This is a genomic window from Pseudomonas syringae group sp. J254-4, assembly GCF_032586855.1.
Lineage (GTDB): Bacteria > Pseudomonadota > Gammaproteobacteria > Pseudomonadales > Pseudomonadaceae > Aquipseudomonas > Aquipseudomonas amygdali.
On record NZ_JAWHOO010000008.1, the window covers coordinates 57,805 to 247,190 of the forward strand.

General features: G+C 58.1%; 162 protein-coding genes, 4 pseudogenes and 2 riboswitches (1 of these 168 running past the window's edge). Of the genes and pseudogenes, 82 read left to right on the forward strand and 84 right to left on the reverse strand.

The genetic code is table 11. The features are described from left to right. Positions 1-235, forward strand: the 3' end of a protein-coding gene (locus RYB09_RS12155; protein WP_122259997.1) for an ABC transporter ATP-binding protein. 1,343 nt of this gene lie to the left of the window's left edge; 235 of the gene's 1,578 nt are visible here — the last part of the coding sequence; its start codon lies off the left edge, out of view; it ends in the stop codon at positions 233-235. Positions 236-285: 50 nt separating this feature from the next. Here the strand turns inward: RYB09_RS12155 and RYB09_RS12160 are convergent, their stop codons facing one another. After that, positions 286-1,455 carry a PilT/PilU family type 4a pilus ATPase gene (locus RYB09_RS12160; protein ID WP_058402324.1) on the reverse strand — a complete coding sequence of 390 codons (1,170 nt, stop codon included), beginning with the start codon at positions 1,453-1,455 and terminating at the stop codon, positions 286-288. A 123-nt stretch (positions 1,456-1,578) separates the two neighbouring features. Between RYB09_RS12160 and RYB09_RS12165 the strand changes: the two genes are divergently transcribed. Next, on the forward strand, positions 1,579-1,854 hold the full coding sequence (locus RYB09_RS12165; protein ID WP_002553334.1) for a peptidylprolyl isomerase: 276 nt from the start codon (positions 1,579-1,581) through the stop codon (positions 1,852-1,854). Positions 1,855-1,928: 74 nt separating this feature from the next. Here RYB09_RS12165 and pgm read toward each other — a convergent pair whose 3' ends face one another. From pgm to RYB09_RS12185, 4 genes are all read right to left on the reverse strand, one after another. Then, positions 1,929-3,575 (reverse strand): phosphoglucomutase (alpha-D-glucose-1,6-bisphosphate-dependent), encoded by a 1,647-nt coding sequence (gene pgm / locus RYB09_RS12170; protein WP_005732019.1) that lies wholly within the window; start codon positions 3,573-3,575, stop codon positions 1,929-1,931. A 115-nt stretch (positions 3,576-3,690) separates the two neighbouring features. Further along, entirely contained in the window at positions 3,691-6,018 is a 2,328-nt protein-coding gene (locus RYB09_RS12175; RefSeq protein ID WP_316888624.1) for an ATP-dependent DNA helicase, read from the reverse strand. Between the two features lie 105 nt (positions 6,019-6,123). Further along, complete coding sequence (locus tag RYB09_RS12180) at positions 6,124-7,530, reverse strand: PLP-dependent aminotransferase family protein (protein ID WP_316888625.1); 1,407 nt, start codon at positions 7,528-7,530, stop codon at positions 6,124-6,126. Positions 7,531-7,621: 91 nt separating this feature from the next. Then, complete coding sequence (locus RYB09_RS12185; protein WP_316888627.1) at positions 7,622-9,124, reverse strand: hypothetical protein; 1,503 nt, start codon at positions 9,122-9,124, stop codon at positions 7,622-7,624. Positions 9,125-9,783: 659 nt separating this feature from the next. On the opposite strand from RYB09_RS12185, the gene RYB09_RS27200 reads away from it, so the two are divergent. Continuing rightward, positions 9,784-14,517, forward strand: coding sequence for a Tc toxin subunit A (locus RYB09_RS27200; RefSeq protein WP_410478303.1), 4,734 nt, complete (start codon positions 9,784-9,786; stop codon positions 14,515-14,517). Positions 14,518-14,528: 11 nt separating this feature from the next. Continuing rightward, positions 14,529-17,609: an insecticidal toxin complex protein gene (locus RYB09_RS27205; protein WP_410478304.1), complete on the forward strand. Its 3,081-nt coding sequence runs from the start codon at positions 14,529-14,531 to the stop codon at positions 17,607-17,609. A gap of 52 nt (positions 17,610-17,661) precedes the next feature. Here the strand turns inward: RYB09_RS27205 and RYB09_RS12195 are convergent, their stop codons facing one another. Continuing rightward, positions 17,662-18,684: a zinc-dependent alcohol dehydrogenase family protein gene (locus RYB09_RS12195; RefSeq protein WP_316888629.1), complete on the reverse strand. Its 1,023-nt coding sequence runs from the start codon at positions 18,682-18,684 to the stop codon at positions 17,662-17,664. Between the two features lie 309 nt (positions 18,685-18,993). Here RYB09_RS12195 and RYB09_RS12200 point away from each other — a divergent pair, with 309 nt between their 5' ends. The 3 genes and pseudogenes from RYB09_RS12200 to RYB09_RS12210 form a co-directional block, all read left to right on the forward strand. Beyond that, on the forward strand, positions 18,994-19,908 hold the full coding sequence (locus RYB09_RS12200; RefSeq protein ID WP_002553328.1) for a LysR family transcriptional regulator: 915 nt from the start codon (positions 18,994-18,996) through the stop codon (positions 19,906-19,908). Between the two features lie 288 nt (positions 19,909-20,196). Next, the gene (locus tag RYB09_RS12205; protein ID WP_058408125.1) at positions 20,197-20,988 is read left to right on the forward strand and encodes a hypothetical protein; all 792 of its coding nucleotides are present in this window, start codon (positions 20,197-20,199) and stop codon (positions 20,986-20,988) included. Between the two features lie 60 nt (positions 20,989-21,048). Beyond that, a pseudogene (locus tag RYB09_RS12210) lies at positions 21,049-21,174 on the forward strand (IS5/IS1182 family transposase); the annotation flags it as partial. A gap of 356 nt (positions 21,175-21,530) precedes the next feature. Here RYB09_RS12210 and RYB09_RS12215 read toward each other — a convergent pair. From RYB09_RS12215 to RYB09_RS12230, 4 genes and pseudogenes are all read right to left on the reverse strand, one after another. After that, a complete protein-coding gene (locus tag RYB09_RS12215) occupies positions 21,531-27,113 on the reverse strand; it encodes a DUF3320 domain-containing protein (protein ID WP_230016309.1) in 5,583 nt (1,860 codons plus the stop codon). 457 nt (positions 27,114-27,570) lie between these two features. Further along, positions 27,571-27,855: pseudogene (locus RYB09_RS12220) on the reverse strand (integrase); the annotation flags it as partial. Between the two features lie 338 nt (positions 27,856-28,193). Then, complete coding sequence (locus RYB09_RS12225) at positions 28,194-29,846, reverse strand: methyl-accepting chemotaxis protein (RefSeq protein ID WP_410478305.1); 1,653 nt, start codon at positions 29,844-29,846, stop codon at positions 28,194-28,196. 98 nt (positions 29,847-29,944) lie between these two features. Beyond that, a complete protein-coding gene (locus RYB09_RS12230; protein ID WP_316888636.1) occupies positions 29,945-31,522 on the reverse strand; it encodes a sensor domain-containing diguanylate cyclase in 1,578 nt (525 codons plus the stop codon). A gap of 237 nt (positions 31,523-31,759) precedes the next feature. Between RYB09_RS12230 and RYB09_RS12235 the strand changes: the two genes are divergently transcribed. Next, entirely contained in the window at positions 31,760-32,452 is a 693-nt protein-coding gene (locus tag RYB09_RS12235; protein WP_122260012.1) for a hypothetical protein, read from the forward strand. A gap of 107 nt (positions 32,453-32,559) precedes the next feature. On the opposite strand, the gene RYB09_RS12240 is transcribed toward RYB09_RS12235, so the two are convergent. Then, positions 32,560-33,747 (reverse strand): MFS transporter, encoded by a 1,188-nt coding sequence (locus RYB09_RS12240; RefSeq protein WP_316888638.1) that lies wholly within the window; start codon positions 33,745-33,747, stop codon positions 32,560-32,562. A 110-nt stretch (positions 33,748-33,857) separates the two neighbouring features. On the opposite strand from RYB09_RS12240, the gene RYB09_RS12245 reads away from it, so the two are divergent. The 3 genes from RYB09_RS12245 to RYB09_RS12255 all read left to right on the forward strand — a co-directional run bounded on the left by RYB09_RS12245 (position 33,858) and on the right by RYB09_RS12255 (position 37,439). Next, complete coding sequence (locus RYB09_RS12245) at positions 33,858-34,484, forward strand: TetR/AcrR family transcriptional regulator (protein ID WP_219169189.1); 627 nt, start codon at positions 33,858-33,860, stop codon at positions 34,482-34,484. A 101-nt stretch (positions 34,485-34,585) separates the two neighbouring features. Next, positions 34,586-36,439, forward strand: a complete 1,854-nt coding sequence (locus RYB09_RS12250; protein ID WP_316888641.1) for an ABC transporter ATP-binding protein — start codon at positions 34,586-34,588, stop codon at positions 36,437-36,439. A gap of 124 nt (positions 36,440-36,563) precedes the next feature. Beyond that, positions 36,564-37,439: a LysR family transcriptional regulator gene (locus tag RYB09_RS12255; protein WP_122260058.1), complete on the forward strand. Its 876-nt coding sequence runs from the start codon at positions 36,564-36,566 to the stop codon at positions 37,437-37,439. Between the two features lie 59 nt (positions 37,440-37,498). On the opposite strand, the gene RYB09_RS12260 is transcribed toward RYB09_RS12255, so the two are convergent. After that, positions 37,499-37,924 (reverse strand): VOC family protein, encoded by a 426-nt coding sequence (locus RYB09_RS12260; protein WP_024660034.1) that lies wholly within the window; start codon positions 37,922-37,924, stop codon positions 37,499-37,501. A gap of 247 nt (positions 37,925-38,171) precedes the next feature. Here RYB09_RS12260 and RYB09_RS12265 point away from each other — a divergent pair, with 247 nt between their 5' ends. The 4 genes from RYB09_RS12265 to RYB09_RS12280 all read left to right on the forward strand — a co-directional run bounded on the left by RYB09_RS12265 (position 38,172) and on the right by RYB09_RS12280 (position 41,063). Further along, the gene (locus tag RYB09_RS12265) at positions 38,172-38,753 is read left to right on the forward strand and encodes a TetR/AcrR family transcriptional regulator (protein WP_316888645.1); all 582 of its coding nucleotides are present in this window, start codon (positions 38,172-38,174) and stop codon (positions 38,751-38,753) included. Positions 38,754-38,807: 54 nt separating this feature from the next. Continuing rightward, positions 38,808-39,911 carry an alkene reductase gene (locus RYB09_RS12270; protein ID WP_058402303.1) on the forward strand — a complete coding sequence of 368 codons (1,104 nt, stop codon included), beginning with the start codon at positions 38,808-38,810 and terminating at the stop codon, positions 39,909-39,911. 47 nt (positions 39,912-39,958) lie between these two features. Continuing rightward, positions 39,959-40,345 carry a nuclear transport factor 2 family protein gene (locus tag RYB09_RS12275; RefSeq protein ID WP_058402302.1) on the forward strand — a complete coding sequence of 129 codons (387 nt, stop codon included), beginning with the start codon at positions 39,959-39,961 and terminating at the stop codon, positions 40,343-40,345. A 61-nt stretch (positions 40,346-40,406) separates the two neighbouring features. Further along, positions 40,407-41,063: an NAD(P)H-binding protein gene (locus tag RYB09_RS12280; protein WP_058402301.1), complete on the forward strand. Its 657-nt coding sequence runs from the start codon at positions 40,407-40,409 to the stop codon at positions 41,061-41,063. 16 nt (positions 41,064-41,079) lie between these two features. On the opposite strand, the gene RYB09_RS12285 is transcribed toward RYB09_RS12280, so the two are convergent. Next, positions 41,080-42,177, reverse strand: coding sequence for an NADH:flavin oxidoreductase (locus tag RYB09_RS12285; RefSeq protein WP_058402300.1), 1,098 nt, complete (start codon positions 42,175-42,177; stop codon positions 41,080-41,082). A gap of 138 nt (positions 42,178-42,315) precedes the next feature. Between RYB09_RS12285 and RYB09_RS12290 the strand changes: the two genes are divergently transcribed. From RYB09_RS12290 to RYB09_RS12330, 9 genes are all read left to right on the forward strand, one after another. Further along, positions 42,316-43,218 carry a LysR family transcriptional regulator gene (locus RYB09_RS12290; protein ID WP_122260022.1) on the forward strand — a complete coding sequence of 301 codons (903 nt, stop codon included), beginning with the start codon at positions 42,316-42,318 and terminating at the stop codon, positions 43,216-43,218. A gap of 447 nt (positions 43,219-43,665) precedes the next feature. Beyond that, positions 43,666-45,297, forward strand: a complete 1,632-nt coding sequence (locus RYB09_RS12295; RefSeq protein ID WP_316888650.1) for an ABC transporter substrate-binding protein — start codon at positions 43,666-43,668, stop codon at positions 45,295-45,297. Further along, the gene (locus RYB09_RS12300; protein WP_044317386.1) at positions 45,294-46,244 is read left to right on the forward strand and encodes an ABC transporter permease; all 951 of its coding nucleotides are present in this window, start codon (positions 45,294-45,296) and stop codon (positions 46,242-46,244) included. The genes RYB09_RS12295 and RYB09_RS12300 overlap by 4 nt, the downstream gene beginning before the upstream one ends. Before the next feature lie 4 nt (positions 46,245-46,248). Beyond that, on the forward strand, positions 46,249-47,181 hold the full coding sequence (locus RYB09_RS12305; protein ID WP_080394920.1) for an ABC transporter permease: 933 nt from the start codon (positions 46,249-46,251) through the stop codon (positions 47,179-47,181). Further along, positions 47,178-48,821 carry a dipeptide ABC transporter ATP-binding protein gene (locus RYB09_RS12310; protein ID WP_219169201.1) on the forward strand — a complete coding sequence of 548 codons (1,644 nt, stop codon included), beginning with the start codon at positions 47,178-47,180 and terminating at the stop codon, positions 48,819-48,821. The genes RYB09_RS12305 and RYB09_RS12310 overlap by 4 nt, the downstream gene beginning before the upstream one ends. A gap of 244 nt (positions 48,822-49,065) precedes the next feature. Beyond that, a complete protein-coding gene (gene ehuB, locus RYB09_RS12315) occupies positions 49,066-49,938 on the forward strand; it encodes an ectoine/hydroxyectoine ABC transporter substrate-binding protein EhuB (protein WP_219169203.1) in 873 nt (290 codons plus the stop codon). A gap of 57 nt (positions 49,939-49,995) precedes the next feature. Next, positions 49,996-50,673, forward strand: coding sequence for an ectoine/hydroxyectoine ABC transporter permease subunit EhuC (gene ehuC / locus RYB09_RS12320; protein ID WP_003383635.1), 678 nt, complete (start codon positions 49,996-49,998; stop codon positions 50,671-50,673). A gap of 3 nt (positions 50,674-50,676) precedes the next feature. Beyond that, the gene (ehuD, locus tag RYB09_RS12325; protein WP_004664960.1) at positions 50,677-51,327 is read left to right on the forward strand and encodes an ectoine/hydroxyectoine ABC transporter permease subunit EhuD; all 651 of its coding nucleotides are present in this window, start codon (positions 50,677-50,679) and stop codon (positions 51,325-51,327) included. Then, positions 51,320-52,117 carry an amino acid ABC transporter ATP-binding protein gene (locus RYB09_RS12330; RefSeq protein ID WP_316888654.1) on the forward strand — a complete coding sequence of 266 codons (798 nt, stop codon included), beginning with the start codon at positions 51,320-51,322 and terminating at the stop codon, positions 52,115-52,117. The genes ehuD and RYB09_RS12330 overlap by 8 nt, the downstream gene beginning before the upstream one ends. A 67-nt stretch (positions 52,118-52,184) precedes the next feature. Here RYB09_RS12330 and RYB09_RS27210 read toward each other — a convergent pair whose 3' ends face one another. Further along, complete coding sequence (locus RYB09_RS27210; protein WP_371875240.1) at positions 52,185-53,057, reverse strand: methyl-accepting chemotaxis protein; 873 nt, start codon at positions 53,055-53,057, stop codon at positions 52,185-52,187. A gap of 33 nt (positions 53,058-53,090) precedes the next feature. After that, positions 53,091-54,113 (reverse strand): annotated as a pseudogene (locus tag RYB09_RS27215) (methyl-accepting chemotaxis protein); the annotation flags it as partial. Between the two features lie 315 nt (positions 54,114-54,428). Here RYB09_RS27215 and mexE point away from each other — a divergent pair. The 5 genes from mexE to RYB09_RS12360 all read left to right on the forward strand — a co-directional run bounded on the left by mexE (position 54,429) and on the right by RYB09_RS12360 (position 62,358). After that, entirely contained in the window at positions 54,429-55,670 is a 1,242-nt protein-coding gene (gene mexE / locus RYB09_RS12340) for a multidrug efflux RND transporter periplasmic adaptor subunit MexE (RefSeq protein ID WP_230016323.1), read from the forward strand. A gap of 12 nt (positions 55,671-55,682) precedes the next feature. After that, positions 55,683-58,874: an efflux RND transporter permease subunit gene (locus tag RYB09_RS12345; protein WP_316888657.1), complete on the forward strand. Its 3,192-nt coding sequence runs from the start codon at positions 55,683-55,685 to the stop codon at positions 58,872-58,874. Continuing rightward, a complete protein-coding gene (locus tag RYB09_RS12350) occupies positions 58,874-60,271 on the forward strand; it encodes a TolC family protein (RefSeq protein WP_316888659.1) in 1,398 nt (465 codons plus the stop codon). The genes RYB09_RS12345 and RYB09_RS12350 overlap by 1 nt, the downstream gene beginning before the upstream one ends. A gap of 144 nt (positions 60,272-60,415) precedes the next feature. After that, complete coding sequence (locus RYB09_RS12355) at positions 60,416-61,510, forward strand: tetratricopeptide repeat protein (RefSeq protein WP_058402291.1); 1,095 nt, start codon at positions 60,416-60,418, stop codon at positions 61,508-61,510. Positions 61,511-61,995: 485 nt separating this feature from the next. Beyond that, positions 61,996-62,358, forward strand: coding sequence for a histone-like nucleoid-structuring protein, MvaT/MvaU family (locus tag RYB09_RS12360; RefSeq protein ID WP_002553302.1), 363 nt, complete (start codon positions 61,996-61,998; stop codon positions 62,356-62,358). Positions 62,359-62,843: 485 nt separating this feature from the next. On the opposite strand, the gene RYB09_RS12365 is transcribed toward RYB09_RS12360, so the two are convergent. Continuing rightward, complete coding sequence (locus RYB09_RS12365) at positions 62,844-63,452, reverse strand: DUF4946 domain-containing protein (RefSeq protein WP_316888662.1); 609 nt, start codon at positions 63,450-63,452, stop codon at positions 62,844-62,846. A gap of 101 nt (positions 63,453-63,553) precedes the next feature. Here RYB09_RS12365 and gloA point away from each other — a divergent pair, with 101 nt between their 5' ends. Then, complete coding sequence (gene gloA / locus RYB09_RS12370; protein WP_058402289.1) at positions 63,554-64,075, forward strand: lactoylglutathione lyase; 522 nt, start codon at positions 63,554-63,556, stop codon at positions 64,073-64,075. 93 nt (positions 64,076-64,168) lie between these two features. Here the strand turns inward: gloA and ahpF are convergent, their stop codons facing one another. The 3 genes from ahpF to RYB09_RS12385 form a co-directional block, all read right to left on the reverse strand. Further along, on the reverse strand, positions 64,169-65,731 hold the full coding sequence (gene ahpF / locus RYB09_RS12375) for an alkyl hydroperoxide reductase subunit F (RefSeq protein WP_058408145.1): 1,563 nt from the start codon (positions 65,729-65,731) through the stop codon (positions 64,169-64,171). A gap of 124 nt (positions 65,732-65,855) precedes the next feature. Continuing rightward, a complete protein-coding gene (gene ahpC, locus RYB09_RS12380) occupies positions 65,856-66,419 on the reverse strand; it encodes an alkyl hydroperoxide reductase subunit C (protein ID WP_002553298.1) in 564 nt (187 codons plus the stop codon). Positions 66,420-66,529: 110 nt separating this feature from the next. Next, entirely contained in the window at positions 66,530-67,489 is a 960-nt protein-coding gene (locus RYB09_RS12385; RefSeq protein WP_316888665.1) for a site-specific integrase, read from the reverse strand. Positions 67,490-67,664: 175 nt separating this feature from the next. On the opposite strand from RYB09_RS12385, the gene RYB09_RS12390 reads away from it, so the two are divergent. Next, positions 67,665-68,675 carry a DNA-binding protein gene (locus tag RYB09_RS12390; RefSeq protein ID WP_316888666.1) on the forward strand — a complete coding sequence of 337 codons (1,011 nt, stop codon included), beginning with the start codon at positions 67,665-67,667 and terminating at the stop codon, positions 68,673-68,675. A gap of 10 nt (positions 68,676-68,685) precedes the next feature. Here RYB09_RS12390 and RYB09_RS12395 read toward each other — a convergent pair whose 3' ends face one another. The 3 genes from RYB09_RS12395 to galU form a co-directional block, all read right to left on the reverse strand. After that, positions 68,686-69,957, reverse strand: a complete 1,272-nt coding sequence (locus RYB09_RS12395; RefSeq protein ID WP_316888760.1) for an ATP-binding protein — start codon at positions 69,955-69,957, stop codon at positions 68,686-68,688. A gap of 97 nt (positions 69,958-70,054) precedes the next feature. Continuing rightward, positions 70,055-71,413 carry a glutathione-disulfide reductase gene (gorA, locus tag RYB09_RS12400; RefSeq protein ID WP_316888668.1) on the reverse strand — a complete coding sequence of 453 codons (1,359 nt, stop codon included), beginning with the start codon at positions 71,411-71,413 and terminating at the stop codon, positions 70,055-70,057. 102 nt (positions 71,414-71,515) lie between these two features. After that, positions 71,516-72,355, reverse strand: coding sequence for a UTP--glucose-1-phosphate uridylyltransferase GalU (gene galU / locus RYB09_RS12405; protein ID WP_057401823.1), 840 nt, complete (start codon positions 72,353-72,355; stop codon positions 71,516-71,518). A 384-nt stretch (positions 72,356-72,739) separates the two neighbouring features. Between galU and RYB09_RS12410 the strand changes: the two genes are divergently transcribed. After that, a complete protein-coding gene (locus RYB09_RS12410; protein WP_177342364.1) occupies positions 72,740-73,021 on the forward strand; it encodes a hypothetical protein in 282 nt (93 codons plus the stop codon). A gap of 55 nt (positions 73,022-73,076) precedes the next feature. Here RYB09_RS12410 and RYB09_RS12415 read toward each other — a convergent pair whose 3' ends face one another. Further along, positions 73,077-73,427 (reverse strand): hypothetical protein, encoded by a 351-nt coding sequence (locus RYB09_RS12415; protein ID WP_058402283.1) that lies wholly within the window; start codon positions 73,425-73,427, stop codon positions 73,077-73,079. Between the two features lie 166 nt (positions 73,428-73,593). Between RYB09_RS12415 and RYB09_RS12420 the strand changes: the two genes are divergently transcribed. From RYB09_RS12420 to alkB, 3 genes are read left to right on the forward strand one after another with little or no spacing between them, the layout of a single operon-like run. Continuing rightward, a complete protein-coding gene (locus RYB09_RS12420; RefSeq protein WP_002553290.1) occupies positions 73,594-73,899 on the forward strand; it encodes a DUF1883 domain-containing protein in 306 nt (101 codons plus the stop codon). Between the two features lie 14 nt (positions 73,900-73,913). After that, on the forward strand, positions 73,914-74,096 hold the full coding sequence (locus RYB09_RS12425; RefSeq protein WP_080394922.1) for a hypothetical protein: 183 nt from the start codon (positions 73,914-73,916) through the stop codon (positions 74,094-74,096). A gap of 24 nt (positions 74,097-74,120) precedes the next feature. Then, positions 74,121-74,807, forward strand: coding sequence for a DNA oxidative demethylase AlkB (alkB, locus tag RYB09_RS12430; protein WP_316888671.1), 687 nt, complete (start codon positions 74,121-74,123; stop codon positions 74,805-74,807). Here alkB and RYB09_RS12435 read toward each other — a convergent pair whose 3' ends face one another. The 4 genes from RYB09_RS12435 to gnd are packed head-to-tail and all read right to left on the reverse strand — an operon-like array spanning position 74,808 to position 79,985. Beyond that, the gene (locus tag RYB09_RS12435) at positions 74,808-76,625 is read right to left on the reverse strand and encodes a glycoside hydrolase family 15 protein (RefSeq protein ID WP_058408146.1); all 1,818 of its coding nucleotides are present in this window, start codon (positions 76,623-76,625) and stop codon (positions 74,808-74,810) included. 51 nt (positions 76,626-76,676) lie between these two features. Further along, the gene (locus RYB09_RS12440) at positions 76,677-77,486 is read right to left on the reverse strand and encodes a Cof-type HAD-IIB family hydrolase (protein WP_058408147.1); all 810 of its coding nucleotides are present in this window, start codon (positions 77,484-77,486) and stop codon (positions 76,677-76,679) included. Continuing rightward, positions 77,479-79,011, reverse strand: coding sequence for a glucose-6-phosphate dehydrogenase (gene zwf / locus RYB09_RS12445; RefSeq protein WP_058408148.1), 1,533 nt, complete (start codon positions 79,009-79,011; stop codon positions 77,479-77,481). Before zwf ends, RYB09_RS12440 begins: the two co-directional genes overlap by 8 nt. Beyond that, positions 79,011-79,985: a phosphogluconate dehydrogenase (NAD(+)-dependent, decarboxylating) gene (gene gnd, locus RYB09_RS12450; RefSeq protein ID WP_058408149.1), complete on the reverse strand. Its 975-nt coding sequence runs from the start codon at positions 79,983-79,985 to the stop codon at positions 79,011-79,013. The genes zwf and gnd overlap by 1 nt, the downstream gene beginning before the upstream one ends. A 315-nt stretch (positions 79,986-80,300) precedes the next feature. Here gnd and RYB09_RS12455 point away from each other — a divergent pair, with 315 nt between their 5' ends. Then, the gene (locus RYB09_RS12455) at positions 80,301-80,474 is read left to right on the forward strand and encodes a DUF6026 family protein (RefSeq protein WP_002553283.1); all 174 of its coding nucleotides are present in this window, start codon (positions 80,301-80,303) and stop codon (positions 80,472-80,474) included. A 194-nt stretch (positions 80,475-80,668) separates the two neighbouring features. Here the strand turns inward: RYB09_RS12455 and RYB09_RS12460 are convergent, their stop codons facing one another. Further along, complete coding sequence (locus RYB09_RS12460; RefSeq protein ID WP_004658555.1) at positions 80,669-81,160, reverse strand: GNAT family N-acetyltransferase; 492 nt, start codon at positions 81,158-81,160, stop codon at positions 80,669-80,671. A 635-nt stretch (positions 81,161-81,795) separates the two neighbouring features. On the opposite strand from RYB09_RS12460, the gene glgA reads away from it, so the two are divergent. The 10 genes from glgA to RYB09_RS12510 all read left to right on the forward strand — a co-directional run bounded on the left by glgA (position 81,796) and on the right by RYB09_RS12510 (position 95,881). Then, positions 81,796-83,394 carry a glycogen synthase GlgA gene (glgA, locus tag RYB09_RS12465; protein WP_316888675.1) on the forward strand — a complete coding sequence of 533 codons (1,599 nt, stop codon included), beginning with the start codon at positions 81,796-81,798 and terminating at the stop codon, positions 83,392-83,394. A 15-nt stretch (positions 83,395-83,409) separates the two neighbouring features. Beyond that, the gene (gene treZ / locus RYB09_RS12470; protein ID WP_316888677.1) at positions 83,410-85,233 is read left to right on the forward strand and encodes a malto-oligosyltrehalose trehalohydrolase; all 1,824 of its coding nucleotides are present in this window, start codon (positions 83,410-83,412) and stop codon (positions 85,231-85,233) included. Beyond that, positions 85,223-87,301 carry a 4-alpha-glucanotransferase gene (malQ, locus tag RYB09_RS12475; RefSeq protein ID WP_316888679.1) on the forward strand — a complete coding sequence of 693 codons (2,079 nt, stop codon included), beginning with the start codon at positions 85,223-85,225 and terminating at the stop codon, positions 87,299-87,301. The genes treZ and malQ overlap by 11 nt, the downstream gene beginning before the upstream one ends. After that, positions 87,298-90,081 (forward strand): malto-oligosyltrehalose synthase, encoded by a 2,784-nt coding sequence (locus RYB09_RS12480; protein WP_316888681.1) that lies wholly within the window; start codon positions 87,298-87,300, stop codon positions 90,079-90,081. The genes malQ and RYB09_RS12480 overlap by 4 nt, the downstream gene beginning before the upstream one ends. Positions 90,082-90,098: 17 nt before the next feature. After that, entirely contained in the window at positions 90,099-90,497 is a 399-nt protein-coding gene (locus RYB09_RS12485) for a DUF2934 domain-containing protein (RefSeq protein WP_058408154.1), read from the forward strand. 158 nt (positions 90,498-90,655) lie between these two features. Beyond that, the gene (gene glgX, locus RYB09_RS12490; RefSeq protein WP_058402272.1) at positions 90,656-92,839 is read left to right on the forward strand and encodes a glycogen debranching protein GlgX; all 2,184 of its coding nucleotides are present in this window, start codon (positions 90,656-90,658) and stop codon (positions 92,837-92,839) included. After that, on the forward strand, positions 92,836-93,849 hold the full coding sequence (locus RYB09_RS12495) for an acyl-CoA dehydrogenase family protein (protein WP_122280818.1): 1,014 nt from the start codon (positions 92,836-92,838) through the stop codon (positions 93,847-93,849). Before glgX ends, RYB09_RS12495 begins: the two co-directional genes overlap by 4 nt. A 13-nt stretch (positions 93,850-93,862) precedes the next feature. Further along, positions 93,863-94,636, forward strand: a complete 774-nt coding sequence (locus tag RYB09_RS12500; protein ID WP_058408156.1) for a PIG-L deacetylase family protein — start codon at positions 93,863-93,865, stop codon at positions 94,634-94,636. Further along, a complete protein-coding gene (locus tag RYB09_RS12505) occupies positions 94,633-95,259 on the forward strand; it encodes an SAM-dependent methyltransferase (protein WP_316888683.1) in 627 nt (208 codons plus the stop codon). Before RYB09_RS12500 ends, RYB09_RS12505 begins: the two co-directional genes overlap by 4 nt. Continuing rightward, positions 95,228-95,881: a glycosyltransferase gene (locus RYB09_RS12510; protein WP_002553273.1), complete on the forward strand. Its 654-nt coding sequence runs from the start codon at positions 95,228-95,230 to the stop codon at positions 95,879-95,881. The genes RYB09_RS12505 and RYB09_RS12510 overlap by 32 nt, the downstream gene beginning before the upstream one ends. A 7-nt stretch (positions 95,882-95,888) precedes the next feature. Here RYB09_RS12510 and RYB09_RS12515 read toward each other — a convergent pair whose 3' ends face one another. The 4 genes from RYB09_RS12515 to pcaD all read right to left on the reverse strand — a co-directional run bounded on the left by RYB09_RS12515 (position 95,889) and on the right by pcaD (position 99,802). Then, complete coding sequence (locus tag RYB09_RS12515; protein WP_058408215.1) at positions 95,889-96,929, reverse strand: alpha/beta hydrolase family protein; 1,041 nt, start codon at positions 96,927-96,929, stop codon at positions 95,889-95,891. 359 nt (positions 96,930-97,288) lie between these two features. Next, the gene (locus RYB09_RS12520) at positions 97,289-97,897 is read right to left on the reverse strand and encodes an FMN-dependent NADH-azoreductase (RefSeq protein WP_058408158.1); all 609 of its coding nucleotides are present in this window, start codon (positions 97,895-97,897) and stop codon (positions 97,289-97,291) included. Positions 97,898-97,971: 74 nt separating this feature from the next. Continuing rightward, positions 97,972-98,931: a LysR substrate-binding domain-containing protein gene (locus tag RYB09_RS12525; RefSeq protein WP_058408159.1), complete on the reverse strand. Its 960-nt coding sequence runs from the start codon at positions 98,929-98,931 to the stop codon at positions 97,972-97,974. A 79-nt stretch (positions 98,932-99,010) separates the two neighbouring features. Next, positions 99,011-99,802, reverse strand: a complete 792-nt coding sequence (gene pcaD / locus RYB09_RS12530) for a 3-oxoadipate enol-lactonase (protein WP_122280819.1) — start codon at positions 99,800-99,802, stop codon at positions 99,011-99,013. Between the two features lie 127 nt (positions 99,803-99,929). Here pcaD and RYB09_RS12535 point away from each other — a divergent pair, with 127 nt between their 5' ends. Beyond that, the gene (locus RYB09_RS12535; protein WP_058408161.1) at positions 99,930-100,286 is read left to right on the forward strand and encodes an MmcQ/YjbR family DNA-binding protein; all 357 of its coding nucleotides are present in this window, start codon (positions 99,930-99,932) and stop codon (positions 100,284-100,286) included. Here RYB09_RS12535 and RYB09_RS12540 read toward each other — a convergent pair. Further along, entirely contained in the window at positions 100,281-100,715 is a 435-nt protein-coding gene (locus tag RYB09_RS12540) for a DUF1294 domain-containing protein (RefSeq protein WP_058408162.1), read from the reverse strand. The two genes, RYB09_RS12535 and RYB09_RS12540, sit on opposite strands and share 6 nt — an antisense overlap. Beyond that, positions 100,712-101,542 (reverse strand): undecaprenyl-diphosphate phosphatase, encoded by an 831-nt coding sequence (locus RYB09_RS12545; protein ID WP_005745167.1) that lies wholly within the window; start codon positions 101,540-101,542, stop codon positions 100,712-100,714. The genes RYB09_RS12540 and RYB09_RS12545 overlap by 4 nt, the downstream gene beginning before the upstream one ends. Positions 101,543-101,793: 251 nt before the next feature. Between RYB09_RS12545 and pnuC the strand changes: the two genes are divergently transcribed. Both pnuC and RYB09_RS12555 read left to right on the forward strand, forming a co-directional pair. After that, entirely contained in the window at positions 101,794-102,357 is a 564-nt protein-coding gene (gene pnuC / locus RYB09_RS12550) for a nicotinamide riboside transporter PnuC (RefSeq protein WP_005731787.1), read from the forward strand. Then, complete coding sequence (locus tag RYB09_RS12555; RefSeq protein WP_058402264.1) at positions 102,354-102,887, forward strand: AAA family ATPase; 534 nt, start codon at positions 102,354-102,356, stop codon at positions 102,885-102,887. Before pnuC ends, RYB09_RS12555 begins: the two co-directional genes overlap by 4 nt. On the opposite strand, the gene RYB09_RS12560 is transcribed toward RYB09_RS12555, so the two are convergent. Then, positions 102,875-104,200, reverse strand: coding sequence for a sigma-54-dependent transcriptional regulator (locus RYB09_RS12560; RefSeq protein ID WP_122280820.1), 1,326 nt, complete (start codon positions 104,198-104,200; stop codon positions 102,875-102,877). The two genes, RYB09_RS12555 and RYB09_RS12560, sit on opposite strands and share 13 nt — an antisense overlap. A 327-nt stretch (positions 104,201-104,527) precedes the next feature. Between RYB09_RS12560 and RYB09_RS12565 the strand changes: the two genes are divergently transcribed. Continuing rightward, complete coding sequence (locus RYB09_RS12565; RefSeq protein WP_003315350.1) at positions 104,528-104,794, forward strand: hypothetical protein; 267 nt, start codon at positions 104,528-104,530, stop codon at positions 104,792-104,794. Between the two features lie 95 nt (positions 104,795-104,889). Here RYB09_RS12565 and RYB09_RS12570 read toward each other — a convergent pair whose 3' ends face one another. From RYB09_RS12570 to cobW, 4 genes are all read right to left on the reverse strand, one after another. After that, positions 104,890-105,477 carry a vWA domain-containing protein gene (locus tag RYB09_RS12570; RefSeq protein ID WP_316888690.1) on the reverse strand — a complete coding sequence of 196 codons (588 nt, stop codon included), beginning with the start codon at positions 105,475-105,477 and terminating at the stop codon, positions 104,890-104,892. A 77-nt stretch (positions 105,478-105,554) separates the two neighbouring features. Continuing rightward, positions 105,555-106,583: an ATP-binding protein gene (locus RYB09_RS12575; RefSeq protein WP_316888692.1), complete on the reverse strand. Its 1,029-nt coding sequence runs from the start codon at positions 106,581-106,583 to the stop codon at positions 105,555-105,557. Then, complete coding sequence (cobN, locus tag RYB09_RS12580; RefSeq protein WP_122260059.1) at positions 106,583-110,347, reverse strand: cobaltochelatase subunit CobN; 3,765 nt, start codon at positions 110,345-110,347, stop codon at positions 106,583-106,585. The genes RYB09_RS12575 and cobN overlap by 1 nt, the downstream gene beginning before the upstream one ends. A gap of 4 nt (positions 110,348-110,351) precedes the next feature. Next, the gene (gene cobW, locus RYB09_RS12585; RefSeq protein ID WP_122260060.1) at positions 110,352-111,416 is read right to left on the reverse strand and encodes a cobalamin biosynthesis protein CobW; all 1,065 of its coding nucleotides are present in this window, start codon (positions 111,414-111,416) and stop codon (positions 110,352-110,354) included. Between the two features lie 114 nt (positions 111,417-111,530). Continuing rightward, positions 111,531-111,754: riboswitch (cobalamin riboswitch) on the reverse strand. Positions 111,755-111,812: 58 nt separating this feature from the next. Further along, positions 111,813-112,027: riboswitch (cobalamin riboswitch) on the forward strand. A 95-nt stretch (positions 112,028-112,122) separates the two neighbouring features. Here cobW and RYB09_RS12590 point away from each other — a divergent pair. The 4 genes from RYB09_RS12590 to cobM are packed head-to-tail and all read left to right on the forward strand — an operon-like array spanning position 112,123 to position 114,235. Next, entirely contained in the window at positions 112,123-112,308 is a 186-nt protein-coding gene (locus tag RYB09_RS12590; RefSeq protein WP_122260047.1) for a CbtB domain-containing protein, read from the forward strand. A gap of 10 nt (positions 112,309-112,318) precedes the next feature. Beyond that, on the forward strand, positions 112,319-113,026 hold the full coding sequence (locus RYB09_RS12595) for a CbtA family protein (RefSeq protein ID WP_122260048.1): 708 nt from the start codon (positions 112,319-112,321) through the stop codon (positions 113,024-113,026). Next, the gene (locus RYB09_RS12600; RefSeq protein WP_122260049.1) at positions 113,004-113,453 is read left to right on the forward strand and encodes a cobalamin biosynthesis protein; all 450 of its coding nucleotides are present in this window, start codon (positions 113,004-113,006) and stop codon (positions 113,451-113,453) included. Before RYB09_RS12595 ends, RYB09_RS12600 begins: the two co-directional genes overlap by 23 nt. Positions 113,454-113,485: 32 nt before the next feature. After that, entirely contained in the window at positions 113,486-114,235 is a 750-nt protein-coding gene (gene cobM / locus RYB09_RS12605; RefSeq protein ID WP_316888697.1) for a precorrin-4 C(11)-methyltransferase, read from the forward strand. Positions 114,236-114,306: 71 nt separating this feature from the next. Here the strand turns inward: cobM and RYB09_RS12610 are convergent, their stop codons facing one another. Beyond that, complete coding sequence (locus RYB09_RS12610) at positions 114,307-117,789, reverse strand: indolepyruvate ferredoxin oxidoreductase family protein (protein ID WP_316888698.1); 3,483 nt, start codon at positions 117,787-117,789, stop codon at positions 114,307-114,309. A gap of 172 nt (positions 117,790-117,961) precedes the next feature. Here RYB09_RS12610 and RYB09_RS12615 point away from each other — a divergent pair, with 172 nt between their 5' ends. The 3 genes from RYB09_RS12615 to RYB09_RS12625 all read left to right on the forward strand — a co-directional run bounded on the left by RYB09_RS12615 (position 117,962) and on the right by RYB09_RS12625 (position 120,693). Continuing rightward, complete coding sequence (locus RYB09_RS12615; RefSeq protein ID WP_002553253.1) at positions 117,962-118,429, forward strand: Lrp/AsnC family transcriptional regulator; 468 nt, start codon at positions 117,962-117,964, stop codon at positions 118,427-118,429. A gap of 493 nt (positions 118,430-118,922) precedes the next feature. After that, positions 118,923-119,456: a DUF4880 domain-containing protein gene (locus tag RYB09_RS12620; protein WP_058402255.1), complete on the forward strand. Its 534-nt coding sequence runs from the start codon at positions 118,923-118,925 to the stop codon at positions 119,454-119,456. Positions 119,457-119,556: 100 nt separating this feature from the next. Continuing rightward, entirely contained in the window at positions 119,557-120,693 is a 1,137-nt protein-coding gene (locus tag RYB09_RS12625) for a M14-type cytosolic carboxypeptidase (RefSeq protein ID WP_122280822.1), read from the forward strand. 34 nt (positions 120,694-120,727) lie between these two features. Here the strand turns inward: RYB09_RS12625 and RYB09_RS12630 are convergent, their stop codons facing one another. Next, positions 120,728-121,957 carry an MFS transporter gene (locus tag RYB09_RS12630; protein WP_122280823.1) on the reverse strand — a complete coding sequence of 410 codons (1,230 nt, stop codon included), beginning with the start codon at positions 121,955-121,957 and terminating at the stop codon, positions 120,728-120,730. 106 nt (positions 121,958-122,063) lie between these two features. Here RYB09_RS12630 and RYB09_RS12635 point away from each other — a divergent pair, with 106 nt between their 5' ends. Then, the gene (locus RYB09_RS12635; protein ID WP_002553247.1) at positions 122,064-122,609 is read left to right on the forward strand and encodes a TetR/AcrR family transcriptional regulator; all 546 of its coding nucleotides are present in this window, start codon (positions 122,064-122,066) and stop codon (positions 122,607-122,609) included. Positions 122,610-122,688: 79 nt separating this feature from the next. Next, a complete protein-coding gene (locus RYB09_RS12640) occupies positions 122,689-123,993 on the forward strand; it encodes a leucine-rich repeat-containing protein kinase family protein (protein ID WP_122280824.1) in 1,305 nt (434 codons plus the stop codon). A 20-nt stretch (positions 123,994-124,013) separates the two neighbouring features. Here RYB09_RS12640 and RYB09_RS12645 read toward each other — a convergent pair whose 3' ends face one another. Then, positions 124,014-124,718: a YebC/PmpR family DNA-binding transcriptional regulator gene (locus RYB09_RS12645; RefSeq protein ID WP_122259478.1), complete on the reverse strand. Its 705-nt coding sequence runs from the start codon at positions 124,716-124,718 to the stop codon at positions 124,014-124,016. 325 nt (positions 124,719-125,043) lie between these two features. Between RYB09_RS12645 and RYB09_RS12650 the strand changes: the two genes are divergently transcribed. Continuing rightward, a complete protein-coding gene (locus RYB09_RS12650) occupies positions 125,044-126,684 on the forward strand; it encodes a type VI secretion system Vgr family protein (RefSeq protein WP_316888701.1) in 1,641 nt (546 codons plus the stop codon). Here RYB09_RS12650 and RYB09_RS12655 read toward each other — a convergent pair. Next, entirely contained in the window at positions 126,624-127,397 is a 774-nt protein-coding gene (locus RYB09_RS12655; RefSeq protein WP_122259480.1) for an enoyl-CoA hydratase, read from the reverse strand. The two genes, RYB09_RS12650 and RYB09_RS12655, sit on opposite strands and share 61 nt — an antisense overlap. 91 nt (positions 127,398-127,488) lie before the next feature. Further along, entirely contained in the window at positions 127,489-128,697 is a 1,209-nt protein-coding gene (locus RYB09_RS12660; RefSeq protein WP_122259481.1) for an acetyl-CoA C-acyltransferase, read from the reverse strand. A gap of 174 nt (positions 128,698-128,871) precedes the next feature. Here RYB09_RS12660 and RYB09_RS12665 point away from each other — a divergent pair, with 174 nt between their 5' ends. Beyond that, positions 128,872-129,351, forward strand: coding sequence for an LEA type 2 family protein (locus RYB09_RS12665; RefSeq protein WP_002553242.1), 480 nt, complete (start codon positions 128,872-128,874; stop codon positions 129,349-129,351). Positions 129,352-129,541: 190 nt separating this feature from the next. Then, the gene (locus RYB09_RS12670; RefSeq protein ID WP_410478307.1) at positions 129,542-130,360 is read left to right on the forward strand and encodes a glycoside hydrolase family protein; all 819 of its coding nucleotides are present in this window, start codon (positions 129,542-129,544) and stop codon (positions 130,358-130,360) included. A 37-nt stretch (positions 130,361-130,397) separates the two neighbouring features. On the opposite strand, the pseudogene RYB09_RS12675 reads toward RYB09_RS12670, so the two are convergent. Beyond that, positions 130,398-130,715, reverse strand: a pseudogene (locus RYB09_RS12675) (hypothetical protein); the annotation flags it as partial. A gap of 553 nt (positions 130,716-131,268) precedes the next feature. On the opposite strand from RYB09_RS12675, the gene RYB09_RS12680 reads away from it, so the two are divergent. Both RYB09_RS12680 and RYB09_RS12685 read left to right on the forward strand, forming a co-directional pair. Further along, a complete protein-coding gene (locus tag RYB09_RS12680; RefSeq protein WP_058408177.1) occupies positions 131,269-131,511 on the forward strand; it encodes a hypothetical protein in 243 nt (80 codons plus the stop codon). Then, complete coding sequence (locus RYB09_RS12685; protein ID WP_122259484.1) at positions 131,508-134,249, forward strand: beta-glucosidase; 2,742 nt, start codon at positions 131,508-131,510, stop codon at positions 134,247-134,249. The genes RYB09_RS12680 and RYB09_RS12685 overlap by 4 nt, the downstream gene beginning before the upstream one ends. Positions 134,250-134,265: 16 nt before the next feature. Here RYB09_RS12685 and RYB09_RS12690 read toward each other — a convergent pair whose 3' ends face one another. The 3 genes from RYB09_RS12690 to RYB09_RS12700 form a co-directional block, all read right to left on the reverse strand. Beyond that, the gene (locus tag RYB09_RS12690) at positions 134,266-134,916 is read right to left on the reverse strand and encodes a TetR/AcrR family transcriptional regulator (protein ID WP_058402244.1); all 651 of its coding nucleotides are present in this window, start codon (positions 134,914-134,916) and stop codon (positions 134,266-134,268) included. A 22-nt stretch (positions 134,917-134,938) separates the two neighbouring features. After that, the gene (locus RYB09_RS12695) at positions 134,939-136,300 is read right to left on the reverse strand and encodes an MATE family efflux transporter (RefSeq protein WP_316888709.1); all 1,362 of its coding nucleotides are present in this window, start codon (positions 136,298-136,300) and stop codon (positions 134,939-134,941) included. Between the two features lie 139 nt (positions 136,301-136,439). Next, complete coding sequence (locus tag RYB09_RS12700) at positions 136,440-136,694, reverse strand: hypothetical protein (protein WP_002553235.1); 255 nt, start codon at positions 136,692-136,694, stop codon at positions 136,440-136,442. 153 nt (positions 136,695-136,847) lie between these two features. On the opposite strand from RYB09_RS12700, the gene RYB09_RS12705 reads away from it, so the two are divergent. Further along, positions 136,848-137,165 (forward strand): YqjD family protein, encoded by a 318-nt coding sequence (locus RYB09_RS12705; protein ID WP_002553234.1) that lies wholly within the window; start codon positions 136,848-136,850, stop codon positions 137,163-137,165. A gap of 88 nt (positions 137,166-137,253) precedes the next feature. Here the strand turns inward: RYB09_RS12705 and RYB09_RS12710 are convergent, their stop codons facing one another. Then, the gene (locus RYB09_RS12710; RefSeq protein ID WP_058408180.1) at positions 137,254-137,610 is read right to left on the reverse strand and encodes a hypothetical protein; all 357 of its coding nucleotides are present in this window, start codon (positions 137,608-137,610) and stop codon (positions 137,254-137,256) included. A 267-nt stretch (positions 137,611-137,877) separates the two neighbouring features. Between RYB09_RS12710 and RYB09_RS12715 the strand changes: the two genes are divergently transcribed. The 7 genes from RYB09_RS12715 to RYB09_RS12745 all read left to right on the forward strand — a co-directional run bounded on the left by RYB09_RS12715 (position 137,878) and on the right by RYB09_RS12745 (position 143,815). Further along, positions 137,878-138,948, forward strand: a complete 1,071-nt coding sequence (locus RYB09_RS12715) for a M4 family metallopeptidase (RefSeq protein ID WP_005745200.1) — start codon at positions 137,878-137,880, stop codon at positions 138,946-138,948. A gap of 31 nt (positions 138,949-138,979) precedes the next feature. Beyond that, positions 138,980-139,279, forward strand: coding sequence for a protealysin inhibitor emfourin (locus RYB09_RS12720; protein ID WP_002553232.1), 300 nt, complete (start codon positions 138,980-138,982; stop codon positions 139,277-139,279). A 275-nt stretch (positions 139,280-139,554) separates the two neighbouring features. After that, on the forward strand, positions 139,555-140,184 hold the full coding sequence (locus RYB09_RS12725) for a paraquat-inducible protein A (RefSeq protein WP_058402240.1): 630 nt from the start codon (positions 139,555-139,557) through the stop codon (positions 140,182-140,184). After that, complete coding sequence (locus RYB09_RS12730; RefSeq protein ID WP_058408182.1) at positions 140,181-140,795, forward strand: paraquat-inducible protein A; 615 nt, start codon at positions 140,181-140,183, stop codon at positions 140,793-140,795. The genes RYB09_RS12725 and RYB09_RS12730 overlap by 4 nt, the downstream gene beginning before the upstream one ends. Further along, positions 140,788-142,467: an intermembrane transport protein PqiB gene (locus RYB09_RS12735; RefSeq protein ID WP_316888713.1), complete on the forward strand. Its 1,680-nt coding sequence runs from the start codon at positions 140,788-140,790 to the stop codon at positions 142,465-142,467. The genes RYB09_RS12730 and RYB09_RS12735 overlap by 8 nt, the downstream gene beginning before the upstream one ends. Further along, positions 142,464-143,087 carry a membrane integrity-associated transporter subunit PqiC gene (locus RYB09_RS12740; protein ID WP_058402237.1) on the forward strand — a complete coding sequence of 208 codons (624 nt, stop codon included), beginning with the start codon at positions 142,464-142,466 and terminating at the stop codon, positions 143,085-143,087. Before RYB09_RS12735 ends, RYB09_RS12740 begins: the two co-directional genes overlap by 4 nt. A 290-nt stretch (positions 143,088-143,377) precedes the next feature. Beyond that, positions 143,378-143,815, forward strand: coding sequence for a helix-turn-helix domain-containing protein (locus RYB09_RS12745; RefSeq protein WP_058408183.1), 438 nt, complete (start codon positions 143,378-143,380; stop codon positions 143,813-143,815). Between the two features lie 31 nt (positions 143,816-143,846). Here the strand turns inward: RYB09_RS12745 and RYB09_RS12750 are convergent, their stop codons facing one another. After that, on the reverse strand, positions 143,847-144,758 hold the full coding sequence (locus RYB09_RS12750; RefSeq protein WP_058408184.1) for a LysR family transcriptional regulator: 912 nt from the start codon (positions 144,756-144,758) through the stop codon (positions 143,847-143,849). Between the two features lie 113 nt (positions 144,759-144,871). Between RYB09_RS12750 and RYB09_RS12755 the strand changes: the two genes are divergently transcribed. Beyond that, positions 144,872-145,708 (forward strand): pirin family protein, encoded by an 837-nt coding sequence (locus RYB09_RS12755; protein WP_058408185.1) that lies wholly within the window; start codon positions 144,872-144,874, stop codon positions 145,706-145,708. Between the two features lie 20 nt (positions 145,709-145,728). On the opposite strand, the gene RYB09_RS12760 is transcribed toward RYB09_RS12755, so the two are convergent. Beyond that, positions 145,729-146,592 carry an aldo/keto reductase family oxidoreductase gene (locus RYB09_RS12760; RefSeq protein ID WP_122259486.1) on the reverse strand — a complete coding sequence of 288 codons (864 nt, stop codon included), beginning with the start codon at positions 146,590-146,592 and terminating at the stop codon, positions 145,729-145,731. A gap of 128 nt (positions 146,593-146,720) precedes the next feature. Between RYB09_RS12760 and RYB09_RS12765 the strand changes: the two genes are divergently transcribed. Next, a complete protein-coding gene (locus RYB09_RS12765; protein WP_316888720.1) occupies positions 146,721-147,629 on the forward strand; it encodes a LysR family transcriptional regulator in 909 nt (302 codons plus the stop codon). On the opposite strand, the gene RYB09_RS12770 is transcribed toward RYB09_RS12765, so the two are convergent. The 8 genes from RYB09_RS12770 to RYB09_RS12805 all read right to left on the reverse strand — a co-directional run bounded on the left by RYB09_RS12770 (position 147,619) and on the right by RYB09_RS12805 (position 156,887). Further along, on the reverse strand, positions 147,619-149,148 hold the full coding sequence (locus RYB09_RS12770; RefSeq protein ID WP_122259488.1) for a sodium:solute symporter: 1,530 nt from the start codon (positions 149,146-149,148) through the stop codon (positions 147,619-147,621). The two genes, RYB09_RS12765 and RYB09_RS12770, sit on opposite strands and share 11 nt — an antisense overlap. Further along, positions 149,145-149,405, reverse strand: coding sequence for a hypothetical protein (locus tag RYB09_RS12775; RefSeq protein ID WP_004664870.1), 261 nt, complete (start codon positions 149,403-149,405; stop codon positions 149,145-149,147). The genes RYB09_RS12770 and RYB09_RS12775 overlap by 4 nt, the downstream gene beginning before the upstream one ends. Positions 149,406-149,541: 136 nt before the next feature. After that, complete coding sequence (locus RYB09_RS12780; RefSeq protein ID WP_005731749.1) at positions 149,542-150,477, reverse strand: choline kinase family protein; 936 nt, start codon at positions 150,475-150,477, stop codon at positions 149,542-149,544. Then, the gene (locus tag RYB09_RS12785; RefSeq protein WP_316888722.1) at positions 150,474-151,427 is read right to left on the reverse strand and encodes an aminoglycoside phosphotransferase family protein; all 954 of its coding nucleotides are present in this window, start codon (positions 151,425-151,427) and stop codon (positions 150,474-150,476) included. Before RYB09_RS12785 ends, RYB09_RS12780 begins: the two co-directional genes overlap by 4 nt. Positions 151,428-151,436: 9 nt before the next feature. Next, entirely contained in the window at positions 151,437-152,717 is a 1,281-nt protein-coding gene (locus tag RYB09_RS12790; protein ID WP_122265392.1) for a M20 family metallo-hydrolase, read from the reverse strand. Further along, a complete protein-coding gene (locus RYB09_RS12795; RefSeq protein ID WP_058402227.1) occupies positions 152,695-153,453 on the reverse strand; it encodes a DeoR/GlpR family DNA-binding transcription regulator in 759 nt (252 codons plus the stop codon). Before RYB09_RS12795 ends, RYB09_RS12790 begins: the two co-directional genes overlap by 23 nt. Positions 153,454-153,533: 80 nt before the next feature. Further along, positions 153,534-154,937, reverse strand: coding sequence for an amidase (locus RYB09_RS12800; RefSeq protein WP_316888725.1), 1,404 nt, complete (start codon positions 154,935-154,937; stop codon positions 153,534-153,536). Between the two features lie 342 nt (positions 154,938-155,279). Continuing rightward, positions 155,280-156,887 (reverse strand): M10 family metallopeptidase, encoded by a 1,608-nt coding sequence (locus RYB09_RS12805; RefSeq protein WP_316888727.1) that lies wholly within the window; start codon positions 156,885-156,887, stop codon positions 155,280-155,282. 512 nt (positions 156,888-157,399) lie between these two features. Here RYB09_RS12805 and RYB09_RS12810 point away from each other — a divergent pair. Beyond that, a complete protein-coding gene (locus RYB09_RS12810; RefSeq protein WP_058402224.1) occupies positions 157,400-158,704 on the forward strand; it encodes a sensor histidine kinase in 1,305 nt (434 codons plus the stop codon). A 337-nt stretch (positions 158,705-159,041) separates the two neighbouring features. After that, positions 159,042-160,181, forward strand: coding sequence for a pectate lyase (locus RYB09_RS12815; protein WP_316888729.1), 1,140 nt, complete (start codon positions 159,042-159,044; stop codon positions 160,179-160,181). 102 nt (positions 160,182-160,283) lie between these two features. Here RYB09_RS12815 and gspF read toward each other — a convergent pair whose 3' ends face one another. Genes gspF through gspG form a run of 7 tightly spaced genes read right to left on the reverse strand, consistent with a single transcriptional unit; the run spans position 160,284 to position 168,400 of the window. Next, positions 160,284-161,495 (reverse strand): type II secretion system inner membrane protein GspF, encoded by a 1,212-nt coding sequence (gene gspF / locus RYB09_RS12820; RefSeq protein ID WP_058402222.1) that lies wholly within the window; start codon positions 161,493-161,495, stop codon positions 160,284-160,286. Further along, entirely contained in the window at positions 161,495-162,913 is a 1,419-nt protein-coding gene (gene gspE, locus RYB09_RS12825; protein WP_058408194.1) for a type II secretion system ATPase GspE, read from the reverse strand. Before gspE ends, gspF begins: the two co-directional genes overlap by 1 nt. Beyond that, positions 162,910-165,246, reverse strand: a complete 2,337-nt coding sequence (gene gspD, locus RYB09_RS12830) for a type II secretion system secretin GspD (protein ID WP_316888733.1) — start codon at positions 165,244-165,246, stop codon at positions 162,910-162,912. Before gspD ends, gspE begins: the two co-directional genes overlap by 4 nt. Beyond that, complete coding sequence (gene gspM, locus RYB09_RS12835; RefSeq protein ID WP_058402219.1) at positions 165,246-165,794, reverse strand: type II secretion system protein GspM; 549 nt, start codon at positions 165,792-165,794, stop codon at positions 165,246-165,248. The genes gspD and gspM overlap by 1 nt, the downstream gene beginning before the upstream one ends. Before the next feature lie 4 nt (positions 165,795-165,798). Beyond that, complete coding sequence (gene gspL, locus RYB09_RS12840) at positions 165,799-166,971, reverse strand: type II secretion system protein GspL (protein ID WP_058402218.1); 1,173 nt, start codon at positions 166,969-166,971, stop codon at positions 165,799-165,801. Next, positions 166,968-167,963 (reverse strand): type II secretion system minor pseudopilin GspK, encoded by a 996-nt coding sequence (gspK, locus tag RYB09_RS12845; protein ID WP_058402217.1) that lies wholly within the window; start codon positions 167,961-167,963, stop codon positions 166,968-166,970. Before gspK ends, gspL begins: the two co-directional genes overlap by 4 nt. After that, a complete protein-coding gene (gspG, locus tag RYB09_RS12850; protein ID WP_058402363.1) occupies positions 167,951-168,400 on the reverse strand; it encodes a type II secretion system major pseudopilin GspG in 450 nt (149 codons plus the stop codon). The genes gspK and gspG overlap by 13 nt, the downstream gene beginning before the upstream one ends. Before the next feature lie 176 nt (positions 168,401-168,576). Here gspG and gspI point away from each other — a divergent pair, with 176 nt between their 5' ends. Then, positions 168,577-168,969, forward strand: a complete 393-nt coding sequence (gspI, locus tag RYB09_RS12855; RefSeq protein WP_058402216.1) for a type II secretion system minor pseudopilin GspI — start codon at positions 168,577-168,579, stop codon at positions 168,967-168,969. A gap of 5 nt (positions 168,970-168,974) precedes the next feature. Here gspI and RYB09_RS12860 read toward each other — a convergent pair whose 3' ends face one another. Beyond that, on the reverse strand, positions 168,975-169,409 hold the full coding sequence (locus RYB09_RS12860; protein ID WP_058402215.1) for a hypothetical protein: 435 nt from the start codon (positions 169,407-169,409) through the stop codon (positions 168,975-168,977). 104 nt (positions 169,410-169,513) lie between these two features. Here RYB09_RS12860 and RYB09_RS12865 point away from each other — a divergent pair, with 104 nt between their 5' ends. Both RYB09_RS12865 and RYB09_RS12870 read left to right on the forward strand, forming a co-directional pair. Further along, positions 169,514-169,975, forward strand: a complete 462-nt coding sequence (locus RYB09_RS12865) for a prepilin-type N-terminal cleavage/methylation domain-containing protein (RefSeq protein WP_058402362.1) — start codon at positions 169,514-169,516, stop codon at positions 169,973-169,975. Next, positions 169,972-170,583 (forward strand): type II secretion system protein J, encoded by a 612-nt coding sequence (locus RYB09_RS12870; RefSeq protein ID WP_058402214.1) that lies wholly within the window; start codon positions 169,972-169,974, stop codon positions 170,581-170,583. Before RYB09_RS12865 ends, RYB09_RS12870 begins: the two co-directional genes overlap by 4 nt. 76 nt (positions 170,584-170,659) lie before the next feature. Here the strand turns inward: RYB09_RS12870 and RYB09_RS12875 are convergent, their stop codons facing one another. Both RYB09_RS12875 and RYB09_RS12880 read right to left on the reverse strand, forming a co-directional pair. Further along, a complete protein-coding gene (locus RYB09_RS12875; RefSeq protein ID WP_058402213.1) occupies positions 170,660-171,304 on the reverse strand; it encodes a glutathione S-transferase N-terminal domain-containing protein in 645 nt (214 codons plus the stop codon). Positions 171,305-171,346: 42 nt separating this feature from the next. Next, positions 171,347-172,243, reverse strand: a complete 897-nt coding sequence (locus RYB09_RS12880; RefSeq protein WP_058402212.1) for a LysR family transcriptional regulator — start codon at positions 172,241-172,243, stop codon at positions 171,347-171,349. A gap of 157 nt (positions 172,244-172,400) precedes the next feature. Between RYB09_RS12880 and RYB09_RS12885 the strand changes: the two genes are divergently transcribed. The 3 genes from RYB09_RS12885 (at position 172,401) to RYB09_RS12895 (ending at position 176,200) form a co-directional block, all read left to right on the forward strand. Continuing rightward, the gene (locus RYB09_RS12885) at positions 172,401-173,966 is read left to right on the forward strand and encodes an MFS transporter (protein WP_316888741.1); all 1,566 of its coding nucleotides are present in this window, start codon (positions 172,401-172,403) and stop codon (positions 173,964-173,966) included. Between the two features lie 11 nt (positions 173,967-173,977). Continuing rightward, a complete protein-coding gene (locus RYB09_RS12890; RefSeq protein ID WP_193601291.1) occupies positions 173,978-174,940 on the forward strand; it encodes an LLM class oxidoreductase in 963 nt (320 codons plus the stop codon). 81 nt (positions 174,941-175,021) lie between these two features. Further along, on the forward strand, positions 175,022-176,200 hold the full coding sequence (locus RYB09_RS12895; protein ID WP_316888745.1) for an LLM class flavin-dependent oxidoreductase: 1,179 nt from the start codon (positions 175,022-175,024) through the stop codon (positions 176,198-176,200). A gap of 49 nt (positions 176,201-176,249) precedes the next feature. Here RYB09_RS12895 and RYB09_RS12900 read toward each other — a convergent pair whose 3' ends face one another. From RYB09_RS12900 to RYB09_RS12970, 15 genes are all read right to left on the reverse strand, one after another. Beyond that, complete coding sequence (locus RYB09_RS12900; protein WP_230016376.1) at positions 176,250-177,107, reverse strand: DUF6282 family protein; 858 nt, start codon at positions 177,105-177,107, stop codon at positions 176,250-176,252. Next, on the reverse strand, positions 177,104-177,877 hold the full coding sequence (locus tag RYB09_RS12905) for a hypothetical protein (protein WP_230016377.1): 774 nt from the start codon (positions 177,875-177,877) through the stop codon (positions 177,104-177,106). Before RYB09_RS12905 ends, RYB09_RS12900 begins: the two co-directional genes overlap by 4 nt. Before the next feature lie 86 nt (positions 177,878-177,963). After that, positions 177,964-178,935 carry an NAD(P)H-dependent flavin oxidoreductase gene (locus RYB09_RS12910; protein ID WP_230016378.1) on the reverse strand — a complete coding sequence of 324 codons (972 nt, stop codon included), beginning with the start codon at positions 178,933-178,935 and terminating at the stop codon, positions 177,964-177,966. Between the two features lie 77 nt (positions 178,936-179,012). Further along, positions 179,013-179,375, reverse strand: a complete 363-nt coding sequence (locus tag RYB09_RS12915) for an antibiotic biosynthesis monooxygenase (RefSeq protein ID WP_046719277.1) — start codon at positions 179,373-179,375, stop codon at positions 179,013-179,015. Positions 179,376-179,415: 40 nt separating this feature from the next. Continuing rightward, positions 179,416-179,910: a flavin reductase family protein gene (locus RYB09_RS12920; RefSeq protein WP_316888747.1), complete on the reverse strand. Its 495-nt coding sequence runs from the start codon at positions 179,908-179,910 to the stop codon at positions 179,416-179,418. Between the two features lie 77 nt (positions 179,911-179,987). Further along, positions 179,988-180,701 (reverse strand): RraA family protein, encoded by a 714-nt coding sequence (locus RYB09_RS12925; protein ID WP_316888749.1) that lies wholly within the window; start codon positions 180,699-180,701, stop codon positions 179,988-179,990. Then, positions 180,685-181,875: an isocitrate/isopropylmalate dehydrogenase family protein gene (locus tag RYB09_RS12930; RefSeq protein ID WP_122280836.1), complete on the reverse strand. Its 1,191-nt coding sequence runs from the start codon at positions 181,873-181,875 to the stop codon at positions 180,685-180,687. The genes RYB09_RS12925 and RYB09_RS12930 overlap by 17 nt, the downstream gene beginning before the upstream one ends. Then, complete coding sequence (locus tag RYB09_RS12935) at positions 181,872-182,900, reverse strand: nucleoid-structuring protein H-NS (RefSeq protein ID WP_316888751.1); 1,029 nt, start codon at positions 182,898-182,900, stop codon at positions 181,872-181,874. Before RYB09_RS12935 ends, RYB09_RS12930 begins: the two co-directional genes overlap by 4 nt. A 277-nt stretch (positions 182,901-183,177) precedes the next feature. Then, complete coding sequence (locus tag RYB09_RS12940; RefSeq protein ID WP_316888752.1) at positions 183,178-184,089, reverse strand: LysR family transcriptional regulator; 912 nt, start codon at positions 184,087-184,089, stop codon at positions 183,178-183,180. 323 nt (positions 184,090-184,412) lie between these two features. Beyond that, the gene (locus tag RYB09_RS12945) at positions 184,413-185,462 is read right to left on the reverse strand and encodes a calcium-binding protein (protein WP_316888762.1); all 1,050 of its coding nucleotides are present in this window, start codon (positions 185,460-185,462) and stop codon (positions 184,413-184,415) included. Positions 185,463-185,526: 64 nt separating this feature from the next. Beyond that, on the reverse strand, positions 185,527-186,237 hold the full coding sequence (locus RYB09_RS12950) for a calcium-binding protein (protein WP_193601290.1): 711 nt from the start codon (positions 186,235-186,237) through the stop codon (positions 185,527-185,529). Positions 186,238-186,510: 273 nt separating this feature from the next. Further along, positions 186,511-187,011, reverse strand: coding sequence for a DUF5625 family protein (locus RYB09_RS12955; protein ID WP_122280838.1), 501 nt, complete (start codon positions 187,009-187,011; stop codon positions 186,511-186,513). Positions 187,012-187,467: 456 nt separating this feature from the next. Further along, on the reverse strand, positions 187,468-187,827 hold the full coding sequence (gene tnpB, locus RYB09_RS12960) for an IS66 family insertion sequence element accessory protein TnpB (RefSeq protein WP_227447907.1): 360 nt from the start codon (positions 187,825-187,827) through the stop codon (positions 187,468-187,470). 262 nt (positions 187,828-188,089) lie between these two features. Further along, positions 188,090-188,722 carry a hypothetical protein gene (locus tag RYB09_RS12965; protein ID WP_122280840.1) on the reverse strand — a complete coding sequence of 211 codons (633 nt, stop codon included), beginning with the start codon at positions 188,720-188,722 and terminating at the stop codon, positions 188,090-188,092. Positions 188,723-188,728: 6 nt separating this feature from the next. Beyond that, positions 188,729-189,386, reverse strand: a 658-nt coding sequence (locus tag RYB09_RS12970; RefSeq protein WP_316888757.1) for a hypothetical protein, incomplete at its 5' end; no start/stop codon positions are given.

Consider the following 189,386-nt stretch of genomic DNA (forward strand, 5'->3'; position numbering starts at 1 on the left):
GCTGGACCGCACCGTGCAGAAACAAATCGTCGCACTGCTGCGCGAGCTTCAGGAAAAGCACGGCCTGACGTACCTGTTCATCAGTCATGACCTGGCGGTGGTCAAGGCCCTCGCCCATGATGTCATCGTGGTAAAGGACGGCAAGGTTGTCGAGCGCGGCGCCAGCCACGATGTGTTCGACTCACCGCAGCACCCCTACACACAGGAATTGCTGGCGGCGGCGCATCCAGACTGATCTGGCCCATAATGAAGCTTCTGCGCGGAGGGCGCAGGAGCGTCACCGATTTACGCCTGCGGCCCCGGCGCGTCGTCATCGACCAGCCCCCACTCGGCGGTGCTCGCCGTGCTGCTGCCGGTCGGGGCCGGCGGCGGTGTGGTCAGGGTTCCGGCACCGCCTTCACTGTGCAGTTTGAGGCGCAGACGTACGTTGTTCTGCGAGTCGGCATTTTTCAACGCCTCCTCCTCGCTGATCGCCCCTTCGACGGCCAGATTGAACAACGCCGTGTCGAAGGTCTGCATACCGAGGCTGCCGGATTTCTCCATGATGCCCTTGAGCTCGGTCAGTTCGTTGCGCTGAATCAGGTCGCGAATGGTCGGCGTGCCCATCATCACTTCCACCGCTGCGCGGCGTTTGCCGTCCGGGGTTCTGACCAGTCGCTGGGACACGAACGCCTTGAGGTTGTTGCCCAGGTCATGCAGCAACTGCGCACGACGCTCTTCCGGGAAGAAGTTGATGATCCGGTCCAGCGCCTGGTTGGCGTTGTTGGCATGCAGGGTCGAGATCGCCAGGTGGCCGGTGTCGGCAAACGCCAGCGCATGCTCCATGGTCTCGCGGTCACGAATTTCGCCGATCAGAATCACATCCGGAGCCTGACGCAACGTGTTCTTCAGCGCCGCGCGGAAACTGCGGGTATCGACCCCCACTTCACGCTGGTTGACGATGGACTTCTTGTGCCGATGGATAAATTCGACCGGGTCTTCAATGGTGATGATATGGCCGCTGGCGTTGCGGTTGCGGTAATCGATCAGCGCTGCCAACGAGGTCGATTTGCCCGAGCCGGTGGCACCGACGAACAACACCAGACCGTGCTTTTCCATGATCACGTCGAGCAGTACGGGTGGCAGGAACAGGTCCTCGAAACGCGGAATATCCAGCTTGATATTCCGCGCGACGATGGACACCTCGTTACGCTGCATGAAGATGTTGATCCGGAACCGGCCAATGCCCGCCAGCGAAACGGCAAGGTTCATCTCTAGTTCGCGCAGGAATTCGAGCTTCTGCTCCTCGTCCATCAGCCCCTGAGCAATCAACGCCACCTCGCCAGGCTTGAGGGTTTCACTGCCCAGCGGCTTGAGCACGCCGTTGAACTTGGCGCACGGCGGCGCTCCGGTGGAAAGATACAGGTCCGATCCGTCCTGACTGGCCAGAATCTTCAACAGCGCCGGAAAATCCATAATCAATACCGTACAAAATGAAGTAAAAAGACGACGACCGTCATGACGGCACGCGTGACGCGCGGGCGTCGATCAGCAAGTGCAGGCATAATGGCAGCCTTTTGCAGCAGGTGATATTGCGACATGAAAGCCCAAGCCCGCCATATTCTGGTGAAGACCGCCGAAGAGGCCGAACAGCTCAAGCTGCGCATTGCCAAGGGTGAGGCGTTTGACGTGCTGGCTAAAAAGCATTCTAGCTGCCCGTCCGGCAAACGTGGCGGCGATCTGGGCGAAGTCCGGCCAGGGCAAATGGTCGGTGCCATCGATCAGGTGATCTTCAAGAAGCCGCTACGCGTGGTGCACGGCCCGATCAAAAGCAAATTCGGTTATCACCTGGTGCAGGTCTTCTATCGCGACTGAACCACAGGTCAAAAGCTGAAAAACCCCGAACCGGGTCAGGTTCGAGGTTTTTCGGGCGTTGACCAGAGCGGTGATTACTTCGGCGAAATCGCCCCGTCCACCAGCACTTGAGCTTCTGCTACCAGGCGCTTGAGGTGATCTTCGCTGACAAAACTCTCGGCGTAGATCTTGTAGATGTCCTCGGTGCCTGAAGGGCGTGCCGCAAACCAGCCGTTTTCGGTCATGACTTTCACGCCACCGAACGCCTGATCATTACCCGGTGCGTTGCTGAGTACCTTCTGAATCGGCTCACCCGCCAGTTCGGTGGAAGTCACCTGCTCTGGCGACAGCTTGCTCAGCAGCGCCTTCTGCTGCGGGTTGGCCTTGGCGTCGACGCGGGTCGAGAACGGCTCGCCCAGCTCGTCGGTCATGGTCTTGTACGTTTCGCTCGGGTCACGACCGGTACGGGCAGTCATTTCCGCAGCCAGCAAGGCCGGAATCAGACCGTCCTTGTCAGTGGTCCAGACCGTACCGTCGCGGCGCAGAAACGAGGCTCCAGCGCTTTCTTCACCGCCAAAGCCCAGCGAACCCTCGAACAGGCCCTGCGCGAAATACTTGAAGCCGACCGGCACTTCGTACAGGCGTCGGCCCAGGCGCGCAGCAACACGATCAATCATGCCGCTGCTGACCACCGTCTTGCCGACTGCCGCATCGGCGCGCCACTCAGGACGGTTCTGGAACAGGTAATCGATGGACACCGCCAGGTAGCTGTTAGGCGTCATCAGGCCACCGCTCGGAGTCACGATGCCGTGGCGGTCGTGGTCCGGGTCACAGGCAAATGCCACTTGATAACGGTCCTTGAGACCGATCAGGCTCTGCATGGCATGGCTGGAAGACGGGTCCATACGAATCTGGCCGTCCCAGTCAACGGTCATGAAACGGAACGTAGGGTCGACAAATTTATTGACCACATCCAGGTTCAGGCCGTAATGCTCGCCAATCGCCGACCAGTAGTTCACTCCGGCCCCACCCAGCGGGTCGACACCGAGACGCAGGCCCGAATCGCGAATAGCGTCCAGATCGATGACGTTCTTCAGGTCGGCTACGTAAGTGTTGACGTAATCATGGCGGTGAGTGGTGTCGGCACGCAGCGCTTTTTCATGGCTGATGCGTGAAACGCCAGTGACTTTCTCGGCCAGCAATTCGTTGGCCTTGTTCTCGATCCACTTAGTGATATCACTGTCAGCCGGGCCGCCATTGGGCGGGTTGTACTTGAAGCCACCGCTTTGCGGCGGGTTGTGCGACGGCGTAATGACGATGCCATCAGCCAGCCCCGAAGTACGGCCACGGTTGTAACAGATAATGGCGTGAGACACGGCAGGGGTTGGCGTGTATTCATCGCCTTGCGAGATCATCACCTCAACGCCGTTGGCGGCCAGCACTTCAAGAGCAGTGGCGGCGGCTGGCGTGGACAGCGCATGGGTATCAGCCCCAAGGAACAAAGGGCCGTCGATGCCATTTGCCTTTCGGTACAGGCAGATCGCCTGGCTGATAGCCAACACGTGCCATTCGTTGAAGCCCAGATCGAACGACGTGCCACGGTGTCCGGAAGTGCCGAACGCAACGCGTTGAGCAGGTACCGATGCATCAGGTTGACCGGTGTAGTAAGCCGTGACCAGTCTCGGAATATCGACCAGTAACTGCGCAGGTGCCAGCTTGCCGGCGAAAGGACTGAGACTCATACAACCTCCACTAAGAAATGAAATACGGAGAAAAAATAAAGACTTGCTGCAGGTAAAAACATAATCGATGCGGCAGTTTACTGGCAGTTCGACAGCGCTGCTTGAGTATCGATCCCTAAGCCGTTGACGTTTCAGGCCGCCACCACGCCGGAAACAGCTGCTTGACCTTGTGCTCGGCAAAACGATCGTCAATCAGCATCACCACGCCACGATCACTCTGGCTGCGGATCACCCGCCCCGCTGCCTGCACCACCTTCTGCACGCCGGGGTAAAGATAGGTGTAGTCGTAGCCAGCACCGAACAGTGCAGCCATGCGCTGCTTGAACTGCTCGTTGACCGGGTTGAGCTGCGGCAGCCCCAGCGTGGCGATGAACGCGCCGATCAACCGTGCGCCCGGCAAGTCGATACCCTCACCAAAGGCACCGCCCAGTACCGCAAAACCGATGCCCTGACTGCTCAGGGTAAAGCGGTCGAGAAACGCGTGACGCTCACTCTCGCCCATGCCCCGTGCCTGCTGCCAGAGGGTGATGTGCGGATGAGTCTGCGCCATCAGTTCAGCCACTTGTTGCAGGTAATCAAAACTGCTGAAAAACGCCAGATAGTTACCCGGCCGCGCTTCGAACTGCTCGGCCATCAGCTCGACAATCGGTGCCAGCGAAGCCTGACGATGAGTGAAACGGGTGGAAATACGGCTGACAATCCGCACGTCGAGTTGGTCGTGATTAAACGGTGATTCCACATCGATCCACGCGGTGTTGACCGGCAGCCCGAGCAGGTCCGCATAGTAATGCCGCGGGTTGAGCGTAGCGGAAAACAGCACGGTGCTGCGCGCGGCGGTCAGGCGCGGCCGGATGAAACGCGCCGGAACCACGTTGCGCAGGCTGAGACGCGACAGAATGCGCTTGCCACCCACCTCGCGCCGGTTGATGTCGAATATGAAATGCTCGTCGAACAGCTCGGCGATGCGCGCAAAGCCGATGGCTTCCAGATAAAACCCCTGCAACGTGCCGTCCACTGCCTGCGGGTGCTCGTTGAAATGGTCACCGATGGTCGAGATGCACTGGTTCAGGCTGCCGATGAATTTTTCCGGTGCCGCCGAATACGCCTGATAGGCAGCGGGCTGTACCTTGTGCAGCGCATTCCATTGCCGGTCCAGGCGCTGCAAGGCTTTTTTCACGGGCTCGGGCGACGTCTGGATCAAGGCTTTCAGCTGGCTCTGATCCAGACTGGCGCTGTACATCTGCCGGGCCCGCTCGACCATGTTGTGCGCTTCGTCGACCAGCACCGCCACCCGCCACTGATTGAGCTGGCCGAGGCCGAACAGCAGAGCACTGAGGTCGAAGTAATAGTTGTAGTCAGCGATTACCACATCGGCCCAGCGTGCCAGTTCCTGGCTGAGGTAATACGGACAGACCTGATGCCGCAGTGCGGCTTCGCGCACGCTGGCCTGATTCAGCCAGGGCGACTCAAGTGCAGCGGCGCGGGCCGCGGGCAGACGATCGTAAAAGCCATTGGCCAGTGGACAGGAATCTCCGTTACAAGCCTTGTCCAGATGCTCGCAGGCCTTGTCCCGCGCCACCAGTTCCAGCACCCGCAGCTTTAGCTCCGGCGCACTGTGATTGATGACCTCAAGCGCATCCAGCGCCAACCGACGCCCGGGAGTCTTGGCGGTGAGAAAGAAAATCTTGTCGAGCTGCTGACCAGGAGCCGCCTTGAGCAATGGAAACAGCGTGCCCACCGTCTTGCCGATGCCCGTGGGTGCCTGAGCCATCAGACAACAGCCGGTGCTCACCGCCTTGTACACCGACTCGGCCAGCACCCGTTGCCCGGTACGAAAGGACGCATGAGGGAACTTCAGGCTACCCAGCATCTTGTGCAGCGCCTGCGTATGCGCCATTTGCTGCTGCGCCCAGCCGAGGAATATCGTGCACTGTTGCTCGAAGAACTGTTGCAGCGTCGTTGCACTGAATGACTCGCGAATCAGGGTTTCCTGCTCGCTGACAATGTTGAAATACACCAGTGCCAGCGTCACTTGCTCCAGTTGCAGACGCTGGCAAAGCAGCCAGCCGTAGACCTTCACCTGTGCCCAGTGCAATTGACGGTGGTTGGCAGGCATCGCATCCAGCTCGCCGCGATAGGTCTTCACTTCTTCCAATTGATTGCGACCGGCGTCGTACCCGTCCGCCCTGCCCCTTACCGTCAGCTCGCGATAGTCACCACTCAATGAGAGCTCGGCCTGGTAGTCAGCACCACGACGCGACGCGACCGTACGGTGTCCGGCAATCCCTTCCTGAGCCGTTGGCGATGGTGTGAAGCGCAGGTCAAGATCGCCGACCTTGGCGGTGAACTCGCACAGTGCGCGCACGGCCACGACATAACGTGCAGGCGAGTCACTGATGAGGGCTGGCTCGGAGTCGGGTTTTACAGGGGCGGTCGGGGTCACTGCGCTGGGAAGCCGTAGGTTGTGAATACTGGACAGGCGTCCAGTTAACAGCCTTGAATCACGTCTGGCAAACATAAATGGATCGACGGCCTGCGATGTAAGTTTCTAGGGCAGACGCGCCTGTGCTAACGCTTCTCCCAACACGCCCAGGCGCGCGGCCGGATCCTGGCTCCAGTCGATGGCGTAGCTGATCCACAAATGCTGCCCGTAGCGGTTTTGCAGGCTGAACAGTTCGCCGGGAGTAATGACGATACGCTGGGCAAGTAGCCTGTCGAAGACTTGGCGCATGTCCACGGGGTGTACGCTCTCGGCCCAGACGCCACAGCCGCCCTCGGGTACCTGATAACGCAACGCTCCACCCGTCTGTTCATCCAGTTGTTGTGTCATCGACTGCATGCGTCTGACCAGCGTTTCTCGCAACGCCATCAGTTGCCTGTCCAGACGACCACTGCTGCATAGCCTGGCAATGGCTCGCTGACGAATCGGCGGCAGTTCGAATGCTCGCAGCCAAAAATACTGCTGCCAGCGCACCTCAAGGGTTTTGCACAGCAGATAGCCGTAAGGGGCTTCAGGCCCAAGACTCTTGTCAAATGCGCCGATAATCACCAGACGCTGCGGGTCAACCCAGTGGCGCAAAGGGACCTGCTCGTGAGCAAATTGCACATCCGCATGGCTGTCATTTTCCAGCACCCAGACCTGGTGGCGGTTTAACGCTTGCGCAACGGCTTCGCTGTTACCCGGCGGGCGCAGGCTGCCTCGCACCGGGTTCATCAACGAGGGCAACACGACAAGCCCGATATCATTGTCGCGCAACAGGCTATCGAGTCGCGCAGGATCAAGGCTGCCGGTCTCGTCCAGTGGCAGCTCGATAACGCGGATATCGAACGATTGCAGCAAGCGCAGCAACGCCCAGGCGCAAGGCGACTCCACCAGTACCACAGCGCCGCGCAACCCCAACGTTTCGATAACGGCCTTGAACGCCCCATGCAGGTCCGGGGCGACATAGACATTGTCAGCGTGCCAGCAGTTTTCCGCGTCGCGGGTATAGCGGGCTGCCAGCGCGGTGCGCAGCTCTGGCTCGCCGAACGGCTGAAAACCTGGTTCCCGCAGGCGCGGGTAACGGCGAACCAGTTCTTGCTCCATTGCCGGCAGCGGACTTTCCTGTGCATGTAGAAGGGTCGGTTCATCGCACCCCAGCAGCGACATGCCCGGGCGACGGGCGTTATCGCACAGTACGTGCAACAGATCGCCATCGCTGTCAGGGCATGCTCGCCCTTCCCTGTTCCCGCTGCACGGTGCCGAGTAATAGCCGGACTTGGGAAGCGAATAAACGCGCCCTTCCTTTTCCAGCAGCGAATAGGCGCTTTGTATCGTGGATATCGATACGTTCAGTCGCTGCGCCAGCTGTCGCAGTGACGGCATCTTCAGCGCCAGCTCGCCTTGCTGCTGGTCGACCAGCCGCACAAGGTAGCGGTAAACCGCCTGATAGGCGAAATCCGTGTTGTTTTTCATCCAGGTATCCGCCGCTCAGCCAGACCAGGCTTCAGAAAATCGCGACATGACTGACGCCGGTTGCCGACAGCAGCCATGATCCGAAACCGGTTCAGCGCCCGGAAAGCATCTCGACCACTGCCTGACCGGTCGCCGGGTCAACGGTCATGATCCGCCGTTTGTCAGGGTCGGCAGCGCGAATTCTGGCGATGATCGACTGCGGATCATCGAAGTTCACCCGTTGTTTGCCGTAGAGGTTTTGCAGCGATTTGAGGTTCAGTCCGCTGATATCCACCAACCACTGCATCACTTGATCCGGGGCCGTCGAGCCTGACAGCGCCTTGTGCAGATCCGGCAGTGCCACCAGCATGCCGGGATGGCAACGGCGCAGAAATGATTCCAAGCCATCGCCCTGATTGACGAATGGCGAGAACAGCATGCAGACCAGTTGAGTCTCGTTCAGGCCAAACCCCTCCTGAGCGAAGCCTGAAGCCAGCTCGCGACGCGTCTCGATTCGCGCCCGCCCGGCATAAGCGCTGAGCGCCTGATCGATCAATCGCGGCGGCATCTGCTTTCTGCGCATCAGCGATGTTGCCAGTTCAAGGTATTCGGCTATCCCGTCGGCATAATTGCGCTCTTGCAGGTACTGCGCAGTCAGGCCACGCATATGAGCCATCAGCAAAGGATTGGCGCAATCGGACTCACTGAAGCCGAACGACAAATCATCGAAGCGAAAATCAAGAAATTCGGTCAGCAGATTCCAGTGCTCATCCGCCTTGCAACTGACCAGATCGGCGATGGTGATAAAGGCTGGCGCGTTGGCTTTTTCAGGAACCGCTATGGATCGGTTTGCCCGCGGGCTGTCTTCGCCGTCCCCGTACAGTTCGTGGTAATACGCCTGGCCGATCGTGTCGATGACCTTGAGTACGCCAGTCAGCGTCTGGTTGCCCCAACTGCCCGTGTACTGCCCGGTGCGCTGGGCCAGACGCATGATCCACGTCGCGTACTGCCGCTGCTCCCTGCGTGAATCGCCGCTGACCACAGCATCGACACCGTTACCCCTGCTCAACGCGCGCCCCAGAAATTCCGCCAGCCCCAGATAGCAGGTATTGCAAAACGTGGTGCGCGCGTCACCTGCGGACAGATGTCCACCGAGCAGCATGTCCAAGCGATTCTGCTCGCGCCCTGCGCTGGAAAAAGGCAGATCCGGCTCGAAGGCCTGGGTGTACTGGTTGTCGATCAGCAGCGTTTCGACGCGCGGGTCGTCATACAGAAACAATGCTGAATAGGTGCGGTTGATGTTATCCATCACCGCGGGTGTCATTCCCGCGTGGCGTCGATTGGCGACCCGCAAATTGAACGTACCGGGCGATCGACAGGCAATGCTCAACTGGGCGGCGCGCAAAAAGGCGAGCGTGTAGGCACTGTCCTTGCCTCCGCCAAACGCCACCAGCACCTTGAAACCGGAAATCCGCTCGATCCCGCCAGCCGCGACAATCAATCGCTGAATCAACAACTGCAATGCCGTGCGTTCCGCACGGGTGAAATACCCCAGCAAACGTTGCAATACTTGCTGATAGACGTAATTCATTGCCTGTTCGTGGATAGAGCTCATTGTGTGTCACCTGCCTGTCGCTTAAGACGCGACACGGTGCAGGCAGAACATTGAACATCAAGCTGACAACCAAGTTTATAGTCGAGCATGACTCATTCCCTGAGTGGTAATTACCGACGCATTATCAATATCTTCAAAACAATTACAATAGACAGTTTTCTTTTGAAAACAACGCAGAATGTTTACATAAGGCGGCCGTATTAGACAACGCGTTTAAACGCCTCACTCATTCAGCAGCCAAGGACTTATCATTTTGCCAATTATACTCCACGCCAGATCCCTCTATAGGAAGCTCTCGGCGAGCAAGAGCGTATCGACATACAATGATGCTTTTACTCTGCCCTGTAGGAAACACCAGTGGCATTGTGCGCATTCTGACAGATTGATTAAACTTTAATACTCATGTCGCCCACAGCTCCATATTTACCTTCGTCCAGCGGAACTGAACCGGTACTTTCAATGAAGCCATAAAGAGCATCGTGCCCGACGCGGCATTGTCGAGGTGAAATATCACACAGCCGGCATTCAATTGTCTCGATCATCGCCAAAGGTTCTAAGCGGCACTCACCGACATCGACCCACTCTGTCCTAAGCTTGATCAATGCGCTCTGCATTAAAGACGCACAAGGAGTTTTCAAACCCAACAAGGACGTACAACCATGGCCCTGCCATCCGCTTCCCTCGAAAAAAGTTCATCTCCGACCTACGCCAGTCTGTTTCCGGAAAACCTTGCGCACATCACCTCCTCGGGCGCGCTGGACTCCAACGACGGGCCTATCGCCTACCTGAGCGACCTGTATCAACGAGCCATCAAGCTGGAAATAATGGCCGACAACAAGGCCATCAAACTCGGTGTGCGGCGCCCTGCGCTGGGCGATCTGCTGCTTGACGAAACCAGCGCCCACCAGACCGTATCCGCGCTAAAACTGGTGATCGATATACTCGCTAATCCCGCGCAGATGCTGGCCGGCATTACACCATTGCCGAATGCCATCGCCGCATCGGGCAGTCATGCAACGCTGCCATTCCATCTGGCTTTCCAGCAAATGCGGGCGGTGCTTGAGCAGAAGGGCATCACGCTGTTCGATGTGCACAAGCTTGCGTCTTATGATTATCCCAACTTCTGCTACCAGAATTTCCGCCAGAAAGACCTGCGCGCGGCCATACTCTCGGGCAGCGGCCTTGACCCGTCCCTGCACACACTGCTGCTGGACAATGAGACTGCGGCAAAAGCCGATTTTTTCAAAACTGCCTACGGCGTAGCCGGTAGCGCAACCGAGGCTCTGCTGGCGATCAGCGATGTAGCCCTGTTTCGCCACCAGACCGGACTGAGCGAACAGGACCTTTACGACCTGCTTGCCCTCAAAAGTACGGACGATGGAAAGCAGACCGGCTTCAGCACCACGGTAAAACGTTCCGAACACCTCCCTGTCGCATCGCAAACAGAGGTTGCAGCCAGTCAGGTTTACGGTGCCTCGTTTATCAACAATGCCAGCAGCCCGGCAATCGCCATTACAGTGCCCGCTGACAGCTCGTCAGGCCAGCAACTGACCAACGTCAGCGCCAGCCATTTCGCCCGCCTGCACAAGCTCATTCACTTGCAGCACTTCCTCGGCATGCCGTTCGCTGACGTCGATACGCTGGTAATGTCCGCCTTGCGTGCAGAAGGTCAAACCAAAGATTTCCACTTTACCGCCAACACGTTGCGAGCAATCAGCGTGTTCCGTTACCTGCATCGTGATTTCAAGGTCAGCGCATGGCAGTTTGCGACCATGCTTGGCGCGTTGCCGGTATATTCGGTGGGTCAGGCATTGCCCGCTCTGGATACCGTATTGGGTGCGCAGGCCGCCAACGGTAACGACAGCAATCAGACCCGAGTGATATTCGATGACGCTGAGTTCGATCTGGATACCGACGCGGGCCAGGCTACGCTGGCGCAGATGTGCTACGCACTGAAGATCGACGAACAGACCGCCAGAGATTTCGTTGCAACTACACAGCGATTCCAGCAACCCGCCGCAAAAGGCGCCCCGGCAAAACTGCCCAAACGATCACTGACCTTGTTTTCTGCGTTATATCGTCAGGTTTACCTGCCGCGCCTGTTGAGGCTATCGCCGCAGGCCGGGGCCGGTCTGATGTCGCTGCTGTTCATCGGCAACGACGACCTGCTCAAGCAACTGGCTGGCGCACCGACGCTTCTTGATAAAGACGATCAGCCGGACATCCTCGACGTGATAATGGCTGCGGTGAACCTCTCTCAGTGGGCGAGGCTGCAAAACATCGGTCTGGATCTACTGGCGTTGCTGCTGACGCCCACGCCGGATATCGAGGCGAAAACGCTCCCCGCTCCGGCCGACTGGCTGGAATTGATCACGGAATCTGCAGATCGGCTGGGCAAATCATCGCTGACAGAAGCCAGACTTGCATCATTGGCCGCTGTGCAGCAGGTTGCACTCAAGGACGACAAGAATACCTGGCTGCAGCTTTTCAACCCTCTGATTGACACAGATGGCTGGGTCAAGGCAATTCCCGTATTCCAGGGCCAGGACCGCTTGGCGGCGATCAATGCTCAGATTTCAATCTGTCTGGCGGGCGCGTTAGCACAGAGTGATGCACTGGATGTAGATGCCTACCTCAAAACCGGTGAGGCCTTCGCCGCGCAGATCAATGGGGCGCTGATCGCTCAGGAAGATGTTATCAAGTCGTTGGGGGCGGCGCTGTCAGGCAATAGCAATCAGCCTGGTCGATCGGTATTGAGTGAACAGCACGTATTGCTCCTGTTGCGCTGGCTCGACATCAGTACCGCCACCTTGCTCAATGAAATAAAAAACAACGCAATTCAGGCGGGCAGCCAGAACACGTTCAGCAAAAGCGCATTCGTCATGTGGTCAGAGCTAAAACGCCATGCCGAACTGATCATGCGCTTCAACCTCAGCCCCGCCGGGCTTGAGTTGCTACTGGAATACCCTGAGCAAATGGCCTTGGACGAGTCGGGATCAAGCCTTGACCTGTGCTACCAGCTTTCATGCCTTGGCAATTGGGTCAAACGCGCTCAGGAGACTGGCTATCAGGAGTCCGATGTTCTGGATTATCTGCAGGCCATCAACAGCGATGGAGACGAGTCAACAGGACTTGAAGCGGCAGAGCGGCTGGCCAAGTTGATTGGCTGGAACGCTGAAGAAACGCTGTGTGCCGTGGGGACTACGTATCTGCCGGAGCCAAAGCCTGCGCCAGAGGCCACCAAAGTTATCGTCAAACCAGATCGTAAGACATTTGCCGATTACCTCGCCAGCCTGGACAAGAGCTCCAGAGACACCGTCAACGGGAATGGAGGAGTCTCATATATTGCACAAAACTATTATTGGACCCTGGACATCAACAATGTGTATTCAGGGATAAAGCCGATATTCATGTCGTTTCAAAAATTTTTAAGCGATAACCCTGGACCGCTGATCGTTAGTCCGGATGAGTTCACTGAAGTCTATTCGCAAAATAAGGAAAGAGCTGAGTACCTGAAGAAAAGTGGCAAACTCTTAAAATTTAAAGGTCAGATTCTCGGCTTTACTGACCGCACGCGAACCGGGGACCCTTTAAATGGGCTGCTGAACACGGCACCCAAAGAAGTAGCTGAAGCCAAACCGATTCAGAAGAGAGCTTTCAATGTCGCCGATGTCGATCAGGTCCTGCGCTTACAGTTGCTTTGCCAGAAGACAGGGCTGTCATGCCAGTCGCTTATCGCATTGACTGCACTGGATGCAAAATCATCCTATGGACAGGTTCAGTCACTTGCCACGCTGTTGTTCGCAAGTTGTGATGAGGCCGAGCAGCACGCTATCAATATTCCGCTCAACGAAGCGTGGCGAGATGCACTGGTTGGCTACCTGCTGATCAACTTGCCCAACACGCCTGACTACAGGTTTTCCACTGCTGCCGACGCCGACGATCTGTCCAACTTTCTGCTGACCGATGTGCAGGTTTCCAGTGAAGTCATGACCAGTCAGATGGCGCATGCGACGGCCAGTTTGCAACATTACCTCAGCCGATTTTTCGCACACCTGGAACCGGGTTACGACACAGCGGCGCGGAATATTATTGCTGACGCGGACGACGAATGGCGTCGCTATTGCAACCAGTACGCGCGCTGGCGCAGTTGGCACCAACAGGTCAACCATCCGGAAAACCTTATCCAGCCAGCCTTGCGGCCCGGCAAGAGCCAACCATTCGTCGAGCTGGAAAATGAACTGAATCAGGGCAAACTGACCAACGACATGGTGCAACTCGCGGTGGCTAACTACATCGGCAAGTTCGAGCACGTCAGCAACCTGCAAGTGGTCAGCGGCTACCTCGACGGCTTTGACCCGGTAAGCGATACCTACCATTTCATCGGCAAGACCAACGTCGAACCGACTGAGTACTACTGGCGATCGCTGGATATCAGCAAGCGCGATAATCTGGGGCAACTCAGCCCGCTGGCATGGAGTGAATGGGAGAAAATCGGCTTGCCTCTGAGCGGGCAGATCGTGCAAACACCAACCACAGATGGGCAAACGCTGGATGTGATTCGTCCGATCATCATCGCTGGGCGTCCCTATGTGATCTGGGTCGAACGCTCGACCACTCCGATACCCAGCGCAGACGAAACGAAGCAGACGCCTACAAAGTTCAGAAAAATTACCGTGCATTACTGCTATAAGCAGATAGATGGGCTATGGAGCCCAGCGAATGAGTTGCTGGCCCTGGACGGGACAAAGGATGGCAAGCGTTTAAAAGATGAAAATAATAATTACCTTAAAGACGACACTTACAAACCCGGGCTAATTGCTATTGTGGACGAACATGGCAAGCGCGAGAACGACCCCTGGTTGATCGCATTGCTTTACGATGCAACGACAGAAGACAAGCCTGAAAGAGAGAACCCTGTAAAAGGACAGCCAAAAATACCAGGTAAAAAGAAGGATGCGCTAGGAACGAAAGATTATGATTTTTTTGTTCAGGCACGTGATTTGTTGTTGATTGATGAAAAAGTGATAGGCGAAGAACACCAAAATGAAGAGGACAAGGAAAGCAAACTGCTTACTGCATTGCATACTGAGTACAACGATGCTAGAAGGATTCAGCACGTGTATGTAGGTGACATTTTATCCAGCCAATCCTACAAACTTGAGTTTCAACTTACTGAAAGCGACTTTCCTATAGAATCGACAACAGATTCAACCAAAGGTGAAAACCCCACCATCTTTACAAGAACATATGAAAGAGCAATTATAAATTTTTTCACTGACAGCACAGTACTTATACAGGACTCTGAACACATAAACGGGCTTGAAAATTATATCGCCGAAATACTCGAAGCCATAGGTATCTCGCCACCTACTAAAAATCAAAAAAAATAGTTTTACAGTTAATGCTCGAATTATTTAACGACATCGGCAACGATAGAGGTAATGAATTTTTGACACGAAACCATTCAGAATTTTTTAAAATAAACAACACAATAAATACACCCGAATACTTAATTAAACACATAAAAACCTTAAACCTTAAAACTGCTTCAACAAACGGAAACTTAACTGTCGCACTACCTTTCACATCGAGCAAAATATCATACGAAAAACGTGTATTCACCACCCACGAGCATCTTGTCACCTTCGTCCCAGTCAAGGCGTCGCCGAGCACGCTATCGACTTATGTAAAAAGACCACTGAACAAAACCTTACGTATTTCATTCAACTTTTTGCAGCAAATACCGCTGCCCAACGGCGCATCGTCTGCCCTTCAGGGTGATGCCGCCTTTGCCTCCATACAGCTGAAAATCCTTACCAAAGCTGCCGCTGACGAAACGTTCGTAGAGCGGGCCAGGAAAGAGGTAGTGGCCAATGGAGAGGCTTTTATCGAAGCAGACCTTGATGAGATTTCACCTGGTACTTACCAGGTGGCGTTGGTGGGGGTGGACCACTGGGTGGTCAATCAACTCCATGAAGTCAAAATAGTCTCGTCTCGAACGTCTACTCTATGGGACTGCAAAATCACCCGCAACCCGGAACAGGCCCTTTACCTGGAACTCAGTGGTATGCAAGACCTCCCGTTCAGCACTATCCGGCTCAACACGTTGTTCGGCAAGCAACTGGTCAGCCGGGCCACGCAGTCGGTTGATCGTGTGCTGGCATGGGATACACAGATGCTACTGGAGCCTGCCATCGACGCCGAAAGTACAGTTTCGGTGGACTTCCATGGTGCCAACGGGCGCTACTTCCGTGAATTATTCCTGCATCTCCCGTTTCTGGTCACCACACGTCTCAGCGAGGAGAAACAGTTTCAGGAGGCGTTACGCTGGTGTACTGAGCACTTGTTTGACCCTTACCGCACTGGCACTGGAGAACATGACCAACCTGCGCTGTGGAGTACTAGGCCGCTTGCCGACATCAGCACAGGCACGTCGCAGCTTGATGATTCTGTCGACCCGGCGATACGGGCCTTCACCTCGTCCCGTCACTACCGGCAGGCAGTATTCCTGTTTCTGGTCGAACACTGGCAGCGCGAGGGTGATCATTATTATCGGCACCTCACCCGTGACAGCCTCACGCAGGCCTGGCTCAGCTATCAGCAGGCGCTCAAGCTGATCGGCCAGATTGCCGAAACATCAAGGGGAGACAGCTGGACGGCTCAACCGTTGAAAGGCATCACCGAAGGGGCGTTCCGTACCCCGCTCAACGCCCGCCTTACCGATCTGCGCAGCACCATCGAACAGCGCCTGTTCAACCTGCGCCACGGCCTGACGCTTGACGGCAAGGCAATGCCATTTTTGCCACTCTACGCAACCGACGATCCGTTCAGCCATTCATCCGGGAAAGCCGGTGGACTCAGTTCCACCTATAATAGTGCCTTCGGCCTGATACCGGTCTATCGTTTTCCCGCACTGGTAACGAGGGTGCAGCAAGCAATAAGGGTGTTGACCGACATGGGTCGTCATCTGATGCATCTTATGGAGAGTGAATTTGACACATCACTGTCGGTGCAGCTACAGGACCAGCAAGTCCAGCTTGCTGACTTCACAATAAAGCTCCAGGCAGAAGCGCTCAACGCTGCCCAGGCAGGCAAACAGACGCTGATATCGGGTAAGCATGCAATAGATTTACGGCACACGTTTTATAGGGATCAGGTCTCCGAGGGGAAAACTGATCTTGAGTCTATAGCACTGCGTTGCAAGGTCGATGCTGCGTACATGGAAACTGCGACGTCGTTACCAGAGGCCGTAAAAGGAACGCTTGATGCGCTGCCCAATGTTTTCGGTATGGCAATGGGTGGTCAGGAATTTTCTGCTCCGGTGTCTGCCGCGATTGGTAGTGCTCATGCTTTGAGCAGAGCACTGGCCTTCGCGTCGGACAGATTGACTACCGAGGCCGAATACGAACGTCGCTCAAGAGGCTGGCAACTTGAAGTGGATCTCGCCGCTTTCGAAATGGCGACCCTGAACCAACAAATCGTCGAACAAGACATACTTATAAAATCTGCAGCAATCGCCGTCGAAGAAGCAAAAGCTCAGCGTATTGCAATGCAGGAAGCCTATGTGTCGATGACCACCGGCTTCACTATCATTCCTACCTACAACTGGCTGGTCGCGCGGATGAGCACTGTCTACGCCCCGGCCTACGATGCGGTATTGTCAATGGCTCTCGCCCTCGAAGGCGCCTGGCGCTATGAGATAGGCGACTACGAACATGCGCAGTTCATTCGCACCGGCGGTTGGAATGACAACTTCCGCGGCATGCTGGCCGGAGAGTCATTGCAACTGGATGTGCTGGAGATGGAAGCGGCTTACCTGCAGTCTTCCGAACGGCGCATGAACATTCGCAAAACGGTTTCGCTCAGATCCCAAGTAGGTATAACCGACGACGGTAAATGGCTTAAGACGTTGCAGGAACTGGGCACCAAGCCTCTGATGTTTTCCTTGAGAGCTGCTGACTTCGATCGTAACTATCCCGGGCATTATTTGCGCCAACTCAAGCATGTGTCGGTGTCCTTCAAGTTGCAATCCAGTGATCCGGACGGCTTGCAGAACCTCTGCGCTGTGCTTAACCAGACCGGCAGCACCACGCTGGTCAGACCGGATATCGAAGCCGCCAGGCTTTTGTACGGAACACGCAAGTCCAACCCGTACCTCAAGACCAATCTGCGCGCGCAACAGCAAATCGCGCTGTCTTCCAGCCTGTCGGACGACGGCCGGGGCATAGGCAGCGAAGCTTGGCTGTGCGAGCTGATGTTCGACGATGGGCGCTATTTGCCTTTTGAAGGGACAGGCGCGATATCGAACTGGACGCTGGAATTTCCAGATGCAGAAGTTGTGAAGCAATTCATAGGAAAAGACAACAAAGCTGCAGTTACCGACATTCAACTGCACATCGTCTACACCGCCGCAGAGGGTGGCAGTCAGTTCGCGTCATCCATCAAGCAATTATTGAAGGAGCAGGAAACGCCAAACTCCTGAATGCAAAAGCCCTCCAGAACGGAGGGCTTTTTTATTACAGGGCAAAAAAATATTAGACCGATTCGACTTCCAGCACCGCACGCCCACCAATCGGGCAGACGTCCATGTAACGGTGCGCCTGCACCACCTGCTCAAACGGGAAGCTGCGTGTCTGCAACGGCGCAAGTACCTTCTCGGCGGTCATTTGATTGATCTGCTGCAAGGCGCGTTGCAGTGCAGCCTCATCCTGAGCAATACCCAGTTCAGGCTTGCCGGTGAAATTGCCCAGGCAGTGCACGTAGAACTGAATGTTCTTCTGGAACGCAGCGCAGGCCGGGAACGGCGTCTGATTACCGCCTTGCAGGCCATACAACACAAGGCTGCCGCGTGGCGCGAGCACATCACCCATGATCGACATCTGCGGGCCACCGAGGCCATCGAAAACGGCATCGACACCACGGTTTTCGGTGTATTTGTTGATCGCCATCAGCAAATCCTGCTCTTCGGTGACCACCACCTTGTCGGCACCCAGCGACTGTAAATACTCACGGGCATCTTCGGTTTTGGTCGCGGCGATCACCCGAACGCCCAGCGCCTTGCCCAACTGCACGAAAGCAGGACCGGAACAGTGGCTGGCGTCGGTGACCAGCACGGTTTGCCCGGACTTGATACGCGCCAGGTCAACATAGGCAAAGTACGCCACCAGATACGGTGTGTAATGCACGCTGGCCTCGACCGGCGAAAGCACATCCGGGTAGCGAGTCAATGCCCGACGCGGCAATACGATGGTTTCGCCATAGACCGGGTGCTGGTTGGCATCGGCTGCCGGAAAGCTGGCGACCTTGTCGCCAACTTGCAAATCGTCGACCCCATCGCCCAGCGCAGTCACCACGCCAGCCATCTCATAACCCAGGCCAGCAGGCAGCCGGGCCTGGGTAGACGCGAGATTTTGTCGCCAGAGAACGTCGTACCAGCTGACACCGATGGCCTGGACGCGCACCTGCACCTCGCCGGTAACAGGCGACGCGACAGGATGCTCTTCGAGCTTGAGCACCTCGGCCGGGCCAAACTGGTGAAAACGGATCGTGCGGGACATTTAGAACCTCGCCTGGTAAACCTTGATGCCACAAACTTTATCCGGGCATTGCCGGGAACACTATCGGTGGCTATTGATAGTCGACATGCCTGTCATCGATTGTGTCCTGTGAGCTGCATGTCGCAGCCAGAAAGCGTCTGGAAGCCACGATGCGTAATGGCCGCCATTGTTCGCATGTCGACGAGACATTGCAAGCCATGTGGACATTCCGTGGCCTTGCCATTAATTTTCCCTGCGCCAGACCCGCATTTGCTCGTACTATCGCACCCTGCTCACGTCCCAACCGACAAATGGCCCGAGATATTCCGCATGAATCGTAACGACCTGCGTCGCGTCGACCTCAATCTGCTCATCGTTTTCGAAACCCTGATGCATGAGCGCAGCGTTACGCGTGCGGCGGAAAAGCTGTTTCTGGGCCAGCCAGCCATCAGCGCAGCACTTTCTCGTCTGCGTGGCCTGTTCGACGACCCACTGTTCGTGCGTACCGGACGGAGCATGGAGCCCACCGCCCGCGCCACAGAAATATTCGGCCTGCTTTCCCCGGCACTCGACTCCATCTCGACAGCGGTCAGCCGTGCTTCAGAGTTCGACCCGGCCACCAGCACTTCGGTGTTCCGTATCGGTTTGTCGGACGACGTCGAGTTTGCCTTGCTGCCCACCCTGCTCAAACGCCTGCGCTCTGAAGCTCCGGGGATTGTGCTGGTGGTCAGACGCGTCAATTACATCCTCATGCCGCCATTGCTGGCCTCGGGTGAAATCTCGGTCGGCGTCAGCTACACCCAGGACCTGCCTGCAAACGCCAAGCGCAAGGTTCTGCGCAGGAGCAAGCCGCAATTGTTGCGCGCCGACTCGATACCCGGCCCCTTGAGCCTCGACGACTTCTGCGCCCGCCCCCACGCACTGGTCTCCTTCGCCGGCGACCTGAGCGGGTTCATTGACGAGCACCTGGAAAAAATCGACCGCAAACGCCACGTCGTCCTCGCCGTACCACAGTTCAATGGCCTGGCGACACTGCTGACCGGCACCGACATCATCGCCACCGTGCCTGACTATGCCGCGCAGGTACTAACAGCCGCTGGGGGCGTTCGGTCTGAAGACCTGCCGATTGAAACCCGCACGTTCGAACTGCACATGGCCTGGAGGGGCGCGCAGGATAATGACCCGGGAGAGCGTTGGTTGAGGTCGCGGATTCAGATGTTTTTTGGGGATCCGGATAGTCTGTAGGGGTCGGCAGGCAGGCCGTTCAGCTGATCATTTCTACCTTTTCATAGACCATGGAGATCCATTCAATTCCAGTGGATTGCTACATTCGGGGGCATATTTGAGGGCATGCTTTGGATGGTTTCAAAAGGATGCCCCCAGCCTAAGGCCGAGCAGACTATTGATGAGGATAGCTCCGACCGGACTCTCTGTGAGTCGATAGACTGGCCTGAGGCTTTCAGCTGAACGTTGAACATGCAGCCGATTGACTCTCCGACATCACCACCATACGAGCATGATTGAGGATTCAAGATGGCTGAAAACGAGAAATTATGTGCGCTTTGCAACGATGAGCATGATTTACAAGACAGCCATCTCTTGCCAAAGCACTTTTATAAATACATAGATCGAATGAAGAAAAAGGGGACAAAAACTCAGTTCAAGACGGACGACAATCGCCTTAACAATCTCGGACGTCAGGTGACGCAGTATCTGCTTGGTAAAAACTGCGAACGCCGTTTCTCCACATACGGAGAGGACTACTGCGCAAAGCTGATCGCGCCCAGACCAAATGAAATGCCCATCATATATGATCATCTCAAGGGACTTAAAGACTCAAGCCTCTATGCTAAAGATGTTCCAGGCCTAGAATCGAAGAAAATATACTACCTTGCGCTCAGCATCATCTGGAGAGCATCGCAAGAGGGCTGGCCAAACTACAATTCTATATCCTTGCCAGAAGAAGACTCTCTTGCCATCAAGGACTATTTACTGTCGGACGGCGCACCTAACTTCCCAGCAGGCTACTATTTGGAGGTTAGTGTTTCACCACCGACTGATATTTGGACAACAACTTTCCCCACGCGCCTGAAAGACGGCACAATTTTCTTCAACTATAACCATCTCGAATTTCATATCAAAAAAGATCAGTTCTTGTTCGACCTGTATTCGCATCCCAACCAAGGTGCCGTACCAATAATTTATAAGCTGAACAGCAAGCGATCCAAAAATTTGATGACAGGTCAGATGAGGGCGTATAAAAACGCCACAGCATCCAAAAAGGTAGTCAGACTGGGTCAAAATTCGGGGAATACCGAAGCTTAAGAATCCCAAAGCAGTGAGCTAGCACGTTGTGCTCACTCAATCAACTGTTGAGCCCATACTGTCAAGGTGAGATTTCGCGGGCTGGCCAAGAACCATGCACATAGAACCACTTTGTTTGCCTTGTCGAACCTATGGATGTCGCGGCGACGTTTATTGGACATGGCAGGACAGGTGCGTCCGCCATGAGACAAATGGGCCCGATGGCCCTTCTGCAAGGCAAAAAACGGGTTTGAAAAGCGTTTTTTCGGGCCGTTTTTCTGATTTGCTGTCCCCACTCAAGTAAATTTCACCTTGACTTGGGTATTCACGCCTGAATAGTCGCGTGCTTCAGACCATCCCTAGAAAACGCAATATTCCACTACTGTCATTATCCCTACCTTAAGTTGTGCCTGTAAGAGGTTACGCATACGAAAGGCTGATGCTCAGATTTCCACGCTAAATAACGGTCTGCCCAGCAGTCCTCATCGTGTCGCCAGACGCCTCACCGACCGCAAATGTCTTATGACACTCTAGGACCGGTCAGGACGCCCCCAAGAAAATAGCTACTCCGGAACTTTCAGGAGGCCTTCTTCATCAACCAAACGACCACAGGCGACGACGTGCTCGACCATCGCCGCCACACGTTCTCGTACCGAAGCCGAGATAGCTCGGATGCCGATGGCGCGCGCAACGCGTTCGATGACCTGATCGCGGTTCGCGCCAAAGTTACGCGCTACGACGATGACGATGGCCTCTGCAAGTTCTGCCTCCGGTAGATACTCCGCCCGGCGGAGCGCCAGTGAAGATACCTGCGAACGATCGCGTGGAACGACAGGCGCGCTGGCCATGGCGAGCCAAACGCCGTCACGCACCACAGAGTTCTGGCGGACAGCCACATCGATGGCCCTTTCGACGGCGTCCTGAATCCGGCTACCAGCTCGCTTGGCGCCCCAGGCGTCACGGATACGGGACACGACCTCATCGGTATGCACGGGTCCCTCTATACGCACAACATTAACCGCAATCTCGGTAAGAACGCCGGTCGGGGTATCGTGGATTTCTTCCGAACGATGTGTTGGCCGCTGTGGGTTCGCTTCGACATACGGTTCGAAGGTGAAATCACCGTCTTCCGTCCTCAGCTCCCGTTCGATGGCAGCTGCATCGACAGCCTGCTCTTTTGAAAGGACCTCCTCGACTACGCGCTCGTCGAACGCAGCACGAGCCGCATCGATCTGCCGGCAGACAAGGTCGAGTTGCTCTTGTGGACGCTGGAACCAATCGGTGCTCCAGATACGGTGGAGGTTCCAGCCATGATCGAGCAAAACCTGCTGGCGAAGACGGTCACGGTCCCGGGCGGACTGGGCGCTATGATACGACGCGCCATCGCACTCGATGCCCAGGAGGAAGCGACCCGGGCGCTCCGGATCAGTCACCGCAAGGTCGATAAAGAACCCAGCCAAGCCCACCTGACGCTGGACACTGTATCCGCGAGATTCGAGAGCCGAGGCAACCTGCTCTTCAAATATGGAATCAAAGTCCCGTCCCGTGACGGCAGCCGTGTCGAGCTTTCCCGTGCGGGCATAGCGGAGAAAGATACGGAATGCCTCGATACCTTTGCGGCTGGCGGAAAATGCAGGATCGATGTGCTCATCGGTCGTTGAGGAGAACACCTCGCATCGCTGCTTGGCGCGGCTGATCAGCACGTTGAGGCGACGCTCGCCGCCCTCGTTATTGAGAGGCCCGAAACGCATGGGTACTTTGCCGCCTGGTACGGTCGGTCCATAGCCAACCGAGATGAAGATGACATCCCGCTCGTCACCCTGAACGTTTTCAAGGTTCTTGATGAAGAAAGGCTCACTGTTGCGGCGGTTGAAGAACGCCTCCACCTCCGCTGGCAAACCACGGCGGAGTACTTCAAGCTCGTCGAAGATGGCACGGCTTTGCGACGCGGAGAACGCTGCTACACCCAACGACAGATTCGGATGCATACGGGCGTGCTGGACGATAGCCTCAGCGACTACCTTGGCCTCTGGCCCGTTGACGCTCTTTACCGGTGAACCGAAGACGCCATCCCGAACATGGTGGAAGCGCAGGCCACGCCCACCCTCCTGAGTCCAGGGGCTAGGCACGATGAATAGCTTGTTTTCATAGAACTGGCGGTTGCTGACTGCAATGAGCGACTGGTGGCGACTACGGTAATGCCAGCGGAGCATGCGCATAGGCAGGCCGCGTGCGGTAAACAGCCCAAGGATGCTTTCAACGTCGCTGACCTTCGTTGGCTCATCCTCGTCAATGTCTTCATCGCCACTGGTGAGCTTGGCAAAGAAACTGGTTGGCGGTAGCTGACGAGGGTCACCGACCACAACCACCTGCTTCGCACGAGCCACCGCACCGAGGGCGTCGACCGGCTGAATCTGGCTCGCTTCGTCCATCACGAGCAGGTCGAACTCAAGTGCACCGGGCGGCAGGAACTGCGCGACCGACAACGGGCTCATCATGAAGACTGGCTTCAGGGCGGTGAGCGCAGGTGCCGCGCGTTCGACCAGCTTTCGCAGGGCCATGTGACCCTTCTTCTTCTGAATTTCCCCCCGAAGCACCCCGAGTGGGCCAATCGAACCACTGTCTCTTCGAGGAACATTCTGGTGGTGAGCCTGAACGACTTCGCCTGCCGCCGCTGCGATACGCAGGCGGTCAAGCTCGGCGAACTCGCGGACAATATGGCCGTGGGCGACGCCATCGAAGCGGCCCAGAGCCGGTTCAGCCTTCAGCACCCGACGGTATTGCCCTTCAAAATAAGCGAACTCGAACGCAGCGACCGCGCTCGTTGTCGATAGCCGTCCATCAGCAAGTCGGGCGACGAAATCCGCGCAACCGTCGCGAACGGCCCGTGCAGCACGATCGCGATAGGCCAGCCACCGGTGGAGTTCTTCCTGCTCGGTAACCCAGCGTGATAGCCGCCCTGTCAGGGAATCCAGATGCGCCTCATGGATGAGCGGCGCACCAACACTTGCTGATAGATCGAGTGCAAGCTCATCTGCGATGGCGTGGAAGGCGGTAGCGAGATGCACGGCCTGTTCGTCGAGAGCCTTGGCGCGAGGAATGAGAGCCTCACGCTCATGGACTCGACCGGCCAGCGCGCGGATGTCTCCATTGACTTTGAGCCAGCCAGCGGCTGTCGAGAGGGCGTCCCAATCACTGTCGAGCCCTCGCCACGCGGAGCCGAATAGTGCGCGGCCGAGGCTATCCCCATCTCGTACTCCCTGACGCGCCTCGCGTCCCGCATCGAGCCTTTCAAAAACGGCACAGACTGATTCTGCGCTAGTGGGGGCCTGGATCAGGAAGCCGCTTACCGTCGACCAGGCATTCGTGTGGCGGACGGCGAGCTGCAACAACGACTCGAGGTCGAGTTGTTCAGGCGCGGTGGCGTCGCCGAACGCCTGCGTTGCCTGTGTAAGAAAATCGACATGGACGCCGGACAGGTCGGGAGCGACCTGCGAGAGCAAAAGGCTTACGTACTTCGAACGCTGGGCGACATCATTCTTCTCAGGACCGCGGGAAGCGATGAGACGGGGTTCGGCCCCGAGCCCGCGCAGGGACCGCATCCATTCAACCAAAGCCACGAGCGGCGCGGAGACCGAGCTATCGCCTTGCCAGTCATCACCGAAGGCTGCCTTGCCAAAACTGTCTTCATTGCGCAGGACGCGCCGCGCTTCCTGACCGCGGATCAGGGTATCGAGAGAAGCCAGGGTCACCGGGAGAGGTTGGGCGGGCTGAACCAGGACCGAGCGCATGAGCTTGTTGGCTGCACGCCAGTCGCCACTGAGGAAGCGGAATAGGCTTGTGCCCTTCGCAGCGAGCGCGGCGCGGGCGGGACCTACGTCGATATCCCAAGCGAGCTCCTGGAGCTGACCTGCCAGTGACGTACGAACCCCTTCGAGCTCAGCGACGGTATGGGCGATCTGCCCGGCCCGCTCTACGCCTCCCTCCCATAGCTCGGAAGCGAACGTTTCGGGGCTCGCCGGTGGCGCATTTGCAACCCGCTCGCCGATCTTGGCGAGGCGGGCAAATTCGCCAGCGGTCGGCGCGCATTCGCGGCCCAGTGCGTGAGACAGACCGCGGGCAGCCTGCAATAACGCCGGGATGGCGTCGCGAACGGCGCAGAGGCGGCGAACGGCATCCGCATTGAAGTCACCAGGGCATTCGGTGAGCGCCTGCTGCGCCTCGTGGGTGTCCTCGTCCCATGCCTCAACATTGACTTCGGTCGACAGCGATTGGCGCAAGGCGGCAAAGCGGTGACCCAACGCTAGCAATGTATCGACCATCGAAACGTTTGACCAACCGTCATCTGCCATGGCAGCGGCATCAAGCACAGGCGCCACACTGATGCGCCGGGCGAGTGCGCTGACAGGGACCAGCTCTTTGAGCGTGCGCGGAAACTCGGCTTCAAGCAAACTGGCAGTAGCATTCATGTACTGGCGGGCGTTCTGGAGCTGGCCGCGCAGGGTTTCGATACGAGCGACGAGACGCTCACGATCGGTTGGTAGCATCGCTTCGATGCCCACCCCGGTAAAAGCGTGGTCGTCGGGTGTGCCGATGATCTCAATCCGTGTGACAAGGTCGCTCAGAAGTGTATGGCGCCGTTCGAAACCATCCGCCCCCCAAGCGTCGATTCCCTCCAGAACGACATCGTTGGGCATCACCCCCGCTTGCCGCAGGCGCGCGAGATGACCCATGACCTGGAATGGGGACAGACTGGATGCTGGGTCGACAGCATGGAGCCGCGCTACATGGCCGTTCAACTCGTCCCGCGCTTCGGTCAGGCGAGCAATTAGACTTCCGGTGGGAGCTGACTTCGGAGCTCCGAGATCCCAAGTGCGTCGGAGCTCATCCAGTACCGCGCGCTTGTTAGCCTTGTTGCTGTGGAGTTCCAGACAAGCATCGCCCACGCCCTTTTCATCAAGGCGACGTTTTACCACCTCGAGAGCAGCCATCTTCTCCGCCACAAACAGAACAGTTTTGCCGTCCTTAATGGCCGACGCAACGATATTGGCAATCGTCTGGCTCTTACCGGTGCCAGGAGGGCCCTGAATCACCATGTCGCGACCGCGACGCACCTCATGGATGGCAATAGCTTGCGAACTATCGCAATCGAGGATGTGGAGCATCTCCGCCGGCGGGATGACCGGATCGATGTTGGCGCTCTCGTCGAGCATACCCTCTCCACCAGGGAAGCCGTCGGAGAGCAGGCCTTTGATGAGTGGGCGATCAACGAGTGTGTTGCCCTTAGGCCACACGGCGGGGTCGAGGTCTCTATACATCAGGAATTTGGCAAAGGAGAAGAACCCGACGGTCATCTCATCCCGCAGCACTTCCCACTGGGGCTTGTCCGCCACCGCAGCCGCAACATCCGTAAAATAGGAATCGATATCGAAGCTATCGCTGGCTTCGAAGGCGGGCATACGAAGCTTGTGAATGCGGTCGAGGTATGCTTCCAACGACAGGTTAGATGCGACATCTTCAGCGCGAGCCTTGAGTCGGAATTTCTCGCCCGCCGTTCCGCGGTTCAACTCGACGGGAATCAGGATCAGGGGAGCATGGCGGACGTTCGCTGCATTGTTCGGATCGATCCACTTGAGAGCGCCAAGGGAGGCAAAGAGGACGTTCACGCCCTGTTCTTCTTCGAGCGTCTTTGAATTCAGGTACAGCTCGAGCAGGTGTTTTTGCAGACCCGTGCCCGTGAGCCGAGTCTGGAGCCTTGTGTCGCTGTGACGGGTGAGTACGCCCCTCTCGTCGACGCTGTCGTCGGGTTGGGCAAGCTGGTCGATTTCATCGGACTCAATGGCCGGCTTTGTGTCGTCGGCTGCCGAATCGTCATCGGACTCATCAGTCGCCGCCTTGCCGGCCAGGAAGGTAAACGCCTTTCCCTCCCGAACGAGGAGGCGATAGACCTCGGATGTCTTCTCATCAACGATCGCTATCGCCGAGGTACGGCTCGATCGCGGCATATTAAGGAGTCGATTTCGCGCTGAGAGGTCAAGCAACTGTGTACGCGCCTGCTCAAGCTTCTCGGCGTTGGGGAGCGTGCTCTGGAAAATCGATGCATCCATGGTCGAGTCGGGCGTTGCTGCTTCTGTCTTACTGTCCATCGTCATGTCCCTGGCGGACAATTTCCGCCGAACGAGCCCTTCATTGGGCGATCAGTCTATTTTCGCATCTCGGGCGGACATACGTTGGCTGCCGATAAGGCCAGGAGCCAAGTTGCGACCAGAAATCTCCTTCCAACATCGAAACTGCGTGCGCCTGTTCCAGATAGCATCCATATTAATCCACTGGGAGGCACTTCCAGTACGGTGATTTGATGTCGAGCAATCAATTTATGTAGAGGGCTGGATACGTGTGTCCATGCCGCTTCCTCTGTCACACCATTTGATAGGCTTTAGTGCGCCGTCCTCGGTGTGCGCTTGCCGACGTTTTCGCACAACCCGTTAAAACCAGGGACGACCACGCATGACTATGGTTTTCCTCATGCTCACTGTATCGCGACCTCGGCGACATCACCCCCGGACAGAGCTTGACGACTAGATTGACTTGGCCTTCTTCGTCCTCAAGATATTTGGCATGGTTATAGGCCGAACCCACCTTATTCGGATCAGCATGGGAACAACTGCGCATCTACCCAGATCTTGGGGTAGCCGATCTCTTTCAGTTCTATCGAAATGGTTCCGCGGATGCCGTAGCCAGTTATAAGACTCTCGTAATCCATTCGCTTCAAAGCTGCGTTGGGGGTGTTCTCGCTGATGCGTTTTTTGAGTTCGCGGTGGTGCGCAAGCAGGTGTTTCTTGGCTGGGCGCATTGCTTGCCTTAGAGATCGTAAATCTCGATCGCCCGTATATCCCGCGCTACGTGGGGCACAACTGGGGGCATAGTTTAGTTTTTCCGACCTGAAAATACTGCGCTAGGACCCAGTCAAAATGTTCTTCGGCGATCCCGATATTCTGTAGGGGTCGGCAGGCAGGCCGTTCAGCTGATCATTTCTGCGTTTCCACAAACCATAGAGCTCCATCCACCTCCAGTGGATTTCTACATTGGGGGCACATCTGAGGGCATGCTTTACCTCACTGCACACACGGGCGGCTGTAACTTGATCAAGCAATCAAGCCCTGCGGTGGAAGACCTACTCCTCAAGGCGTTCATGCTGGAACTGGATACAGCCCCCAAAACCGTTCTTACACAACAAACCGATTAACCAACTGATTCAGATTAACCGCCAGCTTCGACATTTCACCGCACGCACTCGCGGTTTGCGCGGCTCCCGCAGCACTCTGTGTCGCAAGCTCACGAATGCTGACCAGATTTCGGTCCACCTCTCGAGCGACGTGAGACTGTTCTTCAGAAGCGGTCGCGATCATGAGGTTGCGTTCATTGATTTGAATGATGGCCGTTGATATTTGATCCAGCGAGGTACTGGCCTCCTGGGCAACGCCAAGTGATTCGGTCGCAAGGTCTCTGCTCGTATTCATTGCCTTCACTGCCAGGTCAGAATCGCTCTGAATGGCAGCAATCATCTGCTCGATTTCTTGAGTAGACACCTGAGTGCGATGGGCTAAAGCCCGTACTTCGTCAGCCACCACCGCAAACCCACGGCCTTGCTCGCCCGCCCGTGCGGCTTCGATGGCGGCGTTCAACGCCAACAGGTTGGTTTGCTCTGCAATGGCCCTGATTACCTCGACAACCTTGGTGATGCTCTGAGCACGGTCTGACAACCCTTGAATCTGCTCGCTTGTGTTTTCAACGTTACCGTTCAGCTTTTGAATTGACTTTAACGTCTGAGCCACCCGTGCCAAACCTACCTCGGTATAGCCTTGGGTACGTTTTGACTCTTCGGAAGCTGACTCGGCATTACGAGCGACCTCATCAACGGCAGCGCTCATTTCTGTGACCGCTGTTGCTGCCTGATTGACTTCATCGTTCTGGGAAACAAGGCCGCGACTCGACTCCTCGGTAACCGCCGTCATCTCTTCAGACGCAGACGCCAGCTGATTAGAGGAATCGGATATCTGCATGATGGTGTTTCGCAGGTTTGCCTGCATCTGCGCGAGCGCTTTCAACAGTCTCCCCGCTTCATCAGTCCCGCTTACCAAGACCTCCTTGGAGAGGTCACTGGCCGCGATGCGCTCAGCGACAGACAGCGCGTCGTTAATCGGGGAGGTAATACTTTTCGTCAGCAGTAATGCCAAACCGACCGTCAAGATAACGACACCCGCTATCAGGCCTACAACAAGCCACAGGCCGTTTTCATAGAGATCCGTCGCAGTTTGCCCGGCCCGTGCAGCGCCTTCGTTGTTAAAGTTGGTGAGGTCTTTGATCTGCACCTCCATCGTGTTCGTCATTGGACGGATGCTGGTACTCACCAGGCTGACCGCAGCCGCAATATCACCCTGTCTCATCAACGGCTCAAGAATATCCAGTTGCTTGGAATAGGCATCGGCACTGTTTTTTACCGGAATATAAAGCGAGCGCTCCTTTTCATCGGCGATGAGGGGCTCATAGTTCGCCACCGCTTCGGTGAATGCCTTACGGTAGCCAGCGAAGCTTTCAATATTCTTTTGAATGGATTGAGGGTCAGCAAGGCCTCGCTGCGTTTCGAGCCTCAGGCGAAGGGTCGTGGTGTTCATCAACGACGTTTGGCGGATGCTGGCCATCCAATTGAGTTCGACGTCTTTCTCGGCGTCTCTGAGCTTGCCCATTTGCAGGACTGCAAATACCCCCAGCACGAATACCAATGCGATGATTGACGCGAAAAACAAGGCAGCTCGTGGAGCTAAATTGAGGTTTCGGAGGCGCATGCGAGATTCCTGCTTTTCAATGATGGCTGACATATTAAAGAGGCTATCGACCCAAATCTGGAAACTTTAAGCTCGTCGTCGAAAGGCCCTTTGGATGGTAGAAAGCGGTCACGACTTTACAAGACCTCAACTCAGCAGTGGCCTGAATCCAGAACGGGCTGGCCTATGAACTGCTTTCGTGTGGAATGGGCCATCGACCGCCCCTCGACGCAGTTGCGACCTCTGGTTTTGGCGCAGTAAAGAAGTCGATCTGCTTCCCTCAGGGCCGCTGTGTAACCCTCCTTCTCGAGTGCGTTGATCGCAACCACGCCCGAGCTGATTGTTACGTTCCCCAGCGGGCTGGCGGAGTGCTCTATCAGTGCGTTTTCAATGGATAACCTGACCTCTTCGGCAACGCTTAAAGCACCCGTTAAATCTGTGCCAGGCAACAGAATCACAAACTCTTCTCCGCCATATCGTGCGGCCAGGTCGCCAGGCCGCTTGATACCGCTTCCGATAAGCCCCGCTACCTGGCTTAGGCAGTCGTCGCCCCGCAGATGGCCGTAGCAGTCGTTGTATTGTTTGAACCAGTCAATATCCAACAAAATAAGGGCGATGGATGAGTTATCTCGGGAAGCTCGTTCCCACTCCAGTTGAAAGGTAGCGTCGAAACAACGCCGATTGGCCAGATGCGTCAAACTGTCGGTCCTGGCGATGATCTCGAGGTCGGCTCTGGCGATACTCAACTCATTTTCCGCAGTGATCAGGTGCCGGATTTGCCTGTATAGCAAGATGCCGAGTAAAACCAGGGTCAAACTGATCATGCCGACCAGCGCCATGGATCGATATGCATAAGCCCACCAAGGGGCGAATACATGCTCGCAGGACACACCAGCGGCGGCGACGATAGGCAATCCGGACACCCGCCGATAGGCATAAATTCTTTCCACGCCATCCACTACAGACTTGAACACAGCGGTGCCGCTCTCGCTGTATGGCAGATAGCGAGTGAACAGATCACCTTTGGCGATATTGGTGGTCATCAATGCTGCCAGCGTCGGTCGTCGAGCCAGCAGGTCGCCATTGTTCAGCGCGAGGAAAATAACGCCCTTGTCGTCCACATCCATGCGTTTGAAGAATGATTGAAAATAGGCCACAGGCACAGTCGCCAGAGCCACACCTGCGAATGTGCCATCCGCAGTATTGATACGTCGGCTGATCGGGATGACCCGGTCTCCCGTGCTGCGGCTCTCAATGATGGAACCGATGTGGATGGACTCGTCGGCGTTGTCGCGGTGATAGACGAAGTACGCGCGGTCGCTGTTGTTTTTTACCTGTATACCTTGAGAAAAAGAGTTGGCGACCCAGTTGCCTTGGGCATCGTAGATAAAAAGCCCCTGAATGCCGTTGACGTTCAACACGTCCTGAGCCATTCGCTTCGCCAGTCGAGCTTGCTGAGGCCCTTCTACACCATCGTGCTCCACGCGTTCCGCGAGATCACGCAGGGTATTATCAGCCTGTCGTACCGTATCCTGAGCTTGCTGCTCGGCAGCAAGAACGATGTTTGAAACCGTAATTGTGGCGGTAGCGACACGCTCACGCCTGGACTGGTTCATTTGCCAGGCTGTAGCCAAAACCAGCGATACACACACCAGAGCAATAAAGCCAATCAGTGCTTTGGTGAGCATGGAAGGCGCGAGCCTGACTGAGGATCGGTAAACATGCTTCATGGGTGCGTCATCAAATTGACTTTGAACGCTTTATGCATCTTTCGTACCCTGATAGCGGGTCTGGCCAGTGCCTTCACTTCTTGCTTGTCTCCGGTTAAAGCCGAGGTGCTGACTGGACCTCCTGGCTAATGGTCCGTGACATCCTCGCGTTGCTCCACTAAATTACGCCCCCCGAAACGCCCTGAGCCTTTCGCGCCTCAAACCTGAAATGCCTCAAACCTGAAATAGTGAAATTCAATGCCTGATTCCCAGACCAACGAAGCCCTGACCTCCTCCAAGCTGGAATACGAAAGCGCAATTGGTCTTTCCCAGCACGTGGCGCAGGCCAAGACCATCAGCGAGATGGTGCTTGATGCGTTCCAGACCGCCAAGGAAAGCGAAGAAATCCGTGAGCTGCGTGCCGCCATTCGCTTGGCGCAGGATGAGCACGATGACGACAAAGCCTACGAACTGATGGGCCAACTGAAGCGCCTCAAGGATGCCGAAGCGGCAGACAGCGCAGCACTGGCCGATCTTGGCACGCAGTTCCCGATCAGCCGTATTCTGTCCAGCTACAAGAATGACCCGGCATTTCAGGAACTGGTCTACGGCCTGGCGCTCAAGGTGCTGAACCAGACGCATCAGGCGATCAGCAACCCCACTACCGCCAAGAGCAAGACAACGCGTGCCCGCAAGGAAGCCGAGGTCTACACCATCAGCAAGGATGGCCAGAGTGTCAGCCTGCCGTTGCGCACCCCGCGTTCCAACCTTAATGTCGACCGCGAAGCCCTCGAGTTTCTTGGCTTCACCTTTGTCGGTGAAGGCGATACCGCCGAACTGCAGGAAACAACCTTCGTCGACAATGAAGGCAGCGAGCTGCCGGTGACCCGTAAAAACATCGTCACCGCGCTGCAACAGGGCAAGGCATTCAACGCTTACAGCATCGCCTGATGAATGATCGGCCGGTGACCCGATCACGCCATCGCGGTCGCCTGGCCGACCGCCGTCTGTTGAGCGAAAAGCAAGTCCAGTGGTTGCCTCCAGCCACTGGCACCGATTTACTCCAGAAGCCGATCGCCTCGCGCAAAACCATGAACCCGCGCCCGTAGCGCAATAATCAGGCTCAGCACTGACAACACAAACAAGACCCAGGGAAATACACCCACGCCCCAATGTCCAAGCAGCACACCACCCAGTAACCCACCGCCTGCAATAGCGCTGTTCCAGACGACGACATTCATCGAAAGCGCCACGTCAGCGCCCTCGCCTGCCGAGTCGGCGAGCGCGGTTTGCAGAAGCGTAGCGGCACCGCCAAAGGTCAGACCCCAGATAAATACGCCTGCATAGATGGCCAGGGCCGAGCCAGAAAACACACCCAGGAACACCGAAACCGCCGCGAAGCTCGCGAGGCTGGCCAACACCGTCTTGCGTAAATGACGATCAACCAGCCGTCCCGTTACCCAGATGCCCGCCAGCGCGGCGACACCGAATGCCAGCAATACCAAATCGACGTCCCTCGCCAACCCGGCCTCGGAAACAAACGGCGCGACGTAGGTATAAAGAATGTTGTGAGCCAGCATCCAGGTGAAGACCACTCCCAGTACCGAGCGTACGCCCGGGGTGAAAAAGACCTGACGCAATGCCATGCGCTTAGCCGCGGACTGGCCAGGATAGTCCGGCACTTTGATCAGCACCCAGACGATCAACAGCAGGGTCATTGCGGACATCAATCCGAATGCCATGCGCCAGCCCATCAATCCGCCCAGCCAGGTTCCCAGAGGCACGCCCAATGACAACGCGATGGGCGTTCCCACCATTGCGATCGCCAGCGCGCGGCCCTGCAATTGGGGAACGACCATACGTCGTGCGTAACCCGCGATAAGGCTCCAGGCCAGCCCCGCAGAGACGCCAGCGAAAAACCTCGCGATCAGGGTCAGCCAGTAGCTGGAAGACAGCGCAGTGACGGAATTGAACACCAGGAAGCCGACAATCGTCAGCAACAAGACTGTTCGGCGACGCCAGCTTTGCGTAGCGATGGTCAGCGGAATGGCTGCCAGCAGTGAGCCCAACGCGTAAACAGTCACCATTTGCCCTGCAAACGATGCCGAGACTCCCAGGCCACTGCCGATTTCGGGCAGCAAACCCGCAGGCAACGTCTCGGTCACGATGCAAATGAACCCTGTCATCGCCAAAGCCAGCAATGCCCCGAGCGGAAGTTTTTCGCTCTGTTTCTCGTCTGTCGTCATTCGAATCTCCCCACTAATATACTGATCGATACAAATATAGGCAGAACACCCCAGGTGGTCAACGACTTATGTATCGACTAGTATTTAAATAATTCTGGAGGAGACCCGGCATGGCACAGATGGGACGTCCGCGCACGTTTGACCGTGACGTGGCAATCACTCAGGCGCTGCATTTGTTCTGGGAGCATGGATACGATGCGACATCCCTGAGCCAATTGAAGGCGAACATAGGCGGAGGCATTACCGCGCCAAGCTTTTACGCCGCTTTTGGCTCGAAACAGGCACTGTTCAATGAGGTGATGGAGCGCTATCTCGCCACCCACGGTCGGGTTACCGACAGCCTGTTTGACAACACTCTGCCGCCCAGGGAGGCGATTGAACTCACCCTTCGCCGGTCCGCAAAAATGCAGTGCGAGCCCGATCATCCCAAGGGCTGCCTGGTGGCGTTAGGTCTGATGAGCACGTGCTCGGAAGAGAGCAAGGCGATTTCCGCACCGCTCGCAAAAGCCAGGAACCTGAATCGTGCGGGTATCGTTGCCTGCATCCACCGCGCCGTTGCTACAGGGGAATTGCCCGCGACGGTGATACCGGAGGCTCTCGCTGCTGCGTTCGACAGTTTTCTTCTGGGCTTGTCTACACTGGCTCGCGACGATGTTCCACATGCCACACTGGATGCCGCAGTCACTCAAATGATGGGCCTGTGGGATAGTCTGCGTAGTGTTACCGACGACCAATGACCCGCAGGTCCAGACTCATCTGCATTCCCTGGTAACGCCTTGATGCATTGCGCATAGGCGTCCAATGCCAGAATCTTCACCAAATCCTTTCGGAGACCACCATGCTTCGCGCGTTTGAAAAATGGCTCGACCCCTTCCCGCCCGACGAAGTGCCGCCGCCTCCTGACGGCCTGGTGCGGTTTCTCTGGGCCTGCACACGGGGAGCACGTGGCTACATCCTGGCGCTTGCGCTACTGAGTGCCGGCGTATCGATTTACGAAGCCTGGCTGTTTTCTTTTCTCGGGCAGGTCGTGGACCTGCTGTCGGCGTGGAAGGCCGGCGACGCGACGGCCATGCAGGAAAGTAGCGTGCTGTGGGGCATCGGCCTGGTATTGCTGGCCAGCATCGGGCTGGTCGCGTTGCGTACGATGGTCCAGCACCAGGTATTGGCGATCAACCTGCCATTGCGGCTGCGCTGGGACTTCCATCGGTTGATGTTGCGCCAAAGCCTTTCTTTTTTCTCCGATGAATTCTCTGGCCGTGTCACCACCAAGGTGATGCAGACGGCCCTGTCGGTGCGTGAGGTGCTGTTCACCCTCATCGAAATCGCACCCGGAATCGGGGTGTACTTCATCGCGATCATTGCATTGGCCGGCGGCTTCGACCTGAAGCTGATGCTGCCTTTCATTGCCTGGATCGCCCTGTTCGGTCTGGCCATGCTGTATTTCGTGCCTCGCCTGGGCAAAGTCGGACAGGAGCAGGCTAACGCGCGCTCATCGATGACCGGGCGTATCTCGGATGCCTACACCAACATCACCACTGTGAAGCTGTTCTCCCACTCCAAACGCGAGGCGCACTTCGCACGTGCTGCAATGGAGGACTTCAAGCTCACCGGCTTTCGCCAGATGCGCCTGGTCAGCCAGTTCGAGATCGTCAATCAGGTACTGGTGGTCGCGTTGATCATGGGTGCAGGTGGTTATGCCCTGTGGCTGTGGCACCAGGGTCAGGTTGGCACCGGTGCCGTTGCAGCGATTACCGCCATGGCGTTGCGCGTCAATGGCATGTCGCACTGGATCATGTGGCAAATGACCTCGCTGTTCGAGAACATTGGCACCGTACAGGACGGTATGGAAACCTTGACCCGCGGCCCCAAGGTTCAGGATGCGCCGGATGCAGCCGCCCTGGTCACCACGGGTGGTGCGGTAACCTTTGACAATGTGAGTTTCAATTACAACGGCGAACGTCAGGTGCTCGATGCGCTGAACCTGACCATTCGGCCGGGTGAAAAAATCGGCCTGGTGGGTCGCTCCGGCGCCGGGAAATCCACACTCATCAACCTGCTGTTGCGCTTCTATGACTTAGATGAAGGAGCAATCAGCATCGACGGGCAAAATATTGCGCACGTCACCCAGGACAGCCTGCGTAGCGCCATCGGCATGGTCACTCAGGACACATCCCTGCTGCACCGTTCCATCCGCGACAACATCGCCTATGGCCGTCCCGATGCGACTGACGCGCAAATCCACAGCGCCGCGGCCAGCGCCCAGGCCGATGGGTTCATCAGCCAACTGAGCGACAAGCAGGGCAATAGCGGCTACGACACCCTGGTGGGTGAGCGTGGCATCAAACTGTCGGGCGGTCAGCGTCAACGTGTCGCAATTGCCCGGGTGATGCTCAAGAACGCGCCGATCCTGCTGCTGGACGAGGCCACCAGCGCGCTGGACTCGGAAGTCGAAGTGGCAATCCAGGAAAGCCTCGATGAAATGATGAAAGGCAAGACCGTGATCGCCATCGCCCATCGCCTGTCTACCATCGCAGCCATGGACCGGCTCATTGTCATGGACGACGGTCGCATCATCGAACAAGGCACCCACTCCGAACTGCTCGGCAAGAACGGAACCTATGCGCGGCTGTGGCATCACCAGAGCGGCGGGTTTCTCGGCGAAGATCAGGGTTTGACCGAGGCCATGGAGTAGGTACAAGTGTGAGCGGTCCGCAATGGCTGTCGCCATTCGTGATCGCTCACATACGGGCGGGGCAACCCGCCAATAACAAATTTAATAAAAGCATTTTCAGTAAAAATACAATTATTATTTGACCATGATCAAAGAACTGAAAACATTTATTGCCGTGGCCAGAGAAGGGACTTTTGCGGCTGCCGGCAGCAAGATAGGGCTCACTCAGGCCGCCGTCAGTGCGCAGATGCAACGTCTGGAGGCGGAACTCGGTGTCGAGCTGTTTGACCGAAAAGGACGTTCAGCCCAACTCAACCGAATGGGCCAACAGGTGCTGTTACAGGGGCAGGACCTGGTGCGCCAATTCAACGCCCTGGGCACTGCTACGGTGGGGTTGCCCGCTAACGTATTGGTGACTATCGGCGCGATTGCCTCTGTACAGCGCTCATTTCTGCCGCAGGCGCTTGCCGAGTTTCACCAACGATTCGCCGCGTGCAGGACGCGTGTCATCCCGGGGCTGTCCATGGATCTGGTCAATCAGGTGGACGCTGGCGAGATCGACATGGCCGCGATCATTCGCCCACCCTTCTCGCTGCACAGTGACTTGCGATGGACTACCTTGGTGCGCGAGCCCTACCGGCTTATCGTCCCTGCCGATACGCCGGGGGATGACTGGTCGGAGCTGGTTTCAGCTCACCCATTCATTCGCTACGACCGATCGTCGTTTGGCGGCCGTCAGGTTGACCGGTTCCTGCGGCAAACCCATGTCTCGCTGCGCGAGGTATGCGAGCTTGATGAACTGGATGCGATCATCAAACTGGTGGCCAATGGCGTGGGTGTCGCACTGGTCCCAGAAACCGCGAGCAGTCAGGACTGGCCTGCTGGTGTGCGTTCCATCGATTTGCAACAACACACCTTTCATCGCGATATCGGGCTGGTACATCGCGCTCGTCGCAGCCTGAGCGAGCCCGTGCAAGCGCTGGTCGGACTGATTAACCAGCAGGCCCTGAACAAGCACTGACTCAGGACTTGCTGATCACTCAAGAGGGTCTGGCACAATGTTGCGCGCCAGGCCTTTTATCATTTTGCGAAGAGCTGGCTCATGTCTTTGAAGGCCTTGAACTCAAGGGCATTACCACAGGGATCGAACAGGAACATGGTCGCCTGTTCACCGACCTGGCCTTTGAATCGAATGTAGGGTTCGATGACGAACTCGGTGCCGAAGGATTTCAAGCGTTCCGCCAGGGCCTCCCACTGGGCCCATTCCAGAATGATGCCGAAGTGCGGGACCGGTACGTCATGACCGTCCACCGGGTTGCTGTGAACACTCTCTTGAGAAGCGGTTTTCGGGTGCTCGTGAATCACTAACTGGTGGCCGTAGAAGTCGAAATCGACCCACTGGGCGCTGGAGCGTCCTTCTGAAAGACCGAACACTTCGCCGTAAAAGGTACGTGTCGCGGCCAGATCGTAAACAGGGATTGCAAGATGGAAAGGAGAAAGACTCATCAGGACTCCGATTACAGCTCTTATTGGCTTATGAGGTCGGACGGTACGATCCCTGCCCGACGGCTTTTTCAAGGTAGCTTCATGCTAAAGCGACGCTAACCTAAAATAAATCAATATAAATTTTTCATAAGCACAAATTATTTTTGTTTATGAGCTGCGCTATTGCCACCGATTGCGGTTTTTCCATGCAGTAAATTTCGATTTTTTGTAGACGACTGGTCTATTTCAATTTAGGATGCTCGACATTATGAAGAAACCAGCCCAAGACATGCGACAGCACATCATCAATGTGGCCAGATCGCTCATGACGAACAAAGGCTATACCGCCGTCGGCCTCGCTGAGGTTTTAAGCACGGCCGGTGTACCCAAGGGTTCGTTCTATTACTATTTCAAATCGAAAGAAGAATTTGGTCAGGCACTGCTGGAAGAGTATTTTTCCGAATACCTGGGCCGAATCGATGCACTTATGGCGCGTCCCGGCAGCGGAGCCGAGCGGCTGCTGGCCTACTTTAATTACTGGGCAGAAACCCAAGGCACCGAACTTCCCGAAGGCAAGTGCCTGGTCGTCAAGCTGGGAGCGGAAGTTTGCGACTTGTCCGAGGACATGCGTGGCGTGCTCGAAGTCGGTACAGCCAAAATTATCAAACGTATTACTGCTTGCGTAGACATGGGTGCGGCCGATGGCAGCATTCATCCCGAGGGAGACCATGAAGGCTTCGCGCAATCCCTCTACCAACTCTGGCTTGGTGCTTCCCTTCTGGTGAAGGTGAACAAGTCCACAGAGTCTTTCGATAAAGCACTGACCATGACCAAGCGCCTGCTGCGTTAGCACGCGTTTTTTTAATTTTTTAGTAGACGACCGGTCCACTAACAGAGGTAATTGATGAACGACTCACGCACTACCACCGACCTTTTCTCACCCATGCAGATGGGCTCGATCAAGCTGGCCAACCGTATTGTCATGGCCCCCGTCACTCGCAGTCGCTACGACGAGGACGGCGTTCCCGATCAATTACACGCAACCTACTACGCACAGCGCGCTACAGCAGGGTTGATTGTGAGCGAAGCGACAAACATTTCCGCTCAAGGTCGAGGCTATGCCGCAACGCCTGGCATCTGGAGCGAAGAGCAAGTGGCGGGCTGGAGGAAAGTCACAGATGCGGTACACGCCGCTGGAGGCAGGATCGTCAGCCAGCTTTGGCACGTAGGTCGTTTCTCCAGTGTCGACCTGCAACCCAATGGTGAGGCACCGGTCGCTCCCTCCGCCATCAAGGCCGAGGGCAATACCTACACCGTCGACGGGTTCGTAGCGGTGTCCATGCCGCGCGCGCTTGAAACTGACGAAATCCCCGGGATCATCGAGCAATACAAACACGCGGCAGAAAACGCCAAGCGTGCCGGGTTCGATGGCGTTGAAGTCCACTCGGCGAACAGCTACCTGCTGGACCAGTTTCTGCGCGACTCCACCAATCAGCGAACCGATCAGTACGGCGGCTCGATAGAAAACCGCGCCCGCCTGACGCTTGAAGTAACCAGGGCCATCGTGGATATCTGGGGCAGTGAGCGCGTAGGTATTCGCCTGTCGCCGGTGACGCCGGATGCCGGTAACACCGCCCCTGACAGCAACGTCATGGGCCTTCATGGTTATCTCATCCAGCAACTGAACACACTCAATCTCGCCTACCTGCACTTTGTCGAAGGCGCCACTGCCACGTCCCGTGAAGTGCCTGAAGGTGTCGACATGGACGCGCTAAGTACCCAGTTCAATGGCCCGTTCATTGGCAACAATAACTATGACCTGAAGATGGCGGTAGAGCGACGCGCACAAGGCAAGATCGACGCAGTGGCTTTCGGCCGCTTGTTTATCTCCAACCCCGATCTCGTTGCGCGTCTGCGCCATGGTGCCGAACTGACCATTGCCCCGCGTGACTCTTACTACGGTGGTGGTGCCAAGGGCTATACGGACTGGCCACCGGGTAACTATTGAAACCACAGCAGCACCAGAATCAGTTTGTTTTAAACCAGGAGCCCCCCATGAGCAAAAACATCAAAACAGTCCCGACCAACGACTACAACGCAGTTATCGCAACGGCCAGCAAGTACGTAGACGGCTTGCGCACAGGCAGCGTTGCCGCTATCGCAGAAGCTTTTCACAAGGACGCTGTGATGTATGGCTTCACCAATGGTCAACTACTGGGCGGACCGATCAGCAACCTGTACACATTCGTCGAAAGCAACGGTACCGCTCCAGACATCACAACGCGTCTGGATGTCCTTGCCATCACGCCAACCACGGCAGTGGTGCGGATTGATATGGAAAAGGACGCTATCGGTGCGGACTACAATGACTACCTGACTCTGATAAAAATCGACGGCAGTTGGAAAGTGATTGCCAAGGTTTACCATCAGTTCGAAGGTTAACCCGGCTGAAATGCGCCGACGCTACTCAGCAGCGGCGCACGACTCACCAGAGGAAGATCTCATGTCAAAAATTTTCGTCATCGGCGCCGCCGGAAAGATCGGCCGACGCCTTGTAAAAAACCTTGCCGACAACGGTCACGAAGTGCTCGCACTGCACCGCAAGGAAGAGCAGTCAGCGGCCATAAAAGACACCGGCGCCCTGCCCTTGCTAGGCAACCTCAGCGAGCTGGATGCGTCTCGACTGGCCGGTTTGATGGCAGGCAGCGATGTGGTGGTTTTCACTGCCGGGGCTGGCGGCGCGGGCATCGAGCTGACCAATGCCATCGATGGCAAGGGCCTGGAAACCGCCGTGGCAGCCGCGTTGCTTGCCAAGGCAAATCGCTTCCTGCTGGTGTCGGCATTTCCTGAAGCTGCGCGCGGCACAGACACTTCAGCCGGTTTCGAGAATTACATGCGGGTTAAAAAACAAGCCGATGTGTATCTGGCATCTTCAGAACTGGACTGGGTGATTCTCAGACCGGGCACCCTGGTCGACAGCCAGGGCAGCGGTAAGGTCAGCGCAGGCCTGGCCATTGCGTATGGCGAAATACCACGCGATGACGTAGCCGCCGTCCTGGCTGCTTTGGTCGAACGACCCGGGATATCCCGGCAGATCATCGAACTGACCCAGGGCGCAACGCCTATCGACTTGGCATTAAGCACGCTTATCCCGCGCTGATACTCATCAGAAGCAATCAGACCAGTTCGCTGTCCTTGATGTTGGCAATCGGCCCGAGGATGGCCGGATCAAAGTCGCGGGCTGCTCGGCCTTCGAGCAGCAGCCGCGGCAGGTCCGGGTTTGCCAGGGCGCCCTTGCCCACGGCGATGATGTCTGCACCCTCGCGCAGCACCTGCTCGGCTTTTTCCGGGTCGTGCAGGCCGCCATTGGCGATCAGCGCAACATCGGGCGCGTAGCGACGGGCCAGTTTGACCAGACTGGCGTCACCCTGGGCAAAAGCAGGTTGCCATGCTTCGTGTTCCGTCACATGAATGTAATCGACTCCGGCATCTGCCAGCGTACCGAAAATGATCTCGGCATCGCGCTCGCCTCCCGCCCATTTATGTTGGAAGTCGTTGACCTTGCCCTGTGAAAGGCGCACACCGACCGGTGCCTGCCCGGCCATTTTTTTCACTTCGGCAATGACATCGAGCGTCAGGCGCAGGCGCTGCTGAACATCACCTCCCCATCGATCGGTACGCTGATTGCTGTAGTCGGTCAGAAACTGGTCCAGCAAATAACCATTTGCGCCGTGAATCTCGACACCGTCAAAGCCCGCAGTGCCCAAAGCCAGCTGCGTGGCACGGGCGAACCCGTCGATGGCCTCGGCGATATCCTTGTCGCTCATGGCTCGCGGAATCCGGTAGCTGCCCGCGCCGTAATAGAACGCCATCTGCTCGCCCTTGGGACGAATGGCCGAAGGGCCAGCCGACTCGTTGACGAAACGATTGGCCTGGCTGAGTGCCCCCGCGTGCATGATCTGCGCAATCATCGCACTGCCATGGCGATGAACGGCATCGGTGGCAGCACGCCATGCCTGAGCCTGCTCGTCATCGGTGAGCCCGGGCTGGAAGCGGTAGCCTTGGGAAGAACTGCGATCTGTATAGCTGCCCTCGGTGATGATCAGGCCAAAACCACCCTTGGCGAACCGCTCGTAATAGCGCGTCATGTTCTGCGTTGCATTGCCCTGCTCGTCCGCGCTCACGCGTGTCATGGGTGCTACCGCAAACCTGTTCTTCAGTTTCAGATGACCCATGTCGAACGGGGCTGTAACGTGTTTGTTTATCTCGCTCATACTTCAAACCCTCACTGTGCAGATCGCCTGCGAATTGCCCGCAGCAGCTGACATAACCTGCATGACGGTAAGTGCTGTGGCAGCCCATTGGAACCCAGCCGTTCAGATAAGGCGCTTTAACGGAAATGGATAGAACCTGTGCAAATTTCTGACATAGAGGTATTTGCGGCCATTGCATCCAGCAGGAGCCTGTCCGAAGCGGCCCGTCGACTCGGGTTATCTCCCATGGCGGTTTCCAGACGTTTGGCAGCGCTGGAAAACGACCTGAGCGTGAGGCTGGTTCACCGTACAACCCGCTCGGTATCGCTGACGGCGGAAGGCGAAGTTTTTCTGCCTCATGCCAAAACCATGCTGGAAGCAAGCGAGACCGCTCGCACCACGCTGAAGGCTGATGCAGGCTCTGCCAACGGCGTTTTGCGGGTCACGGCACCGAGTGTGTTTGGTCAGACAGTCATCATGCCGCTGCTGCCCGCATTGATGCTGGAAAACCCGGCACTGAGTATCGACCTGACGCTGTCGGACAGCATTGTCGACATCGCCGGACTGGGAATCGATGTCGCCATCCGGATTGCCACGATACGCGACTCGGCTCTGGTGGCCAGGTCGCTGGCGCCCAACCCACGGGTGGTGTGTGCAAGCCCAGACTACCTGGCGAGGCACGGCAAACCAGCGCTACTCGACGAACTCAGACACCACCCGTGCATTGCCTTGCACGCAATGCCCTGGTGGTCGTTCACAAAAAACGGCGAGCCCATCACCATTCGCGCTCAGGGCCCCTTCTCTGCCAACAGCGTCGAGGCCGTGCGCACGGCATGTAAACAAGGTATGGGACTGGCCATGCTGACCTATTGGGATGTCCGACAGGAAATCAACGAAGGCAGCCTTCAGCAGGTGGACTTCGAAGATGCCATGCCCGAACAGCTGTCTGTCACGGCAGTGCTGCCAACACGCCAGCGCGTTCCCCACAGGGTGCGCCTGTTCATTGACCGCCTTGAAGCAGAGCTCAAGAGCAAGGCAGGCGCGGCGGGAGCCACCTTGTAAACGAACGAACCGGCATCAAGCCGGTTCGCAAACCATCCACTGCAATCAGACCTGCCTGGGCTGCGTGATCAGGATACTCAGCGACAATTCCGCTGCTGGATTCGCCTGCGCGCCCTGATGCTGCGGGCTGACTCACCCGTAAAATCAGCAATGGGTGGCAATCAGGAAAGAACAGGTTCCACCCCGCTTCTCCCTGGAATCGCTGCGAACCTACACCGCAGACATTAGCCAAGCACCACAAAATACCTATAAAGCATAATAAATTATCAAATAAATCATAAAAACCTATATTAGCTTAGAAGAAAAAATACTTTTACAGCCTCTTTCCATAAGCATACGGTCTTAAAACCAGCCGGATCGCTGCGCTCGACTTGAAGAGGACTTTTCCATGCATCGCACTCAACCCTCGACTTTCACCCACGGATTCGTATATCGGAGGACAGCGCGATGACCGTGCGCCCTCTTCTTGCACGCCTGTTATTCGTCGCCATTACTGCCCTCACCCTGCTCGGCTGCTCGCCCTCTGGTCAGGAAGGCCAGGCAAGCAAGACGCTCAAAGTCGCTTTCTTCAGAGACAACACCACGCTGGTCAGCCTTGATCCGTTCCAGGTGTACTGGCTCGAGCACCGCGTGGTGCTGCGTAATGTCGCCGAGTCGCTGACCGATCAGAACCCACAGACCGGCACTATCATTCCCTGGCTGGCAGAGCGCTGGGACGTCAGTGAAAACGCGCTGGAGTACACCTTCCACTTGCGCAAGGATGTGACGTTCAGCAATGGCACGCGCTTCGACGCACAGGCCGTAAAAACCGCCTACGACAGCAATAAAGCGTTTGCCGCGCAATTACCTGCAACCTTTGGCGCGACCTACCTGAAGGGTTATGACCACGCCGAAGTCGTGGACGATTTCACTGTAAAACTGGTGCTGGCCACGCCAAATGCGGGCTTTCTGCAAGCCACCTCCACCACCAACCTTGCCATTCTCGCCCCGGAGTCCTACACACTCAGCGTCAAGCAACGCTCGCTGGGTGCAATCATTGGCACCGGGCCATTCGTGCTGGAGCGCTACACGCCTGAAAGCGGTTTGCGCCTGATCAAACGCAAGGGCTATGCCTGGCCATCGGCCAATGCGCAGAACAGGGGTGAGGCGCATCTGGATGCGGTCGAAGTCAGTTACGTTCCGGAAGAGAGCGTGCGCAATGGCCAGTTCGTTCAAGGCCAGGTCGACATCCTCTGGCCACGCAACCCGTTTTCCGAAGTGGACCTGAACCTGTTCAAATCCAGGGGCGCGACCATCCAGAGCCGCTCGCTGCCAGGGCCGGCCCTGAACATGTACCCCAACACGCGCGGCAATCGCATCCTCGCTGACCGCAATGTGCGTCTGGCCCTGCAAAAGGCCATCGACCGCAAGACCTACGCCGCCACTGTCTACAACCCGCAATTTCCGGTGGTGTCGGGTATCTACGACGTCACCACGCCGTTTTACAAAAATCAATCCGACAGACTGGCCTATGATCCTCAGGGTGCAGAGCGCTTGCTCGACGAAGCTGGCTGGCAGAAGAACGCCGACGGCTATCGATACAAGGACGGCAAACGACTGAAGCTGGCCTACAACCTGTCCCCCGCTGAAACCGCTGGTGATGTGCTGATTCAGGATCAGCTGCGCAAGGTGGGTATCGAGCTCAAGCTCAACGTGGTTACTACCGCCGAATGGGCAGCTGCCAATGCGGCAGGCAATTATGACCTGACGTCCACCTACATGACCCGCGCCGACCCGATCATCCTGCAGACCATCATCGACCCGCGCAGCGCCAACAGCTCGACATTGGCGACCAATCTTTACGCACCGCAAACACTGGCCAAAGCCCTGGAACTGTTTGACGCCGGGCTGACCGCCACGCGCAGCGAACAACGCGCAAAAGCCTATGGCGACCTGCAGGACCTGCTGATCGATGAAGGTTCGGCATTCCCGGTCTACGAGCGGGTCTGGCAAGCCGCCACGGCGAAAAACGTGCGTAACTTCCACTGGACGGCGGAAGGCTTTGCGCTGTTCAACGACATCGAGATCGCCACGCCATGAGCCGTTATATCCTCAGCCGGATCGCCCAGGCGCTGCTGGTACTCTGGGGTGCCTACAGCATCACCTATTTCATTCTGTATCTGCTGCCCGGCGATACCCTGTCGATCATGCTCAGCGCCTCAGGTGTCGAAATCGACTCCCTGTCCGCGCAGGACCTGGCTCAAGCCAAGCTCTATTACGGGCTGGACCGAGGCGTCTTCGAGCAATATGTCGACCTGCTGTGGGGCGCTGTTCAGGGTGACTTCGGCAATTCGCTGACACTCAATCGTCCGGTTTCGGAACTGCTGGTCGAACGTTTGCCGCAAACCCTGAGCCTGGCCGGGCTGGCCATTGTTCTGTCGCTGATCGGTGGCGTCGGGCTGGCTTATCTCACCGCCTACGTGCGCTGGCAGCCGTTGAAGGTCGCCTTGTCCCGGCTGCCGTCGCTGGGCTTCTCAGTACCGGTATTCTGGATGGGCCTGTTGTTCATTCAGCTGTTCGCATTCAGCCTTGGCTGGTTTCCAGCAACCGGCAATCAGGGTTTTTCCAGCCTGATATTGCCCGCCGTCACACTGGCGATCCCCAGCGCTGCGGTGTACGCGCAGGTTTTGCAACGCGGCTTTCAGGGCGTCTGGAAAGAGCCCTACATCATTACCGCCTACGCCAAGGGCCTCACTCGCGCCCAGGTTCAGGCCCGCCATGCGTTCAAGAACGCTGCCTTGCCGCTGTTGACGCTGATCGGTCTGCAAGTGGGCAACACCGTGTCCGGTGCCGTGCTGGTGGAAACCATTTTCGCCCGCTCCGGGGTCGGTCGTCTTGCCCAGGAGGCCGTGCTGCGCCAGGACATTCCGGTGGTGCTGGCCATCGTTGCAGTCTCGGCAGCTGCTTTCGTCGTGGTCAATCTGATCGTTGATCTGTTGTACCCCGCGCTGGATCCGCGCATCGCCCACACGCCAAAGGTCTCCTGACGCCATGACTATCTTCGACAACCGCCTTGCGCGCCTGACCCGCCTTGTTGATTCCGCTCAAAACCTTCCCGGCAAAAACGCACCTGCCGCGCAGTGGCAGCGACGCAGCAGCCTGAGTCGCGCCGTGGAGGCCGCCAAGCCCCTGCTGCGCCGTCCGGGGTTTCTGCTCGCCGTGGCAATGGTCGCCTTTGCGTTGCTGGCGGCGCTGGCACCCAACCTGCTAAGCAGCTACGCACCTTACGCCACCTCGCCCAGCGACAAACTCACCGCACCAAATGCCGCGCACTGGTTCGGCACCGATGAACTGGGCCGTGATCTCTACACCCGCGTGGTGCACGGGTCTAGCCTTTCGGTACAGGCCGCATTGCTGGCGGTGGGCATCGCCATGGCCGGAGGCCTAAGCCTGGGGGTGATTTCCGGTTTTGCAGGCGGGCGCATCGATGCGGTGATCATGCGCCTGATCGATGTATTGCTGGCCCTGCCCGGCCTGTTACTGGCGCTGGCGATTGTCACCGCCATCGGTTTCGGCACCATTCCGGTGGCCATCGCGGTGGGTGTAGGGATCATCCCCGGCTTCGCCCGCACAACCCGCGCCGAAGTGCTGCGCGTCAAGACCCTGCCTTACGTCGAAGCGGCGCGTCTGGGCGGTGCCAGCTGGACCCGAACCCTGCTGCGCCACATTCTGCCCAACGCCTGGGGCCCAGTGGCGGTGCTTGCCACACTGGATTTCGGTGCAGCGATTCTGGCGACTGCCGGGCTGAGTTTCCTTGGCTTCGGTGCCGAACCACCGGCTGCCGAATGGGGCACGCTGATCGCCAACGGTCGTCACTTCCTGATGACCGCGCCCTGGGTGTCGCTGCTGCCGGGCCTGTTCGTGGTTGGCGTAGTGTTCAGCTTCAATCACATCGCCCGCACTCTGGAAGAGACTCAACGATGACCGATACCGCTCAACTGATCGACATTCGTCATCTGGGTGTCGCCTACCGTTTCGACGGCCAGACCAACCAGGCCGTACGCGGCGTCTCGTTTCAGGTGGCCAGGGGTGAAACCGTGGCAATTGTCGGTGAATCCGGGTCCGGCAAGTCGACCCTGGCCAACGCCATACTCGGCCTGTTGCCAGACAACGCGACCATCACAGGCGGCGAGCTGCACGTCGATGGTCAAGACCTGAGCCACGCTTGCGAGCGAGAAAAACGTCGGGTTCGCGGCAGCGTGATCGGTCTGGTGCCGCAAGACCCGATGGTCGGCCTCAACCCTACCCTGCGCATCGGCCGGCAAATTGCCGAAGCACTGATTCAGGCCAATGGCCGACGTTACCCGGCGGTGGATGCCGATGTGCTGGAGTTGCTGCAACAGGTCGGTCTGGACAAGCCGGTATTGCGCGCCCGCCAGTACCCGCACGAGCTATCCGGTGGCATGCGCCAGCGCGTGCTGATCGCCATCGCGTTGGCGGGCAATCCTCGCCTGATCATCGCCGATGAGCCCACCAGCGCTCTGGACGTGACAGTGCAGCGCAAAATCCTTGATCACCTGCAACGCCTGGTGGCCGAGCGCGGCATTTCCCTGCTGATCATTACCCACGATCTCGGCGTGGCTGCCGATCGTGCTGACCGTGTGCTGGTGATGAACAAGGGCGAGCTGGTCGAACAAGGCCCGCCGCAACAGATACTCATCACGCCTCGCCATACCTATACGCGCGCACTGATCGCGGCAGCACCGGCTTTCGGCCAACGCAAGAGCCCGGCAACAGTGCGTCCGGTATCGAGCAGCGACACGCCTCTGCTGACCCTGAGCAACATCGGCAAGACCTATCGCCTGCCCTACGTGAAAGGTGAAGACACAGGCTTCCAGGCATTGCAGGACGTCAACTTCAAGGTTTATCCCGGCCAGACCCTGGCCATCGTCGGCGAGTCCGGCTCTGGCAAAAGTACTGCACTGCGCATTGCGCTGGGCCTGGAAAAACCCACCCACGGGCGAGTTTTGCTGGACGGCCAGGATGTTACCGACCTGGGCTGGCGCGAATTCAGACCACTGCGGCGGCGTATCCAGTTAGTGCAACAAAACCCGTTCGCGGCACTTGATCCGCGCTTCACGCTATTCGAGAGCATCGTCGAGCCACTGGTCTCGTTTGGCCTGCTCAAAGGCCGCGAACTGGAGCAGGCCGCGCGCCAGTTGATTGAGCGAGTGCACTTGCCCGTGGCGTATCTGGACCGGCTGCCCCGCGAGCTTTCCGGTGGCCAGCGTCAGCGCGTAGCAATTGCCAGAGCGCTGGCCCTGCAACCGGATCTGCTGCTGCTCGATGAGCCGGTTTCGGCACTGGACGTGTCGGTGCAGGCGCAGATTCTCGACTTGCTGGTCGAACTGCAATCCGAATCCGGCATCGCCTACGTGCTGGTTTCCCACGACCTGGCAGTCGTCGCCAGCGTTGCCCACCAGGTGCTGGTGCTCAAGCATGGCAAGACCGTCGAGCAGGGTCTGGCCAAGGATGTTTTTGCCAGACCTGAAGCGGCTTACACCCAGGAGTTGATTGCTGCGATACCTGGCCGGCGTCTGGAGTTACAAACAGGGATGCACTGACAAATACCTGGGTTTACATCAATTGGTCGCACGACGTTTGGAGTCCATGGCGTCGGCGACTGCGTATATGCATATTCCTTATCGATATTTAAATTATCTTTTTAATAGCTATAGAGTTTCATCTTATGCACCAAACGTTGCCGAAGCAGGATGCAGGCAATACCAGGCCAACTTGCGCACCTGACTCGCATGTTCAGGCCGCATCAGCAAGAAGCCCCTATCCCCCCTACTTCGAGCACTCGCAATGAAAGGCATCAACCCCCTGTCGTTCCCAGCCCTGATGGGTTCAGCGCTGTTGCTGAATGCCGTTATTTCGTTTCCCGCCCTGGCCGGACTGCTGGAAAAAGGCCGCACTGACGGCCTGACCGCTGGCATCGCCAACGAACAGCCCTATGCCTACATCGGCACCGATGGCAAAGCCACCGGGGCCAACGTCGAGATACTGCGGGCGGTTCTCGAACCGCTGGGCATCAAGCAGATCGAGACGCCTATCACTGACTTCGGTTCGCTGGTGCCGGGTCTGGCAGCAGGTCGTTTCGACTTGATCGGTGCAGGCCTGTTCATCAATCCGAATCGCTGCAAGGTCATCGCGTTCTCCAACCCGGTGACGCGATCCGGCGGTGCGTTCATTGTCAAAACCGGCAACCCGCTGAACCTGCACAGCCTCAAGGACGTCGCCAGCAACGCCAAGGTGCGCCTGGCCACTCAACCTGGCAGCAATCAGGTTCAGGAAGCCAAAGACAGCGGTATCGCCAACGGCAACGTTGTGTTGTTCGACAAGGACACCGAGGCATTGGCCGCCTTGCAGGCGGGTCGCGTGGACGTGGTGTATTTCCCGGATGCCGAAGTCATCAGTCTGATCAAGAAAGCCAACAGTCCGGACATCGAGCGCGCCTTGCCTTTCGAGCAGATTCCGGACGCCAGTGGCAAACCGGGCTGGAATTACCACGCCTACGGCCTGCCAAAAAACGATCCGGCCTTCGAACAGGCTTTCAACGAACAACTGGCCAAACTCCGGGCGTCGGGCGAGCTGCTGAAAATCCTGCAGAAGTACGGTTACACCGAAAACGAACTGGCTGACCCGGCCATCACCGCAGCCCAACGCTGCAACCCATGATCTGCCCCGCCCCGCAAGGGCGCGCAGTAAACGGCCCTGACCCACACGAGTACGGCCATGCCTGTTGATGCTGCAACACTGGAAACCGCAGGTTTCATTGCCAGACAACTGGCCCACGGCGCCTGGATCACCCTGCAGATCACTGTGCTTGCCGAACTGCTGGTGCTGGTGCTCTCGTTTGTAATCGCCCTGATGCGCCTGTCGCCATTCAGGGCGTTACGCTGGTTCGCCACGGTGTATGTCGAGGTGCTGCGTGGCATCTCGGCATTGGTGCTGCTGTTTTACCTGTTCTTCATTCTGCCGCTGTTCGGCATCCGCCTGTCCCCCATGACCACCGGCGTGCTGGGGCTGGGGCTGACGTTTTCGGCGTATGGCGCGGAAATCATTCGCTCGGCACTGATCAACGTCAGCCAGGGTCAACGTGACGCTGTGCGTGCGCTGGATTTCGGGCCGATAAGCGCGTTTCGGCGAATAATTCTGCCGCAGGCCCTGCCGTTCATGATCCCGCCGATGGGCAACCAATTGGTCGAGCTGCTGAAAACCACCTCACTGGTTTCCCTCATTACCCTCACCGACCTGACCTTTACCGGCAGTCAATTGATCACCACGCTGGGCCAGCAAACGCTGATCTGGAGCATCGTGCTGGTCTGCTATTTCGTGATGGCCTGGCCATTGAGCTGGCTGGTCAAGCGTTATGAGCAGCACGCCACCGCGTGGCGCACGGCCAGGGGATGAACGATGGAGTTTGATATCGCATTCGCTTGGTCGATTCTGCCGGAGCTGTTTCAGGGCTTGCTGGTGACCGTGCAGGTCGTGGTGCTGGGGTTCCTGCTCGCGGTTTTGCTCGGTCTGATCCTGGCCCTGACACTGCGCTCGCAGATAACCATCGTGCATCGCCTGAGCAAAGGCTACCTGAGCTTTTTCCGTAATACGCCGTTGATGGTCCAGTTGTATGTGCTGTTCTTCGCGCTGCCGCTGGCGGGCATCACCTTCCCGGCCATCACTACCGGTGTGATAGGTCTTGGCTGCTATTACGCGGCCTACATTGCCGAAGCGTATCGCGGTGCCATCGATGACATCCCTGCCGGGCAATGGGAAGCCGCACGCGCGCTGGACTTCAGCCGTGGCGACACCTGGCGGCGCATTATCCTGCCGCAAGCGTTGAAACCCATGCTGCCGGTGCTCGGCAATTACCTGATCGGCATGTTCAAGGAAACGCCGCTTCTGGCGGTGATTACCATCCCTGAACTGTTTCAGGCTGCCAAGCAGATCGCCGGCATGACCTATCGTTACAACGAACCGTACACAGTGATGGCGCTGATGTTTCTGGCGATCAGTGTGCCGACCTCGTTGCTGTTCAAATACCTGGAAAGGCGCAGCCATGTCTGATCTCGCACACACCGCAATCCCACCCGTCACCATTGCGCAGATACAGCTGAAACACGTGGTCAAGGACTTCGGCCGCAACCGGATCATCGACCATCTGGACCTGAGCATTCCTCAAGGTCAGAAAGTCGCCTTGATCGGCCCCAGTGGCTCGGGTAAATCAACGGTATTGCGCCTCATCAAGGGGCTGGAAAACTATCAGCAAGGCAGCATAGAAGTCGCAGGCGAAACAGTGCCCGCGCGCAAATCCCTATGGCACTGGCCCGGCGCACGCAAGGCTCCGGTCGAGCATCGGGTTGGCATGGTGTTCCAGCAGTTCAATCTGTTCCCACACCTCACTGTTCAGGAAAATGTCACCGAAGCGCCGTTACGGGTACTCAGACTGCCTCGCGAAGAGGCCCTTGAGCGCGCGCATCAATACCTTGGGCTGGTCGGGCTCGCTCACAAGGCCGATGCCTACCCGAGCCAGCTTTCCGGTGGTCAGCAACAACGTGTAGCGATTGCCAGAGCGCTGGCCATGCGCCCGCAGGTCATGTTGTTCGATGAAGTCACCTCGGCGCTCGACCCGGAGCTGGTCGGCGAGGTGCTGTCAGTGATTCGCTCGATTGCCCACGAGTTTCAGATGACCATGTTACTGGTGACCCACGAGATGAAATTCGCTCAGGACATCGCTGACCGGGTGCTGTTCATGGAGGGAGGCCGCATCGTGGCAGACGGCACCCCGGGCGAAATTCTGCTGAATCCGCAAAACGAGCGAACCCGAAGGTTTTTGCAGTTGGTGGAGCAGCGCTGATTGCCAGCGCTGCTCTTTTTGCAGGGTGAGACTTTTGGGCCTCGCGACTTTTTGAAAGTGGCGGCAATCAGATCCGGAAGCGCGCAACCATGTCCTGCAGGTTGCTGCCCAGGCGCGCCAGTTCCACGGTAGACGCCGCGCTCTGCTCAGTGGCCGTGGCCGACTGATCGGCGATGTCCCGTACGCTGATGACACTGCGATTGATTTCGTCGGTGACGGCGCTCTGCTCTTCAGCGGCAGCAGAAATCTGTTGGCTCATCTGTTCGATGGTCCCAATCGAATGAGTGATTTCAAGCAGCGATTCTTCGGCCTGCCGCGCCAGCGCCACTGTGCCTTCGGTACGTTGACGGCTGGCATTCATCAGCTCCGATGCCGCGCCGGTGCCATCTTGCAAGGACTTTATCAGCGCCTCGATTTCAGTCGTGGATGACTGTGTACGCTGAGCCAGCGAGCGCACCTCATCGGCCACCACGGCAAAGCCACGCCCCTGCTCACCCGCACGTGCGGCTTCGATCGCCGCGTTGAGGGCCAACAGGTTGGTTTGTTCTGCGACCGCCTTGATCACATCGATTACACCGCCAATCTTGTCACTGTCCTGTATCAGGCGCTGCATGGCCTCGCCCAGTTGCCCCACTTCACCGGCAAGCTGGCTGATTTCACGCGTGGCGTGTTGCACCACGCTGCTGCCATGAGCAGCACGATCACTGGCCTGTCTGGCGGCCTGCGATGCATCTTCAGTGTTCTGCGCCACTTCCTGAACGGTGGACGCCATCTGGTTCATGGCGGTCGCCACCTGATCGACTTCCAGTTTCTGCTGAGTGACGCCCGCGCTGGTCTGTTCGCTGACGGCTGAAAGCTCCTCGGCCGCCGTGGCGATCTGTGTCACACCATTACTGATACCGCCAATCAGGGTGCGCAACGATACGGTCATCTGGTGCATGGTGTTTTGCAGCAGGCCCAGCTCATCCTGGCGAGTGGTGCTGAGGTCATTGGTCAGATCGCCGTCGGCAATTCGACGCGCAGCGATCACCGTGGAATCGAGCGGACGAGTAATCTGACGGGTAATCAGGATCGCCGCGAAGATGCCCAGCAGCAATACGATCACCGCCACCGTGAGCAACTGGGTGACCGCGCTGTCTTTTTCTTTATTGGCACTGACCACCTGGCCCGCCATCAGCTTTTCGGTACTGGTGACGATGTCCATTGACTGCTGGCGAAGGCTGTCGCGAATCTGATCGCTCTGTTGCATCAGTTGCGAGATGGAGACCATCAACGATTTGTACTGTTGCAGTGCCCTGAGCGCTTCATCCACTGCCGGGCCGGCCTTGTTCGGCAATTGGTTGCGCGCACTGCTCACCTGAGCGATCAGTGAGTCGGCAGCATCGAAGGTGATCTGCCTGTTTTCAGCGGTCGGAATACTGATATAACGGCGAAACACCAGGCGAAAACTGGTCATGCCATTGCGCAGGTCGCCGGCAATCTTTACCTGGTCGATACCGCTTTGATCCAGCGAGCGGGAAACGTCGTCGAAGGTCTTTTGCAGGAGTGTCTCGAAGCTTCCGCTCACCTGCTCGGAAATGGTGATCAACGGCTGCATGGCCTGATCAATTTGCCGATTATTATCGACCAACTGGCTGAACGTTTGTCTCAAGCCACCCACCTGATCGCGAATACCTCTGAGAATATCGGCATTGGCCGGAACAGTCAGAAGCTTCAGGCCGTCCTCGATGGTCTTGCCCAGGTTGTCCAGAGCGACCGTGTAGCCCTGCGAATTGCTCGCGTCAGGCTTGGCAGTATAGGCCTGCGCAGCGATCCTGAGGCTTAGCGCATCGGCCTTTACTTCAGAAACTTTGGCTGCCTTGCCCAGCCGCTCGATCAGCAGGTTGGTGCTGAGGTAGCCGATCGCGGTGACCGTCAGCACACCCAGTAGTATCAGACCGAAGCCTATACTCAGCTTTTTGCTGACCTTCAAATTGTCCAGCCATGTCGACTTCATCAAAATTTTCCTCGGGATTTATCGTAATACTCAAGGATCGACTGTTCGCTGGACAACTTGATAGCGGCGGCGATTGCAAAGATTGATCGAATAGATAGCAATATGACATGAGCTTTTTGGCTCGCCATAAGGGGAGCATTCTCAGCCCCAAATGCCTGGCCACCATCCACCTTGCGGGTCACCCGGAGGCAGGTTTTCGAAGACCTATGGGTACTCATCATTGCCAGTGATAGTAACCTTCGGTTTATTCGATTCGTTAATAACACCCTGTGCGCAACAGAATCCGCCCATTCCTTACTATCGGCGGAACTTCCCATGCACCAGACACTCAGCCATCTGCGCTACCCTCTCACCGCCCTCGCCCTTATCGTTATCAGTGCTTGCGGCCGCGCGCCGGAAGCCACCAGTGCGCCTGGCGCAGCCAAGGTCAGCGTGGCCAAGGTGCTGGAGCAGCCGATCAACGAATGGGATGAATTCACGGGTCGTCTTGAAGCGCCGGAAACCGTCGAGGTTCGCCCAAGGGTGTCTGGTCAGATCGATCAGGTAGCGTTCACCGACGGTTCGCTGGTCAAGAAAGGCGACCTTCTTTTCCAGATCGACCCGCGCCCGTTCCAGTCCGAAGTTCGTCGTCTTGAGGCGCAGCTGCAACAGGCCCGTGCCGTTGCACTGCGCAGTGACAATGAAGCCCAGCGCGGCGAGCGTCTGCGTACCAACAACGCGATTTCCGCCGAGCTGGCCGACTCGCGCACCACCTCGGCGCAGGAAGCCAAGGCCGGTGTCGCGGCCATTCAGGCGCAGCTGGATCTGGCTCGACTGAACCTCAGTTTTACCCGTGTTACCGCACCGATTACAGGTCGTGTCAGTCGCGCAGAAATCACTGCTGGCAACATTGTGACTGCAGATGTCACCGCGCTGACCAGCGTGGTCTCCACCGACAAGGTCTACGCCTACTTCGACGCTGACGAACGCGTGTTCCTCAAGTACACCGAGCTGGCCCGCAAAGGCCAGCGCGGCCAGACCACTCCGGTGTACCTGGGCCTGTCCAATGAAACCGGCAACCCGCACCTGGGCCAGATGAACTTTGTCGACAACCAGGTCAACCCCAAGACCGGCACCATTCGCGGTCGTGCGGTGTTCGATAACGCCGACGGGGATTTCACCCCCGGCCTGTATGCCCGTCTGAAACTGGTGGGCAGCGGCACTTACTCAGCGGTGCTGATCAATGACGAAGCAGTGGGCACCGACCTGGGCAAGAAGTTTGTGCTGGTCATGGACAAGGACAACAAGCCTGCCTATCGGGCTGTCGAGCTGGGCCCGAAAATCGAAGGCCTGCGCATTGTCCGTAACGGTCTGGGCAAGGACGACACCATCGTCGTCAAAGGCTTGCAGCGCGTGCGTCCCGGCCAGCCTGTGGACCCTGAAGTGACACCGATGGCCAGTGCCGACACCCTCGCAGCATTGCTCAAACAACGCCAGGCCCTCGAAGCCAGCAACCTGCCACAAGTGGCGCCCAAAGCGGCCGTCAAAATCGCCAGCGCCACTGCGCCGCGCGGCTAAGGGACTTGTCCGATGAACTTCTCCAAATTCTTTATTTCCCGGCCGATCTTTGCCGCAGTGCTGTCGCTGCTGATCCTGATCGCCGGTGCTATCTCACTGTTCCAGCTGCCGATCAGTGAATACCCGGAAGTAGTGCCGCCCACGGTAGTCGTGCGCGCCAACTTTCCCGGCGCCAACCCCAAGGTGATCGGCGAAACCGTAGCCTCGCCGCTGGAACAGGCCATCACCGGTGTCGAAGGCATGCTCTATATGTCTTCGCAGGCCACTGCCGATGGCAAGCTGACCCTGACCATCACCTTCGCACTGGGTACTGACCTGGACAATGCGCAGGTGCAGGTGCAGAACCGCGTGACCCGCAGCGAGCCCAAGCTGCCGGAAGAAGTGACGCGCATCGGCATTACCGTGGACAAGGCCTCCCCCGACCTGACCATGGTTGTGCACCTGACCTCGCCGGACCAGCGCTACGACATGCTGTACCTGTCCAACTACGCCGTGCTCAACATCAAGGATGAGCTCGCGCGACTGGGCGGTGTCGGTGACGTGCAACTGTTCGGTATGGGCGACTATTCGCTGCGGGTCTGGCTGGACCCGAACAAGACTGCCTCACGCAACCTGACCGCCACCGATGTGGTCAATGCGATTCGCGAGCAGAACCGTCAGGTTGCCGCAGGTCAGCTGGGCTCCCCGCCCTCGCCGAATGCCACCAGTTTTCAGATGTCGATCAACACCCAGGGCCGTCTGGTCACCGAGGAGGAGTTCGAAAACGTTGTGGTTCGTGCAGGCGCTGATGGCGAAATCACTCGTCTGAAGGACGTTGCACGCATCGAGCTGGGCTCCAGCCAGTATGCGCTGCGCTCGCTGCTGAACAATCAGCCTGCCGTGGCCATCCCTATTTTCCAGCGGCCCGGCTCCAACGCCATCGACATCTCCAACGATGTACGGGCCAGAATGGCCGAGCTGAAAAAGAGCTTCCCGGAAGGCATGGACTACAGCATCGTCTATGACCCGACGATCTTCGTGCGCGGCTCCATCGAGGCGGTGATTCACACCCTGTTTGAAGCACTGATCCTGGTCGTGCTGGTGGTGATCCTGTTCCTGCAGACCTGGCGCGCTTCGATCATCCCGCTGGTGGCCGTACCGGTGTCGCTGATCGGCACCTTTGCCGTCATGCACATGTTCGGCTTCTCTCTGAACGCGCTGTCATTGTTCGGGCTGGTGCTGGCAATCGGCATCGTGGTGGACGACGCCATCGTGGTGGTGGAGAACGTCGAACGAAACATCGAGCTGGGGCTTGAACCGGTTGAGGCCACGCACAAGGCCATGGCCGAAGTGACTGGACCGATCATCGCCACCGCGCTGGTGCTGTGCGCGGTGTTCGTACCGGCAGCGTTCATTTCCGGCCTGACCGGACAGTTCTACAAGCAGTTCGCACTGACCATCGCCATCTCGACAGTGATTTCGGCCTTCAACTCGCTGACCCTGTCGCCTGCGCTGGCCGCGGTACTGCTCAAAGGCCACGATGCGCCCAAGGATCGTTTCTCGCGTTTCCTTGAAAGAATCCTTGGCGGCTGGCTGTTCCGTCCGTTCAACCGCTTCTTCGAAAAAGCCAGCCATGGCTATGTCGGCACCGTCGCGAGAGTCATTCGCAGCAGCGGCATCGCGCTGTTGGTGTATGCAGGCCTGATGGTCCTGACCTGGCTGGGTTTCGCCAGCACGCCGACCGGTTTTGTTCCCAGCCAGGACAAGCAGTACCTGGTGGCCTTTGCCCAACTGCCGGACGCTGCCAGCCTCGACCGAACCGAAGACGTCATCAAGCGCATGTCCGAGCTGGCACTCAAACAGCCGGGCGTGGAAAACGCGATTGCCTTCCCCGGCCTGTCGATCAACGGCTTCACCAACAGCCCGAACAACGGCGTGGTGTTCGTCGCCCTCAAACCGTTTGACGAGCGCAAGGACCCCAGCCTGTCGGCCAACGCCATTGCCGGCGCCCTGAACGGCCAGTTCGCCTCTATCCAGGAAGCGTACATGGCGATCTTCCCGCCACCTCCGGTACAGGGGCTAGGCACCATCGGCGGTTTCCGACTGCAGATAGAGGACCGTGGCAACCTGGGTTACGACGAGTTGTACAAGGAAACCCAGAACATCATTGCCAAGAGCCGCAGCGTGCCGGAACTGGCCGGGTTGTTCACCAGCTACACCGTCAACGTGCCGCAGGTGGATGCTGCCATCGACCGCGAGAAGGCCAAGACGCATGGCGTTGCGGTCAGCGATATCTTTGACACCCTGCAGGTTTATCTGGGCTCGCTGTATGCCAACGACTTCAACCGTTTTGGCCGCACGTATCAGGTCAATGTCCAGGCAGAGCAGCAGTTCCGTCAGGATGCCGACCAGATCGGTCAGCTCAAGGTGCGCAACAATCTGGGGGAAATGATCCCGCTGGCAACCTTCGTAAAAGTCAGTGACACCGCAGGTCCCGACCGCGTAATGCACTACAACGGCTTCATAACGGCAGAAATCAACGGTGCTGCCGGTCCGGGCTTCAGCTCTGGTCAGGCGCAGGCGGCGGTCGAGAAACTGCTGCGTGAAGAGCTGCCCAACGGCATGGTTTACGAGTGGACTGACCTTACGTACCAACAGATTCTTTCGGGCAACACGGCGCTGTTCGTCTTCCCGCTGTGTGTTCTGCTGGCATTTTTGGTACTGGCGGCTCAGTACGAAAGCTGGAGCCTGCCACTGGCGGTGATCCTGATCGTACCAATGACCCTGCTTTCGGCGATTGCCGGGGTGATGATTGCCGGTAGCGATAACAACATCTTCACCCAGATCGGGCTGATCGTACTGGTGGGCCTGGCGTGCAAGAACGCGATTCTGATCGTCGAGTTCGCCAAGGACAAACAGGCCGAGGGCATGAGCCCGCTGGATGCTGTCCTGGAAGCATGCCGACTGCGCCTGCGTCCGATTCTGATGACGTCCTTCGCGTTCATCATGGGCGTAGTACCACTGGTGCTTTCCAGCGGTGCAGGTGCAGAAATGCGCCATGCCATGGGGGTCGCCGTGTTCTCCGGGATGCTGGGGGTCACGTTCTTCGGCCTGCTGCTGACGCCGGTGTTCTACGTGCTTATCCGTAATTACGTCGAACGCCAGGAGGCCCGCAAGGCCGCCAAGGCACAAAGACTGCAAAACCTGCCTGCGGAGATGCATTGATGAGCGCGTTAAAACTCTTCCTCCCGAGCCTGCTGGTCATGGCGCTGACAGCCTGCGCCGTCGGCCCGGACTACAAGGCACCGGTTACGGCGCCAGCACAACTGGCGTCCGCAGCCCAGGGCAACTATGACCGCAGCAAAGTGGACACCGTCTGGTGGCAGCAGTTTGAGGACCCTACCCTCAATAAACTGGTGGCCCGGTCGCTGGACGGCAACCGCGATCTGCGTGTTGCCTTTGCCCGCCTGAAAGCTGCACGGGCGATTCGCGATGACGTTGCCAACGACGCCATGCCGGTGATCACCAGCCGGGCCAGCAGTGACCTGGGCAAGGGTCAACAACCTGGTGTTACCGAGCGGCGCGTCAATAGCGAGCGGTATGACCTTGGCCTGGACATGGCCTGGGAGGTCGACCTGTTCGGACGTATTCAGCGCCAACTGGAAGCCAGCGATGCCGATCAGGAAGCCGCCGAAGCCAATCTGTATCAGCTTCAGGTGACTCTGATTGCCGAGGTGGTCGACGCCTACGGGCAGCTACGCGGCGCACAGCTGCGTGAAGCCATCGCCCGCGACAACCTGAAAAACCAGCAGAGCTCTCAGGACGTGACCACCCAGCTGCGTGATGCCGGCGTGGGCAATGAACTGGACGTGGTGCGTGCCGAGGCACGACTGGCAGCCGTTGAAGCGACCGTACCGCAGTTGCAGGCCGAGCAGGTTCGCCAGCGCAATCGTATCGCCACGTTGCTGGGCGAGCGCCCGGAAAACCTCAGTGTCGACCTGAGCCCGAGCAAACTGCCTGCTATCGCCAAGGCCCTGCCGATTGGCGATCCGACACAGGTGCTGCGCAATCGGCCCGACATTCGCGCCGCAGAGCGCCAACTGGCCGCCTCGACCGCACGCATCGGCGTGGCGACCGCTGACCTGTTTCCACGGGTCAGTCTGAGCGGTTTTCTGGGCTTTACCGCTGGCCGCGGCTCACAGATCGGTTCGTCAGCGGCCAAAGCCTGGTCACTCGGCCCCAGCATCACCTGGGCAGCTTTCGATCTGGGCAGCGTCAGGGCGCAGATTCGCAGCGCCGATGCCGACGCCGAGGGCGCGCTGGCCAACTATGAGCAGCAGGTATTGCTTGCCCTGGAGGAGTCGGAGAACGCCTTCAGCGATTACGACAAACGCCAGCAACGGCTGGTTTCGCTGATGCGCCAAAGCGATGCGAGTCGCTCCGCAGCCAGGCTGGCTTCAGTGCAGTACCGCGAAGGCACAGCGGACTTCCTGGTCCTGCTGGATGCCGAGCGCGAGCGTCTGGCCGCTGAAGACTCTCAGGCACAGGCAGAAATCGAGCTGTACCGCGGCATCGTAGCCATTTACAAGGCACTGGGTGGCGGCTGGCAACCTCAGGCCTGATACACCGAACAGGCCGTAAACCCGCCCCGCGCCCATTCAGGACGCGGGGCTTTTTTTGTCCGTAAGCCGACGGCATCATGATTGCCGTTTGACAGCTGCCACCCACTCCCCGAAGCTGCAACCCGTCAAGCATTGGAAATCGATATGCCCAGACTTTCTACCAAGGGGTTATCGCCTCAACCCACTACTCGACATCGCTGGCTGATCGGCGCAGCGGCTGCGGCGATGCTGGCGCTATCACTGGCCTTCTGGTGGTGGCGCCTGCCCGTTCAGACCGTTCCCGCCAGGTTGAGCCACACCTACGCTCAGGCACTGGAACAGGCGCACGACGGCAAGCCCGGCGCTGCACGCGTGCTGTACCAACAACTGGCACGAACCGACCTGTCTGACGAGCAGCGCATCAACCTGCTCGCCGAATTGAGCGACTACCCCAGCCCTCAGGCCCTCAAATTGCTCGATGCCGCGCTGGGTGACCGATCCGCACAGGTGCGCGAAGCGGCTATCGATGTCAGCGTCAGACTGGTCTCCAACAGCCAGCGCAGCCTGCTGCTGGGCCCATTGCTGGACGACGACGAACAATCCGTCAGATTCCGCGCCACCAGTGCCCTGCTCGGCCTGTCACCAGATGAACTGGGGCTGTACTTTGCCGTGCTGCAGCAAAGTGCCGAGGCGTTTCAGGAGTCGCTGAAGAGCCAGCCGCAAAGCGCACAAAACCAGTTGCAACTGGCCAGACTGTACCTGCAGACCGGCGACCTGGAGCCGGCAGTCGCCGCGCTGCAGAGGGCCACAGCCCTGGACCCGGGCAATATCGAAGCGGCGCTGGCGCACATTGAGCTGCTGGACCGCAAGGGCCAGGCTGAGCAGGCACGCAGCCTTTTCGCCCAGTTGCTGGAACATAACCCCGGTTCGTCCATGCTCCAGCACGCACTGGGCATGTGGCTGCTTAACCACGGGCAGGCAGAATTTGCCGTGCTCAGCCTGGCGAAGGCTACAGAGCTGGCACCCGATAACACCGACTATCGCTATGACCTGGCGGTTGCCCTGCATTCGTTGCACGAGCTTGAGGCGGCGCAGAGGCAGTTGACGCAGATTGTTCAGAGCCAGCCTGCGAACCGCAAGGCCAGAGTGCTGCTGATTCAATACTGGAAAGAAAACGGTCAGTTGCAAAACGTGCAGATTCTGCTGGCGGAGCTCGAGCAGCAGAACCCCGACGACCCGGTGCTGCAACAGGGACTGTAGGGTCAGAAAGGCAAAAAAAGGCAGGCCAAGGGCCATCTTTGATGCGGCTACACGCCCTTTCATCCGCTGCCTTCAGACATTTCTGCTCTTTCCGCATCTGCCAGCCCCCATGTCTGTCAGATGTTTCTCCTTTTAAGCCGTCCCGTGTCGCATGGCACGTTTTCCATCAGCGACTAATGTCGGAAATAACTTACACAACAGCTCGCCTGATAACGCAGGCTTCATTGCCTATATCCAACATTCTCCACCACGACTATTTAACGAATTTGAAAAAGGCTATTTTCTAACTGAAAAAAAAGGTGCATCATTTGCGGGCTACTGAGTTATAACTATCCTCTGTCTGCGCAATGACAAGCCGCAAAGGCCATGTTTCAGCATAGAAACCGCAGGTACAGGGCAGCATCGAGTGAGCGAATCGGTCAATCAGTTTTGTCTCATCGCTTTATAGGGCTGACAACAGCCATTACATTGTTGGAGTGTATTACTTGTCCAGACTTGCCGAGTTTCGAGCAGCAGAGAAAGCCCTTCAAGAACAGCTGGCACAGCTGGAATCCTTGAAGAATGACGCCGGGTTGAAGAAGGAAATCGAGTTCGAGCAAAAGCTCCAGGACCTGATGGGCACCTACGGCAAAAGCCTGCGTGACATCATCGCAATCCTTGATCCTTCAAGCGCTACGTCGCTGGTCGCACCCGCCGGGCCAAAGCGCCGTCGTGCACGCGTGGTCAAGGTTTACCAGAACCCGCATACCGGCGAGCTGATTGAAACCAAGGGTGGTAACCACCGCGGTCTCAAGGCGTGGAAAGAGCAGTACGGTGTAGACACTGTTGATTCGTGGCTTCGCGCCTGATTGAAACTTTGTCCATTGAAGCCCTGCACTTGCGGGGCTTTTTTTATCTACCCGTACGTCAACTGAGCACCTGCACACTGCATCTGCCTGATCAAACGCCCATACACAGTTGACTGCCTGCCCGCCCATGACATTCATACACATGATTAAGTGAACTGCTCGGTACATGTACTTCCAGCGCGTCAGGCATTAATACCGTTGAAATAATGACGCCAATAAAAACTCATCGATTATTCGATTCAGCACGCAGTTACAAACCTGAACACTTGCTGAAATGTGTAGAGTAATTATTCGGTTTATTCGGTGTAATGAGCGATAAGACAATTTGTTACTGCGTGCTTCGCCGCATCGAAAATCGGCGGATGACCGACACCGCGCAGCTTCACACTTTTTTCACATGGATTCTCGGATGATGAAGACCGCTAAAGGAATAGCGCCCCATGCCCGCCTCGGCGGGCTTCTTTTTGCCTGTGAAAAAGCAGGTATCACTGCGCATCGTCCAGTCGCAGGCTCTCGCGGATACGCAACGCCTCGTCCTTGTTGGCCGTGTATCCATCTGCTGATCCCGCGTAGGACAACGACCAGGCCATTTCTTTACTGGCAGCCGCTACCAGCGTCTGGGTCAACACATGCACGCCGTTCTGGGTGATGGTGCAGGTGGTTTCCAGTGCCGGCACGACGCTGAGCCGGCTCTCACGCACATGCGTGCAGACGCTCTGCAGGCCGCTGCGGGCAAAATTGACCTGAACCGACTTGCGCATCTCCAGCAGTACGCCCTGGACATTGACCTCATGCCCGGGCGTCAGGCGTGTCTGGGTCAGCTCCATGACCATCAGCGGGTTTCCACTTTGATCGTTTTTCACCGCGCGCTGTCTGACTTGCACGGACGGTTGCACGGGCTTGCCCGACTCGGTCGGCAGCGACTCTACCTCCCAGCCTGCGGGCCAGATGATCATTGCGTCGGCGGCATGAGTCTGTGCGGCGCCCAGCAGCAGGAGCAGGCACAGGCCTGGCAAGGAGCATCGGTATTGCGAAAGGATCATGGTCAGGTCGCCAGAACAGGTGGCCGGAAATTCTGAGCCTGTTGCCGGCATCGAGCAAGACCGAAGCGACGTTATCCGAGCGAGGGTTTGGCACTGCCCGCCCTGCCCCGTATCATTTGGCATTATTTGTACATTCTGTTGGAGACACATTGATGAGCTTGCACGAACTCAACACACTACCGGGCGTTACCGCCGCCCCTGAAGCGGCTACCCGGCAGTTTGTGTTCAACCACACCATGCTGCGCGTCAAGGACATCACCAAATCGCTGGATTTCTACACCCGCGTGCTCGGCTTCAGCCTGGTTGAAAAGCGTGACTTCCCGGAAGCCGAATTCAGCCTCTACTTCCTCGCGCTGGTGGACAAGGCGCAGATTCCGGAAGACGACAAAGCCCGCAACGAGTGGATGAAATCGATCCCCGGCATTCTGGAGCTGACCCATAACCACGGTACTGAAAGCGATGCCACAGCGTCTTACCATAACGGTAACAGCGACCCGCGCGGCTTTGGCCATATCTGCGTGTCGGTCCCGGATGTGAAAGTCGCCTGCGAGCGTTTTGAAAGCCTGGGCGTCGACTTTCAGAAGCGCTTGTCCGATGGCCGCATGAACAGCCTGGCCTTTATCAAGGACCCGGACGGCTACTGGGTAGAGATCATCCAGCCAACGCCGCTCTGAGACTGCCGGTGATCGCTTCGGCAAGGAGCGATCCGCGTAGAAAGCAAAAAGCCCCGTGATCGCTCACGGGGCTTTTCGTTTACCGCTCTCCGATCAGGCCGGGGCGGAAGTACGGATCAGGTGGTCAAAGGCACTCAGGGAGGCTTTGGCACCCTCGCCCAGGGCGATGATGATCTGTTTGTACGGTGCAACCGTCACGTCACCGGCAGCGAAGATGCCTGGCACCGAGGTTTCACCGCGAGGATCGACCACGATCTCGCCGCGCGGCGACAACTCGATGGCACCTTTGAGCCATTCACTGTTGGGCAGCAGGCCAATCTGCACGAAGATACCTTCGAGCGGTACGTTGATCTCTTCGCCTGTGGTGCGGTTCTTGTAGCGCAGGCCGTTGACCTTCTGCTCATCACCTGTCACTTCAGTGGTTTGCGCACTGGTGATCACGGTAACGTTCGGCAGGCTGTGCAGTTTGCGCTGCAAGACGGCGTCGGCACGCAGTTGCACATCGAATTCCAGCAGCGTCACGTGTGACACGATACCCGCCAGATCGATTGCCGCCTCGACACCCGAGTTACCGCCACCAATCACGGCAACGCGCTTGCCCTTGAACAACGGACCGTCGCAGTGCGGGCAATAAGCCACGCCCTTGTTACGGTATTGCTGCTCACCCGGTACATTCATCTCCCTCCAGCGTGCACCGGTGGCAAGAATGACGGTCTTGGCCTTGAGGCTGGCACCGCTGGCGAATTTAACTTCGTGCAGCTCACCGGCCGCGCCTGGAATCAGCTTGTCGGCGCGTTGCAGGTTCATGATGTCGACTTCGTACTGCTTGACGTGTTCTTCGAGCGCAACGGCCAGCTTCGGGCCTTCGGTGTGCTGTACCGAAATAAAGTTCTCGATGGCCATGGTGTCGAGCACCTGACCGCCGAAACGCTCGGCTGCAACACCGGTACGAATGCCTTTGCGGGCTGCGTAAACCGCAGCAGCCGAACCAGCAGGACCGCCGCCCACTACCAGTACATCAAAAGCCTGTTTGGCGTTGAGTTTTTCCGCCTGACGCGCACCGGCACCGGTGTCGATCTTGGCCAGAATTTCTTCCAGGCCCATGCGGCCCTGACCGAAAAGCTCGCCATTCAGATAGATGCTGGGCACCGACATGATCTTGCGATCGGTGACTTCGTCCTGGAACAGTGCACCGTCGATAGCGACGTGCTTGATGCCAGGGTTCAATACTGCCATCAGGTTCAATGCCTGGACGACGTCCGGGCAGTTCTGGCAGGACTGCGAGAAATAGGTTTCGAAATGGAATTCGCCTTGAAGAGCGCGAACCTGTTCGATGGTTTCCGCACTGACCTTGGGTGGGTAGCCGCCAACTTGCAGCAGCGCCAGGACCAGCGAGGTGAATTCGTGGCCCATGGGGATACCGGCAAAACGCAGGCTGATATCGTGGCCAGGGCTGCTCAGCGAGAACGACGGAGTACGCGCGTCGGTGCCGCTGTCATTCAGGGTGACGTCCTTGGAGACACTGATCACATCATTGAGCAGTGCGAGCATTTCCTGAGACTTCGCGCCGTCATCAAGGGACGCGACGATCTCGATGGGGCGAGTAACCCGCTCCAGATAGGATTTCAACTGGGCTTTAAGATTGGCGTCCAACATGTGGCGGCTTCCTGTTTACAAAGGGTAGAAATAACAACGCCCAGGCGATTACCGCCCGGGCGTTTTTTGGGGCGATGCGGTTTACTTGCTCAAGAGCTCAACGCCCCCAGCCGATTCATGCGACTCAGATCTTGCCAACCAGGTCCAGGGACGGAGCCAGAGTAGCTTCGCCTTCTTTCCACTTGGCTGGGCAGACTTCGCCCGGGTGAGCGGCAACGTACTGAGCAGCCTTGATCTTGCGCAGCAGCTCGGAAGCGTCACGGCCAACACCGCCGTCGTTCAGCTCGACGATTTTGATCTGACCTTCAGGGTTGATCACGAACGTACCGCGATCTGCCAGACCGGCTTCTTCGATCAGCACGTCGAAGTTGCGCGAGATAGTCAGAGTCGGGTCACCGATCATGGTGTACTGGATCTTGCCGATTGCAGGCGAAGTGTTGTGCCATGCAGCGTGGGCGAAGTGGGTGTCGGTCGAAACGCTGTAGATCTCGACGCCCAGCTTCTTGAACTCTTCGTAGTTGTCAGCCAGGTCTTCCAGCTCGGTCGGGCAAACGAAGGTGAAGTCGGCCGGGTAGAAGAATACGACAGACCACTTGCCTTTGAAGTCGGCGTCCGAAACGTCAACGAAAGCGCCGTTCTTGAACGCGGTAGCCTTGAACGGTTTTACTTGGCTGTTGATGATAGGCATCGGTATATCTCCTGATGGGTTGGATGGGTTGTTAATTCGATGGAGTGGAGCTTACGCATGATCAGTGACAATCGCTCATTGGCAAACCTGATGTCACTGATTGCTTTTCACTATGAAGGCAGCTTATCGATAGAAGAAACCTTCGACCCGTTCCCTGTCTCCAGGTTGCCCGGGAACGGCGCGGCGTCAATGTAGCGCATCGCCGACTTGATGTCCCTCCAGCCTACATAAGACATCAGTGACTTGAGGTCCCAGCCATTGCTGTGCGCCCAACTGGCGAAGCCGCGGCGTAGCGAGTGACTGGTGTAGTGCTCGGCGGCAATGCCTGCATGCTGGAGAGCCTGACGCAGCAACGGGATAACGCTGTTGGCGTGCAGCCCCTCCTCGCCAAGATTACCCCATCGATCCACCGCCCGAAACACCGGACCGCGCACCAGCGCAGCGCAATTGATCCACTCTATATAAGCCTGCACCGGGCACAGCCGCTGCAAGGCGGGGGTCTGATACGTTCTGCCCAGGTTATCGCGATCACCCTTGCTGCGCGGCAGATAAAGGCTGATGCCCGAGTGGGCGATGGCCTTGACGTCCTGCACTTGCAGGCGACACAGCTCGTCGCTGCGAAAGCCGCGCCAGAACCCCAGCAGAATCAGCGCCGAATCCCGACGACAACGCAATAGGCGCGGCTGATCGTGTTGCGCCTCTGCATCACGTATCTCGCTCTCCAGCCAGGCGATGACTTTCTCCAGGTCCTGCAACTGCAAAGGCTCGGCCTGCTTCTCTTGTGCCGGATGCAATGCACGAATGCCCTTGATGACCTTACGCACCATGGGCGCCTTGGTGGGATCCGCAAACCCCTGACTGACATGCCATTGCGCCAGCGCTGACAGGCGTAGTTTCAAGGTGTTGACCGATAACTTTCCGGCATGGCTGGCCAAGTAACGCGCCACGCTTTCGCTGGTCGCCGGCAGAAACCCGCCCCACGTCACTTCGAAATGCTCGATGGCCGCCCGATAACTGCGGCGCGTGTTGTCACGGGTTGCGGCATCGATATAGCGATCAACGTCATTCATGGTTCAAGCCTGCACGGTGTACCGGAGAAAGCGCCGAAAATGAACTGACAACGCCTGACACGGGATAATACGCCAATATCACGGGTTAATTAATTCAAAAAATGGCAAATAATTTCGAATGATATAGTATGTAATTACAGGGTACATACCACAGTACGAAATCGTAGGGGAATACATGGCTCGGGGCGGCGTAAACAAGGCGTTGGTGCAGAAGGCAAGGGCTTCCCTGCTGTCCAGAGGCGAAAACCCCAGTATTGATGCTGTACGTATCGAAATGGGTAATACCGGCTCGAAAACCACGATTCACCGGTATCTCAAGGAACTCGATGCCACGCATGCGCCTGCGCCGGACATCAATGAGGAATTGAGCAGCCTGGTAGCTCATCTTGCCCAGCGTCTTCAGGAGCAGGCTCAGGAACGCATTGATCAGGCCTGCAACACGTATCAGGCCGATCGCGCCACCCTGCAGCAACAATTGGCGACGGCTCAGCAACAGATCAGCGAACTGCAGGAACATGCGCAGCAACGTCACGAGGCTCTGGAACAGCAGGCTGCCGCCCTGCTTCGCACGCAAAATGCCCTGCAAACCGAACAGACCGAGCACGCCAGACTGCTTCAGGCCAACCAGGACCTGGAGTCGCGCCTGCACGACAAGGACGGCCAGATCCACTCGCTTGAAGAAAAACATCAGCACGCCCGTGAAGCGCTGGAACACTATCGCAACTCGATCAGAGAGCAGCGCGAGCAGGAACAGCAACGCCACGAAGGTCAGGTTCAGCAACTGCAAATGGAACTTCGACAGGCGCAGCAAAGCATCGCCATGCGCCAGGAAGACATCACACAGCTGAATCGTGACAACGAGAGATTACTGGCCGAGAACCGCAGCACCCTGCGTGAACTGCACGAACGAAAAGACCTGCTGAACCAGGCCACTACCCAGGCTGCCGCTCTGGCAGAACAACAGCATCACGCCCGCACTCAATGCGCGCTGCTGGAAGAACGGTTACGCAGCCTGATGGAGGAAAGCACCACGCTTCAACAGACCATGACAGAGCTACGGCAGCAGAACCGGATGCTGGAACTGCTGCTGACCAAGAAGGAAGCAGCACTGGAAAACCTGCAGAACGGCCTCAGCCAGCCCGACAAACCCACGACCACTGGAAAAAAGCCAAAAGGCAAGGCATGAGAAGCAACGCTCAGGCAGCCATTACTGCGCAAGACAAGAGCAGGTGAACCTGAGTGCCCTGACCTTCCTGGCTTTTTATCTGCACATGCCCGCCCGCCTGCTTGATGAAACCGTAGACCATGGACAAACCCAGCCCCGTTCCCTGCCCTACGGGCTTGGTGGTGAAAAACGGGTCGAACGCCCGGTCGATGACGTCTTGAGCCATTCCACAGCCATTATCTTCTACGCTGAGCCGCACATAATCACCAGGTGCCAGCCCGTCTTTCTGAGCGGCAAGTGTTAACCGCTGGCTGCGCACCCGGAGCGCCCCTCCGACCGCAACAGCGTCACGCGCGTTGATCACCAGGTTCAACCAGGCATTTTCCAGCTGATGCTCGTCCGTGCACACACTGCTCAACCCCTCCTCCAGCTCGATGTGCAATTGCGCGCGAGCGCCCACCGTACCTCGCAGCAGCTCTTCCATAGATCGGACCATGCGATTGATATCCACTGCCGTGACATTCAGCGACTGACGGCGAGCAAACGTCAGCAGCCTCCGGGTCAGCGCAGCCGCACGATTTGCGGAACTGGTCGCAGCGTCCAGATAACGATCAACTTCCTCCACCCGGCCTGCCGCCACACGAAGCCTGATCATGTCCAGAGCACCCATTACGCCGGAAAGCACATTGTTGAAGTCGTGGGCGATGCCGCCCGTCAACTGGCCAATTGCGTCCATTTTTTGCGCATGGCGCAAGACCTCTTCAGCCATTGCTCGCTCGACGATCTCGGCCTGCAACAATTCATTGGCAGTTGCCAGCTCGCGAGTGCGCTCGGCAACGCGTAACTCGAGACTTTCATTGAGTTCGCGCAGCGCTTCTTCAGCGTTGACCTGAGCCGTAATATCGGTGTGAGTGCCCAGCCAGTGGGTGATGTGGCCCTGCGCATCGCGCATGGGCAGTGCACGCGACAGAAACCAGTTGAAGGCACCGTCCTTGCTGCGCAGTGGAAAGGTGTCTTCCCAGATCGAGCCCGTCGAAAAGCAGTACTGCAAACGCGCCAGCACACGCTCGCGATGCTCGGGATGCAGGACCGAACGCCAGCCCAGAGCCGTCATCGCCTCGAGCGACGTCCCAGTGTATGCGTACCAGCGCTCGCTATACCAATGGGCCTGCCCGCGAGGACTTGCAGTCCAGGCCAGCTGACTCATGTTGTCAGCCAGGGTTCTGAACTGATGCTCGCTTTCACGCAATGCATCAATGTGCTGCGCGACTTCACAATCCTGCCCGGCCAGATGCAGGCGCATTCCGGCCGATGGTTTTTCTCTGTTCACGTCGGGATCCGTCCTTTTCAAGCCTTGTCCCGGAGCTCTTCCTGACCTCCGGGTATTGCGCTGCCTGACGTTAGCGTTTGGCAGGCATGCGCATGGTTACAAACTCTTCTGCAGCAGTCGGGTGCACGCCGATGGTGTCATCGAACACCTGTTTGGTCGCGCCAGCCTTGATGGCAATTGCAAGGCTCTGGACGATTTCGCCTGCATCCGGCCCAACCATGTGGCAGCCCAGTACGCGGTCGGTTTTCGCATCCACAACCAGTTTCATCAAGGTGCGTTCCTGATCGTCAGTCAGGGTCAGCTTCATTGGCCGAAAACGGCTTTCGAACACCTGCACATCATGACCTGCCTTGATCGCATCCTCTTCGGTCAGCCCGACTGTACCAATGTTCGGCAAGCTGAAAACTGCGGTTGGAATGTGATTGTAGTCTACCGGGCGATACTGCTCCGGCTTGAACAGACGACGCGCAACGGCCATGCCTTCAGCCAGCGCAACCGGAGTCAGCTGCACACCACCGATGACATCGCCGATAGCCAGGATGGAAGGCTCGCTGCTCTGATAGAGCTCATCAACCTTGATATAGCCATGCTCATCAAGTTTGACGTCAACACTGTCCAGCCCGAGATTGTCGAGCATCGGCCGACGGCCAGTGGCGTAGAACACACAATCAGTCTCGAGCGTGCCGCCGCCTTTCATGGACAGCAGCAGGCTGCCGTCGGCCTGCTTGTCGATGCGCTCGATATCGCTATTGAAGCGAATCGTCATGTGACGCTTGAGCAGCTCTTCATGAAGATGGGTGCGAACGCCGCCATCAAAGCCACGCAAAAACAGCTCGCGACGGTAGACCAGCGTGGTGTCGGCGCCGAGCCCGTTGAAAATCGAGGCGAACTCCACCGCGATGTAGCCGCCACCCACAACGACGACACGCTTGGGCAACGTTTTGAGGTAGAACGCCTCGTTGGAGGTGATCGCGTGCTCGCGCCCTGGTACGTCAGGAACCTGTGGCCAGCCACCGGTGGCAATCAGAATGCGCTCGGCACTGTAGGTCTGGCCGTTGATTTCGACCTGTTGCGGACCGGTCAATTTTGCGTGCCCTTCAAGCAGCGTCACGCCGCTGTCGACAAGCAACTTGCGATAGATGCCATTGAGGCGATTGATCTCACGATCCTTGTTGGCGATCAGCGTTGCCCAATCGAATTCGGCTTCACCCAGCGACCAGCCAAAGCCCTTGGCATGATCGAAATCTTCGGAAAAATGCGCTCCGTAAACCAACAGTTTTTTGGGCACGCACCCCACGTTGACGCAGGTCCCCCCCAGATAACGGCTTTCAGCCACGGCAACCTTCGCACCGAAACCAGCAGCAAAACGTGCCGCCCTGACGCCACCGGAACCGGCGCCAATTACAAACAGATCAAAATCAAAGGCCATCGATATCTCCTTGGCAGAAGCACAGCATAACCGCTTGGCGGCCAGTCAGAAATGACAAAGCCACCCGAAGGTGGCCTTGTCCCGAGCATCATCAATCGAAAATCAATGCGCTTTGCCGGTTTTGTAGAAATGCTCGAAGCAGAAGTTGGTGGCCTGGATGTACCCTTCGGCACCACCGCAGTCAAAACGCTCACCCTTGAACTTGTAGGCCAGTACGTTGCCTTCTGCAGCCTGCTTCATCAGGGCGTCGGTGATCTGGATCTCCCCCCCTTTGCCTGGCTCGGTCTGTTCGATCTTTTCGAAAATGTCCGGAGTCAGGATGTAGCGGCCGATGATCGCCAGGTTGGAAGGCGCATCTTCAGGCTTTGGCTTTTCAACCATGTTGGTCACGCGGAACAGGCCCGTCTTGATTTCTTCACCGGCGATCACGCCATACTTGTTGGTTTCCTGCGGATCGACTTCCTGAATGGCAATGATCGAGCAGCCATAATGCTTGTGCAGTTTGACCATCTGCGCCAGCACGCCATCACCCTCAGGGTTGACGCACAGGTCATCAGCCAGAACCACGGCAAAAGCCTCATTACCAATCAGCGGACGACCGCTGAGAATGGCATGACCCAGACCTTTCATTTCAGTCTGGCGAGTGTAGGAAAAGCTGCACTCGTCGATCAGTTTGCGAATACCAACCAGGTACTTTTCCTTGTCCGTACCCTTGATCTGATGCTCAAGCTCATAGCTGATATCAAAGTGATCTTCAAGAGCACGCTTGCCACGACCGGTCACGATGGAAATTTCGGTCAGGCCTGCCGCGAGGGCTTCCTCAACACCGTATTGGATCAGTGGCTTGTTGACCACCGGCAGCATTTCCTTGGGCATGGCCTTGGTCGCTGGCAGGAAGCGAGTGCCGTAACCGGCTGCTGGGAACAAGCATTTCTTGATCATAAAAGTCCTTGGTAAGGGCTGTTGGTGTTAACGGCGCAGTCTAATCAGGAGGCGGTCACCTTACAATGCCCCGCCTTTGGCCGTCTGATGCCATGGTAGAGGAATCCTCAGGCAGATAGTTCCGCACTTCCTGGATATTGCCTACAGCCAATTACAGACTGGACCACACTCCAGCCGCCGCCAAAGCCCGCCGCAACAGTGCTGCGCACGCATTTTCGACGACCGAAGCATTTATGCTCTGCTCCAAAAAAACTGCAACAGTGGCCAGCGAACGACGAGCTATTTATGATGAAAAACATGGCGGAACGATGGCACCCGTTACCAGTCCAACGTTCGCATTTGTCAATTCTCTGACCTTATCCTGAAGCGAAAAACATGATCAGAATCCTCTCCCTACTGTCCATTATTGTTGCTCTGGGCCTGACCGGCTGCGCAACCGCCTCCAACACTTACCTGAAAAACGGCAAACAGGGCTTGAGCATCGACTGCTCCGGCGAGGCGATGTCCTGGGCAAGCTGCTACGAAAAAGCGGACGCGTCCTGCGCGGGCACAGGTTATGAAATTGTCGGCACGGACGGCACTCCGCAGCCTGCGGAAAGCGACAAGACACTGGGTGTGGACGTAGGTAACTACAAGAGCCGTAGCGTGCTGGTAGTCTGCAAGTAATCAAGCCTGCCGCCCTGCCCGCAGCGGACAGGGCCTGCTGAGCCCGCCTGAGCGATCAACCTGAAATGCACGCTTCGGCAGCGTTTTGAACATCCCTGAAGCGGATCGGCACGTTGGCGAGTCGTTCATAGACCTTGATCGTACTGCCGCCCGAGCGGCTCTCGACATCGACGACGGCCGCAGGCGATTTGCTGAGCTTTTGCGCCACAATTACGCGCAAGCCATCATGGCGAGGCTCGATAAGCGGCGGCTTGCGACTGCTGGCGATCTTGCCAACGAAGCAATCGGCATACTCCTTGGGGTTCTTGCCCGACATCACGTTCATGGTGGGGGGTGTATGTTCGATGTCATTTACTGTGGCACAGCCAGTCATTGCCAGAGCCAGGACTACTACAGCCAGTTTCATACAAAGCCTCCAAATAAAGGTCCTACGACAAGCTGACGCGCAATTAAATCCCGACTGAGGCAATATTTGCGAGAAACACGGCAAATTAGTGTCCACCGACGTCAAATTGCAGGCATCACATGCTATCGTTTTGATTTTTCAGAAAAACCCCCATTCGGAGCCCGTCATGAAATTCGTACACCAGCGTGAGCATCTCAACGAGGACGACCTGGTCGTTATCGAGTGCTCGCAGACCTGCAACATTCGTCTGATGAACGATGCGAATTTTCGCAGCTTCAAAAATGGCGGTCGGCACACCTATCATGGCGGTGCATTTGACACGTTTCCGGCCAAGATCGCCGCGCCGAGCACCGGTTTCTGGAACATCACCATCGATACCGCAGGCCGCAAGATAGATACCAATGCAGGCCGCAAACCGCCTTTCACTCACAAGATCAAGATCGTCCGGCGCTCGACCTCACGCCTGGGATGATGCAAGGAGTCACCGTGAACAACCCAGCCCCGCGCACCACCAAATTTGCTGTCAGCTACAAGCTCAATGGCGAACGCCGCTTCGAGTTCGCCCAACTGCAATCGGCATCAACCAAAGAAGCCGAAGCCGCCTTGAAAAAAATGCACGGTCAGAGCGACGATCAGATCACAGACGTGAAGGTCAGCAAGGCGCTCTGATACCCGCAGGAGCTCGACCCGACCATGCAACGCAAAGGTGACACGCCCGCCAACCTGGATATGTTTGCCGACCAGACGGCCCAGCCTGCAAGCACCGAGCTGATCGGGCCTGGGTCATGGCTGCTCAGGGGCTATGCGCTGCCGGTCATGCCACAACTGCTGGCCGCCCTTGAGGCGACACTGGGCCTCTCCCCGTTCCGACACATGCAGACCCCCAGTGGCTTGAGCATGTCTGCAGCGCTGAGCAGTTGCGGACAACTGGGCTGGATAACCGACCGTCATGGTTATCGATACACCGCAACCGACCCACAAACAGGACAGGCCTGGCCGGCGATGCCGGGTGCCTTCATGCAACTGGCTCAGGACGCCGCGCTCGCAGCAGGTTATGCCGGGTTCGTGCCTGACGCCTGCCTGATCAATCGTTACATCCCCGGGGCGAAGATGTCTCTGCATCAGGACAGAAACGAACACGACCACCGCTGGCCAGTGGTATCGGTATCGCTGGGTATTCCGGCCATCTTCCAGTTCGGCGGCATGCTGCGCAGCGACAAGACCCAACGCATCTCACTGTTTCATGGCGACGTAGTGGTCTGGGGCGGCGAGGACCGGTTGCGCTTCCACGGCATCCTGCCCGTCAAACAGGCCGAGCACCCTCTGCTCGGCGAACAGCGGATCAACCTGACCTTTCGCAAGGCTGGCCGCGACGACTGATCATGCGCCTTCAAGCTCGCTCGATGTGCGAGCCAGTGCGGGGCACACCGCTCGATGCAGATTCAATGCGGTGTTGATGATGCCGATGTGGCTAAACGCCTGAGGGAAATTGCCCAGCATGCGGCCATCTTTCGGATCGTATTGCTCCGCCAGCAGGCCGACGTCGTTGCACAGATCACACAGCCTCTCGAACAGCCGTGCAGCGTCATCAGCCCGACCCAGCAGCACGTAAGCGTCAGCCAGCCAGAACGAACACACCAGAAACGTCCCTTCGCGGCCGGCGACACCATCAACACTGCGCTCGTTGTCGTAACGCAGCAACAGGCCATCCTGCATCAGTGTGCGCTCGATCTGCGCGACAGTACCGGTGACACGAGGATCTTCCGGCGCAAGAAAACCGGTCAACACAATTTGCAGCAGACTGGCGTCGACTTCTTTCGAGCCATACGTCTGCACGAAACTGCCAAGATCAGCATCGAAACCGTTGCGACAGACATCAGCATGGATCTCGTCTGCTACACGCCGGTAGTGACTCGCCAACGCACGATCCTCATCGTTTTCGGCAGCCTTGGCGATCTGAGTGGCGTTTCGGTCGAAGGCCACCCAGGCCATGACTTTTGAATGGGTGAAGTGGCGCGGTTCGGAACGAATCTCCCAGATACCAGCATCCGGCAGGTGCCAGATCTTTTCCAGATAGGGCATGACCACCTTGGAGATCGCCACGCTGCGCGGGTGCTGCGGCATGCCGCCTCTCAGCGCCTGGATCATGGCATCGGCAACCTCGCCATAAACGTCCAGTTGCACTTGAGTCGCCGCGCCGTTGCCGACCCGCACCGGCAGCGAGTTCTCGTAACCACTCAGCCACGGCAGTTCGTACTCTTGCAAACGTCGCTCACCGCCCACGCCGTACATGATCTGTATCTGTTCCGGGTTGCCGGCAACCGAGCGTAGCAGCCAGTCTCGCCAGGCGGTCGCCTCCTCGAAATAGCCAAGATTCATGAACGCCAGAAGGGTCATGGTGGCATCACGCAGCCAGCAATAGCGGTAGTCCCAATTACGCTCGCCACCCAACTGCTCGGGCAATGAAGTGGTCACGGCGGCAACAATGCCACCGGTAGGGGCGTAGGTCATGGCTTTGAGGGTGATCAGCGAGCGCTTTACCTGAGCCGTCCACGGCCCGACGTCAGGACAGCGATCAGAAAACTCCCGCCAATAGGCGGCCGTAACCTCCAGCGCCTGATCGGCATCAATCTGCGCAGCCAACGGCTCGAAAGACGCCTGATAAGCGAGCGTGAAAACCTTGCGCTCGCCCTCACCGACATGAAAACGGCTGGCGGTGTGATGATCCTGCGGGTGCAAGGCCACAGGACTGCGCAGCACGAGCATTTCCGGCCCGGCCACGGCAGTCAGCGTATGTTCGTCCTTGCGCTCGACCCAGGGCACACTGCTGCCGTAATCGAAGCGAATGGCGAGGTCCACACCGAACTCGACACGCCCGGACAGCCCGACCACGATACGCACCACATGACCAGTCGTCTTCATGGGCATGAAATCGATCAGCATGGCGCGACCGTCACGGGTTTCGAAAACAGTTTCAAGAATCAGAGTGCCGTCGCGGTAACGGCGCTCGACAGCGATAACCTCGGCAGTCGGCGCAATCTTCCAGCGGCCATGCTCATCGCTACCCAATAGAGCGGCGAAACAGGCCGTAGAGTCGAAGCGTGGGAAACACAACCAGTCCAGCGAACCATCACGGGCGACGAGCGCCGCTGTCTGACAGTTGCCCAGCAATGCGTAATCTTCGATCAGTGCCGCCATTCAGAAATGCCCGTCGTGATGATGATTCGTCAGCGTGCGCAAACCGCTCGATCAAGCCGGAAGAATGTAACGCTCGATGGCGACGGCAACGCCGTCCTGCTCATTGCTATCTGTAACATGATCAGCCTGTCCCTTGACTGTCTGCTCGCCCTGCCCCATTGCAATCGACAAGCCGGCCTTGTGAAACATCGCCACGTCGTTGCCGCCGTCGCCTATGGCCGCAGTGCGAGAAAGGTCGACTCCCAGATAGTCCGCCAACGCGACCAGAGCGGCACCCTTGTTGGCCTCCAGCGCGGTCACATCCAGGTAGTATTTTTGCGAACGTGCCGCCAGCGCAAGCCCTTCGATCTGCGGATTGAGCTGCGCTTCAAGGGTTTTGAGCAAGTCGAAATCAGCACTGGCCGCGACGATCTTGTCGACGCGATCCAAATATGGCTCGAAACTCTCGACCTGAACATAGCGGTAACCCAGCGCATCAAGCTCATGATCGACGTAATCGGCGTCAGGATCGAGCAACAGCCACTGATCGTCGGCAAACACCCAAGTGGCAACGTTCTGGCCGGCAAACAAATCCAGACATATCTTTACTGCGCGCGGGTCAATGCGATGAGCCACCAGCAGGCTACCGTCGGGATGAGTGATGGTGCCGCCATTGAACGCCACGGTGGGCAAATTCACACCCAGCGCTTCGATCACCTGGCGCATGGCCCTGGGCGGGCGACTGCTGGCCAGCGTGAAGTGAACGCCAGCATCACGCAGGCGCTTTATGGCGTCGATATTGGCTTGGCTAAGGCTGTGATCACGGCGCAGTAACGTGCCGTCGATGTCGGACAACAGGAACTGTACGGGCAGTTCAGACATTCAATTCTCTCCATTCGCGGCCATCACGGCTCAGCAGATCTTCACCCGCTTGCGGGCCATCCTTGCCAGCTTCGTAAAGCTGCACTTCCGGTTGCGCAGCCCAGGCGTCGAGGAACGGCTGCACGGCACGCCAGCCGTTCTCGATGTTGTCGGCCCTTTGGAAGAGCGTCTGATCACCGGTCAGGCAGTCATAGATAAGGGTTTCGTAACCTGTGGAGGGCTGCATCTCGAAGAAATCCTTGTAGGCGAAGCCCAGCGCGATATCTTCCATTTTCAGTTCCGGACCAGGGCGCTTGGCAAACAGATCGAACCACATGCCTTCGTTGGGCTGGATCTGAATCCTCAGGTAGTTGGGCTTGAGGCGGTCAACTTCGGTGTCGCGAAACTGCGCATACGGCGCGGGCTTGAAGCAGATAGCGATTTCCGTGCTGCGAGCACTCATGCGCTTGCCGGTGCGCAGGTAGAACGGCACCCCGACCCAACGCCAGTTGTCGACCATGACCTTGAGCGCGACATAGGTTTCGGTTGTGCTGTCGGGCGCCACGCGATCTTCCTGACGATAGCCGACAACCTCCTTGTCCCCCATCGCGCCTTTCGCATATTGGCCACGTACCGAGTTGGCCAGAGCTTCCTCCTGACTCCAGGGCCGGATCGCTCCAACCACCTTGGCTTTCTCGCCGCGAACAGCATCGGCACCGAAAGCAGCCGGCGGTTCCATGGCAACCATCGCCAGCAACTGGAACAGGTGATTGGGCACCATGTCGCGCAATGCACCGGTGTGTTCGTAAAAGCTGCCACGGGTTTCGACGCCTACGGTCTCCGCCGCCGTGATCTGTACGTGGTCGATGTAGTGGTTGTTCCAGAACGATTCGAACAGGCCATTGGAGAAACGGCTGACCAGAATGTTCTGCACCGTTTCCTTGCCCAGGTAGTGGTCGATCCGGTAGATCTGCTTCTCGCTCATGACCTTGAGCAAACAGCCATTGAGCTCGACCGCACTGGCCAGATCGGAGCCGAAGGGCTTTTCGATCACGACACGACGGAAGCCATCTTCGGTTTCCTGCAACAAACCTGACGAACCCAGCCGCTGGGCGACCTCACTGAAAAATCGCGGCGCAGTAGCCAGATAGAACACCGCGTTCGCGGTGCCGGTGCTCTCGATCTTGCTGGCGATGTCCTGATAGGTGGAGTCGTCGAGGAAATCACCCTGCACATAACTGATGCGCTCGGCCAGCTTGCTCCACAGCGCAGGATCGAGTGGGTCCTTGCCGCCACCGGCAACCTTGCCGGCGGCTTCATCGCGAATGAAGTTCTCGAGCTTTTTCGCAAAGTCGGCATCGCTGATCGCATTGTGATCAACGCCGACGATGTGCAGCCCTTCATCCACCAGACCGTCGCGTGACAGGTTGTAAAGTGCCGGCATCAGCAGGCGCTTGACCAGATCTCCATGGGCACCAAACAGAAACAGGGTCGTGGGGGGAGCCACTTCGGCTTTTTGCTCGGCGCTGCCACGCGACAGGCCCATTACTTGGGTTCCTTGTGGCCACCAAATCCGAAGCGCATGGCGGACAGCATCTTGTCCGCGTACGAACTTGTCTGGCGAGAACGGAAACGCGCAAACAGGGCGCTGGACAGTACAGGAACCGGAACCGCCTGCTCGATGGCAGCTTCAATCGTCCAGCGCCCTTCGCCACTGTCGGCAACCGAACCGGAGAAAGCATCGAGGTGCGGGTCGGTGGCCAGCGCATCGGCGGTCAGGTCCAGCAGCCAGGACGACACCACACTGCCACGACGCCAGACTTCGGCAATGTCCGCCGTGTTGAGGTCAAAACGCTGTTCAGGTGGCAGGTGTTCAGAATTTTTCTGTTTGAGAAGATCGAAGCCTTCGGCGAAGGCCTGCATCATTCCGTACTCGATACCGTTGTGGATCATCTTCACGAAATGGCCGGAACCGGCAGGGCCGGAGTGGATATAACCGCGCTCGGCGCGGTCGTCGGTCGATTTGCGGTCACGAGTGCGCTCGATCGAGCCAAGGCCGGGAGCCAGTGTCGCGAACAGCGGATCCAGGCGCTCGACAACAGCAGCCTCGCCTCCAATCATCATGCAATAGCCGCGCTCAAGCCCCCAGACCCCGCCTGACGTGCCGACATCGACGTAGTGCAAGCCTTTTTCGGTGAGCTCCTGAGCGCGCCGAATGTCATCCTTGTAGAAGGTATTACCGCCGTCGATGATCACATCATCGGCGTCAAGCAACTGGCTGAGGGTCTGAATGGTCTCTTCGGTCGGCGCACCTGCCGGGAGCATTACCCAGATGGCGCGGGGCTTGTCGAGCGCATCGACCATTTCCTTGAGGCCTGCGACTGCAACCGAACCGTCATTGGCCAGGGCGTTGCGTGATGCCTCATCGCGGTCATACACGACAGTCGTGTGGCCGTTCAACATCAAGCGGCGTGCGATGTTGCCGCCCATGCGGCCCAGTCCAATAATCCCAAGTTGCATGAAGGTGCTCCTTAAATCGTAAAAAAGGTGCCGCACTTGCTGTCCAGCGCATCGACAGGTTGCGAGCATGCTGGTTAGTCAAGCGAGGCGGAACGTCGGTTCCCTTGCGAGAAGATGAAGGCGTTTACGCCCTCCTGTGGTGCATTTTGTCGCGATTAATAAACATTCGCGACAATTAAAAATAAAAAAGTTCCAAAATCATGCAAAAGAAATCAAAATCGGTGCCGATAGAGAGGGTAAGCAGCGGCGCTCATGGATTGAAAGTCATTGCCACGGACCTTTCTGAGGTTGAATCCGCCATTTGCGAGGTGAGCAATGGGCACTGTACTACCAGCACTTGCACCACAAACCCTGTATGTCACGATCCGTCGCGACGAATTGCGCGCATTGAAAGAAGAGCGCGAGCAGTTGCAGAAAAAGGTCGCTCATTTGAGCTCGATGCTGCAGCAACCCCACTTGTCTGCACCCGGCAAGATGCTTCAAGCCTGACTGCCATTGCATCACCCCTTAAAACGCTTCAGGGCAAGCCCGATATTCTGGCTTGCCCACTTGATCTGCTCTCACAGTCTACGCCCCTTCCCTGTCCGAATCTGCTCTCACAGTCTGCGCCCCTTCCCTGTCCGATTCTGCTGAACAGTTTTCCCTTGCACCCGACACGGCTGCACACAAACCTGCTGCGTACTTTATAGCGCCTTCTGCCAGAACATGGCACGCCCCATTTCAGGGCTCAACTGGTAATTGTCGAAACCGAGCTTCCTGTAGGCACCTTGAGCTACCTCATTGCCCTCCAGAACCTCAAGTGTCAGTTTGCAGCAACCTCGCTGGCGTGCAATCTCTTCCACCTTGAGCAACATTTTCTGGCTGATGCCCATACCGCGGTATTGAGCGACGACCGCAACGTCGTGAATATTGACCAGCGGACGACAGGCAAAGGTTGAAAAACCCTCAAAGCAATTGACCAGACCTACCGGCTCTCCGGAAATGAACGCCAGCACACTGAAAGCGTAGGGACGTTTGGCCAGCTCGATAGCCAACTGCTGACGCGCATCGCTCGACAGTGGCCGACCTGTGCCCATGACATCCATCGAATATTCGTTCAGCACAAATCCAATTGCATCAGCGTGCACGGGATTCGTGTAACTCGCTTGCAGTACCAATACCTCGGGGGCTTCCATTTCCATCCTCGTCAATTCAATAAAAGTGATTCTGTAAAATCAGTCAAAGGGTAACTCTTTCAGGCCAGCGCGTTATTTCAAGCCAGCTCTGTGACTAGAGCGTCCAGCCCGATTCTATCCTGCCTCGCTGCAAAATGTTCCAGCGCGGATGTAGGAATTTTCTCGCCACGCCCACAGATTGACCGCCAGACGCACCCAGAAAAGGCGCGACGCACCGATGGGGCTCATGAGCACCTCCACTCACCCGTTTTTTTCGATAAAAAAGAAACGCATGACCTCGATTGTCGAACGATCCGACGACCGGTCATGCGCGCTCGGGACTCGAATTTAACCCATAAAAAAGCGCAACGACTGCCTGGCTGGCCCTTGCAGCGTCCCGACAGGCGCGGCTTCAAAGCCCTTGCCAGACATTCGCGCAGAAAAAAGTCGAAACTTCTCCAAAACGCCCCGGTCAGGTGAATGGAGCATCTATGCTATTGGCTGACATCCGGTAATGGCGACATCACGCGGCTTTGTCACTACGCATGGTCCAAACGGGTATTGATCTTGCGTAGTGCACGTATGTGTACCCGGCCATAGGAAATGGCCAATAAAAATCAAGTGATGCACCAAGACTGTTTTAAGGGGAAAAATCGATGATTAGCGCCGCTGTCAAAACCCAGAAGGGAGAGAGTTTTAACCAGCCTGTCGGCGAGCTGACTCATCTGCCAGTCTTCTCTACCAAGAGCGTTCCTTTGCTGCAATTACCAACCTCGACAATTCAGCCTACGCCGACCATGTCTCAGGTCAGCAGACGCAAAGTGTTGTTCGTGACCTCGGAATTGGCCGACCTGGTGAAAACCGGTGGGCTGGGCGACGTATCCGCCGCATTGCCACGAGCAATGCGCCACCTGCATGACGTGCGGGTTCTTATTCCAGGTTATCCGCAGGTCATCAACAGCGGAAACCCGATCCATATCATCAGCCAGCTGGGCGGGCATGCTGCACTGCCACCTTGCAAGGTGGGTCGCATGGACATGAAAGATGGCCTTGTGATCTATGTGTTGATCTGCCCTGAGCTTTACGAGCGTGAAGGCACGCCTTACGCCGACAGCGATGGCCGCGACTGGTCCGATAACCATATTCGTTTTGCCCGTCTGGGGCTCGCGGCTGCCGAATTTGCGGCTGGCGAAGTGAAAAGCCAATGGTGCCCCGAGCTGGTCCATGCCCATGACTGGCCTGCCGGCCTGGCGCCTGCCTACATGCGCTGGCGCGGGCAGTCCACGCCAAGCATCTTTACTATTCACAATCTGGCCTATCAGGGGACCGTGAGTACCGCTTCGAGTCGTGAACTGGGCATTCCAGATGAAGCGATCACCCCGGAAGGCATGGAGTTCTACGGCAAGCTGTCCTTCATCAAGGCAGGCATGGCCTTCGCGAGCCACATTACGACCGTGAGTGCCACCTATGCTCGGGAAATCACCACGCCAGAGTTTGGTTGCGGCCTGGAAGGTTTTCTGCAGAGCAAGGCTGACAAGGGTCAGCTCAGCGGCATCCCTAACGGAATCGACGAAAGCTGGGATGCAGCGACCGACGAACACCTGATCTGCCACTTTGCGCCCAACGAATGGACGCGCAAGGAAATCAACGCCGACTATGTGCGTGAGCTGTTTGAGCTGGATGCCTCGACCGGGCCCCTGTATGCAGTGGTTTCGCGCCTTGTGTATCAAAAAGGCCTGGACCTGACCATCGGGGTTGCCGAGCACATCGTCAACAACGGCGGACAAATCGCAATTATCGGTCGCGGCGAGCCTGAGGAAGAAGATGCCATGCGCGAGCTGGCCGCACGCTTCCCGGGGCGCATTGGTGTGCGTATCGGCTTCAATGAAACCGACGCACGACGCATGTTCGCCGGCAGCGATTTTCTGTTGATGCCATCGCGCTATGAACCCTGCGGTCTGAGCCAGATGTACGCGCAACGCTTCGGCTCCCTGCCTGTCGCACGCAACACCGGCGGCCTGGCGGACACAATCGAGGACGGCGTGACCGGCTTCCTGTTCAAAGAATCAACCATCGAAAGCTACACCGAAGCCCTGAACCGCACGTTTCAGGTATTCGCCCACCGTGAGCTGCTCAACGCCATGCGCTGCCGTGCAATGGCTGCTCCCTTCAACTGGCATCAGGCAGTAGAGCCCTACGCAGATCTCTACCGCGACCTGTTGAAGAAAAACGTGAGCATTTCCAGCAACTACTAGTTTAAGGATCAATGGATGCCACTGCGTACAGACGATAACTGGCGCCACGGCGCCGTCTTGCTAGACCCCGAACACACCCGGTTTGCCCTCTGGGCACCGGATGCCAACTACGTAAATGTCGAACTCCAGGATGGCCAGGGTGTTCAGTCACTGGCCATGCTGCCCCAGCCGGACGGCTGGTTCGTCCTTGAGGCCCGCTGCGAAGCGGGCACTCGATACCGCTTCAAAATCGATCATGAACTGGAAGTGCCTGACCCCGCCTCCCGCGCGCAGGTCGACGATGTCCATTCTCAAAGCTTCGTAGTGGACCCTCTGGCCTATTCATGGCAAAACACCTCATGGCAAGGTCGGCCGTGGCATGAGGCGGTGATCTATGAGCTGCACGTAGGTGCGATGGGCGGCTATGCTGCGGTGGAAAAACACCTCCCGCGCCTTGCGCAAATGGGCATTACCGCGATCGAGCTGATGCCGCTTGCGCAGTTTCCCGGTGATCGCAACTGGGGCTACGACGGCGTTCTGCACTACGCCCCGCAATCTTCCTATGGCACTCCGGAAGAGCTCAAGCACCTGATCGATACAGCTCACGGTCTTGGCCTGATGGTGATACTGGACGTGGTGTACAACCACTTCGGCCCGGACGGCAACTACCTGGGAAGTTACGCCAAGGATTTTTTCCGCAGCGATCTGCATACCCCGTGGGGCGATGCCATTGATTTTCGCCGCCCGCAGGTGCGCGACTTCTTCGTCGACAATGCGCTGATGTGGCTGCTGGAATACCGCATCGACGGCTTGCGCATGGACGCTGTGCATGCCATTCGCGATGAAACGTTCCTGCCAGAATTCGCAACTCGCGTACGCGGCCAGATCGAGCCGGACAGGCACGTGTGGCTGAACCTTGAGAACGAGTTCAACCAGGCCGGTCTTCTGGAGAAAGGCTTCGATGCACAATGGGACGACGACGGGCACAACACTTTGCACGTGCTGCTGACCGGTGAAACCGACGCCTATTATTCCGACTTCGCTCAGGAGCCTACACAAAAGCTTGCGCGCCTGCTCAGCGAAGGGTTTGTCTATCAGGGCGAACAGACGCGGCATGGACACACGCGAGGAGAGCCCAGCGGCCACCTTGCGCCGACTGCCTTTGTATTGTTCCTGCAGAACCATGACCAGATCGGCAACCGCGCACTCGGTGAACGTTTGCCGCAGCTGTGCACGCCTGCTGCGCTGAGGGCCGCAACCGCCCTGTTGCTGCTTTCGCCGATGATTCCGCTGATGTTCATGGGCGATGAGTGGGCGGCCAGCGAACCGTTTCTGTTCTTCACCAGCCACCATGGCGAACTGGCCGATGCGGTGCGCGAAGGACGTCGCAAGGAGTTCGCCGACTTTGCCGCATTCGCCGATCCGGAAAAGCGCGAGCACATTCCCGACCCGAACGACATCAAGACATTCGAGGCATCACGTCCGGCGTTTTCGGCAGTTGATCTGGAGACCGACAAAGGCCTGGATCACCGCAGCTGGGTCGACTTTTATACACAGTTGCTGGCTTTGCGGCACAAGGAAATTATGCCGCGCCTGCCCGGTGCACGCTTCCTGAAAACCGATATTCTCGGCGACAAGGCCGTCAGTGCTCGCTGGGCGCTTGGCGATGGCAGCGAACTGCGTATCGACCTGAACCTCAGCGAACAGGCTGTCGATGCCCCGGCGCAGCAAAATGCCCGGCAGATATTCTCCAGCGCGGCAAAATCGTCCGAACTTTCCCCGCAGGCCATCCTCAATCCTTACACGGCCATTGTCAGCCTGACAGCAAGTGATGTTCTGGAGGAACAGGATGAACAATGAGCAATTGGAGAGGCTTGCTACCGAGGCAGGGCTATCGGTGCATTGGGTCGATGCCAACGCTCGGCCGCAGACTGTCAGCCCTGATGTACTGCGCAAGGTTCTGGAAGCGCTGGGCTATCCGGCCGAAAACGGTGAGGCTATCGATGCCAGCCTGTTAAGCCTGCAAAACGCCAGCCACGGCAAAAGCGCCCCGCCGCTGCTGACGGTCGACACGGACAGTAATCTGGATCTGTCCGAGTGGTTTGCGCCGCAAACGCCATTCACGCTGCACCTAGAAGACGGTTCATCGCTGGACGCCAGGCTAACCGCGTCCGGCGAACTTCCAGCGCTGGCACCGCCCGGCTATCAACAGTTGGAGATTGCCGGTCAACATCTGACCATCGCTGTCGCCCCTAAAACCTGTTTCAGCATGGCAATGGCCACCGATGCGCCGAAGCCACATGGCTGGGGTCTGACTGCTCAGCTTTACAGCCTGCGCCGCGAGGGCGATGGCGGTTTTGGCGATACGGAAGCACTGGAGAAGGTTGTTCGCGCTGCCGGAGAGCGCGGTGCCGATGCGCTGGGCATCAGCCCGATCCATGCAATGTTCGCCAATGATCCACACCGTTACAGCCCTTATTCGCCGTCCAGCCGACTGTTTCTAAATAGCCTGTATGCGTCGCCCGGTGCCATTCTGGGTGAACATGCATGGCGTCAGGCGATAGAAGACGCGCGCGTCGGCGACGAAATGAAGCAACTGGAAGCGCAGCAGTTGATTGACTGGCCTGCTGCTGCCCAGGCCAAGTGGAAAGCGCTGCACAAGCTGTATGAAGGGTTCAGTGCGGGTGATCACCCCTTGCACGAAGACTTCAACAGCTTCCGCCACAGCGGTGGCGAGGCCCTGGAGAACCACTGCCGCTTCGAAGCGCTGTGTGCCGAATCCGAAACGTTGAATATCGGCAGCAATTGGCATGAATGGCCGGAAGAGTTCAAAGACCCTCGTAGTGACGCCGTCGCAGCATTTGCCGAAGCGCACAGCGAGCACATCAGTTTTCATGCGTTCGCTCAATGGCTCATCGCCCGCGGCCTGGAGCGCGCGCAGTCTGCAGCACGCAGCAGTGGCATGCGCATCGGCCTGATCGCTGACCTGGCTGTGGGTGCCGATGGTGCCGGAAGCCAGGCCTGGAGTCGTCAGGACGAGTTGCTGTCGGCCCTGACCGTTGGCGCACCACCCGACATTCTCAACCGCGCCGGACAGAGCTGGGGGATTTCGGCCTTTTCACCGGACGGCCTCAAACGTAACGGGTTTCGCGCGTTCATCGAAATGCTGCGTGCCAATTTCGCCCATGCTGGCGGCTTGCGTATCGATCATGTCATGGGCCTGCAACGGCTATGGGTCATTCCGCATGGATCGCCGCCCAGCGAAGGCGCTTATCTGAATTTCCCTCTGGATGACATGCTGCGCCTGCTGAGTCTGGAATCCTGGCGGCACAAGGCGATCGTGCTCGGTGAAGACCTTGGCACTGTGCCTGAAGGCCTTAGCGACAAACTCAGCGCCCGGGCGATTCTGGGCATGCGCGTGCTGCTGTTCGAACAGAATAACGGTCAGTTCAAACCCATTCTTGATTGGTCGGACCAGGCACTGGCTACCACCAGCACCCACGATTTGCCGACACTGGCAGGCTGGCTAAGCGAGCTGGACATCGAGTGGAATGCACGACTGGGTCACATCGACGAGCAACATGAATCGCAGTGGCGTGAAGAACGTGGGCGCGAATATGCAAGCCTGCGCCGGGCCCTGAGCCAGAACGTCGAAAGCCTGCCGTCAGACAGTGAAGACCCGGAACAGATCATCGACGCGGGCATCCGTTATCTGGGTCATACGCGCGCTCCGCTGGTGCTGCTGCCGATGGAAGATGCGCTGGGTGTCGAGGAGCAGGCCAACCTGCCCGGCACCATTGACAGCCACCCGAACTGGCGCAGGCGCCTACCCGGCGATGCAGCCTCCTTGCTTGATAACCCGAATGCTGCTCGACGACTGGAATTGCTCTCCCAATCCCGGCTGCAAGCTGCGGAGCGTGACCAATGACCCGTCCATTACAGCCTTTGCGCGCTACCCAGCGTTTGCAATTTCATAAAGATTTCACGCTCGACGATGCGGTGCCACTGGTGCCCTACTTCGCCAGCCTGGGGATCAGCCATGTCTATGCCTCGCCGCTGCTCAAGGCGCGTGCTGGCTCAATGCATGGTTACGACGTCGTCGACCCGACCGTCATCAACCCGGAACTGGGTGGCGAGCCTGCCCTGCTGCGTCTGGTATCGGCCTTGCGCGAACACGGCATGGGGCTGATCCTCGACATCGTCTCCAACCACATGGCCGTCGGTGGTGCAGACAATCCCTGGTGGCTGGACCTGCTCGAATGGGGTCGGCGCAGCCCGTATGCCGAGTTCTTCGACATTCAGTGGAATTCGCCGGATCCGTTGCTGGAAGGCCAGTTGCTGCTGCCGTTTCTGAGCAGCGATTACGGCACCGTCCTGCAGGCCGGAGAAATCCCGCTGCGCTTCAACGCCGAGCGCGGCATGTTTTATATCGAGCACTACCAGCATCATTTCCCGATCTGCCCGCTGACCTATGATTCATTGCTACAGGCAGTGGAGCACCCGCAATTGAAGGAAATGGGCCAGCGCTTCACTGCGCTTGCCCAGTACCCGCAAGCCTACGAACGCGCACGTCAGGCGAGAACCGAACTGGCCGAGCTGGCAAAAGATCCGCAGGTGCTCAAAGGCATCGAGCAGATCCTTGCGCACTTCGACTCCAGCAAGCCGGAAGGCTTTCAGCGTCTGCATCAGTTGCTGGAACGTCAGCACTATCGTCTGGCCAGTTGGCGCACTGCCGGTGATGACATCAATTGGCGGCGCTTCTTCGACATCAACGAGCTGGGCGGTTTGCGTGTCGAACGGCCGCAGGTATTTGAAGCCACCCACGGCAAGATATTCCAGCTGATTGCCGACGGCCTGGTTGACGGGTTGCGGATCGATCATATCGATGGGCTGGCCAACCCGCGCGGCTACGGCCGCAAGCTGCATCGCCGGGTAAAAAGCCTGCTCAAGCTGCGTCCTGCCGAGGCGCGCATTGATCATCTGCCTATTTTCGTCGAGAAAATTCTGGGGCCGGATGAGCCGTTGCGTGAAGACTGGAGCGTGGACGGCACGACCGGCTACGAGTTCATGAATCAGGTCTCGCTGCTGCAACACGATCCCAAGGGCAAAGAGCCGCTTGGAGAGCTGTGGAGTCGACTGACAGAACGTACCGCTGACTTCGATCAAGAAGTGCTGGTGGCCCGGGATCTGGTCCTGCACGGCACACTGGCGGGCGATTTCGAGAACGTCGCGCAGTCGTTGCTGCAAGTTGCACGCAGCGACCTGATGAGTCGTGACCTCACGCTGGGTGCAATTCGCCGTGCCCTGCTCGCGCTGATCGTCAATTTTCCGATTTATCGCACCTATATCTCGGTATGCGGCCGCTCGGCGCAGGACGACAAGTATTTCCAGCAGGCAATGGAAGGCGCTCGCAGCACTTTGAACGAAGGCGACTGGCCAGTGCTGGATTATCTGGCACGCTGGCTGGGTGGCGAAGCGTGGCGCAAACTGCCACGCGGACCGTTGCGCAAGCTTTACAAGAACGCGTGTGTACGATTCCAGCAACTGACCTCCCCGGTTGCCGCCAAGTCGGTTGAGGACACCTCGTTCTATCGCTCTGCAGTGCTGTTGTCGCGCAACGACGTAGGCTTTCATCCGCAGCATTTCAGTGCGCCGGTGGAAGACTTCCATCAGGTCTGCCTGGAGCGTCTGGAAAAATTCCCCGACAACCTGCTGACCACTGCAACGCACGATCACAAGCGTGGCGAGGACACACGTACACGCCTTGCTGTCTTGAGTGAATGTGCGCCGTGGTACGCCGAACAGGTAGAACGCTGGAGACAACTGGCGGTGCCGCTGAAAGGCGAAGAGCCGGCCATCAGTGCGGGTGACGAGCTGATGCTTTATCAAGCGCTGCTGGGCAGTTGGCCGCTGAGCCTGGAGGGCGAAGACGCTCACAAGGCATACGCGCAACGCATGGTGCAGTGGCAGGAAAAAGCCCTGCGCGAAGCCAAGCTGCAAAGCAGCTGGAGCGCACCGAATCAGCCCTACGAAACGGCTTGCCGTGAATTTCTTGAACGCTTGCTGTTGGCCCCTGAAGCGCTGGCGTTGCGTCAGTCCCTGAGCGCAACGGCCAATCGTATCGCGACCGCCGGAGCACTCAACAGTCTGGCGCAAACCTTGCTACGCTTGAGCGTACCCGGTGTTCCCGATTTGTATCAGGGCACCGAGTTCTGGGATTTCAGCCTGGTGGATCCGGACAACCGGCGACCGGTTGATTATGCAGCCCGACAGAAAGCGCTGGCAGAAGATGCAAGCGCTGCCGACCTGCTCGATAACTGGCAGGATGGCCGCATCAAACAGGCGCTGATTGCGAAGGTTTTGAACCTGCGTGCCGAGCATCCAACGCTGTTCAGCGAGGGGCGTTATCAGCCTCTGGAAATAAAGGGTAGCCACGCCGAGCACGTGATGGCTTTTGCCCGGGAGACACAAGGAGTGCGCGCTATCATCGTAGTCCCACGCACAAGCAGTGAACTATTGGGTACTGCGCAAACTCCATTGATTAATGCTGCCAATTGGGGCGACACACGGATTATGCTTCCGTTTGCCGACTCTGGATCTGACTGGAAAGGACTCTTTTCCGACGGTGTCACAACACACGTTCGGGAGATACCGCTCAGTGCAGCGCTTGAAAGATTTTCCGTCAATTTGCTTATTCAAACTATGTAATAGCTGGGAGTCTCAAGATGAGTGCCGACGAAAAAAGAATTCGCGATTTTGCTTACCAGATCTGGGAGTCCGAGGGTAAGCCCTCTGGACACGACGAGCGTCATTGGGAAATGGCGCGCAAGCTTGCAGAAGCCGAAGCCCTGGCACCGAACAAGTCCAGCGTGCGCAAGTCGAGCAAGCCCAAGCTGCCTGAGGTAGACAGCGCCAAGGCGCCTGCCAAGGGCGCGGCCAAACCTGTGGCGAAGTCAGCACCCGCAGCAAAGCCAGCGGCCAAGCCCGCAGCTGAAACCAAGACCAAGCCAGCGGCCAAGGCGGCTCCCAAGCCTGCTCCCAAAGCAAAGCCGGCTGCCGCTGCGCCAACTGATGCCCCAGCCAAGCCTGCTGCCAAGAAGCCACGCAAACCGTCGAATTCTTGAAACTCTTCTGGCCGGGCGCCAGTCCATTGTTGCAGGTCGCACTCTGATCGGAGATGAGGCCTGCTACACCCCCATACTTTATCGTCAATATTGAAGCCTTTGTGGCTTCGATAGCGGCCTTGGCCGCTCAGAAAATCATTCGACGTCAGGAAGTCATCATGAATACGAAGTCCACTACAACGGCAGAAGATAATTCAGCCCCGCAAGACAATCCAGGCAGCACCCCGTCTCGCATTCGTGAAGGACTTCCCTTTCCTCTCGGCGCTAGCTGGGACGGCCTGGGTGTCAACTTTGCCCTGTTTTCGGCCAACGCAACCAAAGTAGAGTTGTGTCTGTTTGACTCGACCGGTGAAATCGAACTGGAACGCATCGAACTTCCGGAATACACCGATGAGACGTATCACGGCTACCTGCCCGATGCACACCCGGGCCTGATCTATGGCTATCGCGTCTACGGCCCTTATGACCCTAAAAACGGTCATCGCTTCAACCACAACAAACTGTTGATCGACCCGTATGCCAAGCAACTGGTCGGCGAATTGAAGTGGTCTGAAGCATTGTTCGGTTACACCATTGGTCATCCTGACGGCGACCTGAGCTTCGATGAACGTGACAGCGCGCCCTTTGTACCGAAGAGCAAGGTAATCGACGAGGCTTACACCTGGGGCCGCGATCAGCGCGTCGGTACGCCTTGGGACAAGACCATTTTTTATGAAACCCACGTGCGCGGCATCACCATGCGCCACCCGGAAGTTGCCGAAGAGCTGCGCGGCACGTTTGCCGGTCTGGGATCAGCTCCCGTTGTCGACCACATCCGCAAGCTGGGTGTGACTTCCGTCGAGCTGCTGCCGATCCACGCCTTCGTCAACGACCAGCATCTGCTGCAAAAAGGAATGACCAACTACTGGGGTTACAACAGTATTGCGTTCTTTGCGCCAGACCCGCGTTATCTGGCGAGCGGCAAGATTGCCGAATTCAAGGAAATGGTTGCACACCTACACCATGCCGGGCTGGAGGTCATCCTCGATGTGGTCTACAACCACACGGCCGAAGGCAACGAGCTAGGCCCTACCCTGTCCATGCGCGGTATCGACAACGCCTCTTATTACAGGCTAATGCCGGACGACAAGCGCTATTACATCAACGACTCAGGCACCGGCAACACCCTTGACCTGAGCCATCCGTGTGTACTGCAGATGGTTACTGACTCCCTGCGTTACTGGGCTTCGGAAATGCACGTCGACGGGTTCCGCTTCGACCTGGCAACCATTCTGGGTCGCTACCACGACGGTTTCGACGAGCGCCACAGCTTCCTCGTCGCTTGCCGTCAGGACCCGGTGCTGCGTCAGGTCAAACTGGTCGCAGAGCCTTGGGACTGTGGCCCTGGTGGCTATCAGGTCGGCGGCTTCCCGCCGGGCTGGATGGAGTGGAACGACAAGTTCCGTGACACCGTACGTGCCTTCTGGAAAGGCGACGAAGGCCAACTGGCAGACTTCGCGGCACGCATGACTGCCTCCGGCAATATGTTCAACCAGCGCGGTCGGCGTCCGCAGGCATCGGTGAACTTCATCACCGCGCACGACGGCTTCACGCTGCACGACCTGGTGTCGTACAACGACAAGCACAACGAAGCCAACGACGAAAACAACCAGGACGGCAGCAACAACAACCTGTCCTGGAACCACGGCGTTGAAGGCCCGACCGAAGATCCGGAAATCAACACCCTGCGTCTGCGTCAGATGCGTAACTTCTTCGCTACTTTGCTGCTGGCACAAGGTACTCCGATGATCGTCGCCGGTGACGAGTTCGCCCGTACACAGCACGGCAATAACAATGCCTACTGTCAGGACAGCGAAATTGGCTGGATCAACTGGGATCTGGACGAGGACGGCGCAGCGCTGCTCAAGTTCGTGACCCGCGTGATCAAGCTCCGTCAGACCTACCCGATCCTGCGTCGCAGCCGCTTCCTGGTAGGCGATTACAATGAAGAAATCGGCGTCAAGGACGTGACCTGGCTTGCGCCGGATGGCAACGAGATGAGTGTCGAGCAATGGCACGATGCCAATGGCCGTTGCCTGGGCATGTTGATGGATGGTCGCGCACAGGAAACCGGTATCCGTCGTCCAGGTGCCGACGCCACGCTGCTGCTGGTCGTCAACGCGCACCACGACGGGGTCAATTTCACCCTGCCGGAAGTGCCTGAAGGCACCCATTACGAGTGCCTGATCGACACCAATCAGGATGATGCACGCAGCAAGGAGCACTTTGCGTTCGGTTCGCAATATACCGTCACGCCGCGCTCGCTGCTGCTGTTCGAACTGAAGCGCGAAGACCAGCAATGATCGATGCCTTGAGTGAGTTTCTCGACTGGCGCAAGCACGGTTATGCCGATACGCGCGCGCTGGGCGAGTGCTTGCAGGCATTGGTCAACGAAGGTCTGGATCAGCTCCCCCTGCCTGCCAGCGGTCAGACACTTGAGCGCTGGCGGGCGCTGGCCTGCATTGCAGGCCACGACCTGGGGTTGTGCAAGTTGTACGAGGGGCATACCGACGCCTTGGCGATCATGGCGGAACTGGGTGCCCCGCCCCCCGAACAATTCAGCACCTGGGGCATGTGGGCGGCAGAGCCGCCGCAGGCACGGGTGAATATCAGCGGTACTGGCGATTCACTTCGTTTGAATGGCCGAAAAGCGTGGTGTTCCGGGGCTACGGCCTTGAGCCATGCATTGATCACCACATGGGATGAAGAGCATCGCCAGCAACTGGTGGCGGTGCGTCTCGACCAGCCCGGCGTGCATATGACCAGTGATGGCTGGCGCGCAGTGGGCATGGGCGCTACCGGGAGCGTCGAAGTGGTCTTTGAGGACGCTGCCGGGCAAGCGATCGGAGCGCCGGGCGGCTACCTGGAACGGCCCGGCTTCTGGCAGGGCGGCATCGGCATCGCGGCCTGTTGGTATGGTGCTTCGCGTGCCATTGCTCAGCGCTTGCTGGCACAGGTCGGCAAACGCGAAGAGCCGCACGCTCTTGCGCACCTGGGTGCTGTGGATGTCGCGCTGCACGCAGCAATCGATGTACTGCGTGCCGCCGCTGCGCATCTGGATCAGGCCCCGGCTGAAAATGCCGAGGTGCTTGCCAGACGTTGCCGTGCCTACGTCGAGCAAGCTGCGGAGCTGGTCATTCAGCATGTGGGCCGCGCGGTAGGTGCCGGTCCTTACTGCAAGGACCCGCACTTCGCTCGACTGATCACCGACCTGCCGGTTTTTCTGCGTCAGAGTCATGCCGAGCAAGACCTTGCTGCTCTGGGTCAATTGACGGGTAAACGGCTGCCAGCTGTACGCACGTGGTCACTATGAGAGCGTATCTATCATGAGCGAAGGCTTTGTAGTCAGCGACGACGAGTCTGGCCAGGGCACGCCTCTGGCTGCCTGGAACGCCTCCGGCAAGCTGCGCAGCGTGCCGGCGATTACCGCTGACCTGCTGGTGCCGAACAATTGCAGGGCAGTCATCATCGCCCCGCACCCGGACGATGAAGTGCTGGCATGCGGCGGCTTGATGAGCCAGTTAGCACAACTGGAACGCAATCTGTTGTTGATCTCGGTCACTGACGGCACCGCCAGCCATCCGGGCTCCACGCTATGGCCTGTCGAGCGACTGTCTGCAACCCGGCCCCGGGAAAGCGCCGAAGCCTTGAATCGTCTCGATATTCCCCTCGAGCGTCTTGAGTGGCTGCGCTGCGGCTTGCAGGATGGGGCTGTGGCCGAATCCGAAGATCAGCTGACAGAGTTTCTTGAACGTCATCTGGGCCCTGCCGACGTGGTGTTCGCCACTTGGGCAGAAGATGGTCATGGCGACCACGAAGCCGTTGGCCGTGCCAGTGCAAGAGCCTGTGCGTCTACCGGAGCGCAGCTTTGCGAAGTACCGATCTGGGCCTGGCACTGGGCTGACCCTGAAGACGAGCGGCTGCCATGGGACCGCGCACGCAAGTTGCTGCTGGACCCGGCGACCCTTGCCCGTAAACGCAATGCCGCTCAGGCCTTCGCCAGTCAAGTGCAGGGTGACCCGGCCATCGGTCTTGCGCCCGTTCTGCCAGCCGTTGTTCTGGAAAGACTGCTGCAACCGTTTGAAGTGGTATTCGTATGAGCGTCGAAGACCGCTATTTCGATGAGCTGTTTCGCAACAACGATGACCCGTGGGCGTTCAAGCAACGCTGGTATGAGCGGCGCAAGCGTGCGCTGACACTGGCGGCCCTGCCCCGTGAACGGTATCGCTCGATATTCGAGCCCGGCTGCGCCAACGGCGAACTCAGTGCCGACCTTGCCGGGCGCTGTGACGCACTGGTGTGCGGCGACACGTCAAACCTGGCGGTGGAACTGGCACGCCAGCGTCTGGCAGGACTGCCCCATGTGCGCGTGTTGCAGGCCCGTTTGCCACAGCAGTGGCCGCAGGGACAATTTGATCTGATCGTCTTCAGCGAACTGGGTTACTACCTCGACGTCGATGACCTGCACCGCCTGATCGACTGCGTTCTATCCTCGCTTTCACCTGACGGCCAGTTGCTCGCCTGTCACTGGCGTCCTGATATCGAGGGCTGCCCGCTGAACGCGCAGGCTGTACACGATATCCTTGCCGAACGCTTGGCCATGCACCGCCTTTTCAGTCATCACGAACAGGATTTTCTGCTGGACCTGTGGAGTCGTGATGGAACCTCCATAGCAGAACAGGAATTCTCCGATGATCGGCATTTTGATCCCGGTGCACAATGAAGAGCAGCTACTCGATTTGTGCCTCGAAACGATAAAGCAGGCGGCTGAACACCCGGATCTCAAGGGTGAGCGAGTAGAGGTGCTGGTGGTTCTCGACAGTTGCACCGACAGCTCGGCAGACATCGCGCGAGCGCACGGGGTGATGGTCCTTGAGGTCTCGGCCCGCAACGTCGGGCAGGCACGCGCCGAAGGAGCAGCTTTTCTTCTCGACCGAGGTGCGCGCTGGCTGGCCTGCACCGATGGCGACAGCACCGTGGCGAATGACTGGCTTGCCGAGCAACTGGCACTGGATGCCGATGCGGTATGCGGGACCGTCATGCCCGGCGATTGGAACAAGGATATCTCCGCGGCTGCGCAGGCGGCTTACCTCAAGCATTACCAGCACCGGGACGGCCATCGGCACATTCATGGTGCCAACCTGGGCGTGAGCTCAATTGCCTATATCAGTGCAGGCGGGTTTCCGGCACTGGCCTGTCACGAAGACGTGCATCTGGTTCGCCAGCTGGAGCTTATCGGCGCGCGGATCGCCTGGAGCTGCCGCCCGCGGGTCACGACCAGTACCCGCCTGGACTCAAAAGCCAGAGGCGGGTTTGGCGACTTTCTGAGTTCGCTGAACGCCTGAAAAGCGCTTATTCGTGATGCGCTGTCTGCATACCTGAATGGTCAGGGTCGGCAGAATTGAGCGCCGTGCTGAAGAAGCGCACAGCTTCTGCGCTCAGGTTGCGGTGAATGTCTTCGCGGTCCACTCCGTCAGGGTCGTTGCACAGTAACGGTGCGTTCGAGCGCTGTTCGTCACTGCACGGTGCCATAAAGACAAAGTGCCCTGCCCCCGCCAACAATTTATAGTCCGGGGCCTGCGGCAGTTTGCGCGCCAGCGCTTCGGCATTGCGGTCGATGGCCAGCAACTGGTCGTCATCCCCGGCATACATCAGCACCGGCACATGCACGTCGCCAAGCGTGTGACGGCCGAACATCAGGCTCAACGGGGCCATCAGCATCAGCGCACCGACCCTGGGGTCAGCCTGGGCATGCAGGTCATCGCGATCGGCGACCAGCTCCCCTTGAGTCTTGCAGGCGTCACGGTCTGTGGGACGTTCGAGGCAATACTGGCGCAGGCGCTGTAGATCAGGCTGCGCGCCCGCAAGAATAAGCGCAGTTTCGCCACCGGCCGAATAGCCGATCACGCCCACCTGACGAGCATTGAGATAAGGGGCCAGCATGGGATCAAGCAAGGCCGTGCTGATCGCTTCGGAAATCTGCAGCGGGCGACCATACAGGTTACTCAGGCTGCCCAGCCGACTGTGATCACGATCATTGTCGCCAGGATGAACCACAGCAACCACCACAAACCCTTGGCGCGCCAATGATGTGGCCAGGTCATGCAACGCCAGCGGTGTACCGGTATTGCCATGGGACAGCAGCAGCAACGGGAACCGGCCCATTGCAATCGGCGCATCTTCGCCGGCCTCGACGCGATAGCCGTGCAGGGTGCTCCACTGCTCACTGGCGGTCGACGGGTAAAACGCGATGGCCTGCACCGGCTGTGAATCTAGCGGGTCGGGGAAACTCAGCTCGTGATAGCCCGCGCTCCAGACGTCATCAGCCTGAGCGTGAACCGCAATCAGGCTGTCGAGCAAGCAAACCAGCATCACTGCACAAAGACGTACCATCGAAAGGCCCAACCTTTGCAAATCCGGAGGCTCGCCCGGATAGTCCATTCAGCGCTTGTGTCGAGCATCGTGCTCCAGCGCGCCGTTCTCACTCAGATGAGAGTGTGTAAAACAGAAATAGTGCACAAGCCGGGCCATAAACCGCCCGCTTTTTTCAGCAATTGTGAAAAGCACCACAAAACCGCAAACACAGTGCCGCGAAGATGCAGTTTAGTCCTTGAATAGCCCGCTTACCTGTAAGGAAGCTGTCAAGGTTGAGTACGCTCAAAACTGCATGCAGTTGTGCGCGCACAAAAAAACTCCACAGCCCGGCGCACACTGCTGCGCGGGTTGTGGAGTTTTGTGCAGACCGTTACCGATCAGGCGGCGAACAGCTCGCTCTCGATATGTTGCTGCGCGGCCGTCATGGCGTTGGCACGCGGTTCTTCACCATAGGCCAGGCCGTGCGCACGAACAAATTGCAGGTCAGTGATGCCGACAAAAGCGAATAGCGCCTTGAGCAGCTCTTCATGGCCAACGCCGGTTGGCTGCCCGACGTGCAGGCCACCGGAAGTGGAAACGATAATAACCTTCTTGCCGCCACACAGGCCTTCAGGGCCGGCTTCGGAATAGCGGAAAGTGCGGCCGGCAACCATGATCCGGTCAAACCAGGCTTTTAGCTGGGACGGGATAGTGAAGTTGTACATCGGCGCACCGATCACCAGCACGTCGGCGGCGAGAAACTGCTGCAAGGTGGCTTCGTTAGTGTCGACTTCCTGTTGCTGGGCCGCATCGCGGGCTTCTACAGGGGTACCCGCTGCGGCAAGACTGGCAGCAGAGAAATGCCCGAGGGCTTCGCTGGCGAGGTCGCGGTAGGTTACCTGGCTGTCGGCATGCGAGCGCTGATAGGCCTGAACGACCTCATGGGTCAACTGACGCGAAGCGGAATGATCGCCGAGGATGCTGGAATCGAGGTGCAATAAATTCATAACGTAGCTCCTTAAAGAAAATCGCCACTTAGCGATCAAGTGGCGAGCATCCTATCCTTGATCGCAATAGATGATTAGTGGTCTTGAATGCGACTGTTCGTTCTATGAAGAGAACAATAAAGCGAGTCGGGGCTGAGGCTCAGCTCTTTAAAGGATGTCTCAAACACATCCAGCAGCCCTCTGACCGCGGGAAGCAGCCCACGGCGCGAAGCAAACACGGCGTGCACGATGCCGCACTTTGGCCGATGCTGACTGAACAGTTCGACCAGACGTCCGTCCTGCAAGGCTTCGCGGACAATCAATTCAGGCAATTGCGCCACCCCAACGCCCTGCAGGGCGGCCTGCAGCATCATGTCCAGATCCGAGCTGATCAGCCTCGGCGTGTGGCGAATTTCAGCATAGTTGCCGGGAGTCGTTTCCAGCAGCCAGCGATGCTCATGGTTGGAAGACGGCGTGTCGAGGCTGGGCAGTGTCGATAGCGCCTCAAGTGTAGGTGTTGCGGACAGCCTGGCAGCCAGATCAGGGCGTGCGACCAGACGTTGAGCGCTGTGCCCGAGCAGCTTGACCACCAGCCCGTCGTCTTCCAGCGGCGGGAAGCGCACACGCAACGCAATATCGATGTTCTCCGTCAGCGGGTCGACACGGCGGTTGGTACTTTCGACCTGCACCTGAACCTTCGGATGATCGGCCGCGAACCGGGCAATGGTCTCGTTGAAGCCCATCGCCGCCAGTGCCGGAGGACAGCTGATCGCCACCCTGCCCTGCGGCTCGGATTTGGAACGCAGAATAGCCTCTTCGGCAGCCTCGGCTTCGACCAGCATTGCCACGCAGTGAGCGTAGTAATCGCGGCCGCTCTCGGTCACCGCGAACGTACGCGTCGAGCGGTGAATCAGCCGTACACCCAGGCGCTCTTCCAGCCCGGCAATACGACGGCTGAGCTTGGACTTGGGGATTCCCAGTTTACGGCTTGCGGGCGCAAAGCCGAGGCATTCGACCACCTGGACGAAATAAAACAGATCATTGAGATCAAACACCCGGCCACCTCGCTTTCAGAGCCGCGAGTATGCAGCGCCCTGGCAAGCCTCTCAATACCGGGTTTCAGATCCCGCCAGCTCACTCGGCTGTCAGAAATGCCAGCACTGGCACCGTGAATGACTCCCCGGCCTCGACACTGGACAAATGAGCCGCGTGCAATTCGATCATCTGCGAACCTTTAATGCGCTCGACCATAAAACGCCCATCCGCTGGAGTGGTTACCGCATCTTCAGTGCCGCAGACGACCAATACCGGCAGCTGGATGGAGGCAATGTGCTCACGGAAATCGGCATCACGCACGGCAGCGCAGTTAGCGGCGTACCCCTGTGGCGATGTGCGGGCCAGCATACTGACAACCGTGTCGACCACAGCAGGCTCGGCGTGCGCAAATGAAGGCGTAAACCAGCGCGCGACAGAAGCATCACGCAACGCAATCATGGCTGACTGCCCGTCACGCAGAACGGTTTCAATGCGAGGGTTCCAGATATCGGGGTTGCCGATTCTGGCTGCCGTGTTGCACAGCACAACCTTGCGCAGGCGCTGCGGCGCATTGATGGCGAGCCACTGACCGATCAGGCCGCCCATGGACAAGCCACAGAAAAAAGCCGTGTCTATGTGCAGCGCATCCAGCAACGCCAATACGTCGCGGCCATTCTGCTCGATGCTGTAACTGCCCTCGCTGACCAGCGATTTGCCATGCCCGCGCGTGTCGTAGCGCAACACCTGAAAATGACGAATGAACGCGGGAATCTGGTTGTCCCACATATGCAGATCAGTGCCCAGCGAGTTGGACAACACCAGCACCGGCGCACCGGCCGGGCCTTCGAGCAGGTAGTTCAGTTCACCATCGGCGAGTTGCACGGCAGACATTCGAGACTCCGGAGAAGGACAAACCTGCACACTAATGAGTGTCGCAGCAGCATACAATCCACTGATCGAATATCCGTGCGGCTATCGAACAGCTTACCGCTCGACGCCACACTTGAAGGAGCATTCCGTGAACAAGACCCGTAACAAAGAAGATATCGCCCGGTTCTGCCTGGACTTGCCGGGCGCACGAGAGGATTACAAATGGGGCGGTGTGCGCGTGTTTTCCGTTGCCGAAAAAAAGATGTTCGCAGTCATGGACCTGGTCGGCCAGGACCTTTCGTTCAAGGTCAATCCGGAATTGTTTCTGGGTTACGTGGATCGGCCCGGCATAAGGCCTGCGCCTTATCTGGCCCGCGCGCACTGGATCAGCGTGGCAGACCTGCACACACTGAGTGACGATGAAGTGCGCGATCTGCTGACGCGCTCCCACCAACTGGTGGTCGGCAGGCTACCGAAACGACAGCAGATCGGCTTGAAACTATAAAGGCGACAGCTGCAAAAGCCGCTTGCCCAGAAACAGCCAGTCAAGCCACAGCGCCTGATGCGCCAGCACGATCAGCCAGAACACGACCTGAAAAGGCACCTTGCGGGTCTTGTGCCGAAACACCTGCTGCGCCAGCAATGCTCCGGGCCAGCCACCGAGCAGTTCGGTGGCATGCAGGACATTCTCCGGCGTGCGCTGACCGCCGTTTCCAGCCTGTCGCTTGTCATGCCGATAGAGCACAAACGCCAGCAGGCTCATGACTATCAAGGCGAGCGCCGGGATCAACGTGACCTGCCTGAACCCCAGCGACGCAGAGCCGTAAACCGGTAGCGCACACAGCAGCAGGAACGCCAGCACCTTCAGGCGCAACTGCCGGACCGGTGCCCTGCCCCGGCCAGCTGGCCGCTGCGTTTCGCGGTCGCGTGTCATGCCTTGGCCGATGCCCAGTCGATCCAGCCAAACTGCCAGGTCGCCAGAATCAGCAGGCCGAAGGCGATGCGATACCAGGCGAACACTGCATAGCTATGAGTAGCGATGAACTTGAGCAGCGCGCGAACAGCAATCATCGCGAAGATGAACGAGGTAATGAAACCGATGGCAAACACCGCGAAGTCGTCCGGGCGAAACATGTCCCGGTATTTGTAGCCCGAGTACACGGCTGCACCGACCATGGTTGGCATGGCCAGGAAGAACGAGAATTCGGTCGCTGCCTTGCGTGACAGACCGAACAGCAGCCCGCCAATAATGGTCGAGCCAGAGCGCGATGTGCCGGGGATCATCGCCAGACACTGCACCAGCCCGACTTTCAGCGCATCGCTCCAGGTCATGTCATCGACGGTTTCGGTACGCACAGTGTGCTCGCGGCGCTCGGCCCAGAGCATGATCACACCGCCCACGACCAGCGCCGTTGCCACAGTGATGGCATTGAACAGGTAATGGTGAATCATGTCGGCAAAGATCACACCCAGTACCACGGCAGGCATGAAGGCGATCAGCAGGTTAAGGGTGAAACGCTGCGCTTGCTGTTGCTTGGGCAAGCCTGTGACAACGTCAAGAATCTTGCGCCGAAACTCCCAGACCACCGCCAGAATCGCACCCAGCTGGATGATGATATTGAAGGCCATGGCGCGCTCGCCGCCAAAATCGATCAGATCGGCGACGATGATCTGATGCCCTGTACTGGAGATCGGCAAGAACTCCGTCAACCCTTCTACAACACCCAATATCAACGCCTGAGCAGCGGTCCAAAGATCCATCATTCCCCCATGAAGCGATGCCGCAGGCTCGCTGTTTAATGTTGTCGTATAAAAAATGCTTGCCACTATGCCGTCGCATGCCTGAACGAAGCTTGAAGAAAGTCGCGCAAATGCAAGGCGCCGAATGCTAGCAGACCTCCACGCACAAAGCCTGCTGACGTGCAGCCTGACGCAACACAAGCTCCACGCCGCGCGCAGAAGCGCATACAATCGCCGCCCCCGACCCTCACAACCCTCACCAAGGAGCCGCCATGTCCGGGCTTGAACTCTTCGCTGCCGCCATCGGCGTTATCGCGGTCTGGCTGACAGTGAAGCAGAATCCCTGGTGCTGGCCAATCGGGCTGGTGATGGTGGTGATCTACATCTGGATATTCTTCGACGTAAAGCTGTATTCAGACATGCTGCTGCAGGTCATCTATGCAGGCTTGCAAATCTACGGCTGGCTGCAGTGGACTCGCCATGGCGACGGCCTGCCGGTCAAGGCTGTCACTGTGCTGCCGAGCCATTCAGTGCTTAAAGGGCTGGCTGTCGGCGCAGTCATCAGCCTCGCGCTGGGCGCTGGCATGGCGCATTTCACCGACGCCGCACAGCCATGGCTCGACGCAGCACTGACGGGTTTCAGCCTGGTCGCACAAGTGTGGATGGCACACAAGCGCGTTCAGTGCTGGCCGCTGTGGATTGTGCTGGATGTGATTTTTGTCGGCCTGTTCATCTACAAAGAGCTGTACCTGACCGCTGCACTCTATGCGCTGTTTACCCTGCTGGCCGTGCAGGGCTGGCGCGAGTGGCGTAACGATCTGGCGCTGGCGCGATGAAAGTCCTGGTCCTGACCGGCCCCGAGTCCAGCGGCAAGAGCTGGCTGTCGGCCGAAATACAGAATCGGTTCGGCGGCGTACTGGTCGGCGAATACGTACGTCATTTCATCGATCAACAGGGGCGCGATACCGACTACGCCGATATACCGGCCATTGCTCGCGGCCAGCTGGACTGGGAGGATGCCGGTCGCGCCAGCGAGCCGCACTTGCTGATACTCGACACACACTTGCTGAGCAATGTGCTCTGGAGCCGCACCCTGTTCGGCGACTGTCCGGCGTGGATCGAACAGCAACTGCTGAGCCGCTCTTACGACCTGCACCTGCTGCTGTCACCCGAGGGCGTGGACTGGATCAGCGACGGGCAACGCTGCCAGCCGCAGCTATGCGAGCGCCAGGCCTTCTTCGACAGCAGCCGGGAATGGCTGGACCACCATCGGCAGGCCTATAAAGTGCTGGGCGGTGACTGGCCGCAGCGCCGCGAACAGGCGATGGCGGCTGTATCGCAACTGCTGGGGGCTCAGCGGATCTGATGCTTGTGTAACAGCCGATAGAAGGTCGGTCGCGATATGCCCAGAACTCTGGCCGCCACACTCAGATTGTCACTGTGGCGGGTCAATACATCGCACAATGCCTGACGCTCGGCACGCGATTTATATTCCTCCAGCGTGCCCATACTGCCAGCACTGTCTTCTTCGCCCAGCAAGCCCAGGTTTGCCGCTTCTATCTGCCTGCCTTCGGCCAGCACCAGCCCGCGCCGTACCCGACCGGCCAGCTCTCGCACATTGCCCGGCCAGTCGTGCTTGCCCAACGCCACCAGCGCATCCTGACTGAAACTGCGTGCTCGCCTGCCGCTGTCCTGACTGTACAAATGGGCGAAATGGTTGGCCAGCAACGCCAGATCGCCATGACGCTCGCGCAACGGTGCCACCCCGACCTGCAGCACATTGAGCTGGTAATACAGGTCTTCACGAAAGCGCTTTTTCCGCACAGCCGTTTCAAGATCTTCACGGGTCGCGGCCAGCACCCGCACATCCACTGCAATCGACTCACCGCCGCCCAGGCGCTCGATTTGCCGGTCTTCCAGAAAGCGCAACAGCGACATCTGGGTTTCCAGCGGCAGATCGCCAACCTCGTCAAGCAGCAGCGTGCCGCCGTCAGCAGCTTCAAGCAGCCCGATCCTGTGCGCCTGAGCACCGTCAAACGCAGCGCTTTCATGGCCAAACAGCTCGGTCTGGATCGAATGCCCGCTGAACGCAGCGCAATCCACGACAACAAAGGGCTTGCCGCGTCGCTGAGACTGTACATGCAGGCTGCGTGCGATCAGCTCTTTGCCCGTACCACGCTCGCCACGAATCAATACCGGTGAATCGATAGGTGCCAGCCGGCTCAGCAGCTTGCGCAGCTCACGAATGGGCCGACTGTCGCCCAGCAGCTCGGGCTCGGCCTCGGAAAGCGCCAGCCCACCTTGCACTTCGGGACGACCTGCCGCTAACGCTCTGTCCAGCGTGCCATGCAACCGCGCTGCATCGAAAGGAAGGGTGTGAAAATCGAAAAACCACTGGCAAACGAAATCGCCGATTTTCTCGCGTTGCAGATCGTTGGCTGACAGCACTGCAACCCAGCGCATGTTGCTGTGGGCGACAAGCTCCTGAAGCCTGGGCAGTTGTTCGAAATGACCGGACGTCAGGCGAATCAGGCCCACGTCATGATCGGGATTGAAGGTAGAACCTGAGGTGCTTTCCTGCACCGTCCATCCGGCATCACTCAAAGCAGGAATCAGAAGATGACAGTCGTCACCGCCGTCGATGATCAACAGACGTCGCGTTGGGGCCGATCCATGCATGAAGTTTCCTTGGCGCCCGACGTGGAGTGGGATTTTTAAAAGCTTTTCATAAACAGCATGTTGGCGAGCCCAATTATTACCCTAGCAAATTTTTGACGCAGCGTTGTACCGTTTGGGTCTAACGCTCATAACCCTCTGTCACTAACGCCTTAGCCGCTGAAGGATGTTTATTTGCAAGGTCACGCGCGCGAGCGTTGAAAAAAATTCGCATATTTTTCTTTGAAGGGTGTGACTCATGCCCCCTTGTCGTTCATCAACACAAGTAACCAGCCGGACGGTCAGCCCGCCGCCGTGACTGAATTGATATGGGCACTTGAGGAAAAAACCATGAACGCCCCACTGCGCTTCAACGATGCACTTCTGATCGCTGGACACGCTTTTGAACCCTTCCAGTGTGTTGCCTGGGCACCACAGGACGGTAACGGCGAACTGAGCCTGACGGTGATCGACCGCACCAGCAACCGTATCGGTCGCAAGCAGATCCCGAGCAGCACCTATTCAGACAAGCGGCAACTGGCCAGCGCTCTGGAACAGGCGCGTGCAGAAATCAGCAACGAAGGCTACGACCTTGAGCCTTGGACCATGCCAGCCTGACGCAGGTTTGAGCGTTGCCCGTGCACTGCAACTGACTGTCGTGCCAATGCTTCAGCGCATTGGCACGCAGTTCCAGAACTGCCAGACCTGATAGCTCAAACCGGTTTCAGCTCATCAATGTGCTGATAATCAGCCCCCAGGCTGGACGCCAGTTCCCGCGCCCTGCCCAAGCGGATCGGGCCTTTCTCGATATCGATCAACACACTCGCGCAATTGAATGCAGGCAGGACGGGTAACTGCTTGATCCTGCCATCGGTCAGCACCAGAACCCGCTGCTGCTCGGCCGGATAGCGTTTTTGCCGCTTTGCCAGCCATTCACCGGCCTGCTGAAGCGCCGCAGACAGTGGCGTGCCGCCGCCCGCACCCAGTGCATTCAGCCATGGACTCAATGCCGATGACGCTTTCAGGCCCTGATGTTGCCAGCGTGGCGCGTCACCGCTGGCGGTCAGCAAGGCAAGACGCGCGCGGCGTCGATACGCATCGTCGAACAATTGCGACAACAGCCCCTTGGCCTGGCTCAACGCCTGATGGCGTCGTGTAGAAGCTGAAGCATCGACAATCACCAGCAATAACTCACTGGGACGGCTGCTGCGCGGCTGGCGAATCAGGTCCTTGCGGCTTTCCGGCCGACCGCGCAACAGTGTGGGCAACCATTGCACCGGGCCATCAGCACCGGCACGCATGGCCCCTTGTCTGCCAGTGGCCAGTCGACCAGGACGGGGAACGGCATCCGCCCCCTGCGAGATACGAGGGCGGATGCCTAAGGCTTTTTTGGCCAGCTCGGCACTTCGCGGCGTGCGCCGGTAGTGACGGCCTGGGCGGGCAGCTCGCCCCAGTTGCCCTGCCCGCTTTCAGGGTCGGCCTGCCTGCTGGACGATCCGGGCGGCGGCGCTTCCGGGTTTTGTGGTGGCGGGGCCGGCTCGCGCCGCCGATGACGCAAGGCAAACTCGGCGACCGCTTCGATGTCCTGTTCTTCAATTCGACCGGCACCACGCCATGCAGCATGGGCGCGCGCGGCGCGCAGCCAGACCAGATCGGCGCGCATACCGTCGACACCTGCAGCAAAGCATCGCTCGGTGATCATTGCCAATGAATGGTCATCCAGCTCGATACCGGCAAGCAGTTGACGCGCCTGCTCACAACGAAGCTTCAAGGCGTCCTGCTGCGCTTGCCATTGCTGGCAAAACATAACCGGATCGCTGTCGAAATCCAGACGGCGACGGATGATCTGGCTGCGCTCGGCAGGCAGGGTCTGGCCACTCAATGCGACGTTCAAGCCAAAGCGGTCCAGCAACTGCGGGCGCAATTCACCTTCTTCCGGGTTCATGGTGCCGATCAGTACGAAGCGCGCGGCATGGCGATGGGAAATACCATCCCGCTCGACCAGATTGACACCGCTGGCCGCAACGTCCAGCAACAGGTCGACCAGATGGTCGGCGAGCAGATTGACCTCATCGACATACAGCACACCGCCATCGGCCTTGGCGAGTACACCCGGGGAAAATTGTACACGACCCTCGGCCAGCGCAGCGTCCAGATCCAGCGTGCCGACCAGACGCTCTTCGGTAGCACCCAGCGGCAAGGTGACGAACTGACCGCTGGCCAGCACATCGGCCAGCCCGCGGGCCAGCGTCGATTTGGCCATGCCCCGAGGCCCTTCGATCAATACGCCACCGATGCGCGGGTCAATGGCGGTCAGGCACAACGCCAGCTTCAGGTCATCGGCGCCGACCACAGCGGCCAGCGGAAAATGTGGAGTTTCGGTGATGTTCGGGTCAGGCAAGGTCATCAGTTCTCTTCTATGTCCAGGAGCAGGTCTTCCAGCGCCTGCTGATACTCGCCCGGCTCCTGCCAGAGGCCACGCTGCTGGGCTTCGAGCATGCGCTCGGTCATGTCGCGCAAGGCATCGGGATTGTGCTCGGCGAGAAAATCGCGAGTGGTCGGGTCAAGCAGATAGGCGTCGGCCAGCAGCGCGTACTGGTGATCATCGATCAGTTCGGTGGTCGCGTCGAAGGCAAACAGGAAATCCACGGTCGCGGCCATTTCGAACGCACCTTTGTACCCATGACGTCTGGCCCCGTCGATCCATTTCGGATTCGCTGCGCGCGAGCGTATCACCCGGTTCAGCTCTTCCTTCAGGGTGCGGATTTTCGGCAGGTCCGGCTGGCTGTGATCGCCATGGTAACTGGCGGTCTTCTGCCCGCTGAGGGTTTCCGAAGCCGCGAGCATGCCGCCTTGAAACTGGTAATAATCGTTTGAATCAAGCAGGTCGTGTTCGCGATTGTCCTGATTCTGCAGCACGGCCTGTACCTGAGACAGTCGCTGGGCAAAGCGCTGACGCGCAGGCGTACCTTCATCGGCAGCACCATAGGCGTAACCGCCCCAGTTCAGGTAAACCTCGGCAAGGTCCTCACGGCTCTGCCACAGACGGCCGTCGATCGCGCCCTGCACGCCAGCACCATAGGCACCGGGCTTGGCGCCGAAGATCCGCCAGCCCGCCTGACGCGCCGCTTCGTCTTCGCTCAACCCTTCGGCGATAAAACCTTGTCGTTCTTCTCGCACCCTGGCCGCCAGCGGGTTCAGGTCGTCCGGCTCGTCCAGCGCAGCAACTGCCTGCACCGCAGCGTCGAACAGCTTGATAAGGTTGGCGAAGGCATCACGGAAAAAGCCCGACACCCGCAATGTCACGTCTACCCGCGGGCGGTCCAGCAGGCTGACCGGCAGAATCTCGAAATCATCGACCCGCTGGCTGCCCGTCGCCCAGACCGGGCGTACGCCCATCAGCGCCATCGCCTGAGCGATATCGTCACCACCGGTGCGCATGGTCGCCGTGCCCCAGACCGACAGCCCCAACTGACGCAGATGGTCGCCATGGTCCTGAAGGTGCCTTTCCAGCAACAGGCTGGCGGACTGGAAACCGATACGCCACGCCGTGGTGGTCGGTAGGTTGCGGACATCCACGGTAAAAAAGTTACGACCGGTGGGCAGCACATCCAGACGCCCCCGACTCGGCGCGCCGCTGGGGCCTGCCGGGACGAAGCGGCCGCTCAGTGCATCGAGCATGCCCTGCATTTCGCCGGGGCCGCAGGCGTCCAGACGCGGCGCGACCACTTCACGCAGGCTGTCGAGAATCAGTGCCAGATCATCGTCGACCGGCAGGTCGTGCAGCGCTTCGCCCTGTGTCACGCGTTCGATGAGCGCAGCGGCGTAAAGCTCAAGCCGTTCACGCGCATCACCGGCAGTGCGCCACGGGTCACTGCTGACTGCCAGTAACGCAGCGGGACGCGCGCCGGTCCAGGGTTCGGCCAGTTCGCAGTCCAGCGGGTCGAAATCCAGACCGAACGCTTTGCTCAACGCCCGTAACAGACTCGACTGCGCGCCGCGCCCGTCGCCACGCGGGATGCGCAGCAGGGCCAGCAAGGTGTCGGTACGCAGACGGCCTTGTGGTGACTGACCGAAGATGTGCAGGCCGTCGCGAATCTGCGACTCCTTCAGATCACACAGGTAAGTGTCCAGGCGCGGCAGCCAGAGCGCCGCATCGGCGTCGCTGTCGAGGTTTTCGCCCAGGGCCAGCTCGCGGTCGATATGGGTTTCACGGACCAGTTCAAGAATGTCCCGTTGCAACTCGCGCGCGCGGCGCGGATCAAGCAGTTGCGCCTCATAGAACTCGTCGGCGAGCAGTTCCAGATTGCGCAGTGGGCCATAGGTTTCCGCGCGGGTCAGAGGCGGCATCAAGTGATCGATGATCACCGCCTGGGTGCGTCGCTTGGCCTGTGCGCCCTCGCCCGGATCGTTAACGATGAATGGATAGATGTTCGGCATGGCACCCAGTACAGCGTCCGGCCAGCAGGTTCGGGAAAGGCCGACGCCCTTGCCCGGCAGCCACTCAAGGTTGCCGTGCTTGCCGGCATGCACCACGGCATGCGCGCCGTACGCCTTGCGCAGCCAGAAGTAAAACGCCAGATAACCGTGGGGCGGAACCAGATCCGGGTCGTGGTACACCGCGCTGGGGTCTACCTGGTAGCCACGCGCAGGCTGAATGCCAACAAAGGTCAGGCCAAAGCGCAGACCGGCAATCATCATCCTGCCACTGCGAAACATCGGATCGCCGTCCGGCGCGCCCCAACGGGCATTCACGGCATCACGGTTTTCCTGCGGCAGCTCGTTGAACGCCGCCAGGTATTCCTCCAGTGCCATGCTTTGCTGGCAGGGCCGCAGGTCAATGCTGTCCAGATCATTGGTCACACCACCCAGCAGTTGCTGGATAAGCTCGGTGCCGCTGTCCGGCAATTGTGCCAGCGGATAACCCTCGGCCTGCATGGCGCGCAGGATGTTCAGCGCCGCAGCAGGCGTGTCGAGCCCCACACCATTGCCGATCCGCCCGTCGCGGGTCGGATAGTTGGCCAGGATCAACGCCACGCGCTTCTCGGCGTTGGGCAGCCGCGCCAGTTCGATCCAGCGCCGCGCCAGTTGCGCGACAAAATCCATCCTGTCCGGCTGGGCGCGGTAACACACCACGTCCGACTGGCTGCGCTCGCTGCGCCAAGCCAGATCCTTGAAACTGATTGGCCGACTGATGATTCGCCCGTCCAGCTCCGGCAAGGCAATGTGCATCGCCAGATCGCGCGCACCAAGGCCCTGTTCGCTGGCCTGCCAGGCAGGTTCGTTGTCCTGCGCGCAGATCGCCTGAATGACCGGCACGTTGCGCCGAAACGGGCGCAGATGCGGCGCTTCCGGGCTCGACTGGGCAAAGCCGGTGGTGTTGAGGATCAGCTCGGTTTCAGCCTCGTCCAGCCAGTCCTCCACCTGAGTGAAACAGCCGGGCTCCTTCAGGCTGGCCACGGCTATGGGCAACGGGTTGATGCCCTGCGCCTGCAAGCGCGCACAGAACTCGTCGATAAAACCGGTATTGGCGGCCTGCAAGTGCGAACGATAGAACAGCAGCGCCACGACGGGCTGCCCTGCAACCCAGTCGGCTTGCCAATCGGTGAGCTGCGCACTTGCCAATCGAGGGTGGTAAATGGCTGTGCGTGGCAACGGTTGGGGCTCGGTCCAGGAATAGTCCCGGTCCAGCCAGCGACTGGCCATGCAACTATACATTTCCAGCGCATTCTGCAAGCCGCCCTGACGCAGAAACTGCCATAGCCGGTCGCGTTCTGCGGCAGGCACTGTGCTCAGGTCGCTCAGTTCAGGATCAGGGCGGTCATCACCAGGCACCAGAATGACCTGAACCCCGCGTGCCGCCAGCTCCATCAGCCGCTCGACGCCGTAACGCCAGTAACCGATGCCACCGTGCAGGGAAATCAGAATGACTTTGGCGTGGCGCAGCACCTCATCGACGTACAAGTCGACCGAAGCGTGATTCTGTACCTGCATCGGGTTGGCCAGACGCAGGCTCGGGTAGTCGTCAGGGAGCTGCCGGGCAGCTTCGGCCAGCAGCGCCAGGCTGGAGTCTCCGCTACAGAGAATCACCAGCTCGGCCGGGGTCTGGCCCAGATCGGCAATGCTGTCGTCGGGTACGAAACCGCCGGGCTGGGTTCTCAGTAAATGCATGGGGTCAGCCGACAACTGCAGCGTTGAGCTGCGCTTGCAGGGCCACGGCATCCAGCTCCTGACCAATCAGCACCAGATGCGTGGCACGCTCTTCGTCGGCGCGCCAGGCGCGGTCGAAGTGCTTGTCAAAACGCGTACCCACACCCTGGATCAGCAGGCGCATCGGCTTGCCGGGAATGGCCGCGAAGCCTTTCACGCGCAGAATGCCGTGCTGCACGACCAGTTGATTCAGTGCGTCCAGCAGCACCTTTTCATCGGCCTGAGGCAATTTCAGGGAAATCGAATCGAAAGCATCGTGATCGTGGTCATCATGATCGTCATCGTCGTGATGATCATGATGGGTCTTGCGACCATCGATATGCAGCTCGGACTCGGCACCGACACCCAGCAGTACGCTGATCGGCAGACGACCGCTGCTGGCTTCAATCACCTTGACGGCTGGCGGCAGTTCTTCGGCAACTTCGGCACGCACCGCTGCCAGACCTTCGGCGTCGATCATGTCGGCCTTGTTGAGGATCACCAGATCGGCGCTGGCCAGTTGATCAGCGAACAGCTCGTGCAGAGGCGACTCATGGTCCAGGTTCGGGTCGAGTTTGCGCTGCGCATCGACCTGATCGGGGAACGCAGCAAACGTACCGGCCAGTACCGCAGGGCTGTCGACGACAGTGATCACCGCATCGACCGTGCAGGCGTTGCGAATTTCCGGCCACTGAAAAGCCTGAACCAGCGGCTTGGGCAATGCCAGCCCGGAGGTTTCGATCAGGATGTGGTCCAGATCGCCACGACGCGCGACCAGTTCGCGCATGACCGGGAAGAATTCTTCCTGCACCGTGCAGCACAGGCAGCCGTTGGCCAACTCATATACCCGGCCGTTGGCCTCTTCTTCGGTGCAACCGATGGTGCACTGCTTGAGGATTTCTCCGTCGATGCCCAGCTCACCGAATTCATTGACGATGACCGCGATGCGCCGCCCTTCGGCGTTGTCGAGCATGTGCCGCAACAGGGTGGTTTTGCCCGAGCCGAGGAAGCCGGTGACGATGGTGACGGGAAGCTTGGCCAGTGTTTTCATCAGGTGCCCTTTGGCAATGCGGCGGGCAAACAGGACGAGAACCGCGTGCCTGGCACACGGATCGGATCGCCACCGGATCACCCCGCCCGGTTGTAGTGAGAATTCGCAGGCTTTTTGGTCAGCCCGGTTCGAGGCAGGTCTCCTGGCTCACGGCGGCATGTGGCAGGCAATGAAGAACGTGCCGACACGCGTTCATTGCGCCTTCCCGCCGCAGCAGTGGCTGTGCAATGAACTTCACCGTTTACAGTTGCGGGGGCAGCTGCGGCGTGTACCGCATTCCCGTCTTAGCTCCATGTGTAACGCTTTACGCATGGAGAACCTCGAACCGGCAAGGCTACGCAGTGACCGCAGACAGGTCAATCGTTCAGATTGACGATCCCCCGCCGCCCATGCTCTCCTGTACGCCTTGTTTCGGGTGCCCCTCACGGGGTGAAACGGGAAACCGGTGCGCTCACGCTGTCGAGCAAGTCCGGTGCTGCCCCCGCAACGGTAAGCGAGAGAAGGTCTGATCCACTGTGCCACGGCATGGGAAGGTGACCTTGCAGGCCTTGAACGTACGTCGTTTGAGCCCCTCGCGAGCCCGGAGACCGGCCCGACATCGTTGCAATGACAAACCCGCGGTGGGCGGGCGCAGTTGAAACCTCTGGCGTCTGCCGGCAGGTTCCTTCGCGCGTGGCCCGCTTGCCAATCATCAAGAGGGATCGCCATGTCGACCATCAGCAGCAGCCACGCCGCCGCCACCAGCTCCACCCGCACTCAACGCCTGACAGCCGCCATCAGCGCTGCGCTGCTGGGTGCCTGTCTGGTGTATTTCGCCGGTTTCTCGCACATCGCGGCCGTACACAACGCCGCACACGATACCCGTCACAGCGCTGCCTTTCCTTGCCATTAAGGATTCCACAATGTTCAAGCGAATCGCACAAACTGCCGGGTTCACGGGCCTGCTTGCGGCCCTGCTGTTGACCGTGCTGCAAAGCTTCTGGGTGGTGCCACTGATCCAGCAGGCCGAAACCTACGAGAACGCAACTGCCGAACAGGTCCATGAGCATGCCGACGGCGCGGCTGCCGAGCACAGTCATGCGCATGACCAAGCGGCCTGGGAACCTGAAAACGGCTGGCAACGTGTGCTGTCCACCACGGGCGGCAATCTGGTGGTCGCGGTAGGCTTCGCCCTGATGCTTGCCGGGCTTTACACCCTGCGCGCGCCGGGTCGCACAGTGCAAGGCGTATGGTGGGGGCTGGCCGGTTTCGCGGTTTTTGTGCTGGCACCCACGCTTGGCCTGCCGCCTGAATTGCCAGGCACTGCTGCCGCCGAACTGAGTCAGCGTCAGGCCTGGTGGATAGGTACGGCCGCATCGACTGCCGCCGGGCTGGCCTTGCTGGTATTTGGTCAGAACTGGCTGCTCAAAGTGCTGGGCGTGGCGATTCTGGTCGTTCCTCACGTGATCGGCGCACCACAGCCGCTGGTCCATCAGAGCATGGCACCCGAAGCTCTGGAATCGCAATTCATGCTTGCCTCACTATTGACCAACGCGCTGTTCTGGGTCGCGATGGGGCTGATCAGTGCCTGGCTGTTCCGCAGAAACGATGCCGACCTGCATCAGGCCTGATTTTCCGACCGTTCAGCCCGGCTCGTCACTGGTGGCCGGGCTGGGCTGTCGCCGCGGTTGCTCTGCAGCGACGTTGCGCGAGCTGATCGAGAACAGCCTTCGCGTGATTGACCTGGAGATTGCCAGCGTCACTGCGCTGGCATGTATCGATCTGAAAGACCAGGAACCGGGCCTGCTTGAACTGGCCGGGCAACTGGCAGTGCCGCTGGTGTTCTTCAACGCCGCGCAACTGGTCGCGTGGGAGCTGCACCTCACCCATCGTTCTGCGCAGGTCTTCCAGACCACCGGCTGTCACGGTGTCGCCGAAGGTTCGGCACTGGCGCTGGCCGCGCAACTGGGAGACGGCACCGCCACCCTGCTGATCGAACGGCAGAAAAGCGCCCACGCCACATTTGCCTTGGCAATCAGCCCTGCATACAACGGATAATCTCCCCGCGCTCATCCACTCCGGAGAATTCATTGACTGTCTATTTCATCGGTGCCGGCCCTGGCGATCCCGAGCTGATCACCGTCAAGGGGCAACGCCTGATTCGCACATGCCCAGTCATTATCTATGCAGGCTCACTGGTGCCGCTCGCCGTGCTGGAGGGTCATCAGGCCGTGCAGGTGACCAACAGCGCCAAGCTGCATCTGGAGCAGATCATTGAACTGATAAAGGCCGCGCATGCGCAGGGCCAGGACGTTGCTCGCGTGCATTCCGGCGACCCGAGCCTGTATGGCGCCATCGGCGAGCAGATCCGCCATCTGCGGGAACTGAATATTCCATTCGAAATCATTCCCGGCGTCACCGCGACCGCTGCCTGCGCTGCGCTGCTGGGCGTCGAGCTGACCCTGCCGGATGTTTCGCAAAGCGTGATTCTGACTCGCTATGCCGACAAGACCTCAATGCCCTGCGGCGAAGAGCTGGCCAGTCTGGCCAGCCACCGGGCAACCATGGCGATTCATCTGGGGGTGAACAACCTGCAGCGGATTGTCGACGAGCTCGTTCCACATTACGGAGCCGATTGCCCGATTGCCGTGGTGCACCGTGCCAGTTGGCCGGATCAGGACTGGGCAGTTGGCACACTGGCGGATATTCATGAAAAAGTGCAGGCCAAAGGCTTTCGCCGCACGGCATTGATTCTGGTCGGACGTGTGCTTGCCGACGACACCTTCAGCGAGTCCTCGCTGTACCGCGCCGGGCATGCACACCTGTTCAGACCGAGCTGATATTGGCGAAGGCGATACTCCGGGCGCAGAACACAGCGGATCTGCCCCGGTCGCTGCGAAGCATCTCCCCGTCAGGCAGCCGCCTCGTACAACTTCGGCGCAACCACTTCGCCACTTTCCAGACTCTTGCGCAGAATGTCGGCCTGTAATGCAGTCGCTTTCATGGCGCTCTCCTTGATATAGCCATAGCCACGAATTCGCTCCGGCAGACGTGCCAGGCTCAAGGCGGTATGGCGGTTCTGTGCTTGCAGGTGCTGAAGAATCAGCTCGATGTCACGCACGTAACCGTCAATCAGATCCCTCTCCTGTTTGCGCTCAAGGCTGTGGCCGAACGGATCGAGCGCTGTGCCACGGAGGAATTTGAATTTTGCCAGTACGTTGAACGCGCGCAGCATCCAGGGGCCGAAACTGCGTTTGCGCGGCAGGCCGTTGTGCGGATCGCGTTTTGCCAGCCATGACGGTGCCAAGTGGAATTCCAGCCGATAATCGCCTTCAAACTGCGCTTCCAGCTGGCGGGTGAACTCGCCGTTGCTGTACAGCCGCGCCACTTCGTACTCGTCCTTATAGGCCAGCAATTTGAAATAGTTGAACGCAATCGCCTCAGAGAGCATCGGCTGCTGACCGGGGAACACCCGTGATTCGGTATCGCGCACACGTTGCACCAGCTCCACATAGCGCTTGGCATAGGCGCCGTTCTGATACGCCTTCAAGGTTTCGACATTGCTCTGAATACGCTGATCCAGGTCCATTGGCTGCGGCTCGCTGACCTTCTGCTGCGGATTGACGAAGGCTTCGACCGCCGCAGGATCATGGGCGGTACGACGGCCCCAGAGAAACGCCTGCTGGTTGAGATTGACTGCCACCCCGTTGAGTTCGATCGCCTTTTCGATGGCCGCCGAGGTCAGCGGAATCAGGCCTAGCTGAAACGCGTAACCGAGCATGAACAGGTTACTGGCGATGCTGTCACCCATCAGCCGGGTGGCCAGCGATGTGGCTTCGACAAAGTGGGTTTTCGCAGCGCCGACCGCCTCGATGATGGTCTGCTTCATGGCCTCGGCCGGAAACACGGCATCCGGGTTGCGCGTAAACTCGGCAGTCGGCGTTTGCTGGCTGTTGACCACTGCGTGGGAAATCTTGCTGTCGAGCTTGGCGATTGCATCCGGACCGGCAGCCACCAGTAAGTCACAGCCGAGCAGCAGGTGCGCCTCGCCGGCTGCGATACGCACCGCGAACAAGTCCTGCTGGCGCGCTGCAATACGGATATGGCTGACCACCGGGCCGAATTTCTGTGCCAAACCGGCCTGATCCAGCACGCTGCAGCCCTTGCCTTCCAGATTAGCGGCATAACCCAGCATTGCACCGACGGTGGTCACGCCTGTGCCGCCAACCCCCGGCAACAGAATATTGAACGGCCGCTCCAGCGACGGCAGTACTGGTTCGGGCAAGCGAGCGAACGCCTCGACCTGCGTGGGCAATGCAGGCTTGCGCAGCTTGCCGCCATGCACGGTGACGAAGCTTGGGCAGAAACCTTCGACGCAGCTGAAATCCTTGTTGCAGGCGCTCTGATCGATTTCGCGCTTGCGGCCCTGCGCCGTTTCCTTGGGCTGCACGGACAGGCAACCGGATTTGACCCCGCAGTCGCCGCAGCCCTCACATACGGCCGGGTTGATCAACGCACGCTTTTCCAGATCAGGCATGGTGCCGCGTTTGCGACGGCGGCGCTTTTCAGTCGCACAGGTCTGGTCGTAGATGATCACCGACACACCTTTGAACTCACGCAACTCGCGCTGCACGCTGTCCAGATCACGCCGATGATGGAAGGTGGTAATCGGCGCGAAATCCTGCCGGCTCGGGTACTTGTCCGGCTCGTCGGAGACCAGTGCGATGCGCTGCACGCCCTCGTTGAACACCTGGCGGCTCAGTTGATCGACGCGCAGCACGCCATCGATTGGCTGGCCACCGGTCATGGCAACGGCATCGTTGTAGAGGATCTTGTAGGTGATATTGACCTTGGAGGCCACGGCTGCACGCAGCGCCAGATGCCCGGAATGAAAGTAAGTACCGTCGCCCAGATTCTGGAAGACGTGAGGTGTTTCGGTGAACGGTGCCTGACCGATCCAGGTCACGCCCTCGCCGCCCATCTGGGTGAAGGTATCGGTTTCGCGATCCATCCAGATGGTCATGTAATGGCAGCCGATCCCGGCCAGGGCGCGACTGCCCTCCGGAACCCGTGTCGAGGTGTTATGCGGGCAGCCGGAGCAGAAATGCGGAGTGCGCTGGGTGGTGAACAGCGGCGCCTGCAACGCTTGCTCCTTGTCGCTGAGAAACTGCAGGCGCGCCTCGATCTGCGGGCTGCTGTAGAACGGCGCAAGACGCTTGGCGATGACCCTGGCGATCATTGCCGGGGTCAGCTCGCTGAGGTTCGGCAGCAGTGAGCGGCCCTGTTCATCGAACTCACCGACCACCACCGGGCGGCGGTCCACGGGCCAGTTGTAGAGCTGCCCGGTCAGTTGATCTTCGATGACACTGCGTTTTTCCTCGACCACCAGAATTTCATCCAGCCCTTCAGCAAAGTCGTGCACCGACACCGGTTCCAGCGGCCAGCTCATGCCAACCTTGAGCACGCGAATCCCGACCTGGTCGCACAGCTCCTGATCGATACCCAGCTCTTCAAGCGCCTGACGCACATCCAGATAGGACTTGCCGGTAGTAATGATGCCCAGCCTGGGCTGTGCTGAATCGATAACCACCTTGTTAAGCTGATTGGCGCGGGCGAAGGCCCTGGCCGCATAGATCTTGTAGGTGTTGAGCCGCGCTTCCTGGGCCAGCGGCGGGTCCGGCCAGCGGATGTGCAAACCGCCTTCCGGCAGTGCGAAATCTTCCGGAATGCGCGTTTTGACCCGCAACGGGTCAACCTCGACCACGGCCGAAGAATCCACGTTTTCGGCAATGGTCTTCATCGCCACCCAGCAACCGCTGTAACGCGACAATTCCCAGCCGATGATGCCGTAGTCGAGAATTTCCTGAACGTTACTGGGGTTGAGTACCGGAATCATCGAAGCAATAAAAGCATGTTCGCTCTGATGGGCAATGGTCGATGATTTGCAGCCGTGGTCATCGCCCGCAAGAATCAGCACACCGCCATTGGCTGCAACGCCTGCCGAGTTGCCGTGCTTGAAGACATCCCCGCAACGGTCCACGCCCGGGCCTTTGCCGTACCAGAGGGCAAACACGCCATCGTATTTACCGTGGGGGAACAGGTTGACCTGCTGACTGCCCCAGACGGCCGTAGCCGCCAGTTCTTCGTTGATGCCCGGCTGAAAATGGATGGCGTTTTGTTGCAGGTAGTCCTTGGCGTCCCAAAGGCTTTTGTCCAGATTGCCCAACGGCGAGCCGCGGTAGCCGGAAATAAAACCGGCGGTATTCAGGCCCTTCGCTTCATCACGTTGTTTTTGCAGCATCGGCAGGCGAGTCAGGGCCTGTGTGCCGGTCAGGTACAGATTGCCGGTGGCAAGCCGGTATTTATCATCCAGACGAATATCAGCCAGGGACATGCGCATACCTCTCTTGTTCTTATAAGTCAGGTCATTTGCACCGGGACGGTCCTGCCCGGCAGCCTTGCAACTAGACTGCCAGCAGCAAAGAGGCTTTTTCTTTCTAAATGCGTGCAAATCTGCTGATATTGAGCATGCTTTTTTCGACCAGAACAAAAAACAAGGTCAATTCATGCAGCCTAAATTGAGCCCCATCGATCGCAAGATTCTTCGTCTTCTGCAACATGACGCCAGCCTGTCTGCGGCAGAAATCGCCGAACGGGTCGAGTTATCGCAATCGCCCTGCTGGCGGCGCATCCACCGGCTTCAGGAAGACGGAGTGATAGAACGCACTGTCGCCCTGCTCAGCACTCAGAAGCTCGGCCTGAGCATGACCGTGTTTGTCGAGGTCAAGCTGTCGGGCCATGGCCGGCGCTATCTGGCCGAATTCGAAGAGGCAATCATCGGCCACCCGGAGGTGCTGGAGTGCTACACCATGGCCGGAGGGATGGATTTCATGCTCAAGGTGGTTGCTCAGGACATCGCCAGCTATGAGCGCTTCCTGCGCGATCATTTGCTGCAGTTACCGCACGTACATGAGGCCCATTCGAACATTGCCATGAGCACGGTTAAACGCACCACGGAGTTGCCGCTGGACTAGAGGGTATCGGGTGGGAACGAAAAAGAAAAATCCGCCGAGCAGGCGCTGGCGGATTATCTGGGTCGATGAGGGCAATAAAAACATTTGACTTGCAAATGATAATGATTATTATTGCATCAGCGGGTCGCGAGATCCGCTGGATAACCTGGAAGTCTTAGGTCGGCTTCCTGATTATCTCCTCATCAGGCTAATCACGGTTTTTGACCCGGCTTTTTGCCGGGTCTTTTTTTGGTTCTTTCTTTTGGTTTCGCTGCTTCAGGCTAATGAAGTCTGGGTGCTGCGCAGGTGTGTAGCAATGCCGCAGATCATAGCAAAGCAACCCTGATACGGGTCATGTTTTTGCAGCGAAAATGCCCGAATAAGGCATATAAAAAGTAAATGCTGCAACTTTTCACTTGAGAATGATTCTCGTATTCACTAGTCTACCCTTGTCACGGACGATGCCTGTCATTGCAAGGAACAATCCCCATGGAAGATCAGCGAGCGATACATCATGAGTAATCAGCTCCCTTCTTTGCTGCACCTCCCCGCCCGCCTGCCTGAGCCGCAAGCCACGCCGCAGGTCATCGAACTCGGCCACCGGCTGGGCAAGCTTTCGCGCCGTACCCGGCAAATATTCCTGCTCAGCCGGCTTGATGGTCTGGCGTATGCCGACATCGCTCGCTTCATGGATGTCGATATCGCCCGGGTAGAGCGCGCGATGCTTCGCGCACTGGGCAAGGCGTATCTTCAGAGCACCGATGACAGCCGTGCCATTCAGGATCAGGCCAGCCGCTGGTACGTGCACTTGCAGAGCCCTGCTGCAACGGCCAGCGAACGCATCGAATTTCGCCACTGGCTGGACGCCGATGCCGCACACCTTTCAGCATTCCAGAACAGCGAGCGCATGTGGCGCCAGTTGCAGGCCCCCGCCTTGTTGCTCGGAGCGTCCGGCTGGCATCGGCGCAAGCGTCGTGCCTATCTGGTGTGGTGCCTGCTGACGGCATTCATCTGCAGCCTGATGGTCACCGCCGAGGCTATTTCCTGACACGGGATGACCGTTGCGATGAAGTTTACGTCGCAAGGTGCCCGGTTGATCGGTGTACAGTAGCTGCCTGAAAAGGCATCTACGTACGCAGGCACCCATCTTGACCCTCACGATCAGTTCAGATTTCGACAGCGGCAATATTCAGGTTCTCAACTCCAGCGACCCGGCGCATATAAGCCTGGCGATCCGGCCAGACACGCAAAGTGCGCATTTCCAGTGGTTTCATTTCAAGACAGAAGGCCTGAACGTCGGCCAGACCTATGGTTTCAGCCTGACCAATGCCAGCGAGTCCACCTTCAACAGTGCCTGGACCGGCTACCACGCCGTGGCGTCCTACGACCATGAGAACTGGTTTCGGGTAGCGTCTGATTTCGACGGCAAGGCACTGAACTTCAGCCTTGCGCCTGATCAACCGCAGGTCTGGTTTGCGTACTTCGAACCCTACAGCCGTGAACGCCATGACTGGCTGATCGGGCAGGCCCAGCAAAAGGCCGGCGCACACTTGCTGGCTGTCGGCAAAAGTGTCGAAGGTCGTGATATTCAGTTGCTGCGCAAAGGTGACGGCGCCGAAGGCAAGCGCAAGATCTGGATGATTGCCCAGCAGCATCCCGGCGAGCACATGGCTGAATGGTTCATGGAAGGCGTGATCGAACGCCTTCAGCAAAAAGACGACGCAGTGCTGCAGCAATTACTCGCCAATGCGGACCTGTATCTGGTGCCCAACGTCAACCCGGACGGCGCCTTTCATGGCCACTTGCGTACCAATGCCAACGGCAAGGATCTCAACCGCGCTTGGCAGGACAGCACTGAAGAACAAAGCCCGGAAGTCTTCTTCATCAAGCAGCAGATGGAAAAATACGGCGTGGACATGTTCCTCGATGTGCATGGTGACGAGGAAATCCCGTACGTATTCACCGCCGCGTGTGAGGGCAACCCGGGGTATACCGCGCATCAACGCCAGCTTGAAGAGCGCTTCCGCAGCCGTCTGTGCGAGGTCAGCGAGAACTTCCAGACGGTCTACGGCTACCCGCGCAGCGCGCCCGGCCAGGCCAATATGAACCTGGCGGCAAATGCAGTGGGCGAACGCTATAAATGCCTGGCGCTGACGCTGGAGATGCCGTTCAAGGACCACGATAACGCGCCGGACACGGTGACAGGCTGGTCGGGCAAACGCTCCGCGCAACTGGCCGGGGATGTATTGACCGTACTGGCCGAGATGGTTAACGACCTGCGCTGAGGGCTCCTGCCTGTCGGCGAACCGAAATGCCCACTCAAACGTGGGCATTTTTGTTTTTGCTGGCCGTACGGCGCACGATCAAACTCGCCAAGGCGATCAATGCCAGCGTGATCACCACTGCTCCGTAGACATTGCTGGTCATCACCAGCCCTGCCGAGTGGGCAAAGAACCCGGCAACCAGTGCAGGTATGCAGAAGGCCAGGTAGCTAAGCACCAGAAAGGCCGACATCAGCCCTCCCCGCTCATGGGCATGCGCGGTTGGCATGAGCATCCGCAGTGCACCGAGAAAACTTGATCCGAAACCGATGCCCGCCACCACCGCACCGACGAAGAACAGCCACAACATGCCCAGGTTCACCGCCAGCAGAATGACCGCCACACCGAGCGGCAAAAAGCTTGCACCTACCCACAAGCCCAACACCGGCTCGCGCTGACGCAAGCTCAGAATTGCCAGTGCGCCGCTGAGCGTCAGCGCCGCAACCGCCAGGCCACCGTTGAGTGGCGAGTTCGAGCCAGTCGCCGCTGCCAGCAAGGACGGGCTCAGCGACAGGAAAAAGCCGCCCAGTGCCCACGCGGCTATATCCACCGGCAGTACCAGCAATAACATACGCCGCGACTGCTGCGGAACGTGCAGCGATGGCTTGAGGGATTGCCAGACGCCTGGCTGGCGGCTGACGGTTTCCGCCACTCGACCAAGGTAAATCGCCTGCGCCACAAAGGCGGCCAGCAGGAAGCAGTAACCCAGCACCAGTGGTAACGGCGCGAACTGCACCAGCAGTGCCGTGCCCAGCGCACCCACCGCCATGCCGAGCATGGGCGAGATGCTGTTGATCAGCGGCCCTTTGACTGAATCGCTGTCCAGCAAGGCAGCCCCCAATGCACTGGCGGCGAACCCTGTAGCAAACCCCTGCAACAGACGCGCGGCCATCAGCCAGGTAACATCGCTGGCGAAAATGAACAGCAGCATCGAAACGATTTGCAGCAGCAAGGCACCGAAAATCACCGGACGCCGCCCCAGGTAATCAGACAACGAGCCGCCGATCAGCAAGGCAGCCAACAGGCTGAATGCATACACTGCAAAAATCAGGGTGAGCACGCCGGAAGAGAAGCCCCATGCCTCCTGATAGAGGTGATAAAGCGGCGTGGGTGTGCTGGACGCGGCAAAGAAGCACAGTGTGGTGAAAGCCAGAAACCCGAGGTGGCTTCGCGCCCGACCATCAGACTTGAGGTCTGATAGCGTCGAACCTTGTGAAGAAAGGGACATGAATACGCTCTCCGCCAATGCAACCCGTTAAAGCCATAAATTAGCTTTTGCGGAGTGTGCGACGCAGAAGCGCTTAAAGCAAATACTTTGTGTTAAGGTCCGCCGTATGGCTATCAAAGAAGCAGTACGCACCGGAGGCCGTAGCGCCCGCGTGCAGGAATCCATTCACCGCGCGGTCCGCGATTTGTTGCTGGAGCATGATCGTTCGGCGCTCAGCGTGCCAATGATCGCGCTCCGGGCAGGCGTTACGCCGTCGACCATTTATCGCCGCTGGGGTGACTTGACCACGTTGCTGGCAGACGCCGCCATTGAGCATCTGCGCCCAGATGCGCCAATAGATCAAGGCAGTCTGCACCAGGACCTGCTGACCTGGAGCGAAATGTATCTCGACGAAATGTCTTCGACCCCAGGTCGCGCCCTGATGCGTGATGTGGTTGCAAGCACCTCTGGCTGTGTCGGCAGGTGCGCGGCAATGGTCCGTGAGCAATTGCAGGTCATGATTGACCGTGCGACTGCTCGCGGCGAAGCCTCGCCAACCGCCGACGACCTGATTGATGCCATTGTTGCGCCGATGATCTACCGGATTCTTTACTCCGAATCGGCCCCCACGCCCGAACGCGTGCGTCAATGGGTGGAGCGCTGCCTGAGCTGAGGCAACGCTTGCAGCAGTCAGTGGCTGAAACACCCGTTATGATGCGCGCCTTGTACGATATCCATGACCGAGCCTATTCATGCACACCCTCGCAGATCTACGCGCCGGCAAGCTGGCAGGTATCAAACGACTTGACCTTTCCTGCGGCCTGAGCGAATTCCCGGTCGAGGTATTCGACCTGGCGGACACCCTGGAAGTATTGAACCTCAGCGGCAACTCGTTGACTTCGCTGCCTGACGACCTGTGCCGCCTTACCCGGCTGCGCGTGCTGTTCGCTTCAGACAACGCCTTCACGCACCTGCCGGAAAGCATCGGCCAATGCCAGCAGCTGCAGATTGTCGGCCTCAAGGCCAATCGCATTGAGCAGGTCAGCGCCGCAGCACTGCCGCCGCGCCTGCGCTGGCTGATACTGACCGATAACTGTATCGAGTACCTGCCTGATGAACTGGGCCGTCGCCCGGACCTGCAAAAGCTCATGCTCGCTGGCAACCGCTTGCGTACGTTGCCCGCGACCCTCGCTGATTGCCACAACCTGGAGCTGATCCGCATTGCGGCCAATCGCCTGACCGAGCTGCCGGACTGGCTGCTGAGCCTGCCTGCCCTGGCATGGCTTGCCTATGCCGACAATCCACTGTGCGCCGAGCACCGGCCCGAGCCGATCCGTCAGATCCCGTGGCATCAGTTGAGCATCGGTCAGCGCCTGGGCGAAGGCGCTTCCGGGATCATTCAGCAGGCGCTCTGGCAGGATGTAAACGATGAGCGAATGACGGCGGTCAAGCTGTACAAGGGCAATGTCACCAGCGATGGCTCACCGCTCAATGAAATGGCCGCCTGCATCGCCGCTGGCCGTCACGCCAACCTGATCGAGGTGCTCGGGCAGATCAGCGGGCATCCCGATCAGCAGCGTGGCCTGGTCATGGAACTGATAGCGCCTAACTTCGGCAATCTTGCCGGGCCGCCGAGCCTGGAATCCTGTACCCGCGATGTCTATGCCCGCGAAACACGCTTTTCGCTGCCGGTGCTGTTACGTATTGCCGAAGGCATCGGGTCGGCCACTGCGCACCTGCATGCCAACGGCATCACGCATGGCGACCTTTATGGCCACAACATTCTTGTGCAAGAGGATGGCAACTGCCTGCTGAGCGACTTCGGCGCGGCGTCGTTTCACCCGTCAGCGGTACAGGGAAAGGCGCTGGAGCGCATCGAAACACGGGCATTCGGTATCTTGCTGGGAGAATTGCTGGAGCGCTGCGATGTAGATGAGCAGAACCAGAACGTCATCAAGGGGCTAAAGGCGCTTCAGGCGAGTTGCGTGCAGCCTGATTGCCAGCGACGACCGTCACTGGCGGAGATTCTTCTACAGATAAAAGCATGGAGCGCATAACGCGCTCCATTACACAGTGATCAGCCTGCAAGACCCACGTAAACGTTCTGCACGTCATCGTGATTGTCGATGGCTTCGAGAAACGCTTCGACTTCGGCCATCTGCTCCTCGGTCAGGCCGTCCACGGTGCTTTTCGGGCGATAACCCAATTGCGCCGACTGCACGGTGAAACCAAACTCAGGGAGCGCCTTGCAGACCGCATCCATGTCCGTGGATTCGGTGAGGAACAGCGTTGCGCCCTCTTCACCTGGCTCGAAATCCTGGGCACCGGCTTCGATTGCCGCCAGCTCTGAATCTGCGTCCGGTGAAGCCGGTACGGCCTCGATCATGCCCTGGTACAGAAAGTCCCACGATACCGAGCCCGCAGCACCCAACTGGCCCTTGCGGAACAGCACGCGAATTTCCGAGACCGTACGATTGATGTTATCGGTCAGGCACTCGACGATCACCGGCACGCGATGCGGCGCAAAGCCTTCGTAGGTCAGACGCTCGAAGTTGACGCTCTCACCCAGCAGGCCTGCGCCTTTCTTGATGGCACGCTCCAGGGTTTCGCGCGGCATCGAAGCCTTTTTGGCCTGTTCCACTACCAGCCGCAGACGCGAGTTCATGTCCGGGTCTGCGCCAGCCCGTGCGGCGATCATGATCTCCTTGGACAGCTTGCCAAACGTGCGTCCCTTGGCATTGGCTGCCGCTTCTTTATGCTTGACCTTCCACTGTGCGCCCATGTCTGCTCTCTTGATTCGCTAGGCACCTCGCCGCCTGCGTCTGCACGACTGACAGAACGCGGCGCTGGCAAGGCGCTGAAAAAGGGTCACCGGCAAATACCCTGTCCGGCGCGGCGCATTTTATACGCGATCACGGCAGATGAAACCCCCGCCGCGCACATTGCTCGAACGAACTCGCCAAGATGGCTGCCAATCGGGCCGACGGCAATCATCCGCTTTCCATCACTGCTTGTAGTCTTTTTCCGAAAAACCTTGCAGCAATGCTTTTAGGCCAAGGTATTCCGTAACCTGCGCACCCTGATTTTGAAGGTAGAGAGCCCCGCAGATGCGCAAGGACCTGCAAATGCCAATCATACTGGCGATTACCGACTGCCAGACGGATCTGCATGTCATCAGCTTCACCGGCCGTGACGCTCTCAATGAAGCGTATCGCTTCGACATCTGGCTGATCGGCGACCCTCTTCTGGATGTGCGCAGCCTGCTGCACCGAGAAGCGTTTTTGAGGTTCGGTGAGCTGCGCAGCGGCGTGCATGGCCAGATCTGCCATGCGGCCCGAATCCACAACGGGGCTCGCGTGAGCCTTTATCACCTGATCCTGATGCCCAGCCTTGGCAAGCTTGCAGCCCATCGGCACCGGCGCATCTATCAGGATATTGCGCCTCCTCAGTTGATCGCTCAGTTGCTTGAAACACACGGTATTGGCGCAAACGCTTACTGCTTCGAGCACATGAACGGTCTTTACCCGGCCAGACCGCTGCATATCCAGTACGACGAAAGCGATCTGCACCTGCTGCAACGCCTGTGCGAAGAAGAAGGCATTCATTTCCGTTTCGAACATCGTCAGAGCGGCCATCGGCTGGTGTTCTCGGATGACTCTGCAAGCTTTCCGGCACAGCCCGTACCCTTTCGCTTCAAGCCCCAGGAACAGTCAGGCGCATCGACCGGGACGCTCTTGCACATGGCAGAAGTACTGACGCTTCCAGACGTTTCGCGACAACCCGCCCCAGGCCTGAAGCAGACGCAGCCCCCCTCGTCAAAGCACGACGAGAACGCCACAACGCCCGCAGCCAATCATGCATTTCAACCGTCAGGCGTTCGCGGCCCAATCAGCCAGGAAGAGGCGCTGGGTCGCCAGCGCGGCATGCGCGAGCTGGAGCGCCTGCGCTGCGAACGGCGCGACGTCAGCGGGCGCAGCAACCGGTCTGGCTTGCGCAGTGGCGAAGTCATACAGGTGCTTGATCACCCGGAGCCATTGCTTAACGATCAATGGTTGCTGACCGAAGTGCTGCACGCAGGTCGGCAATTACAGGTGCTCAGAGGTGCAGTCGCCCATGATGCCCTGGCAATCCTGCGCATCCTCACCGACGAGCAGCGCACATCGCCCGCAGCCGCACAGCTATCAGGCAATGGCTATGGCAACCGTTTCAAAGCCATCCCCTGGGCGATGCCGTTTCGCCCCTCAGCCAGACATCCTCGACCGGCCGCCACAGGCGATCATGTAGCCACGCTGCAAGACAACGACACGCACGCAAAGCAGCCCGGTTATCGACCGGTTCGTTTCGACTGGCAAGCACAACACCACGCAGACCGACCCAACCCGCGCTGGGCGATGGCGCTGGTCGCCTGCCGCGAGATTCATCAGTTGCTGCCTGGCTCACGCGTACTGGTCCGTTACCTGGACAATAATCCCGAGCGCCCGGTCATCTGCGCAGCCCTGTCACCAGCTGAACACGCGTCGCAAGAAAGTCTGTGGCACGGCGACCAGTCTGCAAAACCAGCCGATTGCATTCGACTTGCGAGCGGCGAGCACCTGCGCGTTACAACAGATAGCGAGTTGATTGTTCGCGGGCAGACGGCCGAGCTGCATATTGATGCGCAGCACATCCAGATTCTGGGTCGCGTAGATCAGCAGTCCTTGAAATCCGGCTGGCGCTTGTCGATAAACGCGTTCATGCCCTCCTTCTGATCGTGACTGGCGAAGGCTGCGTGAAACACCCGGCGCTCGAACCGGATGCCTTCGGCCAGACTGACCTCGAACGCGCGGTTGACGCTCTCCTTGACCATCATCGCCACCGGCAGGGACTTGCCGGCGATCACCGCCGCTACCGCGAGGGCTTCCGGCAGCAACTGTTCAAGTGGCACTACCCGCGCAACCAGCCCGGCACGTTCGGCTTCGTGAGCATCGATCAGGCGACCGGTCAGGCACATTTCCATGGCTTTGGCCTTGCCGACGGCGCGAGTCAGACGCTGCGTCCCGCCCATGCCCGGCAATACACCGAGATTGATCTCCGGCTGCCCGAATCTGGCGTTTTCAGCCGCCAGAATGAAATCGCACATCAACGCCAGCTCACAACCGCCACCCAACGCAAAACCGGCCACTGCCGCCACGATGGGTTTGCGTCGCGTGGCCACCCGGTCACTTTCACGAAACAGGTCGTCAAGGTAGATTTGCGGGTAGGACAGGTCGACCATTTCCTTGATATCTGCACCGGCAGCAAAGGCTTTTTCCGAACCGGTCAGCACGATGCAGCCGATGGCACTGTCTGCTTCGAACTGGTCGAGTGCATGGTTCAGCTCGTCAATCAATTGAGCATTCAATGCATTCAGTGCCTTGGGACGGTTCAGCGTGATCACGCCAACCTTACCTATAATCTCACTTAGAATTGTCTCGTAAGACATTGATAAATATCCTTTTAAATTAATAACCACGCACAGCCATAAAATCTAGAATCTACATTTACAAAAACTCGTAAGCCTTTGAATAAATTACCTAATAAATGATTTCTAAGGCGACAGCAGTGGCCTCTCCGCCACCGATACAGATAGCCGCCATCCCGCGCTTGAGCTGCCTGCGCTGCAGGGCCGCCAACAACGTCACAATGATCCGTGCGCCCGAAGCGCCTATCGGATGCCCCAGCGCGCACGCCCCGCCGTTGACGTTGACCTTCTCGTGCGCAAGGCCCAGCTCACTCATCGCTAACAGCGGCACAACTGCAAACGCTTCGTTGATCTCGAACAGATCGACGTCGGCCAGCGCCCAGCCTGTCTTGCTCAGCAGACGCTGAATGGCGCCTATCGGTGCGGTTGGAAACAGGCCCGGCTGGTCGGCAAATGCCGCGTGTGCGTAAAACACCGCCAAGGGCCGCAACCCTCGCCGCTGCGCTTCGGACTGACGCATCAACAGCAGTGCTGCGGCGCCATCGGAAATTGAGCTGGAGTTGGCTGCCGTAACCGTACCACCCTCGCGAAAAGCGGGTTTGAGCGTCGGGATCTTGTCCGGACGCGCCTTGGGCGGTTGTTCATCGTGAATGATCTGCCTGGACTCTTTACCCACGGTGACCTGCACCGGAACGATTTCGGCGTCGAAATGACCGTCAGCGATGGCCTCCTGCGCGCGGGCCAGTGACGCCAGAGCGAAGGCATCCTGCGCCTCGCGACTGAAACCGTTCAACCCGGCGCAGTCTTCGGCGAAAGTACCCATCAACCGACCCGGTTCATAGGCATCCTCAAGGCCGTCAAGAAACATATGGTCCAGCACCTTGCCGTGCCCCATGCGGTAGCCATTGCGCGCGCGGTCCAGCAGGTAAGGTGCATTGGACATGCTCTCCATGCCACCAGCCACTACCACCGCCGTGCTGTCTGCCATCAACAGGTCATGGGCCATGATTGCGGTCTGCATACCGGAACCGCACATCTTGTTGACCGTGCTGCACAGCGTCGCATTGCCTAGCCCGGCCCCCAGTGCAGCTTGTCGAGCGGGCGCTTGACCGAGGCCTGCCGGCAGCACACAACCAAACAGCACATGCTGCACGTCTGCACTTTCAATGCCTGCCCGCTCGACGGCTGCGCGGATGGCGATCGAACCCAGTTCTGTGGCACTCAGGCTCTGCAGATCACCCTGAAAACCGCCCATGGGCGTGCGCGCAGCGCTGACAATGACCACTGGGTCTTGATGAAGGGGTGTCCTTTCGATGGACATGATTATCTCCAGTCTTGTTTTTATAGGAACGGTCGAATCATCAACCTGCGGCCTTGCGGACGCAATGGTTGAAACAGGCAGATTAGCGGGTATCCCGGCATTGCGCCCGACAGGACGAATCTCTCATGGCAGACGAGGTCTGAAGATGACTGAACCCGACGCTGGAGCACACGAATGTCGCTACGCCCGATCCGCGCCCTGCTCTCAGGCCTGCTTATCCTTGGTCTGAGCGCGTGTGCACTCATCCCCCATCGAGACCCGCTGACGATCAACGTCGTCGGTATCGAACCCGTCCCCGGGCAAGGACTTGAACTGCGCATGGCGGTCACATTGCGGGTGCAGAACCCGAACGAAACCGAGATCAACTACACCGGTGTGGCGTTGGATCTGGACGTGAACGGCAAGCTGCTCGCCTCTGGTGTGAGCAACCAGAAAGGCACCGTAGGACGCTTCTCCGAGGCAGTGCTGGTGGTGCCGGTCAGCGTGTCGGCGTTCGCCGCCTTGCGCCAGGCGCTGGGGCTCAGTCAGAGCCAGCGTCTGGACAATCTGCCCTATACGCTTCGCGGCAAACTGGCTGGCGGCCTGTTCGGCACGATGCGTTTCAGTGACAGCGGCACGCTGGATTTGCGCCAGGCCGAGGGAGATCCCTGGTAACAAGTGATTATGGGTGGCAATGCCTGTCCGGGTTCTGGCAGGGTAAACGGGACAATACAGGTGGCGTGCTTTCTGCTGGCTGACTGCTGCGCATGCCCTGCGTCTCCCCACCCTCAAGGAAGATTTGCCAATGCCCTCGCATAACCCGTCAGCACGCTTTTTCCCGACCTTTCTGGCCCTTGTGACGCTGATGCTCAGCCTGTGCATGGCACCGACATGGGCTGCAGAAAAAAGCGCCAAGCGCGGCATTGCCTACAACGTCGCCCTGCCCGCCGACCTGAGTGCGTTATCTTCGGGCGTGAGCTGGTGGTACAACTGGAGTCCCAGACCCCATGACCGGCTGGCATCGTACGATTATGCGTCGATGTACGGTGTGGATTTCATCCCGATGGTATGGAACGGCAACGTTGACGACGGTCAGTTGAAGCAATACCTGCTGGCCCATCCCGCCATCCGCTATTTGCTGGTGATCAATGAGCCGAATCTGCTCGACCAGGCCAACATGACGCCCGAAGCGGCGGCCAGCTTCTGGCCGAGGCTGGAACAGATCGCGGCTCAAACCGGCGTGAAACTGGTGGGGCCAGCGATGAACTGGGGAACCATGCCGGGCTACGGCGACCCGGTGGTGTGGCTCGATGCCTTCTACACAGCCTATAGATCAATGAATCAGAATCGGGACCCGCGCATCGATTACCTGGCTTTTCACTGGTACGACTATGGTTTACCGGGAATGCTTGACCGGCTGTCGAAGTACGGAAAACCCTTCTGGGTAACCGAGTTTGCCAATTGGCACGCCCTGGATGACGGTGCGCAGATTGATACGGTCGAAAAGCAGAAGCAGCAGATGGCCGAGATGGTCGCCACGCTTGAACAGCGCCCGGACGTGTTCAGGTACGCGTGGTTCACCGGCCGGATGAACCCGGACCCGCACTTTTCCAGCTTGCTGGACGCTGAGGGCAAGCTGACCGAACTGGGCCAGTACTATCTCTCGCTGCCGTATAGCGAGTGACACTGCGCTGATTGACTACAGGGTCTTCACAGCTGGCAAGCGAGGCTGCGCCGATCTCGGTCAGGCCGCTGATGATGTGCTGGGTATAAGGAAATGACTGATCGGGCTCCAGGACTCTTGCCGAGATCAGAAGCCCCTCCCTGACCAGCGTGTCGACCGCTCCAATACAAACGTGGATGGCCGGCGCACGAGCGTACGCGCGCACCAGCTCCCGGTAGATCTGACCAAACGTAAGTTTTTGAGGTTTGTTCGAGCACGATCGCTTGACGATGCTCAAGATCGCGAGGTCAACGCGTGGACATTCGTAACTCACCGCATTTGCCTTTAACGTAATGAAGCCTGACGCGCAAAACAGTGGACACCCGATACCGTTCTTCCCGACCCGCACAATACACGCTTAACTCTAAATAAAGCTGTTCACAAAGCGTCATTTCTTGCGCACTTCGCAGAACACTCTATTTATTGAAACGCATTAAAAAACAACCATTGAGCCCATCAATAGTTTATAGGAACGACCTGAACAGACTGTAAGTCGCTTATGTTTGACGCACGCAAAAGCGTTAGATTGCAAAGCTTATCAGATCACTAAACCTAACGACAGTTAGGTTTATTAAAAAGCAATTAAAACCTAAAAATCATGATATTTCTAACCAATAAAACCAGTTTAAACGACAAAATAGCTATTTATCCCTATAAAAATCGTCAACCCACTTGCTTTTCCTCAAGAAAATTCTTATGAAGGCCAACTGACATCATTTAATAAAAACAGGGTTAGTAATACTTTATCCACCGGTGAACTTTTTACTGTCTCGCTGGACTTACTGTTCAGCCAAGCGATGTGTCATTGCGACAGCCGTCTGTTTTTCTCCTGCAAACCATTAATCGAGATGCAATCGATGACTAGAACCATGCTGTCTGTTTTCAGTGCAGTACTTTTGTGCGCGCACAGTGTCTGCGCACTGTCAGCGGACTCAACTTCCAGCACAAATACCGCTGTGTCCGATCAAAAGATCCGGACGCAGGTGGAAGCCAAGCGCGACCAGTTATCAGGCGCCGACAAGATCAACCCGGCTCAACAACAGAGTTCGTCGTCCCTGCTCGAAGCGCCGGTGGACACTGACGACGCCCCTGCCCAGGCACAACGACCATGAACAACCTCAATCAACCGATCACATCGACCGGAAGGACACTTGCCTTGTCAGCTTTCAAACAGACCCTGGGCCTGAGTCTGCTGACGTTCAGCGTCATGCAGGCCAACCTGGCACTCGCCGCCGTGACCCCGGCGACCGGCAACGAAGTCGAAGCGCGCGTCAGCTCGATTCTCGACAACATGAACCAGTCGGAAAAGATCAACTTCACCCGCGTCGACGACGGCCACATGATCCCGTCCCTGCTCAAGTGGGGCATCAAGGGCACCGTGGCGTATGACTCGTCCATGGGGGTACACGTCAACAACGCCACGTTCGGCGCGCAATACCCTTCGCAGTCTGCGCTGGCAGCGACCTGGAGCATAAACCGGGCCAAGGAATTCGGCCTGGCCATCGCTTATGAGACACGCATTTCCGGCGGCCAGCAGATGCTGTCGCCAGGCGTCAACCTGTACCGCACGCCCTACAACGGTCGTTCGGCAGAGTATGTCAGCGGTGAGGACCCGTTCCTCGGCGCGGTACTGGCACCGGCCATTGTCAACGGCATTCAGGCCCAAGGTATCCAGGCCAGCGGCAAGCATTACCTGGCCAACGAGCAGGAAGCCAATCGTCAGGCAGTCGACATCAAGGTCGATGAGCGCACCCTGCGTGAACTGTACTTGCCGGGCTTCGAGTCGATGGTGAAGAACGCCAATGTCGCCTCGATCATGTGCGGTTTCAACAAGGTCAACGGCGACTATGCCTGTGAAAACCATCACCTGATCACTGAAGTGCTTAAGGGCGAATGGGGCTTCCAGGGCATGGTCATCAGTGACTTCAACGCCATTCACGATGCGTTCAAGGGCGCGTGGGCCGGTACTGACATCGACATGCCATCCGGCCTGCAGTTTACCGAAGCCAAACTGCTGCCTTACCTGTGGAGCGGGCAACTGACCCAGAACGTGATCGACGACAAGGTCAAACGTAACCTGCGCGCCATCGTCAGCTACGACCTTCAGGAAAACCTCAACACCGCCAAGACCCTGGAGCATCCCGAGTACGGCATGCGTGCTGCGCTGAATACCGCGCGCGAATCCATCGTATTGCTGCGCAACGAAAACACCGCTGCAGGCAAACCGCTGCTGCCGCTGGCGCGCTCGGCGAAAATCGCCGTCATCGGCAACTGGGCCCACGATGTCCCGGCATCCCCTTTCGGCACCGCTAACTCGCCGCCCAACAGCTATGTAACCGAGCTGAGCGGCCTGCAGCAACTGGCGTCCAGCAGCTCCGATGTCACCTACCTCTCGGAAATGAGCCTGAATCCGGCCAGTTCAGTGTGGTATCAGCCGGCAACCGGCGACAACGGAATCAGCAACACCGGGGTAAAAGCCGAGTACTTCTCCAACACCAGTTTTTCCGGCGACCCGGTGCTGACGCGCGTGGAACCAGGCTTGAACCTGAACTGGACCACCGGCAGCAACGTCACCAACGCAGGCAGTACTGCGGTGTCTGGCTTCAGCCCATCACCCGGCGCATTCTCGGCGCGGTTTACCACCACCATCAAACCAACCGTCTCGGGCGCTCAGGTGTTCAAGGTGCGGGCAGACGGCCCGTACAAGCTGTGGGTCAACGATGAACTCGTGCTGCAGAGCGACGGCGTGCCTTACTCCGGTGACGTAGTGAACGCGCTGACAACGTCGGGGAAAACCGCAGCATTGTCGGCTGGCAAGACCTACAGTGTGAAGCTGGAATACCAGCGTTTACAAGGCAACTTCATCCCGGTACTGGGCAGCCTGACGGGCGTGCAGATGAGCTGGGCGTCGTTGCGTCCGCCAAAAGACCTGTCGAAATACGATGCAGTCGTGGTTGCTACAGGGAACACGTCCGAGAACGAAGGCGAAGGCTCTGACCACGGCTTCGATCTGCCCGATCAACAGGCTGAACTGATCAGCTTCGTCGCCAAGGCCAACCCCAACACCATCGTCGTCATGCACGGCGGCGGCGTGGCCAACATGCAGCCTTGGGCAAACAAGGTGGGCGCTACGCTGCAAGCCTGGTTCCCAGGCCAGCAAGGCGGTCAGGCGCTGGCTGAGATCCTCTATGGCAAGGTCAACCCGTCGGGCAAGTTGCCGGTCACGATCGACAAAAAAATCGAGGATAACCCAAGCTACGCCTCCTATCCGGATCCGGCTGCCTATCGCGGCAGCAATCCGCTGACCGAAATGACCTACAGCGAAGGCCTGTACATGGGTTATCGCGGCTATGACAAGAAACACGCCAAGCCGCTCTACCCGTTCGGTTATGGCCTGTCCTACACCACGTTCAGCTACAGCGACCTGAAACTGTCGACCAACGTGCTGACGCCGGGCTCGACAATCGACGTCAAATTCACCGTGACCAATACGGGTGACAAGGCAGGCTTCGAAGTGGCACAGCTGTATGTGCAGCCGGTCAAACCTGCGGTGGACCGTCCGGAGAAAGAGCTCAAGGGCTTCACCAAGGTGTACCTGCAACCCGGCGAGAGCAAGACTGTCAGCGTACCGATAGACTCCCGCTCGCTGGCCTACTACGTCGACAAGACGGCAAGCTGGGACGTGGACGCCGGGAAGTTCAAGATTCTCGTGGGTGCAGACTCGGAGAACCTGACCCTCAACAGGACGCTGATCACCCTGTACCCGGAAAAACTGACCACCCGTGACAGCAACCCGCTGCCACTGCCACTGCGCAAGGCAGTCCAGGTCAGCGCGGCACAGACTTACTGATGCACCCCGTCAAGGCTCAGGGATGAGCCTTGATATCCCTGCCCAGACGCTGAACGTAGATATCAAAAACCGCCATGACGTCGACGTCTTGCGGGCTTCTCAGCCACTGAATCTGCAAACCGTCCATGACCGAGAAGATTTCCTGGGCCAGGGCTTTGACATTGATGTCGGCACGCACTTCCCCCGCCTCTATCAACGCCTGCAAATGGCCGCGTGCATGCTCATGGGTCAGCTGGAATCGCTCGCGATGCCATTCCCATGCGGGATGCGACTTCGACAGGCTCTCGGTATTCATCAGCAGTGCCGCCTGACACTCGTCGGCATTCTCGATACTGAAGCTCATGCTCAGCTTCAGAAATTTCAAAAACCCTTCAAGCGTCGGTTCGGTCACCAGATCCTGAAAGCGTGACGTAACCCGCTGATCCCTGCGCTCCAGCAACGCAGCGAGCAAGGCTTCCTTGTTGGGGAAATGGTGCAGCAAGCCGACGGTGGTGATGCCGGCAAGCAATGCAACCTCGCGCATTGATGCACTCGAATAGCCGTCCCTGGCGAAAACAACCGTGGCGGCATCCAGCAAGGCCTTTCTGCGCATGTCACCCTTGGGCGCACGACGGCGCTTGGGCGCAGCTGTTTCTTCGGATTCATTCCCTGATTCTTCGATAACCATAAAAACCTGATAACGCCTTGATTCAATGTACCCCGATGCTGGTTACCGGGGCCCTGCTGGTAAAAAACCGCTTCGCTGTCAGTGAAGCTGTGGTGATGGAGATCAGCGCAATGATCGCATTACCGATAAACATGCCAGGCAATGCACCACTGCTGCCGAACCAGTGAATACCGGCGAATACGAAGGGCACTGTACCCGCTGTTGCCCTGAGCCAGGCAAACACCGCCACCCACCATGACTTGTTCATGGTTATGAATACGGCGATGGCGACGAAATCCAGACCAATCAAAACCCAGAGGCCGCCGCCCCACAAGCAAAAGGCCATGAACACAGCGCGGGCCTCGGCTCCCAACTGGTAGAGATCGGCAATCATGCCGCTACACAGCACCAGCATCAACCAGACTACCAGCCCGTAACAGACCACCAGCCGCCGGGTAAAGATGACCGCAGAACGTACGCGATCATCGCGGTTCGCACCAATATTCTGGCCAAGCACCGGGGCCAGCGCGCCGGGCAAAGCAAAAAAGGCGCAATACGAAAACTGCAGGACCCGATCCAGCACTGCCATGGCGGCCAGGGCGGAGGTGCCGAATGCCGAAAGCGAGGCGACAAGATAAGCCAAACCGACCGGTGTCGCCAGATTCGCCGCCATGGCAGGAAGCGCAAGCCTGAAGGTACGCACGGCATGCAGGCGCAGCAGTTTCAGATTGCGTGTGAAGACCATCCCTATGCGGCTGCGCACCCAATACAGGCCGATGGAAGCGGACACCGCTGCCGATATGGCAAAGGCGATGCCTGCGCCGTTCAGCCCCAGGTCCAGCACAAAGATGAACAGCGGGTCTGCGACCGCCAGCGTGGCGGCCGCTGAGAGCACCACTGCCAGCGCCCGACGGTTATCACCGGTGGTTCTGAGCATCTGCGCCGACATCTGCATCACGGCCTGTAGCACGGTAAAAGGCAGTGTCAGCCAGATGAAACTGCGCGCCGCCTCGTAAGTGGCTGCCTCGGCCCCCAGCCAGTGGGTAATCGGCACCACCAGCGCCAACTGCGTGACAGACGCCAGAGCGGCGACCGTGACTACCATCAGCATGAGGCTGCCGGTCAATCGAGGGATGGACTTCACCGCACGATGACCGATGCGCTCCGACAATACTGAAGTCGCAGCGATGATCACGCCGGTCACCAGCGCGCTGTTGAAAAAAATCAGCACCTTGGCGATGCCGACCGCAGCCAGAAGCACAGGGTCATGCAGCATCGAGACATAGACCAGCGTCAGTATGTCAACGAGAAAAACCGCAAACAGGCTCAAGGCACTGGTACTGGCGGTGACGACGATGTGGCGCGCTACGCTGCCCTGGGTGAATCTTGCGCTGGCTTGGGCCATCAATGTTCTCAAAAGGCCTGGTCAGCCCGGCATGCAAGGCATTCCCATGCAAGTGCATGAGGAACGGAAGTTTGTAACCGTCATGCCAACGCTGGCACGAGCAACGATCACCGCCAAATGCGAGGGTCGCTGTCGCGGGCTACTTGCTCGCCGCCACCAGACGATTCACTTCACTGCGAACCATGTTGGCGTATTCCGGCGGGCTCATCGTGTCCAGTTCGGAACGTACCCATTCGGACCACTTGCCCTTGCGCTTGGCGCGCTCGCCCATCAAGCGTGCAGCCTCACTCTTGGCCTTGCCCAGATTGCTCTGCCAGAGGTCGAACAAACGGGATTTCTCGTCTTCAAGAGCGGTACGTTCGGGGAGCGGCCGATTGGCCAGATTGAAACTCATCACAGTCACCTACGGCTAAAAACGGCTGCATCTTACACCCGTAAGGGGCGTTACCTGCAGAGTCTTGCGTCGGGTCATTCAAGCAATTGCAACTTTTCAGGATGCGCGAGACTCCATTGATCACTGTTGCCATCACTTGAAAGGAAGATACCCATGGCTCGTAAGACCCCTGCTCAACAAGCTGCCGATCAAATCAAGGATCAGGCATTCAGTGACCTGCAGGCACTGATCGAAGAATCCGACAAATTGCTCAAGGAAAGCGCTGCGCTGGTTGGCGAAGAAGCAGAAACACTGCGCGCACAACTGAGCCTCAAGCTGAAGCAGGCACTGGATTCGATGGCCAGCGTGCGCGACCGCACCAAACCAGTCGTTGAAGCGACCGAAACCTACATCGGTGGTCACCCGTGGCAAACCGTGGCTATTTCTGCAGGCTTCGGCCTGGTAGTCGGCCTGCTGCTGGGTCGTCGTTGATCGACAGCCGCTGATGAGACGCATCGCGGGCCTGGACACGGGCCCGCAATGCCTGATGCTGCTGCAACGATGGTGTAGGTCTGATGAATTACCTTAAGCGGGCGTGCTGTACCACCGACGGCTCGGCAAACCGGTGGGATTTGCTCACTTTGGCCTGCAACAACACGCGCTGTTCCTCGGCCTGGGCCTGGCTTTCATAAGGTCCGATCAATAATTGCTGTTTACCGTCGATATCCACGATGACGGGGGCGTAGCTGCGTTCCAGCAGCCAGGCGCTGGTATCGCTCACCGCCTCGCGCGAATTCATCTGAATGAACCACTGTGGCGTGGAGACCGGAGCAGTAAGAGCCGCATCCTGGGCTTTTTCCCTGGCGGGCGCACGCGAGCTGCCTGCATCGCATCCGGCCAGAGCCAGTACCACTATCATCATTACCGTCTTGCGCACGTAGGTCTGCTCCTCGTCTGAAGTGGCGCGAGTCTAACATTCCCGCAACGCCCGTTGATGGACTGTGTCGAGGTGTCGCATGCCCGACCAAAGGGCATTGGGCACTGGCCATGCGCTGTTCTCGCAACAATCAGTTATATTTTTTGCGATCACTGGTCATGTGATCAGCTATTTCTTTGCATATAAACGCAACATGAAGTGTCAAACGCCTGCGACCATGTTGACCGATGGCTTGCCGCCGTTGGTGCATTAGAACAGGAGTTCATCATGTGCGACGACCGTAACCCCCTGCATTGCTTCATTCCGCCTTATATGCTCGAGCGTATGGCGCAGTCCCCCAAGACTCTGGTCAGCGCCCGGGCCATTGCCAATCTGACGAGCAGCTCGGCGTTCCTGGCATCAAGACTTTCAGCCCGAACCATGCCCTCCATGCACGCGATCAAATCGCCTGACGGTCGAAAGCACCGCGTGATTCACGATGCCAAGGGAACCGACGATCTTCCCGGCGCTGTGGCTCGCAAGGAGGGCCAAGCCCCGACTGGCGACAAGGCAACCGATGAAGCCTACGACGGTTCCGGCGATGTCTACGATTTCTACGCGGAACTGTTCGAGCGCAATTCGCTGGACGACAGTGGCATGTCCCTGGTGTCTACGGTGCACGTCGCCGAGGTGGACTTCAATGGCGACCATGTACCGCTGAGCAACGCCTACTGGAATGGCAGCCAGATGGCGTATGGCGACGGTGATGATCTGGTCTTCAAGCGCTTCACCGGCAGCCTGGAAGTAATAGGCCATGAACTGACCCACGGGGTGCAGAGTTTCACCTCGAACCTGGACTACCGCGGACAGTCCGGAGCCCTCAACGAGCATTTCGCCGATGTCTTCGGCATGCTGGTGCGTCAATGGAAACAGGGCACCAGCGCCGCCGAGTCGGACTGGGTAGTCGGCAAGGAATTGTTAGTTCCTGCCCCTACACGACGGGGCATTCGCGATATGGAAAAACCGGGCACCGCCTACTCCAACGATCCAGACCTGGGCGATGACCCGCAACCGGCAACGATGGCCGACCTGTACACTGGCGCCAAGGATCGCGGCGGCGTACACATCAATTCGGGCATCCCCAATCGGGCGTTCGTGCTGGTTGCCAAGGCGCTGGGCGGAAATGCCTGGGAAGTGGCGGGCAGAATCTGGTATGAAACGATGCTGGAGCTGGCGTCTGACAGTCAGTTTGTCGACTGCGCCAGAGCCAGCATAAAAATCGCCTCGGACTCACGCTTCGGCCCAAAAGCCAAAAAAGCCGTACAAGCGGCCTGGAAGGAAGTCGGGGTCAAGGTTTAGCCGAAGTGCAACCACCACAAAGGTGCTTGAAATGAAGGTCTGTCTAGTGCAATCCGGCGGCTTTGCGGGTGCCGTCAAACGCTGTGAAGTCGATACGTCCACCCTTGAGCAGCCAGAAGCCGAGCAACTGCAGCGGCTGGTCAGTGACAGCGGCCTGAATCAGTCCAGCAGCGCGTTCAATGATCAGGCGCGGGATCTGAATCAGTACGAGATCACCATTGAGGATGAGGCCAGAGAAATCTGCCTCACGTTCGACGAACACAACGTGCCAGCGTCCGCCCGCCAGTTGCTCGGGTTCCTCAAGCAACGCGTAAAGCCCGGCAAGCTCTAGGACAGGCCTGCCCGAAAAAAATCCGGCGACCGATGCCTTGCAGATGACTGTCAAAGGCATCGGTTGCCGACATATTCGCCAGCCTTGTTCCTGCATGTGCTCCTGCATGGAATAATGGCGCTATGACATGTGAACCACCCACCGCCGCCGCGGTCAATGACGTGTACCGATTCGTTGGCGTGGACTGTACAAAAAAAAACGCTTCACACTGCCATTAACGAGGTATCTTTTCGTGCTTCGCGTTCTCACCCCTTACCTCTGCAGCAATGGCGTCGATGAGCACTGTGCATCCTACTGAACACTCTTCTGGCCTGATCATTTGCGAGCATTGCGACTCGCTGTACGAAGCGCAACCGCTGAAGCCCGGTGAAGCAGCGTTCTGCCTGCGTTGCGAGGCACTGCTCGGTCGCGGCCACCGAATGACCATCGAGCAGCTACTGGCGCTGACCGTCGCTGCGGCCATGCTTTTTGTGTTCGCCAACCTGTTTCCCGTGATCAGCATCAGCATGAAAGGCCTGACCAACGAGGTCACGCTCTGGCAATCGGTTGAAGCCCTTGCTCAAGGGCGGATCACAATCATTGCGCTGGTCGCCGGCCTTTCGATTATCTTTGCGCCGCTTTTACAGATCGCTCTGCTGTTCTGGGTACTGGTACACGCGCACAAAGGCGTCATCGCCCCCGGCTTCAGGGCCTGCATGCGCGCGCTGGAACACCTGCGGCCGTGGAGCATGCTCGAAGTGTGCATGCTCGGTATTCTGGTGGCGATCATCAAGCTGTCCGGAATGCTCGACGTGCACCCCGGCGTCGGCCTGTGGGCCATGGCCATGCTGATGGTGCTGATTCTGCTGATCGCCAACAAGGACATCCGCAGGTTGTGGGATGAACTGGGAGTGCCGCCGCAATGAACGGCATTCCCTTCGCCCATGAACACAAGCTCTGCCTGTGCCACACCTGCGGTTACGCCTGCCAGGAGGACGCTACGCGCTGCCCGCGCTGCGACTCACCGGTGCACAAACGCAAGCCCAACAGTATCAGCCGCACCTGGGCCTACCTGATTGCCGCACTGATCTTCTATATCCCGGCCAATGTGCTGCCGGTGATGTACACCAATCTGCTGGGCAACCGCAGTGAAAGCACCATCATGAGCGGCGTACTGGAGTTCTTTGAAAGCGGCTCCTGGGACATTGCCATCCTGATCTTTGTCGCCAGCGTTCTGGTGCCCTGTCTCAAATTTCTGGTGCTGGGCATGCTGCTGATCACGTGTCAGCGCCGCAGCACCTGGGCGATGCGCGAACGCGCACGTCTTTACCGTTTCATCGAGCTGATCGGCTACTGGTCGATGCTCGATGTGCTGGTTGTGGCCCTCGTGGCGTCTCTGGTTCAGTTTCGCGAGCTCAGCACCATCGAGCCGCGGATCGGTATTCTGTTTTTTGGCTTGGTAGTGGTGATGACGATGTTCGCCGCCATGAGTTTCGATCCCCGGCTTATCTGGGACGCAGAGGTTGAAGATGTCTGACAATACCCTCCCCCCGTCTGCTTCAGTGCCACGCCCTGAAGTCAAACGTCGTCGCCTGCGCGTCTCGCTGATCTGGCTGGTGCCGATCGTTGCCGCGATCATTGGTGTATCCATGGCCTTGCATGACTGGATGAACATCGGCCCTAAAATCACCGTGAGCTTCCTGACCGCAGAAGGCCTTGAGGCCAACAAGACCCAGGTCAAATACAAGAACGTGATTATCGGCATGGTCACCGATATCACCCTCAGTGAAGACCGTACTCATGTACTGGCCAGCATCGACCTGAACACCAGCGCCGCGCCGTTCACGAGAATCGACAGCCAGTTCTGGGTGGTGCGACCACGCATCGGCGCACATGGCGTATCGGGCGTCGACACGTTGCTGTCAGGCGCTTTCATTGGTGCCGACGCGGGCAGCTCCGAAGAGACCAAAACCAGCTTTACCGGTCTGGAAACGCCGCCACCGGTCACTTTTGGTGAAAAAGGCAAGCGCTTCAAACTGCATACCGATGACCTGGGCTCTCTGGACATTGGCTCACCGATCTACTATCGACGCATTCAGGTCGGTCAGGTGGTTGGCTACGAGTTGTCCAAGGATGGTCGCGGGGTCGATATTCAGATCTTCATCAACGCACCAAATGATCAGTACATCACCACCGACACACGCTTCTGGAACGCCAGCGGGGTCGACATCACGGTTGGCGCGTCAGGGGTGAAGGTCAATACCCAGTCGCTGACCTCGATCATCTCCGGCGGCATTGCCTTCCGCGAGCCCAACTGGAGCCCGGACTCGAAACTCGCCGATGAGAACGCCGAGTTCAAGATATTCGATGATCAGGCCACCGCACTGGCACCTCCCGATGGGGAGCCACGCTACATCCGCATGCGCTTCAATCAGTCGCTTCGCGGGTTGACGGTCAACGCAGCGGTGGACTTCCTGGGCGTCAATATCGGCAAGGTGGTGTCGGTCGATCTGGATTACGACCCGGCAACCAAGACCTTCCCTGGTATCGTGGGCGCAGTGATTTACCCCAAGCGCCTGGGTGCGGCCGAGTCGAAACTGCAGGAACTCGGCGGCAAGGGCGATGAAGAAGAACAATCCGCCAGAGTGCTGGGAGCGTTTGTCGCCAATGGCCTTCGCGCTCAGGTGCGCAACGGCAACCTGTTGACCGGCCAGTTGTACATCGCCATGGAATTCGATCCAAAGGCACCGAAAGTGGCATTCAATGCCAAGGCCCGTCCGCTGGAAATCCCGACCGTACCGGGCAGCTTCGACAAGTTGCAGGAGCAATTGCAGGCGTTCGTCGAGAAGCTCAGCAAACTGCCGATCGACGACCTTGCGAAGAACCTGAATGGCAGCCTCAGCGAACTGCAGAAAACCCTCAAACAGGTGAACGGCAGCGTGCTGCCGCAGATGCGTGGCACCTTGCAGCAGGCTGAAAAAACGCTGGGCACCGCCAACGATTCATTCGCTGAAGATTCGCCTGCGCGTCAACAGCTGGGCCAGGCGCTGGATGAAGTGCAGCGCACCGCTCGTTCGGTACGGGTATTGACCGACTTCCTCAGCCGCCATCCAGAATCGCTGATTCGCGGTCGCACGGGCGATGCAGCCCCACGCTCGTTCAACGCCCCGTCCTCTTCCCGAGCCATTGATCTGGAGCCAAAACAATGACCTTGCGCCTGAAACTGGCGGTACTTGCCGCAGCCCTGGGCCTGGGTGCCTGCACATCGACGCAGACCCACTATTACACCCTGATTGCGCCCATGGGCGCGGCCAGCAGCGTAGCGGCCAGACCCATGCCGTTCCAGTTCGAGATGCTGCCGGTACTGATGCCGGTTCAGGTTGACCAGCCGCCACTGGTGGTTCGCCAGGGCAACGGCAGCCTCGCGATTCTGGACACCGAACGCTGGGGCTCGCCGCTGGGCGACGAGTTTCATGATGCGCTGACCCCGCAACTTGAACGTCATTTCGGCAGTCGCGACATGGCTGGCCTGCCGAAAAACAGCGATCAGCCGGTGCTTTCGATCCGTACAGATGTACGCCGCTTCGAATCGATGCCTGGCAATTATGCGTTGATCGATGTGGTCTGGACGCTCGGGCTTCGCGATGCAGGCGCTACCGCCGGGAGCAAGCGCAAGAGCCTGACTTGCAGCAGCGTGATTCGTGAACAGGCCGGGGAAGGCATGGAAAGTCTCATTATCGCCCACCAGAAAGCCGTGTCCCGACTGGCTGACAAGATCGCCGCCACTGCCGCGAGCTGGACCGCACAGCCCGCCTCTCACTGCCTGTAAGCCTATCGGGAGGTCCATTAAAGACCTCCCGGTTTCAGGCAGCATCGCTGCAGAAAGCCTTGCAAAACCGCCGCTTAAAAGCGTTCAAGTCCGTACAAAAATGTATCACCCTGTTTAATTCCTACGTACACTCCGAGGTCTGTCTGGCACGTTAGTACCTGATCGACCCGAATGCTCGGTTTCCGGGTCTGTTGGAATGCCTTATCGGTCAATGCCAGTAACGCTTGTTAACCCTGATGTGTGGCAACAAGCCTTTGGCTTGCAGCGGACAGTCTATCGAGGACAAACGGATGACAGGGATCGGACCACGGCTGAAAAAGGAGCGCCTGCGCCTCAAACTTTCGCAAAGCGCACTGGGTGCGATAGGCGGCGTGGAGACCAACGCTCAGGGCAACTACGAAAATGGTATTCGCTCTCCCCGGGCAGACTACCTTTCAAGTATCTCGAATGCGGGCGTAGATGTAGCCTACGTGGTGACCGGCCTTGGCTCACCCGCCGTAGCGGCTCAGAACAGTCAGGCCTGCGCGCCGCTCAACCGTGTTGTTGCGCGTTTGCACGGCAACCTGCACGAAGTGACTCAGAACCTGTACCACGTGACCCGTTTGATTGAATCAAACGCAGGCGACAGCAACGTGGACAGCGATCAGTTGGAAAACATCAAGAACGACGCAGAAGCCATTACCGTCGCGACGGTCCGGCTGATCTACATGACCTCGAAATTGAAATGACCCAGAGCATGCAATGTGCCGCCACGGCGGCTCATTGCGCGGGAAACGCCTTGTCCCTGAGTTTCTCCATCACCAACGCTATGAATGCCGACACCGCAGGCGGCAGATGTTGCCGACTGGGATAAAGCACATGCAGACCATGACTGGTACGCTGGTACTGCGTCAGTACTTGGACCAGTCGCCCATCACGCAGATCCGAGCGGATAAGCGTCGCGGGCAACAGCGCAATACCGAGCCCCGCCAGGGTCGCTTTACGCAATGCCTGCGCGGTGTTGGCATTGAATCGGCTGGCAATCTGCACCTCATGCATCTTCGCGTCCGGCCCGAGCAAGCGCCAGACAGTGCTCCCGCCGGGATGCGCCGGGCTGACGCAGTAATGCCCGTGCAGGCTCGGCAGGGAATCAGGCATGCCGTGAGCAGCGATATAAGCCGGGCTGGCGACCATAGTGTCATGCCCCTCTTCGATCAGTTGTCGCCCTACGTAGCCCGAATCCTGCAAGGGGCCGCCGCGGAACGCGATGTCCAGCCGGTCAGCGATCAGGTCGGCGCGCTCATCGCTGAGCACGAACTCCACCTGAACCCGTGGGTATTTGGCAAGAAAATCAGCCACCCACTCCATCGAAAAGAAATCGAAAAAATCCGCCATCGCGGCGATGCGCAGTCGGCCGCCAGGCTCTTCACGGCCTGAAACAAGCTGCTCTGCGGCATCCATCAAACCATCGACAGCGCCCACACAGCGTTCGTGGAAGTCTTCTCCTGCCTGGGTAAGGACCAGCTTGCGTGTCGACCGCTGCAACAATCGAGTGCCCAGCTGTATTTCCAACTGCTGAACCCTGCGGCTGACCGTATTGGAAGGCATGCCCAGGTGCCTTGCCGCCTGCGCAAAGCTGCCGCTGCGCACGACCTGCACAAACAGAGCGACATCATTGAGATCAAGCGCCACGAGACTGATTCCTTCTATTTATGGATGAGTCCAAACCAACTATACCGGCTAATCAAGTAATCCACAGAGGCTTATTCTTTGTGCTCAGGCATCAAGGCCCAGAGGACAACGCTATGAACACCATCGTCAACATTCAGCCACGCGCCATCACCCATCGCACCAGCGGCAAAAGCCGAGGGCCTATTACTCGCCTGATGAGCCCGGGCGATCTGGGTCAGTTATTGAAGCCTTTCGTATTTCTTGATCAATTCGGCTTCAAACCCGAGCCGGGGAAAAAAGGTTTCGGCATGCACCCACACTCAGGGATTGCAACGCTGACCTATATGATCGAAGGCGAACTGGCCTACGAAGACACCACCGGTAAATCAGGCATATTGCCCAATGGCGGTGTGGAATGGATGAGCGCAGGCAATGGCGTGTGGCATGACGCCCAGCCGGTCAGCGATGCGCCGATTACAGGCTTCCAGCTATGGATAGCCCTGCCCGCAGCGCAAGAGAACGGCCCCGCAAACAGCGTTTATCTGGCGGCGTCCCAGGTAGCCCAGCAAGGCCCGGCAAAGGTGCTGCTGGGGCGTTACGGTGCAGCACAAAGCAGCATACCTGCACCACAGGGCATGAATTATCTGGCCGTAAAGCTGAAAGACGGCGAGCACTGGCGCTACACGCCGCCAGCAGGTCATAGCGTCGCCTGGCTGGCGATCAACACCGGACACCTCGATGCAGGTGGCCCGATCAGCGCTGGCGAACTGGCGATTTTCGAGGAATCGGATCGCCCTATCGACTTCGTCGCAAAAGGCGATACCCATTTCGTGCTGGGGTCGGCAGTCAAGCACCCGCATGATCTGGTCACCGGCTACTATTCGGTGCACACCAGTAAGGCCGCGCTCATTCAGGGCGAACTGGAGATAGAGCGAATCGGCGCATTGCTGCGCGAACAAGGCAGGCTCTGACTGCGCAGCACGGCAGTGCGCTACGCCACGCTATCAAGCTCGGCAAGCAGCTCAGGCGCGATGACCAGTTCACTGGCATTAAGGTTTTCGCGCAAATGAGCCAGCGAGGACGTACCGGGAATCAGCAGAATATTCGCTGCGCGCTGCAGCAACCACGCCAGGGCGACACACAGTGGCGAAGCATTCAGGCGACCAGCCACTCGGGTCAGGGTTTGCGATTGCAGGGGTGAAAATCCGCCCATCGGGAAGAACGGTACATAAGCAATGCCCTGCTCGCCCAGCTCTGCAATCAGCGCTTCGTCAGTGCGGTGGGAAAGGTTGTAATGATTCTGTACGCAAACAATGTCAGCGATTTCCTGCGCCTGTCTGACTTGTCTTGCAGTGACGTTACTCACCCCAAGGTGCCGGATCAAACCCTGGCGCTGCAAGTCGGCCAGCACGGTCAAGGGTTCTTCGATGGATCCTTCTGCCGGCGAGTGCTGGTCTCCCCATGCCCGAAAGTTGACGACATCAAGTACATCGAGGCCGAGGTTGTTCAAATTGTCATGCACCGCCCCGGTCAATTGCGCCGGGCTGAACGCAGGATTCCATGAAGCATCCGGGCCACGTACCGCGCCAACCTTGGTGACGATCAGCAGGTCCTTTGCATAAGGATGCAGTGCCTCACGAATCAGCTTATTGGTGACATGCGGGCCGTAGAAGTCTGCCGTATCGATATGGTTAACCCCCTGCGCGAGGGCTTCACGCAATACCGCAACGGCTGCCTGGGGGTCCTTCGCAGGGCCGAACACGCCAGGCCCTGCCAGTTGCATCGCCCCATAGCCCATGCGATTGACGCGATGGCTGCCCAACAGAAATGTACCCGCCTTGCTTGCATGACTCATTGTGTGCCCCTTGATCCCGATATGTGTATCTCACTATAGGCATTGAGCACTGCGCTGATAATCAGGTGTAATCGGCACAACCTGTACGGCTCACAGAACACTGAACAGGACATGATGGGGAAGGAAGAATGACTACCGATATTCAGGACCTGCTGGCATTCGTCGCAGTGGTCAATGCCGCAGGGTTTCGCGAGGCAGCGCGGACCAGCGGCAAATCTGCCTCGAGCCTGAGCGACGCCATACGCCGCATGGAGGCGCGGCTTGGGGTGAGGCTACTCAACCGCACCACCCGCAGCGTTGCCCCGACCGAGGCTGGCGCCAAACTGATGGAGCGCATCGTGCCCGCGCTTGGCGCGGTTGAGTCGGCCCTGGATGTGGTCAACGACTTTCGTGATCGCCCGTCAGGAACGTTGAGATTGAACGTCCCCGTCAGCGCCGCCAGGCTGGTGCTGCCGTCGATCATCACGCCATTCCTGCAAACCTACCCCGACATTCGCCTGGAGGTGGTCACCGAAGAAAGCTTTGTCGATATGCTCGCCGCCGGCTGTGATGCGGGCATCCGCTACGATGAGCGTCTGGAGCAGGACATGATTGCCGTCCCCATCGGCCCGAGGTTTCAGCGCTTTGCTACGGCCGCGTCACCCGCGTACCTGAACGCCAGAGGACGTCCTGTACACCCGAAAGACTTGCTGGAACACGCCTGCCTGCGAGGCAAATTCCCCAGCGGGGTAATACCGCTGTGGGAATACGAACGCGATGGTGAAACCGTCAAGGTCGACCCGGCAGGCCCGTTGACCGTAAGAATAGGCGGAGCCTTTGATCTGACGGTGCAGGCCGCCATCGACGGGCTGGGTGTTGTCCACCTGTTCGAGGACTGGTTACGGCCTCATCTGGACAGCGGCGCACTGGAACCGATACTTGAGCCCTGGTGGCAGCGCTTCACCGGGCCGTATCTGTACTATCCAGGACGCCGCTACCTGCCCTCGCCGCTCAGGGCCTTCATCGACTTTATCAATGCCCGCGACATCAGCCCATAGCCGCAATCGGGCCTACGCCATGACGCGCCGGTGCTGCCATGGCGAACAGCTCATCAACGCGTCTGGCCTCCTCCGCACTCGGCTTGATTGCAATGGCGCACGCGACAAAAATGCCCGCATTGAAGATCAGGCCGATGATGCCGCTGGTCAACGACCCCAGTGCCGGAATGTCATCGGGGTAGATGGTGGTCAGCACAATGGCGATCACAATGCCCACCAGCATGCCGGCAATCGCGCCTTGCTTGTTGCCACGACGGCTGAAGACCCCGAAGAACAGCGGCACGGCCAGCTGGATGATGCCCTGATAGGAAATCTGCGCCAGCAGTTGCAGGCGCGCGTAATCGAAGGTCAGGTACGCCAGCAGCGACGCCGCCGCGATGAAAACCACCATGCCCACCTTGGCGAGAACGGTCTTCTCGCGATCACTGCGCGGCTTGCTCCAGGTCGCCAGGTCATTGGCAAACTGTGTACCGCACACCTGAACGCAGCCGTCGACATGGCCGATGCTGGCCGCCAGGACAATCATGATTGCCAGCCCAAGCAACCACGGCCCGCCGATATCGAACAGTGACAGGAACCAGCCATGCTGCGGATGCGCGGCCACGTTGGGGTCCTGACTGATTGCCGCGGCGAACAGCATCAGAATGCCGTAGAAGCCACCCACCAGCATGATGGTCAGGAGTGTGCCCTTCTTCACCGAACGCACACCGCTGGCGGTATAGATACGCTGAAAGCTCATGGGCCAGCACATCGAGCCGATCACCCCGGTAAAGATCAGGCTGAACATGTACATCGGGCCATACGTGCTGCCTGCGCCGCCCGGAATCACCAGCATGCTGGCGGGCAGTTGCGACAGGTTGGCGAACGACGCCTGAGCACCGAACAGCAGGAAAATGCACAGCGCGGCACACAGCACGTAGGCAATCAGCCCCTGATACATGTCGGTCATGATCAGGCCGCGCATGCCCATGCTCACCGTCCAGTACTGCCGAATCAGGATCACCACCACCCCGACCAGCAGGCAAGTGGTCACGCCCCAACGGCCAAAGCTGGCGAACTGAAAAAGCGTCGCGAGGGCCTGAATGCCCATCACCACCCAGGGAAATACCGAGATGATGCCAATGATCGAGGCAATGCGTTTGACCACCGGGCTATTGAAGCGCATGCCCAGCAGATCCGGCTGGGTGGTCAGGTTGAAACGCTTGCCCCAGGTCCAGGCACGATTGGCCATCAGGTACATGGCGGTCACGCCGAGCGTGGCGTAGACCATGCCGTAAAAGCCCAGCGCGCCACCGACAGACAAGGCAAAGAATGCGGTAAAGGTTGCACCCGGCCACCACGAGTTGGTGTAGCACATGGCGATGAACCAGGGGCCGTAGGAACGACCGCCCACCGCGTAGTCGGAAAAGCTCTCGCTCTTGCGATTGGTCGCGTACAACACGGCAATCATGCCCGCCAGGAACACGCCGATCAGGCCGAAGGTGATGTAAAGGTCCGAAACCGTAGTCGTGCTGATCATTGCCCGTCCCCCTCTTGTGGAATTTCACCCAGCAGAGACTCGACCACGTAAAGCATCCACAGGCCCAGCCCCATGAGCACGGCGATCAGAATCCAGTAGAAGATCGGCAACGGAACACCAAGCACCAGCGCGGTGCTGCCACTGACCTTGAGGTAGAACGGTGGAAACAGCGCCATCATCAACAGCGCGAAGAAGTACAGGCCAAACACCAGATTTTTCAGGCGGCCGGGATTTTCAGAAGACGGAACGTTACTCATGGAGTGCTCCTTGAATTTCAGGATCTGGCTATGGATAAGTGATCGGATAAAACTCAAGCAGGAAAAGGAACACGCGGTCACCCGCTACTTTTTTATTATTGGAGTGCTTGTTACAGGTATGCCTGGAGAGGACGGGTCATGCCTGTCGCAACCAGGTTTCCCATTGCGAATCATTGATGATGCTGCGCGCGCGCATGTGCTTCCAGGTGCCGTACTTGTAAAAGTCGAAGTCCAGTTGCGACACGGCGTGCTGGACCATTGCCCAGGTTGACCATTTGATATCTGCCAACGCCTTGTTCAGCTTGATCCGCGCTACGGTTTGCGCGCTGACCTGACCGAAATAGTCCTCGATCAGCGCCAGTTCCATCTCGTCACTGAAAAACATCTCGCCGAACCACAGCGCCAGTTCGTAATGGCGATCGTTATTGGAGGCGTACTCGAAATCCACCAGGCGAATCTGACGCTCCGCGTTGAGCATGAAGTTGCCTGCCAGCGTGTCATTCATGCACGGTGCCAGGTCAATTCCGGAAGCTTGCAGGGCAGCTTTTGCGCGCTGATATTGCAGGCACAACCAGTCGTCATCCTGAGGTTTGATGCCCTTGAGTTCCGCCACCTGGTTCTGGTGCTCGGCAATCATGTCGAACACGGTCTTGGTCTGTTTCAGCAACGGCTGATCGTTGAACGCCTTGAGCCCGTGCAGAGCGCCGTGGCGTATGTCGCGCTGCAGGAAGTCATGATTGGAGGATGCCCGCCAGCCCTCCATGAACTCGAACACTTCGACACCGAACGCTTCAAGAAACGCAAACACCGGCGCACCGTAGCCGGTTTGCGCCGCTTTCACACTGGCCTCGTGGGCGGTGTGGCGGTCAATGAACATTTCTGTGCCGGCGCCCGGCACCTTGAAAAAGTACGCCGTGTCGGCCCCCTCGACCTCGACCCGCCAATTGGTGTTGGAGATGCCGCCGCTGACCGGCTCGTAGCCGACGCGCCGTCCCTGCCAACTGTCGATACTGCGCACCGCAGCTTCCAGTTGTCGTTCCTGGGTACTGACAGACTGCCCTAACGTTTTCATGCTCTACCCTCCTGAACCTGACGCATCCAGCCTTCCAGGCGCGGGTCCTGAACACACTGCCGACAACGCAGCAACGTCCATTGCCCGACCTTGGAAAACTCCAGTGGCCGCACGGACGTCGTACCCGCCCAAAGCCCCCACAATGTCCAGTACCAGTCGTTGATCAGCGCATACAAGCGGCAGACGGCATAGTCGACTTCCAGACACTGCCCCGCCCATGCGCTGATCCCTTCACGCCACTGGCTTTCAAACGAATAAAGCTCATTGAGGGTAATCGCAACGTCGTACCAGGGGTCCATGCAGCCGCCGTAGTCGAAATCCACCAGGCGCAACCGGCCATCGCGTGACACCATGACATTGCTGGCCACGCCGTCACCGTGCAGCGGCACCGCCTGCACAGAGCGGGTCTGCAATGCCTGCCAGACCATGTCAACGCAGCGGTCAATCCATTGGTGTTCTGCCGGCAGTGCAACGTTGTCACGATCGCAGAGTGTGCGAAGGCGCTCGATATCCATCATCGGCGAGCGCACAACATCAGGCACAGGCCCGGCATGCACCAGCCGCTTGAGCGCCCACAGCGCCTGAAGACGGCCCGGCGCGAGCAGGTCATCAAGCCGGGCAGCACGCCAGTCCAGACCCAGGTCCTCGAAAATCAGCACACTGCAGGCCGCGTCTGCGCCAAGCAAGCGCGGTGCCGCGCCACTGCGGCCTGCGCATTCACTGGCCTGCGCCGCCTGTCCGAAATCAATCAGTTGCGCCATGTCGGCATGCAGCACCTTGGCGTAAACAGCGCCCTGTGCAGCGACCACTCGAAACCCCGTCCACTCGGTCGACAGCCTGGAAGGCGATGCCACACCCTGCGTAACGACCTCAGTGTGCGCGTTCGCATCCAGTCCGCAGTTTGCCAATGCACCGAGCAGGCGGGTGGTCAGGTCGTCGGCATATGACATGGTCAGTCCTCAACGAAACGAAGCGGATGAGGTGCAAGCCCGATACAACAGCCCGGTCAGCATGCGCAAACCGTTGCGCATGTCCTGATCGCTGGTGTATTCGGCCTCGTTATGGGAGACGCCATTGCTGCTGGGAATGAACAGCAGGCACACCGGGTAATGGCGGTTCATGCTGATTGCGTCATGGCCAGCGACCGTCATGCTGTCGGCGGTCGACAGACCCAACTCGCCGCCTACTGCGTGCGCCAGTTCCGCAAAACCGTCATGCAGCCTGGCGGGCGGGCGCAGTACGCTACTTTCCACCTCAAACCCGGTCATGGTCCTGTCGGCGATGGTGTGCAGCGTTGCGTCCAGTCGTTCACCTGCCGCGCTCAGCAGACCGACATCGCGGGAGCGGTACTCGATAAGCAGGGAGACCCGGGAAGGCACGACATTGGGTGAATTGGGATACACCTCGATACGCCCTACCGAGCTGTGCATCTGCAAGCCATGTTGCCCGGCCTCGTCGCGCACCGCCGTAATGGTGTGTGCGGCAGCCAGCAATGCGTCACGGCGGGCGGCCATGGGCGTAGGGCCGGTATGATTCTGCTCGCCATCGAAGCGCACCCGGCGTTTCAACGCAGCCCAGGTTTCCCGGACTACGCCGATTGCCGTCTGGCTGCTCTCCAGACCAGTGCCTTGCTCGACATGAATTTCGACGTACCCGGCAATGTTCAAATCAACCTGATCATTACCCAGATAACCTATGGCCTGCAGCGCATCCTTCAAACGGATGCCATCGCCATCACGGCTTTCCCAGGCATTTTCCAGGGCCAGTGCCCCGGTAAATACACCGCTGCCGATCAGGCTCGGCTGAAAGCGGGCGCCCTCCTCGTTGGTCCAGTTGACCACGGCCAGATTGCAGGCAGGTATTTCACCGCGTTCACGCAGTTGCCGCGCCAGGCTGGACACCGCCACGGCACCGGCAAGCACGCCGTACACACCGTCGAAACGACCCGCGCTCGGCTGGCTGTCCAGATGTGAACCGCACAGCAGATAAGGCGCCTGGGGATCAAACGTCATGAGGCCGAACAGGTTGCCGATCGCATCGATACGCACTTCAAAGCCGTGCTCTTTCAGCCAGTCCCGAAACAGATCGCGTACCCGGCCGTCTTCAGCCGATGCCGCCAGCCGGTGCAAGCCACCCGCAGGTGTTGCACCAATGGCCGAGCTTTGCTGAAACAGCGCTTCAAATGCCGCCAGATCAGTTGCACCTGGCTCGATCAGTTCAGGGATAGAGGGTGTCGACATGATCTTTCTCCAGGCGTGTCACAAACTCGTCGGATAACGCGCGATTGGTGACCAGGGTGGTGATCGCGGCGAACGGAAGAGTATTGATAAAGGTGCGATGACCGAACTTGCCATCATCAGCCAGCACAACACTGCGCGTGCAGTGCCTGACCAGCGTTCTGCGCAACATGGCTTCCGGCTCCTGGTAATCCATCAGCCCCAGGTCCAGATCAATGCCGCCGATCCCCATGAAGGCGATGTCGTAATGGAACTGTCGGGCGAACTCCAGCGTATGCGGCCCGATCAAGGCGTTGTCGGTACGCCGCACATCGCCGGGCGCAACCAGCACCTGATTGTCGCTCTGGTGCGATATCAACTGAGCGATGTCCAGCGAGTTGGTGATGATCTTCAGCTGGCTGAACCGCGTCAGTTGCTGGGCCAGCGCCAGCGTCGAAGTACCGGTGTCGAGGAAGATCGCCATGCCTTCGCTGACCAGTTGCGCAGCGCGGGCAGCAATACCCGCCTTGGCGCGGGGCTTGAGCCTGCTGCGCTCCTGCAAAGGCAGTTCTTCGCTGGATCTGGGCAGAATCGCGCCACCGTGAATTCGCCTTAATCGGCCCTCTTCTTCCAGATACTTGAAGTCACGGCGGATGGTCTCTTCGGACACGAACAGCAATTGTGCAAGGTCCGACGCCTTGACACGCTGCTGTTGGGCGAGCAGGCGCATGATTTCGTCCAGGCGCGGCTGATTGAGCATGGGGGTGGCATTCCGTTGCAAAGTAAGAACTCCAGTGTCCGGGCCCGTTGGCCGTTGATCCGCAAGCAAGAGGGACATGGCTACTGCCCCAAAATCGGTGGCAAGTGTTGATCCCATGGCGCGATGGCTTCCACAGCGGCACAGAACTGCAGCACCTGAGCGTCGGCAAAGCGTGGCCCGACCACTTGCAGACCAATGGGCAGCCCGCCGGAACTCCACCCGCAGGGCAGGTTGGCCGCCGGGTTGCCGGTAATGTTGAAAGGGTAAGTAAATGGCGTCCAGCGCGCCCACGGCACAGCGCCGTCCTGCCCGGCATAACCGGCCGGTGCCACGTCGTCGGCAGTAAACGGCAGAATCGGCAACGTGGGCATGATCAGCAGATCGTAATCTTCAAACAGCGCATGGACCTGATTGGCAAACGCAGCGCGCTGTTGAAGTGCCTGCAAGTAATCACTCAGGCTGTACTGGGCAGAACGCCTGATCAGATCGGCAAAGCCAGGGTCAAGCTGATCCAGTTGCTGCGCAAGCGCCTTGCCATAGGCGATACCGCGTCCGGCGACCCACAGGGTTTCGAACGTCGCCAGCGGGTCCTGCCAGGCTGGTTTGAGCGTACTGACCGTGACGGGCAGCGACCTGGCGATATTGCCCACAGCAGCTTCAACCGCTGCGGCGATTTGCGGATCGACCGGTGTGTCAAACAGCGTCGGGCAGAAGCCGATACGCAACGGGTTCAGCGGTTGGTCACACCGTGCCAGAAAGGACTCGTCAGGGGCTGGCAGCGCCTGGTGATCCAGCGGATCCGGCCCCGACAGGATATCGAACAGCAACGCGCTATCACGCACGGTTCGGGTAATCGGCCCGGCATGACTGAGCATTTCGGTGGCCGACCAGGGCCAGGTCGGAATGCGTCCCAGGGTGCCTTTGAGGGCGAACGCGCCACAGAACGAGCCAGGTATGCGCACCGAGCCGCCACCATCGGAGCCCAGTGCGGCCGGCACCATGCGCGCGGCCACCGCAATCGCCGAGCCGGAACTTGAGCCACCACTGGTCAGTGTCGGGTCCCACGGGTTGCGTCCGTTGCCGAACACCCGCGACGTACTCGCGCCGGTCCAGCCGAACTCTGTCGTCGCTGTCTTGCCCAGAATGATCGCACCGGCATTCTTGAGGCGGCGAATGATCGGCGCATCCTGTACCGGCACCGAGTCCAGAGCAGTCAACGAGCCACGCGTGGTGCGCAGTCCCGCTGTCGAAAAGAGATCCTTGATGCCAAAGGGTATGCCGTGCAGCGGGCCTCGCACCTGACCACGCTGCAGTTCGGCAGTCATCGTCCAGGCCTGTTCGAGCGCGACATCGGCGTATACATCACCAAACGCATTGAGTGTGGAATTGTGGGTTTCAATCGTTGCCAGACATAACTCGGTCAAGCGTATCGGCGTCATGCAGCCTTTGCGGACAAGCGCGGCAGCTTCAATCACGGCAGGCATGGACGATGGCTTTGGCTCAATCAATGTAGATACCTCTTTTTCATCAGTGAGATACTTCTGCGCGATGCCCAATGCCGACGACTGTCGGCGCATTACATTCAGCAGGGGCTGGCGCGTCAAGTGGGTTTTGTTGGATATATTGAATTTGTGGTTTTAAATTTTGTAACAGCACCGTCACGGTGCCAAAAAAAGCTCAAAACCCTGCGTCGCCCAATTGCGGTGCGCAGTTAAAACGGCGGGAAGAGGCAGGAGGAAGAAAGAAGGAGGCGATGGGCAAGCAGAGAGAACGGCGCCTGTCCGTGGCGCAGTCCTGTCATTGAAACCGGTATTTCAAGTCAGCGATCAAACCGCCAGATCGTAAGCATGGAAATCGGTTACACCGACCAGCTGGATTTCAAAGTCTGCATGCAAATCACCATTGACGTTGCCGGACAGCACATGGTCGGTGAAACGTAGCTGGCCAGCGCCGGTGAATTCACCGCTGCCAATGAAGCTGAAAGCATCAAGGGCTTTGGTGTCCACGTTGGCATCCATCTTCAGGAAGCTCAGCTTGTCGCCCTGCTGGCTGTTGAAGTCGGTAATCACGTCGCTGGCCTGGCCTTTGCCCATTTCTGCAAGGTCATTGAACACAAAACGGTCAGCGCCGCTGCCGCCGGTCATGATGTCTGCGCCCAGACCGCCAACCAGCTTGTCATTGCCCGCGCCGCCGAACAGCACATTGTTCGCATCGTTACCGGTCAGGGTATTGTTGCGATCATTGCCCAGCAACGTGAACTCGCCCTCACCTTTGAGGTGGACGTTTTCAAAGTTGGCCAGTGGGCCGGCATTCAGGTCGATCACTGTGGCAACCGGCGATGTATTGTCATAGGTGATCTTGAGTGTATCGATGCCCTCATTGGCCTTCTCTTGCACCAAAGCGAGCTCACCAGCCTGATCAATAACGTAGGTGTCGTTACCCAGACCGCCAATCATGGTGTCCAGACCGCCACGACCATCAAGCACGTTATCCAGGCTGTTGCCGATCAGCGTGTCATTGAAAGCAGAGCCAATGGCGTTTTCAATGTGCGCACCGTAGGCAATCGCCAGCCCTGAGTTCATCAGCGTCGGGGCATCAGGGTTCTGGTTGTAATCGAGGAACGCCTTGCCGATGGTGCTGAACTCACCCTCGTTGAGGTTGATCTTCACAAACGATGCCTGATTGCTGGCATCGATCGTATCCTTGCCACCAGCGTCCCAAATCGTCTCGAACACCGACTGATCGGGTGCCCATTTGTAGACGTCATTACCGCTGTGATAGGTGGTGTTGGCGCCGTATATAAACTGCATGGCCGCCACATCGAGCAACATCGGCGTGGTGGGTTTGAAACTGTAGTTGTTGGTGTAGCTCATGATGGTGTAACGGGCATCTTCGAACTTGGCATCGAGCAAAACATCGTTGTATTGCGAGGCTTCAAACGAATGCTTCAAACCCAATGCATGACCCGTTTCATGCATGAACGTCAGGTAATCATCCGTGCCTTTGGCAGGATCAGCCGCGTTGACTTTCGGACCGATCCAGACATCACCGGACCGGCCCAGTGTGCCTGGCGCGTAAGCCTGGCCATACTCAGTACTTTGCAGACTCTTGAAGCCGCCAAAACGAATGTCTCCGACATTGTCCGGGGTGTCCTGAACCTCGGTAAATTTGATGTCTGCCACTGCACTCCATGCACCCAACGCACTTCTTGCCGCCGCTGCCTGGGCATCGGTCAGTGAATAGGCATCGCTGGGCTCCTGAGAGCGACTGTAGTCAGTGGCATAGACGGAGTTGGCAGTATGAAAGCTGTAAGTGAGATGAGTACCGGTTGAATCGCCTAACCAGAACGGCCCCCACAACAGGCTGGTGACTCTGTCGTCGGGAGACCCTTCGGGCAAAAGTTCGGCAGGACTTGAATCATTTGGGCCGGGCATCAGCAATGCTCCTGAAGAATACACACGTTAGTGATTAACCAACGATCTTTGCCCACGCAAAAATCGCCAGGCAGTTTATTACATAACAGGCACACTATGGGCACAATACGTTACAAGCAAACTACTTACGGATGCCGGACATGCATTGCCAACACCCACAGATTTCTTATTACGAATATACTTTTATAGTTATTATACGCCTCCTACTAATAGCGCTACATGAAACCTTCTTTAAACCCACGATTCCAACTGACCGGGTTCATTGCCCGAGCCGCCAATCAGCATTCACGGCAAAACGCGAGAACCCGATCAAGGCCGGCAACGAAGAGGGTGCAGTTGAGCTATCGTGTAACGGATGTCGACGCGCTGGACGGTTCAGCGTTCGCGACAGGTAAAGAACCGAAGCCTGACGCATCCGGCCGGATCGCGCGCATTTATACGCTGGGTACCTTGCTGCCCCGTATAAATCATAGGCATCATAAGACCTTATCTCATCTGATCGCGGTGCGCCCATGACCCACCACCCTGCGCCACTTCCTGCCAACGAAGAAGAACGAGTCCTGTCTCTTGAGCATCTCAGGATACTGGACAGCGCTCCCGAGCAGGACTTCGACGACATTGTGCTGCTCGCTACCACGCTGTGCGACGCGCCCATCGCTCTGGTCTCGCTGGTTGACCGGGAACGCCAGTGGTTCAAGGCCTGCATCGGCCTGGACGTCAAGGAAACCCATCGCGATCTGGCCTTCTGCGCACATGCAATCCTGCAACCTTCCGATGTGCTGGTCGTAGAAGATGCCACCACCGACCCTCGCTTCAAAGAGAGCCCCCTGGTGCTGGGCCCTCCTTATATCCGGTTTTATGCAGGCGCACCGATTCGCACCGATACGGGCCATGCGCTCGGCACTGTATGTATAATCGATATCTGGCCGCGTGTTCTGACCGAACAACAACGTCTGGCCCTGCTGGCACTGGCCCGCCAGACCGCAGCCTTGATGCAATATCGCCTGCTTACCCAGCAGCGCGACCACCATGCCGCAGAATTGGCTTTGGGGCTCGAAAGCGCGCAGAGTCAAAGCCTGGCCGTGGAACGCAACCTGCGCCAGTCACAGCGGGTGTCGTCACTGGGAATGCTCACAGCGAGTATCGCCCACGACTTCAACAACCTGCTCCAGGCGCTGAGCGCCAGCCTGCAACTTGTCCGCATGCGCTCACGCCGCCCGACCGATGTCGAGACGCTCAGTGACACCGGCCTGCGGGCTGTGGATCATGGTCGACAACTGGTCACCCGTTTACTCGACAGCGTTCGTCAGGACGGCCCCGAACTGATCTGCATCGATGTCAGCGAAAGGATCGATGCCGCCCGTGATCTGCTATTGCGCTCGGCGGGCGACAATCTGGAACTGTCGTTCGACCTTAGCGCACAGGGCTGGGGCGTCCTGTGCGCCGAAGCGCAGTTGCACGCCGCCGTATTGAACCTCCTGGCCAACGCCCGTGATGCAATGTCAGGGTCTGGCAAGGTACATATCGCCACCCGACTGGAGTCAGTCAAGGAAGATCCACGATTGCCGGAAGGCGATTATTTGGTACTCAGCGTGGCCGACAATGGCCCTGGCATGGCCGCCGATCTCAAGGAACAGATATTCGAACCCTTCTTCACCACCAGACGCTCCGAACCGGGTGCCGGCCTGGGCCTTGTTCAGGTGCAGGAGTTTGCGGTGAACGCAGGCGGAGGCGCACGCGTCGAAACAGCACCTGAAAACGGGACAACCGTGCATCTCTATCTGAGAATACTGGGGCCGATCAATTTAACGAACTAAGCGCCCCCACTACTTAACGAGCGCCGCACGCAGCCTTGTTATTCACTAAATGAATAACGGGCTGCGGAAGACGCATTCAGCGCATGAATTACACCACCATCACGGCAACAATAGCGATGTACTTATTGCATGTTAGATGCGTATAGAAAATAAAAGGCATTGGTTCTCTTTTACAAAAAAATACACACGCAACACTGCCGCTTTCCGATTCAGGACTATATTCAATCGACAGCAAACATTCTGTTTGCGCTACTGCCTTGGCAACAGGATGTTTGCTGTGGGACACGCAGTTGCAATGACTGCACGTTGTACACACATTAATCAAGGAATAGATTATATGTTGAAGCCTCATGGTTTTACGCCACTCGCATTGACGGGCGGCATTCTTGTATCGCTATTGTCTGTCAGCCTGTCTGCCCACGCCGATATCGCCACCGATGTTGCCACTACCGGCTGGGCGACGCAGAACGGTGGCACCAAGGGTGGTTCAAGGGCAGCAGCGAATAACATTTATACGGTAAAAAACGCCGCCGAGCTGAAAGCCGCGCTGGCTGCGTCGGCAGGCAGCAACGGCCGGATTATAAAGGTGACGGGGGTTATTGATGTCAGCGAGGGCAAGCCGTACACCAAAACCTCTGACATGAAGCAGCGCGCCCGCCTGGACATCCCCGGCAAAACCACGATTGTCGGCACCTCCAGCAGTGCCGAGATAAGGGAAGGGTTTTTCTACGCCAAGGAAAACGACGTCATCATTCGCAACCTGACCATTGAGAACCCCTGGGACCCGGAACCGGTCTGGGACCCGGAAGATGGCAGCGCTGGCAACTGGAACTCGGAGTACGACGGTCTGACGGTCGAAGGTGCCAGTAATGTATGGATCGATCATGTGACGTTTACCGACGGCCGTCGCACTGATGATCAGAACGGCACGGCCAATGGTCGTCCAAAACAACACCATGATGGCGCACTGGACGTCAAGAACGGCGCCAACTATGTCACCATTTCGTATTCCGTGTTCCGGAATCACGAAAAGAATAGCCTGATCGGTTCAAGTGACAGTAAAACAACCGATGACGGCAAACTGAAGGTGACCATTCACAACTCGTTGTTCGAGAACATTTCCTCTCGCGGGCCGCGCGTGCGGTTTGGTCAGGTTCATCTTTACAACAACTACCACACTGGAAGTACCAGCCATAAGGTCTACCCGTTTGTGTATGCTCAGGGCGTCGGAAAAGGTTCGAAAATCTTCTCTGAGCGCAATGTGCTCGATATCAGCGGCATCAGTGGTTGCAGCAAGGTTGCGGCCGACTATGGCGGCAGTGTCTACCGTGATAGCGGGTCGCTGGTAAACGGCAGTGTCATCAGCTGTTCCTGGAGCACCAGCATTGGCTGGACCCCTCCGTACAGCTACACCCCTCTGGCGGCTGACAAGGTTGCGGCCGATGTCAAGGCCAAGGCCGGCGCTGGCAAAATCTGATACGCCGGTTGTACAGGACGATAAAAGACCCTCTCGATGAGGGTCTTTTATTGAGCAGGTTATCGCCGGGCGATGAAACTGCTTTCGTCAGGATCGAGCCCCTCAGTTGACCAGTTGATTGATCTCGATGATCGGCAACATCACAGCCATCACGATCACCAGCACTACGCCGCCCATAATCACGATCATCAAAGGTTCGAGCAGCGCAGTCATGCCCAGGGCGCGGCGCTCGATATCGCGGGAAAGGGTCTGCGCAGCACGATCAAGCATCGGCGGTAAAGCCCCGGTTTTTTCGCCGCTGGCAATCAGGTGAATCAGCAGCGGCGGAAAGACCTTTTCCATCCGCAGCGCCACCGCCAGGTTGACGCCTTCACGGACCCTGGACGTGGCTTCGTTCACCGCCAGACTGAGGCGATCGTTGGACAAGGTCTGACGCGCTGCGTCCAGCGCCCGCAGCAAGGGCACACCGGCAGCACCGAGAATCGCCAGGGTCGATGCAAAGCGTGCGGTGTTCAGCCCCAGCACGAATCGACCGATCAAGGGCAAGCGCAGGATCTGGCTGTGCCATCTCAGGCGCGTAGCCGGGTTGCGCAGGCAGATTCGCCAGCCCCACAACGCCGCCAGCAATACGCCCAGACACACCAGACCCCAGGCACGGATGAAATCACTGGCGGCCAGCATGGCCAGTGTCAAACCGGGCAGGTCCTGACGCGCCTGAGAAAACGCACTGACTATCTGGGGCACTACGTAGCTCAGCAGAAAAATCACGATGGCAATCGAGACCAGCCCCACTACGCCGGGGTAGATGAACGCCGTGAGAATCTTGCCTCTCAGGCCGTTGCGCTCTTCTATGTAATCGGCCAGTCGCTCCATGACCCGGGCCAGGTCGCCGGACTCCTCCCCCGCCCCGATCAAGGCCCGGTAAATGTCCGGAAAGTCTCTGGGGCGGGCGGCCAGCGCTTCGGCCAGACGCATGCCACTGCGAACATCGGTGCGTATCGCGCTCAGGGTCTGAATAATGTGTTGGCGTTCGGCCTGCTCGACCGTGGCCCCCAATGCTTCATCCAGCGGCAGCCCGGCACTCAGCAGGCTTGCCAGTTGTCGGGTCACCGAAGCAAGGTCAGCGTCCGAGAGGCGCATACTGAAGAGCCCCCCTGCCCCATGACTGCTGGCCTGGCTGTCGATCTTTACCTGCAATGCAGTCAGCCCCCGCTGGCGCAGATCAGCCATCACAGCGTCCTGACTGTCAGCGTCCAGATGGCCGGATTCGATCCTGCCCTGCGCATCGGCAGCTTCATAGTGATAGCGGCTCATCAAGCGTCCCGTGTCACACGAATGATTTCTTCCGGAGCGGTGGTGCCATCGCGAACCCAGCGCTGGCCATCCTCGCGCATGCTGACCATGCCGGCATTGCGCGCCGCAGCCCTCAGTGCCTGCATGTCGGCACCTCGATGGATCAGACTGCGCACCTCATCATCAATGCAGAACAGCTCGTGAATGCCGGTGCGGCCGCTATAACCGGTACCACTACAGCGCTCACACCCCTGCGGGCGCCAGCAGCCTGACGCAGTCGGGTCGGGTTGTCTGCACTGCGGGCACAAACGGCGTACCAGGCGCTGCGCCAGTACGCCAAGCAGAGAAGACGCGAGGAGAAAGGGTTCGACGCCCATGTCGACAAGCCGGTTGATCGCCGATACCGAGTCATTGGTGTGCAGGGTGGCAAGCACCAGATGTCCGGTCAGTGAAGCCTGCACCGCGATCTGGGCGGTTTCCAGATCACGGATTTCACCGATCATGATGATGTCCGGGTCCTGACGCAGAATGGCGCGCAATGCCAGGGCGAAAGTCATGTCGATTTTGCTGTTGACCTGAATCTGACTGATACCCGGCAGGTCGTATTCCACCGGGTCCTCCACGGTCAGGATATTGCTGGTGCTGGCATCCAGCCTTGCCAACGCGGCATAAAGACTGGTGGTCTTGCCACTGCCGGTGGGCCCTGTGACCAGCACAATGCCATGGGGCTGGCGTATCAGGTTGTCGAGTCTGGCCAGCACATCAGGGGCCATGCCCAGGGTTTCGAGGCGCAGACGACCGGCCTGCTTGTCGAGCAGGCGCATTACCACCCTTTCACCGTGGCCGGTAGGCACGGTCGAGACGCGAATGTCGATGGGCCGGCCGGCCACCCGCAAGGCGATTCGACCATCCTGAGGCAAGCGCTTTTCGGCGATATCCAGCTGGGCCATGATCTTGATCCGTGACACCAGCGAGCCATGCAACGCCTTGCGCGGCGATACCACATCACGCAGGCTGCCATCGACCCGATAGCGCACCACCGAATGGCTTTCATAGGGTTCGATATGAATATCGCTGGCCTCGTCGCGAGCTGCCTGGGTCAATAATGCATTGATCATGCGGATCACCGGGGCACCGTCCTGCGCATCCAGCAGGTCGGTGATTTCCGGGATATCCTGCATCAGCCGATTCAGGTCAGCTTCGTTTTCTGCAGCGCCCACTACCGCCGCCGCGCTGCCGGTGTCGGCGTAGGCTGCGGCCAGAAGCCCCTCCAGTTGATGCGTGCCGACCTGTTCCAGACGCGCCGGACCGAACTGCCGCCGGGCCTCATTGATTGCCCAGCCTGGAGTAGCGTCGCAAACGATCAGCAGCGCCCCCTCGTCAGTCTCACGCAAGAGAATGCGTTGCGCCCTGGCCCAGGCATAAGGCAACGCACTCATGGCACAGGCACTGCGCGAATGACCGCCCGCGGCATCTGACCGGCAGCAGGCTGCAGGTCAGGAATCGCCTTTGCCGCAGAGGGCAACTGCGGCGCCTGCATGTCCGGCAGCATCCAGTTACGCTCGGGACGCAAATTACCCTGTGCGCGGCGCATGAATTCGTAACGGTTCAGCGTGATGTTGCGCCCTGTGCCGCTGTCACGAATGATGTAGGGACGCAGGAAGACCATCAGATTGGTTTTTCTGGTCGAACGCGCTTCGTTTCGAAACAGTACGCCGAGAAGCGGAATCCTCGACAGCCAGGGCACCGCTTCATCGCTCTGGTTGTACCCGTCCTGAAGCAGGCCGCCCAGCACCATGATCTGCCCGTCGTCCAGCAGGATGCTGGTATCGATGGCGCGCTTGTTGGTGACGGTGCCTGACGCCAGCGAGGCGCGCTGATCGACGTTGCTGACTTCCTGATAGATGTCCAGCTTGACCGTACCGCCTTCGGAAATCTGCGGCCTGACATTCAGTTTCAAGCCGACTTCTTCCCGCTGAACCGTCTGGAACGGATTGTTGCTGGTGCCGCCACCGCCCGTTACATAACTGCCGGTGACAAACGGGATGGTCTGGCCGACGAAGATACTGGCCGCCTCGTTGTCCAGCGTCAGCAGGTTGGGCGTGGACAGCACATTGCTGCCACCCTTGCTCTTCAGAGCGCGCGCGAGCACCTTCAGATCCAGCACCTCGCCAATGCCCGGAATGGTCACCGCGCCCCTCACCACGCCGACATTCAAGCCAGGGGGAAGTACGTCGATGCTGGTGCTGCCACTGGTATTCAAACCGCTGCCGCCAAGGTTCACTCCGCCAAAGCCGCCGCTACCATTCAGGTTGCCGGTTTGCCACTGCACGCCGAACTGGTTCGCATCGTCCTCGCTGACCTCGACAATCAGGCTTTCGATCACCACCTGAGCACGGCGCTGATCCAGTTGATCGATGACTTCACGCAAGTTGCGATACAGCGGCTCCGGAGCGGAAATCAACAGGGTGTTGGTGGTCGAATCAGCCTGGATGGTCACCCCGGCTGCACTGAACGCGGTGTTCTGTTCGGCTTGCTGACTACCGGCTGTGGCAACCGAAGGCGACGCGCTACTCTGGCCATAACCGCTTCCGGCTACAGTCCCGGAGACAGGGCCTGCGCTGCTGTTGCCTTGCACGTCGTTCTTGTTACCGGTGCTGCCCATGCCGCTGAGCATCGTCCGGGTGGTATCGCTGGCACCGCTGTCACTTTCACCGGTCAGCAAGCCCCGCAAGGCCTGAGCCAGCTTTCCCGCCTGGGCATTGCGCAGGTACACAACATGCAGATTGCTCGGGTTGCTCTGGGCGTTGTCCAGCTTGTAGATCAGATTGCGCGCCAGCTCGGTACGCTCCGGGCTGCCGGCGCGGATAATGATGGCGTTGGAGCGGGGGTCGCCAATCACGCTGATCTTCTGGGTCGCGTCGCCGCCCTGAGTATCCAGCAATTCGCTGACCATGCTGGCGATATCTACCGCGATACCGTTGTGCACGGTCACCACGTCGGTATCGATGGCACTGGGCGTGTCGATACCGTCGATGATCTGCGCCACTCGCGTCAGGTTATCGGCATAGTCGGTGACGACGATGGTGTTATTGCCGGGGTAGGCGTTGATCGGGTTGTTCGGCGAAACGATAGGCCGCAGCACCGGAATCAGATTGACCGCATTTTCGTACTGCAAACGAAACGTACGGGTCAGCATGCCGTTCCCGGAAGGTTTGTCGGCACTGTAGACAGGACCGCCAAGCAGTCTGGCATGGGCTTCAGGCACGACGTGAGCCACACCGCCGACATCCACCACACTGAAACCCTGCATGCGCAGCGCGGCCAAGAGCATTTCATAAGCCTGAGAGGCCGGCACCGGCCCTTCGCTGACCAGCGTCAGCGTGCCCGTGACTTTTGGGTCCAGCAAAAACTGCTGACCTGTGGAGCGTGACAACGCCCGCACGACCGATTGAATATCGGCTTCGACAAAATTCAATTGTATGGGCTGGTCACCCAGCGCGCCGTGCGCAGCCACTGTCTTGTGGGCTGGCGTATGGCCGCGTGCGGTGTTCGACAACGTGTGTTTCTGTCCCGGCGCGACGCCCGGTTGCGCGCGCTGGCGATCATGTGCGTCGCTGGCGGGCAAGGTTCTGGCCAACGGTTGACCCAGCTCGCTCTCTAACAGCTCAGGCGGCGCAGGCGATGTGGTGCTGCACGCGCTCAGCGCCAGCAGGAAAAACGGTGCGACGCTGCGACAGGGCAACGTGTAGGTAAAGGCATTCCACTTCATTAAGCTTCCTTTGCGCTCGGCGCCTGATCCATGCGAACAACCCCGGACAGATGACCTGTCAGGTCCTGAGCGTCTTCGCCTGCACGTTGCAGGCTGGCGTCCTTGATGTGTAACGAAAACAATTGCGGCTGCTCCAGCAGCCAACCGATCACTGCGTCAGCTGGCGCGTGATCGAAAGCCAGTTGCCAACTGCGCTCAGCCCCTTCACCGTCATGCTCAAGCTGGCAATACGACCACAACCCGAAGGCTTCAAGGCTGCGCTGCAAGGCTGGCTGCAGATCCTGCGGGCCTGTTCGGCGCTGCGGCACGCTCACCTGCTTGAGCAATGTTTCGAGCGTCTCGGCCTGGGCGCTCAACACAGGGGTTTGCGCCTGCCAATACGTGATTTTCTTCAGTGCAGGCTGAACCATCAGTAGCCACGTCACCAGGCAGCACAACACCAGCGCGCCTATCGACAGGAGACGCGTCTCCCTGATCGACAGACCGGCCCTGACAACACGCACACGCCCACTCAGTCGCCGCCAGCGGTCGGCGTATGGCTGCCACACTCGGCTATTCAACGTCGCTCTCCAGCGTAGCGCCGGGCGCATCGGCCGCTTGATCAGGCATCTGGCTCAGGGTCCAGGTGAGATGATCGCGACTGGCTGCCAGACCCACCTGCGCCAGCGAACGCTGCAACGTATCGTCAACAGAAGGCTGGGCGTTATCGGGCAACAGTTGCAGCTGCAGGCGGCCATCCGAGTACGTCAGGCGCTGCACGCTACCCGCCAGGAACGGCAAAGCTTCAGCGGCGCTTTTTACCAGTTGTTCGAATCCGCTGTCGGTGCCGGCGGCTGAACCGCTTTCGAGTGCCGCCACCTGCTGCCGGGCCTGTTGCAGAGGATTGAGAATGACCGGCAAGTGAGGAAAGGCCTGGCTGACCCGCTGCACCATACCGGTCTTGAGTTGCTGTCCTCGGGCAGCCTCGCGAGCGGCGTACAGATTCAAGCCCAGCGCCCATACCCCGACAGCCAAACCGCAGCAGACCCATGCTGCGGTCCAGCCCGATGTTTTGACTTTCGCCGCTCCCGTTCCTGCATGCAGGCTCCAGCCGGGTGACGGCCCGCCCAGGAGCAGGCCAGCCGATATTTCCGGGCCTGCCGTGCCCTCGCCGTCCAGCCGGTGCAACTCGCTGCCGTTGGCCAGGTGCACATCAGGGGTCTCGGTCAGACGCGGATGCACGCTGCCTTGACCAGCACTGTGACGTAGCAGCCAGTGCTCATCCCGCAGCACGACACTGACTTGACCCGGTGCAGGCACAGGCAGGCCATAGGGCGCAGGGTAAAGGCCGCGCAATGACAGACGCGACTGACTCAGCAATCGGCTCAGACGTTCCAGCGCAGTTGACGGTAACCAGCCCAGATAAACGGCCCCGTCGGCATAGCGCGGGCTGCTGGCGATGTGCATCAGCTCACTGCCGCCCAGTATCAGTCCCTGGGCGGCTAACAGTGCAGCGCTTCTAACCCGCGACGCAGGCAGCGGCGGCGTTTCGATCCGGGCCAGCAGACTGTCCAGCGGATGCAGAAACGCTTCCACCGACTGCAGTGCGCCGCCCTGCTTCAAGTCCAGCAAACTGCTCAGGCCGCTTTCAACAACCTTGCCCTGGCTGTCCAGCCGGGCGAATAGCAGTGGCGTCTCCGGGTTCAGTTGTTCCAGAGCAGGCAGGGCAATCCGCAACCGGCTCATGCGCCGATCCGTGACCAGATAACACGAGGCACGCTGTCATCGCGCATATACAGCAAGGCCTCCATGCGGGCCTGGCGTCCATCTCTGCGCGCCTCGCCACGGAACACAAACCACTCGCTTGCTACACCGATTTCAAGCCCGTCAGCCGCCTGGGTCGGCACCTGCATGCGAGCGATGATTTCCAGACGGTAGGCAAACCACTGTCCCTTGTCGCGCTCGGCCACCACCGTTTGCGCACTGGGCAATGACAAACCGGGCACCACCGCTGCCAGTACCTCCGCACTCGCTGTATTGCTGTTGACCCAGGTATTGGCTGGCAGAATGCACACGTAGCGTTTCAGCCGCTCCAGTACCTGATCGCTCAAACCCTGCATCCCTTGCAGATCATCCAGGCTGCGCAGTGTCACCGATGATGCCGGGATGGGCTTGCGCATCGCCGAAGAAGTCTCCCGCCCGCTCGCGAATGTCCCGCTGACCGTGCCTGTTACCGGAGTCGAAAAACGTGTGTATGAGCCAAGCACCCGCTGGCTGATGCTCTGGCAGAGAACATCACTGATGGAAATCATCTGACACAAGCGTTCGAAACTGCGCAGTTGACCGATTTCCAGCTGACCATTGCGCAGCAGGTTGCGCAGGTTGAATTTGCCCTGCTGGTCTTCCAGTCGTCCGTGAAAACCTTCTTCAGGTCGATCGGATGGACTCTGGCCTAGGGGCTGCGCCCACGCCTGGCCAGGATGAGTCGCCCGGCTCTTGCGACGTGAATCCCACAACAGCATGCGGCTTGCGTCCAGCCCGGCCATCAGCGCTGCGCTGTTCTGGATACGCGACTGCTCGGCTTCTACCGTGCGAATCATGACGCTCTGACGGGTCAGCATACCGGCAGCGATGACCGCGACAATCGCGACGGTCAGCAGGGCACCGATAATTGCCGAGCCGCCTTGCCTGATTGCGCTTGACGGGTAAGTGCTCAGCGCCATATTCAGAGCTGCCATGAGCCGATATCGGCATTGACACCCTCGCCATCGGGCTGACCGTCGGCACCCAGAGAAAAAAGATCCACCTCGCCATTAACGCCGGGGTTCAGATAATGATAGGGGCGCCCCCACGGATCGTCGGGTAGCCGCTCGATATAGGCGCGCCAGTTGTTTTTGTTGACGTTGACCGGCCGCTCGACCAGAGCTTTGAGGCTCTGAGCCTGATTGGGGTAAGTGCCGTGGTCGAGGCGATAGAGCTTGAGCGCCTGCATCAGCCCTGCGATATCCTGTCGCGCAGCAGCAGCCCGCGCCTGGTCCGGACGATCAAGAACCCTGGGCACCACAACAGCGGCCAGAATGCCGAGAATAACCACCACCACCATGATTTCGATCAGGGTAAAGCCGTCCTGGCCGCGACGGCCTCCAGACCGAGGCTTGACGCGTGCGACATCCATATCCATATCCATATCCTTGATGATCCTCATCTGTCCCGCAGTGTAGACGCCGCAACGGCGTGACACGATAAATCTGCTCAAACCTTATGGTGAGCCATTCATGAATAATCAGATGTTGGTCCGGTGCTATCGTTTTGTTGCCTGTATGGAGCAGGAGGATTTGCCAGGAGGCACCCATGCTGCAACCGCACAAGGAGAAAGGCTTCACCCTGATCGAAGTGTTGGTGGCGCTGTTGATCATCACCGTGGCAATGGCGGCGGCCGTGCGCTTGAGCGGGGTAATGACCTTCAACAACGGTGTGTTGCGCGACCGCGCCATTGCGCTGCTGGAGGCGCAGAACCAACTGGCCGAATTACGTATGATGGCAAGGCTCAGGCCTGGTTTCACAACCCGCAAGTGCGACCAGGGCAGGCTCTCGCTGACCTGTGAACAGACACTCAAAGCCAGTGCAGACGGAATGTTGATGCGGGTCAGTCTGCGAGTATTACAGCGGGACAATAAAGCGCCACCACTGGCCCGCCTCGATACCGTTATAGCGATCCGACGCCCGCCGAAAGAGTCTCCATGAGCGTTTCAACGACGCAGCAGGCTGGGCAACTCCGGCAGGCCCGCCAGGCTGGCGACCTTGAATCGTGTGCGCTCGGTACCCTGCTCGATCACTACTCCATCACTCTCGACAGCCACCAGCCGTACATCCCTGGCGAGCAAATCGCCCGCCAGATAGCTGCGCGGCGGTCTATCGTTGACAGTGAGAATCGCCACAGCGCCTTTGATCCCGGCCATGACCCCGCTGACCTTGATCCGGACCTGAAGCGGCTGGTTGGCGAACCACTGTCGGGCAGGACTGCCGACATCCGCAGCGGGAGCGGCGCTTTCCGGCAAGGGTGCACGTACAGGCTCGGGAGCAAGCAACAGCGACGACCAGAGTGCGATACCCGCCAGTGCTGCAATCAAGGCCGCCGATTGCACCAGGCGCGGCGCTGATAATGGATGAAACGAAAATGCCATGACTGAACCTCCTGTTCGTCTGCCGGAGCAGTCTACATCACTGCATCAGAATGCCTGGCACCCGCTTTGATCAGTATGCAAGCGTCATCAGGGAGCCACCGATCATGAGTATGGACACACAACGGGGTTTTACCCTGATCGAGTTGATGGTGGTTCTGGTCATCATTGGCATCGTCAGCGCAACGGTGGGCATGAGCATCAAACCCGATCCTGCCGCTTTGCTGCGCAAGGACGCTGAACGCCTTGCACATATGCTGCACATCGCACAGGTCGAGGCCAGGGTCGACGGTCGGCCAATCACCTTGCTGGTCGATGGCAAAGGCTTTGGTTTCGCACGACGTGCCGAGCACGGCGTGGGCTACGACCGCTTCATGAACGACCCGCAGCTGCGTTTCAGAGCCTGGGAAACACCCTCCATACGCATCAGCGTAGACCCGGCGCAGCGAGTGGTGTCAGGTCCCGAATGGATCGTCGCACCGCTGCGCATCCAGCTCTCTGACGGTGAACGATCCTTGAGCCTGCAGCGTAGCGCGCTGGGTCAACTGCAGGTGGTCAGCCCTCCATGAATGCAAGGCAAAACGGCTTCACATTACTGGAAGTGATGGTGGCTATCCTGCTGATGATCATCGTCAGCCTGATTGCCTGGCGTGGGTTGGAGAGCATCACTCGCACCGATATCCAGTTACGCGAAAGCACCGGGCACACCGAGTCGGTACTGCGAGCGCTGAACCAGCTGGAGCGCGACGTGGCCATGCGTGCAGGCGTCGAGCTGCAAAAACCGCTGCCTGGCGAAGAAACCGATCCGCAGGCAAAAACGTTGATGCCCATCAGTATTCGCATTGCTGAAAGGAACGGTATGCGCCTTGACGTCATTCGCAGTGCGGCCACGGCCGGGGAAGGACTGCAGCGAATCCGCTGGTGGCTAAAGGACAACAGGCTGTATCGCGCGGCCGCAGACAGCAGCAATCTCTACCCCCTACCCGCTCCCGATGAAGGAATAGCGGTGCTCGACCAAGTCGTCGAGACAAAAATAAGGGTCTGGAGAACTGTCGGAGGCTGGCAACCGCTCGACAGCCACAAGGAAGACAATCCCGACGGGCTGGAAATTGTGCTCACGCTACGTACCCGTAATGGCGACGAGCGCTATCGAAAGGTGCTGGGGCCGCTGAATTAGCGAGCATTGCTTACAGGCGACTGAGGGACGATGGGTTGAATCCATTCTGGCGTCACGTCTTCAAAAAGGCCTGCTTCTACGCCTCAAGACGTCTCAAGCCCCAATGACGCCTTATCACTGCGCTGACCACCGGCTGGGCGTCGACCTGTAACAGCAGCTCATGAAAATCAGGCCGGGTGGTATGCAGATGCTCGCGCGCACCGCCCCATCTGGTCACGATGCAAGCCAGAATCTCAACTGCACCGGGATCATCACAACGCCAGAAGCCTGCATTAGCGAACAGATCCGCAAATGTCTCCCAGTTTTCATGCAACCGCGCACGGGTGCCGGTTTCGAGTAGCGTAGCCTGCGTTTCGTCGGAGCCCGACAGCCAGCGCTGCGGGTAATCGATAATCCCGATGGGGGCGTAGCAGTTGGCGGCGATGTAGACCAGCGCGCGAAGGGCTTGAGCGCGCAGGGCAGGCTTGCTGGGCAGCAGCCCGGATTCGGGATGCTCCAGTCCCAAATGAATCAGAATTGCAGCGCTTTCGGTGAGCACCGTGCCATCGGTCAGGACCAGCGTGGGCACCTGCAGCAATGGGTTGACCCGCCGCAATGCTTCCTTGCCTGGCCCCTCCTCCCACGCGCAGGCCCTGAACAAGGTAAAAGGAACCGAGCAGCGCCAAAGCGCTATCTCGATGGCTGCGGATCCCGAACCCTCTGTGCCAAAAAGCGTGTACATGCCAATGCTCCTTGTCAGGTGCTACATGCTCGGTCCGCGCGGTCACACAGACGCAGGAGCAAACAAATGGGCGTGCATAAAGTCGATGAATACCCGCAGGCGCAGGGAAAGGTGCTTGCTCGATGGCCAGAGCAACCTGAAACTTCCGGTATGCACCGTGTAGTCGGTCAGTATTGGCACCAACTCGCCATTGCGAATGGCCGATGAAATCATGAAGTCCGGCAGGCAGGCAATTCCCAACCCCGCCCGCGCAACATCAACAAGAATTTCCGTCGTGTTGCACACCATCACCTGGGGCAAATCGAGATCATCGGCACCGGCCTCGCGACGTAACGGCCAGTGTTCAAATTTGCCCGAAGAGGGAAACTTGTGCAACAGACAGGCGTGCCGACTCAAGTCTGCTGGATGTTGAGGTGTCCCGCGCCTGGCAAAATAGTCCGGAGCGCCGACGATTTTCAATTGAAAGCCCCCCATCCGCCTCGACATAAGGCCCGAGTCGCCAGGGTCTCCCGTGCGCAGGACGATATCAAAGCCTTCCTCGATGATATCGACCATGCGGTCGGAAAAATCGATGTCCAGTTCGATATCGGGATAGGTGCGCATGAACTCGATGATAACCGGCATGACCAGGCCGCTGACCAAGGGCAGGCTGATGCGCAATCTGCCTCTGGGCAGATCCCTGGCATTGCTCAACTCCATTTCTGCCGTTTCAAGCTCCGACAGAATACGGCGACAGCGCTCCAGAAATATCGAGCCCTCCAGTGTCATGGCAATACTGCGCGTACTGCGATGAAAAAGCCTGACACCCAGGCCCTCTTCCAGACGGCCGATACTCTTGCCTACCCCCGACGATGAAATACCCAGCCGCTTTCCAGCCTGGGTAAAACTCCGTGTTTCCGCGACCAGAACAAACACCGCAATGCTACCGAGCGATTCCAATACCCACTCCTATTAAGGACAGCCCTGTCCTATACCTTCGGAACATAAGCCTGTTTTTGTTTGCAGACGCAACCCCTAATCTCCCGACAGGGCAACTGCCCTTGGATAAATGCGTGCAATGCACCGAAACCTGCGCACGCTTCACAGGGAAATTCACATGACTTCAGCAAGCCAGGTTCAAGCATCGTCTGCTACCAGACGCTGGGGACAATTGTTTGCCGCCTGCCTGACAGGCATCCTGATTCCGTTGTGCTTCACTGGCCCTGCCGTGGTTCTGTCCTCGATAAACAAGGCGCTGGGCGGATCAGCCGTCGAGCTCACGTGGGTCATCAACGCTTACATCCTGACTTACGGCAGCGCCATGATGGCCGCTGGAAGCCTGACGGATATCTACGGCAGAAAACGCGTATGGCTGATCGGACTGGCGATATTTGTGCTGTCCACCTTTGCCATTCCGATGGCCTCATCCGTCGTGCAGATTGATGTACTTCGCCTGATTCAGGGGCTGGGCGGTGCAGCAGCGTTCGCTGGCGCAATGTCATCGCTGGCCCAGACCTTCCATGGAGCGGACCGCACCCGAGTGTTCAGCCTACTGGGCACCACGTTCGGGATAGGCCTGGCCTTCGGCCCTCTTGCGGCGGGCTCGCTGGTCGACTCGGCCGGCTGGAAATGGTCATTTCACGCAACGGCTCTTATTGGGGTTGCGGGATTTTTTCTGGTGCTTTTCAGCGCTACAGAATCCAGAGACCCCAATGCCACTGGCATGGACTGGCCGGGCGCTATCAGCTTTACCGCGGCACTGACCCTGTTCACCTACGCAATCCTGCTCGCCCCTGAAGACGGCTGGACCCATCCACTGGTCTTGGGCGGGATCGTCGGTTCACTGTTGCTGTTCTGGATCTTCATTGCAGTGGAACGGCGCGTGGCCAGCCCCATGCTCGATCTGTCGTTATTCAAGAGCGCGCGCTTTGTCGGCGTGCAGATTCTTGCGGCCAGTCCGGCATTTTTCTTTGTCGTGCTGATCATCATGTTGCCAGCACGCTTCATTGGTATCGACGGACTCAGCGCGCTGGAAACCGGACAGATGATGACCGCACTGGCCGCGCCCCTGCTGATCGTACCGATGCTTGCCGCACAACTGGCACGTCGCTTTACCTCCGGGCTGCTGTCCGGTATCGGTCTGCTGCTGGTGGCTGTCGGCCTGCTGTGGCTCGCGCTGGCGCTGGACAGCGGAGCAATCAAAACCGCCTTGCTGCCGATGGCCTTGATCGGCATCGGCATCGGTCTGCCCTGGGGGCTGATGGATGGCATGGCGATCAGTGTGGTTGAAAAGGAACGCGCCGGTATGGCTACCGGCATCTTCAATGCCGTGCGCGTTTCTGCCGACGGCATAGCCATTGCGATCGCAGGCGCACTGCTGGCCACGTTCATTCAGTGGGGGCTGTTCGATGCCCTGACGGGTGTCGCGCCTGATGTGGTGACAAACGCTGCCAACCGCGCCGCATTGGGCGATCTGCAGAATGCGATCAGCCTACTGCCCGGTCAGGCAGAACTGCTGCACCAACAGTACGCCACCGCGTTCCGCAATCTGCTGTTCATTCTCAGCGCCGCCACCGTGCTGACGGCAGTGGCAGTCTTTGTCCTGCTCGGTCGCGTGCGCGCTCATGACGAGCCGCCACTTGAGCCATCCGACACGCTTGATCTGGCGGGAGAGGCCAAGTGAGTCCACATGAAATGACCAGCACACAGCGGCATCCTGCCTTTGCAAAGGTGTTCGCACCGGGCCATCTCACCTTCGGTCTGATTGCGCCGCTGGAGGGCTATCCCGACGCAGCAGCGCCGACCATGAAAAATCACATTGCCCTCGCAAAACAGGCCGACAAAGCCGGTTTTGCAGCACTCTGGCTGAGGGACGTACCGCTTCTCGACCCGGGTTTTGGCGACGCAGGCCAGATATTCGACCCTTTCGTGTATGCAGCACTGCTTGCTGCGGTGACCACACAAATCTGCATCGGTACAGCCGGCATCGTACTGACGCTGCGCAATCCGCTGATGGTCGCCAAACAGGCATGCAGCGTTGATGTGTTGCTGGAGGGACGCTTCCTGCTGGGGGTGTCGACGGGTGACCGGCCCAGCGAATACCCTGCATTCGGCGAGAATTTCGACACACGCGCAGAGCGTTTCAGAGAGGGTGTCGAGATGCTGCACGCGGTGACCGAGCACTCTTTTCCGGCCTTCACATCGCGCCACTACGGGAAACTCAATGGCACGCTGGACCTACTGCCAAAACCTTTTTTTGGGCGACTGCCTATGATCGCCATCGGCCGCTGTCAGCAGGACATCAAATGGCTGGCCAACTATATGGACGGCTGGATATGGCATCAGAGTGGCTTCAATACCTTGCCCGACGTGATCAATCATTGGCGCGATGCCAATGAGCAGAAACGGTTCAAGCCCTACGGTTATGCGACGTTCTTTGATCTGGAGGACAACAAGGACGCACCCATGAAAGTCGGCCGTGGCATCAGTACCGGGCGCAACGCCCTCATCGAGCTGTGGCAGCGTCAACGGGAACAGGGTGTTTCGCATGTTGCGCTGAACCTGAAACCACTGAGACGTCCGGCCACGGAAGTGTTACAGGAGCTGGAAGAGTATGTGCTGCCGTATTTCCCGACCCGACGCAGTGAGCATGCCTGAGCGAGTATTTCGCCTGCACGGCCACTGTCGGCAAAGGATCTAGCAGGGAAGAACGACATAAAACCGACCTGGGAGGTCATCATGCGCACTGAAAAAGCTTATCCGATAAAACCTAACCCGATGCGCAGCAGCCGCAACAAGATGCAGCTGGGTGTTTTCTCCACTAACACCGAGGGCGGCTGCACCGTCACCAATGCGCCGGAACGCCTTCGCGGAGACGATTGGGCAGGTAATCTGGAAATCGCCCGGGTGGCCGACGATGCGGGGTTTGAAGCCTTCATACCGGTAGGCCGCTGGAAAGGTTTTGGCGGCACCAATAACACCGGCGGTGTCTGTTTCGAAACCTACACCTGGGCTGCCGGTATTGCCGCCCTGACCCACCAGATTGCCGTGTTCACCACATCGCACCTGCCCACGGTTCATCCGCTGTTTGCAGCCAAGCAGGCGGTGACCATCGATCACATCAGCAGCGGGCGCTTCGGGCTGAATATTCTGTGCGGCTGGTACGGCGCGGAAATGCGCATGTTCAACGGCGAGATGATGGAACACGACAAACGCTACGACTACGCAGAAGAGTGGCTGCACATTGCAAAAAATGCCTGGGAGCAGAAAAAACCGTTCGACTTCAAAGGTGAGTATTTCAACATCTGCGCTGCTATCTCGCAGCCCCAACCCCTCAACACTCCCTATCTGATAAATGCCGGCGGGTCGCCGCGCGGCAAACTGTTTTGCGCCAAACACTGTGATGCGGCCTTCCTGATCGTCAAACACCTGGACGGTGAAGACGCCGTGCGTCAGCAGATTGCATCCTACAAGGACCTGGCGAAGCAGGAGTTCGACCGCGATATAAAGATATGGTGTTACGGCTATGTGGTGCAGAAAGACACGCAAGAACAAGCGGACGAATACCTGGACCATTACGCCAACCAGCTGGGTGACGATGAGGGCTGCGATATCATCACCCGCGAGCTGGGCATTCAGACCGGTATCTTCACTCCGGAAGACGCGGTCCGTTTTCGCTTTCATTTCAAGGCAGGGTTTGCAGGCGTGCCGCTGGTAGGCACTCCGGAGCAGATCGTGGAACTGTTCAAGAAATATTCTGACTGGGGGATCGATGGCATCGCACTGACATGGCTGGATTACCACGAAGGCATAAAGGATTTCGTCAGAGAAACACTGCCATTGATGGAACAGGCGGGCCTGCGCGAAGCAATCACTGTCGAGACAATCACTCCGAGAGTAGCCGCCGAGGTAGCCTGATGATGAGGACGCCCTGGCGTAGTTAGCCAGGGCGTCCTACCAGAACGGTTTAAATGGCCAACATGCGTTGTGGATTCAAAAGCGTCATCTCGGCACGGCGCTCGCAACTCAAACCGAACGCATCGAACCACTGCCCGCTCATCGACAGCCACTCGTGCACGTCGATCTGACTGGTCTGCCCAAGGTCCGAGCTGTAGACCACATTGGGAACATGACTCAACACCTTGGTGAAATCCTGCCGGTCCTGATAGCCCAACAAGTAGGTCAGCGCCGTCTGTTCGATGTAGACCGAGGGTTCACTGCCAATCACCGCAAGCTCGGCTGCTTTCAGACCGGTCAACGGATTGGCAGGCTGATTGAGCATCAGCCTTGGCACACCGATGCGCAGTGATTCCTCGATCAGCATCCTGACTTCATCGGCGTCGGCATGCCCTGTCGAGATGACCAGCGGATAGTCACGGGCCATTTTGAGAATATCCAGCGTCTGCGGTGTAAGACGTCCGTTCTGTGCTGTCACTCTGGCAGGCTTGATGGGCTTTTCGCGCAACAGCGGATGGCTCAGGTTGCGGGCCAGCGTGCTGGCATGCGTTCTGCCGGTGACGGTTGGCAAGTGCACAATGAAACGTCCAGGTTCATCGCCGCGCAAACACAGACTGCGCTCGACCACGCGGTAGTCGATGCCGCCAGCGATTTCGTTCAGAACCACTGAACCGCTGACCGGAAAACCCTGATTGCGTGCTTCCCATGCCTGGGCCGCCGTGCAACCCAGGTGATTTTTCAATACGACCCGGCCCTGCACCGCCGCGTAGCGCCTGCCCGCCTCTATCGCGCCATGACGGCGAATGAACGCATCAGGATTGGCGTGGTAATGCACATCAATGAAGCGTGGCTCCTCGATCTGACTCATTGCACACACTCCGCACTGGCGATCAGAAATGTATCGATGCTCTCCAGCACCCGGTCCAGATCATCCGCCAGCGGACGCATCCCGCCATCTGGCACACACAGTGAGCGTTGTTTGTGGCCCTTGGTACGCAGCACATGACCCGCCCCCACCAGTTGCGACTTCCCGCCAAACACGCTCAGCACACGCCCTTTGTAATCGAGCAGGCACTCACTGATATCCAGACCGCTCAGTAGCCGGAACCCCAGGGTCAGACGCTGCCCCTGGGTTGAAAGCGTTGCGTCATTCTCGCTGACGGACGGGTGCTCGTGTTTCTGGCCTTCAGGCAACACCAGATCGTCCAGCAGGCGTTTGGCTTGCTCGACATGCCCTTGTTCTGCCAGATCCGCCATACGTCCCAGCCTGGAATCCAGCAGCGCATCGGCTTTGGCGGGAGAAGAAAGCAGCAACAACGCAGGTGTCGAACGCAGTAATGAAGTGCCTGCCAATGCCTGTACCAACGCACCACCCAAGGCCACGCCGACGAGTACATCCGGCACACCCCAAGGCTCTAGCGCGCTGACCCAGCGCTGGGTAAACCCGTCAAAGTCTTCGCCCGCCTTGACCGGCAGGGACAGGGAATCAAAAACCCTGACCTGATAACCCGCCGCAGTGAAATGCTCGATCAGCGGTTTGGCGAAGCCACCCGCGTCCCAGACCGGCATCACCGGTGAAAGAATGAATACGCTTGATTGCCCGACACCGAAGGTCTGGCAGGTGATGCAATGACTCATGGCTTTTGCTCCTGCAAAAATGACAAGACCCGCTGTTTCGAGCGGGTCCGGTCGTTGCTCCATCGTGAGGGTTCCATCGTGACGGATCAGCGGGTCGCGCGCAGACGTTCAACACTGGTGGCATAGCCGCGCAGGGTTGACTCGATAATGAGCTGTGCGGGCAGCACCTCCTTGATCAGGTCCGCCACCTCGCCGGCCCAGATCGCCCTGATACTCACATCATCGGCCGCCAGTGCTGCTTCATACTCAAGACGCAATTGATCGGCTGATGCAGCAAACGCCTGCTCCTCACCTACCCAACTGTCGGAAAATTTATTGGCGATCACTCGTCCGCTGTAGCCCTGCGGCCAGTCGATGCCGCGCACCTCATCGAAGATCCGGGTTCGCACCGTATCGCTCGCGACAGCCTGCACCAGGCGCTGTTTTACCCGTTCGGAAGGCAGTGCTTCCTTCGAAGCCAGAAAGCGCGTCCCCATCATCACGCCATCCATGCCGAGCGCAAGCGCAGCAGCCATGCCACGGCCATCGGCAATCCCGCCGGCACCGATAAGCACAACATCGTCACCCACCGCGTCGCGAACTGCCGGAAACAGCGGCAATGAAGCTCGGCGCAAACTGTGACCACCCGCCTCGGCGCCTTGCACGATCAGCGCATCGGCACCGGCGTCCAGCGCTTCTAGCGCCTGGTCGACGTCATGCACCTGAACGATGACTTTGGCGTTGGCCTGTTGAATGGGCCGGACGAAAGGACGTACATCACCAAACGACAACGCAACCACTGCCGGGCGGTACTCGAGAGCCAGCTGAAGCAATTCGAACTGCCTCGCCACGGTAAACATGACCAGGCCCACACCCCATGGTTGCTGCACGTCGTGCATCATCTCCAGTTCACGCGCCATCCATTGCGGATCGCCGTAACTGGCACCCACCAGACCAAGACCACCGGCCCGGGAAACTGCAGCCGCCAGACGCCCTCCGGACGCCCCACCCATCGGTGCCAGAATCAGAGGATGTTCAATTCCAAGAAGAGAAGTCAGTGCTGTATTGATCGTGGCCATCGCCTGATACCTGTGAAAATCCGAGTGAATGTCAGACGAAGGCGACGTCTAAGCAGCCTTCGTCTGCAGCTAATGGATCAACCCGCTTTTTGTAATGCAATTTCAGGGGTGATGTACTCGGCCACGTTATAGAGGTGATATTCCCAGGTACCGGTTTCCTTTAACCGCGAGTATCGCGACAGAAACTCTTTGTCGGTAAACAGCGACTCGAACTGACTGCGATCACTCCATTGCGCCTGATTGATGACGGTCTTGCCGTCCGTGCTCTTCATCAATCGGCTCCATTTGAACGCACTGTAAGTACGTGCGACATAACTGACCGTTTCTTCGAGAATCTCGATAGCCAGATTCTGAGCACCTTCATTGACCTGTACAACATTGATCAGATACACCGCCTTGTCATCGGTGACGGAGTGAGCATCGAACAATTCCATTTTCATAATCAGTTCCATTTATAAAAAGAAGTATAAGAACACGTAGTCAAGCCAGAAGCGGTGTTGAAGCCGCCGGTTTACCGTCTTGCCAGAGCAGCGGTGAAATCACCTCGGCCACTGCCGTTTTCTCGACCAGCCCGATAATGATCTCGTGAGTGCCGCAGGTCATTCGTTGGGCCACCGAACAGAAAAGCGTCGCCTGGGCGGTACGCAGATAAGGCACCCCCTGGTCCTGCTGCCAGTCTCCGCTTTCAAACCGCGCAGGCCCGTTGACTGCTCCGCCAAACACGCTGACCAGTTCGGCCTGCCCGGTTTGCAACAGATTGACCGAGAACTTTCCCCGCTCAAGCAAAGGCAGGTAAACGCTGGCGCTGTGATTGATGCACACCAGAATGGACGGCGGGTCACTGCATACCGAACTGACGGCAGTGGCTGCCATACCGTAAGGCATACCGTAAGGCGTACCCTCATGTTCGGTTGCCACAAGGGTGACGGTCGACGTCAGGCGGCGCATGGCTTTCTTGAAGGCAGCGACATCCATGTCGGGAGACTCGAGTGCGCTGTGTCGAGTGTGAGGTTCTGGCACATTTGCGTGTGCTGCCAATCGGGAAGCCTGATTCATGGCCGTTCTCCCACGCTGACTTTTTCAGCGTCCGTCAGCCAGGGCTGGTCGTAACGATAGGTGCTGCGGGCATTCTCCAGGGTCGAGCCCGTGGATATGGCCTCGATAATCCTGCGCTCAGTCTGCTCGACCGCCTGAGCACGGCGTACAACCTCGGCGGCCAGTTGCTGTGGAATCACCACGCAGCCGCTGCCATCACAGACCAGAAGATCACCGGGCCGGACAGTAACGCCATCAATGACCACAGGCACTTGTACCGCTTTGAGTTGTGCTCGGTTCTTGGCTGACTGCATGAAACGCCCACGACTGAACAACGGATAGTTGCACCTGATAACGGTATCGATATCACGTGCCACGCCATCGATAACAGTGCCTTTGATGCCGTTGGCCAAGGCGAAGTGGGTCATGATATCGCCCCACACCGTGCAGTCATGACGCCCGCCGTTGGATGAAACAATCACCGCGCCGCAAGGCACCTGATCGATGTAGTTGGCCGCCCCCTTGAAGGTTGTTGGCGCATCGACCGCCTCGTACTGCACGGTGAACGCAACACCGACACAACGAGTGCCCGGCACTTGCGAAACAATGCCAGACAGCCCTCCATTGATCCCGAGACTGTCCAGTGCATCAGACAGCGAAGCGGTATCCAGATGTTCACAGGCGTCCAGCACGGTTTGCGTAATTGCCGCCGGTTCAATATGCGCTGACATGACGTTCTCCCTGAGCTGAGGTCTGCCCGGTGCGGTACCCGACAGAGCTGGCCTGCAACTCGATGCACTGCAGGACAATCGCTTCGCCCACCTGGTCAGTGGTGTGAGAACCGCCAAGGTCGTAACTGCGTACGCCAGATTGTGAAACCAGGCTGACGGCGTGAGTAATACATGCCGCCTGAGCCGGGTATCCCAAATGTTCCAGCATCAGTGCAATGGCCATGAACATTGCGCTGGGGTTGGCCTTGTTCAACCCCGCATGAGCAGGCGCACTGCCATGTACAGGTTCGAAGTAAGCACCTGAATTACCAAAGTTGCCGCTGGGCGCAAAACCCAGGCCACCCATTACGCCAGCGCCCAGATCGGAAAGGATGTCGCCGAACATGTTCTCGGCAACGATCACCCCGAAGCGTTCGGGCCGTTGCACCATCCACAAGGCAACCGCATCGACATTTTCGATGACACCGGTTATGTCCGGATAACGCTGTGCAATTTCTTCAAAAATACCCCGTGCAAACGCACTGCTGTGTCGCAGCACCATCGGCTTGTCGACAAACGTGACCCGGGTGAAGGTGTTCTTGCGTGCGTAATCGAATGCGTATTCAAAAATACGAGTCAAACCACTGCGCGTCTGCAGGCGCAACGTGACGGTCGCATCCTGCTGCCCTGCTCGCTGCCACGGCGCGCCAAGTGCTTCGCGCTCTTCAAGCAAGGGCACTAGCGCATCCGGGACATGCCCGAAGTCCAGCCCGGCATAAAGACCTTCGGTGTTTTCTCTGATCACGACAAAGCGAAATCTGTCTTCACCGGTCATGTCGGTAACCGGGCGTACATTGGCGTAAAGGTCCAGGTTCTGCCTGAGCTGAATGACCGGGCTGACGTAGCGGCGGTTCTGGCCCTGAAGTGCCAGGGGCAGCTCTGCTTCCGCCTCTGCCAGCGGCTTGCTGGTTATTGCCCCCAGCAACGTCGCGTCACAGCTGGCCATGACTTCCCAGGTCTGAGCAGGAACCGTTTCACCCTCGCGCTTCCAGCATTCCCAGCCGATATCCGCCGGTATCAGATCAAACGGCAGGTTCAATGCTGCAATCACCGGAAGCGCCGCTTCCATGACCTCAATGCCGATACCGTCGCCGGGCAGAATGCATATACGCTTGCGGGATATTTGGGCGGTCATAGCGCAACTCCTTTTACGCTTTTCGACAGGTCACTGAAGATATTCGACAACGCCGCTCGCGGAGCAAGGCGCGCCACTTTGTCCTGTTGATGCATGACCTCGATCGCTCGGTACTCGGAGGTCAATTGAAACCGTTCAAGAGTGTCTGCCACCCGCTGACTGACATCGTAGGGGAAGTTGTAAGTGCCCAGAATGATATCCATCAGCGGGCTGGGCATATTGTTATGCGGTATCGAGTTGGCTGTGACAGCGGACAATTCGATCACCTTGACCAGGTCAAAACCGTGGCTGACGCCAATACGCTCCAGATAAGCCACCAGCATGCTCAAGTGAAGATTCCCGGCGCCTTTACCCATGCCGCAGATGGACGTGTCGATGTATTCAGCACCGGCCTCGATAGCCGCCGATGCATTCGCCAGCGCCAGCGACAGATTGTTATGGGCGTGAAAGCCCAGCGGCACCAGCAACCGGCTTGCGAGGCGACTGAACAGCCGATGCACATCGGCTGGCAGCATATGACCGTTGGAATCCGCACAACAGATGATGTCCGCACCGGCACCCTCTGCACGAGCGGCCGTATCGAGCACGGCTCCCGGCGTCTGCGATGTCACATGCGTCACATTGGCGCTGACACTGAAGCCGTGATCACGGGCCAGTGACAAGGTCGCCAGCCCTTCATCCAGTTGATCGCGGCGCAGACAGACACGAATCATCGAAACACCCTGCTCCTTGAGCATGGCGAAGTCATCTACCGTGATGTTTTTAGGGTGAACCATAACCGCCAGCTCAATACGTCCAGCGGCGGCCTGCGCAATGTTCTCAATAAAGCGTGCGCCTACATCACTGGTCAGCCCGTGCTCGCCCTTCGGCGCAAATGATCCCTTGCAGTAACCAATTTCACAGAGGTCGACGCCTGCATCCGCCAGGCCTGAAGTAATAGCCCGAGCCTGGTCTTCCGTGAAGTTGAAGTTGTTTCGATAACCACCGTCACGCAATGTAACGTCGAGAATCTTTATGTCGGCCATGAGAATCTCCGGCTGTCCTTAGGGTGTAAACAGGGTGCTTGAGATGATCTTGCCACTGCCTCTATTCTTGTAGTTATCCAACAGCGCCGCACCTGCAAACATTGCCGAGCCGACACCTGAACGTCTCGGAGTTTCGAATCATTAACTTCTTAACTCGACATTGATCCTCGTCAAAATCGACCGCGTTGTAAATTGTCGATATTTAATCAGGGGATGTGAATTTTTTCACCGTCACCTTATGCGTTTGCCGAAATATGGATTTCTGTCACTGGCCCGACTAGCGATAACAGCTTTCTACATAATTCATCGCGGCCTGAATGGAAGCCACCGCACGCAAGTCTTCATGCACGCCCAGCCAGACATCGACCTCCAGCGGTGCCGACAGCTCTACCCGGCAAAGACGAGAGTTCGCCTCTACCGCAAAACTTGGAAGCAAGGCAATGCCCACACCGGTTTCAGCGGCGCGAATTTGCAGTTCTACTGTTTTGGCTTCCAGCACGAAGGGGCGTTCACCGACAATATTTCTGAGCCAACCGTTCTGACTGTCGCTCATCAGTTCATTGTCGTAGGCAATAAATTCATAGTGCTCCGGGCGCCGCTCCTCCAGATAAAAACGTGCGCAATAAAATGAAAATGAGGCGGTCCCGATACGTCGTGCGACGATGCCACTTTCAACAGGTCTGGAAAACCGTATGCACAAGTCAGACTGGCAACTGGATAACGACGAATACTGATGATCCCCCAACAAGCGCAGCACAATGCCGGGGTGCATGGCACGAAACGCCCCCAGTTGCGGCACCAGCTTCTCAACCGCCACCGATGGCGGCGCGCTGATGGTCACTTCCACACCCTGAACCACCTGCGCTGCAACAGCCAATCGGCCAATGGCCTGGGTCTGCGCCTCGATCTGCCGCCCGATAGCCGCCAGACGCCGGCCTTCATCAGTCAGTTCGTACAACCGCTTGCGACGGTCGACAAGCTTTACATTCAGGGACTTTTCCAGCGAAGCGATACGCCGTGAAACAGTAGCGTGCTCCACACCCAGCACCCGGGCAGCGCCGCTCAAGGAACGGATGGCGGAAAACATCACGAAGTAATGCAAGTCCTCCCAGTCAAAACAGACTTTCGGTTTTCTGAACAGGTTATTAACGTCAAGGGAAACTGATCCATCCAATGGAGTCATTGTCATTCAAGTCATGTCCTTATACGGTTCGCGCGAATAAAAGTCTTCATTACGTATCGACGATGAGTAGTGGCAGACGTGCAGAACGATAAGGATAATGCTGATAACTTCCTCAGGCCCGAAGAGCGAGCGGGTGCCGTGGGGTAGTTTAGATTATTGGCGGGTGGGTATTACGGAGAGGGGTTCGGATGATTTGGGACGGGGGTGTCCGGAGTAGTTTCTTTGAATTATAACTAGCGGGATTAGTGCTTAGCCCACTCGCGCAACGTATTAATGACAGAGAACGCTTCAGGCTGCCGTACCTCCGGGTACGACAGCCTGAATTACTGTTATTGCCAGTTGCTCGCAATCACCGCGTTCAATGATGCCTGGTAACTCTCGGACAACTTAAGTTCACCGGCAGCCGGCGGTGCAAAAGCCGCCATGGCTTCTACCAGTTGATCAACCTGCCCTCCCAGCAGGACCTTGCCATCATCGGTGCGGAACTGCTCGATCTGCTGAGCCTTCTCCCAGCTGCCAGCGCCCCAGAACGACCATGCGGACACAGTCACTTTATCCTCCGTGCCGATGACACTGACCTCCAGATCCCAACCTTTCTTAGTGAACCACAGCTGATCGGCAGAGATACCGGCACCGAATTTAAGGACATCGGTGTTTGCATCAGGATCAAAATCATCGATCACGTCCTGACCGTCGCCCCGTTCGAATTGGTAGAGATCGCTACCCCTTCCGCCGTCCAGCCGATCATTGCCGGTCCCACCTGTCAGAGTGTCGTTGCCCGCATCACCGTAAAGCTGGTCGTTACCTCCCCCTCCCGACAGGAAGTCGTTGCCGCCTAACCCGTGAAGTTCGTCGTTGCCATCCAGACCCGCCAACGAATCAGCCAGAGCGTCATTACCATAGAGGACATCGTTGCCCTGACTGGCCGTACCGCTACTCATTGTTGCGATCACATCAGCCCCCCAGGTTGTTCCATCGGAGAACTGAATCTGCTCGACCTGGGTCGATGTATTAGAGAACCATCCAGACACCGTAAGCTTGTCGGCTGACCCTGCGATGCCTACATACAGATCATACGTACTGCGGCTGAGCTGGATATCGGCAGGCGTGAGACTGTCGGCGATCTTGATGACATCCAGATTGCCTGCAGAACTGTCGTAATCACTGATCCAGTCCTGCCCGGCTCCACGATAGAAAAGATAGGTGTCGTTACCAGCGTCATCATAAAGGTTGTCATTGCCGGCGCCACCATCAAGGGTATCCGCACCTGCACCACCGTAAAGCGTGTCGTTGCCGGCACCGCCATTGAGCGTGTCATTACCCGACAGACCGTAAAGTGTATCGTCCCCCCCAATCCGTTCAGGGTATCTGCGACAGATTCCTCCCCTTGCAGGACGTCGTTGCCTTCAGTTGCAACGCCTTTGACCATCGCGTTCAGGGCGGCTATATCCCAGAGTGTGCCATCCGCAAACTGACCTGTTCGACCTGCGAATCGGCAGAATAAAACCAGTCACGAACCGTTATCTTGTCCGATGTACCGATAATCGCCAGCTCAAGATTGTTTCCTGCGCGCGAAAACTTGATATCGGTTGAAACAATACCTGATGCCAGTTTGATCGTGTCGATATTGCCAGCGGTCCAGTCGCGATCGTAGATCACATCCTGACCGCCGCCACGCTGAAACAGATACGTGTCATTGCCGGAGCCGCCATAAAGCATGTCATTACCAGCGCCACCATCCAGCGTATCTAGCCCCATTCCGCCATCAAGCAAGTCATAGCCTGCGCCGCCCAGAAGCACATCGTTGCCAGCAAGACCATAGATCTGATCGTTCCCCCCCAAACCGTCGATCTGCTCACTAGCATCGTCTCCATAGAGCATATCTGCCCCTTCACTGGCTACTACCTTCGAAAGGCGTTTGAGGTCGGCTGGAGACCAAACGGTACCGTCGGCGAATTCGACTCGCTCGATCTGAGAGCCTGGTTCGGTATAGCTGTAAATCTTCATCCAGTCAGTTGTGCCCTTGATGGAGAGATAAACATCGAAGCGCTCTTGCTTGACAATGATGTCGTCAAGAACGATATCGGCAGCCACTTTAATGGTATCGACATTGCCAGCGGTCGTATCGGAGTCATTGATGGAGTCCTGCTTCATCCCTCTGTAGAGCAGACAAGTGTCATTACGGGGTATACCCATCTAGAAACACTGTCACAGTTACCTTTCAGCTCATCATTATTAAAACGGCAAACTTTTCAGGTTGAACTCAATCACCACCCCACTAGATCCATACTACTCAGCAATACATCATTCATATTCATAAAAAACACTTTAAAATGCTCTATGGACGTTCCACCCTCTTACCCATCCACGTACGTTATGCGCTTACCCCATAATTAAACCCATTCCATAAATGCCGCGAAATCCAGCTTAAATTTTTCGATTATAATAGGAAAACTCGACATAACTTTCAATATTACTAAACGCATCAATCCGCTCAAGGGTCAGCACCTCAACAGTGTACTCACCTGGCAAAAAAGTAAAGTGCTTTATATCTCTGACCTGTGTAGATTTATAATCACCCTCATATTCAAAAGCCTGCCCGGAATTAACACCTACAGTTATGACGACCTCATCAAAAAAAACGCTCCCATTTTTCAGAATTCGCAAATGAACAGGAATAGCAACACCTTTCCCGTTATGCATATCTCCGCCCCACACTTTCCCTTGTCGATCCGCTTCATATTTATTCTTGCTCCAAACGAATAAAAGAGCGATCCTATAGCCACCACGCTCGCCAACCTTGAATTGTGCGACCGCAGATTTACTCGGCAAGGAAACATCAATAGGTTTGACTATCAACACCTTTTCTGAACACCCTGCAAAAAGCACACATAACAACAGCGTAAAGAAACCTTTAAAAAAAGACATATATGAACAGCTCCTAATATAGTAAAAATCAGCGCATCAATGCACGTGAAAAATCATTCCCCCACCAAAGGGTTTTCACAACCGTTCTCTCAAATCCTCCTGCACATGCTGCTGTAACGGACTCAGGAAATATACATCACCCGCTGCTTGCTGGTCTTAACTTCCGCCGTCACCGCCATGTCCAGGGATAGCTTGATATCCACACTAGTATGCTGTTCTCGAAATAGCTTTTTGTTATTTTCGTCTACAGCACACTAGAGAATCCCAAAAGGAACCGGCCGCCAGAAAAATCTGCTACAGGAAGCCAAGTCAAATAATCGTATCCGCGCCACAAATCCCACCTAGCAAAAAATGAGAATTGGGTTTAGCTAGGCATCTTTGGCGAGCAGTTGCTTGAGCAATACAGGGTCATCTGGAAGATCTTCGGGCATGGAAATCATGCCCGGATTATACCTGTCAGGCGACGAATCTTGGATTTAAAACCTGATGAGGACGGTTGCGCCAGAGATCAAAACCGTCGAGCAACCAGTTCAGTTCCTGAACCGTCAGCACGATGGCTTCGTCTTTCTCATCGGGAGATGTTTTGAAACGCTCGGACTCCAGGCGCTTGAGCCAAAGGCAGAAGCCGTTGCGCTCCCAGTAAAGGATTTTCACTAGGTTACGAGGGCGATTCAGAAAAACAAAAAGCACGGGGTCGAACACGGCAACTTTGATGTCCAGCTCGACCAGTGCAGCCAGGCCGTCAATAGATTTTCGAAAGTCCACCGGTTTGGAGTAGAGGTACACTTTTTCGACTTTGGCGTCGGGGCGCATCATGAGGTGCTGACTCCTGAAAAGAATCGGGAGCACAGCATCAAGCGTCAATGGCTGGTTGGGAATGTGGGGTTCATGAGGCGCTTACAGATACTCCACACTTTCCTGCCACATATTGCTGATAGGTATTTCGGTCATTTTTTGCGTAAGAAAGGTTGGATTCAACTCTTTCAATTTGAGCATTCTTCCCACCAAATAACTCAACGGTAGGTTTCTCACCAGAACTAGCTAATCTCCTGTCGCTTTTGCACCTAGGCTATCGTCTTTACGTCACAGGCCTAAAATCGTCAATGGACTTGTTTTTCTCTTTTAGTAAAGACGCAACGAAATCGGGATTAAAAACCATCAAAAAGTCAATAGCATCATAAATTTTCCAGCGATGCACTTCAGGATGATCCATTATGGCGGCAAGATGGTCTTCAATAAGAGGCACGTACTCTGGGTAGTTCTTCCTTCTAACGAAATCAAAAACTTTGGCTATTTCGAACGGCTTACTACTCGCCAAAGCAATAATTTTCGATAGCGGAGAGTAGATTTGGACTCTAGCCGCCTCGACGCCCCCGCGATCAGCCATATTGGCAAAATACCGAGTAACGGCCAAGAGTATTTGACGGTACGTATCGTCGTACCCATGTAGTTGATGAGAATAGGTTCCTTCGATGCCTTCAGGTTCCTCCATGCTCCCTTCCAAAGCGATCAAGCCCTCATGGACGCCCCAACTAGTCAGTAGTTTCGCAGCCAAGAATTGCTCCTCATTGGTAGTCGCATTACGGAGCAAATCCAGCACAGCGTCAATTCTTTCCTGTGGAATGTCCTCCGGATCCAAATCTCCCGCCGTCACGGCATAATCTGCGTGCTCTGGTATGCTATTCAACAGCTCGTATATTTTCGGCTCCATAAATACTTACTCTTTTACTCTTTTAATATAATCGGCTGGCACACAACCCATAATCAAACATTCACCATCGCGTTTAGCATTCCCCAAATCTCTCTCCGCATTAATCAGCGAATCACTATTATTTTCAGATGGGTTTCTTGCATACCTTTCACGGGCTGCATCCACTTTCGATTGCAATTCTGCTGTCACCTGTTGATTCGTCAAAAATTTGGTATCTGGGAGTGCGCCGGAATCAATGTCTTTCTGCAAACGCTTAACATCGATCTCAATTTTATCAGTACCGTAGATTTTCGGGTTCGACGTTGCATTTGGATCAGTAACAGATATATAGGGCGAATTTTCAGAATTGCCACCACGCACGTGAGTTTGGACGCTGCCAGTTCCGTTGATATTGGGTGGAACCAAATCACCGCTTTCATTGATATACGCTTTGGGTTTGCCGTTTCCGTTGACTGTTGCGCTGAAATCGTTATCACTGCGCACAACGAACTGACCTGGCCCTTCTGCCCCATTTCCAGCATTAACCCACTTCCCTCCAACCCACTTGACCGCAAACCCACCAATTTCTGCGGTGATCAAACCACTGGCGACGTCAAATATCAACCCACCCGCCTGCTGGTCGGATTGCGCCAGTAGTTTATCGCCTACTCGCTCAAGGCCTTGG

Bases quoted from the DNA above. Each gene is read 5' to 3' on its own strand.
- cobN (WP_122260059.1), bottom strand. From the start codon at position 110,347: ATGCATTTACTGAGAACCCAGCCCGGCGGTTTCGTACCCGACGACAGC.
- zwf (WP_058408148.1), bottom strand. From the start codon at position 79,011: ATGGGCCTGTCGCGTGGCAGCGCCGAGCAAAAAGCCGAAGTGGCTCCC.
- RYB09_RS12385 (WP_316888665.1), bottom strand. From the start codon at position 67,489: ATGAATGACGTTGATCGCTATATCGATGCCGCAACCCGTGACAACACG.
- RYB09_RS12795 (WP_058402227.1), bottom strand. From the start codon at position 153,453: ATGCTCAATCAGCCGCGCCTGGACGAAATCATGCGCCTGCTCGCCCAA.
- RYB09_RS12390 (WP_316888666.1), top strand. From the start codon at position 67,665: ATGGCTCGGGGCGGCGTAAACAAGGCGTTGGTGCAGAAGGCAAGGGCT.
- RYB09_RS12950 (WP_193601290.1), bottom strand. From the start codon at position 186,237: ATGAAGCAGGACTCCATCAATGACTCCGATACGACCGCTGGCAATGTC.
- RYB09_RS12810 (WP_058402224.1), top strand. From the start codon at position 157,400: ATGACCCACCACCCTGCGCCACTTCCTGCCAACGAAGAAGAACGAGTC.
- RYB09_RS12455 (WP_002553283.1), top strand. From the start codon at position 80,301: ATGGGCACTGTACTACCAGCACTTGCACCACAAACCCTGTATGTCACG.
- RYB09_RS12815 (WP_316888729.1), top strand. From the start codon at position 159,042: ATGTTGAAGCCTCATGGTTTTACGCCACTCGCATTGACGGGCGGCATT.
- RYB09_RS12785 (WP_316888722.1), bottom strand. From the start codon at position 151,427: ATGTCATATGCCGACGACCTGACCACCCGCCTGCTCGGTGCATTGGCA.
- RYB09_RS12415 (WP_058402283.1), bottom strand. From the start codon at position 73,427: ATGAAACTGGCTGTAGTAGTCCTGGCTCTGGCAATGACTGGCTGTGCC.
- RYB09_RS12925 (WP_316888749.1), bottom strand. From the start codon at position 180,701: ATGTCAGCGCATATTGAACCGGCGGCAATTACGCAAACCGTGCTGGAC.
- RYB09_RS12505 (WP_316888683.1), top strand. From the start codon at position 94,633: ATGAGCGTCGAAGACCGCTATTTCGATGAGCTGTTTCGCAACAACGAT.
- RYB09_RS12270 (WP_058402303.1), top strand. From the start codon at position 38,808: ATGAACGACTCACGCACTACCACCGACCTTTTCTCACCCATGCAGATG.
- RYB09_RS12355 (WP_058402291.1), top strand. From the start codon at position 60,416: ATGCCCAGACTTTCTACCAAGGGGTTATCGCCTCAACCCACTACTCGA.
- RYB09_RS12730 (WP_058408182.1), top strand. From the start codon at position 140,181: ATGAACGGCATTCCCTTCGCCCATGAACACAAGCTCTGCCTGTGCCAC.
- RYB09_RS12745 (WP_058408183.1), top strand. From the start codon at position 143,378: ATGACAGGGATCGGACCACGGCTGAAAAAGGAGCGCCTGCGCCTCAAA.
- RYB09_RS12600 (WP_122260049.1), top strand. From the start codon at position 113,004: ATGCCGACCTGCATCAGGCCTGATTTTCCGACCGTTCAGCCCGGCTCG.
- RYB09_RS12670 (WP_410478307.1), top strand. From the start codon at position 129,542: ATGCTCAGCCTGTGCATGGCACCGACATGGGCTGCAGAAAAAAGCGCC.
- RYB09_RS12245 (WP_219169189.1), top strand. From the start codon at position 33,858: ATGGCACAGATGGGACGTCCGCGCACGTTTGACCGTGACGTGGCAATC.
- treZ (WP_316888677.1), top strand. From the start codon at position 83,410: ATGCCACTGCGTACAGACGATAACTGGCGCCACGGCGCCGTCTTGCTA.
- ehuB (WP_219169203.1), top strand. From the start codon at position 49,066: ATGAAAGGCATCAACCCCCTGTCGTTCCCAGCCCTGATGGGTTCAGCG.
- RYB09_RS12865 (WP_058402362.1), top strand. From the start codon at position 169,514: ATGAGTATGGACACACAACGGGGTTTTACCCTGATCGAGTTGATGGTG.
- RYB09_RS12655 (WP_122259480.1), bottom strand. From the start codon at position 127,397: ATGTCTTACGAGACAATTCTAAGTGAGATTATAGGTAAGGTTGGCGTG.
- ahpF (WP_058408145.1), bottom strand. From the start codon at position 65,731: ATGTTGGACGCCAATCTTAAAGCCCAGTTGAAATCCTATCTGGAGCGG.
- RYB09_RS12345 (WP_316888657.1), top strand. From the start codon at position 55,683: ATGAACTTCTCCAAATTCTTTATTTCCCGGCCGATCTTTGCCGCAGTG.
- RYB09_RS12640 (WP_122280824.1), top strand. From the start codon at position 122,689: ATGCACACCCTCGCAGATCTACGCGCCGGCAAGCTGGCAGGTATCAAA.
- RYB09_RS12200 (WP_002553328.1), top strand. From the start codon at position 18,994: ATGAATCGTAACGACCTGCGTCGCGTCGACCTCAATCTGCTCATCGTT.
- RYB09_RS12255 (WP_122260058.1), top strand. From the start codon at position 36,564: ATGATCAAAGAACTGAAAACATTTATTGCCGTGGCCAGAGAAGGGACT.
- RYB09_RS12265 (WP_316888645.1), top strand. From the start codon at position 38,172: ATGAAGAAACCAGCCCAAGACATGCGACAGCACATCATCAATGTGGCC.
- ehuD (WP_004664960.1), top strand. From the start codon at position 50,677: ATGGAGTTTGATATCGCATTCGCTTGGTCGATTCTGCCGGAGCTGTTT.
- RYB09_RS12195 (WP_316888629.1), bottom strand. From the start codon at position 18,684: ATGTCCCGCACGATCCGTTTTCACCAGTTTGGCCCGGCCGAGGTGCTC.
- RYB09_RS12275 (WP_058402302.1), top strand. From the start codon at position 39,959: ATGAGCAAAAACATCAAAACAGTCCCGACCAACGACTACAACGCAGTT.
- RYB09_RS12240 (WP_316888638.1), bottom strand. From the start codon at position 33,747: ATGACGACAGACGAGAAACAGAGCGAAAAACTTCCGCTCGGGGCATTG.
- RYB09_RS12250 (WP_316888641.1), top strand. From the start codon at position 34,586: ATGCTTCGCGCGTTTGAAAAATGGCTCGACCCCTTCCCGCCCGACGAA.
- RYB09_RS12645 (WP_122259478.1), bottom strand. From the start codon at position 124,718: ATGGGCGCACAGTGGAAGGTCAAGCATAAAGAAGCGGCAGCCAATGCC.
- RYB09_RS12260 (WP_024660034.1), bottom strand. From the start codon at position 37,924: ATGAGTCTTTCTCCTTTCCATCTTGCAATCCCTGTTTACGATCTGGCC.
- RYB09_RS12635 (WP_002553247.1), top strand. From the start codon at position 122,064: ATGGCTATCAAAGAAGCAGTACGCACCGGAGGCCGTAGCGCCCGCGTG.
- RYB09_RS12520 (WP_058408158.1), bottom strand. From the start codon at position 97,897: ATGAATTTATTGCACCTCGATTCCAGCATCCTCGGCGATCATTCCGCT.
- RYB09_RS12420 (WP_002553290.1), top strand. From the start codon at position 73,594: ATGAAATTCGTACACCAGCGTGAGCATCTCAACGAGGACGACCTGGTC.
- pgm (WP_005732019.1), bottom strand. From the start codon at position 3,575: ATGAGTCTCAGTCCTTTCGCCGGCAAGCTGGCACCTGCGCAGTTACTG.
- gspD (WP_316888733.1), bottom strand. From the start codon at position 165,246: ATGAAGTGGAATGCCTTTACCTACACGTTGCCCTGTCGCAGCGTCGCA.
- gspK (WP_058402217.1), bottom strand. From the start codon at position 167,963: ATGGCAGCTCTGAATATGGCGCTGAGCACTTACCCGTCAAGCGCAATC.
- RYB09_RS12565 (WP_003315350.1), top strand. From the start codon at position 104,528: ATGAACGCCCCACTGCGCTTCAACGATGCACTTCTGATCGCTGGACAC.
- RYB09_RS12685 (WP_122259484.1), top strand. From the start codon at position 131,508: ATGAACAACCTCAATCAACCGATCACATCGACCGGAAGGACACTTGCC.
- RYB09_RS12300 (WP_044317386.1), top strand. From the start codon at position 45,294: ATGAGCCGTTATATCCTCAGCCGGATCGCCCAGGCGCTGCTGGTACTC.
- gorA (WP_316888668.1), bottom strand. From the start codon at position 71,413: ATGGCCTTTGATTTTGATCTGTTTGTAATTGGCGCCGGTTCCGGTGGC.
- RYB09_RS12780 (WP_005731749.1), bottom strand. From the start codon at position 150,477: ATGAAAACGTTAGGGCAGTCTGTCAGTACCCAGGAACGACAACTGGAA.
- RYB09_RS12235 (WP_122260012.1), top strand. From the start codon at position 31,760: ATGCCTGATTCCCAGACCAACGAAGCCCTGACCTCCTCCAAGCTGGAA.
- RYB09_RS12915 (WP_046719277.1), bottom strand. From the start codon at position 179,375: ATGAAAATGGAATTGTTCGATGCTCACTCCGTCACCGATGACAAGGCG.
- RYB09_RS12680 (WP_058408177.1), top strand. From the start codon at position 131,269: ATGCTGTCTGTTTTCAGTGCAGTACTTTTGTGCGCGCACAGTGTCTGC.
- mexE (WP_230016323.1), top strand. From the start codon at position 54,429: ATGCACCAGACACTCAGCCATCTGCGCTACCCTCTCACCGCCCTCGCC.
- RYB09_RS12775 (WP_004664870.1), bottom strand. From the start codon at position 149,405: ATGAGTAACGTTCCGTCTTCTGAAAATCCCGGCCGCCTGAAAAATCTG.
- RYB09_RS12885 (WP_316888741.1), top strand. From the start codon at position 172,401: ATGACTTCAGCAAGCCAGGTTCAAGCATCGTCTGCTACCAGACGCTGG.
- RYB09_RS12905 (WP_230016377.1), bottom strand. From the start codon at position 177,877: ATGAGTCATTGCATCACCTGCCAGACCTTCGGTGTCGGGCAATCAAGC.
- RYB09_RS12205 (WP_058408125.1), top strand. From the start codon at position 20,197: ATGGCTGAAAACGAGAAATTATGTGCGCTTTGCAACGATGAGCATGAT.
- RYB09_RS27210 (WP_371875240.1), bottom strand. From the start codon at position 53,057: ATGCACCAGATGACCGTATCGTTGCGCACCCTGATTGGCGGTATCAGT.
- RYB09_RS12555 (WP_058402264.1), top strand. From the start codon at position 102,354: ATGAAAGTCCTGGTCCTGACCGGCCCCGAGTCCAGCGGCAAGAGCTGG.
- glgA (WP_316888675.1), top strand. From the start codon at position 81,796: ATGATTAGCGCCGCTGTCAAAACCCAGAAGGGAGAGAGTTTTAACCAG.
- RYB09_RS12560 (WP_122280820.1), bottom strand. From the start codon at position 104,200: ATGCATGGATCGGCCCCAACGCGACGTCTGTTGATCATCGACGGCGGT.
- RYB09_RS12305 (WP_080394920.1), top strand. From the start codon at position 46,249: ATGACTATCTTCGACAACCGCCTTGCGCGCCTGACCCGCCTTGTTGAT.
- RYB09_RS12295 (WP_316888650.1), top strand. From the start codon at position 43,666: ATGACCGTGCGCCCTCTTCTTGCACGCCTGTTATTCGTCGCCATTACT.
- ahpC (WP_002553298.1), bottom strand. From the start codon at position 66,419: ATGCCTATCATCAACAGCCAAGTAAAACCGTTCAAGGCTACCGCGTTC.
- RYB09_RS12920 (WP_316888747.1), bottom strand. From the start codon at position 179,910: ATGGATGTCGCTGCCTTCAAGAAAGCCATGCGCCGCCTGACGTCGACC.
- RYB09_RS12350 (WP_316888659.1), top strand. From the start codon at position 58,874: ATGAGCGCGTTAAAACTCTTCCTCCCGAGCCTGCTGGTCATGGCGCTG.
- RYB09_RS12510 (WP_002553273.1), top strand. From the start codon at position 95,228: ATGATCGGCATTTTGATCCCGGTGCACAATGAAGAGCAGCTACTCGAT.
- RYB09_RS12165 (WP_002553334.1), top strand. From the start codon at position 1,579: ATGAAAGCCCAAGCCCGCCATATTCTGGTGAAGACCGCCGAAGAGGCC.
- RYB09_RS12285 (WP_058402300.1), bottom strand. From the start codon at position 42,177: ATGAGCGAGATAAACAAACACGTTACAGCCCCGTTCGACATGGGTCAT.
- RYB09_RS12665 (WP_002553242.1), top strand. From the start codon at position 128,872: ATGTCGCTACGCCCGATCCGCGCCCTGCTCTCAGGCCTGCTTATCCTT.
- RYB09_RS12180 (WP_316888625.1), bottom strand. From the start codon at position 7,530: ATGAAAAACAACACGGATTTCGCCTATCAGGCGGTTTACCGCTACCTT.
- RYB09_RS12435 (WP_058408146.1), bottom strand. From the start codon at position 76,625: ATGGCGGCACTGATCGAAGATTACGCATTGCTGGGCAACTGTCAGACA.
- gspL (WP_058402218.1), bottom strand. From the start codon at position 166,971: ATGAGCCGGTTGCGGATTGCCCTGCCTGCTCTGGAACAACTGAACCCG.
- glgX (WP_058402272.1), top strand. From the start codon at position 90,656: ATGAATACGAAGTCCACTACAACGGCAGAAGATAATTCAGCCCCGCAA.
- RYB09_RS12695 (WP_316888709.1), bottom strand. From the start codon at position 136,300: ATGGCCCAAGCCAGCGCAAGATTCACCCAGGGCAGCGTAGCGCGCCAC.
- RYB09_RS12660 (WP_122259481.1), bottom strand. From the start codon at position 128,697: ATGTCCATCGAAAGGACACCCCTTCATCAAGACCCAGTGGTCATTGTC.
- RYB09_RS12690 (WP_058402244.1), bottom strand. From the start codon at position 134,916: ATGGTTATCGAAGAATCAGGGAATGAATCCGAAGAAACAGCTGCGCCC.
- malQ (WP_316888679.1), top strand. From the start codon at position 85,223: ATGAACAATGAGCAATTGGAGAGGCTTGCTACCGAGGCAGGGCTATCG.
- RYB09_RS12215 (WP_230016309.1), bottom strand. From the start codon at position 27,113: ATGGACAGTAAGACAGAAGCAGCAACGCCCGACTCGACCATGGATGCA.
- gspF (WP_058402222.1), bottom strand. From the start codon at position 161,495: ATGAGCCGCTATCACTATGAAGCTGCCGATGCGCAGGGCAGGATCGAA.
- RYB09_RS12160 (WP_058402324.1), bottom strand. From the start codon at position 1,455: ATGGATTTTCCGGCGCTGTTGAAGATTCTGGCCAGTCAGGACGGATCG.
- gspE (WP_058408194.1), bottom strand. From the start codon at position 162,913: ATGAGTGCGTTGCCTTATGCCTGGGCCAGGGCGCAACGCATTCTCTTG.
- RYB09_RS12860 (WP_058402215.1), bottom strand. From the start codon at position 169,409: ATGGCATTTTCGTTTCATCCATTATCAGCGCCGCGCCTGGTGCAATCG.
- gspI (WP_058402216.1), top strand. From the start codon at position 168,577: ATGCTGCAACCGCACAAGGAGAAAGGCTTCACCCTGATCGAAGTGTTG.
- alkB (WP_316888671.1), top strand. From the start codon at position 74,121: ATGCAACGCAAAGGTGACACGCCCGCCAACCTGGATATGTTTGCCGAC.
- RYB09_RS12755 (WP_058408185.1), top strand. From the start codon at position 144,872: ATGAACACCATCGTCAACATTCAGCCACGCGCCATCACCCATCGCACC.
- RYB09_RS12800 (WP_316888725.1), bottom strand. From the start codon at position 154,937: ATGCCTGCCGTGATTGAAGCTGCCGCGCTTGTCCGCAAAGGCTGCATG.
- galU (WP_057401823.1), bottom strand. From the start codon at position 72,355: ATGATCAAGAAATGCTTGTTCCCAGCAGCCGGTTACGGCACTCGCTTC.
- RYB09_RS12705 (WP_002553234.1), top strand. From the start codon at position 136,848: ATGGCTCGTAAGACCCCTGCTCAACAAGCTGCCGATCAAATCAAGGAT.
- RYB09_RS12725 (WP_058402240.1), top strand. From the start codon at position 139,555: ATGAGCACTGTGCATCCTACTGAACACTCTTCTGGCCTGATCATTTGC.
- RYB09_RS12230 (WP_316888636.1), bottom strand. From the start codon at position 31,522: ATGAAGCATGTTTACCGATCCTCAGTCAGGCTCGCGCCTTCCATGCTC.
- RYB09_RS12595 (WP_122260048.1), top strand. From the start codon at position 112,319: ATGTTCAAGCGAATCGCACAAACTGCCGGGTTCACGGGCCTGCTTGCG.
- RYB09_RS12280 (WP_058402301.1), top strand. From the start codon at position 40,407: ATGTCAAAAATTTTCGTCATCGGCGCCGCCGGAAAGATCGGCCGACGC.
- RYB09_RS12720 (WP_002553232.1), top strand. From the start codon at position 138,980: ATGAAGGTCTGTCTAGTGCAATCCGGCGGCTTTGCGGGTGCCGTCAAA.
- pnuC (WP_005731787.1), top strand. From the start codon at position 101,794: ATGTCCGGGCTTGAACTCTTCGCTGCCGCCATCGGCGTTATCGCGGTC.
- RYB09_RS12650 (WP_316888701.1), top strand. From the start codon at position 125,044: ATGCGCAAGGACCTGCAAATGCCAATCATACTGGCGATTACCGACTGC.
- gspG (WP_058402363.1), bottom strand. From the start codon at position 168,400: ATGGATGTCGCACGCGTCAAGCCTCGGTCTGGAGGCCGTCGCGGCCAG.
- RYB09_RS12610 (WP_316888698.1), bottom strand. From the start codon at position 117,789: ATGTCCCTGGCTGATATTCGTCTGGATGATAAATACCGGCTTGCCACC.
- RYB09_RS12910 (WP_230016378.1), bottom strand. From the start codon at position 178,935: ATGGCCACGATCAATACAGCACTGACTTCTCTTCTTGGAATTGAACAT.
- RYB09_RS12590 (WP_122260047.1), top strand. From the start codon at position 112,123: ATGTCGACCATCAGCAGCAGCCACGCCGCCGCCACCAGCTCCACCCGC.
- RYB09_RS12310 (WP_219169201.1), top strand. From the start codon at position 47,178: ATGACCGATACCGCTCAACTGATCGACATTCGTCATCTGGGTGTCGCC.
- RYB09_RS12935 (WP_316888751.1), bottom strand. From the start codon at position 182,900: ATGGCCGACATAAAGATTCTCGACGTTACATTGCGTGACGGTGGTTAT.
- RYB09_RS12870 (WP_058402214.1), top strand. From the start codon at position 169,972: ATGAATGCAAGGCAAAACGGCTTCACATTACTGGAAGTGATGGTGGCT.
- gloA (WP_058402289.1), top strand. From the start codon at position 63,554: ATGAGCTTGCACGAACTCAACACACTACCGGGCGTTACCGCCGCCCCT.
- RYB09_RS12495 (WP_122280818.1), top strand. From the start codon at position 92,836: ATGATCGATGCCTTGAGTGAGTTTCTCGACTGGCGCAAGCACGGTTAT.
- tnpB (WP_227447907.1), bottom strand. From the start codon at position 187,827: ATGATGCGCCCCGACGCCAAAGTCGAAAAAGTGTACCTCTACTCCAAA.
- RYB09_RS12890 (WP_193601291.1), top strand. From the start codon at position 173,978: ATGACCAGCACACAGCGGCATCCTGCCTTTGCAAAGGTGTTCGCACCG.
- RYB09_RS12955 (WP_122280838.1), bottom strand. From the start codon at position 187,011: ATGTCTTTTTTTAAAGGTTTCTTTACGCTGTTGTTATGTGTGCTTTTT.
- RYB09_RS12875 (WP_058402213.1), bottom strand. From the start codon at position 171,304: ATGTACACGCTTTTTGGCACAGAGGGTTCGGGATCCGCAGCCATCGAG.
- RYB09_RS12395 (WP_316888760.1), bottom strand. From the start codon at position 69,957: ATGCGCCTGCATCTGGCCGGGCAGGATTGTGAAGTCGCGCAGCACATT.
- RYB09_RS12615 (WP_002553253.1), top strand. From the start codon at position 117,962: ATGCAGCCTAAATTGAGCCCCATCGATCGCAAGATTCTTCGTCTTCTG.
- RYB09_RS12740 (WP_058402237.1), top strand. From the start codon at position 142,464: ATGACCTTGCGCCTGAAACTGGCGGTACTTGCCGCAGCCCTGGGCCTG.
- RYB09_RS12545 (WP_005745167.1), bottom strand. From the start codon at position 101,542: ATGGATCTTTGGACCGCTGCTCAGGCGTTGATATTGGGTGTTGTAGAA.
- RYB09_RS12460 (WP_004658555.1), bottom strand. From the start codon at position 81,160: ATGGAAGCCCCCGAGGTATTGGTACTGCAAGCGAGTTACACGAATCCC.
- RYB09_RS12500 (WP_058408156.1), top strand. From the start codon at position 93,863: ATGAGCGAAGGCTTTGTAGTCAGCGACGACGAGTCTGGCCAGGGCACG.
- RYB09_RS12770 (WP_122259488.1), bottom strand. From the start codon at position 149,148: ATGATCAGCACGACTACGGTTTCGGACCTTTACATCACCTTCGGCCTG.
- RYB09_RS12765 (WP_316888720.1), top strand. From the start codon at position 146,721: ATGACTACCGATATTCAGGACCTGCTGGCATTCGTCGCAGTGGTCAAT.
- RYB09_RS12715 (WP_005745200.1), top strand. From the start codon at position 137,878: ATGTGCGACGACCGTAACCCCCTGCATTGCTTCATTCCGCCTTATATG.
- ehuC (WP_003383635.1), top strand. From the start codon at position 49,996: ATGCCTGTTGATGCTGCAACACTGGAAACCGCAGGTTTCATTGCCAGA.
- gnd (WP_058408149.1), bottom strand. From the start codon at position 79,985: ATGCAACTTGGGATTATTGGACTGGGCCGCATGGGCGGCAACATCGCA.
- RYB09_RS12630 (WP_122280823.1), bottom strand. From the start codon at position 121,957: ATGTCCCTTTCTTCACAAGGTTCGACGCTATCAGACCTCAAGTCTGAT.
- RYB09_RS12330 (WP_316888654.1), top strand. From the start codon at position 51,320: ATGTCTGATCTCGCACACACCGCAATCCCACCCGTCACCATTGCGCAG.
- RYB09_RS12515 (WP_058408215.1), bottom strand. From the start codon at position 96,929: ATGGTACGTCTTTGTGCAGTGATGCTGGTTTGCTTGCTCGACAGCCTG.
- RYB09_RS12225 (WP_410478305.1), bottom strand. From the start codon at position 29,846: ATGTCAGCCATCATTGAAAAGCAGGAATCTCGCATGCGCCTCCGAAAC.
- RYB09_RS12570 (WP_316888690.1), bottom strand. From the start codon at position 105,477: ATGCGTGCCGGTGCTGATGGCCCGGTGCAATGGTTGCCCACACTGTTG.
- RYB09_RS12735 (WP_316888713.1), top strand. From the start codon at position 140,788: ATGTCTGACAATACCCTCCCCCCGTCTGCTTCAGTGCCACGCCCTGAA.
- RYB09_RS12930 (WP_122280836.1), bottom strand. From the start codon at position 181,875: ATGACCGCCCAAATATCCCGCAAGCGTATATGCATTCTGCCCGGCGAC.
- RYB09_RS12900 (WP_230016376.1), bottom strand. From the start codon at position 177,107: ATGAGTCAGATCGAGGAGCCACGCTTCATTGATGTGCATTACCACGCC.
- RYB09_RS12480 (WP_316888681.1), top strand. From the start codon at position 87,298: ATGACCCGTCCATTACAGCCTTTGCGCGCTACCCAGCGTTTGCAATTT.
- RYB09_RS12540 (WP_058408162.1), bottom strand. From the start codon at position 100,715: ATGACACGCGACCGCGAAACGCAGCGGCCAGCTGGCCGGGGCAGGGCA.
- cobW (WP_122260060.1), bottom strand. From the start codon at position 111,416: ATGAAAACACTGGCCAAGCTTCCCGTCACCATCGTCACCGGCTTCCTC.
- RYB09_RS12365 (WP_316888662.1), bottom strand. From the start codon at position 63,452: ATGCCGGCAACAGGCTCAGAATTTCCGGCCACCTGTTCTGGCGACCTG.
- RYB09_RS12700 (WP_002553235.1), bottom strand. From the start codon at position 136,694: ATGAGTTTCAATCTGGCCAATCGGCCGCTCCCCGAACGTACCGCTCTT.
- RYB09_RS27205 (WP_410478304.1), top strand. From the start codon at position 14,529: ATGCTCGAATTATTTAACGACATCGGCAACGATAGAGGTAATGAATTT.
- RYB09_RS27200 (WP_410478303.1), top strand. From the start codon at position 9,784: ATGGCCCTGCCATCCGCTTCCCTCGAAAAAAGTTCATCTCCGACCTAC.
- pcaD (WP_122280819.1), bottom strand. From the start codon at position 99,802: ATGTCTGCCGTGCAACTCGCCGATGGTGAACTGAACTACCTGCTCGAA.
- RYB09_RS12760 (WP_122259486.1), bottom strand. From the start codon at position 146,592: ATGAGTCATGCAAGCAAGGCGGGTACATTTCTGTTGGGCAGCCATCGC.
- RYB09_RS12440 (WP_058408147.1), bottom strand. From the start codon at position 77,486: ATGTCTGAACTGCCCGTACAGTTCCTGTTGTCCGACATCGACGGCACG.
- RYB09_RS12790 (WP_122265392.1), bottom strand. From the start codon at position 152,717: ATGTCGACACCCTCTATCCCTGAACTGATCGAGCCAGGTGCAACTGAT.
- RYB09_RS12940 (WP_316888752.1), bottom strand. From the start codon at position 184,089: ATGACAATGACTCCATTGGATGGATCAGTTTCCCTTGACGTTAATAAC.
- RYB09_RS12485 (WP_058408154.1), top strand. From the start codon at position 90,099: ATGAGTGCCGACGAAAAAAGAATTCGCGATTTTGCTTACCAGATCTGG.
- RYB09_RS12965 (WP_122280840.1), bottom strand. From the start codon at position 188,722: ATGGAGCCGAAAATATACGAGCTGTTGAATAGCATACCAGAGCACGCA.
- RYB09_RS12185 (WP_316888627.1), bottom strand. From the start codon at position 9,124: ATGAGCTCTATCCACGAACAGGCAATGAATTACGTCTATCAGCAAGTA.
- RYB09_RS12895 (WP_316888745.1), top strand. From the start codon at position 175,022: ATGCGCACTGAAAAAGCTTATCCGATAAAACCTAACCCGATGCGCAGC.
- RYB09_RS12805 (WP_316888727.1), bottom strand. From the start codon at position 156,887: ATGCCCGGCCCAAATGATTCAAGTCCTGCCGAACTTTTGCCCGAAGGG.
- RYB09_RS12575 (WP_316888692.1), bottom strand. From the start codon at position 106,583: ATGACCTTGCCTGACCCGAACATCACCGAAACTCCACATTTTCCGCTG.
- RYB09_RS12620 (WP_058402255.1), top strand. From the start codon at position 118,923: ATGAGTAATCAGCTCCCTTCTTTGCTGCACCTCCCCGCCCGCCTGCCT.